Origin of the sequence: Truepera radiovictrix DSM 17093 (assembly GCF_000092425.1) — a bacterium.
In the GTDB taxonomy this organism is placed as follows: Bacteria; Deinococcota; Deinococci; order Deinococcales; family Trueperaceae; genus Truepera; species Truepera radiovictrix.
On the sequence record NC_014221.1, the window covers coordinates 2,324,370 to 2,555,055 of the forward strand.

Sequence of the window (230,686 nt, forward strand, 5' to 3'; positions counted from 1 at the left end):
AAAGGTGCCGTCTTCCCTGAGGCCGTGCTTAGCGGCGTTTTGAAAGGTCGTGGCGACGTCTAGGTTGAGGGTGTCACCGAATTCGTAGGGTTTGGATTCGGCGGTCGTTTCGACGCCGGTCGTCTGAAACTTCGTCTCGTGGGCGCCGACCGAGGATTTGCCGGCGCCGCCCAAGACGTCGCGCAGGGTGCGGTAGCCGAGAAAGTCGATGGCTTTGTTTGTCAGCTCGAACGTGACTTGGCCGGGGTCGCGGTCGGGCCCCTGCCCCCCGAGTCCCGGTTGGGTGGGGTCGCTCTGCTCGTCGCCACCGGTCGGTTTGAGGTAGCCTTCGCGCTCGAGCCGCTGCGCGAGCTCGCGCACCACCTCACCGAACTTCGAGTCCATCCAGTTTTCGGCGTTCATCGCCGCCTCGATCATCTCCTCGGAGACGAGCTCGTGGTTGATGAGCGCCTCGGCGATGGCGTCGTAGAGGTCTTGGAGCGTCTGCTGGTAGTTGGGGTCGGGGTCCCAGGGGTTACGCCGGAAACCCGACTCCAAAAGCCGGTCCTGAATCATCTTCATCAGGTCCGCCATGTCGAGGTCGTCTAGGGTCGCCTCGTACTTGCTGTAGCGGGTCGTGGGCATGTGCCTCCTTTGGAGGACAGGGTTCAGTGGTCAGTAGCTAGAAGCCAGAGGGGAAACCCTGCCGACTTCTGACTGCCGACTTCTGGCTTCTGCCTAATTCCACCGTCTCCTCGAGACCTGGGTCATGTCTGGTTCTGCGGCGCTGTAGCCGCGCTCCTCGCTCCGAGCGACCTGTTTGCGGGCGTAGAGCCCCTCGAGGACGAACTCGGCGGCGACCGCGACGTCTTGGGGCTGCCTGCTCTCAGCGAGCTGGCGCGCCGCGTCTAGAAGCCCCGGCACCCGCGCGAAGAGGTCGATAAGCTGCTCCGTGCGCAACGTGTCGGGCACCTTGAGGGCGTTGTCCTCGTCGAAGTAGGTGGTGATCGGCTCCGTTGCGACGCCGCTCGCGCGGCGCCCGAAAACCTGCGCGACCGCGCGCCGCACGATGTCGCGGGCGACCGCCTCGCCCCCTTTGAGCTCGCCCTCGTACTCGAGCTCCAACTTGCCGGTCACCGCCGACAACGCCCCGTAGAGGTCGGTCACACGCGCGATGGGCGCTTCGCCCAAGGTGTAGGCGCGGCGCTCGGCGTTGCTGAGGACGTTTTCCAAGAGGCTGATCGGCAGCCGCTGCGACACCCCCGAGTGCTTGTCGACGCGCGCGTCGTCGCGGGCGACGAAGGCCACCTCCTCGGCGATCTCGGCGACGAAAGCGGGCACGCGAACCGTTTGATCCCGGTCGGTCCACGCTTCTTGCGCGGTGATCGCCATCCCCTCCTCGACGGTTGCCGGGTAATGGGTGCGGATCTCCGAACCGATACGGTCTTTTAGGGGCGTGATGATCTTGCCGCGGGCGGTGTAGTCTTCGGGGTTGGCCGAAAACACCAACATGACGTCTAAAGGCAGGCGGATGGGGTAACCCTTAATCTGCACGTCACCCTCTTGCATGATGTTAAAGAGCGCCACTTGCACCTTGCCCGCGAGGTCGGGAAGCTCGTTCATGGCGAAGATGCCGCGGTTGGCGCGCGGCAGGAGGCCGTAGTGGACGCTGCGCTCGTCGCCGAGCTGCGTGCCGAGCTTTGCCGCCTTGATCGGGTCGACGTCGCCGATGATGTCGGCGACCGTAACGTCGGGGGTCGCGAGCTTTTCGATGTAGCGCGCCTCGGCCGGAAGCCACGCCACGGCCGCGTCATCACCCTGTTCGGCGACGATGCGCCGCCCCTCGGCGCTAATCGGCGCCAGGGGGTCGTCGTTGAGCTCACTGTCGCGCAGCACCGGGATCTCGGGATCGAGCAGGTCGGTGAGTTGGCGCAAGATGCGCGTCTTTGCCTGACCGCGCAGCCCCAGCAGGATAAAGTTGTGGCGGCTTAAGATCGCGTTGACCACCTGCGGCACGACGGTGCTCTCGTAGCCGACGATCCCCGGGAAGATGGGGCGCTTTTCGCGCAGACGGCAGATGAGGTTGTCGCGCAGCTCCTGCTTGACGCTGCGCCCGGCTTTAGCGGCCCAGGGGGTACCGCGCAGTGCGCCTAAGGTCGTCTCTTTCATAGGTCTCCCAACGTGAGCAAGGGTACAAAGGCCCTATCGAAAACGTTTTGGTCACCCACGACGTATCGTGCGAGAAGGGGGCATCAGCCGCCCTGGCCGAGGTTTTTGGGGGAGCGGACGAGGCGAACGAGAGCACGCAGGAAAGAGCCAGCGCCGTCCGGAAGGGTCGTGACCCTGGCTAGCCGGCACCGGGTGTTGGGGCGCCGCTACGCGCCCGGACGTTCGTGTCGTTCACCCTAGAAATTTTAGCACCCCCAAACGAGCGGTTTATGTGTGAGGAAGACCTTTTCGGGGGTGCTTGCGGGGGCTGCCCATGGCGTCGGCTGCAAAGGCGTAGAATCGTCCGCGTAGCGTCCCAACCGGGTCGCGTGCGGGCTTGGGTGCGGCGCTCCCCAAGGGGGTCAGGGTGGACTTGTCGGAGTGGCTCCTCGTCGTCTCGGGACTTCTCGCCTTGGCGGTGCTTCTCGGCGCGCTCGCCGAACGCGTTCGCCTGCCCGTCACCGCCGTGCTCACCGTCGTAGGGGTCGCCGCTTCGTGGCTGGGCGGCCAGTTCGGCGTCGCAAGCCCGCTCCAGGGGGAGGTGTTCGAAGAGGTCGTCGTCTTTCTCTTTCTGCCGGTGCTCGTTTTCGAGGCGGCGTACGGCCTCTCGACCCGCGCTTTCGTGCGCAACTTGGCACCGATCCTCGTGCTCGCGATTCCGGCTGTGCTCGTCGCCGCGCTTTTCGTCGGTTTCGCCCTCTTCTGGGTGCTCGGCGTGCCCCTAAGCGCCGCGCTCCTTTTTGGCGCGCTGATCTGTGCGACCGACCCGGTCGCGGTCGTCGCGATCTTTCGCGAGCTCGGCGTCCCGAGCCGTCTTCTCACCCTCGTCGAGGGCGAGAGCCTGCTCAACGACGGCGTCGCGATTGTGCTCTTTAGCATCCTGCTCGCGGCGGCGCTCGGCGATGAGGTGAGCGCGCTTGCAGGGGTCTGGGAGTTCGTGAGCGTCTTTTTGGGGGGCGCAGCGATCGGCACCGCCGTCGGTCTAGCGGCCGCCTTGGCGCTGCCGTGGCTCGAGCACCTCCCCGCCGCCGCCCTCTCGGTCGCGGTGGCTTACGGCGGCTTCGTCCTCGCCGACGCGGTGCTCGGCTTTTCCGGCGTGATGGCGACCGTCGCGGCGGGGCTCGTGCTGAGCGCGCTAGCGCCGAGCCGCGCCTCGGAGCGCGTCCGGGCGTCGTGGCGCGAGCTGTGGGAGGCGCTCGGCTACGTCGCCAACGCCCTCTTGTTCCTGCTGATCGGGCTGGCGATCGACCCCCTGCTCTTCGGCGAACACCTCGGCGCCGTCACCCTGGCGGTCGCCGTGGTGCTCGCGGCGCGCGTCGCGGCGGTCGTGCCGCTCGTCTCAGTGGTTGAGCGCCTCGCGGGGGTGCCGCCGGTGGGCTTTCGCAACGAGGCGGTGCTTATCTGGGGGGGGCTGCGGGGCGGGGTCGCGCTCGCCCTCGCGCTGCCCGAAGAGCTGCCCCAACGCGAACTCTTCGTCGCCATGACGGGGGGCGTGGTGCTCGCCACCTTGCTTCTTAACGCAACCACCGTCCGGACCCTCGTGCACCGCCTGGGGCTCGACCGACCGACCCGCGCCGACCGGTTTCTAGCGGACGGCGCGCGGCTCTCGGGGGTGCGGGCCGCGCAGCGGCAGCTAGAGGCTTTGGGGCTCGACGAACCGGCCGTCGTCGCGGCGCTTAGAGCGGCCGAGGAGGCGGTGCGCAGGGAGCTCGCGCGCATCGACCTGAGCGCCGACGAGGAGCTCGAGGTGCTGACGCGGCGCGGGCTCTTCGTCGAGCGCGACACCTATCAGCGGCTGAGCGACGCGGGGCTCTTGCCGCCGAGCGCGACGCGCGCGCTGCTCCACGAAGTCGACGACCAGATCGAGGCGTTGGGGGTCGGGCGCGTCACGCTCGAAGGGCTCTACGAGCGCCCGCGCCCCCGCCTCGACCGGCTCTGGGAGCGCCTCAGCGGCCTGCTCCCCAGCCCTTTGGGCGATGACCCGACCGAGCTGGCCTACGCGGAGGCGGCCGCGCGGCGGCTCGCCGCGCGGCGCACGGTCGAGGCGCTCGAGCTTTTCGAGCGCCTGCCGAACGTCCGCGCCGAGACCCTCGAGCGGGCGCAGCGCACCTTCGTGCGCTGGGAGGAGGCGGCGGTGGCCGCTCTGGACGAACTCGACGGCCGCGCGGCGCACGACCTCATGGGGGTGCACCGGCGCCAAGCCGAGGCGCTCTGCCGCGTCGCCGCCGAGGACGCCCTGCGCGAGCTCGCCGACGTCGGGCTGCTCCCCGCCGCCCTCGCCGAGCGCACCGCCGAGGAGGTCGCCGCTCGAGCCGAAGCGTAGCGGCGCGCCCCGCACGCGGCCGCGCGAAACCTGTAGGGGACGCCGCTCGTCCTGCCGCGCGCGACCCGGTAAGCTGGGCCATGACCGCCGAACTCCTCAGCGTGGGCACCGAACTCCTTTTGGGTGAGATCATCGACACCAACAGCGCCTGGCTGGCTCAAGACCTCGCGCGGCGCGGGGTCGACGTGCTCTGGTCGCAGCGCGTCGGCGACAACTTGGGGCGCCTTATCCAGGCGCTGCAGCAGGCGCTCTCGCGCAGCGAGCTGGTGGTGATGTGCGGCGGCCTCGGCCCGACGAGCGACGACCTCACGCGCGAAGCCATCGCCGCCGTGCTGGGCGAGACGCCGGTCGTCGACGCGGGGCTCGAGCGCGAGCTGCGCGCGCGCTTCGCCTCGTACCGCGCGGCGATGCCCGAGGCCAACCTCAAGCAGGCGTGGCTGATCCCCTCGGCGCGAGCGCTCCCCAACCCCTTGGGCACCGCCCCGGGGTGGCTCGTCGAGACGCGGCTAGACGGGGTGCGCCGGCGCGTCGTCGCCCTCCCTGGCCCCCCCCGCGAGCTCACGCGGATGTGGCTCAGCGAAGCGGTGCCGCGCCTCGAGCTGCCCCCCGCGGCGCTCTACACGAAAACGCTCAAAACCCACCTCATCGGCGAGTCGGCGGTCGCGGAGCGGCTCGGGAGCCTCACCGACGGCGCCAACCCGAGCGTCGCCACCTACGCCAAACGCGACGGCGTGCACGTGCGCGTCGCCGCCAAAGCCGACACCCCGGAGGCCGCTAGAGCGATGGCCGCGAGTGTCGAACAGGAGGTGCGCGCGCGGCTCCGCGACAAGCTGTGGGGCGAGGACGACGACGAGCTCGCGGGGCTCGTGCTCGCCGCGCTCAGAGCGCGCGGCGAGACGCTCGCTACCATGGAGTCGCTGACCGGTGGGCTCTTGGGGGATCTGCTCACGTCGGTCGCGGGCGCGTCGGCGGCGTACGCGGGGGGTCTCATCACCTACCAAACGGCGCAGAAGGTCGCTTTCGGCGTCCCTCGAAAGCTGTTAGACACCCACACCAGCGTCTCCGCCGAGGCAGCGGGGGCGATGGCCGCGGCTGCCGCCGAGCGCTTCGGCACCACTTACGGCCTCGCCACGACGGGGGTCGCGGGGCCCGAGCGCGCGGACGGCAAACCGGTCGGCGAGGTGCACCTCGCCGTCTACTACCGCGGCGAACGCAGCACCCGGAGCCTGCAGCTACCCCCCCTCGAGCGCAACTGGGTCCGCGAGCGCGCGGCGTTCGGCGCGCTCTCCCTCCTCTGGACGGTGCTGCGCGGCGACTAGACCCGCGGCGCGTCCATGCGGCGCCTCAACACGCTCAGGAGGTTAAAACGCGGTAACGTGAAAGCGAGCTCGACCGCCCTACCACCCGAACCCCAGCTGGTTGGCGGCCGCTTGAGGAGCTGGCGCGACACCCGCCGCGGAGCGCTTAGGGGCGCCCGGTCGGCGCGTTGGGTCTCGCGACCTAGCCCCCTTACCGAAAGACGCAAGGAGGTCCTGATGAAGGACACCGACAATCCCTCCGCCCCCTCGGGGGCGCCACCACAGCTCGACCCCGCACGGCGGCGGAGCCTGGAGAGCACGCTGTCGCAGATCGAGAAGCAGTTCGGCAAGGGCGCCATCATGCGCCTCGGCGACGACCGCTCGCTACTCGACCAGGGCGTCATCCCCACCGGCTCGATGTCCGTCGACCTCGCCCTGGGCGTCGGCGGCGTCCCCAGAGGCCGCATCATCGAGATCTACGGCCCCGAGTCCGGCGGCAAAACCACCCTCTCCTTGCACGTCATCGCCGAAGCCCAGCGCCTGGGCGGCGTCGCCGCTTTTGTCGACGCCGAGCACGCGCTCGACCCCACCTACGCCAAAGCCCTGGGCGTCGACACCGACGAACTCCTCGTCTCCCAACCCGACACCGGCGAGCAAGCTTTGGAGATCACCGAGCTCCTGGTCCGCTCCGGCGCGGTCGACGTGGTGGTGGTCGACTCGGTCGCCGCTTTGGTCCCCAGAGCCGAGATCGAGGGCGAGATGGGCGACGCCCACGTCGGTCTGCAAGCCCGGCTCATGAGCCAAGCCCTGCGCAAGCTCACCGGCGCGCTCGCCAAAAGCCGCACCACCGCCATTTTCATCAACCAGATCCGCGAAAAGATCGGCGTCATGTACGGCAACCCCGAGACCACCCCGGGGGGGCGGGCGCTCAAGTTCTACGCCTCGGTCCGTTTGGAGGTCCGCCGCAAGGGCGACGTCAAGTCCGGCGCCGACAAGGTCGGCAACCAGGTGCGGGTCAAGGTGACCAAGAACAAGGTGGCCCCGCCCTTTAAAGAAGCCGAGGTCGAGATCCTCTTCGGCAAAGGCATCGACAAGCTCGGCGACCTCATCACCATCGCCACCGACTTAGACCTCATCCAAAAGTCCGGCTCCTTTTACAAGTACGACGGCGTTACCATCGGTCAGGGCAAGGAAAAAGCCGCTAGCTACCTCCTCGACAACCCCCACCTCATCGACGCTTTGCGCCAACGCGTCGTCGCCGCCGTCCGGGGGGGGGCGGAAGCCGGGGATGAGGTGGACGCCCTGCGTGGGGGCGCCTGATGGGGGGTTTTGGGGTCGTTCTCGCGCTGCTTTTGGGCCTCCTTATCGGGGGCGCGGTGGGGCTCTTGTGGCGCCGGCAGCGCGACGACGAGATCATCGCGCGCGCCGAAGCGGAGGCCGACAAGCGGCGGCGCAGCGCCCAGGAGGAGGCGCAGCGCCTCGTCGCGGCGGCGCAAGCGCGGAGCGACGAGCTGCTAGCGGGGGCGCGCGAACGCCTCGAGGAGGAGGCGCGGCGCGCCAAGGCCGCCCTCGACGAGGAGCTCCGGCGCACCCGGCAGGTGTTCGACTTCGAGCTCGCCCGTCTGCGCGAGGACGCCGAACGCGACCGCGAGAGCGCCCGCGAGCTGCGCGAGGAGCTCCGGCGCGACCGCGAGCGCCTCGACGCTACCGAGGAGCGGCTGACGCGGCGCGGCGAACAGCAAGACGCGCGCGCGCTCAAGCTCGACGACCTCGAGGAGCGGCTCGACCGCCGCGAGGAGGCGCTCGAAGCGCGCGAGGAGGCGCTCGAGGCGCAGCGCAGTGAGGTCGAGCGGCGCCTCTACGAGGTCGCGCAGCTCACCCGCGAGAGCGCCACGGAGATGATCCTCGCCAAGCTCGACAGCGAGCTCGAGCGCGAAAAGGCCGTGCGCATCCGCGCGCAGCTCGAGCGCGCCGACAGCGAAGCCAAACGCAAGAGCACCAACATCTTGGCGCAGGCGGTGCAGCGGAGCGCCTCGGAGGTCTCGGCGGCGATTAGCGTCTCCGTGGTGCCGATCCCCAGCGACGCCATGAAAGGCCGCATCATCGGGCGCGAGGGGCGCAACATCCGCGCCTTCGAGTCGCTCACCGGGGTCGATCTGATCATCGACGACACCCCCGAGGCGGTGCTCCTCAGCTCGTTTAACCCCATCCGCCGCGAGGTCGCCAAGCTCGCCCTGACCGAACTCGTCACCGACGGGCGCATCCACCCCGCCCGCATCGAGGAGACGGTACAAAAGGCGCAGAGCGAGATGCAGAGCTATATCCGCGAGCGCGGCGAAGAGGCCGCTTTAGAGGCCAACGTCGTGGGGCTCAAACCGGGGATGCTGCAGCTTCTGGGCCGCATGCACTTTCGCACGTCCTACGGTCAGAACGTCCTCAAGCACTCCGTACAGGTCGCCCACCTCACCGGCATCATCGCCGCCGAGATCGGGCTCGACGAGGCGCTCGCGCGCCGCGCCGGGCTCTTGCACGACATCGGCAAGTCGATCGACCGCGAGATCGAGGGGACGCACACCGAGATCGGCGCCAACTTGGCGCGGCGCTTCGGCGAACCCGACGAGGTCGTCGACGCGATCGCCCATCACCACGAGCTCGAGCTCGCCGAAACCCTCTACCCGGTGATCGTCTCCGCCGCCGACGCGATCAGCGCGGCGCGGCCGGGGGCGCGCCGCGAAAGCCTAGAGAGCTACCTCAAACGGCTCGAGGGTTTAGAGACCATCGCCACCAGCTTTCCCGGCGTCGAGAAGTCCTACGCCATCCAGGCGGGCCGAGAGATCCGCATCATCGTCGAACCCGACAAGGTCGACGACGCCTCGGCGGTACTGCTAGCCCGCGACATCGCCAACCGCATCGAACAGGACATGGAGTACCCCGGGCAGGTGCAGGTGACCGTGGTGCGCGAGTCGCGCGCGGTGCAGTACGCGAGGTGAAGAGCAGCCATGAGCAGCGAGTAACGAGCCATGAGTAAAAGCTCGGCCCTTATGGCTCATCGCTCATGGCTCGTTGCTCATTGCTTCTTTCTCCAGCATTTGTGTATACTCCCCTTTGGCATACTCGCCCGAGGGGCGACTTTTTTGTGGCGGCTTTAGCGGCCCGCGGTGTTTACCTGCCCCAAACACGGTTTTTGTGAGGTTGACCTTGTATCTTTCCCAAAAGGCGCTCCGGCGCACGGAGCTACGGTGATCGGCGACGAACTCCGCATCTTCTGCGGCGGGGCGACGCCCGAGCTCGCGGCGTCGGTCGCGCGGCACCTCGGCCGCGAGCTCTCGCAAGGGTGGGTCTCGAGCTTTCCCGACGGCGAGTCGCGGGTGCAGATCGACGAGTCGGTGCGCGGTGCGGACTGCTACATCGTGCAGTCGACCTGCTCCCCGGTCAACCACAACTTGATGGAGCTCTTGGTCTTTTGCGACGCGCTGCGGCGCGCCTCGGCGTGGCGCATCAACGCCGTGATCCCCTACTTCGGCTACGCGCGGCAGGACAAAAAGGTGCAGGCGCGCGAACCCATCACGGGCAAGTTGGTCGCCAACTTGCTCGAGACAGCGGGCGTCGACCGGGTGATCAGCGTCGACCTGCACGCGGGGCAGATCCAAGGGTTTTTCGACGTGCCGGTCGACCACCTCACCGCCCTGGGCATCCTGGGGTCGCACCTCGAGCAGCAAGACCTCGCCAACAGCGTGGTCGTCTCCCCCGACGTCGGCCGCGCGACCGAGGCGCGGCGGCTCGCCAACCACCTGGGGCTGCCCATCGCCATCCTCTACAAGCGCCGCAACAGCCCCACCGATACCAGCGTGACGCACGTTATCGGCGAGGTCGCGGGGATGCGCCCGATCATCGCCGACGACATGATCTCCACCGCGGGCACCATCTCGCGGGCGGTCGAGGCGCTGCTCGAGCTCGGCGCTCTGCCCGACATCCGGGTCGTCGCCACCCACCCGGTGTTTACCCCGCCCGCCCTGGAGCGCCTCGCGCACCCCGCGATCAGCGAGGTGTTCGTCACCGACACCATCCCCTACCGCGGCGACGAACCCAAGATCAAGGTGTTGTCGGTCGCCGAGCTTTTGGCGAGCGCCATTCAGAACGTCCACGACAACAGCTCGGTCAGCTCCCTCTTTCCGAGTTAGTCCCTTTACCCACCACCCAAAGGAGGCACCATGAACCTTACCGCCCAGAGACGTACCCCCGGCAAGACGAGCGACCTGCGCGCGCAGGGCCGTCTGCCCGGTGTGGTCTACAACAAAGAGCTCAACATCCCCGTCAGCGTCGAGCTGCGCGAGTTCGACAAAGCGTTTCGCAGCCAAGGGGTCGCGAGCCTCATTAACCTGCAGCTCGACGGCGAGAGCCACGACGTCTTGGTGAAAGCGGTGCAGATGGATAAGCGCCGCCGCGAACCCCTCCACGTCGACTTCTACGCCGTCACCGCGGGGCAACCCGTCGACGTCTTCGTCCCCATCAACTTCGTGGGGACCGCGATCGGCGCTCGCGAAGGGGGGCAAGTGGACGCGCAGCGCCACCAGGTGCACATCCGCATCCTGCCGCGCCTTATCCCCAACCACATCGACGTCGACGTGAGCGCCCTCGCGATCAACGACTCGCTGCACCTTAAGGACGTCCTGTCGGCGCTGCCGAGCGAGGCGGAGGTGCTCGACGACCTCGAGGAGACGCTGATCACCATCTTGCCGCCGCGCGCCGAAGAGCCCGAAGAGCCCGCCCAAGCGGCTGAACCCGAGGTCATCGGCGAGGACGGCGACAGCGACGACGGTGACGACGCCGCCGCGTAAGCGCCCGCGGCTTATCGTCGGGCTCGGCAACCCCGGTCCGCAGTACGAGAACACCCGGCACAACGCCGGGTTTCTCGTTGTCGACCTTTTAGCCGCGCGCCACGGCGTCGCCTGGCGCAAGGAGCGGCAAGCGGAGGTCGGGCGCTGGGGCGACGTCACGCTCCTGAAACCGCTGACCTTTATGAACCTCTCGGGGGCCGCCGTGCAGGCGCAGATGACGAAGCTGAGGCTCTCCCCCGCCGAGCTGCTCGTCGTTCACGACGACCTCGACTTGCCGCTCGGGCGGCTGCGGCTGCGCGCGGGCGGGAGCGCCGGCGGGCAGCGCGGGGTGCAAGACACCATCTACCGGCTCGGCCCCGACTTTACCCGCCTCAAGGTCGGCATCTCTCGGCCACCCGCGGGTTGGAAGGTCGAGAACTGGGTGCTCAGCCGCTTTCGCGAGGAGGAGCGGGCGCTCGTCGAAGCGGTCGTCGCGCACGCCGCCGACGCCGTCGAGGTGCTTTTGGAGGCGGGCCTAGAGGCGGCGATGGCGCGCTTTAACGGGCTCGACTTGCGGCCAGAGGCGGGTGCGCAAGCACACTAAACGGGTACGTCCGCGGTCTCCTGCAGCCACGCCTGGACGCGCGCCCGAATTTCGTCGCGCACCTCGCGAAACGTCTCTAACGTCGCCGCTTCGGGGCCCTCAAAGGCGGCGGGGTCCTCGAACGACCAGTGGCGGTACTTGACGGTGCCGGGGAAGACGCGCGGGCAGTTCGCCTCGGCCTCACCGCACACCGTGATGACGTAGTCGAGGCGCTCGCGGCCGAGAAACTCCCTGACGCTCTTTGAGCGCGCCCCCTCTAGGCTGATACCCAGCTCCGCCATCACGCGCACCGTGTAGGGGTTGACGCCTTTCGGCTGCAACCCGGCGCTGTGCGCTACGAAGCGCTCACCCGCGTGCTCGTTGACAAACGCTTCGGCCATCAAGCTGCGCGCCGAGTTGCCGGTACAGAGAAAAAGGACGTGGGTTTTGCGGCCGTTCATACCTGCTCTCCTCTCTCGAGGGGGTGCCCCCTCGACGTCGCCCTGCCTACCTCCGCCAAGGGGTCCGTCCGGCGCGTCCACAGGTACTGCGCGCTCAGAGCCGCCGCGACGGCGCCCAAGCAGGGCCCCACCCAGTAGACCCAGTGCGCGCCCCACTCGCCGCTAACGAGCGCGGGGCCAAAGCTGCGCGCGGGGTTCATCGAAGCGCCCGTCAGGCTGCCCCCGGCGAGCGCCCCTGCGCCCACCGTCAGACCGATGTAGAGCCCGTCCATGGCGTGCTTGCGGATGACGATGCTGGCGATGACGAACACCAGAAAAAAGGTCAAAACGGCCTCGACGCCGACACCCGCCCACGGGCTCAATCCGGGCGCGAGCCGCGTCGCGCCGTAAGCGACCCCCTCCAAGCGGTCGGCGCCGCCCCAGAGCGAAAGGGCGCTTACCGCGACGACCCCCGCCGCGAGCTGCGCGCTCCAGTAGAGCGGCACCTCGGCGAGGCGCGTGCGCCGCATCGCCCAAAAGGCGAGCGTCACGGCGGGGTTAAAGTGCGCCGCCGAGATCGGGCCCACGGCGGCGATCATCACGGCGACGGCACAGGCAAAAGCGAGCGCGACCGCGAGCGCCTCCAACCCCGCGGCGATCGCACCGACGCCGACGAAGACGAGGGCGAAGGTGCCGATAAACTCCGCCAACCACACCCGCACGGCGTACCTACCCCTCCCGAGCGGTGCGCGCTGGCGGGAGCAGCTCAGCTTCCGTGGGCAGGGCGCCGCGCGACAAGGCCGCTACGAGCGCGCGGCTCATCTCCCCAACAGCGTCGCGCACCGCGCGCCAGCGCGCTAGCGGCTCCCCGCTGGGGTCGGGGAAAGCGACGTGCAGCCGCCGCGTCCGCGCGGGGTACGCGGGGCACGCCTCGTTGGCGCTGTCGCACACGGTCAAGACCACGTCGAAATGCCACGGGTCGGGGAGCTCGAAAAGCGTCTTGGAGGTGTGCCCGGAGAGGTCGATCCCGACCTCGCGCATGACGGTAACCGCTTCGGGTTTGACGCGGGTCTTTTCGGTGCCCGCCGAGAGCACCTCGAGCGCCACGCCCGCCTCGCGCGCGTGGTGCCGCAGCCACCCCTCGGCCATCTGGCTACGCGCCGAGTTGTGGGTGCAGAGGACGAGCAGGCGTAGCGGCCGTTCAGGCGTCACGGGTGACCTCGGTGCGTGCGGCCCTAGCCGCGCACGCAAAGCGCCCCAGCGCCCGCTCCAGCGCCTCGAACGTTTCGGGCAGCAGCTCGTAGTAGACCCAGCGCCCCCGCTTGTCGGCCCGCACGAACCCCGCTTGGGTGAGGAGCTTCATGTGGTGGCTGACGGTCGGCTGCGAAAGCCCCAAAAACGCCTCGAGGTCGCAGCCGCACACCCCGTCGTCGCGCGAACAGCAGCTCTGGATGGGGTCGACCAGAAACGTCAGGATCGCCAAACGCACGGGGTCGGCGAGCGCCTTGAGGGTGGTAGCGAGCTCGTTGGTGTCTTCCACGCCCCTACAGTAGAACGGTCTATCGACGCATGTCAATCTATCTATGTTTACGAACACGCGCTGTCCCCGCCACCGACACCTCCCCCGTCTGAGATCGGGGCGCCAGACCGCGCGGGGCCGCAGCCTTCTCCCCGGCACTGCCTGCGGGGCGACGCCGCCAAGCCAACAGGTTTTCACACGTGCTCACATCCTCGCACACGGCGCCTTTTTGCAGTACAGTGAGGCGTCACGCACGCGGCGCCACGAGGAGGTTGGGTATGGTCCGCTACGGAGCACACGCGTTCGTCTGGATCGGCGACTGGACCCCGGAGGCGGGGGACGCCACCATCCGCAAGGCGGCGGAGACGGGGTTCGACTTTCTCGAGATCCCCCTCCTGCGCCCCGAGACCTTCGACGCAAAGCGTCACCGGCGCACCCTCGAGGAGGTCGGCTTGGCGGCGGTCTGCTCGCTCGCCCTACCGCGCGCGGTGCACCTGCCGGAGAACCCGGAGGGCGCCAAGCGCTTCCTGCTGGCGGTGCTCGACAAGCTAGACGCCCTCGGCTGCACCTACCTCGCGGGTTGCATCGGCTACGCGCTCGGGGCGCTCACCGGCGCGCCGCCCACGCCGCAGGAGCGGGCGCAGGTCGTCGACACGCTGGGCGAGGTCGCCGAGGCGGCGCAGCGGCGCGGCATCACGCTCGCCCTGGAGGCGTGTAACCGCTACGAGACCCACCTCTACAACACCCTCGCGGACACGCGCGAGGCGGTGCTCGCTACGGGCGCCCCTAACCTCAAGCTGCACGCCGACACCTACCACATGAATATCGAAGAGGAGGGCTTTTACACCCCCCTCGTCGAGGCCGCCGACGTGCTCGACTACGTGCACATGAGCGAAAGCCACCGCGGGCTGGTCGGCAGCGGCACGGTGAACTGGCCGGAGGTGTTTCGCGGGCTTAAAGACGCGCGGTTTTCGGGCGCTCTGGTGCTCGAGTCGTTCGCCGCCATCAACCCCGACATCGCCGCCGCGACCTGCCTCTGGCGCCCCACCAACCACCCCTCGGAGGTGCTCGCCAGCCGCGGTCTGGCGTTTTTAAAGGCGGGGGCGGCGGAGGTGGGGCTTTAGCGTTTGCAGCGCCCTAGAGCGGCGTGGTGGGTACAACGCGGCACGGCGCGGCGCACGGGGATGGTACAAAGAGACCTACGCGTGGCCGGCGCGCCGATGACCGCACGGGTCACCTACCATCGCCACGGTGAGGCGGCGCCACGGGTACTTGAGGCCCAGAGGGGCGTAGGAGGGCTATGGCGCGGGCGCAACCAAGAGCAACCTCCCCGCGAAGGCGGCGCGCATCCACCAAGCGCTCTCCAGAGCGCTCGAGGGGGCGGGTGAGGCCCGGCCCCTCGAGCTGCAGACGGCGCGCCTCGTGATCTTTTCCGACCAGCACCGCGGCGCGCGGGGCGGTGACGACCAGTTCCGCAAAGCCGAGCGCGCGTACAACGCCGCGCTCGCTTGGTACTTCCGGCGCGGCTACACCCTCGTGGTCCTAGGCGACGCTGACGAGCTCTGGAAAAACGCGCCCGCCAGCGTCGTGGACGCTTACGGCTACACCCTGTCGCTCGAGGCCGCCTTTCACCGCGAGGGGCGACTTTTGCGGGTCATCGGCAACCACGACGACGACTGGCTCCTCGGCGACACCGCCGCGCGGCACCTGCAACCCCTCTTCGGCCCCACGCCGCTCACGTTTCACCCCAGCCTGCTCTTTAGCGTCCGCGACGGGGGCCGCGAGCTCGGCCGGCTCTTTTTGGTGCACGGCCACCAGGGCTCGCCCATGAGCGACCGCTGGGCGCACCTGTCGCGCCTCGCCGTGCGCTACCTCTACCGGCCGTGGCTGCGCCTCACGGGCGTGTCCCTCGACACCCCCTCTAAAGATCCGCGGCTACGCTACGAGCACAACCTCATCATGCACGCGTGGGCGGCCACGCAGCCGGGGCTCGTGCTCGTCTGCGGCCACACCCACCGCCCCGTCTTCGAGTCGCGCTCGCACCCCGGGCAGCTGCAGCAGCGCTTGGCGGCGCTCGAGGCCCGCCTAGCGACGCACCCAGGCGACCGCGCGCTGCAAGACGAGGTCGCCGCCGCCGCCGCCGACCTCGAGTGGGTGCGCTCGCAGGAGAACGAACGCCACGGCGCCGAGGGGGACGACGCGGGCCCCACCCCCTGCTACTTCAACGCCGGCTGCTGCTGCTTCGGCGACGGCGACATCACGGGGCTCGACATCGAAGGGGGCACCATCCGGCTCGTGCACTGGCCCGACAAGGAGGGGCGGCCGCGCCCGCTGGTGCTCGAGGAGGACAGCCTCCAAGAGGTCTTCGCGCGCGTTTCGTAGCTGCTTGCGACGCGCGCTCGGCGCCTGCGCGCGTCGCGGGCGCTGCACCTGGACACTGCACCTAGACGCTGCAGCTTACCCCGACGGACATCTGTAACGGGGCATCCTGTTCTCCACGGAGCCCAGCGCCTACTATCGCCTCACGGGGGAGACACCACAGCGAAGGAGAAGGCTATGAAACGTCTGTTTGCGCCCACCCTTCTAAGCGCGATGCTGTTTAGCCTCGTCGTCACCGCTAGCGCGACCACCGAAGGCACGGCCGAGGTCGAGGGCGCCGTGACGGGCGGCGAGATGGTCGGGGAGATGACCGACGTCACCGTCCAGGTCGCCGAGAGCGACACCCTGGGGGCCCACCTCGTCGACGGTGAGGGGATGACGCTCTACCTCTTTTTAAACGACTCGGAGGGGGTGAGCACCTGCGAGGGCGAGTGCGCCGCCAACTGGCCGCCCCTGTTGACCGACGGCAACGTCGTCGCCGGTGAGGGGGTCGACCCCGAGCTGCTCGGCACCACCGAGCGTTCAGACGGCAGCCTGCAGGTCACCTACAACGGCTGGCCGCTCTACTTCTGGGTGCAAGACGTCGCGCCGGGCGACGCCACCGGCCAGGGGGTCAACGATGTCTGGTACGTCGTCTCCCCCGAAGGCGAGGCGATCACCGAGGAGCAGGGGGCCAGCGCAGAGGGGTACTGACGGGGTACTGACAGCGACAGGCACCCGCGGCACGGGGCGCGCCCCGTGCCCTTTTTTGGCTCTCCCGGCGCCACGCCGCAAGGAGCTCGCCGAGAGAGCGCTTCGCCGCCCGACCCGTCGCGGGTGCGCTAGAAGAACTCGAGCATGCGCGCGTTCACCTGCGCCGCCGCCTCGTGCTGCACCCAGTGCGTGGCGTTCACAAAGACCAGCTCCCCCGCGTCGCAGAGCGCTAAGCTCGGCCTCGCCAGGCGGCGCGACAGGAAGCGGTCGCGCTCCCCCCAGAGGATGAGCGTCGGCACGCGCACCCGCAGCGGCCCCCGCAGCGCCGGCGGACGCCGCGCCGCCGCACGGTACCAGTTGAGCGCGGCCGTGAGCGCCCCCGGCTGCGACCACGCCACCTCGTAAAAGGGCAGCGCGCCGCCAAAGGTGCCGGGGCGGGAGGAGCCCGTGAGCGCCCCCCGCAGCGCACGCCAGCGCCCGAACCGCAGCAGCGCCTCGGGGAGGTGGGGAAGTTGGACGAAAAACACGTACCAGCTCCGCAAAAGCTGCTCGGGGCTGCGGCGCAGGGCCCGCCGCATCACCTGGGGGTGCGGGACGTTGAGGATGACGAGCTTGCGGACGCGCTCGGGGTGCCGCGCCGCCACCCACCAAGCGACCGCCGCGCCCCAATCGTGGCCGACCAGGATCGCCTCCTCGCGGCCCGCCGCGCGGATCAGCCCCAAGACGTCCCCGGCGAGCCGCTCGAGCGCGTACGCCGCCACGCCCCGCGGCTTGTCGCTCAGGTTGTAACCCCGCTGGTCGGGCGCGAGCACCCGGTAGCCGGCGGCGGCGAGCGCCGGCAGCTGGTGGCGCCAACCGAACCAGAACTCGGGGAAGCCGTGGAGCAGCACCACCAGGGGGCCCTCTTCGGGCCCCGCCGCCACGACATGTAACCGCACCTCCCCGACGTCTACGTAGAGGTCTTCGGCGTTAAGGCCCTCGGCGAAAAGCTCTGCAGAACCCGTCATGCCTCAGGGTGCACGGTTTAGGTGCGCAGCAAAGGGTGGGGGGTCACGGAACGTCCGAGCTCCCCGCTCGCCCAAGGTACCGAGGTTACCCCGAGGCTCGCGCATGACGCACCGGCCTAGTGCACTAGCGCCTGATAGGCGAGCCGGACAAAGTCCTTTTCGGGCTGCTCGAAGCCGACCATGTACTGGGTCATAAAGAGCCCGACGAGCTCCTCTTGGGGGTCGACCCAGTAGTAGGTCTTGGCCGCGCCCGACCAGCCGAACTCGCCGACCGAACCCGGCAGCCCCGACGCCGCGACGTCTAGTAGCACCCTCGAGCCGAGCCCGAAACCGTACCCCAGCGCGTAGACCCCGCCGATCTCGTAGGGCAGCAGCGCCGCGGGGAGGTGGTTGAGGTGCATAAACGCCACCGTCTTGGGCGCGAGGAGGCGCACCCCGTCGAGCTCGCCGCGGTTTAGGAGCATCTGGGCGAAACGCAGGTAGTCCGTGATGGTGGAGAAGAGCCCGTGACCGCCGCGAGCGAAGTCGGGCGACGCCGAGGGGTAGGTCGCCTCGACCTCCTGGCGGCCGCTTTTCCCCGCCTGCCACGCCGCGAAGCTCTCGGAGAGCGTGTGGGTAGCGATGTCGGGGTTGCCGTACATGGCGGCGAGCCGATCGCGCTTGTCGTGAGGCACCCAGAAGCCGGTGTCGGTCATCCCTAAAGGACCGAACAGGCGCTCTTGCAAAAAGTGCTGCAGCGACGTCCCCGACAGGACCTCGATAAGCCGCGCGAGCACGTCGGTCGCGACGCTGTAGTGCCACCTCGAACCGGGGTGAAAGGCGAGCGGCAGCTCGGCCAAGGCGTCTACGACCTCCGCTAAGGAACGGCTCGCGTCGCCCATCGGCTGCGCCTCACGGTAGCGCGCCCCGGCGGGGGCGTCCTCGAGGAAGTCGTACGTCAACCCTGCGGTGTGCGTAAACAGGTCGCCCACGAGGATCGGGCGCGCCGCCTCGACCTCGCGGCCGTCCGGCTCGAGCACCCGCATCCGCTCAAAGGCCGGCAAAAAGGCCGCGAGCGGGTCGGTGAGCAAAAAGCGCCCCTCTTCAAAGAGGGTCATGAGCGCCGTGCAGACGACCGGTTTGGTCATCGAGTAGATCCGGTAGATCGTGTCCAGTGTGAGCGGAAGGTCCCGCTCGCGGTCTCGCCACCCCACCTGCTCGGCGTAAAACACCCTGCCGCGCCGCGACAGCAGGGTGCTGATGCCGGGGTAGCCGCGCCCGTCGACGTACGCCTGCATAACCGGACGGATGCGTTTAAGCCGCTCGGTGCTAAAACCGACCGCTTCGGGGGTTACGTCAAGAAGCTGCACGCTCACCACACGCCTCCTTGAGGGCGCGGCCTAGGCACCTACCGCGTCGCCGTCGCAGCGCCGACGTGACACCGACGTGACACCGTGACACCGTGACAGCAACGTGACGCCAAGGCGCCAGCTCGGACCGCGTAAGACGACCTTAGCAGAACGGCGGCGGGTCGACTGCAAGAGAGGGCGACAGATAGCGAGCGACGGGTGTTGGCGCAGGCTGCAGCTCGAGCCGAAGGCGCACCCAACCCTTGAAACTATACCGTCCAGACGGTATAGTCAGGCCATGATGGAGAGCTCTGCCGACACCCGCAGCGACCTTTTGAGGGCGGCCACCCGGCTCATCCTGCGCGAGGGGGCGGCGCGCCTCACGCTCGCCGCCGTCGCCGCAGAGGCCGGGGTCAGCAAGGGGGGGCTGCTCTACCACTTCCCGACCAAAGACGCCCTTATCGAGGGGCTCATCGAGCACTACGCGCACACCTTCGCCGCGCAAGTCACCGCCTTGGCCGCGGGGGAGTCGGGGCCGCAGCCCCTGCTGCGCGCCTACGTGCGGGCGACCTTCGCCGAGGAGGGCGCCTCGAGGGAGCTCGGGGCGGCCGTCTTGGGGGCGGCGCTCCTCAACCCGGGGCTCCTCCCGCGCTTTCGCGAGCAGCTGCAGGGGGCGGTCGCGCGGCTCGAGGCGGGGGCGGCCGACCCGGCGCGCGCCACCGCCGTGCGCCTCGCCGCCGACGGGCTCTGGTTTACCGAGCTGCTCGGGCTGACCGACCTCGCGCCGAGCGCGCGTGGGGCGCTCGAGCGTTGCTTGCTCGAGCTGTTGGAGGCGCGCTAGTGGACCTCGCAGCTTACCTCGGCAAAGCCGCCACGGCGTGGTTTTTGGGCTTTTTCCCCTTTTTCGAGATTTACGTCGCTGTGCCGAGCGCGCTCGCTTTGGGCCTCGACCCCGCCTCGGCGGTCTTGTGGCCCGTCCTCGGCAACTTCGCGCCGGTCCCGCTGATCCTTTTCGGTTACGAACAGCTGATGCGCGTCGGGGCGTTTCGGCGCCTTTTGGGCGGGCGCACCTCGGCCCGCTTTACGCACCTCGTGGAGCGCTACGGCGCCCCCTTCGTCCTCCTCATCACCCCCTGGATCGGGGTGTGGCTGGTCGCCGCCACCGCCCGCGCGCTCGGCATGGCGCGCCGGCCGCTGCTTTTCTACGCGCTCCTCAGCATCACGGTCTACGCCGTGGTGATCACCGCGGGCCTCAACCTCGGCTTTGAGGCCCTCGGGGGCTAGGCGCCGCGTTCAAAGGCGGCGAGCAGCTCCAGGTGGTGCGTCTGCGGGTAGAAGTCGAAGGGCTCCAGGCGCGTGAGGCGCCACCCGGCCGCGCAGAGCTGCGCCGCGTCGCGGGAGAAGGTCGCGACGTCGCACGAGACGTATAACAGGCGCGTCGCGGCCGAGGCACTCAGCGCCGCGCGCGTCCCCTTGGCGAGCCCCGCGCGCGGCGGGTTCACGCAGATGAGCTCGGCCTCCGGCAGCGCCCCTAAGCGGCGCGCGTCTCCTTGGCGGAACTCGAGGTTGGCGAGCCCCAAGCGCGCCGCGTCGCGCGCCCCCCGAACCACGCTGCTGCGGTCGAGCTCGAGCGCCACGACCCGCTCAAACGACGCCGCCAGGTGCATCCCGATGGCGCCGCCCCCCGCGTAGAGGTCGAGGGCGAAGCGCCCCTCCCCCGCCCAACGCGCGAGCTCGGCGTACAGGCGGCTCGCCGCCGCCGGGTTGGGTTGGGCGAAGCCGGTCGCCGAAACGCTGAGGTCAAAGGGGCCGTAGCGCTGCCGGATGACCCGGGCGCCGGCGAGGCGTTCGGTTCCGCTACGAAAGCGCCCGCGCGGGTCGAAGGGGGCGTAGGCGACGCCGACCACCCGCCCCCCCTCCGGGGCCTCGCCGAGCAGCTCGTGGGCGGCGCTCAGGTAGTTGCGCGCCGAAGCGCTCGCGATCAGGCATAGAAGCGTCTCGCCCGCGTCGTTGGTGCGAAAGGCCAGCTCGCGCACCCCCTTGGGTAAGCCCAGCGCCTGGACGCGCGACCACGCCCCGTTGAGCGCGGGGGTCGCCACCGGATCGCAGCCTAGAGGCACCACCTCGTGGCTCTCCGGGCGGCGGTAACCGAGCGCGGCGCCGTCGGTGAGCGGCCCACCGCGCGCGACCGCCGGTTGGACGGCGTGCCGGTAACCCCAGGGGGCGGGCGCGGCGACCACGGGGAGCACGCTGGGCAGCTCCGTTGGCTTGAGCGCGCGCGACAGCGCGTCTTTGACGACCTCGCGTTTAAGCTCGAGCTGGTGCGCGTAGGCGATGTGCGAGTAGTCGAGGCCCGGGTGCTCGCTCGGCTGGGTGCGGTGCGGGCTCGCGTCGACGACCTCCGTGACCACCCCCTGCAGCACCCCCGCGCGCTCTTTGAGCTCTACCTTGACCCGCTCGCCGGGGAGGCCGCCGCGCACGAGCGCCAGGCGTCCCCCCGACAGGCGCGCGAGCGCCACGCCGCCGTGGACCATCTTCTCGAGCCTCAAAAGCATACCCGCGCAGCTTACCGCACCCGCTCCCCGCGGGGCGCGAAGCGCAACACACCCAGCGCTAGCCGCCCGCAAGGTCACCTCAAACCCCAGCGAAGGGAACAGCGCCCCGCGTGTGCCGTGCGATCGCTGCCGTCAAAGCGCTAAAGCGCTCACCACGTACACCGCGTACACCGGCGCAACCGACGCCCACACGCCCTGTGCGACCACAGACCGGGCAGATAGATGAGAGGCGCTCAGAACAATCCACCAAACCGCACGGGGCGGGTTTGCTATACTGCACGGCGATATGAAACGTTCCCTTCAAGAAATCGTCGAACTCGTCGTCTTCGCGCTCGTCGCCCTGTTGGTGCTCACCGGCGTGCTCTGGTTTACGGGCTGGCTGGTCGGGCTGCTCGGCATGGTCTTTATCTGGGCCGCGGGGCTTCTCTGGTCGCTGCTCCGCTGGCTCGTACCGATCGCCATCATTATCGCGGCCGTGTACGCGCTCGTCCGGCTGCTCCAACGGCAGAGCCAACGCGCCGCCGCGCCGTCGGTGACCAGCGCCAACCCGGACGCGGCCACGACCGGTGACGCCGCGCCGGCCCCCGCCGCCGCACCCGTAACGACCATCGACGCCTCCGGCGAGCCGGTCGACCCGGCCGCTGACATCGCCGCGAGCACCCCCGCCGGCGACCCCGCAAGCAGCGCCGCGGCGGTCGACGCTTCGGGTGAACCGGTGCCCACGGTCGACGCCGAACCCGTCACGGAGGCGCCCGCGGACGTCGCCACCGGCAACGTCCCCGAGTCGGGGGAACCCGTCGCCACGGTCGACGCCGAGCTCGTCGAGGACAAGCCTGCCGATGGGCAAGACGGCGAGGGCGAAGCCGCCAAAGACGAGACGCAGGAGAAGGAGAAAAAGGACTGACGCCCTAGCGCGTTACGCTTACGCTCTCCCCCGGCCGTGGCCGGGGGTTTTTGCTTCCGTTGGGGCGCCTCGACACCACCCTATCGACCTCCGGCTTTCGCCGAGTGGCGCGCCTCAGCGCAACGCACCCTAGCGACACCGCGGCGCAGCACCCTAGGGAGCCGGTGCACCCGACTGCCGGCGTGCCGAACGGGTCGCTTTACCCTTGGCGCAGCACTCGCAAGAAGGTTAGTGCACCCCCTTCGTCGCGCCGCCGTCGACCACGAGCGTTTGTCCGGTGATGTAAGCAGCAGGCACCGACGCGAGAAAAAGGACGGCCGCGGCGATTTCGGCGGGGTCGGCGAAGCGCTTGGCGGGGATGCTCGCCTCGAGCCGCGCCCGCGCCGCCGCGTCCTCGAAGAGCTCGTTGAGGCGCTCTGTGGCGGTGTAACCAGGCGCTACGTTGTTGACCGTCACCCCGTCGGCAGCGACCTCGACCGACAGGGTTTTGGCAAACCCCGTGACCGCCGCCCGCAAGGCGTTCGATAGGGTGAGGTTTAAGATAGGCTCTTTGACCGAGACGCTCGTGATGTTGATGATGCGCCCCCAGCGCGCCGTGCGCATCGCGGGCAACACACCATCAGCGAGCCGCACCGCTGACATCAAGGTAAGCTCGTGCGCTTTAGCCCACGCCGCTTCGGAAAGCGCCGTCGGCGTGCCCGCGGGCGGCCCCCCCGCGTTGACCACCAAGATGTCGGGCGCCCCCAGCTCCTCCCGGACGCGCGTCAAGAGCCGCGCGATCTCATCCGGGCGGCTGACGTCGGCGGGGATACCGACGGCGCGCCCGCCCAGCGCTCGAAGGGCACTGACAGCCGCCTCTAGGGTCGTCGCCGTGCGAGCGCTTAACGCGACCTCTACCCCTTCGGCCGCAAGACCCTTGGCGACCGCTAGACCGATACCCTGCGACGCGCCCGTAACGAGCGCCCGTTTGCCCTCGAGTCCCAAATGCATAGGGCTACTATAGCCCTTAGGCGCGGCGCGGCAGGAGTTCGGTGCGTGCGAGCGCCGCGAGGTCGCTCGCGCCGGCGCAGTGCATGGCTACTCTGAGCTCCCAGAGCAGCGTCTTGAGGTGCGCGACGACCGCCTCGGCCGACTCGAGCGCCGGCGCGAGCAGCGGCCGCGCGAGCGCCACCACCTGCGCCCCCATGGCGAGGGCTTTGGCCGCGTCGAGCCCCGTGCGCACCCCGCCGGAGGCGACGAGCGGCATCTCGGGGAGCGCGCGCCGCACCCCCAAAAGCGCGTCGGCGGTCGGGATACCCCACTCGGCGAGCTCGGGGTGGCGCAGCTCGCCGTAGCGGGCGTACAGCTCGACCTTGGCCCACGAAGTCCCGCCGGCCCCGGCGACGTCGAGCGCCGCGAAACCGGCGCCCTCAACCGCCGCCGCGACGGCGGGCGAGAGACCATGGCCGACCTCTTTGAGGAGCACCGGAAAGGGGAGCTCGGGCACCAGCGCGTGCAGCTTGGGTACGAGGGCGCTAAAGTCCGCGTCGCCGCCGGGTTGCAGCGCCTCTTGCAAGGGGTTGGTGTGGAGCGCCAAAGCGTCCGCTTGAATGAGCGACACGGCCCGCGTCAGCTCGGCAGCGCCGTACCCCTTGTTGAGCTGCGCGACGCCCAGGTTGCCGATCAATAGCGCCTCGGGCGCGTAGCGGCGCACCTGGAACGAGGCGAGCGCCTCGGGGTGCTCGAGCATCACCCGCTGCGAACCGAGCATGAGCCCGATCCCGAGCCGCTGCGCCGCCTCGGCGAGGTGGCGGTTAATGAGCGCCGCGCGCGCCGCGCCCCCCGTCATCGCGCCGATCAAGAGGGGTGCGGCGAGCGGCTTTCCGAGAAAGCGCGTGCGCAGGTCGATCCGCGACAGGTCGCTCTCGGGGAGCGCGCGGTAGGGCAGCTCGAAGCGCTCGAAGCCGGTCGTACGCTCGAACTCGACGGGGTAGTGCAGACAGACCTCGAGGTGCTTGAGCTTGCGGGCCTCCAGGCGAGGCCCCAACGGGGGTGAGCTCACCCCCCTAGCATACCGCCTCGCACCGCCCCCTTGGCGCCGCGGATTCATCACACCGGCTTCACGCACGGGCGATAGACTGGGGCGATGATGCGACGCCCCCTCGCCCTCGCCTCGCTCTGCCTCCTCTTGGGGGCTTGCAACCTGCTCCCGCCACCGACGAGCCCGCTTTCGGACAAGTGCTTCGACGAGACCGAAAGGACCCTCGCGCCAGCGGCGCAGCTCGCGCGCGGCGCACCGGACGCCGCGTTCGTACCGGGTCGGCTGCTCGTGCGCTACCGCGACGGCGACCAGGGCGACCTCGGGCGCGCCCCCATCGGCCGCGGTCTCGGCCAACCGCCGCTAACGGCGCAAGCCCGTCTGCAAGGGCTCGCGCGGGACGTGCAGCGCGACTACGGCCTGCAGCCGCTCGCGGGCGCGGGCGCCCCTCAGGTGGGCGTCCCCGACCTCGTCGCCGTGCCCGAAGGCGCCGACGTGCTCGAGCTGGCCGAGAGGCTCTCCGCCGACCCACGCGTCGCCTACGCCGAACCGGACTACTACCTCTACCCCTTGGGGCTTACCAGCGCGGCGCTCCCCAACGACCCCTTGTTGCATGAGCAGTGGCACCTGCTCGACTTCGGGCTCCCGCAAGCGTGGGCGTTAGAGACCGGGAAGAGCGACATCGTCTTGGCCGTTTTGGATAGCGGCGTCGACCTCGCTCACGAAGACCTCGCCGGCCGCATCCTCCCCGGCTGCGACGTCTACAACGAGGACAACGACCCCTCCCCCGGGTCGCCCGCGCAGCTCGGCGCCAACCAGCGCCACGGCACCCACGTCGCGGGGATCGCCCTCGCCAGCGGCGACAACGGCGTCGGCGTCGCGGGGGTCGCCTACACGGGCGTGCGGCTGCTGCCGGTCAAGGTCTTCGACGACAGCGGGCGCGACACCCAGCGCACCGCGACGAGTGTCGTCGCGCGCGCGATCCGTTGGTCGGCGGGGCTCTCGGTCGAGGGGATGAACCGCAACCCGAACCCGGCGCACATCATCAACTTGAGCCTAGGTGGCCGGGGCACCGTGCAGACCCTCAACGACGCCGTCGCCGACGCGCGGCGCGCTGGAACCCTGGTGATCGCCGCCTCGGGCAACAGCGAGAGCGACGACGCCATCTACGCCCCCGCCAACGCGCCGGGCGCCATCGCTGTCGGCTCGGTCGACCAGAGCGGGCGGCGCTCGTACTTCTCCAACTATAGCCGCGCGGGGCGCAGCGTCGACCTCATGGCGCCGGGCGGGATGGGCAACAACGCCTGCGGGGCGATCTTTAGCACCCTCTCACCCGCTTACGAGGGGGCGACCGAGAGCGCCTACGGCTGCGAGCAGGGCACCTCGATGGCAGCGCCCTTTGTCGCGGGGGTCGCGGCGCTCGTCTGGAGCCAGAACCCCGAGCTGAGCCGCGCCGAGGTCGAGGCGCGCCTCCTGTCGTCGACGCTCTTTACCGATGAGATGAACCCCGCCGAGTACGGCGCGGGCATCCTCTGCGCCGACCGGGCGTTGGGGGCCGACACGCTCTGCGGGAAGTGACAATTAACAAGACAAAAACATCTTGTGAGCTGTAAGGAAACCATTATGAGTGAATAATGTGATTTTGCTAAATTATAGATGTGGACATAATGTGTTGTAATAGTATACACTGCTCCTCATAGTAATGGTGCATTCGCTCCAGATAATACCGCTGCTTGCAAAAGCTCTTTCTTCTAAACCTAACTCAGAGCAGCGTCTGCAGAACGATGGCATATAGCATCTTCGAAGTGCCGCTCAATTTCGCACGGAAGCTTGATTCGAGAAGGGTAGCCGTTCATCATGGATAAAAGCGCTGTCCGCGACCAGCATTCTTGGAGCACCCTGAGTTATCTAAGTGGTGGCATTGCCTTACTCAGCACTTTGTTTTTAGATACAGATGTTTACCTGAGTACAAGTTCTGCAGTTCTCGCAATTATTTTCGGCGTTTGCGCGGTGAAACAGTTTAATTTATCAAGGGAGAAGAGGCAATGGGTGGCAATCTGCAGCATTGCTATTGGGAGTTTCGCAGTTTTAGCAAACATCATTAACTTAGTCGTCTATTACCTTGAGATTTAGGGCGGGGAGACCAACGGTTAGGTTTCCGAAGTTGACCCTGTGTTCGTGTGCGCGGTACTGAAAAAGTAATCTCAAACTTAACCACCACCGACTCGAAGTCGGTGTGATTGAAGAGCGCCACCTCTAGACCGCCGCCCACCCTTGCGTGTGAGGTAGAGATAGGCGCGGCGGCGCAGAGCGCTCCCTCAAGCCTCCTCCCCCGTCGCCACCGGGTTCTCTTCAAAGCTGCTCCAGTCGCTCCACGACCCCACGTAGAGCTTTGCCCCCCGCAACCCCGCCTCCTCCAACGCGAGCGCGTTGTGCGCCGCCGACACCCCCGAACCGCAGTAGAGGATGGTCTCGTCGGCCGCTTCGACGTCAGCGAAGCGCGCGCGGAGCGCCTCGGCGGGTTTGAAGCGGCCGCCCTCCAAGTTGCCCATAAAGGGCCGGTTGCGCGCCCCGGGGATGTGCCCGGCGCGCTTATCCAAGGGTTCGACCTCGCCGCGGTAGCGCTCGGGGGCGCGCGCGTCGAGCAGCAAGACGCCGGGGCGCCGCAGCTTGCTGCGCACCTCCTGCATGTCGGCGACCATCTCCGGGCGCACAGCCGGCGTGAAGGTCGCGGGGGGGTACGTGGGCACGTCTCGGGTCAGCTCGAGCCCCGCCGCCGTCCAGGCGTCCAGGCCGCCGTCTAAGACCTGCACCTGGTCGTGACCGACGTAGCGTAACAGCCACCAGAGGCGCGCCGCGAACATCCCGCCGCCCGCCGCGTCGTCGTAGGCCACCACGTGGGTGTCGTTGCCGATACCGCACGCACCGAGGGTCTGGGCGAAGCGCGCGGTGTCGGGGAGCGGGTGGCGGCCGCCGTGCTCACGCACGGGTCCCGAGAGGTCGTCGTCCAGGCTCAGGTAGACCGCCCCCGGAAGGTGCCCCGCTTCGTAGCGGCGGCGACCCAGCAGGGGGTCGGTGAGCGAGAAACGTACGTCCACGAGGCGCACCTGGGCGTCCGTTTGGAGCAGCGCGCGCAGCTCGGCCGCTTGGACGAGGTGGCTGTAACGCGTTGAGGCGGACATGGGTCCTCCTTCTTACAGTTGGGGCTTTAGGACTCGAGCTTGGCGACGGGCGTTTGGGGGGGCTTGGCGGGAGCGGCGGGCGGCACGCGGCGAAAGAGCCGCACGGTCAGCGCGAGACCGCAGGCGAGCAGGAGCGAGCCGAGCAAGAAGGGGGCGCCGGGGAGGTGAACGGGGGCGGCGGGGGAGGTAAAAAACCCGAACAGCCCCGCCGTGAAAACAACCGGTGCGACGACGCTCGTCAGGCTCGTCAAGGACGCCAACGCCCCCTGCACCTTCCCCTGCCCCTCCGGCGGGACCGAGCCCGCGACGAGCCCCTGGATGGCCGGCCCCGCGACCCCGCCGAAAGCACCCACGACGATGGCCACGAGCATCATCCAACCCGCTGTCGCCAGGCCAAAGAGCAGGTAGCTCGCCGTGGAGATGCTGAGCCCGACTACGACCGTGCGGCGCTCACCTAGGCGCCGCACCGTTGGGCGGATTAAAAAACCCTGGACGAACACCGCCATGAGCCCGACTAACCCGAGCGTCAGGCCGTTCGTGGCCTCCCCCCAACCGAAGCGGTAGCTCGTGTAGAGCACCCAGGTGCTCTCTAGCCCCCGCTGCGCGAGCGAGACGAACACGAAGGCGAGCGCGAGCCCCCCGACGAGCGGGTACGCCCCCAAGGCGCCGATGCTCCCGACGGGGTTCGCGCGGCGCCAGCGAAAGGGGCTGCGGCGGCCCAAGGGGAGCGACTCGGGGAGGATAAAAAGGCCGTAGAGCCCGTTGAGGGCTGAGAGCCCCGCCGCGACGAAAAACGGCAAACGCAGGTCGATAGCGCCCAGCACGCCGCCAAACGCGGGACCGAAGATAAACCCGAGGCCGAACGCCACCCCGACGAGGCCGAAGTTCTGCGCGCGCGTCTCCGGCGTCGAGACGTCGGCGATGTAGGCGTTGACGGTCGTCAGGCTCGAGCCCGCCACCCCCGCGATCAGCCGCCCGAACACGAGCCACGCGAGCGAAGGCGCAAAGGCCAGCAGCAAGTAGGAGACCGCAGAGCCAAAAATCGACGCCAACAGCACCGGGCGCCGCCCGTAGCGGTCGGAGAGCGCGCCTAGAAGGGGCGCGAAGAGAAACTGCATGAGCGCGTACGCCGCGGCGATCAACCCGTAAAAGCGCGCCACTAAAGCGCTGCTTTCACCCAGGAGGTCGCCGACCAGCCCCGGCAAGATGGGGATGATAAAGGCCAGCCCCAAGACGTCCAAAAACAGCGTGACGAGCACCCAGATCATGCTCGCGCGGCGCACTATCGCGTTTGACTCCGACATCGTCTCCCCTCGAACCGGTGCGGGCACGCCGTTAAGCGTCTGCGCCCGGCCCCTTACTCTAATGCGCCGCTCTGAGACCTTCCGATATCCGGCGCACGAACCCCGGTTGCGCGGCGTATGGTCGCGGTACGATGGGTAAAGAATGCCACGGGTCCCGGGCCAGGGGCCCGCTGAAAGGAGCCGCGTGAGCACACCCCTACAACCCCAGCGCAGGCGGCTCGACTCGAGCAAAAACCCCGAGGTGCGCGCGCTCGCCAAGCTTAAAGAGCGCCGCGCGCGGGCGCGCGAGGGGCGTTTTCTGGTCGAGGGCACCCGCGAGGTGACGCGCGCGCTCGAGGCCGGGCGGGCGCTCGAACGCCTCTACGTCTGCCCCGAAAGGCTCCGCGACGAGGGGCGGGCGCTCGTCGCGCGCTGCCAGGCCGAGGGCGCAGCGAGCGTCACCGAGCTCTCCCCCGCCGCGTTTCGGGTGCTCAGCCACCGCGAGGCGCCCGACGGCGTGATCGCGCTCGTCCGCACCGCGCTCACCACCTTACGTGACCTTCAGCTCGCCGCCGACGCGCTCGTGCTGGTCGTCGACGGGCTCGAGAAACCGGGTAACCTGGGCGCGCTTTTGCGCACCGCCGACGGGGTGGGCGCCGCGGCGGTCTTCGCGACCGGCGCGGGCACCGACTTTGAAAACCCCAACGTGATCCGCTCGAGCATGGGCAGCGTCTTTAGCCTCCCGACGCTGCGCGCCCCCGCGGCCGAGCTGCTGGCGTGGCTCCGCGCGCAGGGGTTTCGCCTGGTCGCCGCCACCCCGCACGCCGACACGCTCTTCTGGGACGCCCCCTACACGGGCCGCACCGCCCTGCTGCTGGGCACCGAGCACGACGGGCTCTCCGCGCTGTGGCTCGAGGCCGCCGACGTCCGGGTCACCATCCCGATGGGCGGCCTTGCCGACTCGCTCAACGTCGCCACGGCCGGGGCGCTCTTGCTGTACGAGGCGCTCCGGCAGCGGCGGCGCCGGGCGCCGTAATCCCCCGTGGCGCACGCTCGAGGCGGGGCGGCCTCCGTTAAGATAACCCCCATGATTCGCCACGCCCTCGTCCAGTTCAAACCGCACAAGTCGCAAGGGGAGCGCAACGCCGCGCGGCTCGCCGAGGTCATCGCGCAGCTAGCGGGCGAGGGCGTCGACGTGCTGACGCTCCCCGAAACGGCGCTGACGGGCTACTTTTTGCAGGCCGGGGTGCGCGAGCAGGCGCTCACTGCCGCCGAGATGCTGGCGCTCTTGCAGCGGGCCGTGCGCGCGGCGGGGCGCAGCGAACCGCTCGACATCTGCGTGGGTTTTTACGAACGCGACGGCGGCCACTTCTATAACAGCGCGCTCTACGCCGAGCTCAACACCCCGCAAGCGGGTATCCGGCACGTCCACCGTAAGCTCTTTTTGCCGACCTACGGCGTGTTCGACGAGGAGCGCTACGTCTCCCGTGGGTGGCGCCTAGACGCTTTTGACACCCGCTTCGGGCGGGCCGGGATGCTCATCTGCGAGGACGCCTGGCACACCTCGACGGCGGCGGTGCTGGCGCTTAAAGGGGCCGACGTGCTCTACATCCCGACCGCGAGCCCCGTGCGCGACCTTACCGGCGCCGAACCCGCTAATGTGCAGCGCTGGGAGGACACCGCCAAGGGGATCGCGGGCGAGCACGGCGTGTACGTGGTGACGACCTGCTTGACCGGGTTCGAGGGGGGCAAAGGGTTCTCCGGCGGTTCGCACGTGATGGACCCCTACGGGGCTCTCATCGCGCGCGCGCCGCTCTTTCACGAGCACCTGCTTTTGACCGACCTCCACCTCGAGAGCATCCAGGCGGCGCGTTACGAAAACCCGCTTCTAGCCGATCTGCGCGCCAACTTGCCCGAGCTGGTGCGGGCTTTTCAGGAGGTGAGCCAATGAGCGAGCTTAAGGGCGCGCGCACGGCGCCCCGCGCCGCCCTACCCATGACGCGCGCCGAGGGGCGACCGCGAAAGCCCTTGGCGCTCAACCTCGAGCTGACCACCGACTTTTTGGTGAGTTTTTTGCGCGACGAGGTCACGCGGCGCAAGGGCTTTGACCGCGTGGTGGTGCCCCTCTCGGGGGGCATCGACAGCGCCGTGACGGCCTACTTAGCGGCGCGCGCTTTCGGCCCCGAAAACGTCCACGCGCTGCGGCTCCCCTACCGCGCCTCGGACCCCGACTCGCTCGCGCACGCGCAGCTCGTCGTCGACGCGCTCGGGCTCCCCGCAGAGACGCTCGACATCACCGAGATGGTCGACGCGTACGCGCGGCTCGTCCCCGACGTCACCCCGCACCGCTTGGGCAACGTCATGGCGCGCGTGCGGATGATCGTCGCCTTCGACAAGGCCGCCGAACTCGGCGCGGTGCACCTGGGCACCGGCAACAAGACCGAGCGGTTTTTCGGCTACTACACCTGGCACGACGTCGCCGACGCCGCGCCCGTGAGCCCCTTGGGCGACCTTTTCAAGACGCAGGTGCGCGCCCTCGCCGAGCACCTGGGCGTCCCCGAAGCGGTGCGGCGCAAACCCCCGTCGGCCGACCTGGTGGTCGGGCAGTCCGACGAAGCGGACCTCGGCATCTCGTACGAGCGCGCCGACACCATCCTCATCCACCACCTCTCGGGCTACGGCGACGCCTACATCGAGAGCCTCGGCTTCTCCGCTGCGGAGATCGCCCTCGTGCGGGGGCTTGTCGCCAAAACCCACTGGAAGCGCGCGCTGCCGATTCACGCGGTGGTCTCGAGCACCGCCATCGGCGAATTTTACCTGCGCCCAGTGGACTACTAGGTTCTGTTGGCCCCTCCTCGGCTTCCGCCTAGACCGCTTTGAGAGGGCGCGGCCTGTCGCTCGTGGCTCGTGGTCTACGGGCCACGAGCCGCTAGCCGCTCGTGAAACTGCGATGATGAAAGCTAGGCCCTAAGACCACCGAACCCGCAAACGAAACGCCCCCCCTGCACGCAGACGGCTTTATCGGCTTCTACCCCTGCCGCGACCTGGCGCGGACCAGGCGCTTTTACCGCGCGCTCGGGCTGACGCTCGCCCGCGATCAGGGGACGTGCCTCATCTTCCGCGTCGCCCCGGGGGGATACGTGGGCTTCTGCCAACACGACGCGGCCCTGCCGGAGCACCCCGGCCTCATTCTGACGCTCGTTCTAGACGACGTAGACGGGACTTACGCGCGGCTTTGCGAGCGCGGCGTCCCCACCGAAGCGCCCCCTAGAGAGAACGCCCGCTTCGGCATCTACCACTTTTTCGCCCGCGACCCCGACGGTTACCGCTTGGAGGTGCAGCGCTTCCTCGAGCCCCTCTAGACGGCCCCGGCGCCTTTGGCCTACGATGCCGTATCGCTTTGTTCGGGGCGGGCCGAGGAGGCATGATGCGCGGCTTTATGGCGGAGTTTCGGCAGTTCATCGCTCAGGGCAACGTCTTGGACCTCGCCGTCGCCGTGGTGCTCGGCGCGTCTTTCGGAGCGATCACCACCTCGCTCGTCGAAGACATCCTGATGCCGCCCATCGGTTACCTCGTGGGCGGTGTGGACTTTCGGGAGCTCGCGCTGCAGCTCGGCGACGGGGTCACCGTCCGCTACGGCGCCTTTCTCAACACGGTCGTCAACTTCGTCATCGTCGCGTTCGCGCTCTTTCTCGTCGTCCGGGCGGCGAGCGCGCTGCAAAAGCTCCGCCGCCAAGCGGAGGTCACGGCGGAGCTGACCGAGCTGGCGCTCTTGCAAGAGATCCGCGACCTCCTCGCCGCCCAGGCGTCCGGCGCGCCTAGGACGCCGCCCGAGCCGTAGCGCGTGGCGGGAGGTAGATGGCGAAGGCGCGGAAAAAGGCCGACTTGCCGACCAAGGTGTGCGCTGTCTGCGGCCTACCCTTTACCTGGCGCAGGAAGTGGGCGCGCGACTGGGAGCGCGTCCGGTACTGCTCGGAGCGCTGCCGGCGGGCGGCGAAGCGGCGGGGCGAGCGGGCGTGACGCCCCACCCTCAACCGTGCAGCAGCACCGGCACCTCGGCGCCGCGCAGCAGCGCTTCGGTCGTCGACCCCCGGAAAAACGCGCTCAGCCGCCCCTCGCCAAAAGCGCCGATCGCCAGCAGGTCGCCCTCTTGGAGGGTCTCCACAATCGCCGGTACGACCTCCCCCTCGAGCACGTGCTTGCTCAGCGTGAGCTCGCCTCGGCGGCTCGCGGCGTAGTGCACCGCCTCGAGGTGCGCCCCGGCGAGCGGGTCCTCCTCGCGGCCCTCCCCCCGCACGCTGACGGCGGCGAGCGGCAGCTCGAGGCGGGCGGCGAGCGCGACCGCGTAGGGGAGCACCTGCGCAGCGGGCTCCGAACCGTCGTAGGCGAAGACCACCCGGCGGGGTTCGCGAAAGCGCTCGGGGGTCACGAGCACCGCCCCCGGCGCGCGCCGCAGCACCCGCTCGGCGACCCCGCCGAGGCGCGCGGCGTCGCGCGTCCCCTCCCCCTGCCGCCCGAGCACCAAGAGCTCGCCCTCACCGACGCTTTCGAGCAGCGCGTCGGCCGCGAAACCCGCGCGCACCTCCGCAAAAACGTGCTCGGCGCCCTCACCTTCGGCGAGCTCTCGGGCGCGCCCCAAGAGCTCGCGGGCGCGCGTTTCGAGCGCCTCGTAGACCGACGTCCCCTGCGCCGGCTCGAACGCGCCCCCTAGCTCTACGAGGGGCGCAGCGAGCGTGCTCGCGCCCAGGTCCCCCCCCACGCTCCCGAAGTCGCCCAGGGAAGCGCCCCCCAAAAGGCCCGTGTCGATCACGTGAACGGCGTACAGGGGCAGCGCCAGCCGCCGGCTCAAGAGGGCCGCGTAGCGCGCCGCGGCCTCCGCGTAGGGTGAACCGTCGACGGCGAGGCGGACGGCGCTCAGGGTGGGGTCAGTGTGGATCATACGGCCCAGTCTAGCCCGCAGCGCCTTACGGGGTGTACCGTCGACCTCTGCCCCCCGCGCGAAAGGGGCTACAGGCCGTTCTCGGCGAGACGGTGACCCACCGCCAAGCGTGAGCGCCTCGGCGCAGGGGCTAGCGCAGGATGACGAACTCGAGCTCCGCCGGCCCCGCCACGAACACCGGCTCCTTGGCGACCGTACCGATCACCACCGGCCCCGAGAGGCGCGAGAGCCAGGCGCTAAAGCGGTCGAAGTCGGCGTCGGAGGGGCTCGGCCGCACCTGCTCGAAGAGCCCCACGCGGCGCAGCCGGTTGAGGCTCTCGAGGCTTAGGCGCGCGAGTTCGGCGCGGAGCGCGTCGCGGCTAAGCGGCGCCTCCGGCGTCCCCAGGTGCAGCTGCCGGGTGGCCACGAGCTGCCCGCGCGCGAGCAGCTGCAGGTTCGGGTACGCCTCGACGTAGACGGCGATAGGGGCGGGTGCGACGAAGTTGCCGCTCGCGACGAGCACCACCAGGTCGTCGCCCGGCGAAGCGGCGATCGCGCGGGTGAGGCCGTCAAGCTGATCGGCGCGCAGCTCGATGTCGCTGGCCCCGCGCCGGGTGACCTCCTGCCGCGCGCTCTCGACAAAACGGTTGAGCGCCCCCAGGATCTCGACCTCGTCGGTCTCCGAGATCACCCCGGCGTAGACGATCTCGCCGTTTCGGTAGGTGAGCTCGCCGCCGCTCGCCGCCTCTAGCTGCGCGACGGTGTCGCGCAAAAACTGCGCCCGCTGCTCCGACTCGACCCGTAGCGCCTGCAGCTCGTTTTGCAGCGTCACGACCTGGTTTTGCAGGTTGTTCAAGGTGTCCTCGAACTCGCGGTTCTGGGCGCTCAAAAGCTCGTTCTGCTGGCTTAAACCCTCGTTCGAGAGCCTTAAGCCCGCGTTGTCTTGCTGCAAAAGCGCGTTCTGCTGCTCGAGCTGCTCTTGCTGCGCCGCGAGCTGCGCCGCGCGCGCCTGCAGCTCGGCGACCTCGGCGCGCAGCTCCGAGCTCTCCTGCCGGAGCCGGATGGCGTCGCGCAGGGCGGCGTCGCGCGCCTCGCGAGCGGTGTCGCGCTGCCGCTCGGCGGTGCTGATGACCTCCTGGGCGCGCTCGAGCTCCTCTTGTCCCGAGCGCAAGTCGGCCTCTAGGCGCGCGACCTCAGCGGCCAGCGCGCTCCGCTGCTCGCGCAGCTCGGCGAGTTCGCGCCCGATACTCTGCGCCCGCAGCAGCACGCTAGCGGCGTCCCGAAAGGCGAGGCTCAAAACCCCCAGCGTGAGCAGCATGATCAGCACCCCAGCAGCGATACCGACCGCTTGGCCCGTGCGTTTGGGGCGCCAACCGAAGAGGCTCAAGCGCCGCCGCCCTACCGCCGCCCCCAGGAGGTCCCCCGCGTAGGCGATCACACCCGCCAACACGGTCAGCAGCAGCAGCAGGGTAAGGGTGTAAAGCACGCGGGGAGGAGCGCGGGACGTTACAACTGAAAGTCGGCGCCGAGGTAGTGGGTGCGCACCGCCTCGTCGGCGGCGAACGCCTCGGGGGTCCCCTCGAAGATCACGCGGCCGTCATACATCAGGTAGACGCGGTCGGCGATCGAGAGCGTTTCACGGACGCTGTGGTCGGTTAAGAGCACGCCCAGACCGCGCCGAGAGCGGAGGTCGGCGATAAGCAGCTGAATCTCGCGGATCGACTTGGGGTCGACGCCGGTAAAGGGCTCGTCTAAAAGGATAAAGGCTGGCTCTATGGTGAGGCTGCGGGCGATCTCCAAGCGGCGCCGCTCCCCGCCGGAGAGGGTGTCGGCGCGGTGGTCGGCGAGGTGCGTGAGGCCGAACTCGGCGAGCAGCTCGTCGGCGCGGCGCGCCTGCTCGGCCTTTGAAAGCCGCTGAAACTCGAGGATCGCCATCAGGTTGTCGCGCACCGAGAGCTTGCGAAACGCCGAGGGCTCCTGCGCGAGGTAACCTAGGCCGCGCCGCGCCCGCTTGTACATCGGCCAGCGGGTGATGTCGTCGCCGCCCAAGGTGATGCGCCCCGCGTTGGGACGCACAAACCCGACCATCATGTAAAACGACGTGGTCTTGCCCGCGCCGTTAGGGCCCAAGAGCGCCACGATCTCGCCGCGCTGCAACCTAAAACTCACGCCGTTAACGACCGTCCGGCCCCCGTAGCGTTTGACCAGACCGCTCGCCTCGAGGCTGAGGCGGGCCTCTGCCGCCCTGTCGGGCCTAGCGGTGACGGAGACGGGTGCCGGGGCGTCGTGAAGCGCAGACATAAGGGGATGCTATCACGCAGCGGGTGAGAAAGCCGGGCGCCTCGTTGCACGCCGCTCCCGTAGCGAGAGGGTCAGGAACCCACGGCGTGATATAACGGCCTCTTAACGCAGAGGACGGGAGGCGCTGATGCAAGCCCTTATGAAGGTCGCCCCGGGCGTGGGCAACGTCGAGCTCAGGGAGATTCCCGAACCACAACCCGGGCCGGGTGAGGTGCTGCTCGAGGTGAAAGCTGCCGGGATCTGCGGCACCGACCTGCACATCTACGATGACGAATTCCGCACCCAGCCGCCCGTGGTCATGGGCCACGAGGTCTCGGGGCGGGTCGTCGCCCTCGGCGCAGGGGTCTTCGGCGTGCGGGAGGGGGCGCGCGTGACGACCGAGACCTACGCCGCGACCTGCGGCAGCTGCCGGCTCTGCCGCAGCGGCCACCGCAACCTCTGTGCGGAGCGCCGCTCCATCGGCTCGGCGGTCCACGGCGGCTTCGCCAAGTACCTCGTGGTGCCCGCGACGAACCTGCACGAGCTGCCACCGGGGATCAGCGATGAAGCGGGCGCCCTCACCGAACCTTTGGCCTGCGTCGCCCACGCCGTACTGGGGGCCGCTACGGTGCGAGCAGGTGAGACGGCGGTGGTCGCCGGCCCCGGCGCCATCGGGCTCCTGACGCTCCAGGTCCTTAAAGCGTCGGGGGCAACGGTCATCGTGCTCGGCACGGACGCGGACGAGGCGCGTCTCGAGCTCGCCCGGAGGCTCGGCGCCGAGCACACCCTCAGCGTGCAGCGAGAGGACGCGGAGGCGCTCGTACGAGAGGTGACGCTAGACGGCCTCGGCGCCGACGTGGTCTACGAGTGCTCCGGTGCGGGGGGCGCCGCCGCGGCCCTGCTTAGGCTCGTGAGGCGGCGGGGGCGTTACGTGCAGATCGGTCTCTTCGGGCGCCCCGTGGCCTGGGACCTCGACGAGGTGTGCTACCGCGAGCTGACCGTCACGGGGAGCAACGCCAGCACCCCGGAGGGGTGGCGGAGCGCTTTGGCACTCCTCCGCTCGGGTCAGGTGAGCACGCAAGTCCTTGTGAGCAACGTCTACCCGCTCTCGGCGTGGGCGGAGGCGTTTACGTGCTTTCGGGAGAAGCGGGGCGTCAAGGTGCTCCTCAAACCGGGCGCTTGAGGGGCCCTGAGGGGGCTCGCGCTCCGTTGACAGGGCAAAATTGCGGGGGCTATACTCGCCGAGCAGACGCGTCAAGGAGTGCCCGCCGGAAGGCATGCTATATGGGTCCTAACCATGCGGGTTAAACATGCGGGTTAAAGAGGTGCGCCGCCTGACAGCGGCGCGCCTCGGAGGGGACAGAAGATGGCACGGACGGTCAAGCGTTACGCACTCGTGGGGGCGCTTTCGCTGGGGTCTTTGGCGAGCCTCGCGGGGGCGCAGGAGTTCGATTGGCGGCGCTTCGAGGGGACCAACATCCGCTTTTTGATGAACAACCACCCCTTTACGGACTTTATCACCCCCCTGGTACCCGAGTTCGAGGAGTTGACGGGCATTAACGTCACGCTCGAGTCCTTTCCCGAAGACCAGTTCCGCCAGCGCCGTCTGCTCGAGGCCAGCAGCGGCGCGAGCAGCTTAGACGGCTACATGATCCAACCCGGCCAGGACGGCGCGCAGTACCTGGGCGCAGGTTGGGTGCGCTTCGTCGACGACTTCGTCGCCGATAGCACCCTCACGAACCCAGAGTTGGATATGGAGGACTTTTTCGAGGGCGCCATCTCTACCTTCGAGACCGAAGGGGGGCTCTACGGCCTGCCTTTGCAGATCGAGTCGAGCGTGCTCTTCTACCGCACCGACCTCTTCGAGGAGGCCGGGCTGGATGGTCCCCCCGAGACGATGGAGGAGCTTCGCGAGTACGCCGAAGCGCTCAACGGCCCCGGTATGGCTGGGTTCGCCGCCCGCGGGCGCGGGGCGAACGCGACAAGCCAGATCGTCAACTTTCTCTACTCGTTCGGCGGTCAGTGGCTGAACGACGACGGCACCTCGGCCTTAGACAGCGAGGCGAGCCAAGAGGCCCTGGCCTTCTACGCCGACTTGCTGCGCAACTACGGCCCTCCGGGCGTGGTCAACATGTCGTGGCCCGAAGTCACCAGCATCTTCGCGCAAAACCAGGCCGCGATGATGTTCGACGCAAACGTGTTCCGTTCGATTATCGAGGACCCCGCGCAGACCCTGGACGTCGTGCGCGAGAACGTCGCCTACGCGCCCCTTCCCGAAGGTCCCGCCGGCCGCGTTCCGGCGGTGCTCGTGTGGGGCCTTAGCGTCAACCACGCCTCGCAAAACCCCGAAGCGTCGTGGTATTTCATCCAGTGGGCGCTTTCAAAAGAGAACCAGCTCGCCGCCCTGCTCGAGGGCGTGCCCGCCGCACGCCCCTCGGCGTGGGAGAACGAAGAGTTCCAGGCGACCGCACCCGAGAGCTGGATCGAGGCCTCGCAGCTACACTACTCGATCGGCCACGGCGACTGGAACCCGCCCGTCGTACCGGTACCCGAAGTGCGCGACGCCTACGGTCAGGCGATCGTCGCCGCCCTGCAGGGGCAGGAAGTCGGCCCCGCCCTGGAGCAGGCCAACCGTGAGATCAACGCCATCCTCGAGCGCTCCAACAGCGCGCAGTAAACGTTTTGAACGGGTCCGGCGGGTTGCCGGACCCGCTTTTTTGCCACTTTTTTACACTTTTTTAGAGGTCAACCGATGAACGCTACCCGGAGCCGTCCTTGAAGCGCGCCGCAGACTTTTTCGACCGGCACGCGCCGTGGCTTTTTCCGCTGCCCGCGCTGCTCGCTATCTTGGTCCTGATCGTCGGCCCCATTCTGGCCAACTTCGTCCTCGCAACTTATGACTTTTTCATCGGGTCGGCGCCGCGCTTCGTGGGGCTCGCCAACTTTGAGACCGCCCTCGCCGACCGCCGCTTTTGGAATGGGCTCGTCAATACCTTCTACTTCACCGGCGTCGCGGTGCCTTTGCAGATGCTCTTGGGTCTCGGCATCGCGCTCCTATTTAACCGCGACATGATCGGTAAGGGGTTCGTGCGCACCCTTATCCTGCTGCCAATGGTGGCGACCCCGGTTGCGATCGCGCTCATCTGGGCGCTGATGTTTAACCCGAGCCTAGGCGTGCTCAACTATTTTCTGGAGTCGCTGGGGCTGCCGCGCTCTCTCTGGGTGGCCGACGCCCGCTTGGCGATTCCGTCACTGGTGCTCGTGGACGTCTGGCAGTGGAGCCCCTTCGTCGCGCTGATCCTGCTCGCGGCCCTCCAAGGCGTCCCGCAGGAGTACTACGAAGCCGCCCGCATCGACGGCGCGGGCGCCTGGCAGAGCTTCTGGCACATCACCCTGCCGGGGATCCGCGCGGCCATCGTCGTGGCCCTTATTTTGCGGAGTATCGACGCCTTAAAAACCTTCGACATCATCTATGTGATCACCCAAGGGGGGCCGGGGACCGCGTCGGAGACCCTCAACGTTTTCGCCTTTAAAACCGGCTTTGAGTTCTTTCGCGCGGGGTACGCCGCGACACTCCTTATCTTTTTGCTTTTCGTCGTGCTCGGCATCGCGGTGCTCTTAAACCTCGCTAGGAGGCGCGTGGCATGAGTCGAGCAGGCTCCGTGACCGTCTACCCCACGCAGGCGCGCGCTTACAAGCGCAACGCGCGCCTGCAAAGTGCGTTGATCTACCTGCTGATGGCGCTCGTGCTGGTGATCATCCTGTTCCCGTTTGTCTGGATGATCCTGACGAGCTTTCGCAACCAGATCGCCAACACGAGCCCCGTGCCGGTGTGGTTTTTTACGCCGACGCTCGAGAATTACCGCAACGTGATCCAGCGCAACGATTTTTTGTTCTTCACCTGGAACTCGCTCGTCGTGGCGACCCTCTCGACGCTGCTCGGGTTGGTACTGGGGCTCCCCGCCGCCTACTCGATCGCCCGCTTTAAGCAAAACGGCCTCGCTCTAGCCATCCTCATCGCGCGGCTCACGCCGTACATCACCTACTTGGTGCCCTGGTACCTGGCCTTTCGCGCGCTCGGGCTTATCGACACCTACGTTGCGCTGACCCTCACCCACCTGATCGTCGGGATGCCACTGATTATCTGGATCATGATCTCGTTTTTCGAGGACGTGCCCACCGAACTCGAGGAAGCCGCTTTCGTCGACGGCTCGAGCCGCTTGGGGGTGTTTTTTCGCATCGTCTTGCCGCTAGCTGCCCCCGGCGTCGTCGCGGCCAGCATCCTGGCCTTTATCTTTAGCTGGAACCAGTTTCTGTTTTCGCTCATCCTCTCGGGCCCCAACACCCGCCCCGTACCGGTGGCGGTGTTTAACTTTATCTCTTACGGCCAGATCGACTTCGGCGGCCTCGGGGCGGCGGCGGTTTTAATCACCCTGCCCGTCATCTTGCTGACCTTGGTGATCCAGCGCTACATCGTCTCGGGGTTGACGATGGGGGCGGTGAAGGGCTGATGGCGGACGCGGACGAACGGCGCCGCCCCCTAGACAGCGAGTTCGTCATGCCGAGTTTGCGCCTAGACGGCCAGGTCGCGCTGGTCACGGGCGGGAGCCGCGGCCTCGGTTTGGGCGTCGCGCTGGCGCTCGCGCACGCGGGCGCCGACCTCGCGCTCGCGGCGCGCACCGCGTCTGAGCTGGGGACCGCCGCCGAGCTGGTGCGCAGGACGGGGCGGGAAGCGCTGACTTTGCCGACCGACGTGAGCAGTGTAGCGGCGGTGCGGGGGGCGGTGCAGCGGACCGCCGAGCACTACGGGCGCCTCGACATCCTGGTGAACGCGGCCGGCATCAACGTCCGCAAACCGGCCGCGGCACTCTCCGAGGAGGAGTGGGAGCGCGTGATGGCGGTGAACCTCAAGGGCGCCTTTTTCGCCGCGCAGGCCGCCGCCGAGACGATGCGCGCGCAGGGGCGGGGCAAGATCATCAACGTAGGCTCGCTCTCGTTTGAGATCGTGGTGCCCAACATCGCCCTCTACGCGGCCAGCAAGGGGGGGCTGCGGCAGATGACGCGGGCGCTGGCGCTCGAGTGGGCGAAAGACGGGATCTGCGTCAACGCCATCGCCCCCGGACGGTTTTGGACCGCCATGACCGACGCGGTCTTCTCCGACCCCGAGGGCTACCAAAGCGCCGTGAGCGTTATTCCCCAGGGGCGCCCCGGGGTACCGGCCGACCTCGCGGGGGCGGCCGTGCTGCTCGCCTCCGCGGCGTCGGACTACATCACCGGTCAAACCATCGTCGTCGACGGCGGTTGGCTCATCTCGGGGGGGACGCTCGCATGACCCGCACGCCACCAGACACCCTACCGAGCACCATGCGCGCGCTCGTGCTCACCCGCATCGGCGAGCTGCAGCTACGCGAGGTGCCCCTACCCGAGCCGCAACCGGGCGACGCGCTCCTCAAGGTGCGCGCGGTCGGCGTGTGTGGCTCCGACCTCCACGGCTATACCGGGCGGACCGGCAGGCGCGTCCCGCCGCTCGTCATGGGCCACGAGGCGACCGCCGAGGTGGTGGGGGTGGGCGAAGGCGTAGACCTCCCCATCGGGACGCGCGTCGCGGTCCACCCCATCGTGCAGACCGCGCGCGGGCGCCGCCTCATGGGTATGGACGCCCCCGGTGCCTACGCCGAGTACGTCGTTTGGCCCGCCCGCAACCTCTACCCGCTGCCCGAGACCTTGGACTTCGAGGCGGGCGCCTTTGCCGAACCGCTCGCGGTCGCCGTTCACGCCGTGAACTTCATCCCCTTGGGGCCGGAGGATACCGTTTTCATCGCGGGCGCGGGCCCCATCGGGCTCCTCTGCGCGAGCGTGCTGCTGCATGCCGGGGTGCAGCAGGTGGTCGTGAGCGATACCAGTGCGGCGCGGCTGGGGGTCGCCCGCGCCATCGGCGTCCACGCAGCGCTGAACCCAGCGGAGACGGACCTCCCCGCAGCCCTTCAAGACCTCACCGGGGGACGCGGCGCGGACGCGTGCATCGAGGCGGTCGGGGTAAGCGCCACCGTCGCGCAGGCTCTCGACTGCGCCAAGGACGGCGGCACCGTGGTGTGGCTCGGCAACAACGCTCGAGTCGTCGAGGTCGATATGCAGACGGTCGTTACGCGCGAGCTGCGCGTCTTGGGCTCCTACGGGATGAGCCACGAGGACTTCAGGCAAGCCCTAGAGCTCCTCGCCGGCGGGCACATCCCGACAGCCGAGCTCGTTCACCGGCGGGCGAGGCTCGAGGAGGGAGCGACGCTCTTCGACGAGTTGCTCGCCTCCCCCGAAGTCGTCAAGTGCCTCATCACCCCGCACCGCTGAGCGCCCCTCAGCCGCCCTCTGCAGGCGACAATGCAGCGAGCCCCCCTGGGGGTCTGTACAATAAGGGGCCAACGGGTACACTGGTGTGCCTACACCGCGCCCCCGGCAGCTAGCGCCGGCCGCCGAAAACCGTGGGGCGTTCGACCCAAGAACCGTAACCGGATAACGGGTAGACCAAAGGAGGCCCAAACGTGGCGGATACCCTCGAGAAGACCGGCCTGAGCCCCGAGGAGCAGCGGCAGCTCCAGGAGATCGAACTTAGAGAGTGGCTCGAGTCGCTCGAGTACGTGCTCGACAGCTCCGGCCCGGAAAGGGCGCTTGAGCTCCTTAAAAAGCTCGAGCAGCACGCCAAAAAGCTCGGCGTCGAGATCCCTTTTAGCGCCAACACGCCCTACATCAACACCATCCCCGCCGAGGAGGACGAAACCTACCCCGGCGACTTGGGGATTGAAAAACGCATCCGCAACCTTATCCGCTGGAACGCCATGGCCATGGTGGTGCGCGCCAACAAGCTCTCTGACGGCATCGGTGGGCACATCTCGACCTACGCCTCGGCGGCGACGCTCTACGAAGTCGGGATGAACCACTTTTTCCGGGGCGAGGGCGCCGGGCTCGACGCCGACATGATCTACTTTCAGGGCCACGCCAGCCCCGGCATCTACGCCCGCTCGTACCTCGAGCGCCGCATCCACAAAGAGCACCTGCGCAACTTCCGCCGCGAACTGCAGGGCGGCCCGAGCTTGACGAGCTACCCGCACGCCTGGCTGATGCCCGAGTACTGGACCTTTGCGACCGTCTCGATGGGTCTGGGGCCTATCATGTCGATCTACCAGGCGCGTTTTAACCGCTACCTCGAGGACCGCGGCCTCAAAGAGCCTGGCGGCGGAAAGGTCTGGGCCTTTCTGGGTGACGGCGAGACCGACGAACCCGAGACGCTAGGCGCCATCAGCTTAGCCGCCCGCGAAAAGCTCGACAACCTCATCTGGGTAATTAACTGCAACCTGCAGCGCCTCGATGGCCCCGTGCGCGGCAACAGCAAGATCATCCAGGAGCTCGAGGCGAGCTTCCGCGGCACCGGTTGGAACGTCATCAAAGTCGTCTGGGGCTCGGGTTGGGACAAGCTCATGCAAAAAGACACCCAAGGGGTGCTCTTGGAGCGCTTTGAAAAGCTCGTCGACGGCGAGTCGCAGCGTTACGCGGCTTTCGGCGCGCCGGAGCTGCGCAAAAACTTCTTTAACACCCCCGAGCTGCAAAAACTGATCGAGGGGTGGAGCGACGAGGACCTCGCCAAGCTCAACCGCGGCGGCCACGACCCCATCAAGGTCTACACGGCCTACAAGCGGGCGGTCGAGCACAAGGGGCAACCGACCGTCATCTTGGCGCGCACCATCAAGGGCTACGGCCTAGGCGAGTCCGGTGAGGGCAAAAACGTCACCCACCAGCAGAAAAAGCTCAACGAGGACGAGCTCAAACTCTTCCGCGACCGTTTCGACATCCCGATTAGCGACGACGAGATCGGCCAGTTCCCCTTCTACCGACCCGACGAGGACACCGAAGAGTTCCGCTACCTAAAGGCGCGGCGTGAGGCGCTCGGCGGAAGCGTACCGGCGCGGCGCGTCAAGGCCGAACCGCTCGCCGCCCCCGACGAGGCGCTCTTCGAGGAGTTTGGCAAAGGCACCGGCGACCGCGAGGTCTCGACGACGATGGTGTTCGTCCGCATCCTGGGCAAGCTCTTGCGCGACAAAACGTGGGGCAAGCTGATCGTCCCCATTATCCCCGACGAGGCGCGCACCTTCGGGATGGAGGCGCTTTTTCGCCAGATCGGCATCTACTCGCACGTCGGGCAGCTCTACGAACCCGTGGACTCGGACAACATCCTCTACTACAAGGAGTCGACCGACGGGCAGATCTTAGAGGAGGGCATCACCGAAGCGGGTTCCATCTCGTCGTTTATAGCCGCCGGCACCGCCTACGCCACCCACGGCGTCAACACCATCCCCTTCTTTATCTACTACTCGATGTTCGGCTTTCAGCGCATCGGCGACTTTTTGTGGGCGGCGGGCGACATGCGCACCAAAGGCTTTTTGCTCGGCGCCACCGCGGGCCGCACCACCTTGGCGGGCGAGGGGTTGCAACACCAAGACGGCCACTCGCACGTGCTCGCCTATCCCATCCCCAACCTGATGGCGTACGACCCATCGTTCGCGTTCGAGATGGCCATCATTATCCGCGAGGGGATGCGGCGCATGTACGAGGCGCAAGAGGACCTCTTCTACTACCTCACCATCGGCAACGAGAACTACCGGCAACCCGCCCTGCCGGAGCACCTGTCGTTCGAGGAACTTAAAGAGGGAGTGCTCAAGGGGCTCTACCTCTTTAAACCGGCTCCGAAAAAGGCGAAACTGCGCGCGCAGCTCTTCGGCTCCGGGGCGATCATGAACGAGGTGTTAAAGGCGCAGGCACTGCTCGCCGACTACAAGGTCGCCGCCGACGTGTGGAGCGTCACCTCGTACAAAGCGCTGCACCAAGACGCCCTTAGGGTCGAGCGGCACAACCGCCTGCACCCCGAGCAGGAGCCACAGACGCCCTTTGTCTACGACGCCCTGAAAGAGGCCGAAGGGGTCTTCGTGGCCGCCTCGGACTACCTCAAGCTCCTACCCGACGCGCTCGCGCGGCACCTGCCGCGCCCCATGGTGAGCCTCGGTACCGACGGTTTCGGCCGCTCCGAGGCGCGTGAGGAGCTGCGCGACCACTTCGAGGTCGACGCTCGCTTCATCACGCTCGCGACGCTGCAGGCGCTCGCGCAAGAGGGCAAGGTAGACAAGAGCGTGGTCGCCAAAGCCCTGAAAGATTTGGAGATCAACCCCGATAAGCTCGACCCGCACGTGGCATAGTAGAGCTCGTGGCAGCTTGCGGGGGCGCTCGCCGTGCGCCGGGTCGCCCCGGCGTATCATCGGGTGCGAAACCGCCCCCGACCCTGCAGAACCCACCAGGGGTCGGGGGCGGACACGAAAGGGCACGGCAGAGCGAGGTCGCGGCGCGCGGGTGGGGGCTTGGGGCACCTCGAGGCCACTTAGGGGTCGCAGCGAAGTTGCTCGAGCAGGCGAAAGGAAGGCATGGCAACCGAATTCAAACTGCCTGAAGTAGGGGAAGGAATCACCTCGGGAACCGTCGTCGGGGTGCTCGTCTCGGTCGGTGACACCATCGCCAAAGACCAAGCGGTGCTAGAGCTCGAGACCGACAAAGCGGTCGTCGAGGTGCCGTCGTCGGTCTCGGGGGTGGTTCAGGAGATTTTGGTTAAAGAGAACGAAGAGGCCTCGGTCGGTCAGGTCGTGCTGATCGTCGGCGAGGGTGAGAGCGAGGGCGCAGGGGCCGAAAAGGGCGCTGCCGACGCCCAAGCGCAAGACACCCAAACGCAGGAAACCCAGGCCCCGAGCGAGGAGGGCCGCCCCTCGGCGGGCGCCGCCGACGCGGCGGCCGAAGAGGACGTCGCGCAGGAGGTCGCCGAAGAGCGCGCCGAGGGGGACGCCGAGGCCAAAGCCGCGGGGATCGACGCTGCTGCCAAAGCCGCGGACGCCGAAGGGGCGCAGCGGGCCCCCGACGCCTACGACACCCCCCTCGAGGAGAAAGAACCCCTCCCCGCCGCCCCGTCGGTACGCCGCCTAGCTAGGGAGCTCGGCGTCAACCTGCGCGACGTCAAGGGTTCTGGCATCTTGGGGCGCATCTCCGCCGAGGACGTGCGGCGCGTCGCCGCCGGGGGGGCGCAACCGAGCGCACAACCCGCCTCACCACCCGCCGCACCGGCGCCCGCCGCGCAGCCGCTACCCGACTTTAGCAAGTACGGCTCCGTACGCCGCGAGCCGATGTCGGGGATTCGCAAGGCGACGGTGCGCTCGATGACCAACGCGTGGTCGAGCGTACCGATGGTCACGCACTTCGACAAGGCCGACACGGCCGCCTTTGAGGCGTTTCGCCAACGCTACAAGGCCCGCGCCGAGGCCGCCGGCGCCAAGCTCACCCCGACCGCCGTCCTGCTCAAGATGGCCGCGTTAGCGCTCAAGAAGTTTCCGAAGTTCAACGCCTCCTTGGACCTCGCAACGAACGAGGTCGTCTACAAGGACTACCTCAACGTCGGCGTCGCGGTCGACACCGAATATGGCCTCCTGGTGCCCGTCATTCGCGACGTGGACAAAAAGGGCGTGGTTCAGCTCGCCAAAGAGCTGGGCGAGATCGCCGAAAAAGCGCGCGCCCGCAAGCTCGGCCCCGAGGACATGCAGGGGGGCAACTTCAGCATCTCGAACCTGGGCGGCATCGGTGGGACGGGCTTTACACCCATCGTCAACCCGCCGGAGGTCGCCATCTTGGGCGTCGCCCGGGGCACGGTCGAACCCGTTTGGGACGCTGAGGCTGGCGAGTTCAAACCGCGCACCATGATGCCCCTGTCGCTTTCGTACGATCACCGGCTCATCGACGGCGCCGACGCCGCTAGATTCTTGCGCTTCCTCTGCGAGACCATCGAGGACCCCTACCTGATGGCGGTTGAGGGCTAAGGGCTCGTTACAACGAGAGAACCGCTCCCTTGTGAGGGAGCGGTTTTGCTTGTGGTGCTTCCTGAGCGGCCCGCTACAGCTCCCCCTCATTCTGACGGCGCGCCGTCTCCATCTCGTAATCGTCGCGGATGATGCCGATCTGCTCGGCGACCTCACTCAGGCTCGAGACGCACCCGTTAAAGGTCTCCTGCATCCCGGGGTCGGTGGTTTCGGTCTCTAGCTGCACCCGCGCGACCTTCTCGAGGGCGCTCGTTAACGTGTTATGGATGTCCTCTAGCTCGCGCAGCACCCGCTGGCGATCCTCAAGGGTCTGCTCAGCCATGTGGCCTCCTCTCAGAGCGCGCAGCTTAGCACGGCAGCTGGCCCCCGTTAAGTGGCCCACACGATACTTCGCCCCCAAACCCACCGGCGACCGAGCGCTCAGCCGAACACGCCCCGGTAGATCTGCGGCAAGCTGAGCGCGCCCCCCAGACACGGCAGCGGGATGTCGCCGTCGCCGGTCAGGTCCTCTTGCAGCCAGCGCCCATCGGCTTGTTTGGCGATGTGCCGCACCGCCAAGCGCTCGCTGTCTACGGTCAGGTAGGTCTGGACGTCGGTAGGCTCTTATAGGCGGTCAGCTTCTCGCGCAGGTCGGTTACCAGGTCGGTCATTCTGGTGCTCGGGGAGAGCACCTCGACCAGGATGCACGGCTCGGTCTCGTAACCACCAACGCACTCATGGCGGACGTCGCCCTCGCGTTCGCGCGCCAGGTACTCCTCGAGCGACAACGCAGCCTCAGCGAGCTTAAACATAGGGACGGTCTAGGGCATCGGCACGCCCCTAGTTCACCACCTTGAGCCACCCCCCATCGACGTAGTACGACGACCCGACGCAGTACGAGGCCTTGGGCGAGCACAAAAAGACGAAGAAGTGCGCCAACTCCTCGGGTGAGGCGAAGCGGCCGATGGGGGTGTTTTCCTTGGCGACCTCCTCTAGGTACGCCTCCCAGCTCACGCCCTGGTCACGGGTCAGGAGCCGCGCCGTCTTCTCCCAGTCGGGGGTCTGGATGAGGCCGGGGTTGACCGTGTTGACGCGGATGTTGTCGCCGATAAGCTCATTGGCGAGGCATTTGGAGAACATCGCCAGGGCGGCCTTTGAAACGTTGTAGATGGGTTCGTACCCGAGCGGCTGGGTCGCGCAGATCGAGGCGTTGTTGAGGATCACCCCGCCGCCGCGCGCGCGCATTCTGGGCACGAGCGCGCGAGCGAGCCTCACCGCCGCCATCAGGTGCAGCTCGAGGTAGTAGTGCCACTTTTCGTCCGGCGCCTCCATGATGGTCTCCTCGCTGCCCGTGCCGGCGTTGTTGATGAGGATGTCGGCGCCGCCAAAGGTGTCGCTCACGGCCGCGGCGAAGCGCGCGACGTCCGCCGCGCGGCTCACGTCGGCGGCGACGCCGAGGGTGCGCACCCCGTAGTCGCGAGCGATCTCCTCCGCTCTCGCCACGACGCGCGCCTCGTCGCGCGCGCAGAGCGCGACGTGTACCCCCTCGGCCGCCAACCCCCTCGCCACGGCCAAGCCGATACCGACGCTTCCCCCCGTGATGACGGCCACTTTGCCCTTCAGCTCCAAGTCCATACGCACCTCACACGAACGCGCTTCGCTGTAACGGCTTTGTCACCCAACGCTCTTTACCTAACAGCTCTGCAAATGGCTTTACACTCGATTGTCGCACGTCCGCTCGAAAACCGTTTCAACTGTGCCTCTACCGCTCTCTTTGACGCCCGCGCCCACCCTATAGTGAGGGGGTGAAAAAGCGCATTATCGTTATCGGCAGCGGCTTTGGCGCGCTCGGGGCGGCGGCGCGCCTTTTGGCGGCGGGCCACGACGTCGTGATGTTTGAAAAGCGCGACAAGTTGGGTGGGCGGGCGTACGTCTACGAGCTGGACGGCTTTAAGTTCGACGGCGGCCCGACCATCGTCACCGCCCCCTTTATGTTCGACGATATCTTCGCGGCCGCCGGACGGCGGCGCGAGGACTATTTTGAGCTCGTCAAGTGCGACCCCTTCTACCGCATCTTCGACCACCAGGGCCGCCCATTTGACTACAACGACGACGAGATGTTTATCCTGCGCGAGATTCACGAGCGCAACCCCGCCGACAAGGAGGGGTACCTGCGCTTTATCCGCGCGACCAAGGCGATCTTTCAAAAGGGCTTTGTTGAGCTCGCCGACAAACCCTTTTTGAGCGTCTGGGACATGATCAAAGTCGCGCCCGACCTCATTCGGCTGCAGTCGTACAAGAGCGTCTACCAGTACGCCTCGAGCTTTGTCGAAGACGAGTTTTTGCGCCGCGTGTTCTCGTTTCACCCGCTCCTCGTCGGCGGCAACCCCTTCGACACGACGTCGATTTACGCGATGATCCACTACCTGGAGCGCGAGTGGGGGGTGTGGTACGCCATGGGCGGCACCGGCGCCATCGTCGAGGGGCTCAGGCGGCTCATCCTCGAGCTCGGCGGCGAGATTCACCTGAACACCGAGGTCGAGCAGATCCTGGTCGACACCCGCGGGGAGAAGGGCGCGGGCAAAGGCGAGCGGCGCGTCAAGGGGGTCCGCCTCCCGGACGGCACCGTTCACCTTGCCGACGCGGTCGTCTCCAACGCCGACGTCGCCTACACCTACCGCGAGATGATCCCCGAACGCTACCGCCGCAAGTACACGAACAAAAAGATCGATTCGATGCGCTACGCCATGTCGCTTTTTGTCATCTACTTCGGCACCAAACGGCGCTACCTCGACACCCCCCTAAAGCACCACAACATCATCCTCGGCGAGCGCTACAAAGAGCTTTTAGAGGACATTTTCCGGAACAAGGTCGTCGCCGAGGACTTTTCGCTCTACCTGCACATGCCGACCTATACCGACCCCAGCATGGCCCCTCCCGGCTGCGAGTCGTTTTACGTCCTCTCCCCCGTACCGCACCTAGGCTCCGGCACCGACTGGCGCACGGCGGCCAAACCCTACCGCGACGCCATCATGCGCTTTTTAGAGGACCATTACCTGCCGGGCTTGCAGGACAACCTCGTCGTCGAGCACTACATCGACCCCTTGCACTTTAAAGAGGTGCTCAACTCGCACCTGGGCTCGGCTTTCAGCGTCGAACCCATCTTGACGCAGTCGGCTTGGTTCCGGCCGCACAACCGCTCCGAGGACTTCGCCAACCTCTACTTCGTGGGGGCGGGGACGCACCCGGGGGCGGGGCTGCCGGGGGTGCTGTCGAGCGCCAAAATCGTCGAGAACCTTATCGGTGCGGCGTAGGCGCGACCTTGAGAGTGTAGACCGGAGAACGAAGGCGCCGGGCGCGCGCGCGTAAGCTTAGGCGCTCAGCGGCTCGCTGGGCGCGCTTCTCTGCGGGTTGCCGTGAGCCAGCGAGCCGACTGCCGTGGAGCGTCACCGCGCGCTCGGCTGGGGGGTTGATGATGCACAGGTTACCGGTTGACCACCGACGGGGGGGGCGCGCGTGAAGTACCCCCGCGTCCTCGCCCTTATCCTCGCCGGCGGCAAGGGCAGCCGCCTGGGCGCCCTGACCGAGCGGCGCGCCAAACCGGCGCTGCCCTTCGCGGGCACCTATCACCTTATCGACATCCCCTTGAGCAACCTCCTCCATAGCGGTTTGCCCCACGTCTGGGTGGTGCAGCAGTACCTGCCAAACTCGCTCAACGACCACCTCGCGAACGGGCGGCCCTGGGACCTCGACCGCACCCACGGCGGGCTGCGGGTGCTCCCCCCCTATCAGGGTGCCGAGGGGGAGGGGTTCGCCGAGGGCAACGCCGACGCCCTCTACCGGCAGCGGAAGCTCATCCGCGAGTTCGCGCCCGACCTGGTGCTCGTGTTGAGCGCCGATCACCTCTACACGCTCGACTACCGCGACGTTCTAGAGCGGCACCTGGCGGGGGACGCGGCGCTCACCATGGTGACGACGAAGGTCAACAAGCGCGAGGCGTCACGCTTCGGGGTCGTGGAAACGGACGGCGAGCGCGTCACGGGTTTTGCCTACAAACCGGAGGAGCCAGCAACGGACACCGTAACGGCGGAGGTGTTCCTCTACACGACCGAGGCGCTTTTGGGGACGCTCGAGGCGCTCGCCGAGGAGGGTGAAACGCTCTCCGACTACGGCGACAGCCTCATCCCCCGGCTCGTAGAACGGGAGACCGTCCTGGCCCACCCCCTCCCGGGCTACTGGCGTGACGTCGGCACGGTTCAGAGCTACTGGGAGGGGCACATGGACCTCTTGGCGGGCAAGGGCCTCGACTTCGACGATCCGGCCTGGCCCATCCTGAGTGACAGCCCGCAGCGGCTCCCGGCGCGCATCGAGCGGGGCGCGGAGCTTGACAGCAGCCTCGTCTCCCCCGGCGCGCGCGTCGCGGGGCGGGTGGTCCGCAGCGTCGTCGGCGAGGGGGCAGTCGTCGAAGCGGGGGCGAGCGTGGTGGACTCGGTGCTGTTGGAGGGGGTGCAGGTCGGCCCGGAGGCGAGCCTCACCCGAACGGTCGCGGACCTCGGCGCGCGCTTCGGGAAGGGGGCGCAGGTCGGCGGGGAGGGCGAGCTCACCGTCGTCGGGATGAACGCGCGCGTCCGCGGCGGCCGCAAGGTGGAAGCGGGCGCGGAGGTGCCGCCGACGGACTGACGAGGGAGCCGGGGCTACGGCGACGACAAGCCACGAGCCACAGGCCCCCAGCTCCTAAAGCCCCCGCATGGTAAACACCCTGGCGAAGGTCGCGCGCAAGGGGGTGTGCAGGATGGTCCACGCGAGCGCGTTGCGCAGGCCGTCTAAGGGGGTAGCGCGCCCCATGAGGGTGTTGAAGGTCGCGCGCCAGGTCGCGAGGCGGGCAGCGCGGCGGTGCAGGTGGTCGTAGCGCGCGAGCCCCGCCGCGTCCCCCCTCAGAGCCTCTTGGAGCGCCTCGGCGAGCGTCCAGGCGCCGAGCCATCCCAGGTTCATCCCCTGACCGCCGATGGGGCTCAGGACGTGCGCCGCGTCGCCGACGAGACACACGCGCCCCTTGACAAAGCGCGCCGCCGTAAAGCGCTGCACCCCGAAAGCGGAGAGCATGGTGTTGGTGTGCGCCTCCGCCCGCTCGCTGACCCGCTCCCAGACGAGGCGCTCTAACAGCTCCGGGGAGGCGCCCTTAAGGAGCGTGGGCGTTTTGACGACCCAACGCCTGACGCCGCCGGGTAGCGGAAAGGACTCGACGAGCCCGGCGCGCGTAAAGTAGAGCGCCGCGTCCGTACCCAAGCGGGTCGTGTCGTGGGTGTCGCCCATCAGGTAGGTGTCGGGGTAGGGCCCGCCGCGAAACGGAACCCCGAGAAGGCGCCGCACGAGGCTCCTCTTGCCGTCGGCGGCCACCACGAAGGCGGCGCGGAGGGTTTTGGGGTCGCCCCGCTCGAGCCCCCGCAGCGCGACCCCGCGCGCGCCTTGCGTTAGACCCGTGACCTCGAAGCCGCACCGGAGCGCACCGGGGGCGAGCGCCTGGAGGCGCGCGCGTAAAAGCGCTTCGGTGCGCGTCTGCGGCAGGGTCAGGACGAAGGGGTAAGGGGGCGCGCAGGTCGCAAACTCGAGCGTCCCCAACACCCGCCCCCCCACGAAGAGGTGCCCCCGCGCGACGCGCACCCCCTCGCGCACGAACGCCTGGGCGAGCCCCAGAAGCTCCAAGCGCTCGAGCGAGGGCGGGTGCACGCCGATGGCGCGCGAGTGGTCGGTGGGCGCCGTGGTGCGCTCGAGGACCTGGCAGGCGATCCCCAAGCGCGCGAGGCAGAGGGCCATAAAGAGGCCGACCGGCCCACCCCCGACGATGAGCACCTCGGCGTCAAGCTTAGAGGCCATAGCTTAGCAGCAGGCGGTACGGGTAGGGGCGGAGGACCCGCCACGGCGCCGGCACGAGCGCCTCGAGCTCCTCGGGGGTAAACGCCCGCCGCACCGACGTGAGCCCGTCGGGGGTGATGTACGAGCCGCGAAAAAAGGGGGCCGTGAGCGCGGCGAAACCCAGGTAGGCCACGTCGGCGCGGGCGATGTCGTTGTGCAGCGCCACCTCACCGAGCGCGACGCTGTCGGCGCAGAGCCCGCGCAGCTCAGCGTCGGAGAGGTGGTGCAGCAGGTGGTTGGAGATGACGACGTCGAAGCGCTCGCCGCGCGCGACGAGCTCCGACGAGTGCGCCCGCTCGAAGCGCACCCGCGGCGAGGGGGGCAGGGTGCGGGCGTAGTGGAGCGCCCGCGGGTCGGGGTCGATCGCGGTGACCTCGAGCGTGACGCCGTCGCGTTCAGCCCAACGCACCAGCTGATGTGGGATGTCGCCGCCGCCAAAACCGATGTCGAGCAGCCGGTAGCGGCCGCCCGGCGAGAGGCGCGGGCGCAACAGGCGGCAGTAGAGCACCCCCCAGCCCGCGAACAGGCGGTTGACCGCGCCGAAGCGGGCGTAGGTCGCGTGTAGCCGCGCGGGGTCGCAGGCGGGGTCGTCCATCCGCTCACGCAGGTGACGCGCGCGCGTCCGCAGAAAGAGGGGCATCAGGCTTTGGTCAAAAGGCCGCTCTCGACGGTGAGCCCCGGCCCGAAAGCCATCGCGCACACCCGCTCGCCCGACTCGGCCCGCGCGGCGATCTTTTGCAGCACGAAGAGCACGGTGGCGCTACTCATGTTGCCGTAGTCGCGCAGCACCTCGCGCGACGGCGCGAGCGCCCCCGCGGGTAACGCCAGCCCCTTTTCGACCTTGTCCAGGATCGCCCGCCCACCCGGGTGCACCCCCCAGTGCTGCACCTCGGCTTGGGAGAGACCCATCGCGCCCAGAAGGGGGGCCACGGCGCTCGCGATGTTGGCCTCTAAGATGTCGGGGACGTAGCTCGACAAGACGATGTCGAAGCCTTCGTCGCCGACCGACCAGGCCATATCCGCCTCGCCGACGGGGGTCAGCGTGGTGGCAAAGGCGCTCAGCTCAAACGCCTCCCCCCCCTGCGGCGCGCGCGCGCTCACCAGAGCGGCCGCCGCCCCGTCGGCGAAGACCGAACCCGCCAAGAGGCGGTCGAGGTCGCTCCCGAGCTGCATGTGCAGCGTGCAGAGCTCGGCGCACACCACGAGCACGACGGCCTCGGGGTCGGCCTGGCAAAAGGCGCGCGCCATTTTTAGGGCGGGAAAAGCCGCGTAACACCCCATAAAACCCAAGTGAAAGCGCTGCACGTGGGGGTGCAAGCAGAGGTCTTTGACGAGAAAGTAGTCCGGCCCCGGCGCGAAAAACCCCGTACACGAGACCGTCACGACGTGGGTGATGTCGCGCGCGCCAAGCCCCGGCGTCGCCTCCAAGACGCGCTCGGCTGCCGCCTTGAAAAGGGGCCGCGCCGCCGCCGTATAGAGGTCGTTGCGCACCTTTGTCGAGGGCGCTTTGTAGGTGGCGCTGTGGGCGTCGTAAAACGCGCCGCCGCCCACGGGTTCCCCCGCGGCGCCCGCTGCCGAAAAGACAAAGTCTGGCACGACGGTGTAGCGCGTCTCGATGCCCGACTGGCTGTAGAGGCGGTGGACGAGCCGCTGCAGCAACCGGTCGTCGCCGAAGTGGCGCTTAAGCACCTCACGGGCACCCTCTTGCGGCACCACGCCCTCCGGTACAGCCGTGGCGATCCCATGGGCGAAAACGGGGTGTGTGGACATGCCACAGTGTAAGCGCCAGGGCCGCGCGCCGTAGAGAGCGCGAGTACCATTTGCCGCCTTACCCACGAGGCCTACCGGATACTGGGCGTGTGGCAAGGGCTTAACCTATGGTTCGTAGGGGGCGGTCTGCGGGCGACGCTCCCGGAGAACGGCCAGCGAGCGTCGGCAAGACCTAGACGGTACACTGCCCTTATGACCGGTTTGGGTAAGGCGCCCCCCAAGGGGACGCTCTTCGGCATTATCGGCGCGATGGACGAGGAACTCACCCTCCTCCGCGGGGCGTTACAAGACGCCCGTGAGGAACGCGCAGGCGGCTTTACGCTCTTTTCGGGGACCCTCGCCGGCCACGCTGCGCTCCTCGCGCAGTGCGGCATCGGCAAGGTCAACGCAGGCGCTCTCGCACAAGTGTTGGCGCTCCGGGGGGTTTCACACGTCCTCTTTACCGGCGTCGCCGGTGGGCTTCAGCCCGGCCTTAAGGTGGGCGACCTCGTCGTCAGCACCGACGCCGTGCAGCACGACGTCGACGTCACCGCGCTCGGCTACCCCGTGGGCACCATACCGGGCGAAGGGGCCGCGTGGCCGGCCGACGCGCACCTGCTCGAGCTGGCCCTCACGGCGGCCGCCGACCTGGGGGGGGTGCGGGCGGTCGCGGGGCGCGTCGCTTCGGGCGACCAATTTATCGCCGACCCCGCCAAGGGGCGGTGGCTGCACGAGACGTTCGGCGCAGCTTGCGCCGAGATGGAAGGGGCAGCGGTCGCGCAGGTGTGCCACAAAGCCGGCGTGCCGTTTGTCATCATCCGTTCGCTCAGCGACAGCGCCGACGAGGGGGCCGAAACCGACTTTCGCACCTTTACCGCCCTCGCGGCCGAACGCGCCAAGCGGGTCGTCCTCGGCGTTTTGGAGCGCTTTCCGGGGCGCTGAACCCAAGGTCGGCCCGCATCCTCGCCTCAAGACGGGGCGCGACGGGCGCACACGCTGCCGACGGCGCTCGAGTCGTGCGGCAGCGCGTGCCGCGCCGTCACAGTGACGTAGAACACGCCCCTGGTGAGCCCCTACCGCCCCCACAACCGCAGTGTCGGCACACCGGCGTTTGACGCGACCTGTCGCGCCTGGCCGCCGGAGAACCGCGGTGCTTCGAGAATGCTAGTCTACCGTTTACAAATTTGATTCCTGTGATGGAAATTTTGCGGTTATGGCAAGCACGTATTGACAAATGATGATTTTTAGTTTATATTCCTCCCATCGGGAGGTTTTTATGGAGAGCTATGGCAGGCTGAGCTCCGCGTTAGGCGACGCCCACGACAAACTCGCGCGCTACCGCGAGGAGGCGGCGCGCGCCCACCTCCTCCCCCGCAGGGCGCTCCGCAGCCGCGTCGCCCACCGCCTCTACCGCCTCGCGGCGTGGCTCGAGCCCGCCCCCAACCCTTCAGCACCGCACGCTCCGAAGGCCACGTAAACGCCGCGTGAAAGCCGCGTTGGACGTCACGCGAAAGGAGACCCACCGTGAACGACGCCCCTATCCCCCTTAGCGAACGCGAGCGGATTCAGGCCCTGCTCGACGCGGGCCGCATCACTCCGGAGGACGCCGATCTGCTCTTTGACGCGCTCGGTGACGGCGACGAAGGGGCGACCGCTGAAAGGGCCGTGAGCGCCGGTAACAAAAGCCCGACCTCGACAGCGAGAGGTGCCGACACCCCCTCCGGTCCGGCGCATGAGCGCGATGAGACGTCCGGGCCCGCCCCTCACCTCACCCCGACGCCACCCCCGGCACCCAATGCCCCACCGCTGCCTCCGGAGGTCAAGGGCGAGCACGCGTCGGGCGTTCGCGGCTGGGTCAAACTCACCGGTGGCTGCGGCGACCTGCACGTCACCGTCGACCCTGACCTCAAGGCGCCGACGTTTACCGGCGAAGGGGAGGTCGAGCAGCAGGGTCGCGACTACCACCTGCGTACCCCGTTCGAGTGGAAAAGCAACTGGCTCGCCAAACTGCGCAGCGCCGTCGGCAACCTCGAGGTCCGGCTGCCCGAGGGCTACGGCCTCGACCTCGGGCTCTTCGCGGGCGACGGCACCATCCAGGGGGTGCGGGCGCTGCGCGGCAAGTTTACCGGCGGCGACCTCACCGTCGAGGGCGCCGAGCACCTCGACCTGAACGTCACGAGCGGCGACGTGACGATGACGCTGCGCCCCCTGCGGGGGCAGCAGCAGCTGCGCGCGACCTCCGGCGACGTCACCTTGACCTTTCTAGCGGGCTCGGACGTCCTGGTCTCGGGCAAGGCCACGGCAGGAAGCGTCGACCTGCCGCAGGGCTTTACCCGCGGGCGCGGGTTCGGCACGGCCGAGTTCTCGGGCGTCCTCGGCGAGGGCCGCGCCAAGCTCGAGCTGCGCCTGATCGCGGGGAGCGCCACCCTCCGCGCCGAAAGGCCGCAGAGCTCCCGATGAGCCCCGCTCCCGACGCCAAACCCCTCCCAATGCCGACGCGCTGCCCCGTCACGGGGCAACCCTTGGAGGTGACGCGCCTCGAGTGTCCCGAGAGCGGCGTGACGATCGAGGGGCGCTTCGTCCCCAACGAGTTCGCGCTCCTTAACGGCGAGCAGCTCGAGTTTCTGCGGCTCTTCGTGCGGGTGCGGGGCAACCTTAAAGAGGTCGAGCGTCTCTCGGGCGTCTCGTACCCGACGGTGCGGCTGCGGCTCGAGGCGACCTTGCGGGCTCTTGGCTACGAGCCCGCCAACACCGCGGCGGGCGACACCCGTGAGGAGGTGCTGAGCGCCCTCGAGCGCGGCGACATCAGCGCCGCCGAGGCCGCCAAACGCCTGCGAGCGGTTCGCCGCTAGCCAGCAGACCGCACCGCAAGGGGTCAAAACGACCCCACGAGGCCTCACAGGGCGCCAAGTTGCTCGAGGCCGTTGTGACGAGCTCGCGGAGGAAGCCGAGGACGCACGACGCCGCGGCGGCGCTGCAGGGTCTATTGTAAGTGCAGGTACTTTCACACCCTGCACCCGTTCTCCACAATAGGATGAGCCAGCGGGGGCTTTTTACGCATTACCCCCCTTTTCGGCCTGACACATCTGGCATAAAGCGGCCTTAACCTTTTGCGCCTGCCTCCGGGTGGCGCACGAGAAACGGAGACCTGAAGTGGCTAACGACTACAACCGCTACAACAAAGACAAGGACAGAAACCAGAAAAAAGAGGAGCTCAAAGACGCCGCCAAAGACACGGCGCAGGACCTCAAGAACAAGGCGAACGAGGTGCAGCAGGAGGTCAAGGAGCGCGCCGAGGACGTCCGTGAAAAGGTCGCCGAGCGCACCAGCGAGGCGCGCGAGCAGGTACAAGCCCGCGTCGACGACGCCAAACGAGAAGCTGGGGCGCGCGCCGAACAGGGGTTTGAACAGAACAAGGGCCAGGTCGTCTCGCAGATTAGCAGCGTCGCTCACGCGTTTCGCCGCGCGGGTGAGCAGCTCCGCGAGGAGAACCAGGGCGAGCTTGCAGGTTACGCCGAACGCATCGCCGATCAGGTCGAGCGCGTTTCGAGCTATATCGAAGGCAAAGGGCTGCGCGGTATCGCGAGCGACCTCGAATCCCTCGCGCGGCAACGCCCGGGCCTCTTCGTCGGCGGCGCGCTCGTCGTCGGCCTCGTCACCGCGCGGTTTTTGCGCTCGAGCTCTAGCAGCCGGTCGTAACGATGGCGGACGCTAGAACGCGCGAGGTGCGCGAGCGGGACACGCGCCCCCTGGGCGAGCTGCTGTCCAAGCTCGCGAGCGACGTCTCGCTGCTAGTCCGTCAAGAGGTCGCGCTGGCCAAAAAGGAGTTTAGCCAGACCCTCGGCCAAGCCGTCGGCGGGGCGGTGGTGCTCATTATCGGGGCGGTGCTGGCGATCGCGGGGACGCTCGCGCTGCTGGCCGCCCTGATCCTCGCGCTCTCGCTCGTGATGGCCCCCTGGGCGGCGGCGCTCGTCGTGGGTCTCGGCTTCCTGCTGATCGGCGCCATCTTGGCCGTCATCGGCATTAACCGGCTGAAAAAGCTCCAGCTCGTGCCCGAGCGGACCGCCCGGACGTTGCAAGAAGACGCCGAGATGGTGCGGGAGAAGGTGCGGTGAGCGACCGCTCGTCCGCCCAGCGAGACCCCTACGCCGACAAGAGCGTGCGCGAGATCGAAGAGGAGATCGCTCGCACCCGCGAGGCGCTCAGCCGAGACCTCGACGACCTGGGCTGGCACCTGAGCCCCGAACGCTTCGCGGCTCAGGCGCGCGGCGCCGTGCAGCGCGCGCAGGACGCCGCTCTTAAAAGCACGCACGAACTCTCCGACAAGCTCCTCGAGCGGACGACCGCGAGCGGCGCGGGCCTCGCCCAGACCCTGCAGCACCACGCGCTCCCCGTGACGCTCGTGGGGCTCGGCGTCGCCGTGTTGGCCATGGGGGGCGACGAGGCGCATAGAAGGGGCCGGGACGCGCGCACCGTTATGGTGTCGCCCCAGGGCACCGGCGCTTACCCCGCTACGCCGCAGCGCGCACGCCGAGGGCGCCGCAAGGGCCTCGGCGGGTTGATCGACAGGCGTCCCGTCGCAGCAGGCGCCGTCACGGTGCTAGCCGGGCTCCTCGTCGGCCTCGCGCTGCCCGCAGAGGAGCGCCAATCCGCCCCCCCGCCCGCCGAACCGCGCCCCTCGCGGACCTCGCGGGTCGTGCGCGCCCGCCGCGCGTAGCGCGGCGTGACCGACCACTCACGACATCCAACCCAACCAGCTCAAGACGTCTTTACGAGGGTGCGGCGCCGCACCCTCGTGGCCTGCTGGACGCTGCGAGACCGCGCCACGCTCCCTTAAGCGCCAAGCATAGCTGCATAAACACCGGCCAAGCGTCACCGTTAAAGAGCGCTTGCCGAACGCGTTTTGCCCTGCTGGCCGCGTACCGGGGCGGCGGCCGCCTTATAACTTTGCAGTTGACAGCCCTCTATACGCTTACGTATACTTCCCTTGATGGTCTACCGCCCCGCCCCAGACGCCGTACGCGTCACCCTAAGCCTTCTACAGGGTCGCTGCTTCACCGGGGCGGTCGCCGCGTAGCACGTTCTCGTCTACTCACCTACCCCCCGGAGCCCCCGGGGGTTTTCTTTTAGCGCGAAAGGGGACGCATGACGCCACAGCCTCGACCGAAAAGCCTGTTCGACAAGGTGTGGGAAGCGCACACGGTCAAAACGCTCGCCAACGGCCAGACGCAGCTCTTTATCGGCGCCCACCTGATCCACGAGGTGACGAGCCCACAGGCGTTCGGGATGCTCCGCGACCTGGGGCTCAGCGTCCGTTACCCCGAACGCACCTTCGCCACCGTCGACCACATCGTCCCGACCGACACCCGCGAGGAGCCCTTCGCCGACCCCTTGGCCGACGAGATGATCCGCGAGCTGCGCAAAAACTGCGCGGCTTACGGCATCACGCTGTTCGACACGGATAGCGGCAAGCAGGGCATCGTGCACATGGTCGGCCCGGAGCAGGGCATCACCCAGCCCGGGATGACGATCGCCTGCGGCGACTCGCACACCTCGACGCACGGCGCTTTCGGTGCGGTCGCCTTCGGTATCGGCACCAGCCAGGTGCGCGACGTGCTCGCGACCCAAACGCTCGCCATGAGTAAACCCAAGGTGCGGCGCATCAACGTCGACGGCACCCTGGGTCCTGGCGTCTACGCCAAAGACGTCATCTTGCATATCATCCGCACCCTCGGCGTCAAGGGCGGCATCGGCTACGCCTACGAGTATGGCGGCAGCGTCTTTGACGCTATGAGCATGGAGGAGCGGATGACGGTCTGCAACATGTCGATCGAGGGGGGGGCGCGCTGCGGCTACGTCAACCCCGACGAGAAGACCGTTCAGTACCTCCAGGGCCGCCCCTACGCGCCCGAGGGCGCCGCTTGGGACGAGGCCGTGCAGCGCTGGTTGCACCTCGCTTCGGACGAGGGGTGCGCCTACGACGACGTCGTGAATATCCGCGCCGAAGAGATCGCCCCGACGGTCACCTGGGGGATCAACCCCGGCCAGGCGATCTTTATCGGCGAGAACGTACCGCGCGTCGAGGAGGTGCCGGAGAGCGAACGCGCGAGCGTCGCCGAGGCGCTCGCGCACATGAAGCTGACCCCGGGCGCGCCGATCAAGGGGACGAAGATCGATGTGGCCTTTTTCGGCAGCTGCACGAACGCCCGCATGTCGGACTTTATCGAGGCGGCGCGCTTTCTCAAGGGGCACAAGGTCGCCCCGGGGGTGAGAGCCATCGCCGTGCCGGGGTCGCAGGTCGTCAAGTACCAGTGCGAGGAGCTGGGCATCGACCAGGTGTTTAAAGAGGCGGGCTTCGAGTGGCGCGAGGCGGGGTGCAGCATGTGCCTGGCGATGAACCCCGACAAGCTCGTCGGCGACCAGCTCTGCGCCTCGAGCAGCAACCGCAACTTTAAAGGGCGGCAGGGGAGCGTCAGGGGGCGCACCGTCTTGATGAGCCCGGTCATGGTCATGGCGGCGGCGGTGACGGGTGAGGTGAGCGACGCTCGAGAGGTCTTCGGCGTGCGCCAGGAGGCGGTGGCTTAAGATGGCCTTAGCACCGATTACTAGGGTGACCGGGCGCGGCGTCTTCGTCCCCGGCGACGACATCGACACCGACCGCATCATCCCCGCGCGCTTTATGAAGTGCGTGACCTTCGACGGGCTCGGGCAGTACATGTTCTACGACGTGCGCTTTCACGAGGACGGCACGCCCAAAGACCACCCCTTAAACGACCCGCGCTTTGCGGGTGCGAGCGTCCTGTTGTCGGGCGAGAACTTCGGCTGCGGCTCCTCGCGCGAGCACGCGCCGCAGGCGATGTACCGCTTCGGCATCCGCGCGGTGGTCGCCGAGAGCTTCGCCGAGATCTTTTTCGGCAACAGCGTCACCTTGGGGATGCCCTGCGTCACGGCGACGCGCGCGCAGATCGCCGAGATGGCCCGCCTCATTGAAACTGACCCGCAGACCCCTGTCACGGTGGACGTGGCGAACAGCACCGTGGCGGTGGGCGAGAGGGTGTTCCCCGTAACGGTCCGCGAGAGCGCCCGCGAGGCGTTGACGCAGGGGCGCTGGGACCCCATCGCCGAGCTTTTAGAGGCCGACGAGGCGATCCGCCAGACGGCGGCGCGTCTCCCCTACCTGTGAGGCTAGGGGCTAGCGCGGATCGCCGCTACGCAACCGCGCCAGTTCGGCGGCAAACCACGCGGCGCTCTCCTGCACCGCTTCGCCCGGACACGCGACCTGGTAGGCGCGGCCCGTAAGGCTGCTCCTGCTCGCCGCCCCCTCGATAAACGCCTCCGCCGAGGTGATGAGGCCGCGCTCGAGCAGGTGGTGATACTTCCGCTCGAGGTGCGCCACCGCCTCCTGGGCCGTGTGCACCCGGCCATTACGGATAAAGGTGCACTCGGAGGTCGCGAGGTAGTCAAAGAGGTGCGCGACCTCGAGCGCGACCGCAGGCGGCAACCCGGACGGCGCCGAGATGCCCCAAGGCGCCACACTGAGCACCAAGGCCCCGACCGCCGCACACCACACGCGCTTCATGGGGGCAGTTTACCCCGCTGAGGGCGCCCCAAGGGGTTGGGCAGCGCACGGCGCGCAACCCCAAGGCGCCAGGAAAGGAGACCTCATGACCCACGTGACCCATGACCACGTGACCTACAACGTTGCCGTACTGCCCGGAGACGGGATCGGCCCGGACGTCGTCAGCGCCGCCCTGCGCGTGCTAGGGGCCGCGGGTGAGGCGTACGGTCTGCGCTTCGCGTTCTCCCACCTCGCTTTTGGCGGCGCCGCCATCGACGCGTGCGGCCACCCCTTCCCGGATGAGGTGAGAGCGGCCGTTGCGGGCGCCGACGCGGTCCTCTTGGGCGCCGTCGGCGGGCCGAAGTGGGACGCGCTCCCCCGCGAGCGGCGCTGCGAAACGGGGCTCTTAAACCTCCGCAAACACCTGGGCGTCTACAGCAACCTCCGCCCGGTGCGGGTCTTCGAGGGGCTCGAAGGCCTCTCCCCCCTTAAGAGCGAGGTCGCGCGCGGCACGGACCTGCTCATCGTGCGCGAGCTCACGGGGGGTATCTACTTCGGCAAACCGAGCTTTAACACCCCCACCGAGGGCGTCTCCACCGACCGCTACACGCGAGGCGAGGTCGAGCGCATCGCCCGCGTCGCCTTTGAGGCCGCGCGGACGCGCTCGGGGCGCGTGACGAGCGTGGACAAGGCCAACGTCCTCGACGTGTCGCAGTTCTGGCGCGACGTGGTCGTCGGCGTCCACGAGAGCAGCTACCCCGACGTGACCTTAGACCACCTCTACGTCGACAACGCCGCCATGCAGCTCGTGCGCGACCCGCGGCAGTTCGACGTGATCGTCACCGCCAACCTCTTCGGCGACATCTTGAGCGACCTCGCCGCCGTGATCCCCGGCTCGTTGGGGCTCTTGCCCTCGGCCAGCCTCGGTGACGGCCCCGGCCTCTTTGAACCCGTCCACGGCTCCGCCCCCGACCTCGCGGGCAAGGGCGTCGCCAACCCCGTGGGTACCATCTTGTCCGCCGCCATGATGCTGCGCCACAGCTTGGATCAGGGCGAGGCGGCGAGCGCCATCGAGGCCGCGGTGCAGACGGCGCTCGAGGAGGACCCGACGACGGACCTGGGGGGGAGCCGGGGGACGGAGGCGTTTACCGAGGCGGTGCTTAAGGCGCTGCCGACGCCGGTGCGTTCGTAGCGAGCCAAGGGGTGGCGCGCAAAGCATCTGTCCGCGCGCCACCCGACGGCTTCGACCAAGCTCAGCGGGGGCGACCCGACCACTCGTCGCGGCTGATGCCCACCTGCTTCAGCGTCCTCGCAAGCGGGTCCCCACCGATGTGCCCTTTGTGGGGGTTGGGCAGCCTCAAGACTGGCACGCGCTGCTAGAGGCCATCCCCACAAAACCGGAAGGGGCTGCCGCTTGACGTCCGTGCTCCCCGTAACGGCTCCCCGAGGGTGCTATAACGGCCCTATGAAACCCCTCCCCTGGCTCCTCCTCCTGCTGCTCACCGCCTGCGCCCCCGCTCTCGCCCCGCAAGACGTGCCTCTTGATGACGTCACGCCCGTGATTCGCGGCGCGACGCCGCAGCGCGTGGCCTATGGCGCGTTCAGCACCTACTACGAGGTTCTCGGCGAGGGGGCGCCGGTGGTGTTGGTGCACGGCATCGGGGGCGGCTCGAGCGGCTTTCAGTACCGCCAGAACGCGCCCGCGCTCGCCGCGGCGGGCTTCCGGGTCTTTGTCCCCGACCTTCTGGGTTTTGGCGGGAGCAGCCGCCCCGAGCTGCGCTACACCCAGGACCTGTTGGTAGGGCAGCTCACGGCGTTTTTGGAGGGCCTCCCGGGGGGCCCCAAGGCGGTCGTCGCGAACGGCCTCAGCGCGGCGTACGCGGTGCGCGTGGCGGTGGAGCGGCCCGAGCTCATCTCCAAACTCGTGCTGATCGCGCCGACGGGCTACGAACGCCTCGCAAGGCCGCAGGACGCGGCGCGCGTCGCCGCCTTTGACCGCCTTCGCGGCCCCCTGGGAAGCGTGCTCAACGCTTTCCTGCTCGACCCCGGCTCGCAGCGCTTTTTTCTCCTCGACGCCTACGCGGGGCGCGAAAGTCTCACGCCGGAGGTCTTGGAGAGTTACGACCGCAACCTGCGGGTACCGGGGGCGCGGTGGGTGGTGTTTTCGTTTATCAGCGGCAACCTCGACCAGAGCGTGCGGGACCTGTGGCCGCGCGTCGAGCAGCCGACGCTGATCCTCTGGGGCACCGAGGCGACGAACACCCCCATCGGCGACGCCGAGGACTTTTTGCGGGCGCGGCCCCAGACCCGTTTCCTCCCCGTGCGCGGCGTCAAGCTGCTCCCCAACGAGGACCGGCCGGGGCTCTTTAACGAGGCCTTGCTGGATTTTTTGAGGGAGTAGCGCGCCACCGGGGAGGGTGTGCGAAACTAGAGGGATGAACGACGCCACAGCGGCCGACGCCCACCTCGCCGCCGCGCCGAAGCGGGTCGCGGCGGCAGTGCTAACGATCAGCGACACGCGAACCCCGGCGACCGACGCGAGCGGCGACTACCTCGAGGCGCGCCTCACCGCTGCCGGGCACCGCGTGGTCGCCCGCCGGCTCGTGCGCGACGAGGCCGAGGCGATCCGGGGGGCCTTCGCGGCGCTCTTCGCGGCGGGCGCGCAGGTGGTCCTCTCGACGGGCGGCACGGGTATCGCGGGGCGCGACGTGACGGTGCCGGTGGTCGAAGCGCTCCTCAAAAAACCGCTGCCGGGTTTTGGCGAACTCTTCCGGATGCTCTCGTACCGCGAGGTGGGCGGCGCGGCGATGCTCTCGCGCGCCGTCGGCGGGCTCGCCGACGGCGGGCTCATCTTCGCCCTGCCGGGGTCACGCAACGCCGTGCAGACCGCGTGGGAAGGGCTGCTGCGCGACCAGCTCGGGCACCTCGTCTACGAGGTCTTCCGGCAGGGACAACCGGAGTGACGCGGGGATGACGGCAACGCGCACCCCCGCCGCGAGCCGGCGCGTCGCCCCCTTCGGCGAGACGGTCTTCGCCACCTACACCCGCCTCGCGTCAGAGCACGGCGCGGTGAACTTAGGGCAGGGCTTCCCCGACTTCGCGCCGCCCGCGTTTGCCCTCGACGCCCTCGCCGACGCCGCCGCCGGAGCCCAGCAGTACGCGCCGCTGCCGGGGCTGCCCGAACTGTTGGAGGCGGTCGCCGACACCCTCTCGGAACCCCTAAAGCGCCCTTTAGACCCCGTGCAGAACGTGCAGATCACCGTCGGCGCGACCGAGGCGCTCTTTGCCACCATGCAGGCCTTTCTCGACCCTGGCGACGAGGTGGTGCTGCTCGAGCCCTTCTACGACGCCTACCCGGCAATGGTGACGATGGCGGGGGGCGTACCGGTCTACGTGCCCTTGGAGCCGCAGGGGGAGGACTGGGTGCTGGACGTGGACGCCCTGGGGCGAGCGTTTTCGGCCAAGACCAAAGCGGTCGTTGTGAACACCCCGCACAACCCGACGGGCAAGGTCTTTACGGCGGCCGAACTGGGCGCCGTGGTCGCGCTCGCCGAGCGCTACGGCGCGCTCATCGTCAGCGACGAAGTGTACGAGCACATCGCCTTTCGGCCGCACGTGCGCGTCGCGAGCCGACCCGGGGCGTGGGAGCGGACGCTCACGATCTCCTCAATCGGCAAGACCTTTTCGGTCACGGGTTGGAAAGTTGGGTGGGCGGTCGGGCCGCCCGAACTCATCACCCCCTTGCGGCGCGCGCACCAGTGGATCCCCTTCGCCGTCGCCACCCCCTTGCAGCGCGCCGCGGCGCGGCTCCTGCGGGAGGCGCCGGGGCGCGGCTACTACGCCGAGCTGGGGGCGCGCTACCGCGCCAAACGCGACCTGCTCGTGGCGCAGCTTAGAAAGACCCCCTTTCGGCCGCTCACGCCCCAGGGCGGGTACTTCGTGATGGCCGACAGCAGCGCGCTCGGCTACCGCGACGACGTCGCGCTCTGCGACGACCTGCCGCGGCGCGTCGGCGTCGCGGCGATTCCGCCGAGCGCCTTTTACGCGCCCGCGCACCGAGCGCTCGCCAGGGGGCTCGTGCGCTTCGCCTACTGCAAGACCGACGAGGCCCTCCTCGAGGCCGGGGGGCGCCTCCGGGGGCTCGGCGCGTGATGCTCTTTCTCCTCGGGCTCACCGGCGTCGGCAAGAGCACCGCCGCCGCGGCCCTCACGCGCCGCGGGTACGCGCTCCTCCCCAACCGCCGCGCGCTCACCGACCGGTTGATCATCCCCGAGGTGCAGCGCGCCGCCGGTGAGACCCCGCACCCCGTTGAGGACCGGCTCGAGCGCTTTGCGCTGACGCGGCGCTACCGGCAGCGGCACCCGGGCGGGATGGTCCACGCGCTCTGCCGCTACCTGGAGGCCAACCCGCCGGGGGCGCAGCCGCTGGTGTTCGACAACCTCCGCGGCGCCGACGAGGCGGCGGCCGCCGTCGCGGCGTTTCCCTCCGCGCGCTTTGTCCTGCTCGACGCGCCGCCGATGACCAGGCTCTTGCGGCTTATCGGGCGGCGCGACGCGTTCGACCGGGTCGCGGCGACGCGGCTAGAGAACACGGGCTTCGTCGAGGCGCTCCTCGCGCTGCCCGGCCTCGAGGCGGTCTTCGACCCCTACGAGCTCGCCCGCCTAGAGGCGCGCGGCCTACCCGAGGAGGACCTCTTGAGGGCGGTTCGCATCCTCCTCAGCGAGGCGCAGAACTACGACATGGCGGCCGCCGCGCGCGTGCTGCGCGCGGCCAAAGACGCGCGCGGCTTTTTGCACCTGGACACCGCCGACAAAGGCGCCGAGGCGGTGCAAACGGCGATCGAGGCGTGGCTCTAGTGGCGCGGATCGCTAGCGTCACCGCGACACCCTTTACCCTGCCGCTTAAAGGCGCGCTCCGCTGGGGCAGAGCGAGCGAACTGCGGCAGCTCGCGCACGTCCTGGTGAGCGTCCACGACGACGCGGGGCGCGTCGGCGTGGCGGAGGCGCCGGTGCGGCCGACCATCTACGGCGAGACGGTGCGCAGCGTCACTGCCATCTTGGAGGAGCACCTGGGGCCACCTCTAGTGGGGCTCGAGGTCGCCGACGCCGCGGCGCAGGCGGCGGTGCTCGCGGGCGTCCCCAACAACCCGTGCGCCAAAGGGGCGCTCGACATCGCGCTCTGCGAGCTGCGCGCGCTCGAGTCGGGGCGCACGCTCTTCGAGGCGGAACGCGGGCTACGGGAGCGCATCCCGGTCAGCTTTATCCTGGGGATGGACGCGCTCGAGGCGACGCTGCAGGAGGCCGAACGGGTCTACGCGGCGGGGGTGCGCGTCTTCAAGGTCAAGGTCGGGCGCGACCCCGCGCACGACGCGCGGGTGTTGGGCGCCCTAAAGCACCTCTTCGCGGGCGCGGGCGTGACGCTCTACGCCGACGCCAACGAGAGCTTCGCGCCGGAGACGGCGGCGCGCGAGCTCGCGCGGCTCGCGCGGCTCGGCGTCGCCTACGTCGAGGAGCCGCTGCCCGTGCACCTGCTCAAAGCGCGGGCCGCGCTGCGGGCCGCCGCGGTGCTCCCCATCGTCGCCGACGACGCGTGCTTTACCCTGCCCGACCTGTTGCGCGAGCTCGAGGCTGAGACCTTCGACATCCTCAACATCAAAACGGCGCGCACCGGCTTCTCCACGTCGCAGCGGATGCTCACCCTCGCCCGCGAAGCGGGCAAGGGGGTGATGGTCGGCTCGCAGGCGTCGGCGGGGTTGGGGACGCTGCACGCGGCGATCTTCAGCTCCAAGGAGGGGGTGACGCACCCGTGCGAGCTGAGCTTCCCCCTCAAGCTGGCGCGCGACCTGCTGAGCGCACCCCTGCGCTTTCGGGAGGGCTTTTTGGAGGTGGCCAGCCTGCGCGAGCTGCACCTCGAGCTGCGCGAGAACCCGTAGCTCGTGGCCCGTAATCCTTACGAACCACGAGCCGCGCGCCCCTAGCCCGAGAGCCCCTCTAGGACCTCGAGCCTGCCCAACTCGCGCAGCGACGCGCTCACCTCGCCGAGGAGGGCCAAGCGGTTGCGCCGCACCGCCTCGTCCTCGACCATCACCAAGACGTTGTCCAAAAAGGCGTCCAAGGGCTTTTTGAGCGCGAGCACCGCGGCGAGCCCGGTGAGCGGGCCGACCCCCTGGGCGGGGCCTTCGCCTAGGTCCCACGGCGCGAGCCGCGAGCGCACCGCCGCCAAAAGCTCGCCTAGCGCCGCCTTGGCGGGGGGGATGGCGTCGTAGAGGGGCGCTTCGTAGGGGCTTGAGAAGCGCTTCGGGTTGATGTCGGCGTCCTCGGCGCCCTGCTTGGCGAGGTTGGCGGCGCGCTTGTAGAGCTGCAAAAGCTGCGCGAACTCGGGGTCGGCGCTTAAAGCGCGCAGGAGGTGGGCGCGCCGCGCGGCGGTGATCACCGGTGGGCCGTCGGCGATCACCGCCCGTGCCAGCGCGGGGCGCACCCCCTCGGCCTCCAAAAGCCCCGTCACGCGGTCCCAGATAAACGCCTCGACCTCCGCGATCACCTCATCCGTCAGGGGCGGCTTTTTGGCCTCGGCGAGGCCAGCGGCGGCGGTGCGGACAAACTCGCCCAGGGGCACGCGCCACCCCTGCGCGTTCAGGATGCGGGCGACCGCGAGCGCGTCGCGGCGCAGCCCGAAGGGGTCGGCCGAACCCGAGGGCCGCTGTTTGAGGGCGAAAAAGCCGAGCAGCTTGTCGAGCCGGTCGGCGAGCGCGAGCACCGCCCCGGCGCGCGAGCTCGGCAAGGGGCCACCCGCTTTGACGGGGCGGACGCCGTGCTCGAGCACCGCGGCGACCTCCGGCGGGTAGCCCTCGGCGAGCGCGTAGGCGCGCCCGATGACCCCCTCGAGCTCGGGCAGCTCGCCCACCATCTGCGTGCTGAGGTCCGCTTTAAAGACCGGCAGCGCCCCCTCCAAAGCCGCCCGCTCCGGCTCCTCAAGGCCCACCAGCTTGGCGAGCGCCGTCGCCGCGACGTGCGTTCGGGCGACCTTGTCGGCGACCGTACCGAGGCCCTTGTGAAAGCCGATCCCCGAGAGCCCCCAGGCGTGCTGCGACAACGAGCGGCTACGGTCGGCCTCCCAGAAAAAGCTCGCGTCAAAGAGGCGCGGGTTTAAAGCGCCCTCGTAACCGCGCCGCACGACCGCTTTGTCGGGGACGTCGTTGTTAGACACGCCGACAAAAGAGGGCGCCAAGCTGCCGCCGGGGCGGCGCGTCGGGAAAAAGCGCTGGTGGTGGATCATGGTGGTGGCTAGCACCTCGTCGGGGAGCGACAGGTAGCGCTCGTCGAAGCTCCCCAAGATGGCCACGGGGATCTCGATAAGGTTGGCGACCTCATCGAGCAGCTCGGGGTCGCAGACGAGCTCGAGCCCCCCCTGTTGCGCCGCCTCGCAGGCCGCGCGCAGGGTCGCCGCGCGGCGTTTTTCGGGGTCGGCGATCACCGCGGCGCGTTCGAGCGCCCCCTCGTAGGCCTCGGCGTGCTCGAGCGCAACGGGAGCCTCACGCAAAAAGCGGTGCCCCCGCGTGGTGCGCCCCGCCGTCACGCCGGCGGCCGTCACGGGCAGCACGGCGTCGTCCAAAAGCGCCACGAGCCACGCCACGGGGCGCAAAAAGGGCGTCTCGACCTCCCCCCAACGCATCTTGCGGGGGGCGGGTAGGTCGCGCACCAGCGCGGCCAGAAGCGGCGGCAGGAGGTCGCGCGCCGCCTCGCCGCCGACGCGTTTGCGGAAAAAGACGTAGGCGCCCTTTTCGGTCTCCTGGACGAAGAGCTCGCTCGGATCGACGCCGTTGGCCCGGGCGAAGCCGACCGCCGCCTTCGTGGGCGCCCCCGAAGCGTCGAACGCGGCGCTCGCCGCCGGACCGCGCTGCAAAAGCTCGCGGACGGGGCTCGTGTCGGCGAGCCCCGCGACCTGCACCGCGAGCCGCCGGGGGGTCGCAAACCCCTTAAGGCCCTCGTACGCGAGACCAGCGGCCTCTAGGCGCTCTCTGGTGAGGAGCTCCAGGGCTTCCCGCCCCTGCGTCACGTACCAGCTCGGGAGCTCCTCGGTGCCGATCTCGAAGAGCAGCGTCGCCACTACGCCACCTCCTGCACCTGCGGCGTTTGCAGGCTCACGTAGCGTTTGGCGGTGCTCTCGGCGAGGCGCCGCAGGCGCTGCACGTAGTTCTGCCGCTCCATGTGCGAGAGCACGCCGCGCGCGTCGAGCAGGTTAAACGCGTGCGAGGCTTTCATGACGAACTCGTACGCGGGGTAGATGAGGTTCTCTTCCAGAAGCCGCTGCGCCTCCCCCTCGAAGGCGTCGAAGAGCTGCCGCTGCAACGGGGCGTTGACCTGCGTAAAGTTGTACGTGCAGCTCTGCACCTCGAAGTCGCGGCGCAGGTCGCCGATCGTCACCCCCGGGGCGTACTCGACGTCGAAGGTGTGAGTGGCGCCTTGGAGGTACATCGCGAGGCGCTCCAGACCGTAGGTCAGCTCGACCGACACGGGGTTTAGGTCCACGCTGCCGACCTGCTGGAAGTAGGTAAACTGCGTCACCTCCATCCCGTCCATCTGCACCTCCCAACCGAGCCCCCAAGCCCCCAGAGAGGGCTGCTCCCAGTTGTCCTCGACGAAGCGGATGTCGTGGGCGTGCGGGTCGATACCCAGGGTGTAGAGCGACTCCAGGTAGCGCTGCTGCACGTCGCTGGGCGAGGGTTTAAGCAGCACCTGATACTGAAAGTAGTACTGGAAGCGGTAGGGGTTATCGCCGTAGCGCCCGTCGGCGGGGCGCCTCGAGGGAGCGACGTAGGCGGCGCGCCAGGGTTCGGGTCCGAGCGCCTTGAGAAAGGTCGCGGGGTAGAAGGTGCCGGCGCCGACTTCCGTGTCATACGGCTGCACGATCACGCACCCCTGGTCGGCCCAGTAGCGGTCGAGCTGAAAGATGATCTCCTGAAAGGTCATAAAGCTCCTGTAGCTTCGCTCCCCCAAGCTGTAAGGGAGATGTAAGAGCGGTAAAGATAAGCTAAAAGCAGCGCGGTGTAGAACGTAACGAGCGACCTGCCAGCGCCCTCAGCGACCGCGTAGTATAACATTATGTATGGCCTTTTCTCGCTGCGTTTTTGCCGCGTTGCCATGACCTCGACGTCGACCCCGACCGGGAGCGTTCGGACACAGGGGACTCGAGCGCGCCTCCCCCGTACCCGAAGGCGCGCGCTTGAAAGGGGCGAACTTTGAACCGATACGACGACCGCGCCCGCCTGGTGTTTCACTTCGCCAGGGAAGAGGGTTCCAAGCTCGGCCACGCGATGATCGGCCCCGAACACCTCCTTTTAGGGCTTATGCGCGAAGGGGGTACGGCGAGCCGGGTGCTAGCGGACTTCGGCGCCACCTTAGAGGGGTTGCGCCGCCAGGTTGAAGAGATGGTCGGTCGCGGCGACGGCCTACCCCGCAACGAGACGGCGGCGATCACCCCCCGCGCCCGCCGCGTGATGGAGCTCGCGGGCTCCGAAGCGCGCAGCTTGGGTTCGAACGTCATCGCCACCGAACACATCCTTTTGGGCATCATCCGCGAGGGCGACGGGGTCGCCTACCGCATCCTCCAGAGCCTCACGCGCGACGTCGACACGGTTCGCTGGCGCATCCTGGCCGCGGCCGACCCCAAAGCGCAGAACGAAACGGTCAACACCCCGTTTTTAGACGAGTACGCCCGCGACCTCACCAAAGAGGCGCGCGAGGGCAAGCTCGACCCCGTCATCGGCCGCACCGAGGAGATCCGCCGCGTCATCCAGATTTTAAGCCGGCGCAACAAGAACAACCCGGTCTTAATCGGCGAACCCGGCGTCGGCAAGACGGCGATCGTCGAGGGGCTCGCGCAGGCCATCATCGAGGGGCGGGTCCCGCCTAATTTGCGCAACATGCGCGTGCTGTCGATTGACCTCTCCAACATCGTCGCCGGTACGAAGTACCGCGGCGAGTTCGAGGAGCGGCTGCGGCAGGTCATCGAGGAGCTGCGCAGCGCCCGCGTGGTGGCCTTTATCGACGAGTTGCACACGCTCGTGGGGGCTGGCGGCGCCGAAGGTACGCTAGACGCCGCGAACATCCTCAAACCCCCCCTGTCGCGCGGCGAGGTGCAGGTCATCGGCGCCACGACGACCGGCGAGTACCACCGCTACATCGAAAAAGACGCCGCCTTGGAGCGCCGTTTCCAACCCGTGATCGTCTTGGAGCCCACCCCCGAAGAGACCCTTGAAATCATGCACGGGCTGCGCGAACGCTACGAGACGCACCACGGCGTCATCATCCCCGAACAGATCCTGGAGATCTCGGTGCGCTACGGTGAGCGCAGCCTGCCGGGCCGCAACTTCCCCGACAAGGCGATCGACCTCATCGACGAGGCCGCTGCCCGCACCCGCCTCAACAAGTCCCTGGGCTTTCCCATCCTCGAGGAGGAGGACGGCACCCCGATCGTCAGCCGCGAGGACATCGAGGCCGTCGTCAACTCCTGGGGGGGCATCTACGTCGACGACCAAGACGACGAGAAGCTCGCCGGGATCGAGCGCGCGCTGCGCAAGGTGGTCGTCGGTCAGGACAAGGCCATCGCGGCGCTCGGCGCGGCCCTGCGGCGCGCCCGCGTCGGTTTGGGCGGCCGCACCCGCGTCTCGGCCTCCTTTCTCTTCGTCGGCCCCTCGGGGGTCGGCAAGACCTTCCTGGCCAAACAGCTCGCGGTCGAACTGTTCGGTTCGGAGCGGGCCTTGGTGCGCCTCGACATGTCCGAGTACCAGGAGCCCCACTCGATCAGCAAGCTTATCGGGGCGCCCCCCGGTTACGTCGGTCACGAGCAGGGCGGGCGGCTCACCGAAGCGGTGCGGCGTCAGCCCTTTTCGGTGGTGCTCTTGGATGAGATCGAAAAAGCCCACCCGGACATCTACAACACCTTTTTGCAGGTTCTCGACGACGGCCGCTTGACCGACGGCCTGGGCCGCACCGTGGACTTTCGCCGCGTGATCCTTATCATGACCTCGAACACGGGCTTTAACGTCGGGGCACAGGTCGGCTTCCAGGAGGTCGCGCGCGACGTCCAGGGCCCCTTGAAGCGCATCTTCTCGCCCGAGTTCTTGGACCGCTTGGATGAGGTCATCGCGTTCGAGACCTTTGACGAGCAGGGCATTTTGCACATCACCAACCAGATGCTGGTGGACATCCGCGAGGACCTCGCGCAGCGCGACATCCAGGTCTCCTTTAGCCCCGAGGTGGCGACCTTTTTGGTCTCCAAGATGCCCAAGGGCGACTCGGCTCGGCCGATGCGCGCGGTTATCCGCGAGCACATCGAGGACCCGCTGTCGCTCGAGATCTTGCAGCACGGCGCGAGCGAACCGATCGTGGTCGCGGTCGAAGGGGGCAAGGTCGTCTTTGCGCGGCCCATCCCCATCGCCTAAAGGGCTGCTCGGCCACCCACAGCCGGGGGACCCCCCCGGCTTTTTCATGACCCCGCGCGGTCGCGGGGGGTGCTGACGTGGCCAAGGTCGGCACCACCTACGTCTGCAGCGAGTGCGGGACGCACTCGCCGGTCAAGATGGGCCGCTGCCCCCGCTGCGGCACGTGGGGGAGCATGGCGGCGCAGGCGCCCGCCCCCGCGCGCGCCCCTAGCCGCGGCGCGCCGGGGGCGGCTTTGCACCAAGCCGTCGTCGAGCGCCTCGCCGACGTCAGCAGCGCCGAAGCGCAGCGCTTACCCTCGGGGCTCAGCGAGGTCGACCGGGTTCTGGGCGGCGGCTGGGTCGCGGGGTCGGTGACGCTGCTCGCGGGGGAACCGGGGGTCGGTAAGTCGACGCTCCTCTTGCAGCTCGCCCACGAGGCGCTGCGCGCCGCGCGGCGCACCCTCTACGTCGCCGGGGAGGAGTCGCTGGCGCAGGTCAAAGGGCGCGCCGAGCGCCTGGGCGTCGACGCTCGCCTCGAGCTCACCCGCGAAACCGACGCCCGCGTGCTCGCCGAGCACCTGCGCGCGCACGCGCCCGCGTTCGTCATCGTCGACTCCATCCAGACCCTGCTCGCCGACGACGGCGGCACCCCCGGCAGCGTCACGCAGGTGCGCGACGCTACGGCGCTGCTGACCGGAGCTGCTAAAGAGGCGGGGAGCGCGCTCGTGCTGATCGGCCACGTCACCAAGCAGGGGCAGGTCGCCGGGCCGAAGGTCGTCGAGCACATGGTCGACGCCACCCTGGCGTTAGAGAGCGCGTCGGGCTTACGGGTGCTGCGGGCGATGAAAAACCGCTTCGGCCCGGCGGGCGAGATGGGCGTCTTCGAGATGAAAGGGGACGGCATGGCGGAGGTCGCCAACCCCTCGGAAGCGTTTTTGGCCGAGCGCCCCCGTGGGGTCCCCGGCTCCGCCATCGTGGCGGCTTTGGAGGGGCAGCGGCCGCTTTTACTAGAGGTCCAGGCGCTCGCGGCCAAGTCGCCCTACGCCGCTCCGCGCCGCACCGTCCAGGGCCTCGACCCGCGCCGCGTCGACGTGGTCTTGGCGGTGTTGGAGCGCCGGCTCGAGCTTCCGCTCGCCGGCCTCGACGTCTACGTCAACGTCGCCGGCGGGCTGCGGCTCACCGACCCCGGCACCGACCTCGCGGTCGCTTTGGCCGTCTTTTCGGCGGTGACCAACCGGCCTGTGCCCGAAAAGACGGCGGTCGTCGGCGAGGTCGGGCTCGCCGGCGAGCTGCGCAGCGTGGCGCAGTTCGCGCGGCGCGTCGCCGAGGCGCGCCGCGCAGACTTCACCCGCTTGATCGGGCCCCGCACCCTAGAGGCGACCGACGGCATTCCGGCTACGACCCTCGCCGAGGCGCTGCGCGCCGCGCTCGGGGGGGACAGCTGAACCCCCGCGCCCCCCTTACCCTCCTCGTACGGGGTGCGGCCTGCGTCGGCGGCGCGCTCGGCGGTTTGGGCGTCGCCCGCGCCCTGTTGGCGCGCGGCGCCCTCACCGAACCCATCAACCTCGTCTACCTGACCCTGTTGGGCCTCCTCTGCGGCTACCTCGTCAGCCCGCCGCTGGTGCGCGCCGCCTACTGGCTGCAGGGGCGCGTGCGGCGCGTCCCCCCGGACGCGGTGCTCGCAGCGAGCATCGGTAGCGCCTTTGCGCTCTTCGTCACGGTGCTCCTCAACAGCGTGCTCGAGCGCGTCCCCGGCTTTTCCTGGGCGCTCTCGCTCGTGCTCACGCTGGTCTTGGTCGTCGCCTCGAGCTGGTTCGCGGTCGCGAACCGGAAGCTGCTCACCCCCGCTGCGCTGCGCTTGCCCCCTAGGGAAGCCGAGCGGGAGGCGCGCGCGGTGGCGCTCGACACCTCGGCGCTCATCGACGGCCGCGTCGTGGAGATTGCGGCGGCGGGCTTTTTGAGCGGCAAGCTCCTCGTCCCCCGTTTTGTGCTCCTCGAGCTGCAGACCATCGCCGACTCGAGCGACGCCGAGCGGCGCAAGCGCGGGCGGCGCGGCCTGGAGATGCTAGAGGCGCTGCGCGACCTCCCGGACATCGCGCTGCACGTCGTCCCCGACGACCCTGCGAGCGCGGGCGGTGAGGCGGTCGACGCCAGACTTGTGGGGTTCTGCCGCACGCGCCGCGCCGCGCTCGTGACGACCGACGCCAACCTCGGTCACGTCGCGCGCCTTGAAGGGGTGCGGGTGCTCAACCCGCACGCGCTCGCGCAGGCGCTACGCCCTCACCTCTCGGCGGGCGACCACCTCGCCGTGCGCGTCGTCAAACCGGGGCGGGAGCCGGGACAGGGATTGGCCTACCTCGACGACGGCACCCTCATCGTCGTCGAGGGGGCGGCGGCGCAGATCGGTCGCGAGGTCGCGGTCGTCATCACCGGTCAGCTGCAGACGCACCTCGGCCGGATGGTGTTCGCTAGGCTCGAGCCGTGACGTCCTCACCCCCGACCGGAGCGGCCACGACCATGGGGTCAGCGGCGTCAGCAGCACCGGCGGGTGCGCGACGCGCCCTCGAGGCCGCCATCGCGTCACGCTCAAAGAGGTAGTGCAGCGTCGATCCCTCGTGGTAGGCGGCGCCGCGGAACTTCCATGTGAGCTTGTAAACGGGCGTCTCGCCCGCATCGATCTCCGCCTGGGCAACCTCCGAAAGCGCCTCCAGAAGCCCCCACCGCTGCAGCCGGTGCGGCGCCTCCGCGCTCACCTTGGCGGTCTCCTGCCAGATCTGGCGGCACTCCGGGTCGCGGCGCAGCAGTTCGGCAAACAGGTACGGCAACCACATGTAGGGGTACGCCCGCAGCAGTTTACGAACGGGGTACGAGAACCAGAGGCGGGTGGTGTGCGGGCTCAAGTCGAGCAGGTGCAGGGTTCTAGAGAGGGCCGTCCGGTGGTGGCGCTTTAAGCGGTTGTGTTGCCAGTAGGCGTTCGCCTGGTCACAGAGTTTACGGTTGACACTCCACACGGCTAAAGCCGTGGGATTCTTGGTTCAGCGACAGCACTTGCCGAGCTGGCGGTTTCCCCCATCTCAGTAGAGGCGCTATCTCCCCAAGCGTAAGTTCCGATGTGCCCCACCGTACCGATGCCCAAAGTGAGGATATTGCGGGCCGCGTTTTCATCGCGGTCTGCGACGTATCCACAGTGAGGGCATACGTGTGTGCGAGTAGATAGTGTCTTTTCGACCTTGCAGCCACACTCGCTACAAGCCTGACTGGTGTACTGAGGCGGGACGGCGACTGTGATGCGTCCAAACACCTTACCGAAGTATTCCAGCCAAGTTCTGAATTGATACCAAGAGGCATCACTGATGGATTTTGCAAGGCCGTGATTCTTCACCATGTTGCGGATTCTCAAATCTTCATAGGCAACCAAGTCTGCCGACTGGATGACGCACCGCGCCAGTTTGATGGCGTGGTCTTTACGCTGCCGTTGGATTTGGAGATGCTTCCTGGCGAGACGCTTCACGGCCTTGCGCCGATTATTCGACCCCTTGGCCTTCTTGCTCACGCGGCGTTGCAGCTTTTTGATCTGCTTTTCCGCCTTTCGCAAGAATCGGGGATTGGGTTCCTTATGGCCGTTGCTGTCCGTATAGAAGTCCTGTAGCCCTACGTCCAGACCGAGGGTCTTTCCGGTGGCTTCCAGTGGTTCTTTGCGGTCAGCATCCACGGCAAACTGGATGTAGTAGCCGTCTGCCTTCCTGACCAGCCGCACCCGCTTGATGAGCGAGGGGTGGTAAAAGAGCAGGTCACGGGTACCTTTCATCTTCAGTTTGCCGATACCGCATTTGTCAGTGAAGGTGATGGACTTACGGTCTTCCGAGAGCTTCCAGCCCGTCGTTTTGTACTCGACAGACCGGACGTTCTTCTTGAACTGTGGGTAGCCCTTCTTGCCCTTCACCTTCTTCTTGCAGTTGTCGTAGAACCGAGCAATCGCGCTCCACGCTCTCTCGGCTGCCGCTTGGCGAGCCTGAGAGTTGAGGCGGTCTGCAAAGTCGTATTCAGCTGCAAGGACTGCACACAGCTTGTTGAGGTCGTACTTGCTGACGCCACGGTTGTCCATCCAGTAGCGCAAAGCCTTGTTCCTGATGAACTGGGTGACGCGGATGGCTTCGTCTATGGCGACGAATTGCTCCGCTCTCCCGTAGGCTTTGAACTCAAGGATGACCATGACTGCCCGCAGTCTAGCCCACTTTATGCTGAGGCGTCAAGCATAAGCTCTGGCACCGCCGCCCGTTGGGCGGCCTGGGTTCTACATCCCACCCATAAATGGGTGGGTTTTCCACCCAGACCCTTTTTTATAAGGGGGCACTCGGGGCTCGCGGCCATGAACCAGGCGTCGATCAAGCGGCTGCGCGTGGGGTCGCTAAAGGCGAAAAACCCCGAGCGCGTCACCTCCGGCAACCAGCTGTCGAGCGGCTGACGGCAGAAACACGTGGCGTCGGCCCAGACGCCGCCGTAGCGCGCGAGGAGGTTCACCCGGATGATGTCGGAGCGCGCCTGGATCTTGACATCGCTCTTCGGGTGAATGACCGCCTCGACGTCGACGTAATCGGCGAGGTTGGTGTCGTCTAGAAAGATGATCTGCCAGCCTGGGTTGAGCGCGCGCCACGAGGCGTAGCACTCTTTGACGACCAAAGGTGCGCGTTCCAGACCCTGAGACCACATGAGCCAGATGGTCTTGGGCAGGTGCGGTGTAGGTTGCGCCATCTCATCCCCTTCTTACCCTTCTCAGCGCGCTTTCCGCACCTAAGATAACATACTGCCGCCTGAGGGCATAGCCTCATCCGCACTTTTTGGCTCCGTGTGAAAAACCTCGTTGGGGACACAAGCAACCACCAAGGAGAGTGGCGGCGTTTGCAGTGAGCGCTACGAGGGGCTCGTCTCGGGGGTCGCGGCGCGCGCCGCCTCGACGAGGCTCTCGGCAAAGTGCGCGGCGCGCTTGGGGTGCACCTGGGTGTAGAGGTGCTGCTCACGCCCGGGTAGCGCGACGAGCACGTTGGGCGCCTGTTTGCAGAGGTCGAAGCAGTCGTGCCGCAACACCCGCGCGGGGAGCCCCTGCGCGGCGAAGGTCGCCTCGAGCGCCGCCGCCAGCTCCGCGGCGCCCCGCCGCGTACAGCTCTTGGCGCGGCACACGTAGACGTGTATGGGGGGGGTCGTGGTGGGAGTTGCGTCGGCCATGGCTTACGCTAGCACGTGGAGCGGTGCGACCCGGTAGCGCCTCGAAGCGCCCCCGGAGGGCGAGGGTAGACGCGGCGCCAACACCTACCCCTCACGCCCGACCGAGCACCCCGGTATCGCCACGCGCCTCTACAAGGCGTCTTGTGAGCGTCTTGTCTTGCGAGCGTCTTTTTGTACCGAAAGGGTTGTGCCGCAAGGAACCCTGGCTCTGCGCCCCTCGGCAACGGCCGGGGGCGCGGACTGGCGCCAGCGCGTTACCCGGCACGTTACGATGTAGCAACTAGCGGTAGCAACTAGCGCCTCTCCCCTAGCGCCACGCCTTATAGGCGTTGATCAAGCCGTTCGTGCTGCTGTCGTGGCTCGTCACCACCGCGTCACCCGAGAGCTCCGGCAGGATCGTTTTGGCGAGCACCTTGCCGAGCTCGACGCCCATCTGGTCGAACGAGTTGATGTTCCAGATGACCCCTTGGGTAAAGATCTTGTGCTCGTAGAGCGCGATCAGCATGCCGAGCGTTTTGGGGTCTAGGCGGCGGTAGAGAAACGAGTTCGTCGGCCGGTTGCCCTCAAAGACCTTCGAGGCGGCGAGCAGCTCGGGGTCGACGCCGCCCGAACCCGTTTTGGCGACCTCCGCCCGCGCCTCAGCGAGCGTCCGCCCGCGCATCAGCGCCTCGGTCTGGGCGAAAAAGTTCGAGAGCAAGATGGGGTGGTGCTCGCCCACTGGGTTGTGCGTCTGCGCGGCGGCCAAAAAGTCGCAGGGGACGAGTTTGGTGCCTTGGTGGATGAGCTGGTAAAAGGCGTGCTGCCCGTTCGTCCCGGGTTGCCCCCAGATGATGGGGCCGGTGCTCACGCCGACCTCGTGGCCCTCGCGCGTCACCCGTTTGCCGTTGGACTCCATGTCGCCCTGCTGGAAGTAGCTGGCGAAGTGCTCGAGGTAAAAGTCGTAGGGCAAGATCGCGTGCGTCTGCGCCCCGAAAAAGTTGTTGTACCAAACGCCCAAGAGCGCCATGATCACGGGGATGTTGCGCTCAAGCGGGGCGGTGCGGAAGTGCGTGTCGACTTCAAAAGCGCCCTCTAAAAGCGCCTCGAAGTGCTCCATGCCGAGGTAGAGCGCGATCGAGAGCCCGATCGCGCTCCACAGCGAGTAGCGCCCACCGACCCAGTCGGAGAACTCAAACATGTTTTCGGGGTCGATGCCAAACGCCGCGACCGCCTGTTGGTTCGTCGACATGGCGACGAAGTGCTTCGCGACCGCCCCCTCGTCCCCCGCCGCGGCGAGCAGCCAACGCTTGGCCGTCTCGGCGTTCGTCATCGTCTCCTGGGTCGTAAAGGTCTTCGAGGCGACCAGAAAGAGCGTCGTCTCGGGGCGCAGCTTTTGCAGCGTCTCGGCGATGTCGCTGCCGTCGACGTTCGAGACGTAGTGCACGCGTAGCCGCGGGTGCGCGTAGGGCTTAAGCGCGTGCGTCACCATCTTGGGGCCCAGGTCCGAACCGCCGATACCGATGTTGACGATGTCTGTCACCGCCTCGCCGGTAAACCCCGTCCAGCGGCCCTTGCGCACCGCCTCGCTAAAGCGGCGCATCCTCTCCAGCACCCGCCTCACCCCCGGCATCACGTCCTCACCGTCGACGAAGATGGGCTCGTCCGAGCGGTTGCGGAGCGCGACGTGCAGCACGGCGCGGTCTTCGGTAACGTTGATCTTCGCGCCCGAAAACATCGCCTCGCGCATCTCGGGCACCTTGGCGGCGCGGGCGAGCGCGACAAGCTTGTCCATCGTCTCCTGGGTGATGCGGTTTTTCGAGTAGTCGAAGAGCAGCTCGCCGAGACGCAGCGAAAAGCGCTCGAAGCGCTCCGGGTCGGCCGCGAAAAGGTCGCGCATGTGCACCTCGCGCGTCGCGTCGGCGTGCTCTTGCAGGGCGTCCCAAGCGGCCTGGAACTGCTGAGGGTCGCGTGTGGTGGCGTCGGTCATACGGTCCTCGGTCATAGGGATAGGGGTCCTCTCGAGCTCATCAGCCCCCCCATTGTACGCACCCAGAGCGGCGCGCAGCCCCCAGCCGCCGCTAAGGTATCGTAGGGGCGTGAACCGCAGCGCCCCCCCCCGCTTCACCACCTATTTGCGCTTCGTCAAGTTTGAACACACCCTCTTCGCCCTGCCGTTCGCCTACGGCGGGATGCTGCTCGCTACGCGCAGCTGGCCGGGGTTTTGGGTGTTTTTTTGGGTGACGGTCGCGATGGTCGGGGCGCGCACCGCGAGCATGGCCCTTAACCGCGTCATCGACGCTGAGATCGACGCGCGCAACCCGCGCACGGCGGAGCGCGAAATCCCGCAGGGTGTCCTCAGCAAACGGCAGGGCCTCATCCTGGCGTTCGCCGGTTTCGCGCTGCTCGCGCTTGCCGGCGCCGCCCTCAACCCGCTGACCTTCGCACTCCTCCCCGTAGCCGTCTTTTTCCTAGCACTTTACCCCTACACCAAGCGCTTTACCTGGCTCTGCCACCTCTGGTTGGGCCTCACCATCGGCGCGGCGGCGGCGGGGGGGTGGATCGCCGTGACGGGCGCCTTTGCACCCGCCGCCGTCGCCCTCTGGGCGGGGGTCGCCGCCTGGATTGCCGGTTTCGATGTGATCTACGCCGTCCTCGACGTCGAGGTCGACCGGCGCGAGGGCGTCTACAGCATCCCCGCGCACTTCGGCGTCGAGACGGCGCTCGAGATCTCCGCCGCACTGCACCTGCTCGCGTGGGGCCTTTTGGCGCTGGCGCTGCCGCTATCTGGCTCGAGCTGGCCCTACGCGCTCGGCCTCACGCTCGTCGGCGGCGTTCTCCTCTACGCGCAGCACCTCGTCCGGCGTCAAGGCGTCGGCGCCGCGCTGCGCTCGTTTAACGCCAACCTCTACGTCGGCGCGCTGATGCTCGCCGCTATCGTCGCCGACATCCTCCTCGTCCCCTAGCCCACCGCCCAAGGACGCGTTGACAAGCACCCCGTGACTCCGGTATCATGCCGCTTGCCCGCTCAGGTGGGCGAGCGTGTGGAGCCGTAGTGTAGGGGTTAGCATATCTGCCTGTCACGCAGAAGGTCGCGGGTTCAAATCCCGTCGGCTCCGCCAAAAAGCCCGTCGGCATCGGCGAGAGTTTGCACGCCAACGATGCCGACGCCTTGGCCAGATAGCTCAGTTGGTAGAGCATACGACTGAAAATCGTAGTGTCGGCGGTTCGATCCCGCCTCTGGCCACCACAAGTGCTAGGCATCCGGGTATCATCGCTCGACTAGGGTGATACCTCTAGCGCGTGCCAATGTAGCTCAGTGGTAGAGCAATCGATTCGTAATCGATAGGTCGTCGGTTCAAATCCGACCATTGGCTCCAAGAAAAAGCCCGTCGGAGACGGCAAAAGTAAAACCCGCCCAAGGTGGCGGGTGCTTTTTTTGGTTACACGTACTGCTTCTTTGCACCTACTGGTTGCGGCCAACGATCCACTCTGCTAAGGAGTGGAGCTTACCCGCCTCCCGATGGCCGCACTAGAAGCCATTGACGGGTTTCAATCCCCTGACGGGGCAGATCCTTTTGCAACTAGGGCAAAGGTCTTCTGTAGGCAGCTCAACTGTGATTGTTTCAATCCCCTGACGGGGCAGATCCTTTTGCAACTTCACGTTCACAGCACCGCCACCGGTAGGACCCGGTGGCTCGTTTCAATCCCCTGACGGGGCAGATCCTTTTGCAACCTCCCTCGTCTTTCGGTTCCCCCTTTTTATGCGTCTCTTGTTTCAATCCCCTGACGGGGCAGATCCTTTTGCAACACGAACCTGTGGTCATAGCTCAGGCCGGGCGCTACGAAACGGTTTCAATCCCCTGACGGGGCAGATCCTTTTGTAACCCATCGGAGGGGACATCTGAGGGGGGCGCAACCTCGTTTGTGTTTCAATCCCCTGACGGGGCAGATCCTTTTGTAACAGGGAAATTCATGTTCGTAAACCTCACGCCACACCCAGTTAGTTTCAATCCCCTGACGGGGCAGATCCTTTTGTAACTGGAGGCATAAGATGGCTATCCTGGCGTTCAGAAAAAGCCAGTTTCAATCCCCTGACGGGGCAGATCCTTTTGTAACCAGACGCTCCTCACCTTCGCGACACTACCGACACCTGCCGGTTTCAATCCCCTGACGGGGCAGATCCTTTTGTAACCGCTCCGTCATACTCACCCGCGTCGAGGAGAGCCGCGTAAGGTTTCAATCCCCTGACGGGGCAGATCCTTTTGTAACCTGCGCGCCGCTTTCAAGCGCCTGGTCCTCAAGCACCACCCGTTTCAATCCCCTGACGGGGCAGATCCTTTTGTAACTCGTCGAGGGTAGCTGGCAGGACATCACCAACATGCGCCGGTTTCAATCCCCTGACGGGGCAGATCCTTTTGTAACAAACGCAACCGCCCTGGGCGCACCGTCTTGTAAAACCATGGTTTCAATCCCCTGACGGGGCAGATCCTTTTGTAACTCTACCCTCTGGGAGGCCCGTCTGGCAAGGGGTTTTTGAGGGTCATTTGACATCCCTCAAGTTATCCACAGCTTGGCCTGTGGATAACTCCAAAAGGACGAGGTGCGGGCTGTGGATAACCGCTAAGGGCGACTGACAAACGCTGAAACGTTCTTGCGTTAACACAGATTGTCAAGGTGCGCGTCACGGTGGGGGGCGTGACGGTATAAGAATAACATATGCTGCGGGGTTATGCAGCTTATGGGGCGCTGGCGGGTTGCTCGCTATTTAAGACTTGGCGTTTGCGCCTCTATGTTACTTTGGAGTCATTCAAGTGCGCTCAGTGACGCTGGCGAAAGGTAGAGCGCAGCAGCTGGGTAACCAGTACGGCGTAGCCCTTGACGTCCCGACTACCACACCAGCGGAGCGTCCTGATTAGCCGACGTGGATCGCAAAGCCCGGAGAAGAGCTCATGAACACTTCTACAACTGCCGATGACCTCGCAGCACACCAGATCGAGCAGCTACGGACCAGACTGCTCGACCTACGCAGCAGCAACCCTCTGATTGCGTTTAAGCATAGCGACCGGGCTCGCACCCACGTGCGCGTCATCGACGCCGCTCCGGACATTCTCTTCAACCAGCTTATCGAAGGGCGCTCGCTAACCTTCGTCGCCCTTCCACCCCTCGAGGACGAACCCGCCGACGAGCGAAGCGACGCTTTCGTGACGGCGCTGCGCGAGGCCAAGCTGTCGGATGAGGCGTACTTGGCCGCGCTCGAGGCGCTCGGGGACGACCCTCCGGAGGCGAAGCTGGCCGAGGCCGAGCGCGCGCTGAGAGATCGCCTGAGAAAGACCTTGGGGCTACCCGAACGCCCTAAAAAGGAGCGCCCCACACTGAGCGACTGGGCGCGGGAAAACGGCATCGACCCGAGCTACGACCTGTCGGCTAGGCATCGGCAGGCCCTCGTGCCCACGGAGCGCCTTAACGCGGAGATTCAGACGCTCCTGCTGCCCGAGGCTTTCGAGAGAAAACTCGGCGGGCTCCTCACCTACGCGCGCACCAGCCTTCAAGAGCTGGGGATCAACACGCTCTACTGCGTCTTCGGCTTTCTCGAGTGGTACGAGAGCGACGCGTCGGATCGGCCCATCCTGTCGCCCCTGCTGTTGCACTCGGTCGAACTGCAACGCACCCTGCAGGGCTCAACGTACCGCTTCTCGATCAGCAGCATGGGTGAGGAGACGGTCGTCAACGTCACCCTCAACGAGCGGCTGGGACGCGACTTCAACCTCTTGTTACCGCCCTTGGAGGGTGACGAGGGTCCTGAAGCGTACTTTGAAACCGTCACTAAGATCATCCGAGATAAACCCAGGTGGCGTGTTAGACGCTTCGTCACCGTCGGGCGTTTTTCGTTTGCCCGCCTCGCCATGTACCACGATCTCGACCCCAGCAAGTGGCCCTCCCATCGACCGCTGACAGCGCACCCAGCTGTAAGGGAGCTGTTAACGGGTACCGACCGCGACGCCCCTTTTTTCTCGGAGGTCTACGATACCGACGCACCCGCCATCTCCCGTCAGGTTCCTCTGCTCATCACGGACGCCGACGCTTCGCAGTTTAGCGCCGTCGTCGACGTCATGCGCGGCACCAACCTGGCCATCGAAGGTCCGCCGGGCACCGGTAAGTCGCAGACGATCACCAACATCATCGCCGCCGCCCTCGCCAAGGGGCAGCGCGTCCTCTTCGTCGCCGAGAAGATCGCCGCGCTCGAGGTCGTCAAAAAACGCCTCGACGACGCTGGGTTGGGCGAGTTCTGTCTCGAGCTCCACTCGACCAAAGCGAAAAAAACCGAGGTGCTCGACGCGCTCGGTAAACGGTTGGATCTGCAGCACCGCATCCCCCCTCCCGCCGAGCTCGACGAAGCCTTGGCGGAGTTAAACGACCTTAAAAGACGCCTTACGGCCTACGCCGAGGCGATGAACGCCGAGGTCGGGGCGCTGCGCAAGACGGTCCACGACCTTTTGTGGTTCCAGCAGCGCTTTCAGGCCGCGCAGAACGCCCCCAGCAGCTTGCCGGACGTCGCTTTGCAGGACGCCGAGGCGCTCACACAGGCGCAGCTCGCCGAGGCCAAGGATACGCTGACGCTCCTCAACCGTCTGCACGCGGAGCTGACACAGGCCTACGGCAGCGCCCGCACGCACCCCTTTTACGGGGTCAACAACGCTGACCTGCCCCCCTTCGCACAAGCCGAGCTGCTAGCTGCGCTGCGGCAGTGGTCGAGCACCCTGCAGGCGTTGCACCAGACGCTTCAGACGCTAGGGCTCGAAGACGCCGACGAGTACACCCTCGATAGGATCACGCACCTCACCGATCAGCTAGCTGGGCTGCCCGCACCTGAAAGCCTGCCGTTCGAACCGAGCCTGATGAGGGTAGGGGCGTCGGCTGCGCGCGAGGAGGTCGCACGAACCTTTCAGCAGCGCCTGCTGAGCTTCCAGAAGCGGTACGCCAACCTCGCCTGTGCGAGCACGAACCCCGATCACCTGCTCGATCATCCCGCGCTACTCAGCGCCGCTCACACCCTGTGCGCTGAGCTGGCCCTCGACGACGAGCGTGTCGGGGAGCTGCCGCACATGGTGGCGCAGGCTCGAGCCGACCTGGACACGCACGGCCGCATCCGGGGGCTCGTTCAGGACCTCGCTCAGACCCTGGGCGTCGCTCCGCCCACCGTGCTGGGGGAGCTGAAAGGGCTCGTCACCGCCGTCGAGCTGATCGGCCAGACCACCGACACCACGCTGAAGCTGCGGCGTCCGGCGCTGCTCGAGGAGGGGAGCAGCGTCGCGCTCGAGCGCCTGGACGCCCGCTTGGCGGCGCTGCGGGAAACGCACACGGAGCTCAAACCCATCTTCCACATCCCCGCTGACGTGGGTCAAGCGGAGGCGCTCCGGCAACACGCTCAGGCGCTACGAGGGGCCGGTCTCTTCTCCTGTTTCAACCAACGGGTGCGCGAGGCGAAGCAGGCGTACCGGGGGCTGCGCCGCGAGGACGTCCGTCTGCCCACGCGAACGATGGCCGACGAGCTGGAGGCTCTGGCTAGTCACCTGCACGAGCTTCAGGCGTTTGCCAACGACCCCGCCCTCCACCACCTCGCCGGTCCTTTCGCCGAGGGGCTCGATACCCCCACCGCCGACCTTCTAGCGGTCACGCGCTTTGCCGAAGCGGTGCGGCTGCACCTTCAGCCGACGAGCCCCCTCCTGTCGGCCCTTTGCACCCAGCTGCTCAAGGGGCCGAGCACGGCGTTAGAGGCGGCGCGCCTGCTCAGCGCCTCACCGGACTACGCAGCGCTCAAACGCGTCGCCCAGGCGCTGAGCGGCCGCGAGACGCAACCGCTGACCGACTTCGCCGAAACGCTGAGCACGAGGGTGCAACGGTTAGAAGCGCTCGCGGCCGAGCTGCACGCTCTCGCGCTCGACCCCCAGCTCGCTTTGTCGTCGCTCGAGCCGCTTGCGCGAGACGCCCTGGACCTCCACGCTCTGCGCGCCGAGCTGGCGGCGCAAGCAGCCTCCCGGTCGTTTCTCGGGGCGCTCGACCGGGGCGTCAAGACCGACCCCGAGATGCTCGCCAGCCTCCTCACGACCGTTGAGCGCGTCCGGGCGCTCGAGCTCCCCGCCGCGCTCAAAACGCGCCTCTTCACAGACGCCTACCGGGCTGAAGCCACGCGCCTGCGCGAGCTGCGCGCGGTGCTGGTCGCGCAGCTTCACGACGAAGCGCGCGCCGCGGAGCGCGCCAACGACCTCGCCCAGCTCGAGGAGACCACGTTCTTCGGGCGGGCGCTGCCGGAGCTGCCGCTCGCCGCCGCCATCCGCCGCCTGGAGGCGGCGGGGGCCGCTAGCGAGGCGCTCGACGGGTGGGTCCAGTACTTGCGGGCGCACCGACGGGCGCGCGCGCTCCACCTCCAAGCCTTTCTGCCCTCCTCCCAACGCGACCTCGCCGACCCCGCGGCCGCCTTTGAGTACGCCGTGGCTCGGGCCCTCACCAAAATCGCCTACGACCGCTTTCCGGTGCTCAGCGACGTTTCCGGCGAACGCCACATGCAGCTCCGCGAGCGCTTCGCGGAGCTCGACCGGCGCACGCTCGAGCTGCAGCGCCGCAAGCTCGCGGCCGAGCTGGCACACAAACCAGTCACGTGGGGCGTGGGCGCCGGCCCCAAAAAGAGCTACACCGAGCGCGCGCTCATCGAGCACGAGCGCAGCAAGAAAAAACGCCACATCGCCCTGCGCAACCTCCTCAGCCGTGCCGGCACCGCCATCCAGGAGTTGAAACCGTGCTTTATGATGTCGCCTCTGTCCATCGGTCACTACCTCCCGCCGGGCAGCCTCGAGTTTGACCTCATCATCATCGACGAAGCCTCCCAGATGAAACCGGAGGACGCCATCGGCGCGGTCGCACGCGCCGAGCAGCTGGTCGTCGTCGGCGACACCAAGCAGCTCCCCCCGACGACCTTTTTCGAACGCAGCGACACCCCCGACGAGGAGGATGAGGAGACGGTGGAGGCGGAGTCGATCCTCGACCTCGCCCTAGCCGTCTACCGACCCGCTAGGCGGCTACTGTGGCACTACCGTTCGCGCCACGAAGACCTCATCGCCTTCTCCAACCGCCACTTCTACGACAACAGCCTGATCGTCTTCCCCTCCCCCGTGCGCGACGCGCGCACCTACGGCGTCACCAGCACCTTCGTCGGGGGCACCTATCAGGCGCAGGTGCGGGTCAACCGCAAGGAGATCACCGCCGTGACCGAGGCGGCGCTGCGCTTTATGCAAGAGCACCCGCAGCGCAGCTTGGGGATCGTCGCCCTCAACCAAGCGCAACGCGACGCCCTCGAAGAGGAGCTCGACCGCGCCATCGCCAAAGATCGGGCCGCTCAGCGCTACCTCGAGCGCTGGGAGGGTTCGCTCGAGCCCTTTTTCGTCAAAAATCTCGAGAACGTCCAGGGAGACGAGCGCGACGTCATCTTTATCTCGACCGTCTACGGCCCCGACGCGCGGGGAACGGTGGCGCAGCGCTTCGGCCCGATTAACAGCGCAGGGGGGCACCGCCGTCTCAACGTGCTCTTCACCCGCGCCAAGTGTCAGGTGCGCGTCTTTACCTCGCTCAAGCCGGGCGACATCAGGGTCACGCCGGAGTCGCGCCAAGGGGTGCGCGCCCTGCGCGACTACCTCGAGTACGCCGCGACCGGCAGGTTGGAGACGGGGACCCCGACCGGTCGCGAACCCGATTCGGACTTTGAAGTCATGGTGATGGCGTGCCTTCGACGCGCGGGGTACGAAGCCACACCCCAGGTAGGGGTAGCGGGGTACTTCGTCGACCTCGCGGTGCACCACCCGCACGCGGCGGGGTCCTACCTGGCGGCGATCGAGTGCGACGGCGCCACCTATCACTCGAGCAAAGCCGCGCGCGACCGGGACCGCTTGCGCCAGGAGGTGCTCGAGCGCCTAGGGTGGCACGTGTACCGGATCTGGTCGACCGACTGGTTTTCCAACCCCGACAAAGAAACCAAAAAGCTGCGGGCCTACCTCGACCAACTGGCCCGCAAGACCGCGGCTCAGGGGACGCCAGCCAGCGGGGTGCCGCGCCGCACCTCCTTACCTGCGCCACCCAATGGCAAACCGAAGGCGCCGGCACCGAAAGCGCCCGGAAAGCCGCAGGGCGCGGTTGTCCGGGTCGGCGACTTCGTCCGCTACTGCGACGCCAACGACCTTGGGCAAGTGTTTACCGTGCAGATCACCGTGGGCACGAGCAAACCCGAGATGGGCATCATCAACTACCAAACGCCGGTCGCGCGGGCCCTGCTGGGCAAGCGGGTGAACGAGGTCGCCACCATCCACCTGCCCTTGGGGACCACCGAAGTGATCGTCCTCGAGATCCACAAAACGGGGTAGCGCGTCTGCGAGGACGCCTTTTGTCAGACGCCTTTTGTCAATCGTCGGGGGACCCGTAGCGGGTGCGTGGCCGCTAGGTCACGCGGCCACTACTCGATCCCAAAGGTCACCTGCAGGGTGACGGTCACCGCGAGCTGACCGCTCGCGATGGGCACGCTGGCGTCGGAGGCGAACTCGGCGCGGGCAGCAGGCAGAGGGATGCCGGCATCCGGCAGCGGCCCCTCGACAACCCGCGTCACGACGCCCAGGCGCACGCCGCTCAGCGAAGCGAGCTGCTGCGCGCGCTCGCGCGCCGCCTGCATCGCCTCCTCGCGGGCGCGGCTCTCGAGCGCCGCGCGGTTCGAGATGCCGAAGGTGACGTTCCAGATCTCGTTCGCGCCGGCCTCGACGCTCGCGCTGAGGAGCTCCCCCAGCTGTTCGGTGTCGCGCACGGTCACGCTCACGGTGTTCGTTACGCGGTAGCGCAGCTCGCCGGGGGTGCCGTCGGGGCGGTACGCTTGGTCGGGAAAGACCGCGAAGTTGCTCGTGCGGATGTCTTCGGGGGCGATGCCCGCCCCCTGCAAGGTGTTGATGAGGCGTTCGACCCGCTCGTTGACCTCGTCGAGCGCCGCTTGCACGTCGCGGTTGGTGGCCAAGACGCCGGCGTCAAAGCTCGCCCTGTCGGGTTCGCCGTAGGCGGTGCCGGTTGCCGTGACGGTGATGCCGGCAGGGCCCGTAGGGGGGGTTACGGGGGCGATGGCTCCCGCCACGACCCCTTGGGCGGCAGCGACGGGGAGGACGAGAAGCAGGCACAGCATAGCCGAACGCATCATGAGGACTCCTTTTCGCTCCCGAGTATACCGGTTCAAGATGAAAACCGTCCGGCGTGCCCTTTAGGCGCCCTTTACAGTTGCCTTAGCGCTTCCTTGACGCGCGCCGCCTGCCAGAGGTGGCGCCGCTCGTGCGCCAAAACGACGCCGAAGGCCCCAAACGCGCTCGAGCGCAGAAGCCGCGTGACCGGTGACGTGACCTTCACGCGGGCGAGATCAAGCCCCTCGTGAGCTCCCAGAGCTCGTCTTGCAGGGCCCAAAAGGGCGTTACGACCTCCTCACGGGCTGCCGCGACGGGAACGAACGCTTTGGGTGCGGTGAGTTTGCGCTTTACCGGCGGCTCGAGCGAGCGGATGACAAGGCCGCCCAGCAGCCCGTAGCGAAACGGCCCGGCGCCGCGCAGCCCCTTTCGCTGCGCCTCGGTGATCGCCGCGCGCAGCTTGCGGCGTAGCGCCGCCCGGTGACGTTGAGGTGCGCGAGATGGCCCCCCTCCGGCGGCGGGTGCCAGAGCCCTTGCTCCGGCACCCCTTGCAGAAGCCTCTGCGCGTCCCCCTTGAGCGCCCCGAGCTGCCGCCGCACGTCCTCCAACGCCCGGGCCATCACCGCCTCCGTAACGCGCCCTTACGCCGCTCGGGCAGGTTTAAGCGAAGAGCTCGGTGACGTTTACCGGCGCTTTCGGTGCGATGTAGGCCGTGTCCATCTGCGCGAGCTGCAGCTTGCCCGAGACGTCGTCGTTGACCCCGTGCCAGTAGGTGTAGTTGTCGATCACCCAGATCCCCGACTCGCGGGTGCCGTTGCCCGAACCCTTGATGCCGCCGAAGGGCATGTGCGCCTCGGCGCCCGTCGTCGAGTTGTTGATCGAGGTCATCCCCGCCTGGATCTCCTCTTTAAAGCGGTGCGCCCAGAGGCGGTTATTCGTGTAGATGGCCGAGGAGAGGCCGTAGTCGACCGCGTTGGCGGTCGCGATGGCCTCGTCGAAGCCGTCGACCTTGACGAGGTTGATGGTCGGCCCGAAGATCTCGGTCTTAAAGAGCCGCATCTCGGGGGTGACGCCCTCCCAGACGGTCGGCCAGCCGTAAAAGCTCGCTTCGGGGTCGCCGACGAAGCCTTCGGGGCGGTTGTCGGGGGTGATGCGACCCTCCCCGTAGAGCTTCGTCGCCCCGTCCTCGTGGCCCCACGCGTAGTGCTCGAGCCAGCGCTCAAAAAACTTCTTGCTGATAAAGGGACCGTAGAGGACGTCCTCGTGCTTGTTGGGGTCGCCGATTTTGATCTCTCGGGTGGCCTCCAAAAAGCGCGCCTTGAACGCGTCGTAGATGGGCGCGTCAAGGATCAGGTTGCCCGCCGAGGTGCAGCGCTGCCCGCCGGTGCCGAAAGACGCCCAGAGCGCGCCGGCAACGGCGTTGCCTAAGTCGGCGTCGCGCATCACCACCAAGGGGTTTTTGCCGCCGAGCTCTAGCGTCGGGTGTAGGAGGTTGCGCCCCGCGATCGCCCCGATCTCGCGGCCCACCGCCGTCGAACCGGTAAAGGCGAACTTGTTTAGTAGCCCCTCGTCCATCATCGCGATAAGGTGCTCCCCCGCCCCGCCCTTGCCGCCGCCGAAGACGAGGTTTAAGACGCCCGCCGGCAGCCCCGCCTCGTGCATCAGCTTGACCAGGGCGTAGGCGCACGCGGGCGCGTCCTCCGAGGGCTTCCAGACGACCGTGTTACCCGTCAAAAGGGCCGGGATGAGCTTCCAGGCGGGCACCGCCACGGGGAAGTTGCCGGCGGTGACGACGCCGACCACCCCCAGGGGGCGGCGGTAGGTGAGGAGGTCCTTGTTGGGCATCTCCGAGGGGACGGTCTGCCCGTAGAGGCGGCGCCCCTCGGACTGAAAGAAGTGGCAGGTGTCGATGGCCTCTTGCACGTCGCCGCGCGCCTCTTTGAGGGTTTTGCCCATTTCGCGCGTCGCGAGGCGGCTTAGCGCCTCCTTTTCGCGCTCGAGGGCCTTGCCGATGGTGCCGATGAGCTCGCCGCGCACCGGTGCGGGGGTCTTCGACCAGCTCCTAAACGCCTCGCGGGCGACCAAGCAGGCTTCGCGCACCTGCTCCTTGGTCGCTTCGGGAAAGTGGCCCAAGACGTCCGAGAGCTCCGACGCGTTGCGCGACGCGAAGGTCTGTTCGCTCCCCACCTCGCGGTCGCCGATAAGGTTTCCAAAGGTCTTCACCTGAGACTGCACCTGTGACATAGGCTCCTCCAAAGTCAACCGATGCTATCACAGGGCTCTACGCCGCCCCCCGCGTATCGCGGTGGCTATGGGTGGCGACCGATAGCTGCTGGCGGTTGCGGCGGCCGTCGCTGTGGGCGTCCCCGACGCAGCTATGGTGAGCGGTGAGCGCGCAAGGGTGCGGTCCGCGGCCCCTGGCTAGCGCCTACGCCCCAGAGGGTGCGGACCGAGACCCCTCGCGCGCTACTCGCCGTCTTCGTCCGCGTCTTCGTCTTCCAACGCGGGCCGCTGCGCCGCGACCTCCTCGGGGTCAGCGGGCGTCTCGCGCGCCTCGGCGAGCTCTTCGGGGGTAAAGAGCTGCGTGTCCTCGGGCAGGTCGCCGGCCTCCGGCGCGGTGACCACCGTCTGGTTGAGAACCGCCGCCGCGTCCTCGTCGCTCAGGTCATCGAAGGCGGGGTGCTCGAGCTCCCCGGCGAGCCCGTAGAGGAGCAGGTTGCGCAGGTACTCGCGCCCCCCCGCCGCCTGCAGCAGCGCGGGCGTCTGCGGCACCGTGACGTGGCAACCGCTGCAGCGCTCCTCGAAGAGCTCCGCCCCGCGCGCCTGCCAGTCGAACCCCGCGCTCGCGAGCACGGGCTCGGGCACCTCGGCGATACCCGCAGCGTCGAGTTCGCCCCTGAGCTCGTTGACGTCCCACGGCGAGAGCGTGGGCTCGCGCAGGGGCGTCACGTCGCTCGGCAGGTAGAGGTCTTCGGGGTCGACCGCCCCCTCGTTGCCCCAGCGCGTCAGGATAAAGTTGTTCACCGCCGCGACCTCCGCGTCGGGCAGGTTGAGAAACTGCGGCATGGGCGCCGTGTGGCGCGGGCTCGCGAGGCCGTGCAGGGTCACGTGAAGCAGGTACTCCCGCCCCCCCTCGGCGTTAAAGAGCGGGCCGAGGGTGCGCAGCCCCGGGTAGGCGCCCCAACCGCGGCCCTCGGAGCCGTGGCACGCGCGGCAGTTTACAGCGTACGAGTGCTCCCCCAGCGCCTCCCAGTCGAACGCCTCTAAGCTGGTCGCGCCCGCAAAGAGCGCGTCGACAGTCCTTTCGGTCGTCAAGATGACCTGCGCGCTCCTAAGCCACGCGAAGAGCAGCGAGACGAGCACCAAAAGGGCGGCGATGAGGTAGACGGTGCGGTTAGCGTAGATGTGGCGCATACTTCCCCCAGCGCTGCAGCCGCCTTAGGCGCCCAACCGGACGCCTAAAAGACGCCTAGACGAGGTCGAACTGCTCCATGTGGATGTGCTCTGCGTCCACGCCGACCTCGAGCAAGGCGTCGCGAACGGCGTCCATAAAGGGTGCGGGGCCGCAGATAAAGGCTTCGCGGTGGATGCTCTCTTGCGGCAAGCGGCGGCGCAGGATGTCGGCGGTGACGAAGCCCTCCTCGATCTTGTGGGCCTCTTCGGGGGGCTCGAGCACGTACGTCCCCGCGCCGAGGGCGCGGACGCGCGGCTTGGGCGGCTCCCAGTCCTCGGGCGGCTCCTCGAGCACGTAGACGACCTCGAGGTCGAGAAGCTCTCTAAGCCTCTCGATCTCCTCGCGGTAGGTGAGCGCCTCCCAGGTCTTGCCCGCGTAGAAAAGGAGCACGGGGCGGGGGTCGCCGCGGTCGGCCATGGTGTGCAGAAAGCTCATAAAGGGGGTGATACCGACGCCGCCGGCGAAGAAGAAGTACCCCGTCGCGGGGTAGCGGTCGATGGAGAACGCGCCGTGCGGCCCGTCGACGTACGCGGTCGCCCCGACGGGGACGTTTTTGATGTTGGCGGAGAAGTCGCCGAGCTCTTTGATACCGAATTCAAGCTGCCCCCCCCGCTCCGACGACGACGAGAACGAGTAGGGGTGCTCGTCGATGGTGTAGGGCGAGGCGTCGACCTTGATCCAGGCGAACTGCCCCGGGTGAAAGCGAAAACCGCTGTGCCCGACGGGCTCGAGGGCGAGGGTGTGGGTCTCCCCGCGCTCCGGCCGCACCGCGGTGACGCGCCAGGGCTGGCGCCGCTGCTGCGCCGGTTTGATGAGGCGCAGCCACACCACCACGCCCACGAAAAAGGCCGACATGGCGATCCAGAGCGCGTGCTTCCACCAGGTGTTGGTGTAGAGCCCCGCGAGCGCGACGTGGATCTGCGCGGACACGAGGGCGAGGACCGAGAGAAAGAGGTGCGAGAGCCGCCACGCCTCGTAGTTCATCCGGATCTGCTTGCGAAAGGCCGACAGCCCCCACAAGAGCAGCAAGCAGAGCACTGACAGGAGCGCAAAGCGGCTCGCCCAGTTGCCGCGCAGCGGGTTGAGGAGCTCTAAGCGCCACGGCTGCTGGATCATCAGGAGCACGGGGTGCGCGAGGATGAGGAGAATGGCGACGACCGCGATCTGCTTGTGGTACTGCAAGATGAGGTCGATGCCGTAAGGGGCGGTGACGCGTTTAAAGCGGGCGATCAGCACGAACTGCACCGCCATCTGCGTGAGCCCCACGAAGCCGAGCGCGATGGAGAGCTCCGTGACGAAGTCGCGGCCGGACGGAATCGGCCGGACGAGCATGAAAAAGAGCGGCGCGAAGATCACCACCAAGTAGGCCGTAAGCCAGAAAAATCCCGACAACCCACGCCTCATCGCCGCGCTACCTCGCTTTCCGGTGCGGTGCGGGGCCCCCCGAAGGGCGCTCGATTTTGACGCGCGCCCCAGGGCTCCCCCGAAGACCCTTGTGAAGACCCGAATGCCTCAATCTAGCACACCCGCTTTGTAACGGCAACGACGAGTGAGCGGACGCTCCTGACACGTGAGGCTGCAAGGGGCGCATTCATGCTAAGCTCATCCATGAACCGTTCGGTTGCAAGGTTGGCCCTTGCGCCCCTACTGGGGTTGGCGGGCTGCTTGATTGGCTCTCCGGAGGCGCTCGACTTCGCCAATGACCCGCGCATCCTCCGCGGCAGCTACCGCGGGGTCGTGGACGCCCGCACCTCGTCTGCTACCATAGCGCTCTCCGCCGACAGCCGCCTGTTGGCGATGAGCGCGGGCGACGGGCTCGCGGCCGTGCAGCTCTGGGACGTTCAAACCCAGACGGCCGTCAAGGGGCTGGGGAGGCTACCCGACGAAGCGTTCTTCTCGGGCGCCGCAGACGTCGCCATCAGCGCCGACGGCGCACGCGTCGCCAACCTCTTCCTCGACCGCGTGCAGCTCTGGGACACGGTGACGGGCACCGAGCGCTACCGCCTGGACGCCGGTCCGGCTTTGGGGCCTTGCAGCTATGCGTGCTTGCAGCGGCTCGAGCTGAGCGCCCGCGCCGACCTCCTCGCCGTCGCGGGCGGCGACCGCCCACGCGTCGCCCTCTACGAGGGGGAGGCGGGGGCGCTCCTCAGCGTGCTCGAGGCCCCCGGCAGCACCGTCGAGGAGCTCGCCATGAGCCCAGGCGGGGAGCGCCTCGCGGTGCTGACCAGCGACTACACGGACGCGAACGACAACCAACCCTTTTACCTCCAGGTGTGGAGCCCGCTCGACGCGAGCGCGCCGGGCGCGGCGCACCTCGCCTTTACGGGCTCGAGCCGCTGGCCCCAACGCCTGGCGCTCGCTTTGAGCGCGGACGGCAGCACGCTCGCTTTCACCGGCGACGCCAAGGTGCGCGTCATCGACCTCCAGACACGGGCCGAAACGGTGCTCCCGCTGCCCCACGACACCCAGTCGCTGGCGCTGAGCCCGGGCGGGGAGCAGCTCGCGGTCGGCCACTTCCGCCCGAATGGGCGCGCGGCCCTGAAGGTTTACGAGGTCGCAAGTGGGCGCATGCTGGCCGACCACGACGGCCCCGCCTCCGTGCGGTGGAGCGACGACGGGCGTTTTCTGCTCGTCGTCGGCGCCGCCGAACCCGCAGACGCTGGGGCCCCACACAACCAGATCCCCGAGGATAGCGGAGCGCCCAAGCTGCTGCGCGCCGACGACCTCGCCACCGTCGGCCACTTTGAAAACGGAGAGCTCCACAGGCTCGAGCTAGAGGCCACCCCCACCTACGTGACGGCGCAGCACTACCGCGTCGCCGGCACCGTCCGCGTCGACGGGGGCGCCGGGGCGCCCTTTTCCGGCACCGTCCGGGGCAGCGAAGCGCAGCGGTACCTGGCGCCTCGGGCGCGCCTACCGAATCCTGCCGAGTTGACGCTCGAGCTGGCGGGCTACCCCTGGGTGCTGCACGGCTTTCAGGATTGGGAGCAGGACGAAACCGAAAGCCGCCCCGGCGGTGTAGCTCTCAGCCACCAGAAGCTCGGGTCGTGGGAGGGCTACGCCGAGATCGCCGGGGAGACCAGCACGGCCTTCTACCCGTTCTACCTCGAGCGCGCCGAATAGGCCACCTGCACCCGCTCCGCGACCCCGGGCACGTCCCTTGCGGCGAGCACTTGCGCGAGCGCCTCGGCCCCCGCCACGAGGCGCGGCGCGGGGCGGCTAAAAAAGCTGTTGGCGTCGGCGGCCCACACCGCGCCCCGGCGCACCGCGCGCAGCGTTCGCGCTTCGGGGTGCTCGTAGAGCGCCGCGGCGAAGGCGCGGTTGGCCGCGAGGTCGTAGCCGCACGCGACCATCACGATCACGTCGGGGTCGGCCTCGAGCAACCGCTCCCAGGTGACGCGCGCGGAGACCTCGCCGGGGCGCCCCAGCGCGTCCTCGCCGCCGGCGGCCGCGACCTGCTCCGGCACCCAGTGCCCGCCGTAAAAGGGCGGGTCGGGCCACTCGAGCATCAGCACGCGCGGCCGCGGCGCCGGTTTGGGGAGGCGCGCTAGGCGCTCCCACCGCGCTTTAAGCTCGCCCACAAGCGCCGCCGCCCGCTCCGGCACGCCCGCCGCCGCCCCGACGCGCCCGATGTCACGCCACACGCCCGCGACGCTCGTCCCGCTAAGGCTCAGCGTCTGCGTACCCGCCGGGAGCACGTCGGGGAGAAACTGCAGCGTCTCCTGAACCGTCCCCACGCTCACCGCGCACACGTCGCACACCCCTTGGGTGACGATGAGGTCGGGCTTGAGGCGCGCCAAGAGGTCGCCGTCGACCTTGTAGAGCGCCCGCCCCTCCTGCACCGCGCGACAGACCGCCTCGTCGATCGCGCGCGCGTCTAGGTCGTGCGGCAAGATGCTGCTCGTGATGCGCGGCAGCCGCTGCACCTCGGGGGGGAAGTCGCACTCGTGCGACACCGCTACGAGCTGCTCCCCAAGTCCCAGCGCGCAGACGATCTCCGAGGCGCTAGGTAACAGGCTGACGATCCGCACGAACCACCTCCACGATCTCGCGGAGCGCCCGGTAGCCCGCCACGAGCCCCGGCCCGGGGCGCCCCAGGTAGGCTTCGGGGACGCAGAACACGGCCCCGCGCTGCACCGCCCGCACCCCTTGCCACGCGGGGTTGCGCCGCACCACCTCGGGGCGGTACTTGCGCGGGTCGACCCCGCACCACGACACGACGATGGCGTCGGGGTCGAGCGCGGCGACCTCCTCATCGGAGAGCGGGCGGCTCCTAACCTCCTCTTCCCCGAGCGGGTTGCGCGCGCCGGCCAGCACCAAGAGGTCGTGCACCCAGCTCCGGCGCCCCGGCGCGATCGTCGGGCGGTTCCACCACTGCACGAGGACGCTGGGCGCCGCCTCTGCGCTGCAGTCGACGAGCTCGGCGCGCATCTTATGGATGAGCGCCTCCCCCCGTTCGGCTACCCCCAGGGCGTGCGCGATCTCGCGGATGCTGGCGTAGACGTCCTCCAGGCTCACGGGCTGGGGCGCGAGGTACCGTAGCCCCGCCGCCTCGAGGCCCGCGACCACCCGCTCGTGCCCCGGTACCGTCAGCGAGGCGAGCACCAGGTCGGGCTGAAGCGCGCACACGGCCGCGATGTCGATCTGCAAGTCCGGCCCGACGCGCGGCAGACCGGCCAAGGCTTCGGCGGGCCGGTCCGAGTGGCTGTCCACGCCGACGAGCAAGTCCGCGCAGCCGAGCGCGCAGACGATCTCGGTGTTCGAGCAGGCGAGCGAGACCACGCGAGGGCTCACGTCACACCTCCCGCGGGCGCTCCCGCGCGCGCCACGGGGTCTCGGGGGTCTGCGAGCGTACGTTGACAAAGCGCGCGAGGACGAATAGGAGGTCAGAAAGGCGGTTTAAGTAGACCCCGACGTGCGGGTTCACCGCCTCCTCGTGGGCGAGCCCGGCGACGCGGCGTTCGGCGCGGCGCACGACCGTGCGCGCGAGGTGCAAGCTCGCCGCCGCCGGGTGCCCACCGGGGAGGATAAAGGCCTTTAAGGGGGGCAGCTCGGCCTCTAAGCGGTCGATGTGGCGCTCGAGCTCCTCGGCGTCGGCCGCGCTCAGCGGGACGAGGTTGGCGCGGTACTTGGAGCTCAAAGGCGTCGCGAGGTCGGTGCCGACCTCGAAGAGGGTGCGCTGCAGCGCGTCTAAGAGCGCGTCCACGTCATCGTCGCCCCCTAGCGGCGAGCGCCCGAGCTGCGCGCGCGCGAGCCCTAGTAGCGCGTTCGCCTCGTCCACCGTCCCGTACGCCTCGACGCGGGCGGCGTCTTTGGAGACGCGCTCGCCGCCGTAGAGCGCGGTCGTCCCCCCGTCTCCGGTGCGGGTGTAGATCTTCATAGCCCCTAGCGTACGCCACGGCGGGGCGTCGGGGCGTTGCGCTGGCGCGCGGGTGGTAGCACCGCCGCCCTACGCTAGAACCCGCGCGCCGGTCAGCGCTGGAAAGCTCGTGGGGCAGCCGTTCGCGGGGACGCGCCAATATCAGCCCGCACTATAATTGGCGCCCGCAGAAGGTGCTACGCTCGCTCCGTAGGAGGAGCAGCATGTTCGACAAGCTAAACGAGTTTTTCAACCAAGACCCTAAACGCCAGGACGACTACCGCGACTTCGAGCGCCGCTACCGCGAAGACCCCAACAGCATCTCCGACGAGGAGGCCGCCCGCCGCTACCGCGAGCTGATGGCCCACATGGAGGACGACGACGAGGTCGACGCGCAAGAGGAGTACGAGCAGGTGTTTGCGCGCATGACGCCCGAGGAGCGCCGCGCGCTCGCGCGGCGCTACCAAGAGGCGACCCGCGACCCGAGCCGCCGGTACCAAGGCTACCGCGACGACTACGACGACGAGCGGGCGACCTCGCCGCGCGAACTCGCGCGCATGACCCGCCGCGCCTCGAAAGAGGACCCGGACCTCTTGGAGAGCCTCCTCGGCCCCAACAACCCGCTCAACTCCACCGGCGGCCGCGCCGCGCTCGCCGGGCTCGCCGCGCTCGCCGCGCGCAAGTACTTGGGCGGACGCCGCCGCTAAAGGCTCCCCGTGGGCGCGCTGAAACGTTTCAGCGCGCCTTTTTTGTGCACGCTGGGCGCGTGGCGGCGCGCGCGGGCGTCCCGTAAACTAAAGGGTGCTCACCCCCCCCACCCCCCCCGACGCCCCGACCGCACCCGAGGGGCGGCTCGCGGTCATTGACATCGTGCGCGGCGTCGCGCTCTTGGGCATCTTCACCGTCAACATGCTGTTTTTCAGCTCCCCGGCGGGGTACTTCGGACTCACCCGCACCTGGCCGGGGGAGCTTAACTGGTGGCTCGAGGCCGCCGTGCGCACCTTTTTTCAGGGGGCGTTCTACGCCCTCTTCTCCTTTCTCTTCGGGCTCGGCTTCGCGTTGCAGCTGCGGCGCGGGCGCGCGGCGCTGCCGCGCTTTCGCCGCCGCTTGCTGGTGCTTTTGGGCATCGGCGCGCTCCACGCGAGCTTGATCTGGTACGGCGACATCCTGCTGAGCTACGCGGCGGCGGGGTTTGTGCTCGCGCCCTTTGCCTTTCGCCGCACCGGGGTGGTCATCGCCGGCGCCGCCCTCTTTTTCACGCTCTCGAGCGGTTCGTACCTGGGTTTTTGGGACCTCGGGTTCGCGGGGCGCGCGCCGTGGCTGACGCTCGCCGCTTTCGACCGGACCTTCGGCGAGGGGACGTACCCCGAGGTCGTCGCGTACCAGCTCCGCCTCCTCGGGCGCGAGGTGCTCAACTTCCCGAGCTTTCTACCGACCGTGTTGTGGCTGTTTCTCCTAGGGCTCCTGGCGGGACGCCACGAGGTCTTCGCCCGCCCCAACCGCCGCCTCTGGCTCTGGGTGCTCGCCGCCGCCCTGCCCTTGGCGCTCATCTTCAAGGGGTTTTACGCCACCTGGCTGCTCACTGGGACGCGGCACCCCTTCTCGCTCGCCTTTTCGTTCGCCCTCGGCGGGCCCGCGCTGATGTTCGTCTACCTCGCCCTCTTGAACCTGCTCCTGGCGCGCGCGCGGTGGCGGCAGCGCCTCGGCTTTTTCGGCGCCGCGGGGCGCATGGCGCTCAGCAACTACCTCGCCCAGTCGCTCATCTGCACGCTCATCTTTAACGGTTACGGGCTCGGTTACTGGGGGGAGTTGGGCCTCACCGTCACGCTCCCCTTGGCGCTCGCCATCTTCGCCCTGCAGGCGGTCTTTAGCGTCCTCTGGTTGCGGCACTTCCGCTTCGGCCCCGCCGAGTGGGTCTGGCGCAGCCTCACCTACGGCGCGCCCCAACCGCTGCGCCACGCGCGCGCGGGGTCGTGAGGTCGCGCCTCGTGCGCGCCGCCCGCACCTGGCCGGGGGTGCGGGGCTGGGGGGAGACGCTCCTGGCGCTCGCGGTCTTCGCCGCGCTCGCGCTGCCCCTGGGACGTTGGGGTGGGCTGCTCGAGGCATCCGCCGCGCTCCCCCCCGGAGCGGCCCTGAGAGTCGTTCTGCGCGCCTTTTTCGTACCGAGCGCGCTTGAAGAGATCCTCTTTCGGGTGCTCCCGCCACCCCGCTGGGCGCTCCCCGCACTCGGCGCCTACGTGCTCACGCACCCGCTCAACGCCCTTTTCGTGCGGGGGGCGCGGGACGTCTTTTTGAACCCCCTCTTCTTGCTGCTGACGCTCCTTCTGGGGGCGCTCTGCAGCCTCCTCTACCGCCGCACGGGGTCGCTCTGGCCGCCCGTGGTGCTGCACTGGGCGGTGGTGAGCGTCTGGCTCCCCTGGGGGGGCGCGGCGGCGCTCGGATAGCCCCATCTCACCCCGCCTTTGCTAGCTTAAAGGGGAAAGGAGCTGCCATGACTGCCCCTTCCACCCCCTCGAAGACCGACCCCCTCTTCGCCCCCGCCGTCCCCGAAACCCGCTTCGTCACCCTCGACATCCTGCGCGGGTTCGCCCTGTTTGGCGTGTTGCTCGTCAACATGCTCATGTTCTCCTACCTTGCGCCGCTCTACCCGCCGCTGGCCGCGCCCGGTCTCGGTCCCCTCGAGCGCGCCGCCGAGTGGGTGATCGTCACCTTCGCCGAGGGGTCGTTTTACCCGATCTTCGCCTTTTTGTTCGGCCTCGGCTTCGCGCTGCAGCTGCGCAAGGGCGAGGGGGTCGTGCCCCTCTACCGGCGGCGTCTTTTCGTCCTGCTCGGTATCGGGGTGCTGCACGCCGTCTTCGTCTGGTTGGGCGACATCTTGGTCACGTACGCGCTCGTGGGCTTTTTGCTGCTCCCTTTTCGGAACCGCTCGGACCGGACGCTGCTCCTATGGGTCGTGGGCGGGACGCTCTACACCTTCATCGCCTTTTACGTGCTCACCCTTTTCGGTGGCAACGCGCTGCCGCCCGAACTCCTCGCGCAGCTCGAGGGGCTCTACCGCACGGGCAGCTACGCCGAGCTGACGCTCGTGCGCCTCAGCTGGCTGTTTCTCAACCTCACGAACCTGCTCGTGGTCTTTCCGCAGATTTTGGCGCTCTTTCTGCTCGGGCTCCTCGTCGGGCGGCGGGGGGTGCTCCAGGACCCCGAGGCGCACGCGCCTCTGCTGCGCCGCACCTTTGGGGTGACCCTCGCGGTCGGTCTACCGCTCGTGCTGCTGCGCGGCGCGGCGCTCGCCCGGGGGGGCAGCACGCCGCTTTTCGAGGCGCTCGACGTCGCCATCGGCAGCCCCGCCCTCGGCTTCGCCTACCTCTCGGGGCTCGCGCTGCTTTTGCGCGCCGCGCGGTGGCAAGCGCGTCTGGGGCCGCTCGCCGCCGTCGGGCGCACCGCCCTCAGCAACTACCTGGCGCAGTCCCTGATCTGCACGCTCCTCTTCTACCCCTACGGTTTAGGGCTTTTCGGCCGCGTCGGGCCGGCGTGGGGCATCGTGCTCACCCTGGCGCTCTTCGCCGCGCAGATCGTGCTCAGCAACCTCTGGTTGCAGCGCTACCGCTACGGGCTCGCCGAGTGGGTCTGGCGGGCTCTGACCTACCAAGCGCGTCCGGCGCTGCGGCGGGGGGTCTAAGCCTCAAAAGCGCCCCCGACCGGCCTGGGCGTCGGGGGCGCGCTTGGCGGAGCACGATTTCGTCCTCGGTGCTGTTGACCTTCATGCACTTTGGCCGCTGGTTTAGCGCCCAGCGAGCGCCTGTGGCTTGGCCACAAGCCACAGGCCACAGGCCACGAACCCAAACCGGTTCATGCGGAAGCTTAGAATAATGCTTAGGACGACGTCAACGGAACCTAGGTCGTGCTAGCCGACCGGACGCTCAAATCGCAAAAACCCTTGGCGCTGTCGCCAAGGGTCTTCGAGGTAAGGCCGTTCTCGAGGGTCTAGAAGTGGAAGTTGAACCCGAAGCGGCCGCGGAACGAACCGCGCGGGTTGTTGAAGTTGGGCGGCGCCACGACGCCGGGTTGCAGCTCGCCGAAGAGCCCGATGCGCCCGAGCATCGCCTCGGCCCCCACGACGCCGTGGACCCCGAAGCGGCGCACGTCGGTGAGGCGGCGCGCGCTCTGGCGGTAGTAGCCGTCGACCCCGGCGCCCAGGTAGAGGTTGCTGTGGGTCGTGGTGTTGGGCGCGGCGCTCGCGCGCACGTTGACGTTGTCGGTCGTGAAGTAGTAGACCGGCACGAGCACGTCCAAGCTCGCCATCTCGGGGCGGGCGTCGCGCAGGCTCCCCTCGGCGCTCACGCGCAGCTCGAGCGACGGCGAGAGCGCGACGCCGAGGTGCGCGCCCGCCTTAAAGTCCTCGTTGACGTAGGGCGAACCGGTCGAGAGGCCAAAATAGAACGCCTGCGCGTGCGCGGCCCCCAGGACGACGAAAAGAAGGACAAACAGGGTTTTTTTCACGCGTAACCTCCACCGCCCACCCTAGCAGCCCTAGCTTAAGCGAAGTTTAAGAGGCTCGAGCCACCCCTTCTCCCGCGCGAGGCGCGCCGTGCGGTTGCTGACGTCCAACTTGCCGATCGCCTCCGAGAGGTAGAGCGCACCGCCCCGTCTGAAAGCCCGAGCTCGCGGGCGATCTCGGGGCTCGGGCGAGCGCCGTGCGCCCCCAGCCGAGCGCCCCGAAGTCGGGGGCAACCAGGGGCTGCACAAAGGCGCCGAGCAGCTACACCAGGTGCAAAGCGGGCTCCCACCCGAGGGCGGCGGGCGCGAGAGCGCAACACGGCGCGACCTTGACCCGCGAGGCCGCTTAGAAGCGCTCGAGCTCGAGCTCGCCGAAGATGACCGTGCCGCTCAGGCGCAGCGTCGGCGAAGCGTCCGAGAGCGCGGGCGGCACCCCGACCTCGTCGACGCTGCCCAGAATCGGCTGCGCGTCGCTCAGGACGCGCCACGAGGCGGGGACGCGCAGCTCGACGCCACCAAAAAGGACGAAGAACTCGAGCTTCACCTCCGGCGCGGCGAGCACCGCCTCGCGCAGGTCGAGGCGAATCGAACCGAACACGCACGACAGGTTGCCCCCTGAAACGTGCATCCCCGCAGCGCGCACCTCGGCGCTGCCGAAGATCACCGTGCGGTCGACGCGTTGGGCGGGTGCGGTGGGCGGGGTGTCGGGTGAGGCGGGGGTCGGGTCCATCGTCGATCCTTTCCAGCTGCTACCAGGCAGCCTCATGAGCCGCGCCCCGTAGGGCGATTGTAAGCCAAATCGGCTACGACGCTGCGGGCTACCCGTAGGTCTGGCCTTTGGGGCGACGTCTAGGCCCGTCGTCAGTTCGTCCAGGTTTAGCAGGTCGGGATCGCCCACGAGGGCGAGCGCGAGGTGCAGCCGCCCCTTCTGCCCGCCCGAAAGACTCCCGTAGAGCCGGCGCTCGAGCCCCGAGAGCCCCGCGCGCGCCACGACCTCGCCCAACGGGAGCGGCTGCGGGTAGTAGGCGGCAAAGTGCGCTACGTGCTCGCGCACCGTGAGCGTCTCCGGCACGCCGGAGAGCTCGAGCACCGCCCCGACGCGCGTGCGGTTCGCCGCGCCCCGAGAAGTCGGCGCCGAAGAGCCGCGCGTCGCCCGCGGTCGGTTTGAGAAGCCCCAGCATGAACCCGACCGCTTCCCGGGCAGGGGCTTTGGGCCGGGGCACCGGCGCTAAGCGCTGCACCCCGATACGCGTTGGCGGGGAGCAGCGCCGCCCCCGTCGTGCCGGTCTCCCCGTTGGCGCGAATGGGGCGCTAAACGGGGGGTGATCCCCCTTAGCGGCGCACGCGACCCGCCAAGACGAGCGCCGCCGCGTGGCGCCCCGACAGGAGCGCCAGCGGGATCCCGCCCCCCGGGTGCACGGTGCCGTTCGCCAGCACGAGGTTGCGCACGCCCCGCAGGGTCTGCTTGGGCCGCAGGGTGGCCGCGAGCGAGTGCGGCGCGGCGCCGTAGATGGCGCCGCGGTGCGCGAAGCGCGCGAGGTAGGCGGGCGGCAAGACCCGGCGCACGCGGACGCGCTCCCGCACGTCCAGGCCGCGCCGCGCCAAGACGCCCAAGAGGTGCTCGGCGTAGCCCTCCCCCCCGTGCGCCCCAGCGGGCGCGGCCTCGGGGAGGGCGGGGGCGTTGACCAGCACGAACCAGTTCTCGCAGCCCGGGGGGGCGTCGCCGACCTCCGACTTCGAGCTGATCGAGACGTAGAGCGTCGGGTCCGCGGGGAGCGCGCCGCGCGCGATCGCCCGGAATTCGGCGCGGTAGTCGTGCGGGAAGAGGATGTTGTGGTGCGCCAGCCCCGGCGTCTTTCCCTCGAGCCCCAAGAGCAGCACGAAACCCGACAGCGAAGGCTCTCGCCGCTCGGCCCGCGAGCGCCTCCCCAAAAGCCGGTGCGTGCGGATGAGGTCGAGCCCGGAGACCACCACGTCCGCCGCGAAGACCCCCGCGCTCGTGTGCGCCGCCGCGACGCGCCCGCTTTGCACCTCGAGGCGCTCGACGTGCACCCCCGTGTGCAGCGCCACCCCCAGCTTCTCGGCGAGCGCCGCGAGGCGCCGCACCACCCCCTTGATGCCGCCGACCGGGTAGAACACCCCTAAGCCCAGCTCCACCCAGGCGATGTTGTGCAGCACCGCCGGGGCGCGCGTGGGGTCGGCGCCGAAGTAGGTCGCAAAGCGCAAAAAGAAGGGCTCGAGGTCGCCCGTGGCGCCGAACTGCCGCAAAAGGGCGGGCAGGCGCTTTCCCGGGTGCGCTCTTAGCCCCCCGCCAAGGGCGTAGCGCAAGAGCTCGCGCGGCCCCGGCGCGTGCCCGAAGAGGAAGGTGGGGGCCGCCGCCTCGTAGAGCGCGCGCGCCTCGCGCACGAGCCGCCGGTACGCCCGCGCCTCGTGGGGCGTCAGCTGCGCGGTCGTCGCCTCGGCGTCTTTGAAAACGTCCCACACCCGCCCCGACGGGTAGAGGTAGCGGCAGAGGGGGGAGAGCGGCCAAAAGACGGGGGGCGTCTCCCCCGCGCGCGCGAAGAGCTCCGTAACGATCTCGGGGAGCGTCCAGACGCTCGGGCCGAGGTCGAAGCGAAACCCGCCCGCCGCAAACTCCCCCGCCTTGCCGCCGACCTCGGGCTCCCGCTCCACGAGCGTCACCTCTAGCCCCGCGAGCGCTAGGTGCAGCGCCGCTGAGAGCCCCGCGAAACCGCCCCCCAAGACGAGCGCCGTTTTAGGGGCGCTCACGACGCCCCCCCGTAGGTGCGGCCCTTCCAGGTGTAGGTGCGCGACAGCAGCGCGCGCCACCCCACCCGCCAGAGGGGAAAGGCCATCAGGGGCTGCAAAAACGCCTCCAGGGGGCTCCGGCGCGTTTTAAAGCAGGTGAGCGCGCGCTGAAAGGCGCCCATCGCCGCCGGCACCAACCAGAGCGGGTGCCAGAGCGACAGGGGCCACGCGAGCGTGTAGGCGAGGGTGTTGAGCAAAAGTGACGCCACGAGCTGCGGGCGCCCACCATGGGCCGCCACGATGTTTTTGGAGAAGCCCGCGACGGTCTCCTCGGCGCTCCGGTACATGCGGGTGCTGAGGAGCTCGCCGCCGAGCGCTAGGGCTACCTTGAGCCCCTTGCCCTTGGCGCGCTGGCCCATACGCACGTCCTCCAAAACTTCGTCCCGAAAGGCGCGGTGACCGCCGACTTGCAGATACGCCGAACGCGTCCAGAGCATGCACTGGCCGTTCCCCGCCGAAAAGGCCGCGTCGCGGGTGCGCCGCACGGCGGGGTACGGCAGATACCCCAGGAGGATAAGGTCGATTAAGGGCACCGTGAGGCGCTCGAAGAGGGTGTGCGTGCGCTGCCGCGGCCAGACGCTCGCGTACACCGCGTCGTGGCGTTCGGCAAAGGCGAGGAGCGCGCCCAAAGCCCCCCGCTCCCAGAAGACGTCGGCGTCGGTAAACACCACCAGCTCGCCCGAGGCCGCCCCCGCGAGCTGGTAGCAGGCCCAGTTCTTCCCCCCCCACCCCGCCGGTAGGGGCTCGCCCCGCAAGACCCTGAGCTGCGGGTGCTCGGCGGCGAAGCCCTGCAACACCCGCAGCGTGTCGTCCGTGGAGTTGTCGTCCAGGACGATCACCTCCGCCGCGCCCTGGGCCAGGAGGCCGGGGAGCGTCTCCGGCAGGGTCGCCGCTTCGTTGCGCGCGGGGACGAGGAGCGACACGCGGCGCCGGCGCACCGGCTCGGCGGGCGCGAGGACGGGAAACGTCGCGGCGTTGATGAGCAGCACGGCGAGCTGCACGCCCAAAAAGAGCGTCACGAGCCACCACAGCGCCGTCGCAGGCGGGCTCACGAGCGAAACACCCGCCCCACCCACGCCGCGCGCTCGTGCGTGCTTTTCGCGCCGCCTAGCCACGCCGTAAAGCCCGGCGGTGGCTGCTCCGCTTCGGCGCGGCGCAGCAGGTCGTCGAGGTCGCCTAAAAGCGCGTTGAGGGCCCCCTCGAGCGCCGCGGCGTCGGTCGCTTCAAGGGGCGCGCCTACGCTGAGGAGCGCCTCGGGGTGCTGCGCCCCGCGCACCGTGACGCGTATCGCGAGCGGCACCACCGGCACCCCCGCGCGCCGCGCGAGGTAGAGGACGCCGGGGCGCGTCCGTGACACCTGCCCGGGGGGGCGCAGCACCCCCTCGGGGAAGAGGATAAGGACCTCGCCGCGCGCGAGGCGCCGCAGCGCTTCGCGCACCTCGGTGGTCTTTAAAGCGCCGTGAGCGCGGAAAAAGGGGAAGCGCTCGACGGTCGCGTCCAACATCAGCCCGCTCAGGGGCCGGCCGAGGCGGCGGCCGATGAACCACGCCAAGTAGGGGTCCCACCACGCGTGATGGTTCGCCGCCAGGATAAAGCCCCCCTTGGGGAGCGCCCCCCACGGCCCGCGCGCGTAGACCCCGTGCAACCCCCGCCGCAGCGAACGCCGGATGATCCAGGGGAGGCAGCGAGCGATGAGCGCGACCAGGGCCCCTTGCGCGGCGCGCTTGAGGCGCGCCGCGCCCCCCACGGCCCAAGCGGTGGTCTGCTGCGGGAACGCCGCCCAGATGCCGACCGCGCCCATCGCCACGAGCACCGCCAGCGCCGCCCACGGCAGGCCGAAAAAGAGCAGGCCGAAGGTCATGAGAAAGAGCTGCACCCAGAAGACCGCGTGCAGGTCGCGCGGACGCTCCGTCTCCAAGCGGGGCTCGAGCCGCAGCAGCAGCGCCACCAAGACCCACCCCGCGGCGTACCACCCCACGAAGTTGCTCAGGGGCACCCCGTAGTACGCCCCCGACGCGAACGCCCAGAAGCCCTGCGACACCATGAGCGGGTCGAGCCCCACGTCCCACGCGACCAGCACCAGGGGCGCGAACCAGCGCGCGCTGCCCCGCGGGGCGAGCGCGAGGGCGATCATGGTGAACGCGAACCAGCCTAGAGGCACCAGCAGCGGCACCCCCAAGAGCGCCGGCCCCGGCGCGGTGTAGCGGTACGCCCCGAAGGGCACACCCGTGCGGTAGCCGAGCCACTCGACCACCACCCCGAAAAGAAAGGCGAGCGCAAAGAGCGACCACGCCCGCCGCCCGTAGCGCTCCAGGGCGCAGCCCAGCACCCCGAGGGTCAGCAGGAGCGTGCTGAGGTAGGCGAGCGGGACGAACGCCCCCGGCAGGAGCGGCGTCGGCACCATCGTCAGCACCCACAAGACGAACGCCACGCGCCACCAGCGGAGCTTGGCGAGCGCGCGCAACCGCCCTAACGACTCGGGCGCGAGGGCGAGCGTCATCCCGAAGACGATGAGCAGGTTTGTGAGCAGAAAAAAGAGCGCCTCCTCGACGGGCAGCCCTAGGGGCCGCCACCCCGTCGAGAGCGCCGGTGAGATCCACCAGATGCCCGCGCCGAGGGCGACGCGGTCGGCCAACCAGAGGTAGAGCGTCGGCAGCGCGGCGCTCGGCAGCACCCAGCGCCAGCGCCTGACGAGCAGGTCGCCGCCAAACCCCCACTGCAGCGCCAACACGGGCGCCGCCCACGCCGCGATGAGGCCGAAGTAGGTGCCGCGTTCGGTCGAGAGCGCGAGCACCCCGGCCGCCGCCAAGAGAAGCCACGCGAGCGCCCCGCCGCCCTGCACGAGGCGCGCGGTGTGGGCTCCTAGGGGCGGCCCCAAGCGCACCGAACGCCCCAAGAGCAGCGTCAGCGTCCCCGTCAGCAGCGTCTGGAGGATGAAAAACAGGTACTCCTCGAAGGGCACCCACCCGACGGTGAAGAGCACCCGCCCCGCCCCGTACCCCCACACGCCGCGCGCCACCAGGTAGTTGTCCCACGGGGTGGTGTAGAGAAACGCCACGAGCGCGTGCAGGGCGAGGGCGGCGAGGCCGAAGCGGGGGAGCTCGCCGCGCCGCGCCGCGCGGCGCGTCAGCGCGCCGAGCAGCAGCAAAGGCGGCAGGAGGAAGACGAGGTGAAACTGCAAGTAGGTCATGGCGCCGAAGGGCTCGTGGCTTGTAGGGAGCAGGTGGCGCAACCGTGCCAAGTGCTGAGACAGGCGTACCGAGTCGCTGGTTTAAAACGCATCTCTCGTCTCTCGGCACTCATCTCTCAGTACCACCTCTAGCCACAAACTTCCGATCCAAATCACTATCCCGCTTACAAACCCCCTCATACCCGCTTGCGCTCCAGATCCTTGAGCACCACCCGCGCCGCGTTCCGGCCCGAGGCCCCCATGATGCCACCGCCCGGGTGCGTGCTCGCCCCCGTCAGGTAGAGCCCCCGCAGGTGCGTCCGGTACTCCGCCATCCCCAAAAAGGGCCGCAGGGCGAACATCTGGTCCAAGCTCATCTCGAGGTGCATGACGTTGCCCCGGTAGAGCCCCAAGTGGCGCTCGAGCCACGCCGGGTGCTGAAACAGCCGCCCGACGACCTTCGCCTTGGTGCCGGGGGCGTGGACCTCGAAAGCGTCCAGGATGGTCTCGGCGACCTCGTCCTCGATGTCGTCCCAGCGCCGAGCGCCGGCGAGCTCATAGGGGAAGTACTGCGCCCAGAGCCACAGCACCTCCCCCCCGGGTGGCGCCAAGGTGTCGTCCACGGCGCTAAAACTCATGGCCACTAGGGGCGGGTCGGAGGCGGGGTGGCCCGCCAGGTACTCGCCGTACGCGGCATTTAGCTGCGCCCGGTCGCGGCAGATGAGCCCTAGCGCGCGCCGCGCCTCGTCACCGGGGTGGGCGCGGTAGCGGACCCGCTCGCGTAGCGCGAGCCGCAAAATCGCTCCGAAACCGTTGCCCACGCGCATGCTGCGGCTCCCCTCGGGGCGGTGCGCCTCGGGCAGAAGTTTACCGAAGGTCTCTAGTGCGTGCGCCCCGGCGACCACCGTGCGCGCGGTGTAGACCTCCCCCCCGACCTGCACCCCCGTCGCGCGACCCCCCTCGACGAGGATGCGCTCGGCGGGCGCGTTGACGAACACTTGGCCGCCGTGCGCCGCGATGTGCCGCGCCAGCGCCTGCGTGAGCATCCCCGAACCGCCCTTCGGCCGCGCCATCCCGCCCTCGTGGTAAAGGGGCTGCCAGAGGACGAAGGGCGACGAGAAGGGCTCGCTGGGCGGCGGCCCCGACTGCGCCGCCATCCACACCAAGGGCGCTTTGACCCGCTCCTCTTGAAAGTAGCTGTCGACGACCTCGCCGTAGGGTTTGAGGATCATGGACAGGGCCCGCTTCCAGTCGCCGCGCACCGCCTTACCGAAGACCATCTTGCGGCCCAGGTTTAACGGGCTCGGCGTGCTCAAAAAGAGCTCTTTGACGACCCTGCCGAAAGGGCGCCAGTCGTCCAGAAAGCGCCGGTACGCCTCCCCCTCGCCCGGGTAGGCGCGCTCGAGCCCCTCGATGGTCCGCTCCTCGCTGCGCCACACGAAGACGCTCTCCCCGTCCTCGTAGGGGGCGAAAAAGAGCGGGTCGATGTCGAGGTACTCGAGCCCGAAGCGCTCGAGCCCCAGCTCCTCGACGATGGGGGTGAGGCGAATGAGGATGTGGGCGCTCCCGCCCAGGTCGAAGCGGTAACCCGGAATGATCTCCTGCGTGGCGACCGCCCCCCCCACGATCTCGCGGCGCTCGAAGACGCCGACTCGGTAGCCCGCCTGGGCGAGGTAAGCGCTGGTGATCAGCGCGTTGTGGCCCGCGCCCACGGTGATGACGTCGAAGTCTGGCACGCCTCACTCTAGCCCGCCCCCAACGGCCTAATCGTGGAAGCCGCCTACACATGGCCCTTTTCCCAGCGGGCCGCTGCGGGGCGCGCGTCGTGCGCGCCGTCCTCGAACCGTCGCCGAGCAGAGCCGCGGCCCACCCGCTCGAGCGCCGTGAGGTCGCCCGCTGAGCCGCCCAGGGCTCTACCCACCCGTGCTAGACTAGCCCCACCATGAAAAGGCGGACGAATGACGCTGCGCGCACGCGGTGCGGCGCGGCCATAGCGGCTATCTGGGCCTCGGTGGCGCTGAGCCTAGCAGGTGGCGGCGCGGCCATAGCGGCTACCCCGAGCGCGGCCCCGCGCGTCGCGCTCGCCTCCGCGGCGTACCCCGACGGGGCGCTCGAGGGGTGCTTGACGCTGGACGGCGCGGACGTCGAGGGGCAGATCGGGGGGCTCGCGCGCACGTTTTTCGACGCCGAAATCGCCGCTGTGGACCTGCCGCGCCTCGTCGACCGCAAGTGGCTCGAGCTCGGGATGCCCAACCTGCTCCAGCGGGAGGTCGACCGCGCCATCGAGGGGGTGCGTCGCGACACCCCCTTCACCCAGCGAACCGTCGCGTCGTTTTCCCCGGCCTCGGCCAACGCGCTCGCCGAGCGGGTCGCCGAACACACCTTTCGCGGCGAGGCGCTGCAAAAGCGCCTCACCACGCTCGCCGACGAGGTGGCAGCCGAATTCACCCGCACCTTTACGACGGTCGCCGCGCGCAGCGCGGGCGAGACCGCCGCGTGCCTGCAACGCTACTTGGGGGCCGCTTATGGCGACGCGGTCGGGGGGGCGTTCGAGCGCGAGCTGCAGCGTTACGTCGAGCGGCTCGGTACGGAAGCGCTCACCCAGGGTTTTGTTCCCGAAGTGGGTGTCGGCGCGACGAGCGCCGTCGGGATCACCGCCATCGCGGGTGGCTACGCCGCCCGCGCCGTCGCCCAGCGCCTGAGCACGCAGCTCACCCGGCGCATCGCGGGCAACCTCAGCGCGCGCCTCTTGGGCCGCGCCGGCACCGCTGCGATCCCCGTGGTGGGGTGGGTGTTGGGGGGTGGGCTGATCATCTGGGACCTGGCCAGCAGCGCCCTTCACGGCCCCTTCCCGGCCATCCGGCGGCAGCTCACGAGCGAGGCGACGCAGCGCGACATTCAGCTGCAGATCGTCGCCGCCCTGCGCGATGAGCTCCCGGAGGTCAGCGAGGTGCTCGCTCACGGCGTCGCCGAGGAGGTCGCGCGGCAGTGGGGACACTTTACCGAGAGCTTCGGTACCCTGATCGTGCTCGCCGAGGACCCCGACTTTCACGCCGCGCTGCACGCCACCCCAGCGGAGCAGCTCTACACGTTGGCGCGCGTCGCCGAGAGAGCCCCCGAGGACGTCGTGGCGGTAGCGCGCGAGGGGCGCTTAGGGCGCGTTTTGCGGCACGGCGAAAACGCCTTGCGGGTGCTCGAGGTAGCACCCCTTAGCACCGTCTTGGCGTGGCTCGAGGTCGCCGGCGACCGGTTCGACGAACTCGTGGCTTTCGAGGTCTACCGCTACAAGGCGCCGACGGACTTCTCCTCGCGCTCCCTGGCGCGCCTTCTCGACACCGGCGACTTCCGCACGGTCGCCGCTCTTGCCCTGCTCCCACGAGAGGAGATGGACCCCCTCTTGGCGCTCCCCGCCCCCACCCTCAACGCGCTAGCTGACGCGTTCCCGCGCGACCTGAGCGCCGTCGCGTTCTATGTCGGCGCCCTTCCCCAGGAGGCGCGCAACGACCTCGTGACGCGGCTTTTGGAGCAGCCTTCGCGGCTGGAGAAGTTCACCCCCCCCGCCGTGCGGCGGGCCGTCGCTAGCAGCCGTGAACCGAGGCGCGCTGTCGCTATGGTCGGCAGCGAACCCACCTTCGGCCCCTTTGGTGCGGACCTTGTGCAGGGCTTTGGTGAGGACGTTACGGCGGTGCTTTCAGGCCACGTTCGCCCCCGCCTGCTCCTCGCCAAGTACCACTTCGGCCCGACTGCCGCAGCCGCCACGCTCCCCTTGGTCGCGGCCGTGCTTCTGCCCTTCGTGCTGCTTGCTGCCACCCCCTACTGGTGGTGGCGCCGGTTGCGGCGGAGGCGTTAGGTGCTCTACACCACGGAGCGCGTCGAGGGGGTTGAGGTCGGTGAGCTCCTCACCGCCTGCGCCGTGAGCGCCGCGAACGTCGTCAAAGACCTCCGGGAGAACCTGCGCAACCTCGTCGGCGGGGAGATGAAGCACTACGAAGCCCTCCTCGAGAGGACCCTGACGCGCGCCCTGGAGACCCTCGAGGAAAAAGCCAAGGCAAACGGCTACGACGGCGTGCTCGGTGTCAGGGTGGTTGCGCCCAAGGTCGTTGAGGGGGGTGCTGAAATCATCGTGTATGGCAACGGCTTTCGCTACCGACACCCTCGCCCCGACTGAGGGCGAAGTGACCTACTAAGCGGCCCAGAAGCGTAAGTAGGCCCCCGTGCGCGGCCTCGACGACCCCCGCGGCGCTGTGGGGGAGCGAGAAGGGCGCCCGTCGGCGAAGCGCACGCACGAACAGGAGCAGCGCCGCGAAACGCCGTTATGGGTCTTTAAAACGTGTGTGCAGGGTAGCTCGCCTGAGCGCGTAACCCGCCAGGTGATGCCCGTCATGGGCAGCAAAAAGCAAAGGGACCGACCCGGTCGGCCCCTCGCGCTCTTACGTTGGACGACGACGCGTCAGCCTTACTGGCTGTCCGAGTCGTCCTCCGAGTCGTCCATGTCGCCCCCGGTCATGACACCCATGTCGCCACCGGTCATCACGCCCATCTCACCGCCGGTCATCGCGCCCATGTCGTCACCCGTCAGCATGGCGCCCGCTTCGGAGAGCAGGTTGCCGAGCTCGACGAGCTGGTCTTCGCCAGCGTCTTGGCCGACAGCTGCCGTCTCGGCGCCTAAGCTGGTCAGCAGGGCGCCGACCTCGGCACCGTCGATCGTTTCGGCGCTGAGCGCTTCACGGAGTTGACCGAGCTGGTCGGCGATGCTCTGCACGGCGACGTCTTCGGAGCCGCTAAGCTGCTCCTCCCACCCCTCGATGTTGGCGATAGCGGCGTCTAAGGGGATGTTGGTGATGCCCCCCTCGAGCGCGGCGATGGTCTCCTCTACCGTCGGCGCGTTTTGAGCAAAGGCGAAGAGCACAAGTAGCGAGATGCCGATAAACGCAGCGAACTTTTTCATAAGGGAGGTCTCCTTCGGGGTGCGCGCGCGGTGCAAGCAGGTGACAGCAGGGTTTTGTCACACGCTCTTTAGGCCTGAAGCGAGTATAGGCGTAGGGTCGCGGACGCAACCTCACCCTGTCTTACAAAGTGCATGAGGGACGCGTTAAACCGTGCTTTGGCTCACCTATGAGGGTCAAGGTCTCCCTGCAGATAACGGCAGCGGCACATCAGGTCACCCTCGCCGGACACGTCGGGGCGGTACTCTGATTGCCTCACCCCGCTGTTGATGCGCCCGCCCCGAAACGTGCATGTTACGCCTCAGGAGAGCTTGGGAACCTCGGTGCTCGAAGCTGGGACGACCGTCTGCACCCCTACACCCCTAAGGGCAGACGCGTAAAGGGTGCTGAGACGCGTAAAGGGTGCTGACAGCTAGCGAAACCCCAGGGGGCTCTGGGCGCCGTTACGGGGCGCTGCAGATGCCGTAGACGGCTTTGGGAATCAGCGCGAGCCGTTCGACGGGGCGCAAGTAGGCGCGCTTGGTCAGGTTGTCGTAGCCGTTTTGCCGAAGCTTGTTGAGGATCCCCTCGTAGTTGAGCGCAGCTACCCCGACCGCCGCCGCCGCTACGCCGTTGAGTTTGGGGATCCCCTGCCACCCCTCGCGGTAGAGCGCGCAGGTGCGCTCGGCGAGCTCCTCCAAAAGGGCGATGTAGCGGTCGCTGACGACGCCCGCCTCGAGCGAAGCGCGGGTCACGCCGTGCTTGTCCATCAGCTCGAGGGGCAGGTAAAGGCGCCCCATGGCGAGGTCTTCGCCGACGTCGCGCAAGATGTTGGTGAGCTGCATCGCCTGGCCGAGCGCTAGGGCGCACTGCAGCGTCGCCTCGCCACCGCGGTAGCCCGCGATCGGGGCGATGAGCAGCCCGACGACCCCGGCGACGCGGCGGCAGTAGAGCATCAGCTCGTCCATGGTGTGAAAAGGACGGTTGTCGAGGTCGGACTCGAGCCCCAAGTAGAGTTCGTCGAAGGCGCTCCGGGGGACCTCGTAGTGCTGCAGCACCCAGTGCAGACCGACCTCTAGAAACGCTCCGGGTTGCGGCTCGCCGGCGTAGGCGCGCTCGATCCCCTCTTGCCAAACGAGCAGGCGCCTGCGCCCCACCTCCGGCGAGGGCGCCTCGTCGACGGCGTCGTCGCCGCTGCGACAGACGGCGTAGATCACCGACACGGCGCTCCTTTCACGGGCCGGAAAGAAGCGCGAACCCAAGTAGAAGGTGCTCGAGTGCGCGCGGGTGAGCTGCGCACAGGCGGCGACGGCCTCTTTGGGTTCGAACACGTGGGTCAGCCCGGACGCTCGCGCACCGATCACAGTCGCCTCCGATAGGCTCTCCCCCACCCCATGTGGCCCCGACGCATTGGGTCAGTTCCGCCGGCGATCGTCATGTGGCCCAATCATGACACGCGCCAAAAAAGCCCAAGTACGACCCACCCCACGTTCTCGCCGCGCTAGGTGTGCTCTTGCCGCCGCCCTCGCCGCCGACTTGGGACTTGGCCGCAGCTGGCGACGCGCTACGCGCTCACTTCCCGCTGGCCGTAACGCGCCTTGACGTACTCGTCGAGCATGCGGTTAAAGTCTTCGACGATGGTTTTGCCCTGCAACACGCCGACGAACTGGCCGTCGCGGTAGACGGGGGCTCTCGGGTCCTCACCGGTGCCGGGGAGCGAGATACCGATGTCCGCGTGCTTCGACTCGCCGGGGCCGTTGACCACGCAACCCATGACGGCTACTTTGAGCCCTTCGACCCCCGGGTACTGCTCGCGCCAGACGGGCATCTGCGCCTTGAGGTAGGCCTGGATGTCGCGCGCCATCTCCTGGAAAAGCGTGCTGGTGGTGCGGCCGCAACCGGGGCAGGCGGTCACCGTCGGGGCGAAGCGCCGCAGGTCGAGCGCCGAGAGGATCTCCTGGGCGACCTCGACCTCTTTGGTGCGCGGCGCCCCCGGCTCCGGCGTGAGGGAGACGCGCACCGTGTCGCCGATCCCCTCGGCGAGGAGCACGCTAAGCCCGACCGCGCTCGCCGCGATGCCCTTGACGCCCATTCCCGCTTCGGTGAGCCCTAGGTGGAGCGGGTAGTCGCAGCGCGCCGCTAGGCGCCTGTAGACCTCCCAGAGGTCACGCGGGGCGGAGACCTTGGCCGAGAGGATGATCTTGTCGTGCCCCAAGCCGTGCGCCTCGGCGAGCTCGGCCGAGAGCAGAGCCGACTGGAGCATCGCCTCGATCATCACCTCGCGCGCCTCTTTGGGCTCGGGCGAAGCGGCGTTTTCATCCATCAGCTTGGTCAAAAGCTGCTGGTCGAGCGACCCCCAGTTCACCCCGATGCGCACCGGTTTGTCGAAAGTTTTGGCGACCTCGATGATGGTCAAGAAGTTCTGGTCGTGGTACCGCCCCGCCCCGACGTTGCCGGGGTTGATGCGGTACTTCGCGAGCACTTCGGCGGTCTTGGGAAACTCGCGCAGCAAGAGGTGCCCGTTAAAGTGAAAGTCGCCGACGAGCGGCACCTCTAGACCCTCGTCGAGGAGCCGCGCCTGGATCTCGGGAACGGCTCTAGCGGCGTCTTTGGTGTTGACCGTGATGCGGACGACTTCGCTACCGGCGCGGTAGAGCTCGGCGACCTGCTGCGCGGTCGCTTGCGCGTCGGCGGTGTCGGTGTTGGTCATCGACTGCACCACGATGGGGTGCTCCGAACCGATGGGGACGCCCCCCACATAGGTCGTGACGGTTTTGCGGCGAGGGTAGGCCATGCGTCTAGTCTACTCACAAGGGCTCGGGGGGCGTGTTGCGACCCTCGGAGGAGTAGGCCCGTCCCAACAGGTTTGTCTTGCGCGCGCCCTACGTGGCGCGTGACGCGCGCGGAGGCGGCGGGCCCCGATTGTAAGAGCGGCCGAAGACGCCCCGCGCGGAGCGCACGAAGATAGCGGGGTAGCTCGGGCCGGACGGGGCGCGGACCGAACGAGCGCGCCCCGTCCGGCGAGGGAGGGGACCCATGCAGCTTAAAGCGCTTCACGACCAGGTGATGGTGATCACGGGCGCGTCGTCGGGGATCGGGCTCGTCACCGCGCGGCGGGCCGCCGAACGCGGGGCGAAGCTCGTGCTCGCCGCCCGCAACGAACAGGCGCTGCAGACGCTCGCCGCGGAGCTTCAACGCGGGGGCACCGACGCGGTGTACGTCGTTGCCGACGTCGGCAAGGAAGCCGACGTCGAGAGGATCGCTCAGCGCGCATGGGAGCGCTTCGGCGGCTTCGACACCTGGGTCAACAACGCCGCTGTCGGGATTTTCGGACCGATCGTCGAGGGCCAGATCGAAGATTACCGGCGGCTTTTCGAGACGAACTTCTGGGGGGTAGTCTACGGCTCGCTGACGGCGGTGCGGCACCTTAGGGGGCGCGGCGGGGCGCTCATCAACGTCGGTTCGGCCGTCGGCGACCGCGCGCTCCCCAACCAGGGGCTCTACTCCGCCTCCAAGCACGCTGTCAAGGGCTTTACCGACGCCCTGCGGGCCGAGCTCGAGGCCCAAGGGGTCCCCATTTCGGTCACGCTCATCAAACCTGGAAGTATCGACACGCCCTTCCCGCAGCACGCCAAAAACTACATGGACGAAGAGCCCACCCTGCCCGCCCCGGTCTACGCGCCCGACCTCGTCGCCGAGGCAATCATGCACGCCGCCGAGACGCCCGTGCGCGACCTCGTCGTGGGGGGCGGCGGCAAGCTCATCTCGGTGCTCGGCCAACGCGCGCCGCGCCTCGCCGACAAAGCGCTCGGCAGCCAGGGGTTTCTCGAGCAGCAGCGCTCGGGTAGGCCCCCGCAAAACCCCGAGGGGGCGCTGCACGCCCCGACGTTCGGCCTTTACGAGCGCGGCGCGTACGAGGGGCGCGTGCGCGAAACCAGCCTCTACACCCGCGGGGCGCGCCACCCCTTGGCGGCCGCGCTGATCGCCGCGGGCGCCCTTGGCGTCGGGGTCGCCGCGGCGCTCGCCGGCAGGCGCGCCCTAACCTGAGCTCACCCCACAGACCGCGCCCCCCTGAGCCGCCACAATGGCGTTACACAACCGAACGCACCTGCGTTCAGAAAGGGGCAACGATGGGCAACGAACTGCAGGGCCGCAAGGTCGCCCTCCTCATCTCGCCTAGGGGCACCGAGCAGGTCGAGTTTACCGAGCCGAAAAAGGCCGTCGAGGCGGCCGGCGGCACCGTGCACGTGATCAGCACGGAGACCGGCAGCGTCCAGGCGGTCAACAGCGACCTCGAGCCCGGCGACACCTTCACGGTCGACAAGCGCTTTTCGGAGGTCTCGGCCGACGACTACGACGCCCTCATCATCCCCGGCGGCACGGTCGGCGCCGACACGCTCCGCGGCGAGGAGGCGGCCGTACGCTTCGTGCGCGCCTTTTTCGAGCAGGCCAAACCGGTCGCCGCTATCTGCCACGGCCCTTGGCTGCTCGTCGAGGCGGGCGTCGTCGAGGGGCGCGAACTCACCTCCTACCCGACGCTGAAAACCGACATCCGCAACGCGGGCGGCACCTGGGTCGATCAGGAGGTCGTCACCGACCAAGGGTTGGTCACGAGCCGCAACCCGAACGACCTGCCCGCTTTTTGCGCGAAGCTCGTCGAGGAGATCGCCGAAGGCGAGCACCAAGCGCAGGCGCGCAGCGCTTAGGGGTTGCCAAGCTGCGAGGCGCGAGGGTCGCCGCAGGCGACCCTCGCGCCTTTTGACCCTCCCGCTCGCCACGTAGCGGGACGGCCCGCCGGGGGTTGCTATGCTCACCATGGAAAACCTGCTCACCTACTCGCCCGTGTCCTACAGCATCGTCTCCAACACGCTCACGCTCGGGTACGCGGCGATGGCCGCGGGGCTCGTCTACTTCGTGACCACCAGCAAACGCGCCGCCCCACCCTACCGCCTCTCCTCGACGCTCTCGGCGGTGGTGATGGTGAGCGCCTTTTTGGCGCTCTATCAGCTCCACCAGACCTGGCTGAGCGCCTTTACGTTTAACGGCGAGGTGTGGGAAGGCGGCGCGACCGCCTTTAACAACGGCTACCGCTACATCAACTGGTCGATCGACGTCCCCATCCTGCTCACGCAGCTCCTCATCGTCATGGGGTTTACCGGCGCGCGCTTTCGCCGCCTCTGGTTGCAGTTCGTCGTCGCCGGCCTGGCGATGATCTACACGGGGTACGCGGGGCAGTTCTATGAGGCTACCGACAGCGCCCGGCTCTACCTCTGGGGGGCTATCAGCACGGCGTTTTTCCTCTGGATTCTGGTGCTCGTGCGGCGGACCATCTTCGACCCGCCGGACGCGCTGCCGGAGCGCGCCGCGGGGCTCATGCGGGGGGTGTGGTGGGTGCTCCTCGGGTCGTGGCTGCTCTATCCGGGCGCCTACTTAATGCCCGTCTTCGCCCTCTCCGAAGGGGGCGTGGTAGCACGGCAGATCTCGTTTACGGTCGCCGACGTCGTCTCGAAGGTGATCTACGGGGTGATGCTGAGCCGCGTCGCCGAGCTGCGCAGCCAGGCCGACGGCTACGCGCACGCGCTCGAGTCCGAAACGCAGCCCAACCCCGACCGGCGCGGGGGTGCGGGGGTCGCGGCGGTGCAGCCCCAGGGGGGGCGCGCCCCGCGCAAGGGGCGGGTCCACCGCTCCTAGGGGTGGTCACTTTCGCTTGACAAGCCCCACGGGGGGTGTCATGGTGCGCCCGAGGAGACCCCGTGACCCGCACCGACCCCCGCTACGGCGCCAAGCGCCCCCTTCGGTTTCTCAAAAAGCGCCTCGAGTACCAGCGCGAGGCGCCGCTGACGACGAGCTTGCCGCGGCGCCTGGCGATGTGGCGCGGCGGCCTGCGCGAGGCGTCGTTTCGCCTCTACGACCTCCACGACCCCGAGGGCGCGGCGACCTATCTGCCCGACACCGCGCGGCTCGAGACCTTCTTTATCAACGGCAGCTTCGCTCAGGGCCTGCTCAAAGACAAGCTGCTCTTCAGCCAGACGCTCGGGGCGCTGCTGCCGGTACCCGCGGTCGTCGGCCTCATCGAACGGGGGACCTTCTACCCCGCCACCCCCGACGCCCCTCCCGACCTTTTGGGGGCGCTCGCGGCCTACGGCAGCCTGGTCCTCAAACCGTCGCGTGGGACGCGCGGGCAGGGGGTGCTGCGCTTGGAAGCGCCGCCTTTGCGGCTTAACGGCGCGCCCGTCGATGAGGTGGCCCTCCGGGCGCGCGTCGGGGCGCTCGACGACGTGATCGTCACCGTGACCGTGCCGCAAGCCGCCTACGCGGAGGCGATCTTTCCGGGTTCGACCAACACCGTGCGGGTGATGACCCTCCGCGACCCCGACACCGACGAGCCCTTTGTCGCGCGCGCCGTGCACCGCTTCGGCGCGCGCGGCACCGAACCGACCGACAACTGGTCGCGCGGCGGGCTCTGCGCGCTCGTCGAACCGCACACGGGCGCGCTCTCTAGGGGGGTCAAGCACGCCAAACGCACCTCGGGGAAGCTCGTGTGGCAGACCCATCACCCCGACACGGGCGCCCCCATCGAGGGCACCGTGGTGCCGCACTGGCGGGCGCTCTGCGAGGCGCTCCTAGGGGCGGTGCGGGCCCTGCCGCTGCTGCTCTATGTCGGTTGGGACGTGGTCGTCACCGAGACGGGGTTCTGCGTCTTAGAGGGCAACGCCAACCCCGACCTCGACTTGTTGCAGGTTCACGGCGGCCTCCTGCGCGACCCCCGGGTGCGGCGCTTTTACGAGCATCACCGGGTCATCTAGGGCGGGTAGCCCCTGGTTCCCGACGCGACCGTCACCCACAGGGGTGTGGCGCCCACCCTCCGGAGACGCCACCTGCGGCTTCGCGATCGGGGTCGCAGCGCCCCCCGGCCTTCACTCCCCCGGCAGCGGCTCGGTGGGCAGCAGCGCGTTGCTAAAAAGGGTCTCTAGCGGCAGCTCGGTCACGGGGTCGCCGCCCACGTCGGTGAGCACCCCCGCCGCCAACAAAAACCGCGGGTAGGAGCGCTCACCGGCCCAAAACTCGGGGCGCTGCACCCCCCAGGGCCGACCGGGTTCGCGCAGCGAGCGCGACACCACGCGCTGCGAGTCGCGCACCAGTTCGGGGTCGGGGAGCGACCCCGGGGGCGCCGCCGCCAGGAGCAGCTCGGCCGCCTCGTCGGGGTGCTCGGCCGCGAAGGTGTAGCCGCGCGCGGTGGCCCGCAAAAACGCGCGGAGCGCCGCCGCCGCCTCCTCGTCCTCTAACGCCTCCGGATGGACGGTGAGTAGCGGCGTGTAGTAGTCGGGGATGCCGTAGTCTTTAAAGTTAAAGAGCGTCACATCGATGCCCGCGCGTTCGGCGATGACCCCTTGCCACCCCTCGAACACCCAGGCGAAGTCGGCGCGGCCCTCGAGCACCGCGTCGAAGCTCGCGGTGGTGAGCTGCACCTCGCGAAAGTCGCCCCGGCCGCCGTCGTGGCGGATCACCGCCTCGATGACCGGGCGCGCCCAGGGCACGCCGATCGCGGCAAACAGGCGGCCGTCGAGGTCGCGCGGGCGGGTGATGCCGGCGTCGCTGCGCACGGCCAAAGCGGCGGTGTTGGTCGCCAAAATCGCCGCTACCGCGACGACCGGCTCGCCGACCGCGGCGGCGTGGAGCACGCTCTCGGTGCCCGAGATGCCGACGTCGGCTTGGCGCTGCGCGACCAGCAGGTTCGGGGTGACGCCGCCGAAGGGCAAGAGCTGCAGCTCGACCCCCTCCTCGCGGTACCACCCCCGCTCGAGCGCGACGAAGATGCCGGTGTGGTTGGTGTTGGGCACCCAGTCGAGCGCGAGGCGCACGCGGTGGGGTTGGGCCGAGGCGACGCCAAAGCTTAGGCTAAGGGCGAGTAGACAGAGTAGACAGGTCGAGAAAAGCGTCCGGCGCATTACTCCTCCTTGAAATCCCACGTGAGGTTGCTAGGCTTGGGGTCACTGGGTTTGAGGTCGCTAGGTTTGAGGTGAACGGGTCGGGGGGTACGCTCCTTGCGGTAACGCCACGGGAGCGCGCGGCGCTCGAGGACCCCGACGAGGGCGAAAAAACACCAGCTCGCGCAGGCGGTGACGACGATGGCGGCGAACACGAGCGGGGTCGCGCGGGCGTTCGCGGCGCTCTGGATGAGCACGCCGAGCCCCGCGAAACCGCCCACGTACTCGGCGAAGATCGCGGCGCTGACGCTGTAGGCCGCGGCGATGCGCACCCCCGAAAAGAGGCTCGGCAGCGCGGACGGCCACCGCGCCCACCACAGCGTCTGGGTGCGGCTCGCGCGCACGGAGCGAAACACCTTGAGGAGCTCCGGGTCGGTGCGGGCGAGGCCGTCGGTGGTGGCGACCGCGATGGGGAAAAAGCAGAAAAACGCCACCAGCAGCACCTTGGGCAGGAGGCCGAAGCCGAACCAGATGAGCATGAGGGGCGCGAGCGCGACGATGGGCACCGTTCGCGAGGCGACCAGCCAGGGGTAGAGCGCCCGCCGCAGGGTTGTTGAGAGGTCGATGAGCAGCGCGAGCGACACCCCGACGATGAGCGCGAGCGCAAAGCCCAACAGCGTCTGCAACAGCGTCGTCAGGGTGTGGTGCGCGAGCAGCGGGGCGTTCTCCACGAGCGTCCGCGCCACCAAGGTCGGCGGCGGCAGCAGCGTCGGCGGCGTCGCACTGACCCTTACGGCGAGCTCCCAGAGAGCGAGCAGCGCCGCGCCGAAGAGCGCCGCCGTCACGCGGGCTCCAAGAGCGCGCTAAGTAGCGTCGCCTCGAGCTCGGCGAGCTCGGCGAGCGCCTGCGGGGGGCGCGGCCGCGGCAGCGGCACCTCGAGGCGGAGCCGCACGCGCGCCGGCGGCCGGCTGAGGACGCAGATGGTGTCGGACAACAGCAGCGCCTCGCGGACGTCGTGGGTCACGAGCAGGGCGCTCGCACCGCACGCGGCGACGAGTTCGGCGAGCCAGCGCTGCACGCTCAGGCGCGTGAGCGCGTCGAGCGCGCCCAAGGGTTCGTCGAGGATCAGCAGGCGGCGCTCGAAGAGCACCGCGCGCAGCAGCGCCGCGCGCTGCCGCATCCCCCCCGAGAGCTCGTGCGGGTAGGCGTTCTCGAAACCGCCTAAGCCGAAGCGCTGCAAAAGCGCGCGCGCTTCGGCGAGCGCTTCGCGGCGCGCGACCCCGCGGACCTGCGGCCCCAGCATCACGTTGTGTAAAAGGGTGCGCCACGGCAGCAGGTGATCGCCCTGCGGCACGTACCCCGCGGCCCCCGGCGCGGTGAGCGCGCGGCCGCCGAGCAGCACCCGCCCCGCACTCGGCTTAAGCAGCCCCGCGGCGATCTCTAGAAGCGTGCTCTTGCCGCTCCCCGAGGGGCCGATCAGCGAGACGAACGCGCCCGGCGCGACGGTGAGCGACACGTCGCGCAGCACCTCGAAGTCCCCGAAGCGCTTGGAGACGCCGACGAGCTCGAGCGCTGGCGCCTGGACGGGCGCGGCGACCGCCGGCGCCGTCGTTGCAACGGCGCTCATCGCGGTGGCGGCAGCTCGAGCAGGCCGTCGTAAAAGAGCCGCTCGAAACCGTGTGAGAGCTCGACGGCGCGCGTCACGCGCTCGCGCTCGGCGTCGGTCTGGACCAAGGGCGCGAGCAACCCCGAGAGGGCGCGTTCGGCCGGCTCGAGCGCCTCGTGAACGCTGAAAAAGGCGACTTCGTCCGCTGTAAAGCCGTAGACCTCCAAGAGTGGACGCTCGACTCGGGCGCAGAGCTCTAAAAAGATCGTTTCGCTCGCCCCGATCGCGGCGACGGCTTCGGCGAACGAGCTGCGCACCAAGTGGTAGTAGAAGTGCGCGGTGAGCCCCGCACAGGCGGGTAGGGGCACGGGGTCATCGAACGCCCGCTCGCTTAAGCCGAGCGCCCTTCCGAAACGCACGAGCGCCCCCCACGCCTCGCGCTTGAAGGCGAGTTTGGCGATAAGCGCGTCCGCCGCCTCCAGGTTCGGTGCCTTGGCGATGGCGAGGCCGTCTAGGCGGTGGACCTCGCGGATCAGCCAAGCGTCTTGCAGGGCGAACTGAGCGAGCTGCGCGCGGGTCGTCTCGCCGGTCTCCAACCCCCGCCAGAAGGGGTGCTCTAGCAGCCCTCGCCGCAGGGGCGACAGGTCACGGGTCAACAGGCCCGACAAAAAGCCGGTGCCGACCCCTATACCGTAGCGCGCGCTCATCCCGCCGCAGTTCGCCGCGAAGGGCTGTTGGCCGCGAGCGTCGCGTGGATCACCACGTGCGGTGTCCTCTCGGCGGCGGCGTCGAACGCCCGCCGCAGCTCGGCGAACACCTGCGGCAGCGGCCCCTCGAGGCGGGTGCAGAAGTGCTGCGGCGTCACGCGAAGGCCCGGGCGCGAGCGCGCCGCTTTGATCTGGTCGTAGATGGCGTCCATGTAGGCGGCCGTACCCATGGGGTAGAGCGAAAACTGGCAGGCTACCTCGGCACCCTCGGCGGCGCGCGCCGCCGGCGTCTCGGAGGGCGCCGCGCGTGGGTCGCAGCGGTCTTCACCGGGTTCGCCGGGGCAGCCCCGCGAGAGCAGCAGGCTCATCGCCACGTGCTCGCCGCTCGCCGCGGCGCGACCGAAAACGTCCTCTAAGGCGCAAAAGAGTGCGTTCTCCTCGCCGCTCACGAAGGTCGAGAGGTCGTCCATGTCGCGCTCTAAGGGCGCCTCGTCGAGGGCGCCGAGCGCCTCTAAGATGCGCGGCACGAAGGCGTCGGTCATCGGGTAGAGCGAGAAGCGCGCGCCGATCACCGCGCCCTCCAAAGGGCTCTAACGGCAGGCTGAAACATCAAAACACCCCCTCGGTGTCGGTCACTCAGGGGGTCAAAGCAGGCGTGCAGGACGACGGGGCGTCCGCGCGTCACACTCCCTACGCCAGTATGATCTGGATCAGGTTCGGTGGGTTGGACCGCGCTGACGCCGTCCTCTCAGCCCGAAGGCACCCCTGGTGACGAGGGTAGTGTACGCGGCGCGCGCGCCTCAAAAGGTAGCTTGGGCACCATCCGCTGCCGGCGCGTCGCCCTCACCTATGAGCGCCAAGAGCTCGGGCAAGAGCGCCCGGGTCGTGCTCATCGCCTCCCCGCCGTGGATCGTCTCGCGCCCCGACCAGTCGCCGAAAAAGCCGCCCGCCTCGCGCAGCAGCGCGGGGAAAGGGCCGCAGTCCCAAGCGTTCATCACGGGGTCGAGCATGACTTCGGCGCGGCCCGTGGCGACCAGCATGTGCCCATAAGCGTCCGACCAGCCGCGCCGGTCGTACGCCGCGCGCGCCACGCGGCGCCACGCCCCCTCGCGCCCGTAGCGCGCAAAAGCGCCCGCGTCGGTGTGCGCGACCGTGGCGCGCGCGAGCGTCGTGACCTCGGAGACGCGCACCGCGCGCCCGTTGAGCGTGCACCCCAAGCCGGTCGCCGCGGCGCACATCTCGTTCAGCGCGGGGAAGTAGGCGACGCCGACCTCGACGCGGCCTTCGATCTCGAGCCCCAACAAGACGCCGTAGAGCGGCACCCCGCGCACGAACGCCTTGGTGCCGTCGATGGGGTCGACGAACCAGCGGTGCGTGCTCCCCGCGTTCGTCTCGCCGTACTCCTCCCCCACGACGGCGTGGTCCGGGTAGCGCGCCTCCAGGCGCCGGCGGATAAGCGCCTCGGCCTCGCGGTCGGCCCTCGTGACCGGCGAGTCGTCGTCCTTGTACTCGGTGTACTCGGTGCCCTCCAAGCCCTCCAGGGAGGCGCGGCCGAAGTAGCCGAGCGTGAGGCGTCCGGCGTCGAAAGCGAGTTCGGTGGCGAAGTCGAGGTAGGCGCGGAGGTTCATCGTGGGGCTCCCTGGGTGTGGTGTGAACGTGTTGGGCGTTGGCGCGTAAGCGTGCGGGACGCCAGGACTAACCTACCACCTGCGTCCCGAGCCCCTCCAACTGCGCGTTATCCCCCTGCCCACACGCGCGCCAACCCGCTAAGCTAAATGCATGATCCTCTCCAGAGAGCGCCTCGAGCGGGCCGAAGAGGCGGCGCTCGCCCCCTACGCCGCGCGCGCCAGCGCGAGCCGCGGGCGCGTCTACCCCGAGAGCGAGTCGCGCTACCGCACCGCCTTTCAAAAGGACCGCGACCGCGTGGTGCACACCACGGCGTTTCGCCGGCTCGAGTACAAGACCCAGGTGTTCGTCAACCATGAAGGCGACCACTACCGCACGCGCCTCACCCACACCCTCGAGGTCGCCCAGGTCGCCCGCTCGATCGCCCGCGCGCTGGGTCTGAACGAAGACCTCGCCGAGACGGTCGCCCTCGCCCACGACCTCGGCCACCCGCCCTTCGGGCACGCGGGCGAGAAGACGCTAGACCGCCTCGCCAAAGCGGAGGGGGGGTTTGACCACAACAAGCAGTCGCTGCGGGTCGTGACCGAGCTCGAGCGCCGCTACCCGGACTTCCCCGGCCTCAACCTCACCTGGGAGACCCTCGAGGGCATCATGAAGCACGAGACCGAGTACGACGTGCCCGACACCGACTGGGAGAGCGACAAACAGCCCTCTTTGGAGGCGCAGGTCGTCAACGTCGCCGACGAGCTCGCTTATAACGCCCACGACCTCGAGGACGGCTTGCGCAGCGGCCACCTGACCCCGCACCAGATCGCCGAGGTGCCCCTTATCGGCGAACTCATGGCGGCGCTCAAGCTCGACCCTGCGCATTTTGGCAGCGCCGAGCGCTACGTGCTCATCCGCGAACTGTTGGGGCTCATGATCGAGACGACGATCCGAGCGACCCACGAGCAGATCGAGGCGCACGGCGTCACAAGCCTCGAGGACGTGCGCAGCGCCCCCCGAAAGCTCGTCTGCACCACCCCCGAACTGACGCGGAAGCTGCGCGAACTCAAGCGTTTTTTGTACGCCAACCTCTACTACCACTACCGCCAGATCCGCATGACCAAAAAGGCCGACCGCATCCTGGAGGCGCTCTTTTGCGCCTACATGGAGACGCCCAAGATGCTCCCCGCCGACCTGCAGCGCCGCGCCGAGGAAAAAGGCCTCACCCGCACCGTCACCGACTACCTCGCGGGGATGACCGACCGCTACGCGGGCGACGAGTACCGGCGGCTCTTCGACCCGCACACGCTGACGTGAGCGCTGCGCCCCGAGCGGCGGGCCGTGGGCGCTAGAGCACGGGGAGCACCATCATGTTCTGCAACCTGACCTGCCCCGCTAAGATGCGCGCGGCGCGGCGCAGCGCCTGCGCGTCGGGGCTTTCGGGGGCGGCCACCACGAGCGGCGCGCCGCCGTCGCCCGCCTCGCGCACGGCGCGGTTGATGGGGATCTCGCCCAAGACCTCTAGCCCCTCGGCCTCGGCGAAGCGCCGCGCCCCCCCCTCGCCGAAGATGTAGTCGCGCGTGCCATCGGGGAGCGCGTAGTAGGCCATGTTCTCGATGACCCCCAACACCGGCACGTGGGTTTTGCGAAACATCGTGTAGGCGCGGCGCACGTCCATGAGCGCCACGTCCTGCGGGGTGGTGACGAGCAGCGCACCCGTCACCGGCACGAGCTGCGAGAGCGACAGCTGCACGTCGCCGGTACCCGGGGGCAGGTCGACGAGCAGGTAGTCGAGCTCCCCCCAAACGGTCTGCTTGAGTAGCTGCGTGAGCGTCCCGTGCAGGATGGGACCGCGCCAGGTGAGGGCCTGACCGTCCTCGACGAGGTTGGCGATGGAGATGAGCTTAACCCCGTAGTTGCGCAGCGGGATGATGCGTTTTTCGTCGTCCGCCATGAGCCGCTTGCCTTCGACGGCGAACATCTTGGCTTGGCTCGGGCCGTAGATGTCGGCGTCTAAAAGTCCAACGGCGGCGCCCTCGAGCGCCAAGCTCGCGGCGAGGTTGGCCGCGACCGTGGATTTGCCGACCCCCCCCTTGCCCGAACCGATCGCCACGATGTTTTTGATCCCCGGCAGTTCGCGCTGCTGCGACGCGCTCACCTCGGCGTCAAACGACAGGTCGACGTGCGTCACACCCGGCAGCGCGCCGAGCGCCGCGCGCACCTCGCGCTCCAGGGCCTCTTTAAGGGGCGTTTTGGGGGTCGTGAGGTTGAGGGTGAGCGCCACGCGCCCCCCCTCGGCGCTGAGCGCTCGAATCATCCCGAGCGCCACCACGTCGCGGCGCATCTCGGGGTCGCGCACCGCGCGGAGGGCGTCGAGGAGGGCTTCTCGAGAGATGTCCATGATGCGCTTACGCTAGCAGCTTCCGGGGGCCCTCACAAGGGTTGACGACACCGGCCCCACCCGCTTCCGGCCGGGGCGCGTTCGGGAATCGCTAAGGCTATACTGACCGTGTGAGCGGTTCCCACTACCCCCCTTTGGTACCCTTGGGGGATGCCCCCCCCAGGGGTCCGAGCGCTACGCGGCGGCCGCGTAGCAGCCGCAGGGGCGCGGATGGTGTCCCATGAAACCGAGCCAAAGGCCCAACGTGGTGCCAACGCACCGGCACGCGCACTACCACCGCCAGGAGCTCCTCGCCGACGAGGGCGGCGTTCAGGTCTACCGCGGGATCGACCCCCTCAACGGTCTCCCGGTGCGCATCTACGCATTTTCCGGCGAACCCACCGCGCCCGCTGGCCGCATCTCCGCTTTTATCCCCGTCCTGCTCGCCTCGAGCTATCACGAGGACGATCGCGGTGCGGGCGCGGGCGAGGTCGTCAGCGCCTTTTCGGCCTCCTATCAACCCGTCACGGCGCCCGTGTCGGGGGGGCACGCGAGGACGCTCCTGCGTCAGACCGCCACCGCCCTCGACGACGCCGCCAAGGCCGGGGTCATCCACGGCGACCTGCGGCCCGAACGGGTGTTCTATATCGACGAGGCGGAGCGCCCGGACGTGCCCCCGCGGCGCCGCTTCCTGCTCGAGGGTTACGGCGTGCCGTGGCCGTTGCAAACGGGCGAATTCAGCCCCCCCGAACGCATCGGAGGGGCCTCTTACGCCGGGGACGTCTTCTCGTGGGCGATGACCATGCGCGCGCTCGCGGGTCCCCTGCCCGGCGAGGTGCGCGACCTGCTGCTTAGCTGCCTCGACGCCGACCCCGAAAGCCGCCCCCACGCGCGCGACCTCTGCGCAGCGCTAGCGCGCTGCAGCTGGCACGACGCGAGCGCGCCGCGCCCAGCGTCCCCCGTCCGCGTCGTCGCCGACCCCCCCGCGGACCGTGACAGCGACGACAGCGACGCAGCGGCGCAGGGCGCAGGGGCACCGGACGCGACGAGCGCCGAGGCCGCGGGTGCCGGCGCGTCGGGCGAGGCGCCCCCAGCGACACCCACCGAGGACGCCGTGGCCGAACCCGCCCCCCCCGAGGGACAGACCGAGCAGCCGCGGGGACGCGCGCCACACTCCGCTCAGCACCCACCCCCTCGCCGCGACGCGGTGCCCCGAGCGGGCGCCTTTAGCGGCTTCGACGTCGCCGACGACGAGGCGGAGCGCGCAGCCGACGCGCGGCTGCGCGACGCTTTCGCCCCCGTGCGGGTCGTGCAGGCGCGCACGGAGGGACAGACCCCAGGAGCCGACGCCACCCCCCCCGGGGAGACCGACGCGCCCCCCCCTGCCGCCGACGTCCGCCCCACCGCACCGAGCGCACCCCCCTCTGACGCAGCGGACGACGCCCTCAGACGCACGGACGCGACCGCAGCCTACCGGGAGCGGCGCGAGCGCTACGAGGCGGTGCGGAGCCGAGCGGCCCCGAGCGCCCCGGCCCGAGACCGCCCCCCCCGCCGTGAGGAGGCACCCCGCGTGCGCGTCGGGCGTTCCGAGGCGGACGACTTCGAGGTGTTCGACGACATCGACGACCGCGCCCCCGACCCGACCGTCCCGCGCGGCGGCCTCCGGGTCGTGCTCTTGTCGCTGCTGGTGATCGCCACGCTCGTCCTCCTCGCGCTGCTCCTCTTCAACCCTTAAGCTCCGCTGACCGTTTTACACCCCAACCCGCACCGGGCGCCCACCACCGCGCCGCGACCCGCCAAGACCCGGAAAGGACCCGATGGCAAGCCCTACCCCACCCCCCCCCGCAGAGGCTCCCGAGGCCCCCGCTAGCATCGTCGTGCTCGACTACGGCTCGCAGTACACGCGGCTCATCGCGCGGCGGCTGCGCGAGCAGCACGTCTTCTCGGTGATCGTAAGCGCCGACTCGAGCCTCGAGGCGATCCGCGCCCACCGCCCCAAGGGCGTGGTGCTCTCCGGCGGCCCCAGAAGCGTCTACGACCCCGGCGCGCCGGGGTTGCCGGAAGGCCTCCTGGAGGCTGGCCTACCGATCCTGGCGATCTGCTACGGGATGCAGCTCCTCGCGCACGCCGCCGGCGGCGAGGTCGCACCGAGCACGGTGCGCGAGTACGGCAAAGCGCCGCTGACGCGCTACGGCGGCGAGCTGTTTCGCGGGGTCGAGGGGGAATTTATCGCCTGGATGAGCCACGGCGACTCGGTCGTACGCCTCCCCGAGGGCTTTCGCGTCGTCGCGAGCACCCAAGACACCGAGATCGCGGCCATCGAGGACCCGGAGCGCGGCCTCTACGGGATGCAGTTCCACCCCGAGGTGCACCACACCCCGAAGGGTCGCACGCTCTTGGAGAACTTTCTGGCGCGCACCGGCATCGCGCGCGACTGGACCCCCGAACACATCCTCGAGGTCATGACCCGCGAGGTCAGGGAGCGTGTCGGCGACGAACGGGTGCTGCTAGCGATCTCCGGCGGGGTGGACTCGAGCACGCTGGGGCTCCTGCTAAACCGCGCCATCGGCGAACGCCTCACCGCCGTCTTCGTCGACCACGGCCTCTTGCGCGCCGGCGAGGCCGAGGAGGTCGAGCGGGCTCTGCGCGGCGTCGGCGTCAACTTGACCGTCGTCGACGCCGCGGAGCGCTTTTTGGGGGCGCTGACGGGGGTGGCCGACCCCGAAGAGAAGCGCAAGATCATCGGCCGCGAGTTTATCGAGGTCTTTAACGGGGTCGTGCGCGACAAGCAGGCCGAGGTGGGCCACATCCGCTTCCTCGCGCAGGGCACCCTCTACCCCGACGTCATCGAGTCCTCGGGGGGCCACGGCGCGGCCAACATCAAGTCGCACCACAACGTCGGCGGGCTCCCCGAAGACCTTCGCTTCGAGCTCCTCGAGCCCTTTCGCACCCTTTTCAAAGACGAGGTGCGCGAGCTCGCCACGCTTTTGGGGCTGCCCCCGCACCTCGCGCAGCGCCACCCCTTCCCCGGCCCGGGCTTAGCCATCCGCTGCTTGGGGCCGGTGACGCGCGAGCGGCTCGCCGTCTTGCGCCGCGTCGACGACATTTTCGTGAGCGCGCTGCGCGAGTTCGGGCTCTACGACGAGACCTGGCAGGCGCTCGCGGTGCTCACCCCGCTGAGGTCGGTCGGCGTGATGGGCGACGCCCGCACCTACACGAACACCGTCGCGCTAAGAGCGGTGACCTCGGTCGACGGTATGACCGCCGACTGGGCGCGGCTGCCGCACGACTTTCTGGCGACCGTCTCGAGCCGCATCGTCAACAGCGTGCCGGAGGTCAACCGCGTGGTCTACGACATCACCAGCAAACCGCCGGGGACCATCGAGTGGGAGTAGGGCGCGTGGGAGTAGGGGCGCGAAAAAGAGGCTCCAACACCTGGAGCCTCCAGCGGGGTCACGGCTCGGCCTAGCGCGACCAGACCCGTTTTCCTTGACTGTCGAGGCGGAGCACGAAGGCGTCGACGCCGCCCGCCCGCACCCCATTCACCGGGCTTTCCGTGGCGCCGACGACGTAGAGCTCGCTCGCCGAGGCCGCCGCGATGGCGGCGCTCGCGTCCGTGCCGTGGCGGTGTTTGTTGAACACCCGCGACCACACCACCGCGCCGTCCGGGCGGTACTTGCGTACCAAGATGGCGGAGCGGCTCGGGTCGCTGTCGTCGTCCCCGGAGCAGGTCAGGTCCCACACCTCGTAGTCGAAGGTGAAGCTGCCACCACACGCCCAGTGCTCCGTCGTCCAGTAGAGGTGCCCGTCGGCGGTAAAGGTCACTGCGGGCGAGGCGGAGCTGCCAAACGTGTAGACGCTGTCCCCCCAGCGCTCAGTGCCGTCGGGCGCGAACACGCGCAACCCCGCGCTCAACACCGTGCCCTCCATCCCCGAGTCGGTGTAGGTCGCGGCGATCTCCTCGTTGGGCCCCAAGGCCACGTTGACGGCGCCGCTATAGCGGAAGTTGCGGGTGGACCTAAAGAGCTGGGTGCCGCGAGCGTCGTACTTGACGATGAGCCCGTTGTCGCTCGCCGCCACCACGTTGCCGCTCGGCGCGACGGCGACGTTGGTGATCCGCGCGCCGCGGTTGCTCGGCCGGCGCTCCCAGATCAGGGCGCCCGAGGGCGCGTACTTGCGCACCGCGTTCTCCCCGCCCACGTAGAGGTGCCCCGAGGCGTCGACCGCCATGCTGTGGAGGTCGGGGTAGCTGCGGCGCCAGAGCTGCGCGCCGCTCGCGCCGTACTTGATCACCGACGCGCCGCGGCGCGTCCCCAAAAAGCAGCAGGGGTCATCGTATTCGGCAAACGCGAGGTAGCTGCTGCCCTCGCCGTCTACGGCTGCGGCGACCGCTCGGGTACGGTTTCCCAGCTGGCGCTCCCACGCGAGCGAACCGTCGCGCCGGTAGCGGCGCAAAAAGGCGCGCTCGCCGAAGTTCCCCGCGACGTAGACGTGCCCCAAGCGCCGCTGCACGGCGACGTCGACCGCATAGTCGTCACGGGAGGTACCGAACTGCGGCTCGAGCGCCGCTGCCGGTAGGTCGGTACTCTGGCTGCACGCGGAGATAAAGATAAGGAGAAGCGCGATCAAACCGACTGCTTGACGCGTGATCATCAGCATCCTTTCCGTTCAAGAAGCCCTCAAAACGACACTCCTGCACGACAACGCCTCACCCCGTCACATCGCCCTCCTTTGCAGCACTCTGGCCGATGGGAGGAGCGTAACTCATCAAACTTAAGTGGAACTTAAGATGGGCTCATGTCGCGAGGTGGGGCCCGCGACGCCCCGCGTCGGCAGGCGGGGCGCTCCGGTATACTTAGGCCGATGGCCACCCCCCGCTGCTGGCTCCTCAAGACCGAGCCGGAGGTCTTTTCGTTCGCCGAGCTGCTCGCCGCGCCGGAGAGGACGACCGTGTGGGACGGGGTGCGCAACTACCAGGCGCGCAACTTTCTGCGAGAGATGCGCCGCGGCGACCCCGTGCTCATCTACCACTCGAACACCCGCGCCAAAGGGGTAGTGGGGCTCGCCACGGTCGTGCGCGAGGCGTTTCCCGACCCCACCCAGTTCGACCCCGAGAGCCCCTACGTCGACCCCAAAGCCACGCCGGAGGCGCCCCGCTGGGTCGCGGTCGCGGTCAGGGCCCGGTGCGCGCTCCCGCTCCCGGTGAGCCTGCAAACCCTCAAAACCCACCCCGAGCTCCAGGGGCTCCCCCTCGTGCGCCGCGGCAACCGCCTCAGCGTGATGCCGGTCGGCGCAGCTGAACTCGAGGTGATCTTAAAGCTCGCCGGTGTTACCGACGTAAACCACGCGCTCGCTGAAAGGACCCCCGCATGAGCACCCCCCCTACCCCCGCCGCCGACGCCCTTCACAGGGCCGCCCAAGCCCTTCTGGAGGAGACCATCGCGCAGCGCCGCGACTTTCACCAACACCCCGAGATCGCCTTCGAGGAGGTGCGGACCTCAAGCGTGATCGCGGACAAGCTGGAGACCTTGGGCCTCAGCGTGCGCCGCAACGTCGGCAAGACGGGTGTGGTGGCCGTGCTCGACTCGGGTAAGTCGGGCCGCACCGTGCTGGCGAGAGCCGACATCGACGCGCTCCCCATCCAGGATGAGAAAAGCGCCCCCTACCGCTCGCAGGTCGCCGGCAAGATGCACGCGTGCGGCCACGACGGTCACGCGGCGGTGCTCCTAAGCGTCGCCAAGCTCCTCGCCGAGCACCGCGACGGCCTCACGGGGCGCGTGGTGTTCGTCTTTCAACCCGCCGAGGAGATCGTCGGCGGCGCGCGCGCGATGCTAGGGGACGGCGCCCTGGCGGGTCTCGCACCCGACGCCGTCATCGGGCTCCACCTCATCTCGGACTATCCGGTCGGCACCATCGCCCTGCGCAGCGGCCCCGCGATGGCCGCGACGGGCTCCTTTCGGATGCGGCTGCGGGGCTTCGGGGGGCACGCCGCCAAACCGCACGAGTGCGTCGACCCCGTGCTGATCGCCGCGCAGCTCGTCACCGCGCTCCAGAGCCTCGTCTCGCGCGAGACCGACCCGCAAGACAGCGCGGTGGTGTCGGTGACGAGCCTGCACGCGGGCACCGCCTACAACATCATCCCCGAAGAGGTCGAGCTCAAGGGGACGCTCCGCACCTTTTTGCCGGAGACGCGCGAGCGCCTCGTGGGCCGCATCGAGGCGCTCGCTCACGGCCTGGTCACGAGCCTGCGCGGGGCGCTCGAGCTGAGCTGGGTCACCGACTCCCCGGCGGTCATCAACGACCCCGCGATGACCGAACGCATGCGCCGGGTCGCCGCCACGGTCGTCGGTGAGGAGCGGGTTGTGGAGAGCGTCCCCACCATGGGCGGCGACGACATGGCGCTCTGGCTGCAACAGGCGCCCGGCTGCTACTTCTTCGTGGGCGCCGGCAACGCGGCGCTCGGGGCCGACAAACCGCACCATCACCCGCAGTTCGACCTCGACGAAGCGGCCCTGGCCGTCGCCGTCGAAGCGCTCGCTAGGGGCGTGCTCGAGTACTTGCAGTAACGCCCTCGCGCAGGGTTCTGGCCGTAAGGGGCGCACGAAACCACCCCTCGGGGGTGGTATACTTGGAGGATGAAAGGGCGGACGCAAAAGGTCCTCGACCTCGTCACGGAGCGCTACATCCGCTCGGCTAAACCGGTACCGTCGTCGGACGTCGCGGCGCTTTTGCGGGTGAGCAGCGCGACCGTGCGCAACGAGTTCTCCAAGCTCGAGGAGGCGGGATACCTCGCGCAGCCGCACACCTCGGCGGGGCGCGTCCCGACGACGCGGGGTTTTCGCCGCTACGCGCGCTCCTTTTTGCCGCCCCAACCCCTACCGGCGGCGCAGCGCGCGCTGCTCTCGGCGCGGCTGCGCGGGGCGCACGGCGAGGGGCTGTTGCAGCGCGTCGCGAGCGTCGCCGCCGAGCTCTCCGGGTACGCGGTGGTCGTCAGCCTACCCGCCGAAGACGACCTCTTCACCCTCGAGGTGCACCTCTCCCCCCTCTCAGACACCCACGTCTTGGCGGTCGTGGTGCTGCAAAACGGCCTCGTGCGGCAGCTCGCCCTCGAGATCACCCCGGCGCCCAGCGAGCGCGACTTGCGCGACGCCGAGAGCAGTCTGCGGCAGCTCGCCCTGCCCGTACGGGAGTTTCCGGTGGCCCTTAGCGACATCGCGCGCCGCGAAGCCGAGGGGGTCGCGCGCACCTTTTTGGCGCTCGTCGAGGCGTGGCCGCAGCTCCAAGCGCCGCGCTTTTTCAGCTACGGGTTACGCAACCTGCTCACTGAGCCCGAATCGGCCGACCCCAGCTTCGTGCGGCTCGCCCTCGAGCGCGCCGAGCGCCCGACCGCCGTCCCCGCAACGTCCGGTGAGCCCGAACAGGGGGACGCCGTGACGCTCTTTTTCGAGGAATCGTTGGCGCTCGTTTCGGCGCCGGTCGGTTGGGGAGAGCTGCAGGCGCGGCTTTTTCTCCTCGGGCCGGTGCGGATGCGCTACCCCGAGAGCCTGATGATCGCCCGCGGGGTCGCCGACACGGTCGCCGAGCGCTTTGGAAGCTTCGAGGGTGCGGTCAACTAACCGGCTCTCGGTGCTGCTCTTTGCCACCTACCGCGAACAGGCGGGGTGCAAGGAGGTCGCGCTCGAGGTGCCCGCAGGGGCCACCGTGCGCGAGGTCGCCGCGCAGCTCGAGGCCGCCTTCCCCGAGCTCACCCTCCAGGGGGCGCTCGCCGCGATCAACGAGACCTACGCCGCGCCGGACGCCGTACCGGCCGCCGGCGACACGGTCGCCTTTTTCCCGCCCGTAGCGGGCGGCTCCGGCGCGGCGGAGGCGGGGCGAGACCACCTGTTTGTCGTCTCGGGGGCGCTCGACCTCGAGCACCTCCACGCGCTCGCTGTCGCCCCGCGCTACGGCGCGGTCGCGAGCTTCGTGGGCACGGTGCGCTCGCCCAACGCCGGGCAGCCGGTCAGCCACATCGACTACGAGGGGTACGAGGCGATGATCCTCACCCAGATGAAGCGTGCCGCCGCGGAGCTCCGCGGCCGCTTCGCGCTCGGCCATCTCGTCTTCGCGCACCGCTTGGGGCGGCTCACGCCGGGGGAGGCGTCGATCGCGATCGTGATCTCGTCCGAGCACCGCCGCGCCGCCCTCGAGGCGACGCACGCCGCCATCGACCGGCTCAAAGAGCTCCTGCCCATCTGGAAGCGCGAGGTGACCGAGGCGGGCGCGCAGTGGGTGGCGGGCTCGAGCGCCGCCGCCGAGACGCTTTAGCTTCAGGTTCCCCTGGGCTGAGGCCACCCCTGAAACCGCCGGGCTCAGTCTGCGCGGTAGAAGTTGCGCGGCCAAGCGTGGTCTTTAAGCCGCGCCAACACCTCCGGCGAGAGCAGCCGCCCGTCGGACACGGCGGCGTTTTGCGCGACCCGCGCCGGCGACCGCATCCCCGGGATCACCGTCGAGACGGCGGGGTGCGAAAGCGTAAAGCGCAGCGCCGCTTCGGCGAGCGTGGCGCCGTCCTCGGTCAAAAAGGCGAGCGCCTGCGTCCTTTCGTAGACCTGGGCTTTGCGCTCGCCCGCAAAGTAGCTCGCGCGCCAGTCGCCCTCCTCAAAGGTCGTCTCGGGGGTGATCGCACCCGTGAGCCCCCCTTCGTCGAGCGGCACCCGGACGATCACCCCGACGCCGAGGCGTTCGCAAGCCGGGAAGAGCCGCTCTGCCGGGGTTTGGTCGAAGATGTTGTAGATGACCTGCACGGTGTCGACCAGGCCGGTCTCGAGAGCCGCGAGCGCGTTTTCCGGCTCGTGGTCGTTGAGAGACAAACCGAACGCGCGGATGCGGCCGGAGCGCTTGAGCTCCTCCACCGTCTCGCGCCACGCCGCCTCGTGCGCCCAAGCATCGTCCCAGACGTGAAACTGCAAGACGTCCACCTGCTCCTTACCGAGGTTTTGCAGGGACTGGTCGGTGCACGCCAGCACGTAGTCTTTGGGGAACGTCTCCGCCAAGGTCGTCCCTTTGCGCGCGGGCCAGAGGCGGTTTTTGGGGGGCACCTTGGTCGCGATCACGACCTCCCGGTCGCTCCCCCCGACGACCTGGCCGATGAGCCGCTCCGAATGCCCCTCGCCGTAGCCGAGCGCGGTATCGATAAAGGTGATCCCCTCCTCGAGGGCGCGTTCGAGGGCCGCGAGCGCCGCGGTGTCGTCGCGCTCCCCCCAACCGCCGCCGATACCCCAGGCGCCGAAGCCGATCTCAGAGACGCGAATGCCAGTTTTGCCTAGCTGCCGGTAGTGCATGGTCGCCTCCTTACGGGACTACAGCGCCTACTAAACCGCTTTTTCGGGACGCCGAGGGCGTGCTAGGCAGCTTTTGCCGCCCCATACCCGGCCTAAGGGCCCCGCAGCGTGACGCGCAGCCGCTATACTAGAGGCCACACCCACAGGGGCGCGCCCCACGCACGCGCCACAAACCACCCGGGTACCGGCTTCTCGTAGGTACTGCCTAGACAGCCCTTGGAGGCACCATGTCCACCATGTCCGGCAAAGTCGCCCTCATTACCGGCGCCGGCGGCGGTATCGGCCGCGCCACGGCCCGTTTGTTCGCGGAGCGCGGCGCGCGCGTCGTCGCCACCGACGTCGCCGAGGCGGGGCTCGAGGAGACCGCCGCGTTGATCCGCGACGCCGGCGGCGAGGTCACCACGCTCAGGGTCGACGTCGCCAACGAAGAGGACGTCGCGCGGATGGTCGAGACGACCGTCTCGACGTACGGGCGCCTCGACTACGCCTTTAACAATGCCGGCATCGTCGGCGCCCAAGCGCCCCTTACCGAGCTGGCCGAAGCCGACTGGGAGCGGGTCATCGCGGTCAACCTCAAAGGGGTGTTTCTGGGGCTCAAGCACGAGCTGCGGCAGCTCGCCAAACAGGGTACGGGCGGCGCGATCGTCAACACCGCCTCCACAGCGGGCGTGGTCGGCAACCCCAACATCGCCGCCTACACCGCCTCCAAGCACGGCGTCATCGGCCTCACCAAGGTCGCGGCGCTCGAGCACGCCAGAGCGGGGGTGCGGGTCAACGCCATCTGTCCGGGGGTCATCAAGTCGCCGATGACCGACGGCTTTTCGGGCGGCGACGCAGCCGAGCTGATGAAAGACGTGCAGCCCGTAGGGCGGGTCGGACGCGCCGAGGAGGTCGCCGAGCTGGTGCTCTTTCTCTGCCACGACGCGGTGGGCTACATCACCGGGCAGGCCTACATCATCGACGGGGGGTACACCGCCCAGTGAAGCGAACGCCCTTTGCTGCGTCGCGGCAGACGAGCGCGCTTTGCCTCCGAGTGCACCTCGCCAACCCATAGCGGCCGCTTGAGCCGATAAGATGAGGGGGATGTTAACGTCACGACCGCGCCCCCCCCGCGCCGCTCTACGCGCTGCACACCCGACCTCGGTGGCGGGGGGTGCATGACCCTCCGCTACGGCCGGGTGCTCCTTAAGCCGCTGGCCGAGCTCGACCAGGCCGCCTGGCGGCGGATTCACGCGCACTTCCGCGACCCCGAGATCGCGCACCTCAACGGCACCCCGCCGAGCCGGCTGCCCCTGTGGCTTTTAAAACGCATTCTCAAAGCCGACGCCCGCCGCCCCGACCGCGAGACGTACGGCATCCTCGACACCACCGACGACGACGCCTACATCGGCACCATCGAGCTCTACGACATCCGCTTCGACCGCGCTACTTTGGGCATCATCATCGGCGAGCGGAGCCACTGGAGCCGCGGTTTCGGCCCCGAGGCGATGCGGGCGCTTTTGCACCGAGCTTTCGACGAGCTCGGGCTCGAGCGCGTGGTGCTAAGCACCTTCGGCGACAACGAACGCGCTCAGCACGCCTTTCGCAAGGTCGGCTTTCGCGAAAAGCGGCGCGTCCCCACCCCCCGCGGCCGCATCGACGTGCAGATGGAGCTGAGCCGCGCGGCGTGGCTCGAGGACCGGGCGCGGCGCACCGCCGAACAGCTCGTGCCCTAAGCGCTAGGCCGCGTCGGCACCTCCTCCCACCCGTTTTCGGCCCTGAGCCGCGCCGCCTCCCGCCGCACCTCGTCGCGCGCGCGCCACGCCCCCAACGTCCGCCGCGCTTCGGCGTAGGCCGCTTTGGGGTCGACGATCGGCGCGGGGTAGTGCTTGCCGACGACGCACCCGAGCATGGTCTGCACCAAGGGCGGCGCCGCCCACGGTTCGGCGAGGTCGTGCGTCGGCAGCCCCGCGAGCTCCGGCACCCAGCGGCGGATAAAGGCGCCCGTGGGGTCGTGGTCGCGGGCCTGTTTGGCGGGCGAGTAGATGCGCGGCGCGTGCACCCCCGTGACCCCCGACTGCATCTGCAGCTGCGGCCAGTGGATGCCGGGTTCGTAGTCGAGCCAGCCACGCGCCAGCAGCCGACCGACCGGGCGCCAGTCGAGCCAGAGGTGGTAGCAGGCAAACGAGACCAAAAGGGCACGCATGCGGAAGTTGAGCCAACCGCCCGCCTGGAGCGCCCGCATGCACGCGTCCACCATCGGGTAGCCCGTTCTCCCCGCTGCAAAAGCCTCCAGGCGCTCCCGCGCCAGCACCTCCGGCAATCCCTCGCGCATCCCGTCGAAGCCGCGGTTGAGGTTCTCGAACTCGGTGCGGGGGTACCACTCGAGCTTCTGGATAAAGGCGTCGCGCCAGCGCAGCCGCGTTTCAAAGGCCAGCAAGGCGCGCTCGAAGCGGCTCCCCGCGCCGAGGTGAGCACGCAGCTCGAGGCGCCGCCGCGCGCTCGCGGCAAACACCTGCCGCACCGAGAGGTTGCCCAGGGCGAGGTAGGGGCTCAGCCTCGAGGCGTAGCGAAGCGCCCGCTCCGGGCTCGAGATGCCGCCCAGGTAGCCGCGCCCCCGCACCGTCAAAAAGCTCTCCAGCGCCGCCCGAGCGGCCGCCTCCCCCGCCGTCGGGAGGTTTTGTGGGCTCGGCGCGAGCCCCAGCTCCCAGGGGGTGCGGAAGCGCTCAGCGGGAACCGCCGCGGGCGCGACAAGCCGTGCGGGCGGCGGGAGCCTGGCACCGCGCACGACGCCCGCGGAGGGGAACTCGTAAAACGGCACCCCGCGCGAGCGCGCCCACGCCCGCACCCGCCGGTCTCGCTCAAAGCTCGCCCAGTCGCCCGTCTCCTCGTGGGCGTAGAGGGCCGCTAGGGGCAGGTCGCGGTGCAGCGCCTCCAAGACCGCCGGCATCTCGCCGACGCGGAAGACGAGGCGCCCGCCGCGCGCGGCGAGCTCGGCCTCGAGGCTGAGGAGCGACTGGTTGAGGAGCTCTAGGTGCGCCCCGCTAAAGGTCTCAGCCCCGTACACCTCCGGTTCGTAGACGTAGAGGCAGAGCACCGCGCCCCGCCGCGCCGCCTCGCGCAGCGGGGCGTGGTCGGCGACGCGCAGGTCGCGCTTAAACCAGACGAGGTTGACGGGCTCGCAGTGGGGCACGGCGCAGTATACCTTAAATTATGAGGTATGGGGCGTGGTGTGACACGGCTGAGCGCCCCGAGTGCGCACAAAAAAGCCCTACCCGGCAGGTAGGGCGCTTGGTGGAGGCGGCGGGAGTCGAACCCGCGTCCGAAACCCCCTGAGACTGGCTTCTACGCGTGTAGTCACCGCTCGGTTGTCGGCGCGACCCGAGCTCGGTGACCCGCTCCTAGGTCGCGCTTACGCGCCTTTGCTTTCGCCTCAGCCCGGCGCTAGAGGCTTTCGGCTAGCCGACTTTGGGACGTTCTACCCGCGAGCCATCGGCTGGGCTTCGGGCGAACGGCCGCTGCGATTAAGCAGCGAGTGCGTAGCTGTTGCTGTTGCCAGTTATTGGCGGTGCCGTTTTTTAAAGAGGCCAACGGCGCCCTCTACGCGCTACCAAGTCCGCGGAAAGTCCCGTCGAAACCAGGTCGCCCCCTCGGGCCGCGCCTACGCCCGCGCGGCTTGGAGTTGGGCAAAGTTTATTTTAGCATATCGGCGCGGCATGGGGCAACGCAGCCAACGGGTTTGCTACACTTCGGTCATGCCGAGCGCTCCACCGCGCGTCGTCGCCGACGCCCCCCGCACGCCCCACACCACCCACGCCCCCTTGGCCGTCTCCATGCAGGGGATCGTCAAGCGCTTTCCGTTGGTGCTCGCTAATGACCACGTCACCTTCGAGGTGGCGTGGGGTGAGGTGCACGCGCTTATCGGGGAGAACGGGGCGGGTAAGAGCACCTTGATGAAGATCCTGGGGGGCGTGCAAGAGCCCGACGAGGGGCAGATCATCGTAGACGGCCAGCGCGTGCGCGTCGCGAGCGCCAAAGACGCCTTCAAGCTGGGGATCGGGATGGTGCACCAGCACTTTATGCTGATCGAACCCTTAAGCGTCACCGAGAACCTGGTGCTCGGCGCGGAGCCGCACCTCGGGCCGAGCCTGGACCTGCGTACGGCGCGGCGCAAGACGCGCGAGCTCATCACGCGCTTCGGCTTCGACATCGACCCGGACGCGCGGATCGAGTCGCTACCGGTCGGGTTGCAGCAGCAGGTCGAGATCCTTAAAACGCTCTACCGCGGGGCGCGCATCCTCATCATGGACGAGCCGACCGCCGTGCTGACGCCGCAGGAGACGCGCGGGCTCTTCGCCTTTATCCGCGAGTTCGCCGCTGCGGGCAACGCGGTCGTCTTTATCTCGCACAAGCTCGACGAGGTCATGGCGATCTGCGACCGGATGAGCGTGATGCGCGACGGCAAGATGATCGGCACCGTGAGGCGTGAGGAGACCGACCAGCGGCGGCTCGCCAACATGATGGTCGGGCGCGAGGTGCTTTTGCGGGTCGACAAGCGCCCCGCGACGCCCAAAGAGGTGCGGCTCGAGGTGCGAAACGTCACGCTGCGCAACCCCGGCAAGGACAAACCGGTGTTGCAAAACGTCTCGTTTTCGCTGCGCGCCGGCGAGATCCTGGGCGTCGCGGGGATCGAGGGCAACGGGCAGTCCGAGCTCGTCGAAAGCCTTACGGGGTTGCGCGCGGTCGACGAGGGGCAGATTCTCATCAACGGGCGCGACCTCACCCGTGAGGGGGCGCGGCGCGTGCGCGAGGCGGGGGTGTCGCACATCCCCGAAGACCGCAACGAGCGCGGGCTCGTCGGCCCCTTTAGCGCCGCCATGAATAGCGTGTTGGGCGACGCCTACCGCCCCCCCTTCAGCCGCTTCGGCTTTTTGCAAGAGGGGGCGATTCGCGCCCACGCCGAAAGGCTGATTCGCGCCTACGACGTGCGCCCGGCGTCGACCGAGGTGAGCGCGCAGAGCTACTCGGGCGGCAACGCGCAAAAGCTCATCGTCGCGCGCGAGCTCGAGCGGGGTCCACAGATCCTCATCGCCTCGCAGCCGACGCGCGGGGTCGACATCGGCGCCATCGAGTTTATCCACAAGCAGATCGTCGCCGCGCGCGACCGCGGGCTCGCGGTGCTCCTCGTCTCGGCCGACCTCAGCGAGGTCATGAGCCTTTCAGACCGCATCTTGGTGCTCTTCGAGGGCCAGGTCATGGGGGAGCTCACGCAGGAGGAGGCGACAGCGGAGCGGCTCGGGCTCATGATGGCGGGCTCCAAAGGCGGCGAGGGGGGCGAACCCGACGCCGTCGCGCGGGGCTACGAGGGCGCGGCGCGGGAGCTGCACGAGTAGGGAGCAACGAGACATGAGTGATGAGCCATGAGCAATGAGTAGGATTTGTCACTCGTTACTCATCACTCATGACTCGTGACTCATGGCTCATTGCTTTCTCCCTCGCCTTTTCGCGACGCTCCCCCCATTCTGGCTTAGGGCCCTGCGGCTAGACTCGAGGAACGAGCGGGCGCGTGTCGCCTGCACCCTCTACCTTCTGACCTCGAGGAGACCCATGAGCCAGACCACCAAGACAGAGCGCGACGCCCCCGCGGACGTCCCCTCGTACGTCAAGCACCACCAAGAGCCCTACAGGGAGGGCGTCAAACCCGACTACGCGCCGCTACGCTACCTAGACGGCTACCTGCCGATCGAGGACCACGGCCTTATCGGCGACCTCGCCACGGCCGCCCTCGTGGGGCGCGACGGCGCGATCACCTGGTTTTGCGCCCCCTTCTTCGACTCCCCCCCCATCTTCGCCGGCATCTTGGACCACCAGCGGGGTGGCCACTTCACCGTCGCCCCCGAGGGGTTGGAGACGGCGCGGCAGTACTACGTCGAGGACTCGGGCGTGTTGGTCACCGAGATGACCTGCCCGGGCGGGGTGGTGCGGCTCACCGACGCGCTGACCTTTCGCGCCGGCGCCGACCTCGCCGAGGGGACGCCGGTCGAGCGCAACGAGCTGCTGCGCTGCGTCACCGTACTGGAGGGCACCGTCCGGCTCAAGGTGGCGTGCCGACCGCGGGGGGGCGCGAAGGCGGAGAAGCGCAGCGGCGGTCTGCGGGTGCACCTCAACGACCGCCCCGACGAGCACCTGCACCTGCTCTGCTCGAGGCCGCTCGAAGGGCTGGAGAGCACCTTCGAGCTCGCCGCAGGCGACGAGTTCTACCTCCGTCTCACCTGGGGGACCCCGCCGCACCGCTACCAACCGCTCGAGCCGAGCGAGGTGCTAGAGAGCACCGTGGCGTCGTGGCGGCGCTGGCTGGAGACCTTTTCGTACGAGGGGCTGCAACAAGACCTCGTGCGCCGCTCGGCGATCACCCTCAAGATGCTCGACTACAGCCGCTCGGGGGCGATCGTCGCCGCGCCCACCTCGTCGCTCCCCGAGACGCTGGGCGGCGAGCGCAACTGGGACTACCGCTACGCCTGGGTGCGCGACGCGGCCTTTTCGGTCTACGCGCTGCGGCGCGTCGGCTTCCCCCACGAGGCGCGCGGCTTTCTGGGGTGGGTGCTCGACGCCGTCGAACGGCATAACGGCCCCAAGATCCTCTACACCGTCGAGGGCGACCTGCCCCCCGAAGAGGTCGAGGACGCGGAGCTCGAGGGCTACCGCAAGTCCCCCCCCGTGCGCTGGTATAACGGCGCCGCCGACCAGATCCAACACGACGTCTACGGTGAGATCATCGACTGCGCCTACCTCTGGGCGATGGCCGGCGGCGAGATCGACATGCCGTTGTGGGAGAAGCTGCGCGAACTCATCGAAACGGCGCGCGAGGCGTGGAAGACGCCCGACCAGGGCATCTGGGAGGTGCGCAGCAGCGGGCGGCACTTTACCTACTCGGTGGCCATGTGCCACGTCGCGCTCGACCGCGGCGCGCGCCTGGCGCAGCGCTACGGGCTGCCGGGGGACATCGAGGGGTGGCGCAAGGAGGCCGAGACCATCCGCGAGGCGATCCTTGGGGGCGCCTGGAACGAGGAGCTCGGCGCGATCACCGAGCACTTAGAGGGCGACGGCGGTCTCGACGCGAGCCTCCTGACGCTCCCCATGCGCCGCGTCGTGCCCGCCGAGCACCCCAAAATGGTCGCCACCACCGAGGCCGTGGTCAAGACCCTCGGCACCGACGGCGACGCGCACGGGCAGGGCCTCATCTACCGCTACCTCCCCGAAAAGTCGCCCGACGGCCTCGCGGGCGAGGAGGGTGCCTTCGTCCTCTGCTCGTTCTGGGTGGTCGACAACCTCGCCTACCAGGGGCGTTTGGAGGAGGCCGAGGCGCTCTACAACGCGCTCTGCGCGCGGGCGAACCACCTGGGGCTGATGTCGGAGCAGATCGACCCGCATACGGGCCTCTTCCTCGGCAACTTCCCGCAGGCGTTCTCGCACATCGGCATCATGACGAGCGGCGTCAACCTCATGCAGCAAAAGCGCAAACGCGAGGCCGCTCAGGGTGCCTAGCGGGGCGACGCGCGTCGCTATTTTGGGAGCGGACGGCGACCTGACGGCGCGGCTCCTGCTGCCGGCGCTCGCCGAACTCGTCGAAGCGGGCCGCTGCGGCCCGCTCGAGATCCTCGGCGTCGGTTTGGGACCCTACACCACCGAGAGCTTTCGCGAGCGCGCCGCGCCCTGGCTCAAAGAGCGGGCACCGAGCGTCAGCGAGGCGAGCCGCACCCGGCTTCTGCACGCGCTGCACTACACCCGGGGCGACGTCACCGACGCGGCGGTGCTTGGGGGGGCGCTGGCACCCGAACGGGGTCCGCTGGTCGTCTACTTGGCGCTCCCCCCGGCGGTGTTCGCGCCGGCCGTTCGCGCCCTCGTCGCGAGCGGCGTCACGGGCGAGAGCCGCGTGGTGGTCGAAAAACCCCACGGCCAGGACCTCGCCTCCACGCGGGCGCTCAACCGGCTGCTGCACGCACACTTCCCCGAAGCGCACCTCTTTCGCATGGACCACTTTCTGGGCAAACAGACGGTGCAGAACGTGCTCGGGCTGCGCTTCGCCAACCGCCTCTTCGAACCCCTCTGGAACGCGCAGCACGTGGCGCGCGTCGAGGTGCGCTGGGACGAGACCTTGACCTTAGAGGGCCGCGCCAACTACTACGACCGCGCGGGGGCGCTCGTCGACATGCTGCAAAACCACCTTCTGCAGCTTGCGGCGCTCGTCGGGATGGAACCGCCGCGGACCCTGGGCGAGCGCGACCTGCGCGACAAAAAGCTCGAGTTCTTGCGCGCCGTGCGCTCCCTGAGCCCACAGGAGGTGCGCGCCCAGACCGTGCGCGCCCGCTACGGTGCCGGTCGGGTCGGCGAGCGCGCGGTGCCCAGCTACGAGGACGAGGACGGGGTGAAGCCGGAGCGCGGCACCGAGACCTTCGCCCAAGTCGCGCTGTGGGTGGACAACTGGCGCTGGGCGGGCGTGCCCTTCGTGCTGCGCTCGGGCAAGGCGCTCGGCAGTGACCGCCACGAGATCGCCGTGCACTTTCGCGAGGTCCCCTTCTTGGCCTTCGGACAGCCCGAACACCCCACGTGCAACGTCTTGCGCCTCGGCTTCAACCCCGACCGTTTGGACCTCAGCCTCAACCTCAACGGCGCGGGCGACCCCTTCGAGCTAGAAGGTGCCGAGTTGGGCTTGACGCTCGCCCCGCAGCGGCCGAGCGCCTACGCGCGGCTTTTGCAAGACATCTTGGAGGGCGACCCCGCGCTGTCGATCCGCGCCGACGAGGCCGAGGAGGCGTGGCGCATCGTGACGCCGATTCTAGAGGCGTGGCGCGCGGACGAGGTGCCGATGCAGGAGTATCCGGCGGGGGGGACGTTCGAGCCGTGAGGCGGCGTGACCTGCCGGTCAAGGCTAAACGGTAGTGGGGAGGCTTAAGCCGTGCGGATAACTTACCTACCCGACGAAGCGGTAGACGAAGCGCTAGACGCCGAACTCCGGACGCTCCTCACCCGCTGCTTTGGAGGGGCGTTCAGGTCCAAACGCTACCACTTCGAGATGCCGCAACACCGCTGGCTCGCCTTCGATGAGGACGCGCTCGCCGCACACGTCGCCGTCCACGACAAGACGTTTGCGTGTGGTGAGCGCGCAGTTCCCTTTATCGGCGTCGCCGAGGTCTGCGTCGCCCCGCCCTACAGGGGGCGCGGCTTGGTCAAAGCGTTACTTAAGGAGGCCGAAGCGCACTTTCGTAAGGGGCCCTTCGCCATCCTCTTGGGCGATCTGAAGGTGTACGGCTCGAGCGGCTACCGCCCGGTTCACAACGTCTACTTCCCCTTTGAAGACGCCACAAAACCGCAGCCCGGCGTGCTCGTCAAGCCGCTACGCTCCGAAGTGTGGCCCGAGGGGCGCGTCACCATCGAGGGGCCGCTCTTCTGATAACCGCACCCCTTACTCTAGAGACGCCAAAAACCGCCTCAGCCGCGCCGCTAGCTGCGGAAACTCGATCAAAAAGGCGTCGTGGCCGTGTGGCGAGCGCACGCGCGCGTACTCGGCGTTCGGCAGCCCCGCGACCAGCTCGCGCTGCTCGCGCTCGGGGTAGAGCACGTCCGAGTCGATACCCATCACCAAGGCGGGCATGGTGAGGCGCTTGAGCACGTCCTTGAGGCGGCCGCGGCCCTCGGCGAGGTCGAAGTCGTCCATCGCGCGCGTCAGGTAGAGGTAGGTGTTGGCGTCGAAGCGCCGCACCAGCTTGACCCCTTGGTAGGCGAGGTAGGACTCGATCTCGAAGCTCGGGGCGAGCAGCTCGCGCGTCTGCGACACGCGTTCGCGGCCAAACTTGGCCTCTAGCGACTCCACCGAGCGGTACGAGAGCATGGCCACGGCCCGCGCCAGCCCGAGCCCCGCCTCGGGCTGCGTGCCGACCGGGTAGTCCCCCCCCATCCACGCGGGGTCGCTCGTAATGGCGCGCCGGGCGACCTCGTTGAGGCCGATCGCCCACGCCGAGTGCCGCGCGCCGACGGCGATGGCGACAAAGCTGCGCACGCACTCGGGGTACGACGCGGCCCACTCGAGCACCTGCATCCCGCCCATGCTCCCGCCGATCACGGCTTTCAGGCTCTCGACCCCCAGGGTGCCCAAAAGCCGCCGCTGCACCGCGACCATGTCGCGCACGGTGTAGCGCGGGAAAGCGAGGCGGTAGGGCGCGCCCGTAGCGGGGTCGACGCTGCTCGGGCCGGTCGTCCCGTAGCACCCGCCGAGCACGTTGCTGCAAAGTACGAAGTGCGTGCGCGTGTCGATGGCTTTGCCCGGGCCGATAAGCGGGTCCCACCACCCCGGCACCTCGCGCTGCCCCGGCGCCGAGGGGTGCACCCCGGCCGCCTGCGCGGAGCCGGTCAGGGCGTGGCAGAGCAAAACGGCGTTGTCGCGCGCGGCGTTCAGCTCGCCGTAGGTCTCATAGGTGACGCTGACGTGCTCCAAGACGCCGCCGTACTCGAGCCGCAGCGGGTCGTCGGGGGTAGCGACCACGGCGACTTGCGGCTGCACCACCCCCACGCTCCCGCTCGGGGCGCTCGCCGAGCGCGCGAGGAGCGCCGCGTGGTCGCCCCAGGTCTCGTGGATCAGGGTGCGCGTCACGGCGCTACCCCGACAGCGCCCGCAAAAAGTCGGCCTCGAGGTCGGCGGGCGCTTCCAAACCGACCGAGACCCGCACCAGCTCGGGCGTCACCCCCGCCGCGCGGCGCGCGCTCTCGGGGAGGCTCGCGTGGGTGGTCGTCCAGGGGTGGATGACGACCGTTTTGGCGTCGCCGATGTTGGCCAGGTGCGAGGCGAGCCGCACGCGGTCCAAAAAGCGCCGCGCCTGCGCCTCGCTCGCTAGCTCGAACGACAGCACCGCGCCGAAGCCGTGCCGGAGCGTGCGCGCGGCGACCGCGTGCGAGGGGTGCGACTCGAGCCCCGGGTAGAGCACGCGCGTCACCGCGCCTTGGCGCTCAAGCCAGCGGGCGAGCTTGAGCGCCGTGGCGCACGCGCGCTCGACCCGCAAGGGGAGCGTCTCTAAACCCTGCAGCGCCAGCGACGCGGCGTAGGGCGAGAGGGTCATCCCCATGGTAAAGAGCCCGAGGTCGTACGCGCGCAGCGTAAAGGCTGCCTTTGGCGCGCGCGAGACGTAGGTGCGGCCGCGCCCGTCGGGCTGCGTAAAGGCGGGGAACTTGGGGTCGGTCCAGTCGAAGCGGCCCGCCTCGAGCACCGCCCCGCCGACGAAGGTCCCGTGGCCGCCGATCCACTTCGTCGCCGAGTGCACGACGATGTCGGCGCCCTTGTCAAACGGGCGGCAGAGGTAACCGCCGCAGCCCCAGGTGTTGTCCACGACAAAGGGCACCCGCGCCGCGCGGCAGCGCTCGGCGATAGCCGCGAGGTCCGGCACCGACCCGCTCGGGTTGGCGATCGTCTCGACCCACACCCCGACCGTGCTCTCGGGGTGCTGCGCGAGCGCCTCGCCGACCGCCTCGGGCGTCGGGGCGACCGTCGAGACGCGCACCCCCCACGGCTCTAAAAGTTTGCGCACCACACTAAAGGTCCCGCCGAAGCACTCGTTGGAGACGACCAGGTGCGCCCCCGGGCGCGCGAGCGCCAACATCGTCGCGGTCGTCGCGGCCTGCCCCGAGGCGAGCGCGAGCCCCCCCGCGGCGCCCTCGAGCGCCATAAGCCGCCGCACGAAGACGTCGACCGTGGGGTTGTGCATCCGGCCGTACTGGTTGCCGTGCGCGTCGCTCAGGGCTTCCCCGGCGAAGAGCCGAGCGGCGTGCTCGGCGCTCCTAAAGGTGTACGAGCTGGTGGCGTAGATGGGCACGGCCCGCGCCCCCGTCACCGGGTCGGGCAGCTGCCCAGCGTGGACGCTCAGGGTGTCAAAGTGCAGCTCGGCAGTCCCCTCCTCCTCACCCCCGACCGTCTCGCTGGCGGTGGGCAGGTCGGGGGTGAGCGCGGCGCTAGCGGCGCCGCGCTCGGCCTTGGTGCTCGCGGTCTCGGCGCTCACGGAGCGACCACCTCGCGGCACGCCGCCAGCGCCTGCGCGAAGTCCTCTTTGAGGTCGTCAACGTGCTCGAGGCCGACCGCGACGCGCACCATCCCCGCGGAGACGCCCGCCGCGCGGAGCGCTTCGGGGGCGAGCTGCGCGTGCGTGGTCGAGGCGGGGTGGGTCACGGAGGTCTTGGCGTCGCCCAAGTTGACGAGCCTCGAGGCGAGCGTCACGGCGTCTAAAAAGGTGCGCCCCGCTTCGCGGCCCCCCTCGAGCTCAAAGGTAAAGACGCTGCCGACGCCGCGCGGGAAGTGCCGCCGCGCGTAGTCGTGGTGAGGGTGACCGGGGAGCCCGGGGTAGTTGACGCTCCGCACCCCCGGCTGCTCGGCAAACCACGCGGCGAGCGCCTCGGTGTTCGCCACGTGGCGCTCGGCGCGCAGCGAGAGGGTCTCTAAACCCTGGAGGAAGTAAAAGGCGTTTTGCGGCGCCATCGCCGGCCCGAGGTCGCGCAACCCCTCGACGCGCGCCCGGACGATAAAGGCGAGCGGGCCGAAAGCCTCGGCGTAGCGCAGACCGCCGTACGACGCGGTGGGTTCGGTGAAGCGCCCGTAGCGCCCCCCCGCCCAGTCGAACCGCCCGGCGTCCACGATGAGCCCGCCGATACCGGTGCCGTGGCCGTTGATCCACTTCGTCGCGGAGTGCAGCACGAGGTCGGCGCCGTGTAGGATAGGCCGGTAGAGGTAGCCCCCCATCCCCGCGGTGTTGTCCACGACCATCGCGACCCCGTGGGCGTGCGCGACCTCGGCGATCGCCGGGATCTCGGGCAGCGCCAGCGAGGGGTTGGGGATGGACTCGCAGTAGAGGGCTTTGGTGCGCGCGTCGATGCGCGCCGCGTAGTCCTCGGGGCGGTCGTCGGGGCCGACGAAGCGCACCTCGATACCTAGGCGCGGCAGGGTCACGGTAAAGAGGTTGACGGTGCCGCCGTAGAGGTTGGGCGACGCCACGATGTTGTCCCCCGCCTCGGCGAGGGTGGTGAGCGTCAAAAACTCCGCCGCGTGCCCCGAAGCCACCGCGAGCGCCGCCGCGCCCCCCTCGAGCGCCGCGATGCGCTTTTCGAGAACCTCGTTGGTCGGGTTCATGATGCGCGAGTAGATGTTGCCGAACTCTTGCAGCGCAAAGAGGCGCGCGGCGTGTTCGGCGTCGTCGAAGGTGTAGGCGGTGGTTTGGTAGATGGGCACAGCCCGCGAGCGGGTCGCGTCTTTCGTCGCGTCGACCTCGTGGCCGGCGTGGATCTGCAGGGTCTCGAAGCGGTAAGCCATACGCTACTCCTCGGTTGACGTCGGTTGCGCTAGAGCGTCGGGGGGGGTCGCAAGGGTTCAGAGGCCGCCAGACAGCTACGCCCACAGGCGGCGGGCGGCCCCAGCGGGCGGCTCGCGCCGCCTACGGCATTCGTTGTGAGGTGGGTGTCACGCGTTCGCCTCCAAAGGGGGATGAGGCGGCTAAGCCTCTATCTTTCCGGGTCGCGTCATCGTGGCTGCTACCGGCTGGATGGAGCACCCGCTTAGATGAAAGCTGGTTGCTGCGGCGTCGCCGGGCCAGATCCCTCGGCCGCTCTCGATAAAGGCCACTCGAGGAGTGGTAAAGCGCAGTAAACCACACGCGGCGCGCTCGGCGCAAGGGAGCCCGCGCGCGCGTAAGACGCGCAGCAGCGTACCAGAGGGCGTTTTCGGGGTCACGCCAGGGGGGCGTTGTACAGCTGCGCCGCCAGCCCCTCGCGCACCGGCGCCGCACCCTTTATCCTGGTTGGCAAGGTGGCGCTCCTAGCGTTGGGGCGCCGCTGACACCCCCCTGACGCACGCCCCCTACAATAGAGAGTCCGCTTCTGGGTTGGGCGCCGTGCGCTTCGGGATGCTCGAGGAGCCACGTGCGGTGACGCCGCCGACGCGCGACCCACCCGCAAGTCTCCCCGTTCCCGAAAGGAGGACCTGTGAGCCGCACGCTTTCGCCGCCCGCCGCAGGGCGCGTCCGCTTCAACCGGAGCCGCCTGCGCGAGGGGCTCTCCGGCTACGCCTTTATCCTCCCCGCCGTGCTGATCATCGCCGTCTTCGGCCTTTTCCCCATCCTCTACGCCGTCTACATGAGCGGCCACGCGTGGCGCGTGCGCCGCGGCGCGGTGGTCTGGCTCGGCAACTTCGAGCAGCTCATCGGCAGCTGGCCGGGCTTCGGCCTCCTGGTGCTCGGCTTGGCGCTCTTCGCCCTCGCGCTGTGGCTGCCCGGGCGGCTGCGCGCGCGGCCGCTCCCGCAGCGGCTTCTCGCCCTCGCCCTCTTCGGCCTCGCGCTCTTTGGCGTCGGCGCCGGCTGGGGGCTGATGCGCGAGGCGGGCGACGGCCGTTTTCTGCGCTCGGTCGAGGTCACGCTCTACTACGCGCTCGGCACCATCCCCGCGCAGATCGTTTTGGGGCTCCTTATCGCCTACGTCTTGTTCCAGAACCTCAAGGGCCAGGCGTGGTTCCGGATGATCTTCTTTCTGCCCTACATCGTCCCCGTGGTGGTCGCCGCGACGGTCTTTTCACGCATCTTTAGCGCCCGCGAGACGAGCTTTGCCAACACCCTCGCGACCGCCCTGGGCCTCCCCGCACAGCGCTGGCTGCAGGAGCCGACCCCCGTGCTTGAACTCCTCACGGGGCTCTCGGTCGAGGGGTTTTGGGCGGGGCCCAGCTTGGCGCTCGTCGTCGCCATCGTCTTCGGCATCTGGAACTACACGGGTTTTTGCATCATCTTGTACCTCGCAGGCCTCGGCAACATCCCCAAAGAGCTCTACGAAGCGGCCGAGATCGACGGCGCGGACCGCTGGGCGGCGTTTCGCAGCATCACCGTACCGCTACTCTCCAACGTCACCTTCTACCTCTCGGTGATCTCGTTTATCGGCGTGCTGCAGGTGTTTAACACCATCTACGTGCTGCGCACGCCCCAAGCGCTCGGGTCGATGGACGTCGTCGGCATCGTCATCTTCGACACCTTCTATCTGCGCAACCAGTACGGCCTCGCGGCGGCGCAGGCGCTGCTGCTCTTCGGGCTCATCCTCTACGTCACCCTCATCCAGTACCGCATCCTCGGCAGGAGGGTCTACCGTGGCTAGCACCTTGACGCGCGACACCCGCCCAGACGCCGCGCTACCGGAGACGGCGCCGAGCGCGGCGGTGCCGGACGCGAGGACCTCGGCGCAGCGCCCCCCCTACCGCTTCCGGCTCTGGCACCTGCCGCTCTACTTTGTCCTCGTCGTCGGCGCCCTCATCGCCGTGCTGCCCTTTTTGTGGATGGTCTCGACCTCGCTCATGAGCCTCGGCGAGACCATCCAGCGGCAGCTGCTGCCGAGCACCCCGCGCTGGGAGAACTACCTCGAGGCGTGGTCGGGGGCGAACTTCGGCCGCTACTTTCTCAACACCGTGGTGATCACCGGCGTCACCGTCACGGGCGTGCTCGTCACCTCGGTTTTGGCCGCCTACGCCTTTGCCCGCATCGACTTCTGGGGCCGCGACGTGATCTTTACCGTGCTGCTAGCGACCATGATGGTCCCCGACGTGGTGACTTTGATCCCCAACTTTTTAACCATCCGCGGCGACATCTTTCCGCTCCCCGGCGGCACCTGGATCAACCGCCTGCCCGCCCTGACGGTCCCCTTTATGGCGCAGGCGTTTATGATCTTTTTGCTGCGGCAGTTTTTCATGAAGATCCCCTGGGACCTCTGGGACGCGGCGCGCTTAGACGGCGCGGGGCACCTGCGCTTTCTGCTCTGGGTGGTCGTCCCTATGAGCACCGCGCCCTTACTCACCGTGACGCTGCTCTCAGTGATGGCCTCGTGGAACTCGTTTCTGTGGCCGCTCGTGGTCACCTCCGACGACAGCTGGCGCCCCATCATGGTCGGGTTGCAGCGCTTTAACACCGAAGGCGGGCAGCAGACGCACCTGGTGATGGCGGCCGCGCTGATCGCCATGCTGCCCATTCTGATCCTCTACTTTCTCGTGCAAAAGCGCTTTACCGACGCCTTCGCCTCGTCGGGCCTCAAAGGCTAGGGGAGCTGAAGGTGCGCTGACGTTGGTTCGTTAGCCTAGAGCCGATGCCCAAAAACACCGCCATCACACGTAAGGAGGACACGATGCACAGACTCGCCGCGCTCACGCTGCTCGCCGCTCTCCCCCTAGCGGCCGCCCAAGAGGACCCCTGGGCGGAGGTCGACCCCTCGGGGCAGACGGTCACGTTCTGGCACCAACACTCGGGCGAGCGGGAAGAGGCCCTTAACGACCTGATCGCCGACTTTAACGAGACTAACGCGTACGGGATCACCGTCGAACCGCTCTATCAGGGCTCCTACGGCGACATCTTTAACCAGATGCTCGTGCGCCTAGGCACCCCGGACGTCCCCGACCTGGTCGTGGCCTACCAGAACCAGGCGGCCACCTACGCCCTCGCCGACGGGCTTATCGACATGAATTCGCTCGTCGAGAGCCCCACGTGGGGCTTTTCGGAGGAGGAAGTGGCCGACTTCTTCCCCGGCTTTTGGGAGCAGGACGTCTTCCCGACCTTCGGCGGCGCCCGCTTCGGCCTGCCCCCCAACCGCTCGCTAGAGGTCATGTACTACAACGCCGACTGGCTCGCCGAACTCGGCTACGACGGACCGCCCGAGACCCCCGAGGCGTTTCGCGAGATCGCCTGCGCCGCTGCTGAAACCCCCTTTAGCGGCGCCACGGGCTCCGGCAGCTTGGGCTACCAGCTCTCGCTCGACGCGAGCCGCTTCGCCTCGTTTACCTTCGCCTTCGGCGGCGACATCTACGACGACGAGAGCAACCGCTACACCTACGACGACCCCGCCGCGGTCGAAGCGATGACCTTTTTGCAGGAGCTTATCCAAGACGGCTGCGCGAGCACCGTGACCGAGCGCTTCGGCGATCAGACCGACTTCGGGGCGGGCACCTTGATGTTCACGGTCGGCTCCTCGTCGGGGCTGCCCTTTTATGCGAGCGCGGTCTCCGAGGGTGCCGGGCACGACTGGAGCGTCGCCGCCATCCCCCACGTCACGCCCGAGCCCGTGATGAACCTCTACGGCGCCTCGGTCAGCATGCCCGACACCGGCAGCCTCGAGCGCCAGCTCGCGACCTGGGTGTTCCTCAAGTACTACACTTCGCCCGACGTGCAAGCCGAGTGGGCGCTGCGCTCGAACTACTTCCCGGCCCGCATCAGCGCCGCCGAGAGCGAGCTCATCCAGCAGGAGTTCGAGAACAACCCCACCTACGAAACCGCCTTTAACCTGCTGCAGTACGCCACCGCCGAGCCGCCCACCCCCGGCTACGACTTCGTGCGCGACCTCGTCGCCACGGCGATGGCCGAGATCGCCGCCGGCGCCGACGTCGAGAGCACCCTCACGGCGCTCAACGAAGAGGCCAACGCCATCTTAGACGAGCAGCTCGCGGAGATGGCCGCAGCGCAGTAAACCGCTCCATCCAGCGAAAACAGCGACGGGTGCACCCGTCGCTGTTTTACTGCCCAACTTTGCCGCCCGCCTGTGCGGTCGCTGCCGAACGCGCTACAGCTCTTTGGCGTACCACTCGAGCACCGGCCGCGCGTCGATGGCGAAACGGTAGCCGAGCGAGTCCCAAAAGCGCTTGGCGCGGCTGTTTTGCCCGTAGATGCTGGCGAGCACCCGTTTGACCCGCCCTCTAAGCCGCTCCTCCAAAAGGGTGATGGTGCGCCGCCCGTAACCGCGGCTCTGCAAGTTTTCTGGGATGAGGAGCAGGTTGACCGTCGCGTCCCCCTCTTCCGGGTAGTCGAGCTTGTAGTCGAGATAGCCGACGACCTCGCCCTCGTGTACGACGAGTTCGGTGCAGCGTTTGGGGTCGAGCACGGCCGCCTCGAGCTCGCGTTCGACCTCAAGCGGCGTCGGGGGCGGAATCGAAATCAGCTCGAAATAGCTCGGCGCACCGCAGTACAGCTCGTAGATAATTCCCGCGTCTTGCAGCGCCGCCGGGCGCGTGTGCAGCGGTGCTGCAGCTGGTGTCGGTGAGTGCAAGGTCTCCCCCTTCCAAGAACGAGAAAACGACGAAGGTCACGAAAAACTCGAGAAAGCGTACCGCGCAAGGATGACGCTGTTTGCAAAACGCCCTGAGGACGTCCTAAGCCGCCTGAGTCCGCTATGCACCCTGTTTTCATCCCAGTATAGCGCGTTTACACCCCTTCTTTGTGATGGATTAAGAAATCGTGGAGTCACGCTGCGCTTGTCTCGGGGGCCGGACGGCCGCGGCGACAGCGTAGACTGAGCCATCATGACCCTTTACATCGACGGACATCTCGACCTCGCCTACAATGCCCTCGCCGCTGGGCGCGACCTCACCCGCGACCTAGACGCCTTGCGGCGGACGCACCCGGACGCGTTGGTGACGCTCCCCGAGCTGCAGCGCGCGGGGGTGCGGATCGCGTTCGCGACGATCTTCGTGCTCCCGCAGCAGGCGGCGCCGTCGGACAGTAGCGCGGCGACGAGCGCTCTACGCGGCCACACCTACAGCACGCCCGACGAAGCGCGCACCTTGGGGCTCGCGCAGCTCGAGCTGTACGAGCGCCTCGAGGAGGCCGGGCACCTCCGCATCCTGCGCACCCAAAGCGACCTTGAAGCGCACCTCGCCGATGCGCGGGCGCAAGGGGCCCCGCTCGGGATCGTCCTCCTCTTGGAGGGCGCCGACCCCTTGCGCACCCCCGACGAGCTAGCGGCGTGGGCCGCGCGCGGGCTGCGGATCGTCGGCCCCGCATGGCAGCGGACCCGTTACGCCGGCGGCACCCACCACCCCGGCCCACTCAGCGCGATGGGGCGCGAACTCATCCACGCGCTCCGGGAGCTCGGTTTGGTGCTCGACACCAGCCACCTCGCCGAGGAGAGCTTTTGGGAGGCGCTCGAGCTCGGCCCGGGGCACGTCATCGCGAGCCACTCGAACGCGCGCGCGCTGGTCCCCACCGACCGCCACCTCTCCGACGCCATGATCCGCGCGCTCGGCGCGCAAGGCGGCGTCATCGGCCTCGTCATCGCCAACCCCTTTTTAAACGCCCACACGCGCCGAGGAGCACCCAAGCGGGAGACGACGCTCGAGCACGTCCGCCGCCACGCGGAGCACGTCGCGGGGCTTATCGGTTGGGAGCACCTCGCTGTGGGCAGCGATTTCGACGGCGGCTTCGGCGTCGAGGACGTCCCGGTGGGCCTCACGCGGGCGGCCGACTTCGCCACGTTGGGTGGCGCGGTGCCGGAGGCGGCGCGGGAGGGTTTTCTGGGCGGGAACTGGCTGCGGCTGCTGCGGCGGGTGTTGCCGGGGTAGTGAGAAAAGAAAAGAGTAATGAGTAAAAAGAGTAATGAGCAATGAGTAGTGAGTGGGGTCTGTCACTCATCACTCGTTGCTCATCACTCGTGGCTCGGCACTCATAACTCGTTGCTCATCCCCAAACGCGTCGCGTACCCTAACGGTATGAACGGTGTGAGCGCCCTCGCCCCCTCGCCCCCGAGCCCTCCCCCGCTAGCTCGTGACTTCTACACCCGCAAACTCGCCGAGGGGGGCGCCGTGCTGGCGCCGATGGCGGGGTTTAGCGACGCCCCCTTTCGGCGGCTCTGCCGCCGCTTCGGCAGCGCTTGGGCGGTGACCGAGATGGTGAGCGCCAAGGCGCTGACCGTGGGCGACGAACGCGGGCTCGAGATCAGCGCCCCTTACGAGGGCGAGCGCGACCTCGTCATCCAGGTCTTTGGCGGCGAACCCGAGGTCGTCGCGGCGGGGGGGCGGCTCCTCTACGAACGCTTTTCCCCCGCCGCCCTCGACCTCAACATGGGCTGCCCCGTCAAAAAGGTGACGGGCCGCAGCTGCGGCGCCAAACTGATGAACGACCCCGGGCGCGCCGCCGCGATCATCGGGCAGCTCGCGCGCGCCGTGCCGGTGCCCGTGAGCGCCAAGCTGCGCCTGGGTTACGACCGCGTCAACGCCCTCGAGGTCGCTCTGGCGCTGCAGGAGGCGGGGGCGGCCCTCATCACCATCCACGGCCGCACCGCCGCCCAAAAGTACACGGGCGAGGCCGACTGGGAGGCGGTCGCCGAGATCGCCGCGCGGCTCGCCATCCCCGTCGTCGGGTCGGGCGACGTGACGACGCAGGAGCAGTTCCGGCGCTACCGCGCCTGGGGGCTCGGCGTGATGGTCGGCCGCGGCGCGCTCGGGCGCCCCTGGGTGTTTCGCGAGCTGCGGGGGGAGCCCGCACCCCCACTCCCCGAGATCAAAGACCTGATCCTCGAGCACGCCCGCAGCATGCGCGCCTGGTACGGGACCGACCACGCCGTCATCAAGATGCGCGGCCACCTCGCGCGCTACGCCCAGGCGTTTCCCGAACCCGAGGCCTTGCGCAAAGCGCTCATGCAGGTGAGCACCCTGGGGGCGCTCGAGCGGGTTTTGGCGTGCGCCCTACCGGGGGCGTAAAGCGCCCAGCAGGTTGACCGCTAGGCGCGACGAGGGGTAAGATAGCGTGTTTTTGCCGGGATGGCGGAATTGGTAGACGCAGTAGACTCAAAATCTACCGGCTTCGGCTGTGCGGGTTCGAGTCCCGCTCCCGGCACCACACGACGTTCCCGCCGCGCGCGACAGAGAGCGTGCGCGGCGCTGCCCTACGAGGCGCCCGATAGGCGCGCCCCACCGAGGGCTACGCAGGCCCCGCGGCGCGCGTTCGCGGGTTCAGGTTGACGGAGGCTGCTGGTGTACATCCTTTTCTGGGTGGTGTTCGTTCTATTTGTCGTTCTCTCCCTCGCGCTGACGGCGGTGATCCTGCTGCAGGAGCCGCGACAGGGTGGTCTCGGTGAAGGGTTGGGCGGCGGCGCGCAAGACTTCGCTGGTACGCGGGGGGGTACGGCCGGCGGCCTTCAGCGCCTCACCATCTACATGGGCGTCGTCTGGGGGCTTCTCGCGCTCGCGCTCGCCGTGCTGCCGCGGGCGTAAGCTTCCCAAAGCCGCGCGCCGAGTACACCTGTCACGTACACATGCTGCTAACGCTCGAGCTGCCCCTAGGCAGCTTTTCTTTTTGGGCATCTCGCGCTGATCGTCCCTCAGGGCTACCGCGCCGAAGCGCTCAGGTGAAGCAAGGTCACCGCCAGGGTGTGTACCCATAGCCCACACTCATCGAAAAAGTATACAACTACAGCGCGGGCAAAAGCTTCACCAAACCCATCATTTCCACACACAGTGTCACTGGGAAAGTGACCCTTTGACCCACTTTTGCCGAACAGCGTACACGACACAGCCCCTGAAAGCTTAAGCAGATGCGGGCGCGAGCGGGGGGCGTGCAACAAAACCATACTGGTGCGTCTGCGCCAAGAGTGATACATTAAACCCCAGTGAGGAGGGTGACGGTTTGTTCACCGTTTTCGTGGCGCGCGAAAGGTCGCTTGATTTTTAGCCCTCTTCACGTTAGCCTTTTGGGGCGACACAACCTGTTCGCTAAAAAGGGGGCAGCGACCGCTGCTAGAGATGGAGCGTCTCCAAGAATCTGTGCAGCCAACTCTGGTGAGGAGCGGCCCCACACGCATAGGAGGTAGTGATGAAGAAACCCTCGTTGGCCCTCTCGGCGGGTGCGCTCGCGGCGACGGCGCTTTTGCCGCTCGCGTCGGCGCAGCCCTTTCAGTGGCCGGAGAACTACGCGCCGACGGCGGTGCAGGGCGGCACGATCCAGGAGACGCTCTTCGGCGACTTCCTGACCTTTAACACCGTGCTCTCCTCGAGCGCCCAGGAGACCGCCGTGCTCGGCCTCACCGCCGCCCCTAGCCTGGTCTACCGCGACTGGCTCGGGACGCGCTCGTTCCGCGATGAGGAGGGCAACTTCAACCTCTTCTTCGCCGCCGACATCGAAGAGGTGCGCACCGAACAGGAGTTCATCATCACCTTGCGCGAGGGCTGGACCTGGTCGGACGGCGAGGAGATCACCGCCGAAGACTTTATGGCCGCGCGCACCATCATCGGCGACCCCGACGTGCAATCCAACACCTACTCGTTTACCGTGCAGGGCGAAACGCAAGAGCCCGTGATCTACGAGCAGCTCGGCGAGTACCAGTTCCGCGTCACCTTCCCCGAACCGCAGGTGAACGCCATCGGCCGTATCGACGGCATCAGCGCCGTTCCCGCGCACATCTTTATGCCCGTCTACGAAGCGGAAGGGGCCGAGGGCATCCGCGCGCTCTGGAGCATCGACACCCCGGTGACCGAGCTCGTCTCGGGTGGCCCGTACATGATCACCGAGTTCGCCCCCGGCGAGCGCATCACGCTCACCCGCAACGACGCCTACGCCCAGAACGTGCTCGCTGCCGACGGCACGCCGCTCCCCGGCCCAGACAGCTGGACGGTGACCTTCGTCGAGGACCGCAACGCGCAGCTCGCGCTCGTGACCACCGACCAGACCAGCTTCTACTGGCCGACCACCCTAGACGAGGTGCGCGCGGTGCAGCAGGCGGTGCAAAACGGCACCATCGGCGGGCAGCTTTTCGCCAACATCGGCCCCGACTCGCTGGTCGACTTTATGACCTTTAACTTCAACAAGCGCGACGAGTGCAAACGCAACCTCTTCCGCGCGACCGAGTTCCGCCAAGCGGTCGCCATCATGATCGACCGCGAAGCGCTCATCCAGGCGGCTTTGGGCGGCCTCGGCTTCCCCGCCAAGGACTACCAGAGCGAAGCGGCGGCGCCCTTCGACGCGCCCAACCTCGAGCCCTTCGAGTTCGACCCCGAACGGGGCGTCGAGCTGCTCGCCGCAATCGGCTTTACCGAAGAGGGGCCCGACGGCGTGCTGCGCAACCCCGAAACCGGCTGCCGCGCCGAGTTCGACCTGCAGTTCAACTCCGGTAACAACCGCCGCGCGCAGATCGCGCAGGTGATCTCGCAGACGCTCGAGCCCTACGGCGTGCGCGTCAACCCGCGCGAGGTCGCCTCGGAGATCTGGAGCGACTCGATCGTCGGCACCGACTACGACCCCGAAGTGGGCCGCACGGTCGACTACGACGCGCAGATCTGGGGCCTCGCCGGCGGCGACGTCGACAACCCCTCGTCGGTCAACGTCTTAGGCCTCGGTGAAAACCTCAACTCGTGGAACAAAGACCGCGGCGACGCCGAGCTCTGGGAGATCTCCATGGATAGGCTCTCGCGCCGCATGGACCGCACCTTGGACCTCGAGGAGCGCGTCGCGATCTACAACCAGCGCGCCGAGATCATGCGCGAGCACCTGCCCATCATCCCGCTCATCTCGCCCGCGTTCCACTTCTACCACGACCTCGGTAACGTCTGGCCGGAAGAGGTGTTAGACGCCAACTCGATCGAATCGCCCTACACCCCGGGCAACTTCCGCACCCTCGTCACCGAGCCGCAGTAACGTCGCTTTCCAAGGGGTGTCCGCTACCACGGACACCCCTGCTGTTCCCTACCACCTTACCCACACCTGCTGTACCGCCCGCCCCCTCCCCCTATTTCGTAAGCGCGGAACCGAGCACCCTGGAGCCCTCACGTGATCGCCTATCTTTTTCGCCGTCTGCTCAACCTTATTCCGACCTTTTTTATCGCCACCTTTCTCGCCTGGATCGTGATCGAACTCGCGCCGGGCGACTTTGCGAGCCAGTTTGCCTTCGACCAGCTCGACCCGGGGCGGGCCGAGCGCATCCGGCAGTCGCTCGGGCTCGACCAACCCTGGTACGTGCGCTACTTCTACTGGCTGCGCAACGTCGTGACGGGGTTTGACTTCGGCACCTCAATGACCACGCGCGGCGACGTCACCAACCTCATCTGGCCGCGGATGGTGAACTCCCTGACGCTGCTGCTGCCCGCGACGATCTTGACCTATCTCATCGCTATTCCCATCGGCGTCTACTCGGCCGTGCGCAAGTACTCGCTCGGCGACCGGGCGCTCACCATCTTTAGCCTCATCGGCCTCGCTATTCCCAACTTTTTCCTCGCGCTCCTCGTGGTCGCGTTCGCCGTGCAGTTTTTTCAAGCCAACGGCTACCTCCTTATCCCAGTCGGCGGGATGACCAGTCAGAACCACGCTCAGCTCAGCGCTTGGGGGCAGTTTGCCGACCGGCTCTGGCACCTCATCGCCCCGATGCTGGTCATCGCCCTTTCGGGGCTCGCCTCGATCTCACGGTTTATGCGCGGGGAGATGCTCGAGGTCTTGGGCCAGGACTACATCCGCACCGCGCGCGCCAAGGGGCTCTCCGAACGGGTAGTGAACTACAAGCACGGGCTGCGCAACGCCGTGATCGTCATCGTCGCGACCATCGGCGGCGTGCTCCCCAGCCTGATTAGCGGCGCCGGTTCGGTCGAGTACGTGCTCCGCTGGCCCGGCATCACCCCGCTCTTTTTGCGCTCCATTTACGCGCAGGATATCTACGTCATCATGGCGCTCCTGACCATCCTGACGCTGCTGCTGATGATCGGCAACCTGATTTCGGACATCGCCCTGGCGCTGATTGACCCGAGGATCCGTTACTAATGGCCGACGTTACCCCCCCCGTCACCCAAGCGCCCGACACCATGAGCGCGCCGCCGGGCCGCAAGCCCCGCGGGGAGTCGCTCACCTCGATCGCTTGGAAGCAGTTCCGCAAGCACCCGCTCGCGCGCGTGTCGCTCGTGGTGCTCAGCGTCCTCTACCTGCTCGCCGCGTTTGCCGACTTTCTCGCCCCCTACCCCGAACGCTTCATCAACACCGGCGCCACCTTTCAACCCCCCAACCGCATCCGTTTCTGGGATGAAAACGGCTTTACCCGCCCCTTTATCTACGGCATGACGCGCGAGCTCGACCTAGAGACGCTCGAAAACGTCTGGGTCGAAGACCCCTCGAGGCGCTACGAGCTGCGCTTTTTCGTCCGCAGCGACAACGTCCGCGAACGCTACGTCCCCTTCCCCGTCAACCTGATCCCGGTCCAGCTCCGCCAAGCGTGGGGTATCCGCCCCTGGGCGTCGCTGCGCCTTTTCGGCCTCGATGACCCAAACGCCCGCATCTACATCTGGGGCTCAGACGACCTCGGCGCCGACGTTTTCAGCAAGGTTCTCTACGGCGCCCGCATCAGCTTGACCGTCGGCATCCTCGCGGCAGCGGTGGCGATCGCCATCGGCGTCGTCATGGGTGGCATCGCGGGGTTTTTCGGGGGTTGGGTCGACGAACTCATCATGCGCTTTATCGAGGCGCTCGCCGCGATTCCCGACCTCTTTTTGCTGCTCGCCCTGTCGGCCATCTTCTACCCCTTAAACCTCCCCTCCTCGACGGTCTTCATGCTGGTGATCGTGGTGCTGTCGCTGATCGGTTGGGGCGGGGTGGCGCGGACGGTGCGCGGTCAGGTGCTGTCGCTGCGCGAACGCGACTTCGCCTACGCGGCACGCTCACTAGGCGCCAGCAACACCCGCATCATCTTGCGGCACATGCTGCCTCACACGCTCACCTACGTGATCGTCTACATGAGCCTTGTGATCCCGGCCTTTATCATCACCGAGTCCGTGCTGAGCTTTTTCGGCCTCGGCATCCAGCCGCCCTCGACCTCATGGGGGCTCATGCTCTCGACCGCGCAGAACTTCGCGGGGGTCGCGGGGCTCGCCGACAGGTGGTGGATCTTCTTGCCGGGGCTTTTCATCTTTATCGCCGTGATGATGTGGAACCTCTTGGGGGACGCGCTGCGCGACGCCTTCGATCCGCGGAGCCGCCGATAAAGTGCAACACCTTCCAGTTTTCGGTACAATCGACTTCATCATGACAACCGTGCACGCCTCTTTATCAACCGCAAAGGGTCTCTGCCGTGGCTAATCGGGACGCGATCTTAGAGGTCAACGACCTCAAAACCTACTTCAACACCGACGACGGCGTCGTCAAAGCCGTCGACGGGGTGTCGTTTCACATCGGCCGCGGCGAGACCTTAGCGGTCGTCGGCGAGTCCGGTTCGGGCAAGTCGGTCACCAGCCTGTCGATCATGCGCCTTATCCCCACCCCACCCGGACGCATCGCCGGGGGGGAGATGCTCTTCGAGGGCAAAGACCTCGTCAAGATGAGCGAGGCGCAGATGCGCAAAATCCGCGGCAACGACATCTCGATGATCTTCCAGGAGCCGATGACCTCGCTGAACCCGGTCTATACGGTCGGCGACCAGATCGCCGAGGCGATCCAGCTCCACCAGAAGAAAACCCGTCGGCAGGCGATGAAGCTCGCGACCGAGATGCTCGACTTAGTTGGCATCCCCGAACCGGGCAAACGCGTGCACAACTACCCGCACCAGATGTCGGGGGGGATGCGCCAACGCGTGATGATCGCCATGGCGCTCTCGTGCGGGCCGAAGCTGCTTATCGCCGACGAGCCGACGACCGCTCTGGACGTCACCATTCAGGCGCAGATTTTAGACCTCATGCGCCAGCTGCAGCGCGAGATCGGCATGTCGATCCTCTTTATCACCCACGACCTGGGGGTGGTCGCCGAGATCGCCGACCGCGTGGTGGTGATGTACGCCGGGCGCGCGGTCGAAGAGGGGGACGTGCGGGAGATCTTCGCCGATCCGCAGATGCCCTACACCTTGGGGCTGATGAACTCGATTCCGCGCGTCGACAAGGCGGCCGAACACCAAGCGCGGCTCGAGGCGATCCCCGGTAACGTCCCCAACCCCTTGTACCTGCCGCCGGGGTGCTCCTTTCACCCGCGCTGCCGCTTTGTTCAAGACAAGTGCAAAGAGGCGATCCCGCCCCTTGAAGACACCGGCGGCGGCCACATGGTGCGCTGCGTCCGCTGGAAAGAACTCGACCTCAGCGAGCGGAAGGTTATGGCGTGAGCGACGTCGTCATTGTTAAAGAAGACAAGGCGCCCAAAGGGCCACGCGTCAGCGGTGTTGACAAACGGGGCAGCGCTAAGGGGGAATACCTCCTCGAGGTCAACAACCTCAAAAAGTACTTCCCCATCAAGGGCGGCATCTTTTCACGCACGGTCGCCAACGTCAAAGCGGTCGAGGACTTTACCCTCAAGATCAAACCGGGCGAGGTCGTCGGGCTCGTCGGGGAGTCGGGGAGCGGCAAGACGACCGCCGGCCGGACCATCTTGCGGCTGATCGAACCCACCTCGGGCGAGATTCTCTTTAACGGCACCGACCTCGCCAAGCTCTCCAAAGCGCAGATGCGCGAGTACCGCAAAGAGATGCAGATCATCTTCCAAGACCCCTTTGCGAGCCTCAACCCGCGCATGACGGTCGGCGACATTATCGGCGAGGCGTTAGACATCCACAAGCTCGCGCGCGGCAAGGCGCGCGAAGAGCGGGTCGTGCAGCTTTTGGAGCGTACCGGCCTCTCGGCGGCGCACATGCGCCGCTACCCGCACGAGTTCTCGGGGGGGCAGCGTCAGCGCATCGGCATCGCCCGCGCGCTCGCGGTCGACCCGCAGTTCATCGTCGCCGACGAACCGGTCTCGGCTCTTGACGTCTCCATTCAGGCGCAGGTCGTCAACTTGCTGCAAGACCTCAAGGAGGAGCTCGGCCTGACGCTCCTTTTCATCGCCCACGACCTAGGCGTCGTCGAGTACATCTCCGACCGCGTGGTGGTGATGTACCTGGGCCGCATCATGGAGATCGCCCCGGCCAAGGAGCTCTACGCCAACCCCGTGCACCCCTACACCGAAGCGCTCCTCTCGGCGGTGCCCATCCCCGACCCGACGGTGCGGCGCGAGCGCATCATCTTGCAGGGCGACATCCCTAGCCCCATCAACCCGCCCTCGGGCTGCGTCTTCCGGACGCGCTGCCCGATCGCAGCCAAAGAGTGCGCGGAGGTCGTGCCGCCCTTGGAGGAGGTCTCCCCCGGCCACTTCAAAGCGTGCATCCGGCGCCCTGGGCCGGTCTAAAGCTCTTTCAACACCTCTGCAAGCGCCCCGAGTGGGCGCTTCGACACTTCCTCTCAGCACCCGGTGCCCCCCTACGGCTTTTTGGAATGGCTGGATGTCGGTAGCCGCGAGGTTTTCAAAACGCATAGCAAAGCCGCCTGACGCACTCGGCAACGAGCCTCGAGGCGAGAACCATGACAACCTAGCTGACACTTCCGAGGGGGGCAGCCCGTAGATTTGCCGTGCTGGGCTAGTCTTTTCCCCACACGCGTGGGGATGAACCGATGCAGCGACTAAAGCACCGGGCCGAGGCTCTCTTTTCCCCACACGCGTGGGGATGAACCGCGTTCGGGGTATCGCTACCCCAAGTTCCCGTGCTTTTCCCCACACGCGTGGGGATGAACCGTCGCGGACGCGCGTGATTACCGTCAGCGTCTGCTTTTCCCCACACGCGTGGGGATGAACCGGCGGCGGAGACGGTGCTGCGGACGGTTGCGCGCTTTTCCCCACACGCGTGGGGATGAACCGTTGCCGCCGCCGCGCTATCTGAGCCCGTACCCTTTTCCCCACACGCGTGGGGATGAACCGGACGAGCAGGGGCGCGTCCGCTACCTCGTCGACTTTTCCCCACACGCGTGGGGATGAACCGGGGGAGCTAGACGCGGCATGAAAAAGGGCGGCCTTTTCCCCACACGCGTGGGGATGAACCGCTCCAGGGGCTCGGGGAAGTTCAGCCAAACATCTTTTCCCCACACGCGTGGGGATGAACCGCGCCTTGAACGAGCGGGTATCGGCTCTATCTCCTTTTCCCCACACGCGTGGGGATGAACCGGTACAGGGTGAGCACCCTCCCCTCCCCTTCCTCTTTTCCCCACACGCGTGGGGATGAACCGTAGGCACCTTCCTCGGCGTTGTAGAAGAGGGCCTTTTCCCCACACGCGTGGGGATGAACCGGACAACGTGGGCAAGGTGTTGGCTTTTGCCCACTTTTCCCCACACGCGTGGGGATGAACCGAAGTACATCAACCGCGTCAAGGCACTCGGCCTCTTTTCCCCACACGCGTGGGGATGAACCAGTCTCTCTCGCCCCGCCCCCCCGGCATCGTCAGCTTTTCCCCACACGCGTGGGGATGAACCGTTGACGGCTTCAGGCGCGACGATGTTCAGAGCCTTTTCCCCACACGCGTGGGGATGAACCGGGTATGTCGCTGTAGCGCTTGGAGCAGGTCAGCTTTTCCCCACACGCGTGGGGATGAACCGAGATTGGTATGTGCTGACACGTGGCGACACCCCTTTTCCCCACACGCGTGGGGATGAACCGAAGCCGCGCAGCTCACCATCGATATCGCCAAGCTTTTCCCCACACGCGTGGGGATGAACCGTGGGGTGAGGTCGATCTACTCACCGGCTCGCACCCTTTTCCCCACACGCGTGGGGATGAACCGGACCGGGGCTTGTCCCTGAGAGCAAACGTGGCCTTTTCCCCACACGCGTGGGGATGAACCGGGTAGCAACAATCGCCTGCATCAGATCACGTCCTTTTCCCCACACGCGTGGGGATGAACCGGCGCTGGGCCAGAGCGTCGACCCCAACGACGCCTTTTCCCCACACGCGTGGGGATGAACCGCGCGGGGGAGGTCTACGGCGAAACTGAAACCTCTTTTCCCCACACGCGTGGGGATGAACCGCGCGGGGGAGGTCTACGGCGAAACTGAAACCTCTTTTCCCCACACGCGTGGGGATGAACCGGTGCTCCCCGGAGAGAGGAACACCCCAACCGGCTTTTCCCCACACGAGCGGGGACGAAATATCTTCAGCGAGTCTCTAACCGGGCTCACACCCCACACAGGTGAACCTTAAGCCCCAACGCGGCGAACATCGCCGCTTTGACCTGCAACACGTGCTCAGCTTGTTCGGACGGAACGTAGGCCACCTGGATGTGGTTGGCTTTGTGCCGCGCCATCATCTGGTCGCGCGTGACGCCGCGCAAGACCGCGTGCATGATCGGCCACTGCGGCGTCGTCGCCTCCCACCGCCGCCGCGTCTCCTCCTCGGGGAGCGCGACCACCGTCGCCCGCCCGAGGTCAACCTCTAGAGCGCCCCCCTGCACGAACACGCGGCTCCAGATGATCTCACCTGGCTTACTGACCCCCTTGAGCGTTCCGCCCCCCAAAGGAAAGTACATGGGCGGCTGCCGCTCGCTCCGCGCCCCCGCGTAGCCGTCTACGAAGTGCGAGGCGGGGGCCGCGCCGGAGATCTCAAACACCCAAACGAACGGCTCCTCCCCAGCGATCGGGTAGGGCTCGCCCCAGCGCAGGTCGTGCAGCGTGGTCGAGGGCTCGAGCGAGAGCGCCGTCCACACCCGGTTGGTGACAAGAGCGTCCAAGGCGGCGCACTCGTCGACTTCGTTGAAGTGCGGCAGGGCGCGGCCCGGATAGAGCTCCTCGCCGGTCTCGGCGTGCAGCACGGGGGGGCGGTCGGGGTTGTTGAGCAGCCCTTCGACGAGGTCAGAAGCGGGCGTCATGTCTTTGAGGCCCTGCTGGTACTGGATGCCCACGGCGTCGCAACCGAAGCGGTGGGCCATGCGCACGGCGGCGACGTACATCCTGGCCTGCTCCAGAAGCTGCGCTTCGGTCAGCTCGGTCTCGTCGTCCGTTCCCGTGACGAAGGTCACGCCGCGCCGGCGCAACCAGTCGAGGACGGAGCGCGCCTCGCTGCCCCGCACCAGGCGCATCTCGGCGACCAAGGCCGACTGCGACAGGCGCTCCTTGTAGACGCCCAAGGGGTTGAGGAGTTCGTCGTCGATAATGGCGTTGTACATCCCCATGCAGCCCTCGTCGAACACGCCCAAGATGGCCTTGTCGCGCCTCAAGGTCTCGGCCAAGTGGGCGCCCAGCTCGGCCGCTTCCGCTGAGAGGGCGCTGGGCTCGAGCGACCTAACGTGGCTGAGGTCGTGCTCGACCCTTCCCGTCGTCAACCATTCCTTGAGCCCGCGCTCGAAAAAGGGGTCGGTGAAGGTCTCGCTCCACAGCGTGCTGTAGGCGACCCCCGCCTTGGTCAAGGAGCCATTGAGGTTCAGCATCCCCACCAGCCCCGGCCACTGGCCGCTCCAGTTGGCGACCGTGAGGATCGGCCCCCGGTGGTCGCGCAGACCGGCCAGGACGTGGTGCGAGTACTGCCACACGGCCTCGGCGACGACCAACGGGGCATCTTTGGGAACCGTCCGAAACACGTCCATCCCCATGCGCTGCGACGAGATAAAGCCGTGGCCGGTGCGTTCGTCGAAGGGGTGGGCGCGCGTCACCTTGACGCCGTGGCGCCCGAAAGCCTCCGTTAGCGCCGCCTCCATCGCCGCCTGAGCGGGCCAGCAGACGCGGTTGGCCGTCTCGCGCAGGTCGCCGCTCGCGACCAAGAGGGCGTGGGTGATGGGCAGCGTGGGTTGCAGGTCGTCCATGGGTTACCTCAGGTGTCGTGTGCGTTCATGAGCGCGCGGGCGTCCTCCAGAAACGTCTCGGCGGCGCGGGCCGTTTCGGCGTCGTTTGTCAGCTCGGTGAAGAGCGCGGGCGGCAGGGTGAGCGCCCCGACGCCCAGCTCGAGGAGCGCCAGCACCGCCTCGCGCGTGCGCACGCTCGCCACGAGCAAACGGGTCGGGTGCGCGCCCGCGTAGCGCGCCAAAAGCCGCTGCATCCGCCCGATTAAACCTAGGCCGTCCTCCCCGGCGTCCTCCAAACGCCCCAAGTAGGGCGCGGCGTAGGCGGCGCCCACCATCTGCGACCAGAGGGCCTGCTCGGGGCGGTAAACCGCCGTCATCGTCACGGGGACCCCTTCGGCGACGAGCGCCGCCGCCCCCGAAAACCCCTCGCGCGTCGCCGGGATCTTGACGACGACGAACCCGGGCGGCCCCAATGCGGCGAGCTCCCGGCCCGCCTCGAGGGTCTTTTCGGCGCTGCTGCACGGCACCTGGAGGTGCACGGCCCGGGCCCCAAGCCCCTGCACCGCCGCCGCGAAGCCCGGTAGGTCGGCGTAAGCAAGGCCAGCGCGCCGCATCAGCGTGGGGTTGGTGGTGACGCCGTACACCAGCGGGTTGGGCAGCACCCCCCTTAGCACCTCCAAGTCGGCGCTGTCGAGGTACACGTGCGGCTCCGGAGGATTCACGCCTGCCGCCGTTTGCGCAGCTGGTCGGTGTAGACCACCCCGACGATGATGAGCCCTGTGATGATGGGCTGCCAGAAGGGGTTGACGCCCAGCAGGTTGGAGCCGTTGTTGATGGTGGTGAGTAGCAGCGCGCCGATAAAGGAGCCGATGATCGACCCCTCCGCGCCGAAGAGGCTGGCGCCGCCGATGACCGACGCGGCGATGGCGTCGAGCTCGTAGTAGGTGCCCGCCGTGGGGATCCCCACGCTGATGCGCGAGGCGAGCAGGATGCCCGCGAGCGCAGCGAGCGTCGCCGAGACGGCGTAGGCGAGGTAGATCGTGCGGCCGATCTTGACGCCGCTTAAGCGCGCCGCCTCGCGGTTGCTCCCGACCGCGTAGATGTAGCGGCCGAAACGGCTCCGCTGCAGCAGCACAAAGGCCAAGACGCCCACCAAAATGACCATCCAGAAAAGGCTCGGGATCCCCAAAAACGACACCTGCGAGAAGTTGGTAAAACCGCGCGGCAACCCCCCGATGCTCTGCCCGTTGGTGATCAAGAGCGCCACCCCGCGCAGCCCCACGAGCGACGCGAGCGTCATGATAAAGGGCGGCAAACCCAGGTTGTAGATCCCGAAACCGTGGTAGATGCCGACTACAGCGCCCAAGAGCAGCGTCAAGACGATCGCTAAGGGCAGCGGCACCCCGGCTTGCAGCAAGAGCGCCAGAACGACCCCGCTAAGCCCCACCACCGCCCCCACCGAGAGGTCGATGCCAGCGGTGATGATGACAAAGGTTTGACCGAAGGCGACGAGCGCCCCGATGGAGGTCTGGCGCACCAGGTTGCTGATGTTCTGCTCCGTGAAAAAGGTGTCGGTCGCGAGCGCCAACACGAGCCACAAAAGCGCCAAGAGCCCGAAGAGGGTGAGCTGCAAGAGCGTCTTGGGGTCGAAGCGGCGGCCTGGAGCAGTTTGCGGCGTGGTGTCGGTCATAGAGCTTCCTCTGTGGCTGGGGCTTCGGCTTTAAGCGCCTGGGTCTGCGCCGCCCCGAGCGCCTGAGCCAGAATCGTTTCGCTGTCCGCGGCGCCGTGGGGGTGCGTGCCGACAAGACGCCCGTGGCGAAAGACGTGCAGCGTGTCGCTGAGTTCTAACACCTCCGGGAGGTACGAGGAGACCAGGATGATCCCCGCCCCCCCCTTGAGGAGGGCGGCCATGAGTTTGTAGATCTCGAGCTTGGTAGCGACGTCCACGCCGGTCGTCGGCTCGTCGAAGATGTAGAGCTCGGCGCCGTGCAAAAGCCACTTGCCGAGCACCACCTTCTGCTGGTTGCCGCCCGAGAGTTTGCCGACCTGCCGCGCCGCGCCGGGGGTGCGGATACGCAGGTCGCGGATCTGCGCCTCCGCGTTTCTGAGCTCGTCGGCGCGGCGCACCACGCCGAAGGGGCTGATGCGCTCGTAGACCGGCAGGTTGAGGTTGAAGCCCACCGAGAGCGACAAGCAGAGCCCCTGCAAGCGGCGGCTCTCGGGGATCAGCGCCACCCCCCGCTTGAGCGCGTCGGCGACGCTCTTCGGGCGGTAGGGCGCCCCCCGAAAACGCATCTCGCCCGAGGTGGGGCGCGTGCGGCCGAACACGGCCGACAGAAACTCGCTCCGCCCCGCCCCGATGAGGCCGAAAAGCCCTATGATCTCGCCGCGGCGCACCGTGAGGCTGATGTCGTGAAATCCAACTCCCGAAAGGCGCGCCGTCCTTAACAGCACCTCCCCCTTGGGGACGGCCTCTTTGTAGTAGAGCTGCTCGAAGCTGCGGCCCGCCATGTCGCGAATCAGCGTGCTCCGGTCGGTCTCATGGATCGGCCGCGAGGAGATCACCGCCCCGTCGCGCAGCACGGTGACAAAGTCGGCGAGCTCGAAGATCTCCTCCAAACGGTGGCTGATGTAGACGATCGTCACCCCCTCCCCCTGCAGCCGCCGGATAAGGCGAAAGAGCCCCCGGACCTCGCTGTTCGAGAGGTAGGCGGTGGGTTCGTCGAAGATCAAGAGCTTTGTGCCGCGCGCGCTCGCTCGCGCGGTCGCCACGAGCTGCTGCTGGCCGATGGTCAGGTCGCCGAGGCGGCGCCGAGCGGAGAGCTGAAAGCCGAGGTCGTCTAAAAGCGCCTGCGCCCGCCGGGTCATCACGCGGTCTTGCACCAACCCCGCGCGCGTCGGTTCGTCCCCCAAAAAGATGTTTTCGGCGACCGTGAGCGCGGGCGCCAGGGCGACCTCTTGGTGCACGGCGTTGATGCCCAGGGCTTGCGCGTCTAGGGGGCTGCGCAGCTCGAGGGGGCTGCCTTCCCAGATCAAGGTGCCGCCGTCTTTGGGGTGCGCGCCCGTGAGGATCTTGATCAAGGTCGACTTGCCCGCCCCGTTTTCGCCGACGATGGCGTGCGTTTTGCCCCGCTCAAAGACCAAACTCACGCCCTTGAGGGCGTGGGTTCCGGGGAAACGCTTGTCGATGTCTTGCAGCTCTAAAAGGGTGCTCATAGGTTTTGCTGGGGGTCACGGCGCGCCGCAGCCACGCCGTGACCCCCAAAGCGCAGCCCCGTTACTCCCGCGTCTCCGGGTAGAGCAGCGCCTGCACCTCTGGGGTGTCAAAGTTCTCGAGGGTCACGATGGTCACCCCCGTGTCGATCTCGCGCTCGACCTCCTCGCCGCGGGCGGCGGCGACGGCGGTCTTGACCCCCTCGTAACCCATGCGGTAGGGGTTTTGCACCACCAGCGCTTTGATCTGACCGCCCTGTAAAAAGGCGATCTCCTGCTCGTCGGCGTCGAAGGCGACGACGGCGACCTGCTCCTCGAGCCCGCGCTCGGCGATCGCCCGCCCCGCCCCGACGCCCATCGGCAGGTTGTCGGCGAAGATGCCCACGAGGTTCGGGTGCGCCACGAGGAGGTCGAGGGTGTTCGAGAGCGCCTGGTTGGCGTCGTTGTTGTTAAAGCGGTTGGCGACCTCGCGCAACCCGGGGTAGTTCGTCAGACCGTCGCGGAAGCCGTTGTCGCGCGCGGTCAACGAACCCACGCCGGGGAGCGCCGTGAGGATGGCGATCTCCCCTTCGGGCGCGCCGTGCAGCGCCTCGACGGCCTCGGCCAAGGCTTCGGCGGCGAGCTGACCGGCAGCGAAGTTGTCAGTGGTCAGAAACGAGGTGTAGGCGTCCGTGTCGGCGGCCGAGTCGATCTTGATGATCGGCACGCGCTCGGCGGCCCGCTCGATGGGGGCGCCCAGGGGTTCGAAGGCGGTCGGCGCGATGACGATCGCGTCCGGCCCTTGGGTCACGGCGTTCTCCAAAATGGCGATCTGCCCCGCGATATCGGACTCCTCGGCGGCGCCCAAGGTCGTGAGGTTGACGCCCAGCTCCTCGGCGGCGGCCTCGGCGCCCGCGAAGACCGTCTGCCAGAAAGGCGAGGTCGTCGCCTTGACGATCACGGCGATGTCGAGCGGTTCTTGCGCCAGAGCGCCCCCAGCTAGGAGCAAAACGCACACTGCTTGGATGATCCTCTTCACCGGTCTCCCCTTTCGCGGCCGTACCCGTTCGCGCGGCCTCTAAGCGCACGGCAACGCCGTCACGCACCAACCAGTCACGCACCAACCACGCCTCACTTCCCACGCCCCACTTCGCAACGGACGACATCAAGGCTCAGGCACGGTCTTCCACCCCTCACGCCTACCGTCTACACCCACGCGTACCGCTTCGGCAGCGGGCCCTTGCACGGAGTTTGTGTAGGGGCATCATAGAGCGATGGCAACATCTCGTCAAGTCATCTCTGCGCGAAACGGTGCGTTTTTGTCGCTCCGTGTTAGGCGTGGTCAGCCGGGCGGGTCTTTGGGCGACACCTCATCGGGGGAGCGCTCGAGCGCCCCCGCCGGCACCGGCACCTCCCCCTCGAGCAGCGGGTCGTCGGTGTCGCGCATCCAGCGCTCGAGGCGCTCGCGCAGCGCCTCGAGCACCCCGGGCGGCGCGCTGCTCGCGAGGTTGTGCGTCTCGCAGGGGTCGTAGAGGCGGTCGAAGAGCTCCTCGGAGGGCACCGCGCGCTCGCGCCAGCCGCGCGCCAGCAGGAGGCTCTTGGTGCGCGAATCGTCGCAGTTGACGAGCACCGGTCGCGCGCGCCCCCCGAAGCGCCGGATATAGGTGTAGCGCTCCGTGCGGACGCAGCGCTGCGGCTCGTAGGCGACGTGGTGGGTGGACTCGGTGAAGAGGGCGTCGCGCAGCGAGGCGACCTCGCCCCGCACCAAAGGCAGCAGCGAACGGCCCTGCAACCACGGGGGCGGCGGCAAGCGCAACAGCTCGCACAGCGTCGGGAAGACGTCGAGGTGCGAGACGAGGCCGTCGACGACCCGCCCGCCCGTGAACCCGCCGGGCCCGCGCATCAGGAGCATCACCCCGGTGCCGTGCAGCGTCAGCTGCCCTTTCATACCGGGAAAGGGGGGGCCGTGGTCGGTCGTGCAGAGGACCAGGGTGTTTTCGGCCAGAGCGCCGCGCTCTAGCGCCGCCAAAAGCGCGCCGATCCCCTCATCGAGCGCCCGCACCGAGCGCGCGAAGTCGGCGAGGTCTTGGCGCACCGGCGGCGCGTCGGGGAGCGGTGCGGGGGGGCGGACGTAGCGCGGGTCGCCAGTACCGTGTCCAAAACCCCCTTCCGGCATGAAGTGGGTCTCGACAAAGCCGACCGAGAGGAAAAAGGGGCGCTTGGGCGGGTGCCGCAAATACCTCAGGGCGGCGGGCAGGATGTCCTCGGCAAGCAGGCCGCGGCTCGGCAGCTGGCGGTGGTAGCCGATCCGCCGCGCCCCGCCCGGGTCGGGGGCGAGGTGCTGCACCCCCGCTAGCGCCGAGGTGTAGCCCGCGGCGTGCAGGGTGTGGATGAGGTGCGTGCGGTAGTCGCGCAGCCGCCAACCGCGGTGGGCGAGCCCCATCATGCCGGCGTTGTGCGGCGTCATACCGGTCAGGAGCCCCGCGCGCGACGGCGAGCAGGTCGGCGCGGCGGCGTGCGCGTCGCGAAACATCACCCCCTGTTCGGCGAGGCGCTGCAGGTTGGGGGTCGCGATGGGCGCGCCGTAAGGCTGCACGTACCGGCCGGTATCGTGCGAGTGGAGGTAGAGGATGTTGGGCAGCACCGGCGCCTCCTCGTTCGGTCGGGTCTCAGCGTACCGCGCTCGGCTCGAGCGGGCTACTCGGCCGCTCCGGCCGCGAGGTAGCGCTCATACGCCGCCGTGTAGAGCGCCAAGACCCGCTCCAAGCCGATGCGCCTAAGCGTCTCTAGGTACGCCTCCCACGTGTCTAAGGGCCTTTGGCCGGTGATAAAGCCCGCCTCGGCGCTCTGGGTAAAGCGCTCGAGCTCGAGTAGCAGCGCCGAGAGCTCGCGCTGCTCGTCGGGGGTGAAGTATAGCGGGGGGAGCGTGGGCGCCGCGTAGGGCTCTAGAAGCGCCGTCTGCTCCGCGATGTAGAAGTTCAGCGGGTTCGTCTGCGCGAGGTCGATCTGCGCGAGCGCAAAGACCGGCTCGCGGTTGTGCGGCAGCTGCGACCCCGCGTCCGGGGTGAGCGTCGCGGCGCGGTAGAGCTCCGGGTTCTCCCCCTCGGGGTAGAGGCGCGCGATCCCCCCCGACGGGGTGTAGACCCAATCCTCGCCGTAGACGCCGTGCACGAGCAGCAGCGCCCCCTCGAGATCGTAAAATCGGTCGACCCAGCGCATCGTCGCCGCCGGGTCGGGGTTCGTGTGCGAGATCGCGAAGGTGCCGCGCACATACGCCGAGGTGCGCGGCCACATGGGGGTGGCGTTCACGGCAGAGGTGAGCGGGAGGAGCTGGCGGAAGGTCTCGTTGCGCTCCGGCCCGACGACCAGAAAGGGGCCCGCGGCGGTAAAGGCGCCGAGGCGGTCGGCGGCGCCCTTGGCGGCGAGCGCGGTGAGGTCCTGCGTAAAGGCGTCCGGGTCGAGGAGACCGTCACGGTAGAGGCGGTGCACAAAAGCCAGGTACTCGTAAAACGCGGGCTCGGCGGGGACGAAGCGCACGCGGCCGTCGGCGACGTCAAATAGCGCCCTGCCGTAGCCGACCGAAAACCCGAACGCCGCCAAGAGCCCCGGGCGCAGGTCATCGAGCGGCCACCCCTCGAGGCTCGTCGAGCTGATGGGGATCTCGTCGGCCTCGCCGTTGCCGTTGGGGTCGCCCGTCTGGAAAGCGCGGAGCACCTCGTAGAGCTCGTCGGTGGTGCGCGGCATGGCGAGCCCGAGCGCGTCTAACCACGCCGCGTTGATCCAGAGCTTCGGGTACACCCCGAACCCGGCCGTCACAGCCGGTAGGGCGTAGATGTGCCCGTCCGGCGTGGTGATGGCGCGGCGCAGGTCGGGGCGCTCTGCGAGCAGCTGCGCGAGGTTGGGCGCGTGCTCCGCGATCAGCGCCTCCAGCGGGAGCAGAAGCCCCTGCGAACCGTAGGTCACCTCGTCGGCGGGGCTCAGGCGACCGCCGAAAAAGACGTCGGGCAGACTGCCGCTCGCGAAGGCGAGGTTTTTGCGCTCCTCGTAGGCGTCGTCGATGGGGGTGTCGAAGACGAGCCGGATGCCCGTCTGCGCCTCGAGCACCCGGAAGAGCTTGAGCTCCTCCCACGGGCTCTGCAGCGGTGACCTCGAGCCCATCACCGATAGGGTCAAAGGCTCCGCTACCACCCACGTCGCCCTAGGCGCCGCGGCCACCCCCACCGCCAACGCGCTCCACGCCGCCACAGCCCCAGCGAGACACCGCCACGCGCCCCCACCTGCACGCCGACACGGACCCCGACACCAGGCGTTCATGGAGCTATCTTACGTGGCGCTCCCCCCCCAAAAGGAGCCTCGCTCACGCTGCGTCTTCAGCAGTTCTTCATGTCCTGGCGCGTGGCCCGCAAAACGCGCCGCTAGCCGTCTTTCAGTGAACCGACCAGCGTCCCCTGGACGAAAAAGCGCTGCACGAAGGGGAAGGTCGCGAGCATCGGGGCGGAGGCGACGACGATCGCCGCGTACCTGATGATCTCAGCGGCGCGCGCCCGTTCGGCGAGCGCCGCCGCCGCGCTCGGGTCCGCCATCGCCGCCGCCCCCCCCTGCTGCACCAACAGCTCGCGCAGCACGAGCTGCAAGGGGTAGAGGTCGCGCTCGGAGAGGTAGAGGAGCGCGTCGAAGTAGCTGTTCCAGTGCCCGACGGCGTAGAAAAGGGCGAGCACGGCCACGAGCGGTTTGGAAAGGGGCAGCACGACGGTGAGGAAAAAGCGCCACGGCGAGGCGCCGTCGAGCTCGGCCGCTCCCTGCAGGTCGCGGGAGATGGTGGTGCGAAAAAAGGTGGTCGCGACCAAGATGTGCCACGCCGAAGCCGCTCTAGGCAGCAGCAGCGCCCACACCGTGTTGAGTAGCCCCAGGTCGCGCACCAACAAGTATGTCGGCACCATCCCGCCGTGAAAGAGCAAGGTGGTAAGGAGAAGGGCGAAGACGAAGCGCCGCCCCGGCAGCTCGGGCCGCGAGAGCGCGTACGCGCAGGGCAGGGTGATGAGGAGATTAAGGAGCGTTCCGGCAAACGTGTAAAAGAGCGTGTTGCGGTAGCCGATCATCAGGCCGCGGTGCCCCAGAACCTCCCGAAACCCCTCCAGGGTAAACCCCACCGGCCACAGCCACATCTCCCCCGACGCCACCGCCACCGGGTCGCTCACCGAGGCGCTGAGGAGGTACACAAGCGGGTAGAGCGCGCTCAGCACGAGCGCCCCGACCAAGGCACGGTTGCCCCACGCGAACATCCGGTCGGCAAAAGAGGCGTTCGCGCCTACCACAACCCCACCCCCGCGACGCGGCGCGCGAGCCCGTTAAAGCCGAGCAGCAGCGCGAGGTTGACGACCGCGTTAAAGAGCCCGACCGCCGTGCCGAAGCCGATCTGCGCGCCCAACAGCCCCGCTTTGTAGACGTAGGTCTGCAGCACCTCGGAGACCTCGAGGTTGAGCGGGTTTTGCATCAGGTAGACTTTCTCAAAGCCCACACTCATCGTGCCCCCCAGCTGCAACAGCAGAAGCAGCACGAGCGTCGGCACGAGGCTCGGCAGGTTGATGTGCCAGACGCGCTGAAGCCGCGACGCGCCGTCGATCACCGCCGCCTCGTGCAGCTGCGGGTCGACCGACGCGAGGGCGGCTAGGTAGATGATGGCCCCCCACCCGAGCCCTTGCCACTCCCCCGAGAGCACCCACACCGTGCGGAACCAACCGGGATCGGTCATAAAGGCGACGGGGGCCCCCCCGAGGAGGCGCAAGAGGTGGTTGACCACCCCGGTCGTCGGGTGCAGAAAGCTTGAAAGCATGCCGACGAGCACCACCACCGAGATAAAGTGCGGGGCGAGCAGCACTGTCTGCGCGGCGCGCTTTAAAGCGCCGCTACGCACCTCGTGAAGCGCCAGGGCCGCGATCACCGGAAGCGGAAAGAAGAGGAGTTGGTAGAGGCTCAAAAGCGCGGTGTTGCGCACGAGCGCCGGGAAGCTGTAGCTATTAAAGAGGCGCTCGAAGTGCGCCAGCCCGACCCAGGGGCTCCCCCAGATGCCCTCTGTAACACGGTAGTCCTTGAACGCGAGCTGCAACCCGTACAGCGGGTAGAGGTGAAACACCGCGAAGTAGAGAAGTGCGGGCAGCAAGAAGAGGAGGAGCTGGCCGTGGCGGCGCACCCGGCGCAGCGCCTGCGCGCCCCGCCACCGCCGCTGCGCGGGATACCCTAGCGCGCGGTTCATAGAGCACCCTTAAAGTCGGGTAGAGCAGCGTCGGGCATCGCAACATTGTACCGCCGCCGCGCGGCAACCCCCTTGTGCTCAGCGCGCTCGAGCACATATGCTCGAGCCCACAACTGCTCCGACACACCACACGCAGCCTTGGAGGTCATGATGGCTTCAGCCGTACTCCCCGAAGACCCCCTCACCCCCGACCCGGACCCCACGTGGGACGACCCCAACGACGACACGATCGATGACCCGGATCCTTTAGACCCACCTATCGAGGAGCCTGACCCCGCAGACCCGCCGGTCGAGGAGCCACCCCCCGGTTGGGGCGCTTAAGATGCGGCGGTCAGGTCTCCACTTCGGCGCCATGAGGTTGGCGTCTCCCACAGCGCCTTAGGTCAGCACGTAACAAGCGAGTTGCCGCGCAGGGACTCATATGGGTCGGTGCGCTCGTTGGGGCGCCGCGGCGCAGCGCGCCCATTGGCGGCCCGCAGCAGCGGTTTGGTCTCGGCGTTCATGCTCGCATAGTGTGCCCGCGCGCGGTGGGCAAAAGAAAAGCCCGGCCCGCGCCGGGCTCATGGGGGTTAGGCGGCCTGTGTTGGTCGCGGCGCTAAATGGCGCAGCCCCCACAGCATCACGTCGGCCGGGTGGGCGCCTCTTAGTCCTGCCTCGGGGCAATCCACGGCGGGTAACTCGAGTGCCCGCAAAAAGGCGTAGTCCTCGAGGAAGCGTGTGGGCTGATCGTGCCAGAGGCCGACAAACGCCTCGCTCTCGTCGTCGCGGTAGACCTCAAGGGCGCCGCTGGGCGCGTAGCTACTGGTCTCGTCAGCAAAGGTGGGGCGAGGATCGTCAGCGTCGCGCGTCCACAGCGTCAACAGACCGCCGTCGTGCACATCTGCGAACTTGACATGAGCTGTCAGGGCCATAAAATCCTTCTGTCGCTCATTATAGCGCGTTTTAGGTGCAGCGACTTGACAAAGCTATACTCGCGCGCGTCGGTCGCAAAAAATACCACGACCTTAACGAACCGCACCCGCTTAGAGGGGCCGATGAGGTCGCCCAAGGAGGCTGTGGTGCGAAAAAAGCGCACGGCGCGCGCTTGATCGTTTTCCTGCAGCACCGTGACGTGCGGGTCAAGGTCCTCGAGGGTGGTGCGCAAGATGGCGCGCGGATCGCGCAGCACGGCGTGCTTCTGCAGATCGTCATGGTAGCTGTCTATCTCGTACCAGACGCTGCGGTAGGGGCAGCGGCGCAGGCGCTGCAGCCATTCAGGCACCTCAGCCACCTTGAGGAGATCGCACTCACGCCCGCTGGCCTCCCGGAAGCGCACCGCTGCACCCACCGGGGCGTCATCGGGGAGTTCGTTCACGCCGTTCACCCTAACCCAATAGCTCTGCACCACGCGGTCCACGCGCACGCGCTTGATCTTGCGGTAGCTTGCCTTAGCAAACACTGCCGAGGCGCGCAGCGCGAGCCTAGGCATCCTGCAGCCCCTGCGCGCGCCTCGCCTCGCGGGTGTGCTCGGGCACCCCCGCAAACGAGTTGGGAGAGAGCTCCGGTTCATCCCCACGTGTGTGGGGAATAGGACTGGCTCAATCTTGACAAAAGGGGATGAACCGGTTCATCCCCACGTGTGTGGGGAATAGCTCGACGAATCGCTGGAGCACGCCTGGATTGCCGGTTCATCCCCACGTGTGTGGGGAATAGTCCGAAGGCGGCATTTCGCAACTGGGGCTCTTTCGGTTCATCCCCACGTGTGTGGGGAATAGCTAGCACATGCGCTGCACGGCCTATCAGTGTCCGGTTCATCCCCACGTGTGTGGGGAATAGAATTCGCTCCCTTTGACGAGGTCGTCAAGGTCCGGTTCATCCCCACGTGTGTGGGGAATAGGCGGATCAACTCCAGCGGGCGAACCAGGCGCTCTGGTTCATCCCCACGTGTGTGGGGAATAGGAGCATGGCCTCGTAGTGACGGCCGAGCTTGCGGTTCATCCCCACGTGTGTGGGGAATAGGCCGTGCAGAGCGCTAGTCACCATAAAGCCATCGGTTCATCCCCACGTGTGTGGGGAATAGTGAGAGGCTAGGATGTGTATGGCGGCCAGCTCCGGTTCATCCCCACGTGTGTGGGGAATAGGAGTTTACCAACGCCTATCTGGTCGGCACCCACGGTTCATCCCCACGTGTGTGGGGAATAGGAGCCAGGTGATCATGGCGTGCTCACCCGCCTCGGTTCATCCCCACGTGTGTGGGGAATAGTTTGACGCCTGTGACCTGTGGAGCGCTTCGTTCGGTTCATCCCCACGTGTGTGGGGAATAGATGCCCCTACTGACTCGCTCGGAAGGTTAAGGCGGTTCATCCCCACGTGTGTGGGGAATAGAGCCAGACCGGTGCGCTTATCCATCCGCCCAACGGTTCATCCCCACGTGTGTGGGGAATAGGCATACCTTATGCACCACACCGACCCGCGCCGCTGGTTCATCCCCACGTGTGTGGGGAATAGGATGACGCGCTGCACGCCGGTGAGCACGCCGGTCGGTTCATCCCCACGTGTGTGGGGAATAGTGCTTTAGCCCTGTTGAAAATCACGCTGTTTGCGGTTCATCCCCACGTGTGTGGGGAATAGTAGCCCCCGATACCGAGCAAGTTGCTGACGCCCGGTTCATCCCCACGTGTGTGGGGAATAGGTCGTCTAGGAAGAGCTGCACAACCTCACCACCGGTTCATCCCCACGTGTGTGGGGAATAGGGCGAGCCGCTCCAACGCCTCCACCCCCTGGACGGTTCATCCCCACGTGTGTGGGGAATAGGTTAACCTTGTCTATCCTGGTGTCGCTCCTCGCGGTTCATCCCCACGTGTGTGGGGAATAGGTGTGGCAGTGACCACACCCTAGGCGAGCGCATCGGTTCATCCCCACGTGTGTGGGGAATAGTTGGCTCCAGGTCTCGAGCTGGCCCTGGAGCGCGGTTCATCCCCACGTGTGTGGGGAATAGGCAACGTAAACCGGAACGGTTCCCCGAACTCCGCGGTTCATCCCCACGTGTGTGGGGAATAGGGTTAGGTACGTCCGGGTTGGAAGCCCGATTTTCGGTTCATCCCCACGTGTGTGGGGAATAGGAGGTCAACCGGACGCCTGTGGGTGGCGTCGTAGGTTCATCCCCACGTGTGTGGGGAATAGCGCGGGTGGTGCATCTGCATGTCCTCATGGACCGGTTCATCCCCACGTGTGTGGGGAATAGCACAACCCACTTGGCCTTATCGCCTTGACCCTGCGGTTCATCCCCACGTGTGTGGGGAATAGCTTAGCCCACCCGCGCGGCGGGAAGGCTAAGTACGGTTCATCCCCACGTGTGTGGGGAATAGCACAACCCACTTGGCCTTATCGCCTTGACCCTGCGGTTCATCCCCACGTGTGTGGGGAATAGCTTAGCCCACCCGCGCGGCGGGAAGGCTAAGTACGGTTCATCCCCACGTGTGTGGGGAATAGTCGCGCGGGTCCACGTAGGGGAGCGCCTGAGCCGGTTCATCCCCACGTGTGTGGGGAATAGGGCCTGCTCGTCGCTCACCGCCCGGGCCGCCTCGGTTCATCCCCACGTGTGTGGGGAATAGCCGTGGCGTGACGCGCTCATCGACCGGCGAATCGGTTCATCCCCACGTGTGTGGGGAATAGCGCTGAACGCCTGCCCGAAGGGAGGAAACGACCGGTTCATCCCCACGTGTGTGGGGAATAGCGCGCCCCACCACTCCTTTTCAGGCCGGAAAGCGGTTCATCCCCACGTGTGTGGGGAATAGCGGTACGGGCTCAGATAGCGCGGCGGCGGCAACGGTTCATCCCCACGTGTGTGGGGAATAGGCAGATTGAGCACGTGAGAGCGCACGCTGGGCGCGGTTCATCCCCACGTGTGTGGGGAATAGACCCGAGCAATCATGGCCGAGCTGCCCGACTCCGGTTCATCCCCACGTGTGTGGGGAATAGGGCGGGCGGGAACACCAGCAGCGCCGCCGCGCCGGTTCATCCCCACGTGTGTGGGGAATAGCCCGTTCCCAGCCGTCATCAGGTGGTGGAACGCGGTTCATCCCCACGTGTGTGGGGAATAGACCGTCAACGACCTCGACGGCGAGGTGGTCAACGGTTCATCCCCACGTGTGTGGGGAATAGCGCGTTCTGATCGGGTCTCTAGCCTACTACTACGGTTCATCCCCACGTGTGTGGGGAATAGGTTGTAGTGGGCGCCGAATTTGTCTTTCAAGAGGGTTCATCCCCACGTGTGTGGGGAATAGGCCCGCCGGTGGGTAGGGGCTCTTGAGCCCCTACGGTTCATCCCCACGTGTGTGGGGAATAGGGCAAAAAACTGCTCCGGAGGTTCTCATGTCCCGGTTCATCCCCACGTGTGTGGGGAATAGCCCGTCCTGTTGGGGGTCGCTGTGCGTGGTCGCGGTTCATCCCCACGTGTGTGGGGAATAGACCGTTCACATCCCTCCCGTACCGGGTACCGACGGTTCATCCCCACGTGTGTGGGGAATAGTTCATCGACTTTACAAGAACACCGCTGCACGACGGTTCATCCCCACGTGTGTGGGGAATAGGAGGATGGATGATGATGAAAGCTGTCGCCACGCGGTTCATCCCCACGTGTGTGGGGAATAGGCTTGCGGCTCATCCTGTGACAGCTCTTGCAGCGGTTCATCCCCACGTGTGTGGGGAATAGCAGTGCTGGCCCAACCCGCGAGCACTGGAGCTCGGTTCATCCCCACGTGTGTGGGGAATAGGGGATGCGCATGCCGTCGCCGTTGACAAGCGCCGGTTCATCCCCACGTGTGTGGGGAATAGGATGCTCGACCTCCTCGGGGGGGCGTGCGACGGCGGTTCATCCCCACGTGTGTGGGGAATAGTCCATCTCGGAAGTTGAAAGGAGACGAGCGGGCGGTTCATCCCCACGTGTGTGGGGAATAGGTCGTAATCCCTGGCCGGTTTTATCCGACAAGCGGTTCATCCCCACGTGTGTGGGGAATAGGCCCGAGACCTCTGAGTCGGTGCCGGTGAGCATCGGTTCATCCCCACGTGTGTGGGGAATAGACTAGACCCAGACGCTAAAAACGCGCGAAAAGGGCTCGGAAGTATCCAAGAGGTCTCGTTGTCAAGGTTCTCGGCATGTGGCGCACCACGCTGCCACAGTAGCACAGCGATCAGCTTGCTGGCTCGACAAACATCTGCTCCCACTTGGCGTTCTTGACGGTGACGAGCATAAGCCCGTCAAAGTCACGAATGCTTCGGTTGCTGTCGCCGTGCATGCGGATGGCGTAGCCCTGCTCGTTGTTGGTGCGGTAAAGCTGACAGCAACGGCCGGCGCGGCTCTTCTCAACGCACTTGTCCCACAGCAAGTCGCGCACCATCGCGCTCATCGAGCCGACGAAGACGCCGGTTGAGACCTCGAGCATCCAGCGCGTCAGCTCACCCCTCAGGCTCTTGGGCACCTTCTCCAGCACCATCACCACCATAGATGACACCTCCGGCGACATTTCCCGCGGGGTCCCACAGCTCGCCGGGTTTTGAAGGGTCGTCGGCGTAGGGGTCGGGAAGTTCGAGGTCATCAAAGAGCGCATGTAAGTCGGCAACGACACGCTCCAAGAGCTTTACCTCGCGCAGCTGATCACGCAGGGTGTGGCGCACCCGCCGCTCGACCCCTTCGGATGACTCGGCGACCACCTTAAACGCTGTGGGGATGAGCGTTTCAGCCTTGTAGAGGTCGGCGATGTCGTAGACGAATGAGAGCTGTTTGCCGGTGTGGATAAAGCCCAAAGCTGGGCTATAGCCGGCGCTGACGATGGCGGCGTGGCAGAGTCCGTAAAGGCAGGCGGCTCCGGCGCTGATGGCACGGTTGATGGGGTCGGCTTGCGTCCAGTTGCCGCGGCTATAGTTGCGCCCATACCAGGGAACGCCGGTCTCGCGGCTCCAGTAGGCGTAGGTATCGCGTACCCGCACCCCCTCGTAGCCGCGGATCTGCTGCAGGGTGAGGCCTTCGGGCAAGGGCTCGGGGAAGCGCAGGGCGTAAAGCCGCTTGACGACCCTTAGCCTGGTGTCGTGGTCGCTGTAGGCGGCCACCTGCCGCAACAGGTGTTGGGTGCTGCGCGTCTCACCCAGGCCGCAGGCGTAAAAGCGCACCATCTCCTCGCCCACCCAAAAGACGCTGCAGCCGTTATTGGCAAGCGCGCGAATCGCCGCGTGGGTGACGCTGGTGCCGGGCCCGAGCATCAGCACCCCCAAAGCGGCAGCGGGTACGGCGGTCATGCCGTCTGGGCCGTAGTGGGCGATCGCTTGATCCTCTTGCTCGATACGGCCGTGCTCGAGGTAGAGGTAGCTCAGCCCATCGCGGAACTTGGGCAGCTCTTTGAGGTTTTGGGTGGTGTAGGGCACCGTTTACCCCCTAGCGACCGAAAGCAGCCCGCAGCCGAGCGCTTTGGCGTGGCCGAGGCCGCACTCGAGGGTAGTTAAAAAAGCGTCGACATCGGTGACGCGCAGGTGACCGTCGTAGGTGACGCTCTGCAGGGTGATGCGGTGCCCCGCTCGTCCGTCCTTTGGGGGTTTGTGCGCGCTGACGCGCTCGCTGCTCGTGACCATAGCGCCAAGCACCGCAAAGCCGCCGCGCTCGCCCTGCCGGTAGAGCCAAGCGAGCTGCGCTTCCAGGGTGACGAGCCCTAAGCGCTTCCGTTTGCCCTTTTGGGGGTCGAGCTTGGTGACCGTCGGGTTGGCGCGCAGGCGAAAGCGCAGCAGCTGGCCAGCCTTAAAGGTGGGCTCAAACGGTTTGGGACTTTGGGCGTCGAGCGTCGCGTAATCGGGGTGGCGGCTAAAGAGCGCTGGCCAGTCGGGGGGGGTGAGGCTTTGCACGAGCAGGACCGCTTCGCGCCGGCTCTGCTCGAGCCGCCACAGCGGGCGCCCGCCCTCGCGACCGGCAAAGGCCCACGACAGCGTAGCGTGCATCTCGTAAGGGTTGGCAAGGTCGCGCCGGGCTTGTTTGGCGCGGGGGTTAAGCTGGAGCTTGCTCAGGTACATAGGGCACCTCGATAGAGTCTGCAACAACGTAGCGGGCGCCAAAGCGGCGCTCAGCAAAGGCCCCTAAGGGTTGATCCATCCGTAAGGAGCCGCTACCGTCGTCGCTCTCGAGCCACACGGGCAGGCGTTGCGATGCCAGCGGGTTGCCGTCTTGGTCGCTTGACCATCGCTGTCCTATAAAGGGATACCCGAGGGCGTCGCGCAACGGTTCGTCGCGCAGCCCATCTTTGAGGTAAACCCCTGGGCTAGGCAGATAGCCCTTGCGCCCCAAGTACAGCGGCCAGGTTGGATGGCGAAGGGCCCGGTGGGCCCTCGCCAACAATGGTTGGTCATCCCCTTCAAGGCCAACCAAAAAGGCGGCGTCTGAGAGGTAGTAACGCCTGGAAATGGTCGTTGGGTGCACCTTGGATTCGTCAGCGGCGATCACGTTTTGGGCTGTTTGGTAGTCGTAGCGCAACACCCCCGGCTGGTCGACGCGCACCCCCATGCGCAGTGCAGCAAGCTCTAACACGGGCTCGAGCGCCTCGCGGTAAATCCCCATCGCAGCACAGAGCAGCCCAATGACCCCGCTTTTCGAAGGGATAAGGTCGCTGTCGCGTTCGTCGAAGCGGCTTTTAGTGCCCCAGGACTGCATGGGGCCAGCGAGCCGTAAGAGCAAGGTCGGCACGCTACCCCCCCAGCACCCGCTTGACCTCTGTGACGGTCTCATCGATGAGGTCATCTAAGCTCGCTACCGCTTGGCCGACCGTCGAGGTGGTTTTTGTTAGGTTAAGCGCAAACGTGCTGCCCGCTTGTCCGTAGGCTTTCTCTAACCGTTGCCACTTGTCCTCAAAACGTGCGATCGACAGTTCGGTGAGGCTGTTATCACCCTGGGGACGCACCGGCCGCTCAAAGGCGTTGGCGAGGTTGCGCGGGTCGGCCTGTTGGCGTACGGTAAAGACGACGTACTCGGGGTCGTTGTGGGCGGCAAAGGAGTTCTGCTTGCCGGTGGGCTTGGCTTTGACGATCGCCCGCAGAAAGGCCTTGAGCCCCTCGAGCATCAGCTCGTTATCGCCCTGCAAGTTGCTCCTAAGCTTGTCGAGGTCAAGGGCAGCGTACCGGTAGTAGCAGGCCGAGTTGTACTCGACGGTGCCGAGCATGTCAGCGCCGGCGTTGTCCTCGGGTTTGAGGTCGTCGACGGCGGTGTAAAAGTCGAACTCGCGCTCGATGGCGTTGGTTGAGAGCGCGTGCGCGACCTGGCAGGCAGCGTCACGGTTTTTCTCGGGTAGATCGGCGAGCATGCGACCGAACAGGGCGACGTCGAGCGCCTTGCCGCCATCCAAAACCTCGTTGAGCGCCTTGGCGACCTCCGCCGGAACGGCGGCTTTGGCAGCTTTTTTGGCGGCTTTCCCCTTTTTGTCGCTCTCTTCAGGAGTGATAAGGTCATCCCAACGCGCATCGATCACCGCAGCGAGACGTTCGATCTCCGAGCGGCCCAAAAAGAGTAGGTATTGGGTCTTGCCGTCATCTGCGACTTTCAGGCCGACGCCGCCAAGCGCAATCGTGACCTTTTGCATAGCCTCAGCTTTATCGCGCTTGTTGGTGGACGCGACCCCATCTTCGTTGTTCGCTGTCAGCATCTGCACCAGCTCTTGGCTCACGCGCTTCGTGCGTAGCGCCAGCACGTCCTCGGGGAGAGTGCCACGGTGTTCCCGCACGTACTCGCGCGCAGCGCGCTTGAGGCACTGGCTCGAGATGCGCCCCCGCCGATAACCGCCGAAGATGGCATCTTTAGGGCTGCCGGTGTCGTCGCGGTTGAGGTTGCTGGGGGCGAAGTTTTGCAGGATGTGGATTTCAAGCAGGTTCATGATTCCTCTCCTTCGTAGGTGGCGTTGGCGACGGTGCGGTAAAAGGCCCGCGCCCACGTCTGTTGCACGGGTTTGCCTTCACGGTTCCAAGCGAGCAGGTCGCGCAGCAGCGCGCCCCAGTGGATGCGGATGGCTTCATCCCCCTTGAGCAGCTGCACCATCTGGCGCAAGCGGTAAGGGAGCTGCTCTCGGTCGGCGTCAAGCAGCGCGACGAAGCGCTGCTCGATGCTTGGGCTCTGACTGCGCGCCAGGTAGAGCTGCGCGATGGCGTGACCGAGGGCGCGGCGGTAGCCCTCAGTGGGTTGCGGATCGGCGCCACCCTCTAGCCCCTCGTCGTCCACCGCGTCGCGAAATTGCTCCAGCTCGGACGACGACACCGTCCCCGCCCACAGCCCTGCGACCAGGTAGAGCATCTGCCGCTCCCAGGCGTTGTCGTAGTCCTTTTGCAAGCGCGCGACGAAGACTTCGACCAGCGGTACGACCTGCGCTCCCGGCTCAGCGACGCCGCGCCTGAGCCGGGCGAGATCGGCGCTCTCGGCGTTGCGCCGCAGGTGCCGCATAAACTCGCGCTCAACGACCTGTTGCACCGGTGACCTCCTTCTGCTGGTAGATGTGGCTAAACAAGATGCCTTCGCTCTTGTAGATCGCCCGCAGCGCTCGAGCGTCGTCGCCGGCGGCGAGGCGCGTCAGCTGCCAGGCGCGCCGGGCCGCCTGCTCGAGCGCTTCTTGCCAGCGCTGCGTGAGCTGCGCCTCGTCAAAGTCAGCTTTAAGCCCCTCGAGCCACTCACCAAAGCGCTGCTCGAGCACTGACCAGTACGCGGTATGATGCGGGAAGCTCTGAGCGAGTCTGCCAATATCGTCCCTGTGCGGTTGCCGGTCGCCTAGGGTCAGCAGCTCTTTGGCCAACGCTCTAGCGGCGCTGCTTAGCCGCTGTCCCATCGCCTCGGCCTTTTCAAGGTTGCTCTCGACAAACCGCCACACCTCGCGGTCGCTCAAGACGGCTTCCGGCAGCTGGTAGACCTCCCCTCGCCACAGCTCGATCTTGGCTTGGTCGTTGGCAAAACCGGCGACAAAGACCGGCAACTTGCGTTCACCAAAGGTGCCGCTGAGCGCGCTGCAAAGGTTGCGCGCATGGTCGGCGACCCCTAGGCTATGCCCACCAGGGCGCGGCAGGAGTGAAGCGTAGTCACGCCACAGCGCGCGCCCCTCGCGAAAACCGAGTGGGTAGACTTTGGTTGGGTCTTTGGGGTCGCGTCGGAAAGCGACCATCGGGTCGGGGCGCACCGCCGCCTCTTCATAGCGGATGCCGGAGGCGTAGGCGATCCAGCGCACCACCGTTTGGCCGCCTTCGCTTTCGGGGTGCAGGCGCACCGAGCGCGCCAGCCAGGTGTAGCGGTGCACGATCCCTTTGGCGCTGCCCCGCGCGGCCTCACAGTCGGCCATATCGGTGACTTTAAGGGGCGGTTGCTCCCAGGTCGCGGCGTCCTGTGCGTGTTCGCGCTCGGAGTAAGGCACGAGGTTCAGGCACAGGGTTTGGTGCAGGTTGTCCCCTAGCACCAGCGCCAGCGCCGCGGTGGCCACCGGCGCGGTAGCAGTGTGGCAGAGCACGCTTTTGCCCGCTGAGATGGCAAAGGTTTGATTGCTGACGAGCAGTCTAGCAGCCTCAGCAGGTAAGAGCGGCCTTGGGCGCGAGGTGATGGTGTGGTCGAAGAGCACCTTGTTATTGTCCGAGTTGAGCTCCGGCGCAAGCACCGTCCACGAGCGGCTCGAGCGCTCAGGACCAAAGTCGGCCACCTGATAGAAGGGCGCTTCAGGGTGAAAGAGGTCGAAGCGGTGTCGATAACGCTCGAGGTAGGCGCGCACCCTGTTCGCATCGAAGCCTTCCTCAAACCACTCCGCTGCTTGCTCGGCGTCCTCTGGCCCAGCGAGCGCCCGGTGCAAGACGGCGAGCAGCAAACGGTGTAATGAAACGGTGACGAGCGGGCTGGGGTCTTCGATGCGGTTATAGCGATGAGCTTCAAGCAGGGCCGCTTCGAGGCTCACGAGCTTGTGTGCTGCGCCCTCGCGTACAGGGATCCAGGGTTCGGTGATGAGGTTGAATGTGGGCAAGTCGCACCTCCTTAGATGGCAAGCGCTGGTCGGTAACGGCGGCGCTGCCCGCTTAAGAGGTGTCGTCCCAGGCATCGGCGTCGTAAGCGCCGTGCTGCTCGAGCAGCCGGTACTCTGCTAGGCGCAAACGCAGCTCGGCAAGGAGCTGAGCAAGGTTGCGCACGCGCGCCGCTCGAGCGGCGTCGGCCACTAACTGCACGAGGTCCTCGTCGGCTAAACTGCCATAGAGCACGGAGTTCACCTCCTTTCTCACCGGAGACCCCCTCTCAGCTTGGCGGCGGGCGGGGTTTTTCGGGTTAGGCAGATTGTAGAAGATATGGTGGGCCTTGTCAATCCCTAAAACCCTGTGAGCAACCAACTTAAAAATCTCTGCAAAACCCCACGGATGTGGGGAGAGTTTGGCTTGCAGCGCGACCCTATGCGCTACCAACGGTTCATCCACGCGCGTGCGAGGAACGGCGCCTATCATACCGCGCTCCCGTACACCACGCCAAGCTGGGGGTCTAGCTCAATAACGAGCTTTGCTATGACCGCCCTACCCGCTTCGAGGATGAGCGGATGGGCATGGGCCAAAAGCGCCGTCTTGCGCCACGCAGTGGTGGGAATCCCGTGAGCCTGACGGTGAATGTCTAGGGCCTCGCAACGGTTGCGGATGAGCTCATAGCGGCTGAGTCTGACGGAGCGGGCGAAGAGCTGTTTGGCTTCGGCAAGCTCGAGCTGCGCGGCAAAGCTAACCGGCACGGTGCCGGCTGCATCGAGGCAAATCCTGCCGTCAACCTTGTGCAAGAGCACCACCGTCGCGCTGGGGCTGCCCTTTCGGGTGTGCAGCAGGTCGGGATCATCGTCGGGGTTGGGCTCGTCATCGGGCAACTTGGGGAAGTCTTGGGGGTCAAGCCAGCCTTTCTCTTCGGGCAAGCCAAAGGGGGCATGCGCCGCTTCGCTAGCGGCCTTTTGATCGCGCTGTTGCAGCGCCATCAGCGAAGTTGCCAAGGCGGCGCGCCACTCGGCATTGAGGTCGCTCGGCTCCGCACCGCCGTAAACCTCCTGAACGAGCTCATCGATGTCCTCGGGCATCCTGATGTGGCTGCGGCGATGGAGCGCGAGGTAGCTGCGCAGGAGGACGTAACGCTCGTAGATGCGCTCGCTCGTGTCAAACTCCGGCACCCCTGCACTGCTTAGGCCCGCCACCCACAGCACCGGCTCGCGGTGGGCGTGCCGCGTTTGCAGCGGGCGCCGGTGGCGGTGCAGCCGCCCAGCGCGCTGCAAGAGCAGGTCGATGGGCGCCAAGTCCGAGATCATGACGTCGAAGTCGAGGTCGAGCGACTGCTCGACGACCTGGGTAGCTACGAGGATAGCCCGTTGGGGGCGCGCGCCGCCCTTGCCGAACTTGGCGATCACTCCCTTTTCGCGCTGCAAACGCGCTTCCAGCGGGCAGCGCGCGTGGAACAGGTCAACGTCGATACCCAGAGCGTTGTCCGCAAGCTGCTGGTAGAGCGCTTGCGCCCGTTGCACGGTGTTGACGATGCAGACGGCGCATCCCCCTTGCGCCGTGCAGGCGAGCGCTGCTTGGGCGATGGCGTCAAGCTCGAGCGGCAGCGGCTTGATGGTCAGCGTGGGCTGCTCTCTGGTCTTAAAGGTCGCCACCGTGGGCGTCGCTTCGCCCTTGATGGCGCGGGTGATGCGCGGATACGGCTTGTCGTCAGCAGGCGGTTCCGCCGCGCCAAAAGCAGCCAGGAGCGCCATGCGTTTGGCCTGGGGCAAAGTCGCGCTCATCAAAATGACCGAAGCGTCGAGCGCCGCTAGCCAGCGTACCAGCGTCTCGATGAGGCCACCCGTGTAGGTGTCGTAGGCGTGCACCTCGTCGAGCACCACGACCCGGTTGCCAAGCCCCCACAGCCGCACGAACTGGTGTTTGCTTGGTAGGATGCTTAAGAGCGCCTGATCGACCGTGCCGACCCCGTACTCCGACAGGAGACCCCGTTTGCGGTGCGAGAACCAGACCTGCGCTTCGACCCCTTCATCCTCACGCGGTATATTGGAGTGCACCTTGATGGTTTGATACGCCTCAACGAGCTCGCTAGCACCGTGCAGTAGCTGCAAATCGAGCCTGCGTGCCTTGCCGAACTGCGCCAAAAACAGCTTGACCCGTTCGAACATCAGGTTGCCGGTCGCTTGGGTTGGCAGCGCGAAGTAGCAGCCGCGGTGTCCATTGGCGAGCTGCAACTTGAGATGTGCATAGAGCGCGCCTTCAGTTTTGCCCTCGCCCATTGGGGCTTCAATCAGCAGCAGCGTTGGGCGTGCGACGCCTGTCAGCATCGTTTCAAGGGTGCTTTGCAGCGGACGGGGGGTAAAATGGTTGTCGAGGTAGCGAAAAACCTCGGCGAGCGATTTCTCTGCGGTCAGCAAGGGGACGCGTTGAAACCAACCGATGCTATCGAGCTTTTGCGCTGCGCGCCCTTTGGCCTTTTGGTAGTAGGCGCCGAGGTCGGTTTCAAGTGGCGAGAAGTCAAAGCTCGAGCCGAGCCAGTCGGCGAAGCTGGTAAGCCCGGCCAGGCGTTCAAAGGCGGCGCCGCCGTAGCACGTCACCTTTGGGGCTAAGCCTGTGCCAAGCACCCCGAGCACGGCCTGAAACAGCTCTTTGCGTACGGCATCCCAGGATCCGTCGCCGCGCTCTTTGCTGACGACGTGATCGAGCTCAGACCGGCCGCTCCGAAAGCCGTGATGCGCGCCAAGGGCGGCTGCAACGTGACGCGCGGCTCGGCGATGCCAGCCTGCGCTACGCAATAGCTCAGGTAAGATAGCCTCACCGATAGCGCCGTGAGGTATGTCCTTGGGCGGCGGCGTTGGGTCAACCGTCCACGAGAGCCCCGCTTGCCGCACGCGCTCTTGACCCGCTGGCCACTTCTGCTGAAACGCCGGGCTCGCCTTGCCGAGGTCGTGCAATCCAGCGAGCGCGCACACCCACGCCTTGGCGCGACCGATAGGCAGCTCGAGGTCTTGGGCGTAGAGCTCGAGCGTGCGCGCGGGCTCGCGCTCTAAAATCGCTTCAGCACAAGCGGCCACGTCGAGCAAGTGACAGATGAGCGGATGCCAAGCGCCGCTGCCCGTTTCGCGGTCGCTTTTGGCCCACAGGCTCTGCGCTGCTGCCGAAATCATGACGGTACGCTACCTCCCTATGGCGTCATCTAACGTCGCAATGTCGCGCCGCCACCTGCCGCGCCTCCTCGAGCCAGCGGCGCCTTAAGGCCTCAGGCTCTAGCACCTCCACCCGCGCCCCCCAGCTCTGCACCCAAGGCAGGATCTCCAAGGGAAACCCGGCGCTGTCCGTCCCGACGCGTAGGCGCACCACGAGGCTGCCGTCTGCGCAGCGCTCCTCGACGGTCACGTCGAGGTAGCCCCCCTCCTCGAGCCGGTAAGCCGCCTCGGGCGCAAAGCGCAGCCGCACCGTCTCGAGGGCGCCGCCGCTCGTACCCACGACGCCCCACGCGTTCTGAAGGTAGCGGTTCGGATCGAAGGTCGGGGGTACCACATAGGTGTCCTCTAGCAACCTGACGTGCCGCATCCGCGAGAGCTTCCACGTCAGGATGGCCCGGTGAAACGTGCGCTCGAAACCGATGGCGTAGGGCGCTAAGTTGTCGCGGCTGACCTCGACGAAGTAGACCTCGAGCTCCTTGTTGCGCCAGCGGCCCGAACCACCCGGTGACCGGTATTCAAAGGCGAGCACCCGACTTTCGAACCAGGCTCGGGCCACGAGCTCGAGCGTCCGGTCGTCGCGCGGTCTCCCCTGCAGCGCTTCAGCGCTCCTTAGGGCGGCCTCTCGGGCAGGCTCCGGCAGGAGCGCCGAGAGCTTCTCGAGAGCGGAGCGGTAAGCGGGGCTGCGGGTCGGTGAATGGTGGTAGAGGAGCCTCACCGCCGCGTGCACAGCGAGCGCCTCAACGGCGCTCAGCCGGTGGTGAACATGTGGGATGCGGTAGCGTCCACGGCTCACCGCTTCAACCCCCTCGCCCATGTCGCGTAACGCCTCGAGGTCGCGCTGAACCGTCCTCACGGAGACGCCAAAACGCTCGGCGAGCTCGGAGGTGCGGCGCGGTTTGAGGCGTAACAGTTCGGCAAGCGCGACGAGCCGGCGCGCTTCGCAGGTGGCTCTGCGCTGAGGGGTCACGCCTTAGACTATCAGACTGAGCAAAACCAAGTTTGAGCGAGGCGGGTGAACGCACGACACCACCGTTATCCCTGCTCGGCCGCACACACGCCCGCAGGCACGTCACCCTGCAGGCGCTCAGACGTCGCCGCAGCTACCAACCGGCGGTCACCGCACGACGAGGGCGCACCAAACCGTGCAACGCCACCTCGCTGCTCGGTCCAGAGCGTTCCCAGTACCCTAAACCAGACTGGTAGGTGCAAGCCCAAAAAACCCCCGCCAAACGCGGGGGTTTTTCGTGCGTCTCTGACGCTTTGTTGTGGCGGGCGCACCAGGACTTGAACCCGGGACCTACGGTTTTGGAGACCGCCGCTCTACCAACTGAGCTATACGCCCATAGCTTTACGAGTATAACAAGCGCAGCCCGACTTGCCAAGTCTCGGTAGCGGGACGTGCGCCCAACGGGCGCACTTTTTGCCCCCTTAGGGGCCACGGTTGGCGCTACCCCAACGGGCCGTCAGCATCCGGACCAGCCTCGCCCCTGCGGCTACGCGCGGTACGTCATCGGCCGTAACGCCGACGCAGCGGTCACCCAGAGGCGGGCTAGCGCGTGGCGTAGGCGGCCTGGTCGTAGGCTTGCAGGTAGGGCGCGGGGTCGACCGGCTCCCCGCCGAGGCGCAGCTCGAAGTGCAGGTGCGGCCCCGTCGAGGCGCCGGTGCTGCCCACAGCGCCGAGGGGCTCCCCTGGCGCGAGCGTGCGGCCGACGGGGGCGCCGGGGGCGCGGAGGTGGGCGTAGCGCGTCTGCGCGCCACCCTCGTGCTCGAGGTAGACCACATAGCCGTACGCCCCGCCCCAACCCGAAAAGCTCACCGTCCCCGCCCGCGCCGCCCGCACGGGCGTCCCCTCGGGGGCAGCGATGTCGAGGCCGCGGTGAAAGGTGTTGCCGGCGACCTCGAGGGTGCGCGGTCCAAAGGCGGAGGTCACGCGGCCCGCGTGCTCGAGCGGCCAGAGGTAGCGGCCGTCGTCCCGGGCGTGCGCGGCGGCTTCGGCGGGTAGGAGCAACAGCGTCCCCGCTGGCAACCCCACCAAGCTGCGAAGGCCGTTTGCGCGCGCGACCGCAGCCGGCGCGTGACCGTAACGCAGCGCGACGCTTAGCGCGTCCTCGCCGGCTGCGAGCACCACGAGCTCGCCCTCTTGGGGGGGGACGTTAAGGTGCGCCCCCGCGGGGAGCGGCGCCGTTGCGGGACCCCAAAGGTGTGGGTTCGCCGCGCGCAGGAGCGCTTCGGAGAGGCCGTAGCGCGCCGCGAGCGCCGCTAGGGTCTCCCCTGAAGCGACGACGTGCGAGCGGAAGCTCGGGGGCGCGCTCACCGCTCCCGCAACAGGGCCCAAGAGCGTGGCGAGCGCTAGCAACCCTAGCGCGCGAGACAAAAGGCTGAGCACGGTGCTGACCTCGTCGGCAGGAGCTCATCGCGCCCGCCGCGTGGCACCAGCCTAGCGTCAGCCGTGGCCTAGGGTCGATAAAAACTCCGCATTGTTCTTTGTCCGGCTGAGGCGCGAGAGGAGCATGTCCATCGCCTCGGCGGGGTCCATGTCGGAGATGACCTTGCGCAACAGCCACATCTTGGCGAGCACGTCCTCGCTTAAGAGCAGGTCTTCGCGGCGGGTGCTCGACTTGAGGATGTCAATAGCCGGGAAGATGCGGCGCTCCTCCAAGCGGCGGCTTAGGTGCAGCTCCATGTTGCCGGTGCCCTTAAACTCCTCGAAGATGACGTCGTCCATGCGCGACCCCGTCTCGACGAGGGCAGTCGCCATGATCGACAGGGAGCCGCCGCCGCGGATGTTGCGCGCCGCCCCCAAAAAGCGCTTCGGCCAGTGCAGCGCCGAGGAATCCAACCCCCCCGAGAGGGTGCGGCCGGTCGGCGGGGTGACGAGGTTGTTCGCGCGCGCAAGGCGGGTAATCGAGTCTAAGAGGATCATCACGTGCCCCCCCTCTTCGACGATGCGCCGCGAACGCTCGTGGACAAACTCGGCGACGCGGATGTGGTTGGTCGGCGGCTCGTCGAAGGTGCTCGCGATCACCTCGACGCCCGTGACCGACTCGCGAAAGTCGGTGACCTCTTCCGGGCGCTCGTCGACGAGGAGCACGATCACCTTGATGTCGGGCTCGTTTTGCACCACCGAGTTGGCAATTTTCTTGAGCAGGGTCGTCTTCCCGGCCTTGGGCGGGGCGACGATCAGCCCGCGCTGGCCGCGGCCGATGGGGGCCAGAAGGTCGATGACGCGCGCGGCGACCTCGTTCTGGGTGGTCTCGAGCCGGATGCGCCGCTCGGGGAAGGTCGGGATGAGGTCGTCGAAGCGGGGGCGTTTGGCCGCTTGGAAGGGGTCGACCCCGTTAACCGCCTCGACGCGGATCAGGGTGCCGTAACGCTCGTTGTCGCGCGGGCGGCGCGCTTTACCCAGGATAAAGTCGCCCGTACGGAGCTTGAACTGCTTGATGAGCCCCGCCGAGACGATCACCGAACGGGTGTTGTTCTGGAGCAGCGACTCCTGCAAAAACCCGTAGCCGTCGCTCGAGATCTCCAAATAGCCCTGCACCAGCTTGAGCCCCTCGGCCTCGGCCGCGCGCTCCAAGATCGCTACCGACAGCTCGTCTTTGCCCATCTGGCGGTAGTCGCTGAGCCCGACCTCCTTGGCTAACAGGTGCAGCTCGGGGAGGATCTTCGACTGCAGGTCGCGGTAGTTCAGGCTCGGCCGCCGCGCGCTACGGGTGCCCCGCGGGCGGCGCGCGGCGTTCTCTTCAGCGCTCGCCGTTTCGTCCTCGTCGTCAGCGGCGAGCGCCCGGCTGGCGCGACGGCCGCGCCGTTTGAGCCCCTCGCGGGGCGCCTCCTCGGTGGCGTCACCCGCGCTGCTCGCGGTCTGCGCGTCGTCGGTAGCGGGCGCGTCGGGCCCGAGCTCCGCCGCCGGTGAGGCGTCCGTCTCCCCCGGAGCATCGGTCTCAACATCGAGGCTCGGGGTGTCAGCAGCTTTGGCTTTGCGCCCACTGCCTTTGGGGCGGCCGCGGCGTTTGGGTTTCTCGGCTGCCTCGGCCTCGGGTGCTACGAGCACTTCGGGATCAGCTTTGGCTTGTGTCACACGTACTCAACTTTCTCGGCGTGGTGGTAACCGCATGTCTTGCTTTTAGAGCGTGAAATAAAAACCGCGTCCGTCGGCATCGGCGCCTAGCGCCCAAGTCCATGCGACGCGCGCCGCTTGCAGGGGTGCTTTAGGCTGCTCCACACGTCACTCCTTAGGGGTTGCTTGGCTTAGCCCTTCCGCCTAAACGGGTGCGGAAAGGTCCAGGCGATCCGTGAGGTGATCACGGCGCACGCTCCTCGGTGCGCGGCGCAGACAGCTTGAGAGCGTCGCGTAACCCCGGCGATAGCGCGGGGGGCGTTCAAGCTGTCGGGCGGAAAAAGAGCAGCGCGGTGCCAGAGAGGCGCAGACCGCTCAGGGCGGCTGCTTGACGTCGTCTAAACCCTGCTGCTAGGCTTTAGTATAAGCAGGTTGCGCGCGACCTGTAAAGCGTCCCCGGCACACGGTTCGGCGTTTGCGCGCAGCCCGTAGCGGTCGCTTACGCCGGGCAGCGACCCCAAAGGCGATGACGGGAACGAGTAGCTCGAGACACGGTGCGAAGGTCCCTCGGGACCAGCAGCGAGCCAGGGAGGGTGCGAGCCTGGCCACACGCCTCGAGCGAAGATCCTCCCCGAGCTGTCCCCCGAACCGGCCGTCGCCCCGCGCGTGGCCCCAGTAGACGGGAACGTGAGCCGCACGTCAGCGCGGCGGCGCTCTGCTCGAGCCTGCTCGAGCGTAGCGGCAGAGGCTGCACCCGCGAGGGTGCGGCGAAGTTGGGTGGTACCACGCTGTTATGGCGTCCCAATGGCTTCAAGGCTTGGGGCGCTTTTTTGTTCGCCGACCCCGCGTCGTCTCACCGCGACAGCGCCCCGGAAACGAGGTCAGCGGTGTTTAAAGAGGTGAAAACGGCGGACTTCGTCGCGCTCGAGCAGGAGGTCATCGCCTTCTGGCGCGAGCGCGAGGTCTTTCGCAAATCGGTCGAAAAAGAGGCGCCCAAGGGCGACTACGTCTTTTACGAGGGCCCCCCCACGGCCAACGGCAAACCGGGCGTGCACCACGTGATCAGCCGCTGCTACAAAGACCTGTTCCCGCGGTTTAAGACCATGCAGGGCTTTCGCGTCGGGCGCAAGGGCGGTTGGGACACGCACGGCCTGCCCGTGGAGATCGCCATCGAAAAGCGCCTCGGGTTCACCCGCAAGTCGCAGATCGAAGACTTCGGCATCGAGCGCTTTAACGCGCTCTGCCGCGCCTACGTGTTCGAGAACATCGCCGACTGGAACGCCATGACCGAGCGCATCGGCTACTGGCTCGACCTCGAGAACGCCTACGTCACCTACGACAACGCTTACATCGCGTCGTGTTGGTGGGTGCTCAAAAGCCTCTGGGACCGCGGCCTGCTCGTCGAGGACTACCGCACCACCTGGCACTGCCCGCGCTCGAACACCTCGCTGTCGTCGCACGAGGTCTCGCAGGGGTACAAAGAGGACGTCGAGGACCCCTCGGTCTACCCGAAGTTCGCCGCCGCGCGCGACGCGCTCGTCGCGCGGGGTCTGCTTAGCGCCGACGAGACGCGCCCCGTATCGCTCATGGCCTGGACGACGACGCCGTGGACGCTCGCGGCCAACACCGGTTTGGCCGTTCAGGGGGGGGCGACGTACGCGCTCGTAGCGGGTCCCGCGCGTTACGGCGAGGGGGGCCGAACGGAGCTCTACGTGCTCGCTCACAACCGCCTCGAGGCCGTGTTCGGCGAGGGGGGTTACGAGCTGCTGCGTACTTTCCCGGGGGAGGCGCTCGTCGGGGTGCGTTACGCCCCGCTTTTTGAGGCGCGCGTCCCCCCCGACGAGGACCCCACCACGGGGTGGCGCGTGGTCGCCGACGAGAGCGTCACCCTCGAGGACGGCACCGGCGTGCTGCACGTGGCCCCGGCCTACGGCGACCTCGAGTTGGGGCGGCGCCACGGCCTCCCCACGCTCTTCTCGGTCGGGCTCACCGGCGAGGTCTTCCCCGAGGTCAAAGCGCCCGGCGCCGCGGAGGGCGACGGCCCCTACACCGGCCTCTTTTTCAAGGACGCCGACGGGCCCATCGCCGACGACCTTCTCGCGGCGGGCAAGCTCTTTCGCCGCGAGACGATCCGCCACACCTACCCCTTTAACTGGCGCAACATGGACGTGCCCCTGATCAACTACGCCAAGCGGAGTTGGTACCTGCGCACCACCGCCCTTAAAGACAAGCTGCTCGCCAACAACGACAAGATCAACTGGGTGCCCGACAGCATCCGCACCGGCCGCTTCGGCAAGTGGCTCGAGAACAACGTCGACTGGGCGCTCTCGCGCGAGCGCTACTGGGGGGCGCCGCTACCTATCTGGGAGGCCGAGGACGGCGAGCGCGTCTGCGTCGGCAGCGTCGCCGAGTTGGAGGCGCTCACCGGCCGCGACCTCTCGGGGCTCGAGCTGCACCGCCCCTTTATCGACGAGGTGACCTTTGAGAGGGACGGCAAAACCTTCCGGCGCGTCCCCTACACCGTCGACGTGTGGTTCGAGTCGGGCGCCATGCCCTACGCGCAGTGGGGCTACCTGGGCGAAAGGAGCGGCGAGGCGGCGCGCGAGACCCTCCGGCGCCACTTCCCCGCCGACTACATCTGCGAGGCGGTCGACCAGACCCGCGGCTGGTTCTACAGCCTGCACGCCCTCGCGACGCTGCTCACCGATGGCGGCGACGGCGTGCGGGAACCGGGCGCGCTCGCCTGGCTCGGCCCCGACATGCCCGCTTTCAAAAACGTCATCGTGCTGGGGCACATCTTGGACGAAAACGGCGAGAAGATGTCGAAGTCCAAGGGCAACATCGTCGACCCCTGGACGGTGCTCGACGCCGTCGGCGCCGACGCGCTGCGGTGGTACCTCTACGCCTCCTCGCCCCCCGAAGCCTCCAAGCGCTTTTCGCTCGCCCTGGTCGAGGAGACGCAGCGCGACCTCTTTAACACCCTCTGGAACACCTACAGCTTCTTCGTGCTCTACGCCAACTTAGACCGCCCCGAGCTGACGCGCGCGCTCCCCGTCGCCGAGCGCCCCGAGCTTGACCGCTGGCTCGTCGCCAAAGTGCACGCGCTCGTCCGCGACGTGACCGCCCACCTCGAGGCCTACGACCCCACGAGCGCCGCGCGCGCGGTGCGCGACTTCGTGGTCGACGACCTCTCGAACTGGTACGTGCGCCGCAGCCGCCGCCGCTTCTGGAAGTCAAGTGGCGACGCCGACAAACGCGCGGCCTACGCGACGCTCTACGAGGCCCTCGTGACGACCGCCAAACTCATGGCGCCGATGGCCCCCTTTGTCAGCGAGGCGATCTACCAGAACCTGGTGCTAGCTCTCGACCCGGGAGCGCCCGAGTCGGTCCACCTGGCCGCCTGGCCGACGTTCGACCCCGCGCTCATCGACGAGGCGCTCTTACGCGACATGAACGCCCTCAGGCGGATCGTCGAGCTCGGCCGCGCCGCCCGCGCCGCCTCGAAGGTCAAGACGCGCCAACCGCTCCCCGAGGTCTTGGTGCGAGTGCGCAGCGCCGATGAGCTCGCCGGGGTGCGGCGCCTCGAGCCCCAACTGCTCGACGAACTCAACGTCAAACGGGCGAGCTACTTAGACCCCACCGCCGACTTCGTCGACTACGAGGTCAAACCCAACCTGCCCTTGGTCGGCAAACGCTTCGGCAAGCTCATCCCCGCGCTCAAGCGGGCGATCGCCGAGCGGGGGGGGCGCGAGATCGCCCAAAACGTGCGCGAGGGGCGCGAGACGGTCTTCGTGCTCGAGGGCCGCGAGTACCGGCTCGAGCCCGAGGCCTTTTTGCTCGACGCCAAGAGCCCCGAGGGGTACGCGGCGCTCGAGGAGCGCGGCTACCTAGCGGCGCTGAACACCCAGCTCACCCCCGAGCTGATCCAAGAGGGGCTGGTGCGCGACGCCATCCGGCTCGTGCAGAACGCCCGCAAAAACGCCGGCTTCGAGGTCGCCGACCGGATTGAGCTGGGCGTGAGCGCCACCGGAGCCCTGCGCGAGGCGCTCGAGGCGCACCTCAGCACGCTGCAAACCGAGGTGCTCGCCCATACCGTCAGCTTCACGGGGCTCCCCGAGGCCGAACACCGCGAGGAGGTCGAGGTCGAAGGGACGCGTCTGGGGCTCGAGCTGCGCCGCGCGCCCGTGGCCCAAGGAGTCGAGGCGTGACGGCTCAAGGTCCGGGCGACACGTCTGCAGCAGCAGTCCCCCGAGACGCTGCTGGGATCATCTCCGGTGCGTGCAGAGCGACCTCATTATCCCTCTTATCGATGTATCCACGCGTCAGTGTGAGAGCGCCGCCAACCGGACGACACCGACCCCAAAAGGCGTGAGCGCTCACGCCTTTTTCTTGACCCTCTTACGCCCGCTTCTCGCCGTAGTCCTTGCCTTCGGCGCTCGCGTCCTCGATGACCTCGTTGATCTCGGCGCCGAATAGGAGCACCGAGGCGGAGATGTAGAAGTAGAACAAGATTACCACCACCGCACCCAAGCTGCCGTACGTCGCGCTAAAGTCCGCGAAGTTCTGCACGTAGAGCGAGAACCCCCACGAGGCGAGGAGCCACACGAGCACCGCGAGCACCGACCCCGGGGTGATAAAGACAAAACGCTGTTCGGTGTCGGGAAAAGCGTAGTAGACGAGCGCCACCACGAGCATGAGGAGCACCACGGCGACCGGTAACCGCAGCAGGTTCCAAAGGGTGACGAAGATGTTGGCAAAACCCACCAACTCACCGAGCCAGCTCATCACCTGCGGGCCGAAAATGAGGAGCGCGGCGGCGGCGATCAGCATCGCGGCGAGTCCGACGGTGTAGAGCAGCGAGAGCGGCATGCGCTTCCATACCGGTCGCCCCTCGGAGACACCGTAGGCGACATTCAGAGCGTTCATGGTGGCGCGCACCCCCGCCGACGCGGTCCACAGCGCGACCAAGATCCCGAGCGACAGGAGACCGCCGCGCGGCTGCTCGATCTCGTCGATGATCTGGTTGACCTGGTCGGCCACCTGCGCGGGCAACACCTCGTTGGCCTGGCCGCGCAGGTACTCGAAGAACTCGGGGATGTTGAGAAACCCCAGCAGCGCCACTAAAAAGATGATAAAGGGGAAGAGCGAAAAGAGCACCTGATAGGCGAGCGCGCTCGCGTAGGTGCCCATGTCGTCCTCGCCGAACTTGCCGAACGCGCGCCGCAGCACGGCGAAGGGGCCGAGCCCCCGGAGACCGGGCAGCTTCACCGCACGCCCCCGTCAGGAGCTTCCAGCCACGGACCATCACAGGGGGCGCCGGCGCGCCCCAAACGTATCATTAACACCATTTTTCCTCACCTTAAACGCTCTAGTGTAGCGGGGGTGCTTGCAGCGACCTCCCCCAGGTCAGTCTACCCAACGCGAAGGCGCGCCTACCGGCGACCGCGCCGCCCCCCGCGCCCAAACGCGTTAAACTTGGGCGTCAAGGCTCGGGCCACGTAGCGCCCTTGAGGAGGCTTTTATGAACGTCGGCATCAACGGATTTGGACGCATCGGTCGGCAGATCTTCCGCATCCTGCACGAACGTGGGCACTCGGTCGCGCTGGTCAACGACCTCACCGACAACAAGACGCTCGCGCAGCTTCTAAAGTACGACTCGAACTACGGCAAGTTTCAGGGTGAGGTCTCCTACGACGACGAGCACCTCATCGTCGACGGCAAACGGGTGCGCGCCACGAGCGTCAAAAACCCCGCCGAGCTGCCCTGGTCGGAGCTCGGCGTCGACCTCGTGGTCGAGTCGACCGGCATCTTTACCAAACGCGACCAAGCCGCCATGCACCTGCAAGGGGGGGCCAAAAAGGTGCTGATCTCCGCGCCTTCGCCCGACTCGGACTTCGACATCATGTTGGGGGTCAACGAAGACCAGTACGACCCCGAGAGGCACACTGTCATCTCCAACGCCTCGTGCACCACGAACTCGCTCGCGGCCGTCATGAAAGTGTTGGACGAGACTTTCGGCGTCGAGCAGGCGATGATGACCACCATTCACTCGTACACGAACGACCAGAACGTGCTCGATTTGCCGCACAAAGACCTGCGCCGGGCGCGCGCGGCGGGCGTCAACATCATCCCCACGACCACGGGCGCGGCCAAAGCGGTCGGCAAGGTGCTGCCGCAGATGAAAGGCATCTTCGACGGCGTCGCGGTGCGCGTCCCGACCCCCACGGGTTCGCTCTCGGACGTCACGGCCCTCTTAAAGCGCGAGGCGAGCGCCGAGGAGATCAACGGGGCGCTCAAAGAGGCCGCCGAGGGGCCGCTTAAGGGCATCGTCGAGTACAGCACCGACCCGCTGGTGAGCCGCGACATCGTGGGTAACCCGCACTCGGCGATCGTCGACAGCGAGATGACCAAGACGCTCGGCAAGATGGCCAAGCTGTTCGTCTGGTACGACAACGAGTGGGGGTACGCCAACCGCATGGTGGACGTGCTCGAGATCATGGACGGGAAACGCTAAACCGCGAGCGGCGAGCTCGCTTGTGGGCAGCCTCGAGTCACGCGGGCTCGAGGCCGTTTCGCTGCCCCAAACCGCAACCCGAGGTGGCGGTGTGAGAACCGGCGGCGCGGTTGGGGGTGCTGGCGCGGGGTTCTCGAGCGCCGACCCGTCGCCCCTTTTTGACTAACGTCACCACCTCGCCACAACCGAAGGAGGAGTACACCGTGCTAAGAACGCTCGACACCCTCGACGTCCGGGGCAAACGCGTGCTCGTGCGCGCCGACTTCAACGTGCCGCTTCAAGGGGGCGCGGTAGGCGACGACAGCCGCATCCAGGCGACGCTGCCGACGCTGCGCCGCCTGCTGGACGCGGGCGCGACGCTCTTCGTGATGAGCCACCTCGGGCGCCCCAAGGGCCCGGAGGAGGCCTCGAGGATGGGACCCGTCGCGGCGCACCTAAGCCGCTTGCTGGGCCAGGAGGTGCGCTACACGCCCACCCCCGGCCCCGCTTCGGACGAGCAGGCGGCCTTCGTCGCCGAGGCGCCGCCGGGGAGCGTGACGCTGCTCGAAAACACCCGCTTCGACGCCCGCGAGACCAAAAACGACCCGGAGATGGCCCGCGCCCTCGCCGCCTACGCCGACGTCTTCGTCAACGACGCTTTCGGCGCGGCGCACCGGGCGCACGCCAGCACGGAAGGGGTCGCGCGGCTTCTGCCGAGCGCGGCGGGGCTGCTCTTGGCGCGCGAGGTCGAGGTGCTGTCCAAGCTGCTGCAAAACCCCGACAAACCCTTTGTGGTCATCCTGGGGGGCGCCAAGGTGTCCGACAAAATCGGGGTGATCGAAAACCTCCTCGCGCTCGCCGACGACGTGCTCATCGGCGGCGCGATGGCCTACACCTTCTTCAAAGCCCAGGGCGGCGCGGTCGGCGCCTCCCTCGTCGAGGACGACAAGCTCGAGCTCGCCCGCGAGCTGCTCGGGCGCGCGCGGCAACGGGGCGTGACGCTGCACCTGCCGCAGGACTCGGTGTGCGCGCGTGAGATAGCAGAGGGCGCCGAGACGGCCGTGTACCCCTCCGACGCGATCCCCGAGGGGTGGATGGGTCTTGACGCCGGCCCCGAAGCCGTGAGAGCGTACCGAGCGGTGCTTGGGGGCGCCAAGACGGTCCTCTGGAACGGCCCGTTGGGCGTCTTTGAGACCAAGCCCTTCGACCGCGCCACGACCGCCATCGCCGAAACGGTCGCCGACTTAGAGGGCTACACGGTCGTCGGCGGCGGGGACTCGGTCGCCGCCGTCAACGCCGCCGGGGTCGCGGCGCGCATCGACCACATCTCGACGGGCGGCGGGGCCTCGTTGGAGTTTCTAGAGGGCAAGACGCTGCCGGGGATCGCGGTGCTTAGCGACTAAGCCGCAGCGACCTTTGGGGGCGCACCTGGTCGCCGGACGAAGCGCCGCGCCTGCTGTTAGCGCGGCGCTCGCGCTCACGTCCGCCGCGTCAAACGCGACACAAGCTCTAAGAAACGCTCGCTAGACTAAAAGGGTGCCCCGGCCCCGCCTTCTCTCACGCCTTCTTCTGCTCGCGGTCCTGTTGGGGACGCTCTGGGTGCTCTTTGAGCGGCGCGCCGAACCCGACTGGTTCTGCGCCGCAGCCGCCTCCCCCGAGGCGTACGAGGACACCTGGTTTTACACGCTGCAAGAGGGGCCGGACGGGTGGCTTTTGCGTCACGCCGACCTCCAGTCCGCGGCAGCCCCCTCGCCGGAGGCGCTAGCGGGGCTTGTGCAGCTCAACCGCGCGCTCAACGCCAGAGGCGTCACGCTCCTTATCGCCGCTCAAGCGCCGCGGGGCGTCGCGCTGCCCGAGGGGAGCGTCGAGGGCTACAGCCCCAGCCGCGCGCTTCAGGACTACCGCGCCTTTAAGGCGGCGCTCGTCGAGGCGGGGGTGCTGACCGCCGACCTCGGCACGGTCGCGGCCGACATGCCCGGCTTCTTCTTTCGGCGCGACCACCACTGGACGCCCGAGGGCGCCCGGGCGAGCGCCGCCGCGGTGGCCGAGCTGATCCGCGCGACCCCTACCTACGCCACCCTGGAGCCGCAGGCTTACACGACCGAGCGCGTCGCCCAAGAGGCGCAGGTCGGCTCGTACGGCGAAGCGGTCGGGCGCGCTTGCGGCCAGCCCCCCCCGGCTGAGCCCCTGACGCGTTACGAAACGCGGCCCCAAACGCCGAGCGGCGCCCCCTCCGAGGCCCTGTTCGCGACCACCTCAACCCCCCCCATCGCGCTCGCGGGCACCAGCAACAGCGCGCGCGACGACCTCAACTTCGCGGGGTTTTTGGCGCAGGAAACGGGGCTAGAGGTCCTCAACGTGTCTGCCGTCGGGGGCGGCCCCGAAACCGCGCTAGACACCTTTTTGCGCTCCGAGACGTTTGCTGCGTCGCCGCCCCCCTTCCTCGTCTGGGAGTTTGCGACGCTCTTCGACGTGCCGAGCGAAGGCACCTTCTACCGGCAGCTCGTACCGAGCGTCGCGGGGGCGTGTTCGGTCGCCGACAGCGTGCGGCGCGTGCGGCGCCGAGCCGCCCCCGAGCTCACCCTCTTTGAGGACGCTCCCGCGGCGTCGTTTCTCTACCTCGAGGCTTCTGACCTCTCGCTCGTGGCGTTTGAGGTCGCGGTGACGTATGAAGACGGGCGCACGGAAAGGGTCGCCATCGAGCGCCCGACGCGGGCGCGCAACGACGGGCGGTTTTTCCTGGGGCTCGAGGGCGCGTTGGGGCGGCTCTCGCTGACGCTCCCCGAGGCTACCGGGGGCGAGCTCGAAGCGAGGCTCTGCCCGTAACATCCCTGCGCGTGCGAGCAAGCCCACATCCCTTCCGGAGCGTCACAGCGTCACGCGACCTCGCAGCGCCGTTTGTGGCGGCGACCCCGCGCTACCGCCGGTCGATCTCCAGCTCGACCTCGGTGCGCCCGCTCTCACGCTCGACCTCGAGCTCCGCCTCGAAGTCCCCGCGCACGTAGTCCGCCTCGCGCTCACCCTCCGACTCGCTGAGGTCGGTGCGCTCCCAGCCCGCACCCCGCAAGAGCCCGTCGTAGTGGTCGAACACGGCGACAAAGTCCTCGGTCGCGTATTCGACGTCGAGGCTCCAGTCGAGGTCGCGCACCGAAACGTCTGGCATGAGCGTCAGCTCAAAGCGCGGCCAACGGTAGAGGCTAAAGGTGCCCTCACTGATCACCGCCTCGTCGAGATCGAGCTCGAGTTCGGTGTAACCGTCCGCATCGCGCTCGGACTCGAGCTCGAGCCGCAGACCGTCAAGGCGGTACTCGGCGTCGATCTCGTCGTCGTCCTCAAAAAGGCTCACCTGCTCCCAACCCTGGCGCCTAAGCTCGGCGTCGTAAAAGGCGAAGACGCCCCTAAAGTCCTCGGTGTCGTAGTCGATGTCGACCGACCACGAGCGCTCGAGGAGCTGCGCACCCCCGAAAGCGGGGAGCTCGAGGTCATCTTCGGGGGTGCTCTGCGCCCCCACCCACCCTAGCAGCAGCGCAGCCGACAGCGCGGCGGCTTTCGTCGTTCGTCTCACCATCGTGTGTCCCCCCAAAAGCAAGTTGCAGGCGAACCTGGCTTTTAATCTTGCAGCAACCCCCGCGCGATCACCACGCGCTGGATCTCATTCGTACCCTCGTAGATCTGGTTGAGCTTAACGTCGCGCAGGAGCTTCTCGACCGGGTACTCGCCGACGTAGCCGTAACCGCCGTGGATCTGGATGGCTTCGTTGGCGGCCGCAAACGCCATGTCCGAGGCGTAGGCTTTGGCGATTGCCGAGGCTTCGGTGTGGGGTTGGCCGCTGTCAACGAGCCACGCCGCGTAGAGGGTCTGCAGGCGGGCGGTCTCGATGCCGATCTTCATGTCCGCCATCTTGAACTGCAGCGCCTGAAACGAGTTGATGGGGCGGCCGAAGGCGTGGCGTTCGGCGCTGTAGCGGCGCGACTCGTCGAGCGCGCGCCGCGCGAGGCCGACCGAACCCGCCGCGACCGGGATGCGGGTTTTGTCGAGCGTCTTCATGGCGATGCGAAACCCGTCGCCCGGCTCGCCTAAGATGTTCGCCGCCGGTACGCGCACGTCCTCGAAGACGAGCTCGGCGGTCACGCACGCGCGCTGGCCGAGCTTGCCGTGGATTTTCTGGTAGCTCATCCCCGGCGGCGTCCCCTCGACGACCACAGCCAGCGTGCCGCGGTGCTTGGCTTCCGGGTCGAAGGTGGCAAACACCACCGTCAGCTCGGCCAGACCGCCGTTGGAGATCCACATCTTGGTGCCGTTTAGGACGACCTCGTCGCCCTCGAGGCGGGCGCGCGTCTTCATGGCGCCCGCGTCTGAGCCGTTGTCGGGCTCCGAGAGCGCGAAAGCGGCCAGCTTCGGGCCCTCCAAAAGGGGCTTTAAAAGGCGCGCCTGCTGCTCCTCGCTGCCGGCGACCAAGATGGGGGTGATGCCGAGCTCTGAGGCCATAAAGATGCAGTAGATGCCCATGCAGGCGTAGGCGAGCTCCTCGCCTATAAGCACCTCGTCGACCATGCCGAGGCCGAGCCCGCCCAAGGAGGCCGGGATACCCGTGTTCAGCAGGCCGAGCTCGAAGCCGCGCGCGACCACCGCCTCCGGATAGCTCTCCTCGCGGTCGTGCTCCGCCGCGACGGGAGCGATGACGTCGCGGGCGAACTCGCGGGCGAGCGCCCTAAACTGCCGCTGCTCGTCGGTGAGGGAAAAGTCGATCATGCGTCTCTCCTTTGGGGTAAGTAGCCTAGCGTGCGTGGCGCGTGGCTCTTGGTGCGTGCCTGCTAAGACCGTGCGCTACGCGCTGCGAACGAAGAGGTCGGCGAGCCCCTGCTCCGACCAGCACCAGCGCAAGGGGGGTTTGGGCAGCGAGAGCAGGAGGGGGTGCAAGGAGGCGGGCGTCGGCTGCGGCCGCACGCGCAGGGGTTGGGGCGTGGGCAGCGCAAAACCCGCGGGGGCGGAGGCGCCCTTGACGAACCCCAACAGCTCACCCCGCACGTCCCACAAAAAGGCGCCGTCAAACCACCCGAGCGGCTCCCCCCGAGGCGAGGCGACGAGCTCGCCGTGCACGAAGCCCACGGGTTCATTCGATAGCGTGTAGAGCACCCCCGCGCCCGTGAGGTAGAGCTGCGGCGCGCCCGCGCGGTCGTAGAGCATGCGCCGCACTACGCCTCCCGGTAGAGCTGCCGCGCGATCACGATGCGCTGAATTTCGCTCGTGCCCTCGTAGATCTCGGTCACGCGGGCGTCTCTAAAGTAACGCTCGACGGGATAGTCTTTGGAGTAGCCGTAACCGCCCAAAACCTGCAGCGCCGCGTGGGTGACGAACGAGGCCGTTTCAGAAGCGAAGAGCTTGGCCATCGACGCCTCCTGGGTGACGCGGTAACCGTGGTCTTTAAGCCACGCGGCGCGCTGGGTGAGTAGCCGCGCGGCGTCGACGCGGGTCGCCATGTCGGCGAGCTTAAAGGCCACCCCCTGGTGCTCGCGGATGGGTTTGCCGAAGGTGCGGCGTTCGCCGGCGTAGGCCAGAGCCGCCTCGAGAGCGGCCCGGGCGATACCGACCGCCTGCGCCGCGATACCGATGCGCCCGCCGTCGAGCGACTCGAGCGCGATCACCAGCCCCTGCCCCTTGGGGCCGACGAGCGCGCCATCGGGCACGAAGCAGTCCTCGAAGATCACGCTCGTGGTCGTCGCCGCGTGCTGTCCGAGCTTCTCCTCGGGTTTGCCGAAGTGCATCCCCGGGGTGCCCTTGTCGACCACGAAGCACGACACCCCGCGCGGCCCCGCACTCGGATCGGTTTTGGCCATCACCAGGTACACCTGCGCCTCGCCCCCCGAGGTGATCCAGGCTTTTGTCCCGGAGAGCACGTAGCCCCCTTCGACCTTGCGGGCGCGGGTGGTGATGGCAGCGGCGTCCGAACCGGCGTGCGGCTCCGAGAGGCAAAAGGCGCCGATCCACTCGCCCGAAGCGAGCTTGGGCAAGTAGCGCGCCTTTTGGGCTTCGGTGCCGTAGTGCACCAGCATGGTCTGCGGGAGGCCGCTGGTAACGCTCATGATGGTGCCGTGCGAGGCGTCGGCGGCGGAGATCTCCTCGAGCATCACCACGTAGTCGAGCGTCCCCAACCCTAGACCGCCGTAGCACTCGGGGGTGGTCATCCCTAGTAGGCCCAGCTCACCCATTTTGCGCAGCGTCGGCCAGGGAAAGCGCGGGTAGCGGTCGAGCTCGGCGGCGATGGGGGCGATCTCCTTTTGGGCAAAGTCGCGCACGGTGCGCTGCATCATGAGGAGGTCTTCGGAGAGGGCGAACTCCATTAAGCCAGCCCCGATGGTTTAAAACGAGCATGCTGATTGCAAGTCACCTCCTTAGCATAGCGCGCGACACACTTCTGAGGCGCTTAGAGCAACCCGTATACCGAAGGCCACACCCGTTTGCTTGACATCACTAGTTCAAGTTCATACGATTTACTTGCGTCGTTACATCTTTACAAGAAAGGTGGTTGGTATGCCCTTCGCCACCCCTAGGCCCCTCACCCTTTCGGTGCCTCAGCATGGTTGAGTGCCAGCGAGCAGTCACCGACCACGGCAGTGCAGCGCAACTGTGCCCACCGACCGCAACACCAGCGACAGCTCAAGGGGCGAAACGGGCGTCTTTCTCGTTTATAAAAAGTAGTGTCACGCTGCTCGTCCTGCTCCTCGGGGGGTGCGTCCAGCAGCCTCCGGGCACTATCCACTTGACCGTGTTCAACAATCCGAGCGTCGTCTCAGGTGACACTCCCGATCCGATGGCCTGTGCGGGCGGCGTCCAGGCCTCGCTTTCGATCGCGGGCGAGAGCGTCAAGACCTCACGCGTCAGACCGCTGGCGGTCGGGGAGGGTACGGCGCAGCTCGTCGTCCCCCCCTCCAAACGCCTTCAGTTCGGTATGACCCTCGTAACCGAGGCGTGGTGTTACGACGACGCAGGCGATGAGATCGGCCACGTCGAGGTCGCGAGGCCCCTGCGCTACGGGCACATCCCGGGGGTTTTGGTCCTATCGCCCCTCGCCGCCAAACCGACCTTCGGACCCGAAGCGGGGTGCGTCGCGCCGACCGCGCAGCGGGGGGTTGCGCTGTGCGTTCTCAGCGACCTCTACTAGGTTCGCACCCGAACCCGTTCAGAACGGCGCCGCGACGCGTTTAGAAAGAGGCGATCATGCGTTACCGGAGTGCGTTGCTGCTCACCCTCCTGCTCCTTGTCGGCGGATGCCGCCGGAACCCGCCGCCCGAACCCCCACTGCCGCCCGAACCCACGCCTCGGGGGCTCAGCGCCATCGAGGGGCGGTTGGAGGGTTGGACGCTAGGCCGCGCTTTGATCACCCTGACGGGCGGTTACGCTGTCCAGGGCGACGGCCAGACGACGACGCTGACCCTCATGGAGCCCACCTACACCGGCGACATCGCGGAGGACGGGGCGTTCTCCGTCGACCTGAGCGGCCCCGTCGCCGAAGGGGCGCTGTTCGCGCTCGGCTGCACCGCAGACGCGCCAGACGTTGCGGTTCTCCTTATCGGCCTCGTCAGCCAAACAGACCCTATCGCGTCCTTGGACGACATCATCGCAGACGTCACCCTGCGGCCCGACCCCGAGTTGTTCCCCACGGCGATGTGGGTATACGCCAAAGGCGCCTACCGCTACAGCGGCGCCTGCGACAGCGGGGAAAACCTGCTGAGTTTGACGGAAGTCGAGCTCGAGCTCGTCGCCGGTTGGAACGCGGTCATCGTGGAGCGCCTGACCTTCGGCGCGCGCATGCGCAGCGCCGACATTCCCGAAAGCTACCGCTGGCAACCCGCGTACTGACGCGTCCTCAACCGAGCTGCACGTCGACGGGGGCGGCCTGAGGCGCCGCCCCCTTGAGGTCTACAACCAAGCCGCAGATACGGAGACCAGTAGGACCGACGCCCCATCGATAGGCTCGCTCTTTGGCGCTAGAGCAGCCGCAGCGTCAGCGGGTAGCGGTAGCGCTCGCCGCTCGAGGCGCGCACCGCCGCGACGACGGGCAGCACGAGCGACCCCACGACGAGCGCGAGCAGCGCCAGCGCGACCAGCGCGAGCCCCTCGGCGCTCCCCCCGATAAGCGCGGCGACGCCGAGCACACTGAGCCCGACGAGATAGATGAGCGCCGAGAGGCCGAAGTTGAGCGCCTCCAGAGCCTGCGCGTCGCCGAAGGCGCTCTCGCCGCGCCTCAAAAGCCACACCGCGAGCGGGCCGACGGCGCTCGGCAGCCCCAGAAAGACGACGTACAACGAGAGGTGCGCCAGGATGCCCCAACGCACCTCGTCGGGTGTCGGTGAAAGGGGCGTCGGCGCCCCCGTAAGGTCGGCTTGCGTCTCGTCCACGATGCTCCTGCGCTCCCGCTGGTTTGGGTTTAGCCTCTTCATGCAGCACGCAACGGGGCTTCACGTCCCCCCCTTAGAGTACCCCTATGATGCTCGGACTTCTCGTCGCCCTCTTCGCCAACCTCATCGCGCTGCCCAGCGCCGACACCGCCCTCAGCTTCGAGCTCGAGCTCCTCTTAAACGGCCAGCCCATCCACTGGGACTCCGGCGAACGGGCGCGGCGCAACGGCAACCGCTTCCGCGTCGAGGACCCGGAGGTGCCCCTGGAGGTCTTTTTCGAGGGCGGCGTGCTCACGCTCGACCTCGCCGACTACGGCACCTTTAGCCGGCCGCACGTGCTCGGCGTCCGTTATCAGCGCCTCGGTGACCCCACGAGCTTCGGCGCGACCGTCTACCACGACCCGGAAAACCCCGCGCAGGTCATCCGCTTCGAGGGTGAGCGGGTGCGGGGCGGCGACTTGGAGCTCACGGGGGTGCCCGCCCAGAACCCCTTCACCCGCTCCCAAGAGGGCGTCGAGGCCTCGGGGACGGTCGAGGTGCGCGCCGAGGACGCGGCGGGAAACGCGGGGAGCACGATCACGCTCGACCTAGACAGCGCGCTCTTTGCGGGCCTCGAGCGCTTCAACCTGCGCGTGCAGCTGACGCCGCAGTAGCCTTAGTAGCACCCCGGCAGACCGCCCCGCTCCGGAGGCTTGGAAAGCGGGGCGGTTTGCCGTAGACTGCAACCATGACGACCCGGGCGCCCCGTACCCCCCGCCGCCTCGGTGGCGCGCGGCCGCGCGTGCGCACGCCCCGGGCCTTTAAGTGGCACCACCAGCGGTGGCGTCTTTAGCGGCGACCCCACGCGACCCCCAACCCACACCCCGCACAGCCTGGAGGCAGCATGTTCCCCCTACCCGACAGCCGCGGGCGTTACGGCGCGTTCGGTGGGCGCTTCGTCCCCGAAACGCTGATCCCCGCCCTTGACGACCTGACGCGCGCGTACCGCGACGCGAGCGCCGACCCCGCGTTTCGGCGCGCGTTCGAGCACTACCTCAAGACCTTCGTGGGGCGCCCGAGCACGCTCTACCTCGCCGAGAACCTGACCAAACACTGCGGCGGCGCCAAGATCTACCTTAAACGCGAGGACCTCAACCACACGGGCGCGCACAAGATCAACAACACCGTCGGCCAGGCGCTGCTCGCCAAGCGCCTCGGCAAGGAGCGCGTCATCGCCGAGACCGGCGCGGGGCAGCACGGCGTCGCCACGGCGACCGCCGCGGCCCTCTTTGGCCTTAAGTGCGTCGTCTACATGGGCGCGGAGGACGTACGCCGCCAAGCCCTCAACGTCTTCCGGATGAAGCTCCTAGGCGCCGAGGTGCGCGAGGTCACCAGCGGCACCCACACCCTCAAAGACGCCACCAACGAGGCCATCCGCGACTGGGTGACGAACGTCCGGGACACCTTCTACATCATCGGCTCGGTCGTCGGCCCGCACCCGTACCCCATGATGGTGCGCGACTTTCAGAGCGTGATCGGCTTTGAGACGATGGCGCAGCTTGAAGCGCAGGAGGGCCGCCGCGTGCCCGACGCCGTGGTCGCGTGCGTCGGCGGCGGTTCGAACGCCATCGGGCTCTTTGCGCCGTACGCCTATCTCCCCGACGGGGAGCGGCCCAAGCTCTACGGGGTCGAGGCGGCGGGGCACGGGATGGCCTCGGGCGCCCACGCCGCGAGCATCACGGCGGGCAAAAAGGGTGTGTTGCACGGCGCCCTGATGTACCTCATGTCGGACGAGGACGGGCAGATCCGGCCCGCGCACTCGGTCTCGGCGGGGCTGGACTACCCCGGCGTCGGCCCGGAGCACTCGTACTACGCCGACGCCGGGCTCGCCGAGTACGTCGGCGTCGACGACGCGCAGGCCTTGGAGGCTTTTGAAGCGCTCAGCCGCATCGAGGGCATCATCCCCGCGTTAGAGACCGCCCACGCGGTGTTTTACGCCATGCAGCTCGCCCGCGCGATGCGACCCGAAGAGCTCATCGTCGTCAACCTCTCGGGGCGCGGCGACAAGGACGTCACCGAAGCGATGCGCGTCATGAAGCTGCAGGAGAACCGTGAGCAGAATTGAGCGCGCGTTCGAGCGCGCGAGAGCCGAAGGCCGCGCGGCCTTTATCCCCTTCCTAACGGCTGGTTTTCCCGACGAACGGCGTTTTCTGGCGGAGGCGCGCGCGCTTTTAGAGGTCGCCGACGTGCTCGAGGTCGGTCTCCCCTACTCCGACCCCTTGGGCGACGGCCCGACCATCCAGCGCGCCTCGGAGCGCGCCCTCGCGCAGGGGATGACCACGCGCAAAACGTTTGAGCTCGTCGCCGAGCTGCGCGCGCAGAGCGACAAGGCCATCGTGCTGATGACCTACTACAACCCCATCTACTGCTACAGCCACGGGGCGCGGGGCGAAGCGGGTTTCGTGGCCGACCTCAAGGCCGCGGGCGCCGACGGCGTGATCCTCCCCGACCTCCCCCCCGATGAGGCCGACACGCTCCTGCCCGCAGCGCGCGCCGCGGCGCTCGACACCATCTTCCTGGTCGCCCCGACCTCCACGGACGCGCGGCTAAAACTTGTCACCGCAGCGTGCCGCGGGTTTGTCTACGCGGTCTCGGTCACGGGGGTGACGGGGGCGCGCGCGGCGCTCCCCGAGGACGTCCCCAACCTCGTGCGGCGCACCAAGGCGGTGAGCGACCTGCCGGTGGCGGTCGGCTTCGGGGTAGCACACGCCCAGAGCGCTCGAGCCGTCGCGGCGGTCGCCGACGGCGTGGTGGTCGGCTCGGCGCTGATCGGCGCCTTGGAGCGCGGCGAGGCGTTGGCGCCGCTCGCGCGCGAGCTCGCGGCAGCGTGCAGCAAAGAGGTCACGGCGCCTTAGGTCGCCTGGTGCGGTCGCAACCCCCAGCACCTCAAAAGACGCCCCGGGTTCGGGAGAACCCCGGGGCGTCTTTTGGCAAGAGCGGTCTAGAGCGCCGAGATGACCTCGACCTCGAGCTCGGTGAGGTCGAGCGCTTCAAAGAGCGCTCTGGGGAGCAGCAGGTCGACATCCTCGGTTTCGGGGACGCGCCCGACGACGCGGAGTAGGAGCGGCTCTTGCGCCGCGCCCCGCAACAGCAGCAGCTCGCCGGGGCGGTGGAGGCGCGACAGCACGTCGTAGCCGTCGACCTCGCTGCTCATCTGCACCCGCCAACTCGCCGCCGGCATGTCGCTCAAAAGCTCTAAGCGCACGGGCGCCGTACCGCTGCCGATCATGTCGATGCGCTCGGCGGCGGCGCGCGAGAGGTCGATGATGCGCCCGCCGACGAAGGGGCCGCGGTCGTTGATGCGCACGACCACGGCGAGACCGTTGTTCAGGTTGGTGACCCGCACGAGCGTGTCAAAAGGAAGGGTCTGATGGGCGGCGGTCAGGAGGCTCGAGTCGAACACCTCGCCGTTAGCCGTGAGGCGCCCCTCGAAGCCGGGGCCGTACCACGAGGCGATCCCTTCGGCGGCGTTGGGGACGCGGCTCAGCGCCGGGGCGCAGGCCGTTAGGCAGAGCGCGAGAAGGAGCAAGGGGCGCATACCCCAGTCTAACCCCTGTCAGCGGGGCGAGCCGCACTAGCCGCGGCTCGCGAGCTCCTGCTGACAGATGATGAACGCCTCGTAGTCCTCGATGCGCGCGCGGCCCGCCGTGATGGCCTGTTCACAGCGGCGTAGGGTGTCGCGCAGCTCGCGGGTCGGGAGGTAAGGTGCGCGTTCGCTCAGGTCGCCCTGCGGGGCAGCGGTCGCGGAAGCGTCGGGGGTGGGCTCGGCGGTGCCCAGGCGAGCACCCGAGCCCCCCCAGGTCGTTTCGGCGCGGGGCGTGACCTGGCGGAGGCGTTCGCGGTAGGAGGGGGGGGAGAACATCAGCCGGTTGAGGTAACGCGAGCGGTAGACCATGGGCGTTGCGACCTCCCTGACGTTAACGCGGACCGCCGCAGTGGCGGGGCACCCTACCGCCCCCATGCACCTTCTGCGGGCCGCTTTCGGTCGCCTCCTCCTTTCACCGTGAGCATTGTGTCGGCCTAAGCTTAAGTGAGCCTTAAGGGGGGCTACCGATGATGAGCCTACCGGGGGGTGCTTGCGGTCAACTTGCGACGGCCCGCTCCGACGGGTGGGCTATGCTGACGCCATGACCGACAGCCACTGCCACCTCACCGCGTGCGCCGACCCCGACGCGGCCGCCTCACCGGAGCTGCGCGCGCTGATCACCGTCGGCACCGACCTCCAGGACGCCGAGCGCGCGCTCGAGCTCGCCGAACGCCACCCCAACGTCTGGGTCGCGCTCGGCCACCACCCCAACGACGCCCACAGCGCCACCCCAACAGCGCGCCGCCAGCTCGCCGCGCTCGTGACGCACCCCAAAGTCGTCGGGGTCGGCGAGACGGGTTTCGACACCTATTGGCACAGCTCCCCCTTGGGGGAGCAACGCGAGCTGTTTTTCTGGCACGCCGAGCTCGCCGCAGCCCACGCCAAAGCGCTCGTCTTGCACGTGCGCGACGAGTCGGGGGGGGAGACGGCGTCACGAGAGGCCGCGCGCTGCCTCGCCGAAGCGGGGCTCGCGGGGGGGATCTTGCACTGCTTTAACGGCCACCCGGAGCTCCTCGAGACCGGCCTGGAGCTCGGCTGGTACGTCTCATTTGCAGGCAACCTCACCTACAAAAACGCCGCTAGGTTGCGCGAGGTCGCCGCGCAGGTGCCCGCGGAGCGGCTGCTCGTCGAGACCGACAGCCCCTACCTGACCCCCCAACCCAGGCGCGGCGAACGCAACGTGCCGCACAACGTCCGTTACACGGCGATGACCCTCGCCCAGGTGCGCGGGGTCACGCTGGAGGCGCTCGAGCGCCTCACCGACGACAACGCCGCGCGCGTTTACGGGCTCGCTGCGGGGGCGCCTACGGCGACTTGAGCGGCGCCCCCCCCCAACGCACCCCGCGCGCCGCTTGGCGCCGCGTGGGCGGTTGATCGTAACGCAGCAGCTCGGCGAGGCGGCGCCGTGAGACGGCGTGATGGGGTTTTTCGGGGATAAACGCCGTCACGACGTCGACCCAGCGCGGGCGGGCGTACTCGAGCACCACGTGCAAGGGGATCTGCACCTGCGGGCTGGGGTGGATGTAGCCGAGTACCAACAGCCTCTCGTCTTCGGTGTAGCGCACCAGTTCGTGACCGAAGAGCGCGGCGGCGACGACGTCTTTTTCGGCGAAGCCTTCACAGGCAGCGTGTTTGAGCGCGTGGGGACCGAGGCGGTAGCGGCCGTCCCGAAAGAGCGGGCGAAGCTCCTCGAGCGTCCGGACGCGCCTCCTCGTGGTGTGCGACATGGCTTCCTCCGGGTGAGAACAGAGCGCTGCGGTGGCGCGAGCGTGTTCCAAGCGGATGCCCCGTCGGGGCCGCGGGGGGCGCGCCCCCGCGAGAGGCGCAGGTGCGCCCGGGGGAAATGTCAGGGTTACATGGTTTTAGGCTACCACGCGCGCGCGCCAGGTACGCCAAGCGGGGCACCAAACCAGCGCCACGCCCCCGGTCGCCCACTGTGAAGTTTTTGATTTTACGTTCTAAACGAACCCGGCCGCCCCCCTCCTGCACCCCGAGGTTCACGTCTGCAACGCCTTTCGTGGGGTTGCAGCCGTCCGCTTGGGGGGGTTTTGGTGAGGGCCGTACCACCAGGGGCCGGTACAGCTGCTTCTGGCCCCCCAGCCCCCGAGACCCTATGCTGAGGGCAACGGCACCGCCTTGGCCGGTTGCGCCGTACTCCCTCGCGGAGGCCCTGTAGGTGGGGACCTACAGGGTTTTTTGCGCTAGCAAAAGCGGCGCCGGACGACCCTCGGCGCCGCCCCGGCGGCTTAGACTCGGTCCGTGGAGACGATGATCCTCTTTTACGAGTGTGCGGGCCCGGAGGCGCGAGGGCGCCTGGAGGCGCTCCAGACGAGGCTCGCCGAAGGCGAGGGCTACGTGGCGGGCACGCTCTTGCAGAGCGCGGACCAGCCCGAACTCTACCTCCTGACGAGCACCTGGCGGGCAAACGGGGCGCCGCAGGCAGCGCCGGAGGGGGTCAAGGTGTGGCGCTTTCGCCCCGTAGCCCCGGAGGGGGGAGCGTGAGCGGCCTCGGTGACGCTTGGGCGCCAAAGGGCGCGTTTCTCGACGAGGTGTACCGCCTCGAGGTGCCGGGCGCCGAGCTCTACGTCGAGCAGGTCGGACCGCACGACGCGAGCGCGGTGCTCTACCTCCACGGCGGCCCCGGTTATAACAGCTACTCGTTTCGCGAGCTCATGGGCGACGAGCTCGGGCGCTACCGGATGCTCTACGCCGATCAGCGCGGGGCGGGGCGGAGCCGCACCCTACCGGGCGCCGACCCCGGCTCGAGCTTCGACGTCGCGACCCTCGCCGGTGACGCGCTGCACGTTTTGGACGCGCTCGGCGTCGCGCGCGCGACGCTGCTCGCGCACGGCTTCGGGGCGACCGTCGCCGCCGCCGCGTTCGCCCGCGCCCCCGAACGCGTCGAGCGGCTCGTGTGGGTCAACCCGTGGGTCGACATGCCCGCCCTGGCGGGGACGCTCCAGCAGCTCGCCGCCGAGCTAGACCCCGCCCCCCATCACCCCTTGGAGGGGGGTGCGGGCGACCCTCAAGACGACCTCCTTCCCGCCGAGCGGGTCGAGGCGGCCGCTCGAGCCGTGGGCGGCAAACGGCTTTTCGACGCCCTCCTCTTTTGCAAACCGAGCAGCCGCCTTAAGCTCGAGCACCTCGACGCCGAGGGGTTTAGCGAGCTCGCTAGCGGCGGCGCGTCTGAAGCGGCGCCGAGCCGCCTCTGGGAGGTGCGCGCCGAGCTGGCGCCGCTAAGGCGCGCGCCGCGGCCCACGGTCGTGCTCGTCGGCCGCGACGACCGCAGCTGCTACCCCGCACAGGCCGAGCGCGTGTTAGAGGGGCTGCCCCACGCCCTTTTCAGCCTTTTAGAGGCGGCTCACTACCCCTGGTTGGACGACCCGGAGACCTTTACCGCCCTTTTGCACGAGGCGCTGAGCCTCCCTGCGGGGCGCTAGCGGCGTGAACTTTTCTTCCTAGACGCCTCGCGCTGCCATGCTAGATTACCCGCATGCTGCTGCGCCCTGACGCCGTCGTGGCCTCGGTGACCGAGGTCACCCCCGAACTGCTACGCGAGCTCGGCGTGCGCGCGGTGATGGTCGACCTCGACGACACCCTCGTCCCCGCCGGCAGCGAGCTGCTCGAACCGCTCTTTCGCGCCTGGCTCAGCGAGCTCGTCGCGGCGGGCTTTCCGGTGGTGATCCTTAGCAACGGGGAGCGCAGACGGGTCGAGCGCTACGCCCGCGAGCTCGGCGTGCGCGGGCTGGCGCTCGTCGGCAAACCCTTTCGCCACGCCTTTCGCCGCGGGCTTCGCCTCCTCGGCACGCCGCCCCACGAGACGGCGATGGTCGGCGACCAACTCTTCACCGACGTCTTGGGCGCTAACCTCATCGGGTTGCGCTCGGTGCTCGTCTCCCCCCTGTCGCCCGGCAAGCTGCTCCACACCCGCGCGCTGCGCCGCTTGGAGCGGCGGCTCTTGCGCCGCTGGCAGCGCGACCTCGCTCAGCTGCAGGGCGCGGGGTGCGACGAACCGCCCAAGGCGTCGCCCCGGCTGTCTACGCCACCAAGGAGGGGGTGGGGGCTGTGGCCGTCCTGTCAATAGGCGACAAACGCCTCGGCGCCATGCTTTTAGAGCGCGGCTTTATCAGCGATGAGGGGTTGCAACGCGCCATCGCGCGCCAGGCCGAAACGGGGGGGCGCCTCTCGGAGGTGCTCATCAACCTGGGGCTCTTGTCCGAGCAGCGCATCGCGCGCGCCATCGAGGAGGCGATGGGGGTGCCGCTGGTGCACCTGACCCGCACCCCCACCGACCCCCAAGCGCTCGCCAAGGTCCCGGCGGCGCTCGCTCTTGAGCTGCGCGCGCTGCCCTTCGCCCTGCAGGGGACGCGCCTACGGGTCGCTTTCGAGGACCCTTTAGACGCGCTCGCCGCCGAGGAGCTCGAGGACGTCAGCGGCTGCATCGTCGAGGTCTTTCAGGCGCTCGGCAGCGAACTCACCTGGGCGCTCGCCACCCACTACCCCGAACTCGGCCTCACCCCCCCCGCCGAACTCAACCCCGCGCTGGGGTCGCGCGTCGGCGAGCTCGCGCTCACCTTAGGGCTCATCACCCGCGAGCAGCTCGAGGCCGCGTTAGCGCAGCAGGCGCGTACGGGGGGGCTTTTGGGCAGCATCTTGCAGGAGCAGGGGGCGCTAAGCGACGTGCAGCTCGCCGAACTGCTCGCGCAGCAAGCCGACCTGCCCTTTACCGCCGACCTGCGCGGCGCGCGTATCAGCGAACGGCTCGCCTCGCACCTGCTGCGCGTCGACGCGCTGCAGTACCGCGCGGTGCCCTACCAAGAGGAGGCGGACGGTCTTGTCGTGGCGCTCGCCGATCCGCGCCGCGCGGACGACCTTCGGGAGATTATCCGCACCCCCGTGCGCTTCGTCGTCGCCCCGGAGAGCCAGGTGCAGGCGCTCACCGACGCCCTTTACGAACACGACAAGGGGCGGCTCGGCGAGACGTTGCTGCAAGCGGGCAAGCTGCGGCGCGAACAGCTGCGCGAGGCGCTCTACGAGCAGCAAAAGCGCGGGCGCGTAAGGCCGCTCGGCGACATCTTGGTCGACCTCGGCTTTGTCAGCCGCGAGGACGTGCAGTGGGCGCTCGCCGAGCAGCGCACGCGCGGGGGGCGGCTCGAGGACACCCTCGTGCAAGCGGGGCGCATCAGCCCCGAGATGCTCTCGCGCAGCCTCGCGCTGCAACTCGGCTACGCCTTCGTCGAGGAGAACGTGCAGGTCGACGCGGCGGCGGTCGCGCTCGTCCCCGAGGGGGCGGTGCGCCGCTACAACGTGATGCCGCTGCGCGTCGAGGGCAACACCCTCACGCTCGCCATGAAAGACCCGCGGCACGTCTTCGCCATCGACGACATCCGGCTCCTCACGGGTAAAGAGATCCGCCCCGCGGTCGCTACCGAAGAGACCCTCATTAAGCTGATCAACCGCCACTACAAGAGCAACGAGAACATGGAGGAGCTCGCCAAGGCGGTTTTAGAGGAGATCGGCGACCAAGACGAGATTGAAGACGACTCCCACTTAGACGACACCGCGCTCGTCAAGGTCGTCAACAACATCATCCGCGAGGCGGTCTTCAACGACATCTCGGACATCCACATCGAACCCTACCCCGACAAGGTGCTCGTGCGGGTCCGCAAAGACGGCGCGCTCCGCGAGTACATGTCGTTGCCGCGCGGCGTCGCCGGCGCGGTCGCGGCGCGCATCAAGATCATGGGGCGCCTTAATATCGCCGAGAGGCGGCTGCCGCAAGACGGGCGGGTGCGCTTTAAAGACAAGAACCTCGAGGTCGACCTGCGCCTCTCGACGCTGCCCACGGTCTACGGCGAAAAGGTCGTGATGCGCCTTTTAAAGCGCGCCTCGGCAATTCCCGACATCGAGCAGCTCGGTTTCGCCGACTACAACTTCGAGCGCTTTACCGACACCATCCAAAAGCCCTACGGCATTTTTCTCATCACCGGGCCGACCGGCTCGGGCAAGTCGTTTACCACCTTCTCCATCTTAAAGCGCATCGCCACCCCGGACGTCAACGTCACGACGGTCGAGGACCCCGTCGAGTACGAGATCCCGGGGATCAACCAGACGCAGGTCAACGTCAAAGCGGGGCTCACCTTCGCGAGCGCCCTGCGCGCGTTTTTACGCCAAGACCCGGACGTGATCATGATCGGCGAGATCCGCGACACCGAAACCGCCAAGATCGCCGTCGAGGCGGCGCTGACCGGCCACCTGGTGATCGCCACGCTGCACACCAACGACGCCACGGGGGCGGTCACGCGGCTCGCGGAGATGGGGGTCGAACCCTTTAACATCTCCGCGTCGCTCTTGGGGGTGCTCGCGCAGCGGCTCGTGCGCAAGGTGTGCGCCGCTTGCCGCGTCGCCTACACCCCCGACGTGGACACCCTGCGGCGTTTGGGGCTCGCCCCCGAAGCGCTCCAGGGCGCGACGCTCTACCGCGGCGTCGGCTGCACGCAGTGTGGCGGCAGCGGCTACAACGGCCGCCACGCGATCCACGAACTGTTTACCGTCGACGCCGCGGCGCAGCGCGCCATCGTGCAGGGCCGCTCGTCGAGCGAACTCAAAGAGCTCGCGGTCGCTGCGGGGATGAAGACGCTGCGCGACGACGGGGTGTTCAAGGCGCTCGCCGGCATCACCACGCTCGAAGAGGTGCTCGCGCGCACCACCGACTGACCGCGCCTCCCGACCGCCCAGAACACCTAGGAGCACCATGAGCCGAGCGACACCCGAGATCATCCCCCTGCTGCGCCTAGCGAGCGAACGCCGCGCCTCCGACCTGCTGCTCACGACCGGCCTCCCCCCGATGCTGCACCTCGACGGCGCGTGGCAGCCAACCGAGTTTGAACCGCTCACCGCCAACGACACCCGGCGGCTGATGTACGCCCTTATGGACGAGAAAAAGCAGCGCGACTTCGAGGAGCGGCGTGAGCTCGACTTCTCCTTTATGCTGAGCGGGCACGGCCGCTTCCGCGTCAACGCCTTTTTCCAACGCGGCGCCGTCGGCGGGGTTTTGCGCACGATCGCCAGCGAGCTCCCCAGCCTCGAGCGCCTCGGCCTCCCCCAGGTCGTCGCCGACGTCATCAAGCAGCCGCGCGGCCTCGTGCTCGTCACCGGACCGACCGGCTCCGGCAAATCGACGACGCTCGCTGCGCTCATCGACCGCATCAACACCGAGTCGCGCAAACACATCATCACCATCGAAGACCCCATCGAGTTCTTCCACCCTCACAAACGCTCGATCGTCAACCAGCGCGAGCTCGGCGAGGACACGAAGAGCTTTGAACGCGCCCTGCGGGCGGTTTTGCGCCAGGCTCCGGATGTGATCTTGGTCGGCGAGATGCGCGACTTCGAGACCATCGGGGCGGCCGTCACGGCCGCCGAGACCGGACACCTGGTCATCGCCACGTTGCACACCAACTCCGCCCCCGAAGCGGTCGACCGCATCATCGACGTCTTCCCCGAAGCGCAGCAGGCGCAGGTGCGGGTGCAGCTCGCGAGCAACCTCCAGGCGATCTTGACGCAGCAGCTCGTCCCCAAAGTCGGCGGCGGGCGGGTGCTGGCCTACGAGTTTCTCGTCGCCACGCCCGCCGTGCGCAACCTTATCCGCGAAGGCAAAACGCACCAGATCCCCTCGGCGATCCAGATGGGCGGCCAGTACGGGATGCAGACCATGGACGCGCACCTCGCCGAGCTGCACGCGCGGCGCCTGATCACGTACGAGGCGGGCCTGACTCGAGCCGTCGACCCGAAGGAGTTCGCGCGGCTCGTGAGCAGCCACGGCCCCGGCGCCCCCGCCCCCGACGCCCGGCGCGCCGAAGGCCCCCCCCTACCACCTTTCGGACGGGGCGGGCGCGGCGCTTAGACCTAGCGGCGGGCGCGCACGCCCGACGCGTAACGTGCTAAGCTAGCGCCACACGTCGGCACGGTGGCCGCACCCTAACGGACGCCATGCTCGTCGCGGCCTCGGCTTCGTCATCAGCGCATCCTCCCAGCTGCGTCCGGGTACGCAAGGCGGCGTAAGAAATGTGTGAGAAAGGCTGCGCTACGCTGTGGCTATGCGACCCCCTCTCGGCCTCGCGCTAGCTTGCGACGCGCGCTACGCGCTGCGGAAGGATCCGACGTGACGCTCCGGCTGCGCTTGCGTCTCGTGGTCGTCGTCGTCCTGGTGGGACTTATCGCCACGCTCGCGGTGCTCGTCTGGTCGCTTCTGCTGCGTGACTTGAGCGCCCTGGAAACGCGCGCTTTGCGTCAGGACGTCGCGCGCGTCCTAAGCACCTTGAGCGCCTCGCAGGCGGGCCTCGAGGCGCTCGCGCGCGACTGGGGCCACTGGAACGACACCTACGCCTTTGTCGCGAGCGGCGACGAGACCCTCTACCAAGAGAACTTAAACGCCCCCTTTTTCGAGACCTTCGACCTCGACCTCGTGCTCATCGCCGACCGAACGGGCCGCCTCGTCTACGCCGCGCACGCCGAGGCAGCGGGCCTAGGGGCGCTCAGCCCCGACGAGCTGCGCGCGTTCGGCCCCGAGCACCCCCTGTGGCTGCGCGACCCCGCGGCGCGCGAACCGCGCTCGGGGCTGCTGCAGCTCCCCGGCGGGATCGCGCTGGTCGCGCTCAGCCCGATCCTGACGAGTACCGGTGAGGGGCCCTCGCGGGGGAGCTTCCTGGTCGCGCGCTACCTCACCGAGGCGCGGCTCGCGGCCTACGCGCAGCACACCCTCGCGGCGGTGTCGCTAGCGCCTTACGAGGAGCTCACGGCGCTCGTCGCCGCCGACCACCCCGGGCTCACCCAGCACCAGCTTGCGGCGCGCACCCTCTACAGCTACCCCCGAGATGACGCGACGCTCCTCGGGTACGCCGCGCTGCACGACCTCTTCGGCAGACCGCTGGCGGCGCTGCGCGTAAGCGAACCGCGCGTCTTTTACCAGCAGGGGCTCGTGAGCGCCCGCGCGCTCATCGCCGCGGTTGCGCTCGTCGGTCTCAGCTTTAGCGCGCTGGTGCTCGTGCTCGTCGAGCGCCTGCTCCTCGCCCGCCTCGGCTTTTTGAGCGCCGAGGTCGCCCGCATCGCGCAGCGCGGCGACGTCAGCGCCCGCCTCGACCTCCCCGGGGTCGACGAACTCTCCCGCCTCGCCGGGGACATCAACGGGATGCTCGCCTCGCTCGAGCGCGCCTTTGCCGCGCTGCGCGAGAGCCGTGAGCGCTACGCCCTCGCTGCGCAGGGCGCCAACGACGGGCTGTGGGATTGGGAGGCGGCGCGCGGCGTCACGCTCTCGAGCCGCTGCGCGGCGCTACTGGGGCTCCCCGAGGTCGAGCAGGTGCGCCCCCCGTGGCAGCTCATCCGGCACGTTCACCCCGACGACCGTCAGCGCGTCCTCAAGCAGCTCGCCGCGCACCTGCGCGGCGAGAGCGCGCACTTCGAGAGCGAGCTGCGCCTGCGCGACGCAGAGGGACGCTACCGCTGGATGCTGCTGCGCGGCGTCGCCGTCCGCGCCGAACCCTCGGCAGCCCCCCCCCTCGCGCCAGCGGGGGCGCCCTCGGCGGATGGCGGGGTCGCTCACCGACCTCAGCCAACGCGGTCTCTTCGACGCGCTCACCGGTCTCCCCAACCGCACCCTCCTCACGCAACGCCTCGCGTTCGTCCTCAAGCAGCGCCGGGCGGGGGGGGCCGTGCTCTTTCTCGACCTCAACCGCTTCAAAGTCATCAACGACAGTTTGGGCCACAAGGTCGGTGACCTGCTCCTCACCGAGGTCGCCAAAAGGCTCCAGGCGTGCGTGCGCGGCGAGGACCTCGCCGCCAGGCTCGGCGGCGACGAGTTCGTCGTGCTGCTCCAGGACGCGCCACCGCAGGAGGTCGAGCACATCGTCAACCGCATCGCGCGCGCGCTGTCGCGCCCCTACGAGCTCGCGGCGCAGCGCGTCACCACGGGCGCGAGCATCGGCGTCGTCAGCGACCTCACGCGTTACAGCACCCCCAACGAGGTCCTCGAGCACGCCGACATCGCCATGTACCGCGCCAAAGAGCTCGGCTGCACCACCTTGCACTATAGCGACGCGCTCTACAAAGAGGTGAGCGCGCGCCAGCGCACCGAAAGCGAGCTGCAGAGCGCGCTCGGCAGCGACGCTCTGCGCCTCGTCTACCAACCCGTGCTGTCGCTCGAGAGCGGCGAGACGGTGTTCGTCGAGGCGCTCTTGCGTTGGCAGCACCCCACGCGCGGCCTCCTCGCACCCGAAGCGTTTCTGGAGGTCGCCGAGGAGACCGGTCTGATCGTCCCGCTCGGGCTCTGGGCGCTGCGCACGGCGTGCGCGGAGCTCGCCGCCGCGGATGTCGCGTTCGGCGTCTCCGTCAACCTCTCGCGCCGCCAGCTGCTGCGACCCGAGCTTTTGGAGGAGACCGAACGGGTGCTGCGCGACACGGGCCTCTCACCCAAGCGCCTGCGGTTCGAGGTCACCGAGAGCGCGGTCGTGAGCCACCACACCGCCGCCGAGCAGCTCCGCACGCTGCGAGCGCTCGGGGTACAGCTGATGCTCGACGACTTCGGTACGGGTTACTCGTCGCTGAGCGCGCTCCACCACCTCCCTTGGCAAGCGCTCAAGATCGACCGCGCGTTTGTCCAGGGGATCACCTGCGACCCCCGAAGCCTCGAGATCGTGCGGACGATGCTCGCGCTCGCCCGCAGTCTGGGGCTCGAGGTCGTCGCCGAGGGGGTCGAGACGGCCGCGCAGGCGCAGAGCCTGCGGGCGCTCGGCTGCCGCTACGCGCAGGGCTACCTCTTCGCCAAACCACGCCCCCTCGCGGAGCTGACGCTCGCGCAGCAGGTCGTGTGATGCGCTCGCCCCTCTACCCGCCGCTCAAGCTGCTCCCCGCCCCCTTGGGGGCGGCCTACCTAGGGGTGTTGGGGCTAACCTTGCTCACGCTCTTCGGCGGCCTCTCGGCCTTTGTCAGCGAGCTGAGCTACACCGCGCTCGTCGGCGTCACCGCGTGGCGGCTGCTGCGCCTCGCGCGCCGCAGCCGCGGGCTGCGTTGGGCCAGGGGTATCGGCGCGATGGCGGCGGCCGCGGCCACCACGGCGCTCGCCAACGTCGCCTGGGTCTACGGCAGCCTCGTCGGCGGCATGCCGCCCGTCGTCGAACTCCTGGGCGCTTCGCTCTACATGGTGCAAGCGGCCCCCTGGGCGTTCGCCCTGTCGCACGCGCTCTTTATCGTCTACGACCGGCTGTGGGGGACGCTCTACCTCGAGCTGCTCACCCAACTCGTCGGCCTCGCCGCCGCCGTGACCTTCTTGAGCGCGCTGCTCCTGGGGCTGCTGCTCGACACCCCTCTCGGCATCCAGATCGCCGACACCACCGCGACGCTCTACAGCTCGGTGCTGCTCCTGCCGGCGCTCGCGCTCCTCTACTCCCCGCAAGAGGCGCGGCTCAACCGGCCCTTTCGGCTGATTAGCAGCGCAACGGTCGCGTGGGCGCTCGCTGCCAACCTCTACGTCTACCTCCCCGAAGCGCACGCCGACATGGTCTACAACGCCTTCGCCCTCGCGCAGTGGGCGCTCTTTTACAGCGCTGCGCACGTCTACGTGCAGCTCCAGGGGGTGCAGCCCTAGAGGCTCGCAACCTGCCCCGCCAGTCACGTGTCGCACGGCGTCGCGCCGCTTTTAGAGCTCGCTAAAGAGCGGCGCGAAGATCGCCTCGTAGGAGATATCGGCCAGGGTTGCGCAGCCGGTTAGTCGCATCGCGTAGGCGAGCTCGGCGCGCAGGTTGTGGAGCGCGCGGTCGCAGTCGACCACCACCGCCTCGGCGCCGAGAGCGAGGTAGCGAAAGACGTCGATGCCGCTCCGCACCGCCCCCCCCGCGTAGACCGCGATGGTGCCGGCGACCGCGTCGAAGATCTCCGGAAACACCTCCGCCGTCGCCGGAGCGCCCAGAAAGAGCCCCGCTCCGGTATGCACCACGATCCCCTCGAGCCCCGCCTCGCTCGCCGTCTCGGCGTCCGCGACGCTGCTCACGCCGTAGAGCCACACCGGCACCCCGGCGGCGGCGCGCAGCTCGGCTAGGTCCTCGCGGGTGCGCGGGTGCCACTCGAGCGGGCCGTAGGGCGGCGTCTCGGCGAGCGCGCCGATGTCGAGCACGAAACCCGGCACCCCGCGCGCGGCGAGCGCGCGCACCTTGGGCATGAGGTGCCCCATCTTTTCGGGTTTTAAAAGCGGTATGAAGGAGGTCCCCACCGGCCCATCGGGCTGCGCCAAGACCGCGTCGGCGCTGAGCAGCGCGAGCGTGTCTGGCGTCGTGGGGATGGGCGCCTCGAAAAGCGGCAGGATGGGCGCGGTCAAGGTTCGCCCGAGGAGCTGCACGCTGGTGTCGGGGTTCTCGACGGCGTGCAGCAGTCTGGGGAGCAGTTGGTAGCTCTCGAGCGCTCGAAGGTCGTGGTCCGGCACGCGCCCATGATAGCGCACGCTGTGGCGGGTCTGTCCGGTTAGCACCGCGCTCAGGAGAGAAACGGGATGTGAGCACGTCCCCCTTAAGCGGGTAGCAGCCGAGACGACACCGGCGACGCGGCGTGGCGCGGCCCCTCGCGTCGTTAGACCGGTGTGCACCCCCTTTGCCACCGTACACGCCCAAGCCCTAGACACGCCTCAACCGTACAGGGACGCCCGCAGCGCAGCCGAACCGGCCCCCCCAACGCTTCAGCCGTTAGCCACCTCCGGTCCAGAGGCGCCACGTCGACCAGTTCATCGCAGCTACGGCTTGTCGCAGCCACGATGCCCGCGACACACCCACGACCGCTAGGCCCCCTTTCGGGGGCGGCGGAGGTGCGCGCTACACCGATCGTCAGGAGCGCAGCGAGGTGGCCGACACCTCACGGGGTTCACCGCGGCGTCGCGTAAAGTGGCGAAGGGGAGTCCCGGTTGATCTTGCGATGAACCCGAGCGGAGCGAGGGGGAAAGGGAGGGGCTGCCGGCGATCAGGGGGGGTTCGACCGCTTCGGCCGACACCCGAAAGGGTGCTCAGGAGCGACTGGCAAACGGGGTCACGGGCCGTGGCGGCGCTAGCGGCGCTGCGCCCCGAGGCGAACCTGCACCCGCGTCGCGCCCCGAGGGGGTCTTCTAGGAGGGATTGTGGCTACAGTCGAGGTCAGCGGTCTTGGCAAAACCTTCGGCACCCATCGGGCGCTCGAGGACCTCTCGTTCGCGGTTCACGCGGGCGAGGTCTTCGGTCTGTTGGGCCCCAACGGCGCCGGCAAGACGACGACGCTGCGCATCCTGGCGACGCTCCTCAAACCGAGCCGCGGCGAGGCGCGCGTCGCGGGTTTCGACGTCCGGCGTCAGGCCGAACGGGTGCGCGCCGCCATCGGCGTCGTCAACGGGGGGATGGGGCTCTACGACCGCCTGACGGGGCGGGAGGTGCTGACCTACTTCGGGCGGCTCTACGGCCTGAGCCGCGCCGAAGTGGGCGCGCGCATCGACGAGCTCGACGCGCTCTTAAACCTCAAGGGGATCCTCGAGCGGCGCACCGGCGACTTCTCGACCGGGATGAAGCAGAAGCTCATCATCGCGCGGGCGGTGCTGCACGACCCGCCGGTGATCTTTTTCGACGAAGCGACCTCGGGCCTCGACATCCTGGCGCGGCGCAGCGTGCTCGACTTCGTCAAGAGCTACCCCAAGGGCGCGCGGGCGGTCGTCTACTCGACGCACGTGATGAGCGAGGTCGAGGAGCTCTGCGACCGCGTGGCGATCCTCTACGAGGGGCGCCTCATCGCCCAGGGGACACCCCAAGCGCTCACCGAAGCGGCGGGGGCGCGTGGGCTCGAGGGCGCTTTTTTCACCCTCGTCGAGCGTTCGGCTGGGTTTAGGGCCGCCCCACAGGGGGTGCGCGCGTGAGGCTAGGCCCCACCTGGCTCGTCGCCCACAAGGAGATCCTCTCGACCCTGCGCGACCGGCGGGCGATCCTCTCAAACCTGCTCATCCCCTTTTTTCTGCTGCCAGCCCTTATGCTCGGGCTGCCGCTCCTTTTGGGCGGGCTTTTCGAGCGGGAAACGGCCGAGGTCGCCGAGGTGGGCGTAGAGGGCCTCGAGCGGCTGCCCGAACCTTTCGTGCGGGCTCTCGAAGCGCGCGACCTTACCCCCGTTGCGACCGATGACGTCGCCGCAGCGGTGCGAGAGGGTCGGTTTAACGCTGGCTTGCGCGTTCCCGCGGCGTTTGACGTGGCCCTGACGCGAGGCGACGCGCAGCTCGAGCTCGTCCGCAAGTCGGGGCTGCAGAGCGACCTGCTGAGTGGCCGCTTGGAGGGGGCCGTGGTCGACGTGCGCGACGAGCTCGTCGAAGTGCGGCTCCGCGCGGCGGGGCTCGACCCCGCGGTGTTAGAACCCGTGGCGCTACGCACCGTAGACGCCTCGACCCCCGCCGAGCGAGCGGGCGCCTTTAGCTGGCTCGTCCCCTTTTTCATCATGCTCTGGACCCTTATGGGGGGACAGATGACGGCGATCGACGCGACCGCCGGGGAGAAAGAGCGCGGCACCCTCGAGGTCCTTCTCGTCTCCCCCATCCGGCGCGTAGAGGTGGTGGTCGGTAAGTTTGTCGCGACGCTGCTCTTCGGCCTCTCGGCGGCGGTGATGGCCGTGTTGGGGCTTCTATTTAGCAGCTTTGTGCTGGGCCTGCTCTTTATGGGGCGCCTAGGCAGCGAGGGGCGGGAGCTGGCGACCGCGATGGGGGGCTCGTTGACGCTAGAGGGCGCTTCGGTGGGGGCGCTGCTCGTCAGCAGCTTGCTCTTAGCCGCGCTCGTGGCGGCGCTCCTCATGGCCGTCACCCTCTTCGCCCGCTCGTACAAGGAGGCGCAGGCCTACGTCGGGCCGCTCTCACTCGTTCTCATCCTGCCGGTCGTGGTGCTGCAGTTCGCCGACTTTTTCGAGCTAGGCACCGCCTTCTACGCGGTGCCCGCGCTCGGCACGCTGCTCTTAATGGACGAGCTGGTCACGGGGGGCGCCAGCGCGAGCGCGCTCGCGCTGGCCTGGGGCTCGAGCTTGCTGACGACCGCCCTGCTCTTGGGTTTTGCGCTCCTCAACTTCCGCCGCGAAAGGGTGTTGTTTCGCACCTAGACGCCCTCTGCGCCGCGGCCCAACACCTCAGCTTAGCGGGGCGCGCTGACGCCCCGCCCCGTCACGACGACGTTGCGCCCCGCGTCGCTCTCGCCCTCGTCGCCCTCGTCGGGGGCTTCGGGCGCGTCGCCCTGGCCCAAAAAGGCCGCCAACGCTCCCCCGAGCACGCCGGCAAGAAGCGGCGCGATGAGGTAGGCGGCAAACGCGCGCTCGATCACCTGGGCGGCGGTGAGGGCGACGGCAAAGGCGGGGTTGAGGACGCCGCCGCTAGCGCCACCCGCGATGAGCACCCCGAGTGCCAGGGCGCCACCGATCGAGAGCGCGCTCCCCGCTTCGGCGACGTTTTTCACCACCACCTGCGCGACGACAAAGGCGAGCACAAAGGTCCCCAGCAGTTCAAACCAAAAGACGGCGCCGGTCGCCTCGATGGGGGGGACGCGGTGACCGAGCCCGCGCGCCACGGCCACGGCGAGAATCGCGCCGAGCGTCTGCGCAACCATGTAGAAAAGCCCGTCGACGATCCGGATCTGCCGCGCCACCATGAGGCTTACCGTCACGGCCGGGTTGACGTGCGACCCCGAAATCTTGCCGATAGCCGCGACCAGGACCATGAGCGCGAGGCCGACGCCGACGAAGGT

General features: G+C 68.0%; 202 protein-coding genes, 5 tRNA genes, 1 other RNA gene, 2 pseudogenes, 3 CRISPR repeat arrays and 2 riboswitches (2 of these 215 only partly in view). Of the genes and pseudogenes, 112 read left to right on the forward strand and 98 right to left on the reverse strand.

All coding sequences use genetic code 11. The features are described from left to right. Positions 1-624, reverse strand: the 5' end (the start) of a protein-coding gene (locus tag TRAD_RS10655) for a vWA domain-containing protein (protein ID WP_013178622.1). It extends 630 nt beyond the left edge of the window; the window shows 624 of its 1,254 coding nt (coding positions 1-624); it begins with the start codon at positions 622-624; its stop codon lies beyond the left edge, outside the window. 93 nt (positions 625-717) lie between these two features. Next, entirely contained in the window at positions 718-2,148 is a 1,431-nt protein-coding gene (locus tag TRAD_RS10660) for a sigma 54-interacting transcriptional regulator (RefSeq protein ID WP_013178623.1), read from the reverse strand. A gap of 406 nt (positions 2,149-2,554) precedes the next feature. Between TRAD_RS10660 and TRAD_RS15345 the strand changes: the two genes are divergently transcribed. The 7 genes from TRAD_RS15345 to pth all read left to right on the forward strand — a co-directional run bounded on the left by TRAD_RS15345 (position 2,555) and on the right by pth (position 11,229). Beyond that, entirely contained in the window at positions 2,555-4,510 is a 1,956-nt protein-coding gene (locus tag TRAD_RS15345; RefSeq protein ID WP_013178624.1) for a cation:proton antiporter, read from the forward strand. A gap of 80 nt (positions 4,511-4,590) precedes the next feature. Then, positions 4,591-5,829: a competence/damage-inducible protein A gene (locus TRAD_RS10670; protein ID WP_013178625.1), complete on the forward strand. Its 1,239-nt coding sequence runs from the start codon at positions 4,591-4,593 to the stop codon at positions 5,827-5,829. A 216-nt stretch (positions 5,830-6,045) separates the two neighbouring features. Continuing rightward, entirely contained in the window at positions 6,046-7,128 is a 1,083-nt protein-coding gene (recA, locus tag TRAD_RS10675; protein WP_013178626.1) for a recombinase RecA, read from the forward strand. Continuing rightward, positions 7,128-8,798, forward strand: a complete 1,671-nt coding sequence (gene rny / locus TRAD_RS10680; RefSeq protein WP_013178627.1) for a ribonuclease Y — start codon at positions 7,128-7,130, stop codon at positions 8,796-8,798. The genes recA and rny overlap by 1 nt, the downstream gene beginning before the upstream one ends. Positions 8,799-9,047: 249 nt before the next feature. Beyond that, positions 9,048-9,989, forward strand: a complete 942-nt coding sequence (locus TRAD_RS10685; protein WP_013178628.1) for a ribose-phosphate diphosphokinase — start codon at positions 9,048-9,050, stop codon at positions 9,987-9,989. Between the two features lie 30 nt (positions 9,990-10,019). After that, entirely contained in the window at positions 10,020-10,646 is a 627-nt protein-coding gene (locus tag TRAD_RS10690; RefSeq protein WP_013178629.1) for a 50S ribosomal protein L25, read from the forward strand. Then, positions 10,627-11,229, forward strand: coding sequence for an aminoacyl-tRNA hydrolase (gene pth, locus TRAD_RS10695; RefSeq protein WP_013178630.1), 603 nt, complete (start codon positions 10,627-10,629; stop codon positions 11,227-11,229). Before TRAD_RS10690 ends, pth begins: the two co-directional genes overlap by 20 nt. Here pth and TRAD_RS10700 read toward each other — a convergent pair. From TRAD_RS10700 to TRAD_RS10715, 4 genes are read right to left on the reverse strand one after another with little or no spacing between them, the layout of a single operon-like run. Next, on the reverse strand, positions 11,226-11,669 hold the full coding sequence (locus TRAD_RS10700; protein ID WP_013178631.1) for an arsenate reductase ArsC: 444 nt from the start codon (positions 11,667-11,669) through the stop codon (positions 11,226-11,228). The genes pth and TRAD_RS10700 overlap by 4 nt on opposite strands. Then, complete coding sequence (locus tag TRAD_RS10705; protein WP_221401601.1) at positions 11,666-12,364, reverse strand: MIP/aquaporin family protein; 699 nt, start codon at positions 12,362-12,364, stop codon at positions 11,666-11,668. Before TRAD_RS10705 ends, TRAD_RS10700 begins: the two co-directional genes overlap by 4 nt. Before the next feature lie 13 nt (positions 12,365-12,377). Further along, entirely contained in the window at positions 12,378-12,860 is a 483-nt protein-coding gene (locus TRAD_RS10710; protein ID WP_013178633.1) for an arsenate reductase ArsC, read from the reverse strand. After that, entirely contained in the window at positions 12,850-13,188 is a 339-nt protein-coding gene (locus TRAD_RS10715; RefSeq protein WP_013178634.1) for an ArsR/SmtB family transcription factor, read from the reverse strand. The genes TRAD_RS10710 and TRAD_RS10715 overlap by 11 nt, the downstream gene beginning before the upstream one ends. Before the next feature lie 257 nt (positions 13,189-13,445). On the opposite strand from TRAD_RS10715, the gene TRAD_RS10720 reads away from it, so the two are divergent. The 3 genes from TRAD_RS10720 to TRAD_RS10730 all read left to right on the forward strand — a co-directional run bounded on the left by TRAD_RS10720 (position 13,446) and on the right by TRAD_RS10730 (position 16,239). Next, positions 13,446-14,291: a sugar phosphate isomerase/epimerase family protein gene (locus TRAD_RS10720; protein WP_013178635.1), complete on the forward strand. Its 846-nt coding sequence runs from the start codon at positions 13,446-13,448 to the stop codon at positions 14,289-14,291. 298 nt (positions 14,292-14,589) lie between these two features. Continuing rightward, the gene (locus tag TRAD_RS10725; protein ID WP_013178636.1) at positions 14,590-15,549 is read left to right on the forward strand and encodes a metallophosphoesterase; all 960 of its coding nucleotides are present in this window, start codon (positions 14,590-14,592) and stop codon (positions 15,547-15,549) included. A 174-nt stretch (positions 15,550-15,723) separates the two neighbouring features. Then, the gene (locus TRAD_RS10730) at positions 15,724-16,239 is read left to right on the forward strand and encodes a COG4315 family predicted lipoprotein (RefSeq protein ID WP_013178637.1); all 516 of its coding nucleotides are present in this window, start codon (positions 15,724-15,726) and stop codon (positions 16,237-16,239) included. A 128-nt stretch (positions 16,240-16,367) separates the two neighbouring features. Here TRAD_RS10730 and TRAD_RS10735 read toward each other — a convergent pair whose 3' ends face one another. Further along, entirely contained in the window at positions 16,368-17,246 is an 879-nt protein-coding gene (locus TRAD_RS10735; protein WP_013178638.1) for an alpha/beta fold hydrolase, read from the reverse strand. Positions 17,247-17,362: 116 nt separating this feature from the next. Continuing rightward, complete coding sequence (locus tag TRAD_RS10740) at positions 17,363-18,601, reverse strand: serine hydrolase domain-containing protein (RefSeq protein WP_013178639.1); 1,239 nt, start codon at positions 18,599-18,601, stop codon at positions 17,363-17,365. A gap of 271 nt (positions 18,602-18,872) precedes the next feature. Between TRAD_RS10740 and TRAD_RS10745 the strand changes: the two genes are divergently transcribed. Both TRAD_RS10745 and TRAD_RS10750 read left to right on the forward strand, forming a co-directional pair. Then, a complete protein-coding gene (locus tag TRAD_RS10745) occupies positions 18,873-19,415 on the forward strand; it encodes a TetR/AcrR family transcriptional regulator (protein ID WP_049773105.1) in 543 nt (180 codons plus the stop codon). After that, entirely contained in the window at positions 19,415-19,858 is a 444-nt protein-coding gene (locus tag TRAD_RS10750) for a small multi-drug export protein (protein ID WP_013178641.1), read from the forward strand. The genes TRAD_RS10745 and TRAD_RS10750 overlap by 1 nt, the downstream gene beginning before the upstream one ends. Here the strand turns inward: TRAD_RS10750 and TRAD_RS10755 are convergent. Beyond that, positions 19,855-21,129 (reverse strand): class I SAM-dependent RNA methyltransferase, encoded by a 1,275-nt coding sequence (locus tag TRAD_RS10755; protein ID WP_013178642.1) that lies wholly within the window; start codon positions 21,127-21,129, stop codon positions 19,855-19,857. The genes TRAD_RS10750 and TRAD_RS10755 overlap by 4 nt on opposite strands. Positions 21,130-21,415: 286 nt before the next feature. Between TRAD_RS10755 and TRAD_RS15350 the strand changes: the two genes are divergently transcribed. Continuing rightward, positions 21,416-22,033: a hypothetical protein gene (locus tag TRAD_RS15350; protein ID WP_013178643.1), complete on the forward strand. Its 618-nt coding sequence runs from the start codon at positions 21,416-21,418 to the stop codon at positions 22,031-22,033. Between the two features lie 228 nt (positions 22,034-22,261). Here the strand turns inward: TRAD_RS15350 and TRAD_RS10765 are convergent, their stop codons facing one another. Next, positions 22,262-23,023 carry an SDR family oxidoreductase gene (locus TRAD_RS10765; protein WP_013178644.1) on the reverse strand — a complete coding sequence of 254 codons (762 nt, stop codon included), beginning with the start codon at positions 23,021-23,023 and terminating at the stop codon, positions 22,262-22,264. Positions 23,024-23,039: 16 nt separating this feature from the next. Further along, positions 23,040-24,074 (reverse strand): type 2 isopentenyl-diphosphate Delta-isomerase, encoded by a 1,035-nt coding sequence (gene fni / locus TRAD_RS10770; RefSeq protein WP_013178645.1) that lies wholly within the window; start codon positions 24,072-24,074, stop codon positions 23,040-23,042. 84 nt (positions 24,075-24,158) lie between these two features. On the opposite strand from fni, the gene TRAD_RS10775 reads away from it, so the two are divergent. Further along, positions 24,159-25,628, forward strand: a complete 1,470-nt coding sequence (locus TRAD_RS10775) for a S8 family serine peptidase (RefSeq protein ID WP_013178646.1) — start codon at positions 24,159-24,161, stop codon at positions 25,626-25,628. 279 nt (positions 25,629-25,907) lie between these two features. After that, on the forward strand, positions 25,908-26,183 hold the full coding sequence (locus tag TRAD_RS16095; protein ID WP_148221234.1) for a hypothetical protein: 276 nt from the start codon (positions 25,908-25,910) through the stop codon (positions 26,181-26,183). A 185-nt stretch (positions 26,184-26,368) separates the two neighbouring features. Here TRAD_RS16095 and TRAD_RS10780 read toward each other — a convergent pair whose 3' ends face one another. Both TRAD_RS10780 and TRAD_RS10785 read right to left on the reverse strand, forming a co-directional pair. Next, complete coding sequence (locus TRAD_RS10780) at positions 26,369-27,232, reverse strand: sulfurtransferase (protein WP_013178647.1); 864 nt, start codon at positions 27,230-27,232, stop codon at positions 26,369-26,371. 26 nt (positions 27,233-27,258) lie between these two features. Next, a complete protein-coding gene (locus TRAD_RS10785; protein ID WP_013178648.1) occupies positions 27,259-28,536 on the reverse strand; it encodes a TCR/Tet family MFS transporter in 1,278 nt (425 codons plus the stop codon). A 184-nt stretch (positions 28,537-28,720) separates the two neighbouring features. Here TRAD_RS10785 and TRAD_RS10790 point away from each other — a divergent pair, with 184 nt between their 5' ends. From TRAD_RS10790 to TRAD_RS16820, 6 genes are all read left to right on the forward strand, one after another. Beyond that, complete coding sequence (locus TRAD_RS10790; RefSeq protein ID WP_013178649.1) at positions 28,721-29,551, forward strand: TrmH family RNA methyltransferase; 831 nt, start codon at positions 28,721-28,723, stop codon at positions 29,549-29,551. Between the two features lie 51 nt (positions 29,552-29,602). Further along, positions 29,603-30,466 (forward strand): nitrilase-related carbon-nitrogen hydrolase, encoded by an 864-nt coding sequence (locus TRAD_RS10795; RefSeq protein WP_013178650.1) that lies wholly within the window; start codon positions 29,603-29,605, stop codon positions 30,464-30,466. A 44-nt stretch (positions 30,467-30,510) separates the two neighbouring features. Beyond that, positions 30,511-31,353 (forward strand): NAD+ synthase, encoded by an 843-nt coding sequence (locus tag TRAD_RS10800; protein WP_041947963.1) that lies wholly within the window; start codon positions 30,511-30,513, stop codon positions 31,351-31,353. Positions 31,354-31,559: 206 nt separating this feature from the next. After that, positions 31,560-31,877 (forward strand): VOC family protein, encoded by a 318-nt coding sequence (locus TRAD_RS10805; protein ID WP_342606926.1) that lies wholly within the window; start codon positions 31,560-31,562, stop codon positions 31,875-31,877. A gap of 65 nt (positions 31,878-31,942) precedes the next feature. Next, on the forward strand, positions 31,943-32,356 hold the full coding sequence (gene mscL / locus TRAD_RS10810; RefSeq protein WP_013178652.1) for a large conductance mechanosensitive channel protein MscL: 414 nt from the start codon (positions 31,943-31,945) through the stop codon (positions 32,354-32,356). A gap of 17 nt (positions 32,357-32,373) precedes the next feature. After that, on the forward strand, positions 32,374-32,535 hold the full coding sequence (locus TRAD_RS16820) for a DUF2256 domain-containing protein (RefSeq protein ID WP_013178653.1): 162 nt from the start codon (positions 32,374-32,376) through the stop codon (positions 32,533-32,535). A gap of 10 nt (positions 32,536-32,545) precedes the next feature. On the opposite strand, the gene TRAD_RS10820 is transcribed toward TRAD_RS16820, so the two are convergent. The 3 genes from TRAD_RS10820 to lptB all read right to left on the reverse strand — a co-directional run bounded on the left by TRAD_RS10820 (position 32,546) and on the right by lptB (position 35,734). After that, a complete protein-coding gene (locus TRAD_RS10820; RefSeq protein ID WP_013178654.1) occupies positions 32,546-33,454 on the reverse strand; it encodes a universal stress protein in 909 nt (302 codons plus the stop codon). 130 nt (positions 33,455-33,584) lie between these two features. Further along, a complete protein-coding gene (locus tag TRAD_RS10825) occupies positions 33,585-34,919 on the reverse strand; it encodes a DUF3084 domain-containing protein (RefSeq protein ID WP_013178655.1) in 1,335 nt (444 codons plus the stop codon). Between the two features lie 20 nt (positions 34,920-34,939). Further along, positions 34,940-35,734, reverse strand: coding sequence for an LPS export ABC transporter ATP-binding protein (lptB, locus tag TRAD_RS10830; RefSeq protein ID WP_013178656.1), 795 nt, complete (start codon positions 35,732-35,734; stop codon positions 34,940-34,942). A 127-nt stretch (positions 35,735-35,861) separates the two neighbouring features. On the opposite strand from lptB, the gene TRAD_RS10835 reads away from it, so the two are divergent. The 8 genes from TRAD_RS10835 (at position 35,862) to TRAD_RS10870 (ending at position 46,608) form a co-directional block, all read left to right on the forward strand. Further along, positions 35,862-36,896 (forward strand): zinc-dependent alcohol dehydrogenase, encoded by a 1,035-nt coding sequence (locus TRAD_RS10835; protein ID WP_013178657.1) that lies wholly within the window; start codon positions 35,862-35,864, stop codon positions 36,894-36,896. Between the two features lie 183 nt (positions 36,897-37,079). After that, positions 37,080-38,390, forward strand: coding sequence for an ABC transporter substrate-binding protein (locus TRAD_RS10840; RefSeq protein WP_013178658.1), 1,311 nt, complete (start codon positions 37,080-37,082; stop codon positions 38,388-38,390). Between the two features lie 98 nt (positions 38,391-38,488). Further along, on the forward strand, positions 38,489-39,361 hold the full coding sequence (locus TRAD_RS10845) for a carbohydrate ABC transporter permease (RefSeq protein ID WP_013178659.1): 873 nt from the start codon (positions 38,489-38,491) through the stop codon (positions 39,359-39,361). After that, on the forward strand, positions 39,358-40,224 hold the full coding sequence (locus TRAD_RS10850) for a carbohydrate ABC transporter permease (protein ID WP_013178660.1): 867 nt from the start codon (positions 39,358-39,360) through the stop codon (positions 40,222-40,224). Before TRAD_RS10845 ends, TRAD_RS10850 begins: the two co-directional genes overlap by 4 nt. Next, complete coding sequence (locus TRAD_RS10855; protein ID WP_013178661.1) at positions 40,224-41,045, forward strand: SDR family NAD(P)-dependent oxidoreductase; 822 nt, start codon at positions 40,224-40,226, stop codon at positions 41,043-41,045. The genes TRAD_RS10850 and TRAD_RS10855 overlap by 1 nt, the downstream gene beginning before the upstream one ends. Beyond that, a complete protein-coding gene (locus TRAD_RS10860; protein ID WP_013178662.1) occupies positions 41,042-42,058 on the forward strand; it encodes a zinc-dependent alcohol dehydrogenase in 1,017 nt (338 codons plus the stop codon). The genes TRAD_RS10855 and TRAD_RS10860 overlap by 4 nt, the downstream gene beginning before the upstream one ends. A 191-nt stretch (positions 42,059-42,249) precedes the next feature. Next, entirely contained in the window at positions 42,250-44,952 is a 2,703-nt protein-coding gene (gene aceE / locus TRAD_RS10865; RefSeq protein WP_013178663.1) for a pyruvate dehydrogenase (acetyl-transferring), homodimeric type, read from the forward strand. A gap of 222 nt (positions 44,953-45,174) precedes the next feature. Next, a complete protein-coding gene (locus tag TRAD_RS10870) occupies positions 45,175-46,608 on the forward strand; it encodes a 2-oxo acid dehydrogenase subunit E2 (protein WP_013178664.1) in 1,434 nt (477 codons plus the stop codon). Positions 46,609-46,681: 73 nt separating this feature from the next. Here the strand turns inward: TRAD_RS10870 and TRAD_RS10875 are convergent, their stop codons facing one another. The 4 genes from TRAD_RS10875 to TRAD_RS10885 form a co-directional block, all read right to left on the reverse strand. Beyond that, entirely contained in the window at positions 46,682-46,930 is a 249-nt protein-coding gene (locus TRAD_RS10875; RefSeq protein ID WP_013178665.1) for a hypothetical protein, read from the reverse strand. Positions 46,931-47,028: 98 nt separating this feature from the next. Then, positions 47,029-47,166: a hypothetical protein gene (locus TRAD_RS16365; protein WP_185095162.1), complete on the reverse strand. Its 138-nt coding sequence runs from the start codon at positions 47,164-47,166 to the stop codon at positions 47,029-47,031. 17 nt (positions 47,167-47,183) lie between these two features. Beyond that, positions 47,184-47,399 carry a PDDEXK family nuclease gene (locus TRAD_RS10880; RefSeq protein WP_041947258.1) on the reverse strand — a complete coding sequence of 72 codons (216 nt, stop codon included), beginning with the start codon at positions 47,397-47,399 and terminating at the stop codon, positions 47,184-47,186. Positions 47,400-47,427: 28 nt separating this feature from the next. Further along, positions 47,428-48,222, reverse strand: coding sequence for an SDR family NAD(P)-dependent oxidoreductase (locus tag TRAD_RS10885; RefSeq protein WP_013178667.1), 795 nt, complete (start codon positions 48,220-48,222; stop codon positions 47,428-47,430). Positions 48,223-48,392: 170 nt separating this feature from the next. Between TRAD_RS10885 and crtI the strand changes: the two genes are divergently transcribed. Then, positions 48,393-49,901 carry a phytoene desaturase family protein gene (crtI, locus tag TRAD_RS10890; RefSeq protein WP_013178668.1) on the forward strand — a complete coding sequence of 503 codons (1,509 nt, stop codon included), beginning with the start codon at positions 48,393-48,395 and terminating at the stop codon, positions 49,899-49,901. A 202-nt stretch (positions 49,902-50,103) separates the two neighbouring features. After that, a complete protein-coding gene (locus TRAD_RS10895) occupies positions 50,104-51,267 on the forward strand; it encodes a glucose-1-phosphate adenylyltransferase family protein (RefSeq protein ID WP_013178669.1) in 1,164 nt (387 codons plus the stop codon). A gap of 54 nt (positions 51,268-51,321) precedes the next feature. Here the strand turns inward: TRAD_RS10895 and TRAD_RS10900 are convergent, their stop codons facing one another. Genes TRAD_RS10900 through TRAD_RS10910 form a run of 3 tightly spaced genes read right to left on the reverse strand, consistent with a single transcriptional unit; the run spans position 51,322 to position 54,270 of the window. Next, positions 51,322-52,461 carry an FAD-dependent oxidoreductase gene (locus TRAD_RS10900; protein WP_013178670.1) on the reverse strand — a complete coding sequence of 380 codons (1,140 nt, stop codon included), beginning with the start codon at positions 52,459-52,461 and terminating at the stop codon, positions 51,322-51,324. Next, positions 52,451-53,140 carry a class I SAM-dependent methyltransferase gene (locus TRAD_RS10905; RefSeq protein WP_013178671.1) on the reverse strand — a complete coding sequence of 230 codons (690 nt, stop codon included), beginning with the start codon at positions 53,138-53,140 and terminating at the stop codon, positions 52,451-52,453. The genes TRAD_RS10900 and TRAD_RS10905 overlap by 11 nt, the downstream gene beginning before the upstream one ends. Beyond that, complete coding sequence (locus TRAD_RS10910; protein ID WP_041947259.1) at positions 53,140-54,270, reverse strand: type III polyketide synthase; 1,131 nt, start codon at positions 54,268-54,270, stop codon at positions 53,140-53,142. The genes TRAD_RS10905 and TRAD_RS10910 overlap by 1 nt, the downstream gene beginning before the upstream one ends. A 192-nt stretch (positions 54,271-54,462) precedes the next feature. Here TRAD_RS10910 and TRAD_RS10915 point away from each other — a divergent pair, with 192 nt between their 5' ends. The 9 genes from TRAD_RS10915 to leuD all read left to right on the forward strand — a co-directional run bounded on the left by TRAD_RS10915 (position 54,463) and on the right by leuD (position 61,432). Beyond that, positions 54,463-55,191, forward strand: coding sequence for a 5'-methylthioadenosine/adenosylhomocysteine nucleosidase (locus TRAD_RS10915; protein ID WP_013178673.1), 729 nt, complete (start codon positions 54,463-54,465; stop codon positions 55,189-55,191). Between the two features lie 334 nt (positions 55,192-55,525). Continuing rightward, positions 55,526-55,726: a hypothetical protein gene (locus TRAD_RS10920; RefSeq protein ID WP_013178674.1), complete on the forward strand. Its 201-nt coding sequence runs from the start codon at positions 55,526-55,528 to the stop codon at positions 55,724-55,726. A 47-nt stretch (positions 55,727-55,773) separates the two neighbouring features. Further along, entirely contained in the window at positions 55,774-56,709 is a 936-nt protein-coding gene (locus tag TRAD_RS10925; protein WP_013178675.1) for a DUF4097 family beta strand repeat-containing protein, read from the forward strand. Continuing rightward, entirely contained in the window at positions 56,706-57,101 is a 396-nt protein-coding gene (locus TRAD_RS10930) for a DUF2089 domain-containing protein (protein ID WP_013178676.1), read from the forward strand. The genes TRAD_RS10925 and TRAD_RS10930 overlap by 4 nt, the downstream gene beginning before the upstream one ends. 301 nt (positions 57,102-57,402) lie before the next feature. After that, a complete protein-coding gene (locus tag TRAD_RS15355; RefSeq protein ID WP_013178677.1) occupies positions 57,403-57,948 on the forward strand; it encodes a YtxH domain-containing protein in 546 nt (181 codons plus the stop codon). 2 nt (positions 57,949-57,950) lie between these two features. After that, positions 57,951-58,364, forward strand: a complete 414-nt coding sequence (locus TRAD_RS10940; protein ID WP_013178678.1) for a phage holin family protein — start codon at positions 57,951-57,953, stop codon at positions 58,362-58,364. Then, positions 58,361-58,966 carry a DUF3618 domain-containing protein gene (locus TRAD_RS10945; RefSeq protein ID WP_013178679.1) on the forward strand — a complete coding sequence of 202 codons (606 nt, stop codon included), beginning with the start codon at positions 58,361-58,363 and terminating at the stop codon, positions 58,964-58,966. The genes TRAD_RS10940 and TRAD_RS10945 overlap by 4 nt, the downstream gene beginning before the upstream one ends. Before the next feature lie 428 nt (positions 58,967-59,394). Continuing rightward, on the forward strand, positions 59,395-60,834 hold the full coding sequence (gene leuC / locus TRAD_RS10950; RefSeq protein WP_013178680.1) for a 3-isopropylmalate dehydratase large subunit: 1,440 nt from the start codon (positions 59,395-59,397) through the stop codon (positions 60,832-60,834). Between the two features lies 1 nt (position 60,835). Further along, a complete protein-coding gene (gene leuD / locus TRAD_RS10955) occupies positions 60,836-61,432 on the forward strand; it encodes a 3-isopropylmalate dehydratase small subunit (protein WP_013178681.1) in 597 nt (198 codons plus the stop codon). Positions 61,433-61,441: 9 nt separating this feature from the next. On the opposite strand, the gene TRAD_RS10960 is transcribed toward leuD, so the two are convergent. Next, positions 61,442-61,828, reverse strand: coding sequence for a DUF5329 family protein (locus TRAD_RS10960; RefSeq protein WP_013178682.1), 387 nt, complete (start codon positions 61,826-61,828; stop codon positions 61,442-61,444). An 85-nt stretch (positions 61,829-61,913) separates the two neighbouring features. Between TRAD_RS10960 and leuB the strand changes: the two genes are divergently transcribed. The 6 genes from leuB to TRAD_RS10990 all read left to right on the forward strand — a co-directional run bounded on the left by leuB (position 61,914) and on the right by TRAD_RS10990 (position 67,739). Further along, positions 61,914-62,999, forward strand: coding sequence for a 3-isopropylmalate dehydrogenase (leuB, locus tag TRAD_RS10965; protein WP_013178683.1), 1,086 nt, complete (start codon positions 61,914-61,916; stop codon positions 62,997-62,999). A 273-nt stretch (positions 63,000-63,272) separates the two neighbouring features. Continuing rightward, the gene (locus TRAD_RS15360; RefSeq protein WP_013178684.1) at positions 63,273-64,208 is read left to right on the forward strand and encodes an alpha/beta fold hydrolase; all 936 of its coding nucleotides are present in this window, start codon (positions 63,273-63,275) and stop codon (positions 64,206-64,208) included. A 34-nt stretch (positions 64,209-64,242) separates the two neighbouring features. Beyond that, positions 64,243-64,770, forward strand: coding sequence for a MogA/MoaB family molybdenum cofactor biosynthesis protein (locus TRAD_RS10975; protein ID WP_013178685.1), 528 nt, complete (start codon positions 64,243-64,245; stop codon positions 64,768-64,770). A gap of 7 nt (positions 64,771-64,777) precedes the next feature. Continuing rightward, positions 64,778-65,959 carry an aminotransferase class I/II-fold pyridoxal phosphate-dependent enzyme gene (locus tag TRAD_RS10980; RefSeq protein WP_013178686.1) on the forward strand — a complete coding sequence of 394 codons (1,182 nt, stop codon included), beginning with the start codon at positions 64,778-64,780 and terminating at the stop codon, positions 65,957-65,959. Next, positions 65,956-66,663: an ATPase gene (locus tag TRAD_RS10985; protein ID WP_148221236.1), complete on the forward strand. Its 708-nt coding sequence runs from the start codon at positions 65,956-65,958 to the stop codon at positions 66,661-66,663. Before TRAD_RS10980 ends, TRAD_RS10985 begins: the two co-directional genes overlap by 4 nt. Then, the gene (locus TRAD_RS10990; RefSeq protein WP_013178688.1) at positions 66,663-67,739 is read left to right on the forward strand and encodes an enolase C-terminal domain-like protein; all 1,077 of its coding nucleotides are present in this window, start codon (positions 66,663-66,665) and stop codon (positions 67,737-67,739) included. Before TRAD_RS10985 ends, TRAD_RS10990 begins: the two co-directional genes overlap by 1 nt. 41 nt (positions 67,740-67,780) lie before the next feature. Here TRAD_RS10990 and glyS read toward each other — a convergent pair whose 3' ends face one another. Then, positions 67,781-69,913: a glycine--tRNA ligase subunit beta gene (glyS, locus tag TRAD_RS10995; protein ID WP_013178689.1), complete on the reverse strand. Its 2,133-nt coding sequence runs from the start codon at positions 69,911-69,913 to the stop codon at positions 67,781-67,783. Then, positions 69,913-70,776 carry a glycine--tRNA ligase subunit alpha gene (locus TRAD_RS11000; RefSeq protein ID WP_013178690.1) on the reverse strand — a complete coding sequence of 288 codons (864 nt, stop codon included), beginning with the start codon at positions 70,774-70,776 and terminating at the stop codon, positions 69,913-69,915. Before TRAD_RS11000 ends, glyS begins: the two co-directional genes overlap by 1 nt. Before the next feature lie 269 nt (positions 70,777-71,045). On the opposite strand from TRAD_RS11000, the gene TRAD_RS11005 reads away from it, so the two are divergent. The 3 genes from TRAD_RS11005 (at position 71,046) to TRAD_RS11015 (ending at position 75,714) form a co-directional block, all read left to right on the forward strand. Then, entirely contained in the window at positions 71,046-73,250 is a 2,205-nt protein-coding gene (locus TRAD_RS11005; RefSeq protein WP_013178691.1) for an ATP-dependent Clp protease ATP-binding subunit, read from the forward strand. Positions 73,251-73,327: 77 nt separating this feature from the next. Then, on the forward strand, positions 73,328-74,674 hold the full coding sequence (radA, locus tag TRAD_RS11010; protein ID WP_013178692.1) for a DNA repair protein RadA: 1,347 nt from the start codon (positions 73,328-73,330) through the stop codon (positions 74,672-74,674). 65 nt (positions 74,675-74,739) lie between these two features. Continuing rightward, positions 74,740-75,714, forward strand: coding sequence for a PIN/TRAM domain-containing protein (locus TRAD_RS11015; RefSeq protein WP_013178693.1), 975 nt, complete (start codon positions 74,740-74,742; stop codon positions 75,712-75,714). Here TRAD_RS11015 and TRAD_RS11020 read toward each other — a convergent pair. The 5 genes from TRAD_RS11020 to pgi form a co-directional block, all read right to left on the reverse strand. Further along, positions 75,698-76,240 carry a hypothetical protein gene (locus TRAD_RS11020; protein WP_013178694.1) on the reverse strand — a complete coding sequence of 181 codons (543 nt, stop codon included), beginning with the start codon at positions 76,238-76,240 and terminating at the stop codon, positions 75,698-75,700. The genes TRAD_RS11015 and TRAD_RS11020 overlap by 17 nt on opposite strands. Positions 76,241-76,242: 2 nt before the next feature. Further along, complete coding sequence (locus TRAD_RS11025; RefSeq protein WP_013176692.1) at positions 76,243-77,442, reverse strand: RNA-guided endonuclease InsQ/TnpB family protein; 1,200 nt, start codon at positions 77,440-77,442, stop codon at positions 76,243-76,245. Between the two features lie 23 nt (positions 77,443-77,465). Beyond that, complete coding sequence (locus TRAD_RS15365; RefSeq protein ID WP_013178695.1) at positions 77,466-77,981, reverse strand: capsular polysaccharide synthesis protein; 516 nt, start codon at positions 77,979-77,981, stop codon at positions 77,466-77,468. Positions 77,982-78,140: 159 nt separating this feature from the next. Then, positions 78,141-78,452 (reverse strand): (2Fe-2S) ferredoxin domain-containing protein, encoded by a 312-nt coding sequence (locus TRAD_RS11035; RefSeq protein WP_013178696.1) that lies wholly within the window; start codon positions 78,450-78,452, stop codon positions 78,141-78,143. A gap of 307 nt (positions 78,453-78,759) precedes the next feature. Next, positions 78,760-80,418 carry a glucose-6-phosphate isomerase gene (gene pgi / locus TRAD_RS11040; protein WP_013178697.1) on the reverse strand — a complete coding sequence of 553 codons (1,659 nt, stop codon included), beginning with the start codon at positions 80,416-80,418 and terminating at the stop codon, positions 78,760-78,762. Between the two features lie 109 nt (positions 80,419-80,527). Between pgi and TRAD_RS11045 the strand changes: the two genes are divergently transcribed. The 5 genes from TRAD_RS11045 (at position 80,528) to TRAD_RS11065 (ending at position 88,840) form a co-directional block, all read left to right on the forward strand. After that, positions 80,528-81,394, forward strand: a complete 867-nt coding sequence (locus tag TRAD_RS11045; RefSeq protein WP_013178698.1) for a UbiA-like polyprenyltransferase — start codon at positions 80,528-80,530, stop codon at positions 81,392-81,394. Positions 81,395-81,474: 80 nt separating this feature from the next. Beyond that, positions 81,475-81,550 (forward strand) — tRNA-Asp (locus TRAD_RS11050). Between the two features lie 52 nt (positions 81,551-81,602). Further along, positions 81,603-81,678: transfer RNA gene (locus tag TRAD_RS11055), tRNA-Phe, on the forward strand. A gap of 55 nt (positions 81,679-81,733) precedes the next feature. Next, positions 81,734-81,808, forward strand: a tRNA-Thr gene (locus TRAD_RS11060). 169 nt (positions 81,809-81,977) lie between these two features. Further along, positions 81,978-82,929: a CRISPR direct-repeat array (repeat unit 36 nt; unit sequence GTTTCAATCCCCTGACGGGGCAGATCCTTTTGCAAC). A gap of 451 nt (positions 82,930-83,380) precedes the next feature. Further along, positions 83,381-88,840, forward strand: coding sequence for a DUF4011 domain-containing protein (locus TRAD_RS11065; RefSeq protein ID WP_013178699.1), 5,460 nt, complete (start codon positions 83,381-83,383; stop codon positions 88,838-88,840). An 89-nt stretch (positions 88,841-88,929) separates the two neighbouring features. Here the strand turns inward: TRAD_RS11065 and TRAD_RS11070 are convergent, their stop codons facing one another. From TRAD_RS11070 to TRAD_RS11090, 5 genes are all read right to left on the reverse strand, one after another. Further along, a complete protein-coding gene (locus TRAD_RS11070) occupies positions 88,930-89,652 on the reverse strand; it encodes an SIMPL domain-containing protein (protein WP_013178700.1) in 723 nt (240 codons plus the stop codon). 327 nt (positions 89,653-89,979) lie between these two features. Then, positions 89,980-90,249, reverse strand: coding sequence for a hypothetical protein (locus TRAD_RS16100; RefSeq protein ID WP_013178701.1), 270 nt, complete (start codon positions 90,247-90,249; stop codon positions 89,980-89,982). Between the two features lie 40 nt (positions 90,250-90,289). Further along, entirely contained in the window at positions 90,290-91,873 is a 1,584-nt protein-coding gene (locus tag TRAD_RS11080; protein ID WP_013178702.1) for an aldehyde dehydrogenase family protein, read from the reverse strand. A gap of 222 nt (positions 91,874-92,095) precedes the next feature. Beyond that, the gene (locus TRAD_RS16535) at positions 92,096-93,043 is read right to left on the reverse strand and encodes a cytochrome c (RefSeq protein ID WP_013178703.1); all 948 of its coding nucleotides are present in this window, start codon (positions 93,041-93,043) and stop codon (positions 92,096-92,098) included. A 55-nt stretch (positions 93,044-93,098) separates the two neighbouring features. Then, positions 93,099-94,475: a ferredoxin reductase family protein gene (locus tag TRAD_RS11090; protein ID WP_221401603.1), complete on the reverse strand. Its 1,377-nt coding sequence runs from the start codon at positions 94,473-94,475 to the stop codon at positions 93,099-93,101. A 216-nt stretch (positions 94,476-94,691) separates the two neighbouring features. Here TRAD_RS11090 and TRAD_RS11095 point away from each other — a divergent pair, with 216 nt between their 5' ends. Beyond that, positions 94,692-96,206: a WD40 repeat domain-containing protein gene (locus TRAD_RS11095; protein ID WP_148221238.1), complete on the forward strand. Its 1,515-nt coding sequence runs from the start codon at positions 94,692-94,694 to the stop codon at positions 96,204-96,206. On the opposite strand, the gene TRAD_RS11100 is transcribed toward TRAD_RS11095, so the two are convergent. Genes TRAD_RS11100 through TRAD_RS11110 form a run of 3 tightly spaced genes read right to left on the reverse strand, consistent with a single transcriptional unit; the run spans position 96,185 to position 98,463 of the window. Beyond that, entirely contained in the window at positions 96,185-97,114 is a 930-nt protein-coding gene (locus tag TRAD_RS11100) for a cobalamin-binding protein (RefSeq protein WP_013178706.1), read from the reverse strand. The two genes, TRAD_RS11095 and TRAD_RS11100, sit on opposite strands and share 22 nt — an antisense overlap. Next, positions 97,089-97,877: an ABC transporter substrate-binding protein gene (locus TRAD_RS11105; protein ID WP_013178707.1), complete on the reverse strand. Its 789-nt coding sequence runs from the start codon at positions 97,875-97,877 to the stop codon at positions 97,089-97,091. Before TRAD_RS11105 ends, TRAD_RS11100 begins: the two co-directional genes overlap by 26 nt. Before the next feature lies 1 nt (position 97,878). Continuing rightward, positions 97,879-98,463, reverse strand: coding sequence for a cob(I)yrinic acid a,c-diamide adenosyltransferase (locus TRAD_RS11110; protein WP_013178708.1), 585 nt, complete (start codon positions 98,461-98,463; stop codon positions 97,879-97,881). A 203-nt stretch (positions 98,464-98,666) separates the two neighbouring features. Here TRAD_RS11110 and TRAD_RS11115 point away from each other — a divergent pair, with 203 nt between their 5' ends. From TRAD_RS11115 to TRAD_RS11130, 4 genes are all read left to right on the forward strand, one after another. Continuing rightward, a complete protein-coding gene (locus TRAD_RS11115; protein ID WP_013178709.1) occupies positions 98,667-99,149 on the forward strand; it encodes a hypothetical protein in 483 nt (160 codons plus the stop codon). Between the two features lie 94 nt (positions 99,150-99,243). Next, positions 99,244-100,419: a DUF418 domain-containing protein gene (locus TRAD_RS11120; RefSeq protein WP_013178710.1), complete on the forward strand. Its 1,176-nt coding sequence runs from the start codon at positions 99,244-99,246 to the stop codon at positions 100,417-100,419. Next, positions 100,416-100,886, forward strand: coding sequence for a CPBP family glutamic-type intramembrane protease (locus TRAD_RS15370; protein WP_049773107.1), 471 nt, complete (start codon positions 100,416-100,418; stop codon positions 100,884-100,886). Before TRAD_RS11120 ends, TRAD_RS15370 begins: the two co-directional genes overlap by 4 nt. Positions 100,887-100,933: 47 nt before the next feature. After that, positions 100,934-102,121: a DUF418 domain-containing protein gene (locus TRAD_RS11130; RefSeq protein ID WP_013178712.1), complete on the forward strand. Its 1,188-nt coding sequence runs from the start codon at positions 100,934-100,936 to the stop codon at positions 102,119-102,121. Between the two features lie 305 nt (positions 102,122-102,426). Here the strand turns inward: TRAD_RS11130 and TRAD_RS11135 are convergent, their stop codons facing one another. The 6 genes from TRAD_RS11135 to TRAD_RS11160 all read right to left on the reverse strand — a co-directional run bounded on the left by TRAD_RS11135 (position 102,427) and on the right by TRAD_RS11160 (position 110,652). Beyond that, positions 102,427-102,942: a hypothetical protein gene (locus TRAD_RS11135; RefSeq protein ID WP_013178713.1), complete on the reverse strand. Its 516-nt coding sequence runs from the start codon at positions 102,940-102,942 to the stop codon at positions 102,427-102,429. Positions 102,943-103,285: 343 nt separating this feature from the next. Then, positions 103,286-104,143, reverse strand: coding sequence for an ATP-binding cassette domain-containing protein (locus TRAD_RS16735; protein WP_083770804.1), 858 nt, complete (start codon positions 104,141-104,143; stop codon positions 103,286-103,288). Positions 104,144-104,271: 128 nt separating this feature from the next. Continuing rightward, positions 104,272-105,708: a phytoene desaturase family protein gene (locus TRAD_RS11145; RefSeq protein ID WP_013178714.1), complete on the reverse strand. Its 1,437-nt coding sequence runs from the start codon at positions 105,706-105,708 to the stop codon at positions 104,272-104,274. Further along, positions 105,705-106,799: a glycosyltransferase family 2 protein gene (locus TRAD_RS11150; RefSeq protein WP_013178715.1), complete on the reverse strand. Its 1,095-nt coding sequence runs from the start codon at positions 106,797-106,799 to the stop codon at positions 105,705-105,707. Before TRAD_RS11150 ends, TRAD_RS11145 begins: the two co-directional genes overlap by 4 nt. Further along, positions 106,796-108,988: a carotenoid biosynthesis protein gene (locus tag TRAD_RS15760; RefSeq protein WP_185095163.1), complete on the reverse strand. Its 2,193-nt coding sequence runs from the start codon at positions 108,986-108,988 to the stop codon at positions 106,796-106,798. Before TRAD_RS15760 ends, TRAD_RS11150 begins: the two co-directional genes overlap by 4 nt. Before the next feature lie 125 nt (positions 108,989-109,113). Then, positions 109,114-110,652: a phytoene desaturase family protein gene (locus TRAD_RS11160; RefSeq protein WP_013178717.1), complete on the reverse strand. Its 1,539-nt coding sequence runs from the start codon at positions 110,650-110,652 to the stop codon at positions 109,114-109,116. Between the two features lie 206 nt (positions 110,653-110,858). On the opposite strand from TRAD_RS11160, the gene TRAD_RS11165 reads away from it, so the two are divergent. Then, positions 110,859-112,766: a hypothetical protein gene (locus TRAD_RS11165; protein WP_013178718.1), complete on the forward strand. Its 1,908-nt coding sequence runs from the start codon at positions 110,859-110,861 to the stop codon at positions 112,764-112,766. Next, on the forward strand, positions 112,767-113,084 hold the full coding sequence (locus TRAD_RS11170) for a YbjQ family protein (protein WP_013178719.1): 318 nt from the start codon (positions 112,767-112,769) through the stop codon (positions 113,082-113,084). Between the two features lie 288 nt (positions 113,085-113,372). On the opposite strand, the gene TRAD_RS11175 is transcribed toward TRAD_RS11170, so the two are convergent. From TRAD_RS11175 to ispG, 3 genes are all read right to left on the reverse strand, one after another. Then, on the reverse strand, positions 113,373-113,864 hold the full coding sequence (locus TRAD_RS11175) for a hypothetical protein (protein WP_013178720.1): 492 nt from the start codon (positions 113,862-113,864) through the stop codon (positions 113,373-113,375). A 441-nt stretch (positions 113,865-114,305) separates the two neighbouring features. Beyond that, complete coding sequence (locus tag TRAD_RS11180) at positions 114,306-115,205, reverse strand: phytoene/squalene synthase family protein (RefSeq protein WP_013178721.1); 900 nt, start codon at positions 115,203-115,205, stop codon at positions 114,306-114,308. Between the two features lie 200 nt (positions 115,206-115,405). Next, a complete protein-coding gene (ispG, locus tag TRAD_RS11185; protein WP_013178722.1) occupies positions 115,406-116,635 on the reverse strand; it encodes a flavodoxin-dependent (E)-4-hydroxy-3-methylbut-2-enyl-diphosphate synthase in 1,230 nt (409 codons plus the stop codon). Positions 116,636-116,877: 242 nt separating this feature from the next. Between ispG and TRAD_RS11190 the strand changes: the two genes are divergently transcribed. From TRAD_RS11190 to TRAD_RS11205, 4 genes are all read left to right on the forward strand, one after another. Beyond that, positions 116,878-117,888, forward strand: a complete 1,011-nt coding sequence (locus tag TRAD_RS11190) for an SDR family oxidoreductase (RefSeq protein ID WP_013178723.1) — start codon at positions 116,878-116,880, stop codon at positions 117,886-117,888. 83 nt (positions 117,889-117,971) lie between these two features. Next, entirely contained in the window at positions 117,972-118,547 is a 576-nt protein-coding gene (locus TRAD_RS11195) for a type 1 glutamine amidotransferase domain-containing protein (protein ID WP_013178724.1), read from the forward strand. Between the two features lie 109 nt (positions 118,548-118,656). Continuing rightward, positions 118,657-119,532 (forward strand): bacteriorhodopsin, encoded by an 876-nt coding sequence (locus tag TRAD_RS11200; RefSeq protein WP_185095164.1) that lies wholly within the window; start codon positions 118,657-118,659, stop codon positions 119,530-119,532. A 62-nt stretch (positions 119,533-119,594) separates the two neighbouring features. Continuing rightward, positions 119,595-120,647 (forward strand): sugar-transfer associated ATP-grasp domain-containing protein, encoded by a 1,053-nt coding sequence (locus TRAD_RS11205; protein ID WP_013178726.1) that lies wholly within the window; start codon positions 119,595-119,597, stop codon positions 120,645-120,647. A 111-nt stretch (positions 120,648-120,758) separates the two neighbouring features. Here the strand turns inward: TRAD_RS11205 and TRAD_RS11210 are convergent, their stop codons facing one another. The 6 genes from TRAD_RS11210 to TRAD_RS11235 all read right to left on the reverse strand — a co-directional run bounded on the left by TRAD_RS11210 (position 120,759) and on the right by TRAD_RS11235 (position 125,710). Continuing rightward, complete coding sequence (locus TRAD_RS11210) at positions 120,759-121,790, reverse strand: ABC transporter substrate-binding protein (protein ID WP_013178727.1); 1,032 nt, start codon at positions 121,788-121,790, stop codon at positions 120,759-120,761. Continuing rightward, positions 121,790-122,614, reverse strand: a complete 825-nt coding sequence (locus TRAD_RS11215; RefSeq protein WP_013178728.1) for an ABC transporter permease — start codon at positions 122,612-122,614, stop codon at positions 121,790-121,792. The genes TRAD_RS11210 and TRAD_RS11215 overlap by 1 nt, the downstream gene beginning before the upstream one ends. After that, positions 122,611-123,396, reverse strand: coding sequence for an ABC transporter ATP-binding protein (locus TRAD_RS11220; RefSeq protein ID WP_013178729.1), 786 nt, complete (start codon positions 123,394-123,396; stop codon positions 122,611-122,613). The genes TRAD_RS11215 and TRAD_RS11220 overlap by 4 nt, the downstream gene beginning before the upstream one ends. Continuing rightward, a complete protein-coding gene (locus tag TRAD_RS11225; RefSeq protein ID WP_013178730.1) occupies positions 123,393-124,082 on the reverse strand; it encodes a TenA family protein in 690 nt (229 codons plus the stop codon). The genes TRAD_RS11220 and TRAD_RS11225 overlap by 4 nt, the downstream gene beginning before the upstream one ends. Continuing rightward, positions 124,079-124,654 (reverse strand): YkoF family thiamine/hydroxymethylpyrimidine-binding protein, encoded by a 576-nt coding sequence (locus TRAD_RS11230; protein WP_013178731.1) that lies wholly within the window; start codon positions 124,652-124,654, stop codon positions 124,079-124,081. Before TRAD_RS11230 ends, TRAD_RS11225 begins: the two co-directional genes overlap by 4 nt. 97 nt (positions 124,655-124,751) lie before the next feature. Beyond that, positions 124,752-124,859, reverse strand: a riboswitch (TPP riboswitch). Between the two features lie 23 nt (positions 124,860-124,882). Then, complete coding sequence (locus tag TRAD_RS11235; protein WP_013178732.1) at positions 124,883-125,710, reverse strand: inositol monophosphatase family protein; 828 nt, start codon at positions 125,708-125,710, stop codon at positions 124,883-124,885. A gap of 151 nt (positions 125,711-125,861) precedes the next feature. Between TRAD_RS11235 and TRAD_RS11240 the strand changes: the two genes are divergently transcribed. Further along, on the forward strand, positions 125,862-127,010 hold the full coding sequence (locus TRAD_RS11240; protein WP_013178733.1) for a deoxyguanosinetriphosphate triphosphohydrolase: 1,149 nt from the start codon (positions 125,862-125,864) through the stop codon (positions 127,008-127,010). A 31-nt stretch (positions 127,011-127,041) separates the two neighbouring features. Here the strand turns inward: TRAD_RS11240 and TRAD_RS11245 are convergent, their stop codons facing one another. After that, complete coding sequence (locus TRAD_RS11245) at positions 127,042-128,094, reverse strand: Mrp/NBP35 family ATP-binding protein (RefSeq protein ID WP_013178734.1); 1,053 nt, start codon at positions 128,092-128,094, stop codon at positions 127,042-127,044. Between the two features lie 220 nt (positions 128,095-128,314). On the opposite strand from TRAD_RS11245, the gene TRAD_RS11250 reads away from it, so the two are divergent. Next, entirely contained in the window at positions 128,315-129,808 is a 1,494-nt protein-coding gene (locus TRAD_RS11250; RefSeq protein WP_013178735.1) for a serine/threonine-protein kinase, read from the forward strand. A gap of 82 nt (positions 129,809-129,890) precedes the next feature. After that, a complete protein-coding gene (gene guaA / locus TRAD_RS11255) occupies positions 129,891-131,468 on the forward strand; it encodes a glutamine-hydrolyzing GMP synthase (protein WP_013178736.1) in 1,578 nt (525 codons plus the stop codon). 70 nt (positions 131,469-131,538) lie between these two features. Here guaA and TRAD_RS11260 read toward each other — a convergent pair whose 3' ends face one another. After that, positions 131,539-132,726, reverse strand: coding sequence for an NHL repeat-containing protein (locus TRAD_RS11260; protein ID WP_013178737.1), 1,188 nt, complete (start codon positions 132,724-132,726; stop codon positions 131,539-131,541). Between the two features lie 210 nt (positions 132,727-132,936). Here TRAD_RS11260 and TRAD_RS11265 point away from each other — a divergent pair, with 210 nt between their 5' ends. From TRAD_RS11265 to TRAD_RS11280, 4 genes are all read left to right on the forward strand, one after another. Continuing rightward, positions 132,937-133,446, forward strand: a complete 510-nt coding sequence (locus tag TRAD_RS11265) for an EVE domain-containing protein (RefSeq protein WP_013178738.1) — start codon at positions 132,937-132,939, stop codon at positions 133,444-133,446. Then, on the forward strand, positions 133,443-134,639 hold the full coding sequence (locus tag TRAD_RS11270) for a M20 metallopeptidase family protein (protein WP_013178739.1): 1,197 nt from the start codon (positions 133,443-133,445) through the stop codon (positions 134,637-134,639). The genes TRAD_RS11265 and TRAD_RS11270 overlap by 4 nt, the downstream gene beginning before the upstream one ends. Before the next feature lie 69 nt (positions 134,640-134,708). Then, on the forward strand, positions 134,709-135,689 hold the full coding sequence (locus TRAD_RS11275) for a DeoR family transcriptional regulator (protein WP_013178740.1): 981 nt from the start codon (positions 134,709-134,711) through the stop codon (positions 135,687-135,689). Beyond that, the gene (locus tag TRAD_RS11280) at positions 135,676-136,380 is read left to right on the forward strand and encodes a molybdenum cofactor biosynthesis protein (protein WP_013178741.1); all 705 of its coding nucleotides are present in this window, start codon (positions 135,676-135,678) and stop codon (positions 136,378-136,380) included. Before TRAD_RS11275 ends, TRAD_RS11280 begins: the two co-directional genes overlap by 14 nt. Positions 136,381-136,424: 44 nt before the next feature. On the opposite strand, the gene TRAD_RS11285 is transcribed toward TRAD_RS11280, so the two are convergent. Then, positions 136,425-137,393, reverse strand: coding sequence for an aldo/keto reductase (locus TRAD_RS11285; protein ID WP_013178742.1), 969 nt, complete (start codon positions 137,391-137,393; stop codon positions 136,425-136,427). A 227-nt stretch (positions 137,394-137,620) separates the two neighbouring features. On the opposite strand from TRAD_RS11285, the gene TRAD_RS11290 reads away from it, so the two are divergent. Further along, entirely contained in the window at positions 137,621-138,376 is a 756-nt protein-coding gene (locus tag TRAD_RS11290) for an SDR family oxidoreductase (protein ID WP_013178743.1), read from the forward strand. A gap of 174 nt (positions 138,377-138,550) precedes the next feature. Beyond that, a complete protein-coding gene (locus TRAD_RS11295; protein ID WP_013178744.1) occupies positions 138,551-139,108 on the forward strand; it encodes a GNAT family N-acetyltransferase in 558 nt (185 codons plus the stop codon). Here TRAD_RS11295 and TRAD_RS11300 read toward each other — a convergent pair. Together TRAD_RS11300 and ssrA are read right to left on the reverse strand one after the other, a co-directional pair. Next, positions 139,105-140,565, reverse strand: coding sequence for an FAD-binding domain-containing protein (locus TRAD_RS11300; protein ID WP_013178745.1), 1,461 nt, complete (start codon positions 140,563-140,565; stop codon positions 139,105-139,107). The genes TRAD_RS11295 and TRAD_RS11300 overlap by 4 nt on opposite strands. 99 nt (positions 140,566-140,664) lie before the next feature. Then, positions 140,665-141,022, reverse strand: a transfer-messenger RNA (tmRNA) gene (gene ssrA, locus TRAD_RS15765). Between the two features lie 183 nt (positions 141,023-141,205). Here ssrA and TRAD_RS11305 point away from each other — a divergent pair. From TRAD_RS11305 to TRAD_RS11320, 4 genes are all read left to right on the forward strand, one after another. After that, positions 141,206-142,765 carry an ABC transporter ATP-binding protein gene (locus TRAD_RS11305; protein WP_373466580.1) on the forward strand — a complete coding sequence of 520 codons (1,560 nt, stop codon included), beginning with the start codon at positions 141,206-141,208 and terminating at the stop codon, positions 142,763-142,765. A 214-nt stretch (positions 142,766-142,979) separates the two neighbouring features. Then, positions 142,980-144,917 carry a glycoside hydrolase family 15 protein gene (locus tag TRAD_RS11310; protein ID WP_013178747.1) on the forward strand — a complete coding sequence of 646 codons (1,938 nt, stop codon included), beginning with the start codon at positions 142,980-142,982 and terminating at the stop codon, positions 144,915-144,917. After that, positions 144,910-146,277, forward strand: a complete 1,368-nt coding sequence (locus TRAD_RS11315) for a glucose-6-phosphate dehydrogenase (protein WP_013178748.1) — start codon at positions 144,910-144,912, stop codon at positions 146,275-146,277. Before TRAD_RS11310 ends, TRAD_RS11315 begins: the two co-directional genes overlap by 8 nt. A 51-nt stretch (positions 146,278-146,328) precedes the next feature. Continuing rightward, positions 146,329-146,823 carry a GNAT family N-acetyltransferase gene (locus tag TRAD_RS11320; protein ID WP_013178749.1) on the forward strand — a complete coding sequence of 165 codons (495 nt, stop codon included), beginning with the start codon at positions 146,329-146,331 and terminating at the stop codon, positions 146,821-146,823. Positions 146,824-146,835: 12 nt separating this feature from the next. On the opposite strand, the gene metX is transcribed toward TRAD_RS11320, so the two are convergent. Genes metX through TRAD_RS11335 form a run of 3 tightly spaced genes read right to left on the reverse strand, consistent with a single transcriptional unit; the run spans position 146,836 to position 150,717 of the window. After that, positions 146,836-148,020: a homoserine O-acetyltransferase MetX gene (metX, locus tag TRAD_RS11325; protein WP_013178750.1), complete on the reverse strand. Its 1,185-nt coding sequence runs from the start codon at positions 148,018-148,020 to the stop codon at positions 146,836-146,838. Positions 148,021-148,024: 4 nt separating this feature from the next. Beyond that, positions 148,025-149,416, reverse strand: coding sequence for an O-acetylhomoserine aminocarboxypropyltransferase/cysteine synthase family protein (locus tag TRAD_RS11330; RefSeq protein WP_013178751.1), 1,392 nt, complete (start codon positions 149,414-149,416; stop codon positions 148,025-148,027). Next, complete coding sequence (locus tag TRAD_RS11335; protein ID WP_013178752.1) at positions 149,413-150,717, reverse strand: O-acetylhomoserine aminocarboxypropyltransferase/cysteine synthase family protein; 1,305 nt, start codon at positions 150,715-150,717, stop codon at positions 149,413-149,415. Before TRAD_RS11335 ends, TRAD_RS11330 begins: the two co-directional genes overlap by 4 nt. 185 nt (positions 150,718-150,902) lie before the next feature. Then, positions 150,903-151,022, reverse strand: a riboswitch (SAM riboswitch). 363 nt (positions 151,023-151,385) lie between these two features. Here TRAD_RS11335 and TRAD_RS11340 point away from each other — a divergent pair. The 3 genes from TRAD_RS11340 to TRAD_RS11350 all read left to right on the forward strand — a co-directional run bounded on the left by TRAD_RS11340 (position 151,386) and on the right by TRAD_RS11350 (position 154,886). Then, complete coding sequence (locus TRAD_RS11340; protein WP_013178753.1) at positions 151,386-152,537, forward strand: carbohydrate ABC transporter permease; 1,152 nt, start codon at positions 151,386-151,388, stop codon at positions 152,535-152,537. Then, on the forward strand, positions 152,530-153,471 hold the full coding sequence (locus tag TRAD_RS11345; protein WP_013178754.1) for a carbohydrate ABC transporter permease: 942 nt from the start codon (positions 152,530-152,532) through the stop codon (positions 153,469-153,471). Before TRAD_RS11340 ends, TRAD_RS11345 begins: the two co-directional genes overlap by 8 nt. An 83-nt stretch (positions 153,472-153,554) precedes the next feature. Next, complete coding sequence (locus TRAD_RS11350; protein WP_013178755.1) at positions 153,555-154,886, forward strand: ABC transporter substrate-binding protein; 1,332 nt, start codon at positions 153,555-153,557, stop codon at positions 154,884-154,886. Between the two features lie 93 nt (positions 154,887-154,979). Here the strand turns inward: TRAD_RS11350 and TRAD_RS11355 are convergent, their stop codons facing one another. Then, entirely contained in the window at positions 154,980-155,462 is a 483-nt protein-coding gene (locus tag TRAD_RS11355; RefSeq protein ID WP_013178756.1) for a GNAT family N-acetyltransferase, read from the reverse strand. Between the two features lie 253 nt (positions 155,463-155,715). Between TRAD_RS11355 and TRAD_RS11360 the strand changes: the two genes are divergently transcribed. From TRAD_RS11360 to TRAD_RS11400, 9 genes are all read left to right on the forward strand, one after another. Continuing rightward, positions 155,716-156,753, forward strand: coding sequence for a dipeptidase (locus tag TRAD_RS11360; RefSeq protein ID WP_013178757.1), 1,038 nt, complete (start codon positions 155,716-155,718; stop codon positions 156,751-156,753). A gap of 147 nt (positions 156,754-156,900) precedes the next feature. Continuing rightward, complete coding sequence (locus TRAD_RS11365) at positions 156,901-157,890, forward strand: tRNA dihydrouridine synthase (RefSeq protein ID WP_083770808.1); 990 nt, start codon at positions 156,901-156,903, stop codon at positions 157,888-157,890. Between the two features lie 54 nt (positions 157,891-157,944). Beyond that, positions 157,945-158,029 (forward strand) — tRNA-Leu (locus TRAD_RS11370). A 134-nt stretch (positions 158,030-158,163) separates the two neighbouring features. Beyond that, positions 158,164-158,403 (forward strand): preprotein translocase subunit SecG, encoded by a 240-nt coding sequence (gene secG / locus TRAD_RS11375; RefSeq protein ID WP_013178759.1) that lies wholly within the window; start codon positions 158,164-158,166, stop codon positions 158,401-158,403. A gap of 598 nt (positions 158,404-159,001) precedes the next feature. Beyond that, on the forward strand, positions 159,002-160,819 hold the full coding sequence (locus TRAD_RS11380) for an ABC transporter substrate-binding protein (RefSeq protein ID WP_013178760.1): 1,818 nt from the start codon (positions 159,002-159,004) through the stop codon (positions 160,817-160,819). A 132-nt stretch (positions 160,820-160,951) separates the two neighbouring features. Continuing rightward, positions 160,952-161,932: an ABC transporter permease gene (locus TRAD_RS11385; RefSeq protein WP_013178761.1), complete on the forward strand. Its 981-nt coding sequence runs from the start codon at positions 160,952-160,954 to the stop codon at positions 161,930-161,932. Continuing rightward, positions 161,932-163,143: an ABC transporter permease gene (locus TRAD_RS11390; protein WP_013178762.1), complete on the forward strand. Its 1,212-nt coding sequence runs from the start codon at positions 161,932-161,934 to the stop codon at positions 163,141-163,143. Before TRAD_RS11385 ends, TRAD_RS11390 begins: the two co-directional genes overlap by 1 nt. Before the next feature lie 86 nt (positions 163,144-163,229). Next, positions 163,230-164,246: an ABC transporter ATP-binding protein gene (locus TRAD_RS11395; protein WP_013178763.1), complete on the forward strand. Its 1,017-nt coding sequence runs from the start codon at positions 163,230-163,232 to the stop codon at positions 164,244-164,246. Next, the gene (locus tag TRAD_RS11400) at positions 164,243-165,301 is read left to right on the forward strand and encodes an ABC transporter ATP-binding protein (RefSeq protein WP_013178764.1); all 1,059 of its coding nucleotides are present in this window, start codon (positions 164,243-164,245) and stop codon (positions 165,299-165,301) included. The genes TRAD_RS11395 and TRAD_RS11400 overlap by 4 nt, the downstream gene beginning before the upstream one ends. A gap of 234 nt (positions 165,302-165,535) precedes the next feature. Continuing rightward, positions 165,536-167,030: direct repeats of the CRISPR family, unit length 29 nt; unit sequence CTTTTCCCCACACGCGTGGGGATGAACCG. 85 nt (positions 167,031-167,115) lie between these two features. Here the strand turns inward: TRAD_RS11400 and TRAD_RS11405 are convergent. From TRAD_RS11405 to TRAD_RS11445, 9 genes are all read right to left on the reverse strand, one after another. After that, the gene (locus TRAD_RS11405; RefSeq protein WP_013178765.1) at positions 167,116-168,735 is read right to left on the reverse strand and encodes a fucose isomerase; all 1,620 of its coding nucleotides are present in this window, start codon (positions 168,733-168,735) and stop codon (positions 167,116-167,118) included. A gap of 8 nt (positions 168,736-168,743) precedes the next feature. Further along, positions 168,744-169,436, reverse strand: a complete 693-nt coding sequence (locus TRAD_RS11410) for a transaldolase family protein (RefSeq protein WP_041947267.1) — start codon at positions 169,434-169,436, stop codon at positions 168,744-168,746. Continuing rightward, entirely contained in the window at positions 169,433-170,404 is a 972-nt protein-coding gene (locus TRAD_RS11415; RefSeq protein ID WP_013178767.1) for an ABC transporter permease, read from the reverse strand. Before TRAD_RS11415 ends, TRAD_RS11410 begins: the two co-directional genes overlap by 4 nt. Continuing rightward, a complete protein-coding gene (locus TRAD_RS11420) occupies positions 170,401-171,930 on the reverse strand; it encodes a sugar ABC transporter ATP-binding protein (RefSeq protein ID WP_013178768.1) in 1,530 nt (509 codons plus the stop codon). Before TRAD_RS11420 ends, TRAD_RS11415 begins: the two co-directional genes overlap by 4 nt. A gap of 61 nt (positions 171,931-171,991) precedes the next feature. Beyond that, positions 171,992-172,945, reverse strand: coding sequence for an ABC transporter substrate-binding protein (locus tag TRAD_RS11425; RefSeq protein WP_013178769.1), 954 nt, complete (start codon positions 172,943-172,945; stop codon positions 171,992-171,994). Positions 172,946-173,248: 303 nt separating this feature from the next. Next, positions 173,249-174,550: a sulfatase family protein gene (locus tag TRAD_RS11430; protein WP_013178770.1), complete on the reverse strand. Its 1,302-nt coding sequence runs from the start codon at positions 174,548-174,550 to the stop codon at positions 173,249-173,251. A gap of 53 nt (positions 174,551-174,603) precedes the next feature. Next, positions 174,604-176,094: an ABC transporter substrate-binding protein gene (locus TRAD_RS11435; protein ID WP_185095165.1), complete on the reverse strand. Its 1,491-nt coding sequence runs from the start codon at positions 176,092-176,094 to the stop codon at positions 174,604-174,606. Between the two features lie 227 nt (positions 176,095-176,321). Beyond that, positions 176,322-177,221: a carbohydrate ABC transporter permease gene (locus TRAD_RS11440; protein ID WP_013178772.1), complete on the reverse strand. Its 900-nt coding sequence runs from the start codon at positions 177,219-177,221 to the stop codon at positions 176,322-176,324. Then, the gene (locus TRAD_RS11445; protein WP_013178773.1) at positions 177,215-178,159 is read right to left on the reverse strand and encodes an ABC transporter permease; all 945 of its coding nucleotides are present in this window, start codon (positions 178,157-178,159) and stop codon (positions 177,215-177,217) included. Before TRAD_RS11445 ends, TRAD_RS11440 begins: the two co-directional genes overlap by 7 nt. A gap of 150 nt (positions 178,160-178,309) precedes the next feature. Between TRAD_RS11445 and TRAD_RS16370 the strand changes: the two genes are divergently transcribed. Further along, on the forward strand, positions 178,310-178,480 hold the full coding sequence (locus tag TRAD_RS16370; RefSeq protein WP_013178774.1) for a hypothetical protein: 171 nt from the start codon (positions 178,310-178,312) through the stop codon (positions 178,478-178,480). 248 nt (positions 178,481-178,728) lie between these two features. Here the strand turns inward: TRAD_RS16370 and TRAD_RS11450 are convergent, their stop codons facing one another. From TRAD_RS11450 to rho, 15 genes are all read right to left on the reverse strand, one after another. Beyond that, the gene (locus TRAD_RS11450; RefSeq protein WP_013178775.1) at positions 178,729-179,070 is read right to left on the reverse strand and encodes a hypothetical protein; all 342 of its coding nucleotides are present in this window, start codon (positions 179,068-179,070) and stop codon (positions 178,729-178,731) included. Next, positions 179,061-179,627 (reverse strand): hypothetical protein, encoded by a 567-nt coding sequence (locus tag TRAD_RS11455; protein WP_013178776.1) that lies wholly within the window; start codon positions 179,625-179,627, stop codon positions 179,061-179,063. Before TRAD_RS11455 ends, TRAD_RS11450 begins: the two co-directional genes overlap by 10 nt. Positions 179,628-179,700: 73 nt before the next feature. Beyond that, positions 179,701-183,220: a CRISPR direct-repeat array (repeat unit 29 nt; unit sequence CGGTTCATCCCCACGTGTGTGGGGAATAG). Between the two features lie 110 nt (positions 183,221-183,330). Then, entirely contained in the window at positions 183,331-183,642 is a 312-nt protein-coding gene (cas2e, locus tag TRAD_RS11460) for a type I-E CRISPR-associated endoribonuclease Cas2e (protein ID WP_013178777.1), read from the reverse strand. Then, a complete protein-coding gene (gene cas1e, locus TRAD_RS11465; protein WP_013178778.1) occupies positions 183,596-184,558 on the reverse strand; it encodes a type I-E CRISPR-associated endonuclease Cas1e in 963 nt (320 codons plus the stop codon). The genes cas2e and cas1e overlap by 47 nt, the downstream gene beginning before the upstream one ends. Positions 184,559-184,561: 3 nt before the next feature. Continuing rightward, positions 184,562-185,194: a type I-E CRISPR-associated protein Cas6/Cse3/CasE gene (cas6e, locus tag TRAD_RS11470; protein ID WP_013178779.1), complete on the reverse strand. Its 633-nt coding sequence runs from the start codon at positions 185,192-185,194 to the stop codon at positions 184,562-184,564. Then, positions 185,169-185,861: a type I-E CRISPR-associated protein Cas5/CasD gene (gene cas5e / locus TRAD_RS11475; protein ID WP_013178780.1), complete on the reverse strand. Its 693-nt coding sequence runs from the start codon at positions 185,859-185,861 to the stop codon at positions 185,169-185,171. Before cas5e ends, cas6e begins: the two co-directional genes overlap by 26 nt. A gap of 1 nt (position 185,862) precedes the next feature. Beyond that, on the reverse strand, positions 185,863-187,041 hold the full coding sequence (cas7e, locus tag TRAD_RS11480; protein WP_013178781.1) for a type I-E CRISPR-associated protein Cas7/Cse4/CasC: 1,179 nt from the start codon (positions 187,039-187,041) through the stop codon (positions 185,863-185,865). Beyond that, positions 187,038-187,628: a type I-E CRISPR-associated protein Cse2/CasB gene (gene casB, locus TRAD_RS11485; RefSeq protein ID WP_013178782.1), complete on the reverse strand. Its 591-nt coding sequence runs from the start codon at positions 187,626-187,628 to the stop codon at positions 187,038-187,040. The genes cas7e and casB overlap by 4 nt, the downstream gene beginning before the upstream one ends. Continuing rightward, on the reverse strand, positions 187,612-189,150 hold the full coding sequence (gene casA, locus TRAD_RS11490; protein ID WP_013178783.1) for a type I-E CRISPR-associated protein Cse1/CasA: 1,539 nt from the start codon (positions 189,148-189,150) through the stop codon (positions 187,612-187,614). Before casA ends, casB begins: the two co-directional genes overlap by 17 nt. 52 nt (positions 189,151-189,202) lie before the next feature. Beyond that, complete coding sequence (locus TRAD_RS11495) at positions 189,203-189,391, reverse strand: hypothetical protein (protein WP_041947270.1); 189 nt, start codon at positions 189,389-189,391, stop codon at positions 189,203-189,205. A 224-nt stretch (positions 189,392-189,615) separates the two neighbouring features. Then, on the reverse strand, positions 189,616-192,306 hold the full coding sequence (locus TRAD_RS11500; protein ID WP_013178785.1) for a CRISPR-associated helicase/endonuclease Cas3: 2,691 nt from the start codon (positions 192,304-192,306) through the stop codon (positions 189,616-189,618). 25 nt (positions 192,307-192,331) lie between these two features. Beyond that, positions 192,332-193,312 (reverse strand): helix-turn-helix transcriptional regulator, encoded by a 981-nt coding sequence (locus TRAD_RS11505; RefSeq protein ID WP_013178786.1) that lies wholly within the window; start codon positions 193,310-193,312, stop codon positions 192,332-192,334. A gap of 299 nt (positions 193,313-193,611) precedes the next feature. Continuing rightward, a tRNA-Trp gene (locus TRAD_RS11510) sits at positions 193,612-193,687 on the reverse strand. A gap of 207 nt (positions 193,688-193,894) precedes the next feature. Continuing rightward, positions 193,895-194,659, reverse strand: a complete 765-nt coding sequence (locus tag TRAD_RS11515) for a LysM peptidoglycan-binding domain-containing M23 family metallopeptidase (RefSeq protein WP_185095166.1) — start codon at positions 194,657-194,659, stop codon at positions 193,895-193,897. A gap of 129 nt (positions 194,660-194,788) precedes the next feature. Further along, entirely contained in the window at positions 194,789-196,036 is a 1,248-nt protein-coding gene (gene rho / locus TRAD_RS11520; RefSeq protein WP_041948001.1) for a transcription termination factor Rho, read from the reverse strand. A gap of 1,253 nt (positions 196,037-197,289) precedes the next feature. Here rho and ileS point away from each other — a divergent pair. Then, positions 197,290-200,610: an isoleucine--tRNA ligase gene (gene ileS, locus TRAD_RS11525; RefSeq protein ID WP_013178789.1), complete on the forward strand. Its 3,321-nt coding sequence runs from the start codon at positions 197,290-197,292 to the stop codon at positions 200,608-200,610. Between the two features lie 190 nt (positions 200,611-200,800). Here the strand turns inward: ileS and TRAD_RS11530 are convergent, their stop codons facing one another. Continuing rightward, on the reverse strand, positions 200,801-201,670 hold the full coding sequence (locus TRAD_RS11530) for a YihY/virulence factor BrkB family protein (protein ID WP_013178790.1): 870 nt from the start codon (positions 201,668-201,670) through the stop codon (positions 200,801-200,803). Between the two features lie 253 nt (positions 201,671-201,923). Here TRAD_RS11530 and gap point away from each other — a divergent pair, with 253 nt between their 5' ends. The 3 genes from gap to TRAD_RS11545 all read left to right on the forward strand — a co-directional run bounded on the left by gap (position 201,924) and on the right by TRAD_RS11545 (position 205,721). Continuing rightward, positions 201,924-202,916 carry a type I glyceraldehyde-3-phosphate dehydrogenase gene (gene gap / locus TRAD_RS11535; RefSeq protein ID WP_013178791.1) on the forward strand — a complete coding sequence of 331 codons (993 nt, stop codon included), beginning with the start codon at positions 201,924-201,926 and terminating at the stop codon, positions 202,914-202,916. Between the two features lie 203 nt (positions 202,917-203,119). After that, entirely contained in the window at positions 203,120-204,298 is a 1,179-nt protein-coding gene (locus TRAD_RS11540; RefSeq protein ID WP_013178792.1) for a phosphoglycerate kinase, read from the forward strand. 133 nt (positions 204,299-204,431) lie between these two features. Continuing rightward, positions 204,432-205,721: an alginate O-acetyltransferase AlgX-related protein gene (locus TRAD_RS11545; protein ID WP_013178793.1), complete on the forward strand. Its 1,290-nt coding sequence runs from the start codon at positions 204,432-204,434 to the stop codon at positions 205,719-205,721. A gap of 91 nt (positions 205,722-205,812) precedes the next feature. Here TRAD_RS11545 and TRAD_RS11550 read toward each other — a convergent pair whose 3' ends face one another. From TRAD_RS11550 to TRAD_RS11565, 4 genes are all read right to left on the reverse strand, one after another. Further along, complete coding sequence (locus tag TRAD_RS11550) at positions 205,813-206,460, reverse strand: hypothetical protein (protein WP_148221240.1); 648 nt, start codon at positions 206,458-206,460, stop codon at positions 205,813-205,815. 44 nt (positions 206,461-206,504) lie between these two features. Beyond that, positions 206,505-207,647, reverse strand: coding sequence for an acyl-CoA dehydrogenase family protein (locus TRAD_RS11555; protein WP_013178795.1), 1,143 nt, complete (start codon positions 207,645-207,647; stop codon positions 206,505-206,507). A 75-nt stretch (positions 207,648-207,722) separates the two neighbouring features. Beyond that, positions 207,723-208,082 carry a 4-fold beta flower protein gene (locus TRAD_RS11560; protein WP_148221241.1) on the reverse strand — a complete coding sequence of 120 codons (360 nt, stop codon included), beginning with the start codon at positions 208,080-208,082 and terminating at the stop codon, positions 207,723-207,725. Between the two features lie 8 nt (positions 208,083-208,090). Next, positions 208,091-209,236, reverse strand: coding sequence for an acyl-CoA dehydrogenase family protein (locus TRAD_RS11565; protein WP_013178797.1), 1,146 nt, complete (start codon positions 209,234-209,236; stop codon positions 208,091-208,093). A 425-nt stretch (positions 209,237-209,661) separates the two neighbouring features. On the opposite strand from TRAD_RS11565, the gene TRAD_RS11570 reads away from it, so the two are divergent. Then, positions 209,662-210,057, forward strand: coding sequence for a hypothetical protein (locus TRAD_RS11570; protein WP_185095167.1), 396 nt, complete (start codon positions 209,662-209,664; stop codon positions 210,055-210,057). Positions 210,058-210,113: 56 nt separating this feature from the next. Then, positions 210,114-210,755 (forward strand): hypothetical protein, encoded by a 642-nt coding sequence (locus TRAD_RS11575; RefSeq protein ID WP_013178799.1) that lies wholly within the window; start codon positions 210,114-210,116, stop codon positions 210,753-210,755. Between the two features lie 128 nt (positions 210,756-210,883). On the opposite strand, the gene TRAD_RS11580 is transcribed toward TRAD_RS11575, so the two are convergent. Next, the gene (locus TRAD_RS11580) at positions 210,884-211,294 is read right to left on the reverse strand and encodes a DUF4870 domain-containing protein (protein ID WP_013178800.1); all 411 of its coding nucleotides are present in this window, start codon (positions 211,292-211,294) and stop codon (positions 210,884-210,886) included. Positions 211,295-211,380: 86 nt separating this feature from the next. On the opposite strand from TRAD_RS11580, the gene TRAD_RS11585 reads away from it, so the two are divergent. From TRAD_RS11585 to trpA, 3 genes are all read left to right on the forward strand, one after another. Further along, positions 211,381-211,947 (forward strand): hypothetical protein, encoded by a 567-nt coding sequence (locus TRAD_RS11585; protein WP_013178801.1) that lies wholly within the window; start codon positions 211,381-211,383, stop codon positions 211,945-211,947. 230 nt (positions 211,948-212,177) lie between these two features. Continuing rightward, complete coding sequence (gene trpB / locus TRAD_RS11590) at positions 212,178-213,398, forward strand: tryptophan synthase subunit beta (RefSeq protein WP_013178802.1); 1,221 nt, start codon at positions 212,178-212,180, stop codon at positions 213,396-213,398. Continuing rightward, the gene (trpA, locus tag TRAD_RS11595; protein ID WP_013178803.1) at positions 213,385-214,188 is read left to right on the forward strand and encodes a tryptophan synthase subunit alpha; all 804 of its coding nucleotides are present in this window, start codon (positions 213,385-213,387) and stop codon (positions 214,186-214,188) included. Before trpB ends, trpA begins: the two co-directional genes overlap by 14 nt. A gap of 332 nt (positions 214,189-214,520) precedes the next feature. Here the strand turns inward: trpA and TRAD_RS16825 are convergent. Together TRAD_RS16825 and TRAD_RS11605 are read right to left on the reverse strand one after the other, a co-directional pair. Beyond that, positions 214,521-214,871 (reverse strand): annotated as a pseudogene (locus tag TRAD_RS16825) (septal ring lytic transglycosylase RlpA family protein); the annotation flags it as partial. 36 nt (positions 214,872-214,907) lie between these two features. Beyond that, positions 214,908-215,228, reverse strand: a complete 321-nt coding sequence (locus TRAD_RS11605; protein WP_041947273.1) for a hypothetical protein — start codon at positions 215,226-215,228, stop codon at positions 214,908-214,910. Positions 215,229-215,460: 232 nt separating this feature from the next. On the opposite strand from TRAD_RS11605, the gene TRAD_RS11610 reads away from it, so the two are divergent. Next, entirely contained in the window at positions 215,461-216,237 is a 777-nt protein-coding gene (locus TRAD_RS11610; protein ID WP_013178806.1) for a TatD family hydrolase, read from the forward strand. Here TRAD_RS11610 and TRAD_RS11615 read toward each other — a convergent pair. Then, positions 216,224-216,646, reverse strand: coding sequence for a hypothetical protein (locus tag TRAD_RS11615; protein WP_013178807.1), 423 nt, complete (start codon positions 216,644-216,646; stop codon positions 216,224-216,226). The two genes, TRAD_RS11610 and TRAD_RS11615, sit on opposite strands and share 14 nt — an antisense overlap. 532 nt (positions 216,647-217,178) lie before the next feature. Between TRAD_RS11615 and TRAD_RS16375 the strand changes: the two genes are divergently transcribed. The 9 genes and pseudogenes from TRAD_RS16375 to TRAD_RS11650 all read left to right on the forward strand — a co-directional run bounded on the left by TRAD_RS16375 (position 217,179) and on the right by TRAD_RS11650 (position 226,560). Beyond that, positions 217,179-217,421, forward strand: coding sequence for a hypothetical protein (locus TRAD_RS16375; RefSeq protein ID WP_041947274.1), 243 nt, complete (start codon positions 217,179-217,181; stop codon positions 217,419-217,421). Next, on the forward strand, positions 217,418-218,359 hold the full coding sequence (locus tag TRAD_RS11625) for an alpha/beta fold hydrolase (RefSeq protein WP_013178809.1): 942 nt from the start codon (positions 217,418-217,420) through the stop codon (positions 218,357-218,359). Before TRAD_RS16375 ends, TRAD_RS11625 begins: the two co-directional genes overlap by 4 nt. A gap of 53 nt (positions 218,360-218,412) precedes the next feature. Next, complete coding sequence (locus TRAD_RS11630) at positions 218,413-219,003, forward strand: YqeG family HAD IIIA-type phosphatase (RefSeq protein ID WP_013178810.1); 591 nt, start codon at positions 218,413-218,415, stop codon at positions 219,001-219,003. Then, positions 218,985-221,636, forward strand: coding sequence for an ATPase, T2SS/T4P/T4SS family (locus TRAD_RS11635; RefSeq protein ID WP_013178811.1), 2,652 nt, complete (start codon positions 218,985-218,987; stop codon positions 221,634-221,636). The genes TRAD_RS11630 and TRAD_RS11635 overlap by 19 nt, the downstream gene beginning before the upstream one ends. A gap of 37 nt (positions 221,637-221,673) precedes the next feature. Continuing rightward, positions 221,674-222,825, forward strand: coding sequence for a type IV pilus twitching motility protein PilT (locus TRAD_RS11640; protein ID WP_013178812.1), 1,152 nt, complete (start codon positions 221,674-221,676; stop codon positions 222,823-222,825). 327 nt (positions 222,826-223,152) lie between these two features. Next, on the forward strand, positions 223,153-224,694 hold the full coding sequence (locus tag TRAD_RS16645; RefSeq protein ID WP_245523540.1) for a CHASE4 domain-containing protein: 1,542 nt from the start codon (positions 223,153-223,155) through the stop codon (positions 224,692-224,694). Continuing rightward, positions 224,591-224,944 (forward strand): annotated as a pseudogene (locus TRAD_RS16650) (diguanylate cyclase domain-containing protein); the annotation flags it as partial. The gene TRAD_RS16645 and the pseudogene TRAD_RS16650, both read left to right, overlap by 104 nt. Positions 224,945-224,965: 21 nt before the next feature. Continuing rightward, on the forward strand, positions 224,966-225,787 hold the full coding sequence (locus TRAD_RS16655) for a putative bifunctional diguanylate cyclase/phosphodiesterase (RefSeq protein WP_245523541.1): 822 nt from the start codon (positions 224,966-224,968) through the stop codon (positions 225,785-225,787). Further along, on the forward strand, positions 225,784-226,560 hold the full coding sequence (locus TRAD_RS11650; RefSeq protein ID WP_148221243.1) for a hypothetical protein: 777 nt from the start codon (positions 225,784-225,786) through the stop codon (positions 226,558-226,560). The genes TRAD_RS16655 and TRAD_RS11650 overlap by 4 nt, the downstream gene beginning before the upstream one ends. Before the next feature lie 51 nt (positions 226,561-226,611). Here TRAD_RS11650 and TRAD_RS11655 read toward each other — a convergent pair whose 3' ends face one another. Continuing rightward, complete coding sequence (locus TRAD_RS11655; RefSeq protein WP_041947275.1) at positions 226,612-227,391, reverse strand: alpha-hydroxy-acid oxidizing protein; 780 nt, start codon at positions 227,389-227,391, stop codon at positions 226,612-226,614. 681 nt (positions 227,392-228,072) lie between these two features. Between TRAD_RS11655 and TRAD_RS11660 the strand changes: the two genes are divergently transcribed. Continuing rightward, positions 228,073-228,834 carry an ABC transporter ATP-binding protein gene (locus TRAD_RS11660; protein WP_013178815.1) on the forward strand — a complete coding sequence of 254 codons (762 nt, stop codon included), beginning with the start codon at positions 228,073-228,075 and terminating at the stop codon, positions 228,832-228,834. After that, positions 228,831-230,048 (forward strand): ABC transporter permease subunit, encoded by a 1,218-nt coding sequence (locus TRAD_RS11665; RefSeq protein WP_013178816.1) that lies wholly within the window; start codon positions 228,831-228,833, stop codon positions 230,046-230,048. Before TRAD_RS11660 ends, TRAD_RS11665 begins: the two co-directional genes overlap by 4 nt. A gap of 32 nt (positions 230,049-230,080) precedes the next feature. On the opposite strand, the gene TRAD_RS11670 is transcribed toward TRAD_RS11665, so the two are convergent. Next, positions 230,081-230,686, reverse strand: partial view of an aquaporin gene (locus TRAD_RS11670; RefSeq protein WP_013178817.1) — the 3' portion only. Its footprint extends 111 nt past the window's final position; only the last 606 of its 717 coding nucleotides appear in the window; its start codon lies off the right edge, out of view; it ends in the stop codon at positions 230,081-230,083.

Bases quoted from the DNA above. Each gene is read 5' to 3' on its own strand.
- TRAD_RS10660 (WP_013178623.1), bottom strand. From the start codon at position 2,148: ATGAAAGAGACGACCTTAGGCGCACTGCGCGGTACCCCCTGGGCCGCT.
- TRAD_RS10670 (WP_013178625.1), top strand. From the start codon at position 4,591: ATGACCGCCGAACTCCTCAGCGTGGGCACCGAACTCCTTTTGGGTGAG.
- recA (WP_013178626.1), top strand. From the start codon at position 6,046: ATGAAGGACACCGACAATCCCTCCGCCCCCTCGGGGGCGCCACCACAG.
- rny (WP_013178627.1), top strand. From the start codon at position 7,128: ATGGGGGGTTTTGGGGTCGTTCTCGCGCTGCTTTTGGGCCTCCTTATC.
- TRAD_RS10690 (WP_013178629.1), top strand. From the start codon at position 10,020: ATGAACCTTACCGCCCAGAGACGTACCCCCGGCAAGACGAGCGACCTG.
- TRAD_RS10700 (WP_013178631.1), bottom strand. From the start codon at position 11,669: ATGAACGGCCGCAAAACCCACGTCCTTTTTCTCTGTACCGGCAACTCG.
- TRAD_RS10720 (WP_013178635.1), top strand. From the start codon at position 13,446: ATGGTCCGCTACGGAGCACACGCGTTCGTCTGGATCGGCGACTGGACC.
- TRAD_RS10730 (WP_013178637.1), top strand. From the start codon at position 15,724: ATGAAACGTCTGTTTGCGCCCACCCTTCTAAGCGCGATGCTGTTTAGC.
- TRAD_RS10735 (WP_013178638.1), bottom strand. From the start codon at position 17,246: ATGACGGGTTCTGCAGAGCTTTTCGCCGAGGGCCTTAACGCCGAAGAC.
- TRAD_RS10745 (WP_049773105.1), top strand. From the start codon at position 18,873: ATGATGGAGAGCTCTGCCGACACCCGCAGCGACCTTTTGAGGGCGGCC.
- TRAD_RS10755 (WP_013178642.1), bottom strand. From the start codon at position 21,129: ATGCTTTTGAGGCTCGAGAAGATGGTCCACGGCGGCGTGGCGCTCGCG.
- TRAD_RS15350 (WP_013178643.1), top strand. From the start codon at position 21,416: ATGAAACGTTCCCTTCAAGAAATCGTCGAACTCGTCGTCTTCGCGCTC.
- TRAD_RS10765 (WP_013178644.1), bottom strand. From the start codon at position 23,023: ATGCATTTGGGACTCGAGGGCAAACGGGCGCTCGTTACGGGCGCGTCG.
- TRAD_RS10775 (WP_013178646.1), top strand. From the start codon at position 24,159: ATGATGCGACGCCCCCTCGCCCTCGCCTCGCTCTGCCTCCTCTTGGGG.
- TRAD_RS16095 (WP_148221234.1), top strand. From the start codon at position 25,908: ATGGATAAAAGCGCTGTCCGCGACCAGCATTCTTGGAGCACCCTGAGT.
- TRAD_RS10780 (WP_013178647.1), bottom strand. From the start codon at position 27,232: ATGTCCGCCTCAACGCGTTACAGCCACCTCGTCCAAGCGGCCGAGCTG.
- TRAD_RS10785 (WP_013178648.1), bottom strand. From the start codon at position 28,536: ATGTCGGAGTCAAACGCGATAGTGCGCCGCGCGAGCATGATCTGGGTG.
- TRAD_RS10795 (WP_013178650.1), top strand. From the start codon at position 29,603: ATGATTCGCCACGCCCTCGTCCAGTTCAAACCGCACAAGTCGCAAGGG.
- TRAD_RS10800 (WP_041947963.1), top strand. From the start codon at position 30,511: ATGACGCGCGCCGAGGGGCGACCGCGAAAGCCCTTGGCGCTCAACCTC.
- mscL (WP_013178652.1), top strand. From the start codon at position 31,943: ATGCGCGGCTTTATGGCGGAGTTTCGGCAGTTCATCGCTCAGGGCAAC.
- TRAD_RS16820 (WP_013178653.1), top strand. From the start codon at position 32,374: ATGGCGAAGGCGCGGAAAAAGGCCGACTTGCCGACCAAGGTGTGCGCT.
- TRAD_RS10820 (WP_013178654.1), bottom strand. From the start codon at position 33,454: ATGATCCACACTGACCCCACCCTGAGCGCCGTCCGCCTCGCCGTCGAC.
- lptB (WP_013178656.1), bottom strand. From the start codon at position 35,734: ATGTCTGCGCTTCACGACGCCCCGGCACCCGTCTCCGTCACCGCTAGG.
- TRAD_RS10835 (WP_013178657.1), top strand. From the start codon at position 35,862: ATGCAAGCCCTTATGAAGGTCGCCCCGGGCGTGGGCAACGTCGAGCTC.
- TRAD_RS10840 (WP_013178658.1), top strand. From the start codon at position 37,080: ATGGCACGGACGGTCAAGCGTTACGCACTCGTGGGGGCGCTTTCGCTG.
- TRAD_RS10850 (WP_013178660.1), top strand. From the start codon at position 39,358: ATGAGTCGAGCAGGCTCCGTGACCGTCTACCCCACGCAGGCGCGCGCT.
- TRAD_RS10855 (WP_013178661.1), top strand. From the start codon at position 40,224: ATGGCGGACGCGGACGAACGGCGCCGCCCCCTAGACAGCGAGTTCGTC.
- TRAD_RS10860 (WP_013178662.1), top strand. From the start codon at position 41,042: ATGACCCGCACGCCACCAGACACCCTACCGAGCACCATGCGCGCGCTC.
- TRAD_RS10870 (WP_013178664.1), top strand. From the start codon at position 45,175: ATGGCAACCGAATTCAAACTGCCTGAAGTAGGGGAAGGAATCACCTCG.
- TRAD_RS10875 (WP_013178665.1), bottom strand. From the start codon at position 46,930: ATGGCTGAGCAGACCCTTGAGGATCGCCAGCGGGTGCTGCGCGAGCTA.
- TRAD_RS10880 (WP_041947258.1), bottom strand. From the start codon at position 47,399: ATGTTTAAGCTCGCTGAGGCTGCGTTGTCGCTCGAGGAGTACCTGGCG.
- TRAD_RS10885 (WP_013178667.1), bottom strand. From the start codon at position 48,222: ATGGACTTGGAGCTGAAGGGCAAAGTGGCCGTCATCACGGGGGGAAGC.
- TRAD_RS10900 (WP_013178670.1), bottom strand. From the start codon at position 52,461: ATGGCCTCTAAGCTTGACGCCGAGGTGCTCATCGTCGGGGGTGGGCCG.
- TRAD_RS10905 (WP_013178671.1), bottom strand. From the start codon at position 53,140: ATGCCCCTCTTTCTGCGGACGCGCGCGCGTCACCTGCGTGAGCGGATG.
- TRAD_RS10910 (WP_041947259.1), bottom strand. From the start codon at position 54,270: ATGTCCACACACCCCGTTTTCGCCCATGGGATCGCCACGGCTGTACCG.
- TRAD_RS10915 (WP_013178673.1), top strand. From the start codon at position 54,463: ATGACCGGTTTGGGTAAGGCGCCCCCCAAGGGGACGCTCTTCGGCATT.
- TRAD_RS10920 (WP_013178674.1), top strand. From the start codon at position 55,526: ATGGAGAGCTATGGCAGGCTGAGCTCCGCGTTAGGCGACGCCCACGAC.
- TRAD_RS10930 (WP_013178676.1), top strand. From the start codon at position 56,706: ATGAGCCCCGCTCCCGACGCCAAACCCCTCCCAATGCCGACGCGCTGC.
- TRAD_RS10940 (WP_013178678.1), top strand. From the start codon at position 57,951: ATGGCGGACGCTAGAACGCGCGAGGTGCGCGAGCGGGACACGCGCCCC.
- leuC (WP_013178680.1), top strand. From the start codon at position 59,395: ATGACGCCACAGCCTCGACCGAAAAGCCTGTTCGACAAGGTGTGGGAA.
- leuD (WP_013178681.1), top strand. From the start codon at position 60,836: ATGGCCTTAGCACCGATTACTAGGGTGACCGGGCGCGGCGTCTTCGTC.
- TRAD_RS10960 (WP_013178682.1), bottom strand. From the start codon at position 61,828: ATGAAGCGCGTGTGGTGTGCGGCGGTCGGGGCCTTGGTGCTCAGTGTG.
- leuB (WP_013178683.1), top strand. From the start codon at position 61,914: ATGACCCACGTGACCCATGACCACGTGACCTACAACGTTGCCGTACTG.
- TRAD_RS15360 (WP_013178684.1), top strand. From the start codon at position 63,273: ATGAAACCCCTCCCCTGGCTCCTCCTCCTGCTGCTCACCGCCTGCGCC.
- TRAD_RS10975 (WP_013178685.1), top strand. From the start codon at position 64,243: ATGAACGACGCCACAGCGGCCGACGCCCACCTCGCCGCCGCGCCGAAG.
- TRAD_RS10980 (WP_013178686.1), top strand. From the start codon at position 64,778: ATGACGGCAACGCGCACCCCCGCCGCGAGCCGGCGCGTCGCCCCCTTC.
- TRAD_RS11000 (WP_013178690.1), bottom strand. From the start codon at position 70,776: ATGACCTTTCAGGAGATCATCTTTCAGCTCGACCGCTACTGGGCCGAC.
- TRAD_RS11025 (WP_013176692.1), bottom strand. From the start codon at position 77,442: ATGGTCATCCTTGAGTTCAAAGCCTACGGGAGAGCGGAGCAATTCGTC.
- TRAD_RS15365 (WP_013178695.1), bottom strand. From the start codon at position 77,981: ATGGCGCAACCTACACCGCACCTGCCCAAGACCATCTGGCTCATGTGG.
- TRAD_RS11035 (WP_013178696.1), bottom strand. From the start codon at position 78,452: ATGGCCGACGCAACTCCCACCACGACCCCCCCCATACACGTCTACGTG.
- pgi (WP_013178697.1), bottom strand. From the start codon at position 80,418: ATGACCGACGCCACCACACGCGACCCTCAGCAGTTCCAGGCCGCTTGG.
- TRAD_RS11065 (WP_013178699.1), top strand. From the start codon at position 83,381: ATGAACACTTCTACAACTGCCGATGACCTCGCAGCACACCAGATCGAG.
- TRAD_RS11070 (WP_013178700.1), bottom strand. From the start codon at position 89,652: ATGATGCGTTCGGCTATGCTGTGCCTGCTTCTCGTCCTCCCCGTCGCT.
- TRAD_RS16100 (WP_013178701.1), bottom strand. From the start codon at position 90,249: ATGGCCCGGGCGTTGGAGGACGTGCGGCGGCAGCTCGGGGCGCTCAAG.
- TRAD_RS11080 (WP_013178702.1), bottom strand. From the start codon at position 91,873: ATGTCACAGGTGCAGTCTCAGGTGAAGACCTTTGGAAACCTTATCGGC.
- TRAD_RS16535 (WP_013178703.1), bottom strand. From the start codon at position 93,043: ATGCGCCACATCTACGCTAACCGCACCGTCTACCTCATCGCCGCCCTT.
- TRAD_RS11095 (WP_148221238.1), top strand. From the start codon at position 94,692: ATGAACCGTTCGGTTGCAAGGTTGGCCCTTGCGCCCCTACTGGGGTTG.
- TRAD_RS11110 (WP_013178708.1), bottom strand. From the start codon at position 98,463: ATGAAGATCTACACCCGCACCGGAGACGGGGGGACGACCGCGCTCTAC.
- TRAD_RS11115 (WP_013178709.1), top strand. From the start codon at position 98,667: ATGTTCGACAAGCTAAACGAGTTTTTCAACCAAGACCCTAAACGCCAG.
- TRAD_RS11130 (WP_013178712.1), top strand. From the start codon at position 100,934: ATGACTGCCCCTTCCACCCCCTCGAAGACCGACCCCCTCTTCGCCCCC.
- TRAD_RS11165 (WP_013178718.1), top strand. From the start codon at position 110,859: ATGAAAAGGCGGACGAATGACGCTGCGCGCACGCGGTGCGGCGCGGCC.
- TRAD_RS11175 (WP_013178720.1), bottom strand. From the start codon at position 113,864: ATGAAAAAGTTCGCTGCGTTTATCGGCATCTCGCTACTTGTGCTCTTC.
- ispG (WP_013178722.1), bottom strand. From the start codon at position 116,635: ATGGCCTACCCTCGCCGCAAAACCGTCACGACCTATGTGGGGGGCGTC.
- TRAD_RS11190 (WP_013178723.1), top strand. From the start codon at position 116,878: ATGCAGCTTAAAGCGCTTCACGACCAGGTGATGGTGATCACGGGCGCG.
- TRAD_RS11195 (WP_013178724.1), top strand. From the start codon at position 117,972: ATGGGCAACGAACTGCAGGGCCGCAAGGTCGCCCTCCTCATCTCGCCT.
- TRAD_RS11200 (WP_185095164.1), top strand. From the start codon at position 118,657: ATGGAAAACCTGCTCACCTACTCGCCCGTGTCCTACAGCATCGTCTCC.
- TRAD_RS11210 (WP_013178727.1), bottom strand. From the start codon at position 121,790: ATGCGCCGGACGCTTTTCTCGACCTGTCTACTCTGTCTACTCGCCCTT.
- TRAD_RS11220 (WP_013178729.1), bottom strand. From the start codon at position 123,396: ATGAGCGCCGTTGCAACGACGGCGCCGGCGGTCGCCGCGCCCGTCCAG.
- TRAD_RS11225 (WP_013178730.1), bottom strand. From the start codon at position 124,082: ATGAGCGCGCGCTACGGTATAGGGGTCGGCACCGGCTTTTTGTCGGGC.
- TRAD_RS11235 (WP_013178732.1), bottom strand. From the start codon at position 125,710: ATGAACCTCCGCGCCTACCTCGACTTCGCCACCGAACTCGCTTTCGAC.
- TRAD_RS11240 (WP_013178733.1), top strand. From the start codon at position 125,862: ATGATCCTCTCCAGAGAGCGCCTCGAGCGGGCCGAAGAGGCGGCGCTC.
- TRAD_RS11245 (WP_013178734.1), bottom strand. From the start codon at position 128,094: ATGGACATCTCTCGAGAAGCCCTCCTCGACGCCCTCCGCGCGGTGCGC.
- TRAD_RS11250 (WP_013178735.1), top strand. From the start codon at position 128,315: ATGAAACCGAGCCAAAGGCCCAACGTGGTGCCAACGCACCGGCACGCG.
- guaA (WP_013178736.1), top strand. From the start codon at position 129,891: ATGGCAAGCCCTACCCCACCCCCCCCCGCAGAGGCTCCCGAGGCCCCC.
- TRAD_RS11260 (WP_013178737.1), bottom strand. From the start codon at position 132,726: ATGATCACGCGTCAAGCAGTCGGTTTGATCGCGCTTCTCCTTATCTTT.
- TRAD_RS11265 (WP_013178738.1), top strand. From the start codon at position 132,937: ATGGCCACCCCCCGCTGCTGGCTCCTCAAGACCGAGCCGGAGGTCTTT.
- TRAD_RS11270 (WP_013178739.1), top strand. From the start codon at position 133,443: ATGAGCACCCCCCCTACCCCCGCCGCCGACGCCCTTCACAGGGCCGCC.
- TRAD_RS11275 (WP_013178740.1), top strand. From the start codon at position 134,709: ATGAAAGGGCGGACGCAAAAGGTCCTCGACCTCGTCACGGAGCGCTAC.
- TRAD_RS11285 (WP_013178742.1), bottom strand. From the start codon at position 137,393: ATGCACTACCGGCAGCTAGGCAAAACTGGCATTCGCGTCTCTGAGATC.
- TRAD_RS11290 (WP_013178743.1), top strand. From the start codon at position 137,621: ATGTCCACCATGTCCGGCAAAGTCGCCCTCATTACCGGCGCCGGCGGC.
- TRAD_RS11295 (WP_013178744.1), top strand. From the start codon at position 138,551: ATGACCCTCCGCTACGGCCGGGTGCTCCTTAAGCCGCTGGCCGAGCTC.
- TRAD_RS11305 (WP_373466580.1), top strand. From the start codon at position 141,206: ATGCAGGGGATCGTCAAGCGCTTTCCGTTGGTGCTCGCTAATGACCAC.
- TRAD_RS11310 (WP_013178747.1), top strand. From the start codon at position 142,980: ATGAGCCAGACCACCAAGACAGAGCGCGACGCCCCCGCGGACGTCCCC.
- TRAD_RS11335 (WP_013178752.1), bottom strand. From the start codon at position 150,717: ATGGCTTACCGCTTCGAGACCCTGCAGATCCACGCCGGCCACGAGGTC.
- TRAD_RS11350 (WP_013178755.1), top strand. From the start codon at position 153,555: ATGCACAGACTCGCCGCGCTCACGCTGCTCGCCGCTCTCCCCCTAGCG.
- TRAD_RS11360 (WP_013178757.1), top strand. From the start codon at position 155,716: ATGACCCTTTACATCGACGGACATCTCGACCTCGCCTACAATGCCCTC.
- TRAD_RS11365 (WP_083770808.1), top strand. From the start codon at position 156,901: ATGAACGGTGTGAGCGCCCTCGCCCCCTCGCCCCCGAGCCCTCCCCCG.
- TRAD_RS11380 (WP_013178760.1), top strand. From the start codon at position 159,002: ATGAAGAAACCCTCGTTGGCCCTCTCGGCGGGTGCGCTCGCGGCGACG.
- TRAD_RS11390 (WP_013178762.1), top strand. From the start codon at position 161,932: ATGGCCGACGTTACCCCCCCCGTCACCCAAGCGCCCGACACCATGAGC.
- TRAD_RS11405 (WP_013178765.1), bottom strand. From the start codon at position 168,735: ATGGACGACCTGCAACCCACGCTGCCCATCACCCACGCCCTCTTGGTC.
- TRAD_RS11415 (WP_013178767.1), bottom strand. From the start codon at position 170,404: ATGACCGACACCACGCCGCAAACTGCTCCAGGCCGCCGCTTCGACCCC.
- TRAD_RS11420 (WP_013178768.1), bottom strand. From the start codon at position 171,930: ATGAGCACCCTTTTAGAGCTGCAAGACATCGACAAGCGTTTCCCCGGA.
- TRAD_RS11445 (WP_013178773.1), bottom strand. From the start codon at position 178,159: ATGAACCGCGCGCTAGGGTATCCCGCGCAGCGGCGGTGGCGGGGCGCG.
- TRAD_RS16370 (WP_013178774.1), top strand. From the start codon at position 178,310: ATGGCTTCAGCCGTACTCCCCGAAGACCCCCTCACCCCCGACCCGGAC.
- TRAD_RS11450 (WP_013178775.1), bottom strand. From the start codon at position 179,070: ATGGCCCTGACAGCTCATGTCAAGTTCGCAGATGTGCACGACGGCGGT.
- TRAD_RS11455 (WP_013178776.1), bottom strand. From the start codon at position 179,627: ATGCCTAGGCTCGCGCTGCGCGCCTCGGCAGTGTTTGCTAAGGCAAGC.
- cas2e (WP_013178777.1), bottom strand. From the start codon at position 183,642: ATGGTGGTGATGGTGCTGGAGAAGGTGCCCAAGAGCCTGAGGGGTGAG.
- cas6e (WP_013178779.1), bottom strand. From the start codon at position 185,194: ATGTACCTGAGCAAGCTCCAGCTTAACCCCCGCGCCAAACAAGCCCGG.
- cas7e (WP_013178781.1), bottom strand. From the start codon at position 187,041: ATGAACCTGCTTGAAATCCACATCCTGCAAAACTTCGCCCCCAGCAAC.
- TRAD_RS11500 (WP_013178785.1), bottom strand. From the start codon at position 192,306: ATGATTTCGGCAGCAGCGCAGAGCCTGTGGGCCAAAAGCGACCGCGAA.
- gap (WP_013178791.1), top strand. From the start codon at position 201,924: ATGAACGTCGGCATCAACGGATTTGGACGCATCGGTCGGCAGATCTTC.
- TRAD_RS11555 (WP_013178795.1), bottom strand. From the start codon at position 207,647: ATGATCGACTTTTCCCTCACCGACGAGCAGCGGCAGTTTAGGGCGCTC.
- TRAD_RS11560 (WP_148221241.1), bottom strand. From the start codon at position 208,082: ATGCTCTACGACCGCGCGGGCGCGCCGCAGCTCTACCTCACGGGCGCG.
- TRAD_RS11565 (WP_013178797.1), bottom strand. From the start codon at position 209,236: ATGGAGTTCGCCCTCTCCGAAGACCTCCTCATGATGCAGCGCACCGTG.
- TRAD_RS11575 (WP_013178799.1), top strand. From the start codon at position 210,114: ATGCGTTACCGGAGTGCGTTGCTGCTCACCCTCCTGCTCCTTGTCGGC.
- TRAD_RS11585 (WP_013178801.1), top strand. From the start codon at position 211,381: ATGATGCTCGGACTTCTCGTCGCCCTCTTCGCCAACCTCATCGCGCTG.
- trpB (WP_013178802.1), top strand. From the start codon at position 212,178: ATGTTCCCCCTACCCGACAGCCGCGGGCGTTACGGCGCGTTCGGTGGG.
- TRAD_RS11605 (WP_041947273.1), bottom strand. From the start codon at position 215,228: ATGGTCTACCGCTCGCGTTACCTCAACCGGCTGATGTTCTCCCCCCCC.
- TRAD_RS11610 (WP_013178806.1), top strand. From the start codon at position 215,461: ATGACCGACAGCCACTGCCACCTCACCGCGTGCGCCGACCCCGACGCG.
- TRAD_RS11615 (WP_013178807.1), bottom strand. From the start codon at position 216,646: ATGTCGCACACCACGAGGAGGCGCGTCCGGACGCTCGAGGAGCTTCGC.
- TRAD_RS11630 (WP_013178810.1), top strand. From the start codon at position 218,413: ATGCTGCTGCGCCCTGACGCCGTCGTGGCCTCGGTGACCGAGGTCACC.
- TRAD_RS11640 (WP_013178812.1), top strand. From the start codon at position 221,674: ATGAGCCGAGCGACACCCGAGATCATCCCCCTGCTGCGCCTAGCGAGC.
- TRAD_RS16655 (WP_245523541.1), top strand. From the start codon at position 224,966: ATGTACCGCGCCAAAGAGCTCGGCTGCACCACCTTGCACTATAGCGAC.